Origin of the sequence: Sinorhizobium alkalisoli (genome assembly GCF_008932245.1) — a bacterium.
Classification (GTDB): domain Bacteria; phylum Pseudomonadota; class Alphaproteobacteria; order Rhizobiales; family Rhizobiaceae; genus Sinorhizobium; species Sinorhizobium alkalisoli.
In genome coordinates, this window is the sequence record NZ_CP034909.1 from 2,666,708 (window position 1) to 2,896,533 (window position 229,826).

General features: G+C 63.0%; 198 protein-coding genes, 1 tRNA gene, 1 other RNA gene and 1 pseudogene (2 of these 201 running past the window's edge). 100 read left to right on the forward strand and 101 right to left on the reverse strand.

What is annotated here, in order from left to right:
- Positions 1-2,143, reverse strand: the 5' portion of a protein-coding gene (locus EKH55_RS13015) for a hypothetical protein (RefSeq protein WP_069459206.1). Its footprint begins 164 nt before the window's first position; 2,143 of the gene's 2,307 nt are visible here — the first part of the coding sequence; it begins with the start codon at positions 2,141-2,143; its stop codon lies off the left edge, out of view.
- A gap of 62 nt (positions 2,144-2,205) precedes the next feature.
- On the reverse strand, positions 2,206-3,504 hold the full coding sequence (locus EKH55_RS13020) for an adenylosuccinate synthase (protein ID WP_069459205.1): 1,299 nt from the start codon (positions 3,502-3,504) through the stop codon (positions 2,206-2,208).
- 207 nt (positions 3,505-3,711) lie between these two features.
- On the opposite strand from EKH55_RS13020, the gene EKH55_RS13025 reads away from it, so the two are divergent.
- Complete coding sequence (locus EKH55_RS13025) at positions 3,712-4,602, forward strand: DMT family transporter (protein WP_069459204.1); 891 nt, start codon at positions 3,712-3,714, stop codon at positions 4,600-4,602.
- Between the two features lie 89 nt (positions 4,603-4,691).
- Here EKH55_RS13025 and serA read toward each other — a convergent pair whose 3' ends face one another.
- The 13 genes from serA to tolQ form a co-directional block, all read right to left on the reverse strand.
- Positions 4,692-6,287 carry a phosphoglycerate dehydrogenase gene (gene serA, locus EKH55_RS13030; protein WP_069459203.1) on the reverse strand — a complete coding sequence of 532 codons (1,596 nt, stop codon included), beginning with the start codon at positions 6,285-6,287 and terminating at the stop codon, positions 4,692-4,694.
- A gap of 76 nt (positions 6,288-6,363) precedes the next feature.
- Positions 6,364-7,542: a phosphoserine transaminase gene (locus EKH55_RS13035; RefSeq protein ID WP_069459202.1), complete on the reverse strand. Its 1,179-nt coding sequence runs from the start codon at positions 7,540-7,542 to the stop codon at positions 6,364-6,366.
- A 155-nt stretch (positions 7,543-7,697) separates the two neighbouring features.
- A complete protein-coding gene (locus EKH55_RS13040; RefSeq protein WP_106407864.1) occupies positions 7,698-8,528 on the reverse strand; it encodes an outer membrane protein in 831 nt (276 codons plus the stop codon).
- 246 nt (positions 8,529-8,774) lie between these two features.
- On the reverse strand, positions 8,775-9,539 hold the full coding sequence (locus EKH55_RS13045) for an outer membrane protein (RefSeq protein WP_069459201.1): 765 nt from the start codon (positions 9,537-9,539) through the stop codon (positions 8,775-8,777).
- Between the two features lie 384 nt (positions 9,540-9,923).
- Positions 9,924-11,276, reverse strand: coding sequence for a phosphoglucosamine mutase (glmM, locus tag EKH55_RS13050; protein WP_069459200.1), 1,353 nt, complete (start codon positions 11,274-11,276; stop codon positions 9,924-9,926).
- A gap of 489 nt (positions 11,277-11,765) precedes the next feature.
- The gene (gene ftsH / locus EKH55_RS13055) at positions 11,766-13,703 is read right to left on the reverse strand and encodes an ATP-dependent zinc metalloprotease FtsH (protein WP_069459199.1); all 1,938 of its coding nucleotides are present in this window, start codon (positions 13,701-13,703) and stop codon (positions 11,766-11,768) included.
- A 116-nt stretch (positions 13,704-13,819) separates the two neighbouring features.
- Positions 13,820-15,145, reverse strand: a complete 1,326-nt coding sequence (gene tilS, locus EKH55_RS13060; protein WP_069459198.1) for a tRNA lysidine(34) synthetase TilS — start codon at positions 15,143-15,145, stop codon at positions 13,820-13,822.
- Positions 15,146-15,155: 10 nt separating this feature from the next.
- Positions 15,156-16,160 (reverse strand): tol-pal system protein YbgF, encoded by a 1,005-nt coding sequence (gene ybgF, locus EKH55_RS13065; RefSeq protein WP_069459197.1) that lies wholly within the window; start codon positions 16,158-16,160, stop codon positions 15,156-15,158.
- Between the two features lie 191 nt (positions 16,161-16,351).
- Positions 16,352-16,882, reverse strand: coding sequence for a peptidoglycan-associated lipoprotein Pal (pal, locus tag EKH55_RS13070; protein WP_069459196.1), 531 nt, complete (start codon positions 16,880-16,882; stop codon positions 16,352-16,354).
- Between the two features lie 241 nt (positions 16,883-17,123).
- Positions 17,124-18,431, reverse strand: coding sequence for a Tol-Pal system beta propeller repeat protein TolB (tolB, locus tag EKH55_RS13075; protein WP_069459195.1), 1,308 nt, complete (start codon positions 18,429-18,431; stop codon positions 17,124-17,126).
- Positions 18,432-18,513: 82 nt separating this feature from the next.
- The gene (locus EKH55_RS13080) at positions 18,514-19,584 is read right to left on the reverse strand and encodes a cell envelope integrity TolA family protein (protein ID WP_069459194.1); all 1,071 of its coding nucleotides are present in this window, start codon (positions 19,582-19,584) and stop codon (positions 18,514-18,516) included.
- Positions 19,585-19,593: 9 nt separating this feature from the next.
- A complete protein-coding gene (tolR, locus tag EKH55_RS13085; RefSeq protein ID WP_069459193.1) occupies positions 19,594-20,046 on the reverse strand; it encodes a protein TolR in 453 nt (150 codons plus the stop codon).
- A gap of 24 nt (positions 20,047-20,070) precedes the next feature.
- Positions 20,071-20,790 (reverse strand): protein TolQ, encoded by a 720-nt coding sequence (gene tolQ, locus EKH55_RS13090; RefSeq protein WP_069459310.1) that lies wholly within the window; start codon positions 20,788-20,790, stop codon positions 20,071-20,073.
- Between the two features lie 494 nt (positions 20,791-21,284).
- Between tolQ and ligD the strand changes: the two genes are divergently transcribed.
- Positions 21,285-23,876 carry a DNA ligase D gene (gene ligD, locus EKH55_RS13095; protein WP_069459192.1) on the forward strand — a complete coding sequence of 864 codons (2,592 nt, stop codon included), beginning with the start codon at positions 21,285-21,287 and terminating at the stop codon, positions 23,874-23,876.
- Positions 23,877-23,891: 15 nt separating this feature from the next.
- Here the strand turns inward: ligD and ybgC are convergent, their stop codons facing one another.
- Positions 23,892-24,347, reverse strand: coding sequence for a tol-pal system-associated acyl-CoA thioesterase (gene ybgC / locus EKH55_RS13100; RefSeq protein WP_069459191.1), 456 nt, complete (start codon positions 24,345-24,347; stop codon positions 23,892-23,894).
- A 126-nt stretch (positions 24,348-24,473) separates the two neighbouring features.
- Between ybgC and EKH55_RS13105 the strand changes: the two genes are divergently transcribed.
- Genes EKH55_RS13105 through EKH55_RS13115 form a run of 3 tightly spaced genes read left to right on the forward strand, consistent with a single transcriptional unit; the run spans position 24,474 to position 27,459 of the window.
- Positions 24,474-25,694 carry an NAD-dependent epimerase/dehydratase family protein gene (locus tag EKH55_RS13105; protein WP_069459190.1) on the forward strand — a complete coding sequence of 407 codons (1,221 nt, stop codon included), beginning with the start codon at positions 24,474-24,476 and terminating at the stop codon, positions 25,692-25,694.
- Positions 25,694-26,566, forward strand: a complete 873-nt coding sequence (locus EKH55_RS13110; RefSeq protein WP_069459189.1) for a glycosyltransferase — start codon at positions 25,694-25,696, stop codon at positions 26,564-26,566. Before EKH55_RS13105 ends, EKH55_RS13110 begins: the two co-directional genes overlap by 1 nt.
- A complete protein-coding gene (locus EKH55_RS13115) occupies positions 26,563-27,459 on the forward strand; it encodes an NAD-dependent epimerase/dehydratase family protein (RefSeq protein WP_069459188.1) in 897 nt (298 codons plus the stop codon). Before EKH55_RS13110 ends, EKH55_RS13115 begins: the two co-directional genes overlap by 4 nt.
- 118 nt (positions 27,460-27,577) lie before the next feature.
- Here EKH55_RS13115 and EKH55_RS13120 read toward each other — a convergent pair whose 3' ends face one another.
- The 4 genes from EKH55_RS13120 to ruvC all read right to left on the reverse strand — a co-directional run bounded on the left by EKH55_RS13120 (position 27,578) and on the right by ruvC (position 30,846).
- Positions 27,578-28,480 (reverse strand): metallophosphoesterase, encoded by a 903-nt coding sequence (locus EKH55_RS13120; protein WP_069459187.1) that lies wholly within the window; start codon positions 28,478-28,480, stop codon positions 27,578-27,580.
- A 1-nt stretch (position 28,481) separates the two neighbouring features.
- Positions 28,482-29,522: a Holliday junction branch migration DNA helicase RuvB gene (gene ruvB, locus EKH55_RS13125; protein ID WP_069459186.1), complete on the reverse strand. Its 1,041-nt coding sequence runs from the start codon at positions 29,520-29,522 to the stop codon at positions 28,482-28,484.
- 143 nt (positions 29,523-29,665) lie between these two features.
- Entirely contained in the window at positions 29,666-30,283 is a 618-nt protein-coding gene (gene ruvA / locus EKH55_RS13130) for a Holliday junction branch migration protein RuvA (protein WP_069459185.1), read from the reverse strand.
- A gap of 50 nt (positions 30,284-30,333) precedes the next feature.
- On the reverse strand, positions 30,334-30,846 hold the full coding sequence (ruvC, locus tag EKH55_RS13135) for a crossover junction endodeoxyribonuclease RuvC (RefSeq protein ID WP_069459184.1): 513 nt from the start codon (positions 30,844-30,846) through the stop codon (positions 30,334-30,336).
- Positions 30,847-31,015: 169 nt separating this feature from the next.
- Here ruvC and EKH55_RS13140 point away from each other — a divergent pair, with 169 nt between their 5' ends.
- The gene (locus EKH55_RS13140; protein ID WP_151611583.1) at positions 31,016-32,014 is read left to right on the forward strand and encodes an LLM class flavin-dependent oxidoreductase; all 999 of its coding nucleotides are present in this window, start codon (positions 31,016-31,018) and stop codon (positions 32,012-32,014) included.
- Here EKH55_RS13140 and EKH55_RS13145 read toward each other — a convergent pair.
- From EKH55_RS13145 to EKH55_RS13160, 4 genes are all read right to left on the reverse strand, one after another.
- A complete protein-coding gene (locus EKH55_RS13145; protein WP_207544028.1) occupies positions 32,011-32,955 on the reverse strand; it encodes a dihydrodipicolinate synthase family protein in 945 nt (314 codons plus the stop codon). The two genes, EKH55_RS13140 and EKH55_RS13145, sit on opposite strands and share 4 nt — an antisense overlap.
- Positions 32,956-32,976: 21 nt before the next feature.
- Entirely contained in the window at positions 32,977-34,272 is a 1,296-nt protein-coding gene (locus EKH55_RS13150) for a TRAP transporter large permease (RefSeq protein WP_069459182.1), read from the reverse strand.
- The gene (locus EKH55_RS13155; RefSeq protein WP_069459181.1) at positions 34,269-34,775 is read right to left on the reverse strand and encodes a TRAP transporter small permease; all 507 of its coding nucleotides are present in this window, start codon (positions 34,773-34,775) and stop codon (positions 34,269-34,271) included. The genes EKH55_RS13150 and EKH55_RS13155 overlap by 4 nt, the downstream gene beginning before the upstream one ends.
- Positions 34,776-34,998: 223 nt before the next feature.
- Positions 34,999-36,009 (reverse strand): sialic acid TRAP transporter substrate-binding protein SiaP, encoded by a 1,011-nt coding sequence (locus EKH55_RS13160; RefSeq protein ID WP_069459180.1) that lies wholly within the window; start codon positions 36,007-36,009, stop codon positions 34,999-35,001.
- Positions 36,010-36,207: 198 nt separating this feature from the next.
- On the opposite strand from EKH55_RS13160, the gene EKH55_RS13165 reads away from it, so the two are divergent.
- Positions 36,208-36,918, forward strand: coding sequence for a GntR family transcriptional regulator (locus EKH55_RS13165; RefSeq protein ID WP_083265348.1), 711 nt, complete (start codon positions 36,208-36,210; stop codon positions 36,916-36,918).
- 61 nt (positions 36,919-36,979) lie between these two features.
- On the opposite strand, the gene EKH55_RS13170 is transcribed toward EKH55_RS13165, so the two are convergent.
- The 6 genes from EKH55_RS13170 to EKH55_RS13195 form a co-directional block, all read right to left on the reverse strand.
- A complete protein-coding gene (locus EKH55_RS13170) occupies positions 36,980-37,726 on the reverse strand; it encodes a YebC/PmpR family DNA-binding transcriptional regulator (protein WP_069459179.1) in 747 nt (248 codons plus the stop codon).
- Positions 37,727-37,873: 147 nt separating this feature from the next.
- Complete coding sequence (locus tag EKH55_RS13175; protein WP_069459178.1) at positions 37,874-38,707, reverse strand: MBL fold metallo-hydrolase; 834 nt, start codon at positions 38,705-38,707, stop codon at positions 37,874-37,876.
- Positions 38,708-38,837: 130 nt separating this feature from the next.
- A complete protein-coding gene (locus tag EKH55_RS13180; RefSeq protein WP_151611584.1) occupies positions 38,838-42,014 on the reverse strand; it encodes an efflux RND transporter permease subunit in 3,177 nt (1,058 codons plus the stop codon).
- Positions 42,011-43,168: an efflux RND transporter periplasmic adaptor subunit gene (locus EKH55_RS13185; protein ID WP_069459176.1), complete on the reverse strand. Its 1,158-nt coding sequence runs from the start codon at positions 43,166-43,168 to the stop codon at positions 42,011-42,013. The genes EKH55_RS13180 and EKH55_RS13185 overlap by 4 nt, the downstream gene beginning before the upstream one ends.
- 351 nt (positions 43,169-43,519) lie before the next feature.
- Positions 43,520-44,344, reverse strand: coding sequence for a TIGR00282 family metallophosphoesterase (locus EKH55_RS13190; RefSeq protein WP_151611585.1), 825 nt, complete (start codon positions 44,342-44,344; stop codon positions 43,520-43,522).
- Positions 44,345-44,360: 16 nt separating this feature from the next.
- Positions 44,361-44,933: a 5-formyltetrahydrofolate cyclo-ligase gene (locus EKH55_RS13195; protein WP_069459174.1), complete on the reverse strand. Its 573-nt coding sequence runs from the start codon at positions 44,931-44,933 to the stop codon at positions 44,361-44,363.
- A 651-nt stretch (positions 44,934-45,584) separates the two neighbouring features.
- Here EKH55_RS13195 and EKH55_RS13200 point away from each other — a divergent pair.
- Positions 45,585-46,388 (forward strand): annotated as a pseudogene (locus EKH55_RS13200) (LysR family transcriptional regulator); the annotation flags it as partial.
- A 90-nt stretch (positions 46,389-46,478) separates the two neighbouring features.
- Here EKH55_RS13200 and ssrS read toward each other — a convergent pair.
- The 3 genes from ssrS to EKH55_RS13215 form a co-directional block, all read right to left on the reverse strand.
- Positions 46,479-46,637: non-coding RNA, 6S RNA (gene ssrS, locus EKH55_RS13205), on the reverse strand.
- A gap of 102 nt (positions 46,638-46,739) precedes the next feature.
- Positions 46,740-47,114: a cell division protein ZapA gene (locus tag EKH55_RS13210; protein ID WP_069459172.1), complete on the reverse strand. Its 375-nt coding sequence runs from the start codon at positions 47,112-47,114 to the stop codon at positions 46,740-46,742.
- A gap of 12 nt (positions 47,115-47,126) precedes the next feature.
- The gene (locus EKH55_RS13215; protein WP_069459171.1) at positions 47,127-47,396 is read right to left on the reverse strand and encodes a DUF4164 domain-containing protein; all 270 of its coding nucleotides are present in this window, start codon (positions 47,394-47,396) and stop codon (positions 47,127-47,129) included.
- A 422-nt stretch (positions 47,397-47,818) separates the two neighbouring features.
- Here EKH55_RS13215 and tkt point away from each other — a divergent pair, with 422 nt between their 5' ends.
- The 6 genes from tkt to EKH55_RS13245 all read left to right on the forward strand — a co-directional run bounded on the left by tkt (position 47,819) and on the right by EKH55_RS13245 (position 55,018).
- The gene (gene tkt / locus EKH55_RS13220; RefSeq protein ID WP_069459170.1) at positions 47,819-49,801 is read left to right on the forward strand and encodes a transketolase; all 1,983 of its coding nucleotides are present in this window, start codon (positions 47,819-47,821) and stop codon (positions 49,799-49,801) included.
- A gap of 69 nt (positions 49,802-49,870) precedes the next feature.
- Complete coding sequence (gene gap / locus EKH55_RS13225; RefSeq protein ID WP_069459169.1) at positions 49,871-50,881, forward strand: type I glyceraldehyde-3-phosphate dehydrogenase; 1,011 nt, start codon at positions 49,871-49,873, stop codon at positions 50,879-50,881.
- 5 nt (positions 50,882-50,886) lie between these two features.
- A complete protein-coding gene (locus tag EKH55_RS13230) occupies positions 50,887-51,477 on the forward strand; it encodes a putative glycolipid-binding domain-containing protein (protein ID WP_069459168.1) in 591 nt (196 codons plus the stop codon).
- On the forward strand, positions 51,477-52,676 hold the full coding sequence (locus EKH55_RS13235) for a phosphoglycerate kinase (RefSeq protein WP_069459167.1): 1,200 nt from the start codon (positions 51,477-51,479) through the stop codon (positions 52,674-52,676). The genes EKH55_RS13230 and EKH55_RS13235 overlap by 1 nt, the downstream gene beginning before the upstream one ends.
- A gap of 227 nt (positions 52,677-52,903) precedes the next feature.
- Positions 52,904-53,929, forward strand: a complete 1,026-nt coding sequence (locus EKH55_RS13240; RefSeq protein ID WP_069459166.1) for a class I fructose-bisphosphate aldolase — start codon at positions 52,904-52,906, stop codon at positions 53,927-53,929.
- 171 nt (positions 53,930-54,100) lie between these two features.
- Positions 54,101-55,018 (forward strand): PhzF family phenazine biosynthesis protein, encoded by a 918-nt coding sequence (locus tag EKH55_RS13245; RefSeq protein WP_069459165.1) that lies wholly within the window; start codon positions 54,101-54,103, stop codon positions 55,016-55,018.
- 108 nt (positions 55,019-55,126) lie between these two features.
- Here EKH55_RS13245 and EKH55_RS13250 read toward each other — a convergent pair whose 3' ends face one another.
- Together EKH55_RS13250 and EKH55_RS13255 are read right to left on the reverse strand one after the other, a co-directional pair.
- Positions 55,127-57,010, reverse strand: coding sequence for an adenylate/guanylate cyclase domain-containing protein (locus EKH55_RS13250; protein WP_192803780.1), 1,884 nt, complete (start codon positions 57,008-57,010; stop codon positions 55,127-55,129).
- A gap of 349 nt (positions 57,011-57,359) precedes the next feature.
- Positions 57,360-57,515, reverse strand: coding sequence for a hypothetical protein (locus tag EKH55_RS13255; RefSeq protein WP_106407862.1), 156 nt, complete (start codon positions 57,513-57,515; stop codon positions 57,360-57,362).
- A 180-nt stretch (positions 57,516-57,695) separates the two neighbouring features.
- Between EKH55_RS13255 and EKH55_RS13260 the strand changes: the two genes are divergently transcribed.
- The 3 genes from EKH55_RS13260 to rcdA all read left to right on the forward strand — a co-directional run bounded on the left by EKH55_RS13260 (position 57,696) and on the right by rcdA (position 60,111).
- Positions 57,696-59,003, forward strand: a complete 1,308-nt coding sequence (locus EKH55_RS13260; protein WP_069459164.1) for an MFS transporter — start codon at positions 57,696-57,698, stop codon at positions 59,001-59,003.
- Entirely contained in the window at positions 58,990-59,178 is a 189-nt protein-coding gene (locus EKH55_RS13265) for a DUF1192 domain-containing protein (protein ID WP_151611586.1), read from the forward strand. Before EKH55_RS13260 ends, EKH55_RS13265 begins: the two co-directional genes overlap by 14 nt.
- A 414-nt stretch (positions 59,179-59,592) precedes the next feature.
- Positions 59,593-60,111: a protease adaptor protein RcdA gene (rcdA, locus tag EKH55_RS13270; RefSeq protein WP_069459162.1), complete on the forward strand. Its 519-nt coding sequence runs from the start codon at positions 59,593-59,595 to the stop codon at positions 60,109-60,111.
- A 259-nt stretch (positions 60,112-60,370) separates the two neighbouring features.
- On the opposite strand, the gene rpmE is transcribed toward rcdA, so the two are convergent.
- Entirely contained in the window at positions 60,371-60,592 is a 222-nt protein-coding gene (gene rpmE, locus EKH55_RS13275) for a 50S ribosomal protein L31 (protein WP_069459161.1), read from the reverse strand.
- A 195-nt stretch (positions 60,593-60,787) separates the two neighbouring features.
- Between rpmE and EKH55_RS13280 the strand changes: the two genes are divergently transcribed.
- Positions 60,788-62,590, forward strand: a complete 1,803-nt coding sequence (locus EKH55_RS13280) for an ABC transporter transmembrane domain-containing protein (RefSeq protein WP_069459160.1) — start codon at positions 60,788-60,790, stop codon at positions 62,588-62,590.
- 135 nt (positions 62,591-62,725) lie between these two features.
- Here the strand turns inward: EKH55_RS13280 and EKH55_RS13285 are convergent, their stop codons facing one another.
- The 5 genes from EKH55_RS13285 to EKH55_RS13305 all read right to left on the reverse strand — a co-directional run bounded on the left by EKH55_RS13285 (position 62,726) and on the right by EKH55_RS13305 (position 68,164).
- Positions 62,726-63,757: a peptidoglycan -binding protein gene (locus EKH55_RS13285; protein ID WP_069459159.1), complete on the reverse strand. Its 1,032-nt coding sequence runs from the start codon at positions 63,755-63,757 to the stop codon at positions 62,726-62,728.
- Between the two features lie 2 nt (positions 63,758-63,759).
- The gene (locus tag EKH55_RS13290; protein WP_069459158.1) at positions 63,760-64,863 is read right to left on the reverse strand and encodes a flagellar motor protein MotA; all 1,104 of its coding nucleotides are present in this window, start codon (positions 64,861-64,863) and stop codon (positions 63,760-63,762) included.
- 349 nt (positions 64,864-65,212) lie between these two features.
- On the reverse strand, positions 65,213-66,013 hold the full coding sequence (locus EKH55_RS13295; protein WP_069459157.1) for an inositol monophosphatase family protein: 801 nt from the start codon (positions 66,011-66,013) through the stop codon (positions 65,213-65,215).
- A 342-nt stretch (positions 66,014-66,355) separates the two neighbouring features.
- Positions 66,356-67,501: a tetratricopeptide repeat protein gene (locus EKH55_RS13300; RefSeq protein WP_151611587.1), complete on the reverse strand. Its 1,146-nt coding sequence runs from the start codon at positions 67,499-67,501 to the stop codon at positions 66,356-66,358.
- A gap of 9 nt (positions 67,502-67,510) precedes the next feature.
- Positions 67,511-68,164 carry a thiamine phosphate synthase gene (locus EKH55_RS13305; RefSeq protein WP_069459155.1) on the reverse strand — a complete coding sequence of 218 codons (654 nt, stop codon included), beginning with the start codon at positions 68,162-68,164 and terminating at the stop codon, positions 67,511-67,513.
- A gap of 103 nt (positions 68,165-68,267) precedes the next feature.
- Here EKH55_RS13305 and EKH55_RS13310 point away from each other — a divergent pair, with 103 nt between their 5' ends.
- Both EKH55_RS13310 and EKH55_RS13315 read left to right on the forward strand, forming a co-directional pair.
- The gene (locus EKH55_RS13310) at positions 68,268-69,038 is read left to right on the forward strand and encodes a sulfite exporter TauE/SafE family protein (RefSeq protein ID WP_151611588.1); all 771 of its coding nucleotides are present in this window, start codon (positions 68,268-68,270) and stop codon (positions 69,036-69,038) included.
- A gap of 190 nt (positions 69,039-69,228) precedes the next feature.
- A complete protein-coding gene (locus EKH55_RS13315) occupies positions 69,229-69,489 on the forward strand; it encodes an ArsR/SmtB family transcription factor (protein WP_069459153.1) in 261 nt (86 codons plus the stop codon).
- 257 nt (positions 69,490-69,746) lie between these two features.
- Here the strand turns inward: EKH55_RS13315 and EKH55_RS13320 are convergent, their stop codons facing one another.
- Positions 69,747-69,920: a YdcH family protein gene (locus EKH55_RS13320; protein ID WP_069459152.1), complete on the reverse strand. Its 174-nt coding sequence runs from the start codon at positions 69,918-69,920 to the stop codon at positions 69,747-69,749.
- 211 nt (positions 69,921-70,131) lie between these two features.
- On the opposite strand from EKH55_RS13320, the gene EKH55_RS13325 reads away from it, so the two are divergent.
- From EKH55_RS13325 to EKH55_RS13345, 5 genes are all read left to right on the forward strand, one after another.
- A complete protein-coding gene (locus EKH55_RS13325; protein WP_034855051.1) occupies positions 70,132-70,335 on the forward strand; it encodes a YdcH family protein in 204 nt (67 codons plus the stop codon).
- Positions 70,336-70,419: 84 nt separating this feature from the next.
- Positions 70,420-70,884, forward strand: a complete 465-nt coding sequence (gene purE, locus EKH55_RS13330; protein ID WP_069459307.1) for a 5-(carboxyamino)imidazole ribonucleotide mutase — start codon at positions 70,420-70,422, stop codon at positions 70,882-70,884.
- The gene (locus tag EKH55_RS13335; protein ID WP_151611589.1) at positions 70,881-71,939 is read left to right on the forward strand and encodes a 5-(carboxyamino)imidazole ribonucleotide synthase; all 1,059 of its coding nucleotides are present in this window, start codon (positions 70,881-70,883) and stop codon (positions 71,937-71,939) included. The genes purE and EKH55_RS13335 overlap by 4 nt, the downstream gene beginning before the upstream one ends.
- 168 nt (positions 71,940-72,107) lie before the next feature.
- Entirely contained in the window at positions 72,108-72,233 is a 126-nt protein-coding gene (gene ykgO, locus EKH55_RS13340) for a type B 50S ribosomal protein L36 (RefSeq protein ID WP_034855034.1), read from the forward strand.
- A gap of 88 nt (positions 72,234-72,321) precedes the next feature.
- The gene (locus EKH55_RS13345) at positions 72,322-72,933 is read left to right on the forward strand and encodes a tetratricopeptide repeat protein (RefSeq protein WP_151611590.1); all 612 of its coding nucleotides are present in this window, start codon (positions 72,322-72,324) and stop codon (positions 72,931-72,933) included.
- Between the two features lie 140 nt (positions 72,934-73,073).
- On the opposite strand, the gene pyk is transcribed toward EKH55_RS13345, so the two are convergent.
- Both pyk and EKH55_RS13355 read right to left on the reverse strand, forming a co-directional pair.
- Positions 73,074-74,513 (reverse strand): pyruvate kinase, encoded by a 1,440-nt coding sequence (gene pyk, locus EKH55_RS13350; protein WP_069459149.1) that lies wholly within the window; start codon positions 74,511-74,513, stop codon positions 73,074-73,076.
- Positions 74,513-74,950: a DUF1036 domain-containing protein gene (locus EKH55_RS13355; protein WP_069459148.1), complete on the reverse strand. Its 438-nt coding sequence runs from the start codon at positions 74,948-74,950 to the stop codon at positions 74,513-74,515. Before EKH55_RS13355 ends, pyk begins: the two co-directional genes overlap by 1 nt.
- Positions 74,951-75,184: 234 nt before the next feature.
- Between EKH55_RS13355 and EKH55_RS13360 the strand changes: the two genes are divergently transcribed.
- The 3 genes from EKH55_RS13360 to EKH55_RS13370 all read left to right on the forward strand — a co-directional run bounded on the left by EKH55_RS13360 (position 75,185) and on the right by EKH55_RS13370 (position 76,817).
- Positions 75,185-76,003, forward strand: coding sequence for an N-formylglutamate amidohydrolase (locus EKH55_RS13360; protein ID WP_151611591.1), 819 nt, complete (start codon positions 75,185-75,187; stop codon positions 76,001-76,003).
- Entirely contained in the window at positions 76,000-76,305 is a 306-nt protein-coding gene (locus tag EKH55_RS13365; RefSeq protein WP_069459146.1) for a DUF1244 domain-containing protein, read from the forward strand. Before EKH55_RS13360 ends, EKH55_RS13365 begins: the two co-directional genes overlap by 4 nt.
- Positions 76,306-76,550: 245 nt before the next feature.
- On the forward strand, positions 76,551-76,817 hold the full coding sequence (locus tag EKH55_RS13370; protein ID WP_069459145.1) for a DUF2312 domain-containing protein: 267 nt from the start codon (positions 76,551-76,553) through the stop codon (positions 76,815-76,817).
- A 205-nt stretch (positions 76,818-77,022) separates the two neighbouring features.
- On the opposite strand, the gene EKH55_RS13375 is transcribed toward EKH55_RS13370, so the two are convergent.
- A complete protein-coding gene (locus EKH55_RS13375) occupies positions 77,023-78,825 on the reverse strand; it encodes a peptidoglycan L,D-endopeptidase MepK (protein WP_069459144.1) in 1,803 nt (600 codons plus the stop codon).
- Between the two features lie 177 nt (positions 78,826-79,002).
- Complete coding sequence (locus EKH55_RS13380) at positions 79,003-80,535, reverse strand: sigma-54-dependent transcriptional regulator (RefSeq protein WP_083265345.1); 1,533 nt, start codon at positions 80,533-80,535, stop codon at positions 79,003-79,005.
- Positions 80,536-80,765: 230 nt separating this feature from the next.
- On the opposite strand from EKH55_RS13380, the gene EKH55_RS13385 reads away from it, so the two are divergent.
- The 3 genes from EKH55_RS13385 to EKH55_RS13395 are packed head-to-tail and all read left to right on the forward strand — an operon-like array spanning position 80,766 to position 84,456.
- A complete protein-coding gene (locus EKH55_RS13385; protein WP_151611592.1) occupies positions 80,766-82,634 on the forward strand; it encodes a M3 family oligoendopeptidase in 1,869 nt (622 codons plus the stop codon).
- A gap of 41 nt (positions 82,635-82,675) precedes the next feature.
- Entirely contained in the window at positions 82,676-83,833 is a 1,158-nt protein-coding gene (locus tag EKH55_RS13390) for an aminodeoxychorismate synthase component I (protein WP_069459142.1), read from the forward strand.
- Positions 83,830-84,456 (forward strand): aminotransferase class IV family protein, encoded by a 627-nt coding sequence (locus tag EKH55_RS13395; RefSeq protein ID WP_069459141.1) that lies wholly within the window; start codon positions 83,830-83,832, stop codon positions 84,454-84,456. The genes EKH55_RS13390 and EKH55_RS13395 overlap by 4 nt, the downstream gene beginning before the upstream one ends.
- Here the strand turns inward: EKH55_RS13395 and EKH55_RS13400 are convergent.
- On the reverse strand, positions 84,421-85,371 hold the full coding sequence (locus tag EKH55_RS13400) for a GGDEF domain-containing protein (RefSeq protein ID WP_069459140.1): 951 nt from the start codon (positions 85,369-85,371) through the stop codon (positions 84,421-84,423). The two genes, EKH55_RS13395 and EKH55_RS13400, sit on opposite strands and share 36 nt — an antisense overlap.
- Positions 85,372-85,513: 142 nt before the next feature.
- On the opposite strand from EKH55_RS13400, the gene EKH55_RS13405 reads away from it, so the two are divergent.
- The 5 genes from EKH55_RS13405 (at position 85,514) to hemH (ending at position 92,263) form a co-directional block, all read left to right on the forward strand.
- A complete protein-coding gene (locus tag EKH55_RS13405; protein ID WP_069459139.1) occupies positions 85,514-86,392 on the forward strand; it encodes a heme-dependent oxidative N-demethylase family protein in 879 nt (292 codons plus the stop codon).
- A 285-nt stretch (positions 86,393-86,677) separates the two neighbouring features.
- Entirely contained in the window at positions 86,678-88,129 is a 1,452-nt protein-coding gene (locus EKH55_RS13410; RefSeq protein ID WP_069459138.1) for a homospermidine synthase, read from the forward strand.
- A 530-nt stretch (positions 88,130-88,659) separates the two neighbouring features.
- The gene (gene omp10, locus EKH55_RS13415; RefSeq protein ID WP_069459137.1) at positions 88,660-89,028 is read left to right on the forward strand and encodes an outer membrane lipoprotein Omp10; all 369 of its coding nucleotides are present in this window, start codon (positions 88,660-88,662) and stop codon (positions 89,026-89,028) included.
- Between the two features lie 221 nt (positions 89,029-89,249).
- Positions 89,250-91,112, forward strand: coding sequence for a bifunctional metallophosphatase/5'-nucleotidase (locus tag EKH55_RS13420; RefSeq protein WP_069459136.1), 1,863 nt, complete (start codon positions 89,250-89,252; stop codon positions 91,110-91,112).
- A gap of 113 nt (positions 91,113-91,225) precedes the next feature.
- Positions 91,226-92,263 (forward strand): ferrochelatase, encoded by a 1,038-nt coding sequence (gene hemH / locus EKH55_RS13425; protein WP_069459305.1) that lies wholly within the window; start codon positions 91,226-91,228, stop codon positions 92,261-92,263.
- A gap of 96 nt (positions 92,264-92,359) precedes the next feature.
- Here the strand turns inward: hemH and EKH55_RS13430 are convergent, their stop codons facing one another.
- Entirely contained in the window at positions 92,360-94,249 is a 1,890-nt protein-coding gene (locus tag EKH55_RS13430) for a diguanylate cyclase (protein ID WP_069459135.1), read from the reverse strand.
- Between the two features lie 211 nt (positions 94,250-94,460).
- On the opposite strand from EKH55_RS13430, the gene EKH55_RS13435 reads away from it, so the two are divergent.
- The 3 genes from EKH55_RS13435 to EKH55_RS13445 all read left to right on the forward strand — a co-directional run bounded on the left by EKH55_RS13435 (position 94,461) and on the right by EKH55_RS13445 (position 97,461).
- Positions 94,461-95,447, forward strand: coding sequence for an SPFH domain-containing protein (locus EKH55_RS13435; protein WP_151611593.1), 987 nt, complete (start codon positions 94,461-94,463; stop codon positions 95,445-95,447).
- Positions 95,448-95,457: 10 nt separating this feature from the next.
- Positions 95,458-95,913 carry an NfeD family protein gene (locus EKH55_RS13440; protein WP_069459133.1) on the forward strand — a complete coding sequence of 152 codons (456 nt, stop codon included), beginning with the start codon at positions 95,458-95,460 and terminating at the stop codon, positions 95,911-95,913.
- A 117-nt stretch (positions 95,914-96,030) separates the two neighbouring features.
- Complete coding sequence (locus EKH55_RS13445; RefSeq protein ID WP_151611594.1) at positions 96,031-97,461, forward strand: outer membrane beta-barrel protein; 1,431 nt, start codon at positions 96,031-96,033, stop codon at positions 97,459-97,461.
- A gap of 61 nt (positions 97,462-97,522) precedes the next feature.
- Here EKH55_RS13445 and galU read toward each other — a convergent pair whose 3' ends face one another.
- Positions 97,523-98,410, reverse strand: a complete 888-nt coding sequence (galU, locus tag EKH55_RS13450; RefSeq protein ID WP_151611595.1) for a UTP--glucose-1-phosphate uridylyltransferase GalU — start codon at positions 98,408-98,410, stop codon at positions 97,523-97,525.
- A 451-nt stretch (positions 98,411-98,861) separates the two neighbouring features.
- Here galU and EKH55_RS13455 point away from each other — a divergent pair, with 451 nt between their 5' ends.
- Both EKH55_RS13455 and EKH55_RS13460 read left to right on the forward strand, forming a co-directional pair.
- Positions 98,862-100,079, forward strand: coding sequence for a lytic murein transglycosylase (locus EKH55_RS13455; protein ID WP_069459130.1), 1,218 nt, complete (start codon positions 98,862-98,864; stop codon positions 100,077-100,079).
- 80 nt (positions 100,080-100,159) lie between these two features.
- Complete coding sequence (locus EKH55_RS13460) at positions 100,160-101,416, forward strand: SGNH/GDSL hydrolase family protein (RefSeq protein ID WP_069459129.1); 1,257 nt, start codon at positions 100,160-100,162, stop codon at positions 101,414-101,416.
- A 214-nt stretch (positions 101,417-101,630) separates the two neighbouring features.
- Here the strand turns inward: EKH55_RS13460 and EKH55_RS13465 are convergent, their stop codons facing one another.
- Both EKH55_RS13465 and gltB read right to left on the reverse strand, forming a co-directional pair.
- On the reverse strand, positions 101,631-103,088 hold the full coding sequence (locus EKH55_RS13465; protein ID WP_069459128.1) for a glutamate synthase subunit beta: 1,458 nt from the start codon (positions 103,086-103,088) through the stop codon (positions 101,631-101,633).
- 105 nt (positions 103,089-103,193) lie between these two features.
- Complete coding sequence (gltB, locus tag EKH55_RS13470; RefSeq protein ID WP_069459127.1) at positions 103,194-107,918, reverse strand: glutamate synthase large subunit; 4,725 nt, start codon at positions 107,916-107,918, stop codon at positions 103,194-103,196.
- Between the two features lie 540 nt (positions 107,919-108,458).
- On the opposite strand from gltB, the gene EKH55_RS13475 reads away from it, so the two are divergent.
- Positions 108,459-109,505, forward strand: coding sequence for a threonine aldolase family protein (locus EKH55_RS13475; RefSeq protein WP_069459126.1), 1,047 nt, complete (start codon positions 108,459-108,461; stop codon positions 109,503-109,505).
- A gap of 81 nt (positions 109,506-109,586) precedes the next feature.
- Here the strand turns inward: EKH55_RS13475 and EKH55_RS13480 are convergent, their stop codons facing one another.
- Complete coding sequence (locus EKH55_RS13480) at positions 109,587-110,048, reverse strand: Hsp20 family protein (protein WP_069459125.1); 462 nt, start codon at positions 110,046-110,048, stop codon at positions 109,587-109,589.
- Between the two features lie 443 nt (positions 110,049-110,491).
- Between EKH55_RS13480 and EKH55_RS13485 the strand changes: the two genes are divergently transcribed.
- On the forward strand, positions 110,492-111,481 hold the full coding sequence (locus tag EKH55_RS13485) for an alpha/beta fold hydrolase (protein WP_069459124.1): 990 nt from the start codon (positions 110,492-110,494) through the stop codon (positions 111,479-111,481).
- A 105-nt stretch (positions 111,482-111,586) separates the two neighbouring features.
- On the opposite strand, the gene hisN is transcribed toward EKH55_RS13485, so the two are convergent.
- Positions 111,587-112,363, reverse strand: coding sequence for a histidinol-phosphatase (gene hisN, locus EKH55_RS13490; RefSeq protein WP_069459304.1), 777 nt, complete (start codon positions 112,361-112,363; stop codon positions 111,587-111,589).
- A 290-nt stretch (positions 112,364-112,653) separates the two neighbouring features.
- Entirely contained in the window at positions 112,654-113,535 is an 882-nt protein-coding gene (locus EKH55_RS13495) for an N-formylglutamate amidohydrolase (RefSeq protein ID WP_069459123.1), read from the reverse strand.
- 191 nt (positions 113,536-113,726) lie between these two features.
- Here EKH55_RS13495 and cpdR1 point away from each other — a divergent pair, with 191 nt between their 5' ends.
- Both cpdR1 and EKH55_RS13505 read left to right on the forward strand, forming a co-directional pair.
- Positions 113,727-114,089: a response regulator CpdR1 gene (gene cpdR1, locus EKH55_RS13500; protein WP_069459122.1), complete on the forward strand. Its 363-nt coding sequence runs from the start codon at positions 113,727-113,729 to the stop codon at positions 114,087-114,089.
- Positions 114,090-114,495: 406 nt separating this feature from the next.
- Positions 114,496-114,570: transfer RNA gene (locus EKH55_RS13505), tRNA-Val, on the forward strand.
- Positions 114,571-114,768: 198 nt separating this feature from the next.
- Here the strand turns inward: EKH55_RS13505 and EKH55_RS29445 are convergent.
- The 3 genes from EKH55_RS29445 to EKH55_RS13515 all read right to left on the reverse strand — a co-directional run bounded on the left by EKH55_RS29445 (position 114,769) and on the right by EKH55_RS13515 (position 119,125).
- The gene (locus tag EKH55_RS29445; RefSeq protein ID WP_165614720.1) at positions 114,769-114,936 is read right to left on the reverse strand and encodes a hypothetical protein; all 168 of its coding nucleotides are present in this window, start codon (positions 114,934-114,936) and stop codon (positions 114,769-114,771) included.
- 170 nt (positions 114,937-115,106) lie between these two features.
- Positions 115,107-115,787 carry a peroxiredoxin-like family protein gene (locus tag EKH55_RS13510; RefSeq protein ID WP_069459121.1) on the reverse strand — a complete coding sequence of 227 codons (681 nt, stop codon included), beginning with the start codon at positions 115,785-115,787 and terminating at the stop codon, positions 115,107-115,109.
- Between the two features lie 86 nt (positions 115,788-115,873).
- Positions 115,874-119,125 (reverse strand): AAA family ATPase, encoded by a 3,252-nt coding sequence (locus EKH55_RS13515; RefSeq protein ID WP_151611596.1) that lies wholly within the window; start codon positions 119,123-119,125, stop codon positions 115,874-115,876.
- A gap of 256 nt (positions 119,126-119,381) precedes the next feature.
- On the opposite strand from EKH55_RS13515, the gene ilvD reads away from it, so the two are divergent.
- Positions 119,382-121,220 (forward strand): dihydroxy-acid dehydratase, encoded by a 1,839-nt coding sequence (gene ilvD / locus EKH55_RS13520; protein ID WP_069459119.1) that lies wholly within the window; start codon positions 119,382-119,384, stop codon positions 121,218-121,220.
- 62 nt (positions 121,221-121,282) lie between these two features.
- Here the strand turns inward: ilvD and EKH55_RS13525 are convergent, their stop codons facing one another.
- On the reverse strand, positions 121,283-121,687 hold the full coding sequence (locus tag EKH55_RS13525) for a GFA family protein (protein ID WP_151611597.1): 405 nt from the start codon (positions 121,685-121,687) through the stop codon (positions 121,283-121,285).
- A gap of 91 nt (positions 121,688-121,778) precedes the next feature.
- Here EKH55_RS13525 and EKH55_RS13530 point away from each other — a divergent pair, with 91 nt between their 5' ends.
- The 3 genes from EKH55_RS13530 (at position 121,779) to EKH55_RS13540 (ending at position 123,441) form a co-directional block, all read left to right on the forward strand.
- The gene (locus EKH55_RS13530) at positions 121,779-122,240 is read left to right on the forward strand and encodes a MarR family winged helix-turn-helix transcriptional regulator (RefSeq protein ID WP_069459117.1); all 462 of its coding nucleotides are present in this window, start codon (positions 121,779-121,781) and stop codon (positions 122,238-122,240) included.
- Between the two features lie 103 nt (positions 122,241-122,343).
- A complete protein-coding gene (locus EKH55_RS13535) occupies positions 122,344-122,844 on the forward strand; it encodes a hypothetical protein (protein WP_069459116.1) in 501 nt (166 codons plus the stop codon).
- A 150-nt stretch (positions 122,845-122,994) separates the two neighbouring features.
- Entirely contained in the window at positions 122,995-123,441 is a 447-nt protein-coding gene (locus tag EKH55_RS13540) for a DUF421 domain-containing protein (RefSeq protein WP_069459115.1), read from the forward strand.
- A 19-nt stretch (positions 123,442-123,460) separates the two neighbouring features.
- Here EKH55_RS13540 and EKH55_RS13545 read toward each other — a convergent pair whose 3' ends face one another.
- Positions 123,461-123,928: a MarR family winged helix-turn-helix transcriptional regulator gene (locus EKH55_RS13545; RefSeq protein ID WP_069459114.1), complete on the reverse strand. Its 468-nt coding sequence runs from the start codon at positions 123,926-123,928 to the stop codon at positions 123,461-123,463.
- 157 nt (positions 123,929-124,085) lie between these two features.
- Between EKH55_RS13545 and EKH55_RS13550 the strand changes: the two genes are divergently transcribed.
- The 3 genes from EKH55_RS13550 (at position 124,086) to EKH55_RS13560 (ending at position 126,243) form a co-directional block, all read left to right on the forward strand.
- Entirely contained in the window at positions 124,086-124,811 is a 726-nt protein-coding gene (locus EKH55_RS13550; protein WP_151611598.1) for a DUF899 domain-containing protein, read from the forward strand.
- A 90-nt stretch (positions 124,812-124,901) separates the two neighbouring features.
- Positions 124,902-125,375 carry a DUF1579 domain-containing protein gene (locus EKH55_RS13555; RefSeq protein WP_069459112.1) on the forward strand — a complete coding sequence of 158 codons (474 nt, stop codon included), beginning with the start codon at positions 124,902-124,904 and terminating at the stop codon, positions 125,373-125,375.
- Positions 125,376-125,481: 106 nt separating this feature from the next.
- Positions 125,482-126,243, forward strand: a complete 762-nt coding sequence (locus EKH55_RS13560; RefSeq protein WP_069459111.1) for a VOC family protein — start codon at positions 125,482-125,484, stop codon at positions 126,241-126,243.
- A 48-nt stretch (positions 126,244-126,291) separates the two neighbouring features.
- On the opposite strand, the gene EKH55_RS13565 is transcribed toward EKH55_RS13560, so the two are convergent.
- Positions 126,292-127,212 carry a LysR family transcriptional regulator gene (locus EKH55_RS13565; protein ID WP_069459110.1) on the reverse strand — a complete coding sequence of 307 codons (921 nt, stop codon included), beginning with the start codon at positions 127,210-127,212 and terminating at the stop codon, positions 126,292-126,294.
- A gap of 104 nt (positions 127,213-127,316) precedes the next feature.
- Between EKH55_RS13565 and EKH55_RS13570 the strand changes: the two genes are divergently transcribed.
- From EKH55_RS13570 to EKH55_RS13625, 12 genes are all read left to right on the forward strand, one after another.
- On the forward strand, positions 127,317-128,351 hold the full coding sequence (locus tag EKH55_RS13570) for an aldo/keto reductase (protein ID WP_069459109.1): 1,035 nt from the start codon (positions 127,317-127,319) through the stop codon (positions 128,349-128,351).
- A 136-nt stretch (positions 128,352-128,487) separates the two neighbouring features.
- Positions 128,488-131,814 (forward strand): transglutaminase family protein, encoded by a 3,327-nt coding sequence (locus tag EKH55_RS13575; protein WP_069459108.1) that lies wholly within the window; start codon positions 128,488-128,490, stop codon positions 131,812-131,814.
- Entirely contained in the window at positions 131,815-134,223 is a 2,409-nt protein-coding gene (locus tag EKH55_RS13580; RefSeq protein WP_069459107.1) for a circularly permuted type 2 ATP-grasp protein, read from the forward strand.
- Between the two features lie 17 nt (positions 134,224-134,240).
- Complete coding sequence (locus tag EKH55_RS13585; RefSeq protein ID WP_069459106.1) at positions 134,241-135,119, forward strand: transglutaminase family protein; 879 nt, start codon at positions 134,241-134,243, stop codon at positions 135,117-135,119.
- Between the two features lie 171 nt (positions 135,120-135,290).
- Positions 135,291-136,493, forward strand: a complete 1,203-nt coding sequence (locus EKH55_RS13590; RefSeq protein WP_069459105.1) for a TadE/TadG family type IV pilus assembly protein — start codon at positions 135,291-135,293, stop codon at positions 136,491-136,493.
- Between the two features lie 283 nt (positions 136,494-136,776).
- Positions 136,777-139,242: a glycogen/starch/alpha-glucan phosphorylase gene (locus tag EKH55_RS13595; RefSeq protein ID WP_106407860.1), complete on the forward strand. Its 2,466-nt coding sequence runs from the start codon at positions 136,777-136,779 to the stop codon at positions 139,240-139,242.
- The gene (gene glgB, locus EKH55_RS13600) at positions 139,239-141,452 is read left to right on the forward strand and encodes a 1,4-alpha-glucan branching protein GlgB (RefSeq protein WP_069459104.1); all 2,214 of its coding nucleotides are present in this window, start codon (positions 139,239-139,241) and stop codon (positions 141,450-141,452) included. Before EKH55_RS13595 ends, glgB begins: the two co-directional genes overlap by 4 nt.
- A 110-nt stretch (positions 141,453-141,562) precedes the next feature.
- A complete protein-coding gene (gene glgC, locus EKH55_RS13605; RefSeq protein WP_069459103.1) occupies positions 141,563-142,825 on the forward strand; it encodes a glucose-1-phosphate adenylyltransferase in 1,263 nt (420 codons plus the stop codon).
- A gap of 12 nt (positions 142,826-142,837) precedes the next feature.
- Complete coding sequence (glgA, locus tag EKH55_RS13610; protein ID WP_069459102.1) at positions 142,838-144,280, forward strand: glycogen synthase GlgA; 1,443 nt, start codon at positions 142,838-142,840, stop codon at positions 144,278-144,280.
- A 5-nt stretch (positions 144,281-144,285) separates the two neighbouring features.
- Positions 144,286-145,914: an alpha-D-glucose phosphate-specific phosphoglucomutase gene (locus tag EKH55_RS13615; protein ID WP_069459101.1), complete on the forward strand. Its 1,629-nt coding sequence runs from the start codon at positions 144,286-144,288 to the stop codon at positions 145,912-145,914.
- A gap of 22 nt (positions 145,915-145,936) precedes the next feature.
- Positions 145,937-147,922 (forward strand): glycogen debranching protein GlgX, encoded by a 1,986-nt coding sequence (gene glgX, locus EKH55_RS13620; RefSeq protein WP_151611599.1) that lies wholly within the window; start codon positions 145,937-145,939, stop codon positions 147,920-147,922.
- Positions 147,923-147,975: 53 nt separating this feature from the next.
- Positions 147,976-148,464, forward strand: coding sequence for a MaoC family dehydratase (locus EKH55_RS13625; RefSeq protein WP_069459099.1), 489 nt, complete (start codon positions 147,976-147,978; stop codon positions 148,462-148,464).
- A gap of 44 nt (positions 148,465-148,508) precedes the next feature.
- On the opposite strand, the gene EKH55_RS13630 is transcribed toward EKH55_RS13625, so the two are convergent.
- The gene (locus EKH55_RS13630) at positions 148,509-148,943 is read right to left on the reverse strand and encodes a helix-turn-helix domain-containing protein (protein ID WP_069459098.1); all 435 of its coding nucleotides are present in this window, start codon (positions 148,941-148,943) and stop codon (positions 148,509-148,511) included.
- Positions 148,944-149,011: 68 nt separating this feature from the next.
- On the opposite strand from EKH55_RS13630, the gene EKH55_RS13635 reads away from it, so the two are divergent.
- On the forward strand, positions 149,012-150,232 hold the full coding sequence (locus EKH55_RS13635) for an MFS transporter (protein WP_069459097.1): 1,221 nt from the start codon (positions 149,012-149,014) through the stop codon (positions 150,230-150,232).
- Positions 150,233-150,301: 69 nt separating this feature from the next.
- Here the strand turns inward: EKH55_RS13635 and soxG are convergent, their stop codons facing one another.
- The 4 genes from soxG to EKH55_RS13655 form a co-directional block, all read right to left on the reverse strand.
- On the reverse strand, positions 150,302-150,856 hold the full coding sequence (soxG, locus tag EKH55_RS13640; protein WP_069459096.1) for a sarcosine oxidase subunit gamma family protein: 555 nt from the start codon (positions 150,854-150,856) through the stop codon (positions 150,302-150,304).
- Positions 150,849-153,845 carry a sarcosine oxidase subunit alpha gene (locus tag EKH55_RS13645; RefSeq protein WP_069459095.1) on the reverse strand — a complete coding sequence of 999 codons (2,997 nt, stop codon included), beginning with the start codon at positions 153,843-153,845 and terminating at the stop codon, positions 150,849-150,851. The genes soxG and EKH55_RS13645 overlap by 8 nt, the downstream gene beginning before the upstream one ends.
- On the reverse strand, positions 153,842-154,183 hold the full coding sequence (locus EKH55_RS13650; protein ID WP_069459094.1) for a sarcosine oxidase subunit delta: 342 nt from the start codon (positions 154,181-154,183) through the stop codon (positions 153,842-153,844). Before EKH55_RS13650 ends, EKH55_RS13645 begins: the two co-directional genes overlap by 4 nt.
- A 68-nt stretch (positions 154,184-154,251) precedes the next feature.
- Positions 154,252-155,505, reverse strand: a complete 1,254-nt coding sequence (locus tag EKH55_RS13655) for a sarcosine oxidase subunit beta family protein (RefSeq protein WP_069459093.1) — start codon at positions 155,503-155,505, stop codon at positions 154,252-154,254.
- A 336-nt stretch (positions 155,506-155,841) separates the two neighbouring features.
- Here EKH55_RS13655 and rpsU point away from each other — a divergent pair, with 336 nt between their 5' ends.
- The 3 genes from rpsU to EKH55_RS13675 all read left to right on the forward strand — a co-directional run bounded on the left by rpsU (position 155,842) and on the right by EKH55_RS13675 (position 158,562).
- Entirely contained in the window at positions 155,842-156,054 is a 213-nt protein-coding gene (gene rpsU / locus EKH55_RS13665) for a 30S ribosomal protein S21 (RefSeq protein WP_012709405.1), read from the forward strand.
- A 241-nt stretch (positions 156,055-156,295) separates the two neighbouring features.
- Positions 156,296-157,168 carry a tetratricopeptide repeat protein gene (locus tag EKH55_RS13670; protein ID WP_069459092.1) on the forward strand — a complete coding sequence of 291 codons (873 nt, stop codon included), beginning with the start codon at positions 156,296-156,298 and terminating at the stop codon, positions 157,166-157,168.
- A gap of 173 nt (positions 157,169-157,341) precedes the next feature.
- On the forward strand, positions 157,342-158,562 hold the full coding sequence (locus EKH55_RS13675) for an adenylate/guanylate cyclase domain-containing protein (RefSeq protein WP_069459091.1): 1,221 nt from the start codon (positions 157,342-157,344) through the stop codon (positions 158,560-158,562).
- Between the two features lie 249 nt (positions 158,563-158,811).
- Here the strand turns inward: EKH55_RS13675 and EKH55_RS13680 are convergent, their stop codons facing one another.
- From EKH55_RS13680 to EKH55_RS13705, 6 genes are all read right to left on the reverse strand, one after another.
- Entirely contained in the window at positions 158,812-160,212 is a 1,401-nt protein-coding gene (locus tag EKH55_RS13680) for an NAD(P)(+) transhydrogenase (Re/Si-specific) subunit beta (protein ID WP_069459090.1), read from the reverse strand.
- A 10-nt stretch (positions 160,213-160,222) separates the two neighbouring features.
- Positions 160,223-160,633, reverse strand: a complete 411-nt coding sequence (locus tag EKH55_RS13685; RefSeq protein WP_015887714.1) for an NAD(P) transhydrogenase subunit alpha part 2 — start codon at positions 160,631-160,633, stop codon at positions 160,223-160,225.
- Positions 160,633-161,781 (reverse strand): Re/Si-specific NAD(P)(+) transhydrogenase subunit alpha, encoded by a 1,149-nt coding sequence (locus EKH55_RS13690; protein WP_151611600.1) that lies wholly within the window; start codon positions 161,779-161,781, stop codon positions 160,633-160,635. Before EKH55_RS13690 ends, EKH55_RS13685 begins: the two co-directional genes overlap by 1 nt.
- 288 nt (positions 161,782-162,069) lie before the next feature.
- A complete protein-coding gene (locus tag EKH55_RS13695; protein WP_069459088.1) occupies positions 162,070-162,294 on the reverse strand; it encodes an aa3-type cytochrome c oxidase subunit IV in 225 nt (74 codons plus the stop codon).
- A 200-nt stretch (positions 162,295-162,494) separates the two neighbouring features.
- Complete coding sequence (locus EKH55_RS13700; RefSeq protein ID WP_069459087.1) at positions 162,495-163,262, reverse strand: N-acyl amino acid synthase FeeM domain-containing protein; 768 nt, start codon at positions 163,260-163,262, stop codon at positions 162,495-162,497.
- Positions 163,263-163,511: 249 nt separating this feature from the next.
- Entirely contained in the window at positions 163,512-165,818 is a 2,307-nt protein-coding gene (locus tag EKH55_RS13705) for a putative bifunctional diguanylate cyclase/phosphodiesterase (RefSeq protein ID WP_151611601.1), read from the reverse strand.
- A 541-nt stretch (positions 165,819-166,359) separates the two neighbouring features.
- On the opposite strand from EKH55_RS13705, the gene EKH55_RS13710 reads away from it, so the two are divergent.
- On the forward strand, positions 166,360-167,115 hold the full coding sequence (locus EKH55_RS13710; protein WP_069459085.1) for a gamma-glutamyl-gamma-aminobutyrate hydrolase family protein: 756 nt from the start codon (positions 166,360-166,362) through the stop codon (positions 167,113-167,115).
- A gap of 3 nt (positions 167,116-167,118) precedes the next feature.
- Here EKH55_RS13710 and EKH55_RS13715 read toward each other — a convergent pair whose 3' ends face one another.
- The 3 genes from EKH55_RS13715 to EKH55_RS13725 form a co-directional block, all read right to left on the reverse strand.
- A complete protein-coding gene (locus EKH55_RS13715) occupies positions 167,119-168,081 on the reverse strand; it encodes a 2-hydroxyacid dehydrogenase (protein WP_069459084.1) in 963 nt (320 codons plus the stop codon).
- A gap of 67 nt (positions 168,082-168,148) precedes the next feature.
- A complete protein-coding gene (locus EKH55_RS13720) occupies positions 168,149-169,171 on the reverse strand; it encodes a LacI family DNA-binding transcriptional regulator (RefSeq protein WP_069459302.1) in 1,023 nt (340 codons plus the stop codon).
- Positions 169,172-169,263: 92 nt separating this feature from the next.
- Positions 169,264-169,767: a MarR family winged helix-turn-helix transcriptional regulator gene (locus EKH55_RS13725; protein ID WP_069459083.1), complete on the reverse strand. Its 504-nt coding sequence runs from the start codon at positions 169,765-169,767 to the stop codon at positions 169,264-169,266.
- Positions 169,768-169,879: 112 nt separating this feature from the next.
- Between EKH55_RS13725 and EKH55_RS13730 the strand changes: the two genes are divergently transcribed.
- The 4 genes from EKH55_RS13730 (at position 169,880) to EKH55_RS13745 (ending at position 173,719) form a co-directional block, all read left to right on the forward strand.
- Positions 169,880-170,671, forward strand: coding sequence for a creatininase family protein (locus EKH55_RS13730; RefSeq protein WP_069459082.1), 792 nt, complete (start codon positions 169,880-169,882; stop codon positions 170,669-170,671).
- 126 nt (positions 170,672-170,797) lie between these two features.
- Entirely contained in the window at positions 170,798-171,895 is a 1,098-nt protein-coding gene (locus EKH55_RS13735) for a CobW family GTP-binding protein (RefSeq protein ID WP_069459081.1), read from the forward strand.
- Positions 171,896-171,961: 66 nt separating this feature from the next.
- Entirely contained in the window at positions 171,962-172,951 is a 990-nt protein-coding gene (locus EKH55_RS13740; protein WP_069459080.1) for a WD40 repeat domain-containing protein, read from the forward strand.
- Between the two features lie 135 nt (positions 172,952-173,086).
- Positions 173,087-173,719, forward strand: a complete 633-nt coding sequence (locus tag EKH55_RS13745) for a LysE family translocator (RefSeq protein WP_151611602.1) — start codon at positions 173,087-173,089, stop codon at positions 173,717-173,719.
- A gap of 90 nt (positions 173,720-173,809) precedes the next feature.
- Here EKH55_RS13745 and EKH55_RS13750 read toward each other — a convergent pair whose 3' ends face one another.
- The gene (locus tag EKH55_RS13750) at positions 173,810-174,400 is read right to left on the reverse strand and encodes a GNAT family N-acetyltransferase (protein ID WP_069459078.1); all 591 of its coding nucleotides are present in this window, start codon (positions 174,398-174,400) and stop codon (positions 173,810-173,812) included.
- An 87-nt stretch (positions 174,401-174,487) separates the two neighbouring features.
- Positions 174,488-175,621, reverse strand: a complete 1,134-nt coding sequence (gene odc2, locus EKH55_RS13755; RefSeq protein WP_069459077.1) for an ornithine/lysine decarboxylase — start codon at positions 175,619-175,621, stop codon at positions 174,488-174,490.
- 601 nt (positions 175,622-176,222) lie between these two features.
- Here odc2 and EKH55_RS13760 point away from each other — a divergent pair.
- The 3 genes from EKH55_RS13760 to EKH55_RS13770 all read left to right on the forward strand — a co-directional run bounded on the left by EKH55_RS13760 (position 176,223) and on the right by EKH55_RS13770 (position 178,917).
- Entirely contained in the window at positions 176,223-177,113 is an 891-nt protein-coding gene (locus EKH55_RS13760) for a LysR family transcriptional regulator (RefSeq protein WP_069459076.1), read from the forward strand.
- Between the two features lie 125 nt (positions 177,114-177,238).
- Positions 177,239-177,883, forward strand: coding sequence for a DUF1007 family protein (locus EKH55_RS13765; protein ID WP_069459075.1), 645 nt, complete (start codon positions 177,239-177,241; stop codon positions 177,881-177,883).
- On the forward strand, positions 177,877-178,917 hold the full coding sequence (locus EKH55_RS13770; RefSeq protein ID WP_151611603.1) for a nickel/cobalt transporter: 1,041 nt from the start codon (positions 177,877-177,879) through the stop codon (positions 178,915-178,917). The genes EKH55_RS13765 and EKH55_RS13770 overlap by 7 nt, the downstream gene beginning before the upstream one ends.
- 141 nt (positions 178,918-179,058) lie before the next feature.
- On the opposite strand, the gene EKH55_RS13775 is transcribed toward EKH55_RS13770, so the two are convergent.
- The 4 genes from EKH55_RS13775 to EKH55_RS13795 form a co-directional block, all read right to left on the reverse strand.
- Positions 179,059-179,268, reverse strand: coding sequence for a hypothetical protein (locus EKH55_RS13775; RefSeq protein WP_069459073.1), 210 nt, complete (start codon positions 179,266-179,268; stop codon positions 179,059-179,061).
- A gap of 1 nt (position 179,269) precedes the next feature.
- Positions 179,270-179,968 (reverse strand): GNAT family N-acetyltransferase, encoded by a 699-nt coding sequence (locus tag EKH55_RS13780; RefSeq protein WP_151611604.1) that lies wholly within the window; start codon positions 179,966-179,968, stop codon positions 179,270-179,272.
- 222 nt (positions 179,969-180,190) lie between these two features.
- Positions 180,191-180,895, reverse strand: coding sequence for a tellurite resistance TerB family protein (locus tag EKH55_RS13790; RefSeq protein ID WP_069459071.1), 705 nt, complete (start codon positions 180,893-180,895; stop codon positions 180,191-180,193).
- A gap of 148 nt (positions 180,896-181,043) precedes the next feature.
- Positions 181,044-181,682: a 2-dehydro-3-deoxy-phosphogluconate aldolase gene (locus EKH55_RS13795; protein ID WP_151611605.1), complete on the reverse strand. Its 639-nt coding sequence runs from the start codon at positions 181,680-181,682 to the stop codon at positions 181,044-181,046.
- Positions 181,683-181,883: 201 nt separating this feature from the next.
- Between EKH55_RS13795 and EKH55_RS13800 the strand changes: the two genes are divergently transcribed.
- The 3 genes from EKH55_RS13800 (at position 181,884) to trhO (ending at position 184,326) form a co-directional block, all read left to right on the forward strand.
- Positions 181,884-182,357 carry a CYTH domain-containing protein gene (locus EKH55_RS13800; protein ID WP_151611606.1) on the forward strand — a complete coding sequence of 158 codons (474 nt, stop codon included), beginning with the start codon at positions 181,884-181,886 and terminating at the stop codon, positions 182,355-182,357.
- Complete coding sequence (locus tag EKH55_RS13805) at positions 182,354-183,262, forward strand: CHAD domain-containing protein (protein WP_151611607.1); 909 nt, start codon at positions 182,354-182,356, stop codon at positions 183,260-183,262. Before EKH55_RS13800 ends, EKH55_RS13805 begins: the two co-directional genes overlap by 4 nt.
- A 119-nt stretch (positions 183,263-183,381) precedes the next feature.
- On the forward strand, positions 183,382-184,326 hold the full coding sequence (gene trhO, locus EKH55_RS13810; protein WP_151611608.1) for an oxygen-dependent tRNA uridine(34) hydroxylase TrhO: 945 nt from the start codon (positions 183,382-183,384) through the stop codon (positions 184,324-184,326).
- A 91-nt stretch (positions 184,327-184,417) separates the two neighbouring features.
- On the opposite strand, the gene EKH55_RS13815 is transcribed toward trhO, so the two are convergent.
- The 8 genes from EKH55_RS13815 to EKH55_RS13850 all read right to left on the reverse strand — a co-directional run bounded on the left by EKH55_RS13815 (position 184,418) and on the right by EKH55_RS13850 (position 195,655).
- Positions 184,418-185,791, reverse strand: a complete 1,374-nt coding sequence (locus EKH55_RS13815) for a GH1 family beta-glucosidase (protein WP_151611609.1) — start codon at positions 185,789-185,791, stop codon at positions 184,418-184,420.
- Between the two features lie 143 nt (positions 185,792-185,934).
- The gene (locus EKH55_RS13820; protein WP_069459065.1) at positions 185,935-187,119 is read right to left on the reverse strand and encodes a Gfo/Idh/MocA family protein; all 1,185 of its coding nucleotides are present in this window, start codon (positions 187,117-187,119) and stop codon (positions 185,935-185,937) included.
- A 209-nt stretch (positions 187,120-187,328) separates the two neighbouring features.
- A complete protein-coding gene (locus tag EKH55_RS13825) occupies positions 187,329-188,381 on the reverse strand; it encodes a sugar phosphate isomerase/epimerase family protein (protein ID WP_151611610.1) in 1,053 nt (350 codons plus the stop codon).
- A 232-nt stretch (positions 188,382-188,613) separates the two neighbouring features.
- A complete protein-coding gene (gene xylA / locus EKH55_RS13830; protein WP_151611611.1) occupies positions 188,614-189,924 on the reverse strand; it encodes a xylose isomerase in 1,311 nt (436 codons plus the stop codon).
- Between the two features lie 112 nt (positions 189,925-190,036).
- A complete protein-coding gene (gene xylB / locus EKH55_RS13835) occupies positions 190,037-191,491 on the reverse strand; it encodes a xylulokinase (RefSeq protein WP_069459062.1) in 1,455 nt (484 codons plus the stop codon).
- A 10-nt stretch (positions 191,492-191,501) separates the two neighbouring features.
- Positions 191,502-192,539: a LacI family DNA-binding transcriptional regulator gene (locus EKH55_RS13840; protein ID WP_069459061.1), complete on the reverse strand. Its 1,038-nt coding sequence runs from the start codon at positions 192,537-192,539 to the stop codon at positions 191,502-191,504.
- A 294-nt stretch (positions 192,540-192,833) separates the two neighbouring features.
- Positions 192,834-194,420, reverse strand: coding sequence for a DHA2 family efflux MFS transporter permease subunit (locus EKH55_RS13845; protein ID WP_151611612.1), 1,587 nt, complete (start codon positions 194,418-194,420; stop codon positions 192,834-192,836).
- Between the two features lie 23 nt (positions 194,421-194,443).
- Positions 194,444-195,655: an HlyD family secretion protein gene (locus EKH55_RS13850; protein WP_151611613.1), complete on the reverse strand. Its 1,212-nt coding sequence runs from the start codon at positions 195,653-195,655 to the stop codon at positions 194,444-194,446.
- A 241-nt stretch (positions 195,656-195,896) separates the two neighbouring features.
- On the opposite strand from EKH55_RS13850, the gene EKH55_RS13855 reads away from it, so the two are divergent.
- From EKH55_RS13855 to lysS, 5 genes are all read left to right on the forward strand, one after another.
- Positions 195,897-196,592, forward strand: coding sequence for a TetR/AcrR family transcriptional regulator (locus EKH55_RS13855; RefSeq protein WP_069459058.1), 696 nt, complete (start codon positions 195,897-195,899; stop codon positions 196,590-196,592).
- A 109-nt stretch (positions 196,593-196,701) separates the two neighbouring features.
- Positions 196,702-197,541, forward strand: coding sequence for an AraC family transcriptional regulator (locus tag EKH55_RS13860; RefSeq protein WP_151611614.1), 840 nt, complete (start codon positions 196,702-196,704; stop codon positions 197,539-197,541).
- Between the two features lie 147 nt (positions 197,542-197,688).
- The gene (locus EKH55_RS13865) at positions 197,689-198,441 is read left to right on the forward strand and encodes a TerC family protein (RefSeq protein WP_069459056.1); all 753 of its coding nucleotides are present in this window, start codon (positions 197,689-197,691) and stop codon (positions 198,439-198,441) included.
- Positions 198,442-198,816: 375 nt separating this feature from the next.
- Entirely contained in the window at positions 198,817-200,274 is a 1,458-nt protein-coding gene (gene gltX / locus EKH55_RS13870) for a glutamate--tRNA ligase (protein WP_151611615.1), read from the forward strand.
- A 10-nt stretch (positions 200,275-200,284) separates the two neighbouring features.
- Positions 200,285-201,781, forward strand: a complete 1,497-nt coding sequence (gene lysS / locus EKH55_RS13875; protein ID WP_151611616.1) for a lysine--tRNA ligase — start codon at positions 200,285-200,287, stop codon at positions 201,779-201,781.
- 86 nt (positions 201,782-201,867) lie between these two features.
- On the opposite strand, the gene EKH55_RS13880 is transcribed toward lysS, so the two are convergent.
- The gene (locus EKH55_RS13880) at positions 201,868-202,485 is read right to left on the reverse strand and encodes a hypothetical protein (RefSeq protein WP_069459053.1); all 618 of its coding nucleotides are present in this window, start codon (positions 202,483-202,485) and stop codon (positions 201,868-201,870) included.
- 244 nt (positions 202,486-202,729) lie between these two features.
- Between EKH55_RS13880 and EKH55_RS13885 the strand changes: the two genes are divergently transcribed.
- From EKH55_RS13885 to EKH55_RS13900, 4 genes are all read left to right on the forward strand, one after another.
- The gene (locus EKH55_RS13885; protein ID WP_151611617.1) at positions 202,730-203,683 is read left to right on the forward strand and encodes a nucleoside hydrolase; all 954 of its coding nucleotides are present in this window, start codon (positions 202,730-202,732) and stop codon (positions 203,681-203,683) included.
- 60 nt (positions 203,684-203,743) lie between these two features.
- Positions 203,744-204,754, forward strand: a complete 1,011-nt coding sequence (locus EKH55_RS13890; RefSeq protein ID WP_069459051.1) for a ligase-associated DNA damage response exonuclease — start codon at positions 203,744-203,746, stop codon at positions 204,752-204,754.
- Between the two features lie 3 nt (positions 204,755-204,757).
- The gene (locus tag EKH55_RS13895) at positions 204,758-206,371 is read left to right on the forward strand and encodes a cisplatin damage response ATP-dependent DNA ligase (RefSeq protein ID WP_151611618.1); all 1,614 of its coding nucleotides are present in this window, start codon (positions 204,758-204,760) and stop codon (positions 206,369-206,371) included.
- A gap of 91 nt (positions 206,372-206,462) precedes the next feature.
- On the forward strand, positions 206,463-209,141 hold the full coding sequence (locus EKH55_RS13900; protein ID WP_069459301.1) for a bifunctional diguanylate cyclase/phosphodiesterase: 2,679 nt from the start codon (positions 206,463-206,465) through the stop codon (positions 209,139-209,141).
- 8 nt (positions 209,142-209,149) lie between these two features.
- Here EKH55_RS13900 and EKH55_RS13905 read toward each other — a convergent pair whose 3' ends face one another.
- Complete coding sequence (locus EKH55_RS13905) at positions 209,150-209,356, reverse strand: hypothetical protein (RefSeq protein WP_131820484.1); 207 nt, start codon at positions 209,354-209,356, stop codon at positions 209,150-209,152.
- Here EKH55_RS13905 and EKH55_RS13910 point away from each other — a divergent pair.
- The 6 genes from EKH55_RS13910 to mnhG are packed head-to-tail and all read left to right on the forward strand — an operon-like array spanning position 209,328 to position 215,346.
- Entirely contained in the window at positions 209,328-212,252 is a 2,925-nt protein-coding gene (locus EKH55_RS13910; RefSeq protein WP_427915845.1) for a monovalent cation/H+ antiporter subunit A, read from the forward strand. The genes EKH55_RS13905 and EKH55_RS13910 overlap by 29 nt on opposite strands.
- On the forward strand, positions 212,252-212,599 hold the full coding sequence (locus tag EKH55_RS13915; protein ID WP_151611620.1) for a Na+/H+ antiporter subunit C: 348 nt from the start codon (positions 212,252-212,254) through the stop codon (positions 212,597-212,599). The genes EKH55_RS13910 and EKH55_RS13915 overlap by 1 nt, the downstream gene beginning before the upstream one ends.
- On the forward strand, positions 212,592-214,211 hold the full coding sequence (locus tag EKH55_RS13920) for a monovalent cation/H+ antiporter subunit D (RefSeq protein ID WP_069459047.1): 1,620 nt from the start codon (positions 212,592-212,594) through the stop codon (positions 214,209-214,211). The genes EKH55_RS13915 and EKH55_RS13920 overlap by 8 nt, the downstream gene beginning before the upstream one ends.
- 3 nt (positions 214,212-214,214) lie before the next feature.
- The gene (locus EKH55_RS13925) at positions 214,215-214,700 is read left to right on the forward strand and encodes a Na+/H+ antiporter subunit E (protein ID WP_069459046.1); all 486 of its coding nucleotides are present in this window, start codon (positions 214,215-214,217) and stop codon (positions 214,698-214,700) included.
- The gene (locus EKH55_RS13930; protein WP_069459045.1) at positions 214,697-214,978 is read left to right on the forward strand and encodes a K+/H+ antiporter subunit F; all 282 of its coding nucleotides are present in this window, start codon (positions 214,697-214,699) and stop codon (positions 214,976-214,978) included. Before EKH55_RS13925 ends, EKH55_RS13930 begins: the two co-directional genes overlap by 4 nt.
- Complete coding sequence (mnhG, locus tag EKH55_RS13935; RefSeq protein ID WP_069459044.1) at positions 214,975-215,346, forward strand: monovalent cation/H(+) antiporter subunit G; 372 nt, start codon at positions 214,975-214,977, stop codon at positions 215,344-215,346. The genes EKH55_RS13930 and mnhG overlap by 4 nt, the downstream gene beginning before the upstream one ends.
- Before the next feature lie 9 nt (positions 215,347-215,355).
- Here mnhG and EKH55_RS13940 read toward each other — a convergent pair whose 3' ends face one another.
- Positions 215,356-216,168 (reverse strand): NAD(P)H-dependent oxidoreductase, encoded by an 813-nt coding sequence (locus EKH55_RS13940; RefSeq protein WP_151611621.1) that lies wholly within the window; start codon positions 216,166-216,168, stop codon positions 215,356-215,358.
- Positions 216,169-216,260: 92 nt separating this feature from the next.
- On the opposite strand from EKH55_RS13940, the gene EKH55_RS13945 reads away from it, so the two are divergent.
- The gene (locus EKH55_RS13945) at positions 216,261-217,187 is read left to right on the forward strand and encodes a LysR family transcriptional regulator (RefSeq protein ID WP_069459042.1); all 927 of its coding nucleotides are present in this window, start codon (positions 216,261-216,263) and stop codon (positions 217,185-217,187) included.
- Between the two features lie 51 nt (positions 217,188-217,238).
- Here EKH55_RS13945 and cobM read toward each other — a convergent pair whose 3' ends face one another.
- The gene (gene cobM / locus EKH55_RS13950) at positions 217,239-217,997 is read right to left on the reverse strand and encodes a precorrin-4 C(11)-methyltransferase (RefSeq protein ID WP_151611622.1); all 759 of its coding nucleotides are present in this window, start codon (positions 217,995-217,997) and stop codon (positions 217,239-217,241) included.
- Between the two features lie 26 nt (positions 217,998-218,023).
- The gene (locus EKH55_RS13955; RefSeq protein ID WP_069459040.1) at positions 218,024-219,256 is read right to left on the reverse strand and encodes a bifunctional cobalt-precorrin-7 (C(5))-methyltransferase/cobalt-precorrin-6B (C(15))-methyltransferase; all 1,233 of its coding nucleotides are present in this window, start codon (positions 219,254-219,256) and stop codon (positions 218,024-218,026) included.
- On the opposite strand from EKH55_RS13955, the gene EKH55_RS13960 reads away from it, so the two are divergent.
- Positions 219,234-220,034 (forward strand): cobalt-precorrin-6A reductase, encoded by an 801-nt coding sequence (locus tag EKH55_RS13960; protein WP_069459300.1) that lies wholly within the window; start codon positions 219,234-219,236, stop codon positions 220,032-220,034. The genes EKH55_RS13955 and EKH55_RS13960 overlap by 23 nt on opposite strands.
- Here EKH55_RS13960 and EKH55_RS13965 read toward each other — a convergent pair.
- The 6 genes from EKH55_RS13965 to ung form a co-directional block, all read right to left on the reverse strand.
- Positions 219,998-220,762: a precorrin-3B C(17)-methyltransferase gene (locus tag EKH55_RS13965; RefSeq protein ID WP_069459039.1), complete on the reverse strand. Its 765-nt coding sequence runs from the start codon at positions 220,760-220,762 to the stop codon at positions 219,998-220,000. The two genes, EKH55_RS13960 and EKH55_RS13965, sit on opposite strands and share 37 nt — an antisense overlap.
- The gene (locus EKH55_RS13970) at positions 220,759-221,529 is read right to left on the reverse strand and encodes a precorrin-2 C(20)-methyltransferase (RefSeq protein WP_069459038.1); all 771 of its coding nucleotides are present in this window, start codon (positions 221,527-221,529) and stop codon (positions 220,759-220,761) included. Before EKH55_RS13970 ends, EKH55_RS13965 begins: the two co-directional genes overlap by 4 nt.
- On the reverse strand, positions 221,526-222,158 hold the full coding sequence (locus EKH55_RS13975; protein ID WP_069459037.1) for a precorrin-8X methylmutase: 633 nt from the start codon (positions 222,156-222,158) through the stop codon (positions 221,526-221,528). The genes EKH55_RS13970 and EKH55_RS13975 overlap by 4 nt, the downstream gene beginning before the upstream one ends.
- Before the next feature lie 2 nt (positions 222,159-222,160).
- Positions 222,161-223,507: a precorrin-3B synthase gene (cobG, locus tag EKH55_RS13980; protein WP_069459036.1), complete on the reverse strand. Its 1,347-nt coding sequence runs from the start codon at positions 223,505-223,507 to the stop codon at positions 222,161-222,163.
- Positions 223,508-223,643: 136 nt separating this feature from the next.
- Positions 223,644-224,414 (reverse strand): precorrin-6A synthase (deacetylating), encoded by a 771-nt coding sequence (gene cobF / locus EKH55_RS13985; RefSeq protein WP_151611623.1) that lies wholly within the window; start codon positions 224,412-224,414, stop codon positions 223,644-223,646.
- Positions 224,415-224,522: 108 nt separating this feature from the next.
- Positions 224,523-225,230 (reverse strand): uracil-DNA glycosylase, encoded by a 708-nt coding sequence (gene ung, locus EKH55_RS13990; protein WP_069459034.1) that lies wholly within the window; start codon positions 225,228-225,230, stop codon positions 224,523-224,525.
- 198 nt (positions 225,231-225,428) lie between these two features.
- Between ung and modA the strand changes: the two genes are divergently transcribed.
- The 4 genes from modA to EKH55_RS14010 all read left to right on the forward strand — a co-directional run bounded on the left by modA (position 225,429) and on the right by EKH55_RS14010 (position 228,751).
- Positions 225,429-226,214 carry a molybdate ABC transporter substrate-binding protein gene (gene modA / locus EKH55_RS13995; RefSeq protein ID WP_151611624.1) on the forward strand — a complete coding sequence of 262 codons (786 nt, stop codon included), beginning with the start codon at positions 225,429-225,431 and terminating at the stop codon, positions 226,212-226,214.
- A 92-nt stretch (positions 226,215-226,306) separates the two neighbouring features.
- A complete protein-coding gene (gene modB / locus EKH55_RS14000) occupies positions 226,307-227,008 on the forward strand; it encodes a molybdate ABC transporter permease subunit (RefSeq protein WP_151611625.1) in 702 nt (233 codons plus the stop codon).
- The gene (modC, locus tag EKH55_RS14005; protein WP_069459032.1) at positions 227,005-228,078 is read left to right on the forward strand and encodes a molybdenum ABC transporter ATP-binding protein; all 1,074 of its coding nucleotides are present in this window, start codon (positions 227,005-227,007) and stop codon (positions 228,076-228,078) included. Before modB ends, modC begins: the two co-directional genes overlap by 4 nt.
- Positions 228,079-228,205: 127 nt before the next feature.
- Positions 228,206-228,751, forward strand: a complete 546-nt coding sequence (locus tag EKH55_RS14010) for a hypothetical protein (RefSeq protein WP_069459031.1) — start codon at positions 228,206-228,208, stop codon at positions 228,749-228,751.
- 133 nt (positions 228,752-228,884) lie between these two features.
- Here the strand turns inward: EKH55_RS14010 and EKH55_RS14015 are convergent, their stop codons facing one another.
- Both EKH55_RS14015 and EKH55_RS14020 read right to left on the reverse strand, forming a co-directional pair.
- Positions 228,885-229,277, reverse strand: coding sequence for a winged helix-turn-helix domain-containing protein (locus EKH55_RS14015; RefSeq protein ID WP_069459298.1), 393 nt, complete (start codon positions 229,275-229,277; stop codon positions 228,885-228,887).
- 45 nt (positions 229,278-229,322) lie between these two features.
- Positions 229,323-229,826: the 3' portion of an SDR family oxidoreductase gene (locus EKH55_RS14020; protein WP_069459030.1), read on the reverse strand. 234 nt of this gene lie beyond the right edge of the window; 504 of the gene's 738 nt are visible here — the last part of the coding sequence; the start codon falls outside the window, past its right edge; its stop codon occupies positions 229,323-229,325.

The window sequence follows — 229,826 nt, forward strand, 5'->3', positions numbered from 1 at the left end:
TGTTGACCTTGGTGGCTTCCGCGAAGTCGTTGAGCGCTATCATGTGGAAATCGTCGGTGATCTTCGCCGGAACGGCGATTAGCGGATCGCCGCGGTCCTGTTCCGTGCGCTTCATCGAGACGCGCTGGACTCCGTCGATGCTGCCGCCCTCGAAATTCGACGGCAACGAGAACACGAACTCGATCACGTGGCTCGCAGGCAACGAGGGATCGGCGTTGCGCTTGATCGTCATCAGCGCCGTCAAGCCGCGATCCGGCACGACGATCTGCGCCTGGATTGCCGCCTCCGGCTTGGCGTCGCCGCCCGGCGATTCCTCCTTGATGGACCAGGAGACGGCACCGGGGATGGCCGTGGGCGACGACTGCCCGAGCCGCTCCTCGTAAAGGAACATCTTCTCGCCATCCGCAATGGAAACCTCGGGCATGGCCGTCTGATCGCCGTTCTCCGCCGGCGTGGCCGCGGCTGACTGTCCGGAGGCGCCATCGTTCTTCGGTTGCTGCCCGACCTCGGTCTGCGCCGCCACCGACTTGCCTTCCTGGGAGATATCCGCGCCGCTTGTGCCGGCTGGCCCCTCGTCCCTCTCGGTCCCGTCCGCGAGCAGTCGCTGCGTGTATTTGGTCGAACCAGGCTCGGGCGAAACCGCGCCGTCTTCTGCGCCGGTCTCGCCGTCCGGCTGGCTGGCCGGCGACTTCCCATCGGCAGCCGGGGCCGGCGATTCGGCATCCGATGGCATGATCTTCGCGATCATGTCCGAAAGCCAGGCGTTGCCGACTTCCCTATTGATCCAATACGCATAGCCGCCACCACCGAGGAGAAGCAGAACGACGGCGGCGATTGCCAGGCCTTTGATGCGGAAGCGGGACGTCTTGGGCGTGGCCCGATAGGAGACGGGCGGTCCCGGCTCCGCGGTCGGGGGGACGCCGGTACCTTCCTCCTTGGCGGCCGAGCTCGCGCCATTTTGCGCCCGATCGCCGTCCTGGAAGCCGAGCAGGTCATCGATATGGTCCCAGGCACTCCCGGCACGCTCTTCTTCGCCTGCGGCCGTGGCCGCCTTTTCCACCGGCCAGGACCACTCGGGTATTTCCGGTTCGGCCACTCCTTCCGTCTTCTTCGTTGGCGCCCCAAAAGGATCCCTGTCGTCGAAGGACCAGGATGATGCAGCCTCCTTCTCGGAGACAGGACCGGGCTCTGGCGCGTGACTTGGCTCGCCCCCATCTGGCTCAACGGGGTGCAGGCCCAGCCGTTCCGGCTCGCCAATCTCGGGGCCCACAGAGGGCTCGGGCGCCGGCTGCGCCTCCCTCGGGAGGGTGGGGGAATCGTCCCATTCCGGCAGGGCCCATTCGGACGGCGCTGCGCTTTTCGGCGAGGCTGCGAGCGGCTCCTCGTCCGCAACGGTCGGCTCGACAGGAGCCAGCTCCGCTTGGCCGCCCTCCTCGTGGAGGAATTCGGCGTGCGGGCGATCCTCCGCCTGCTGTTCGGCGATCTCGTCGACGGCCGAGGCATCTTCGATAGGGCCTCCCTCGATCGCCTGCTCCTCGGCCGAGGCGCTCCATGGGAGCGTCGCCGGCGTCAAGTCCGGCTCTTCTTCTACGGCCGGTGGCTGCTCATAGCGTTGGACGGGCGCGCGCGCGGCTTCGGTTTCCGCTTCCGTCTGGCGCTCTTGCTGCGCCGGAGCCTCCGGCTCCGATTCGGGCGCCACTTCAGCCGTGACGTGGGGCACTTCTTCAAAAGCGGGCGACGGCGCTTCGGCGCCGGCAGCGGCTGGCGTAGCAACCTCCTGCTGTGGCTCGGGCGGCGTCTGTTCCGGCTCCGCGGGCATCGTCTGTTCCGGCTCCGCGGGCGGTGGCGGGACCGTGTCCGGCTCCGATGCAGCCACCAGTGGCGCCTGCTCAGCCGGCTCGATCGCCTCCGGCTCTTCGATCGCCGGCAATGCCTCGGCGTATTCGCTGTCCACCTCGGCGATCGCCGTTTCCAGCTTGTTGAGCTGGCGGCTGATCATGTCGTCCGATGGGCGCGGGTTCATGTTTTCGAGTTGGCGGCGCACGGCACCGCGCGCCTTCTCGTAAACCCGGGCTCGCATTTCGGGGGTGTTTTCCGACAGGCCGTCAACGGTCCTGCGAATAACTGCAACAAAATCCGCCATCAGAAACTTTCTCAATTCTCAGTCACGCGGCGGCAATTACCATGCCGCCGCATTGCGCGACACTAGTCCTCAAAAGGATCCGTCACAAGTATTGTGTCGTCGCGCTCCGGGCTTGTGGAAAGAAGGGCGACCGGCGCGCCGATCAGTTCTTCCACCTGGCGAACATACTTGATCGCCTGGGCAGGTAGATCGGCCCATTTTCGGGCGCCGACCGTCGATTCCTTCCAACCTTCGAGCGAAATATAGAGGGGCTTGACCGCGGCTTGCTGCGCCTGGCTTGCGGGAAGATGGTCGATCTCCTGTCCATCAAGCGTGTAGCCGACGCAAATCTTCAACTCGTCCAGACCGTCGAGCACGTCGAGCTTGGTGAGTGCGATGCCGGTGATGCCGTTCGCGGCGACCGACTGGCGCACCAGCGCGGCGTCGAACCAGCCGCAGCGGCGCTTGCGCCCGGTGACGGTGCCGAATTCATGGCCGCGCTCCCCGAGGAACTGGCCGATCTCGTCATTGAGCTCCGTCGGGAACGGTCCTTCGCCGACGCGCGTCGTATAGGCCTTGGTGATGCCGAGTATGTAGCCGAGTGAGCCGGGTCCCATGCCGGAGCCGGCGGCCGCCTGACCGGCAACGGTGTTCGATGAGGTGACGAAGGGATAGGTGCCGTGATCGATATCGAGCAGGGTGCCCTGTGCACCCTCGAAGAGGATGCGCGCGCCCTTGCGGCGCTGCCGGTCGAGCAGCAGCCAGACCGTGTCCATGAAGGGCAGTACCCGCTCGGCGACGGCAGACAACTCGTCCATGATGGCCTGATGGCTGACCTCCGGCTCGCCGAGCCCCCGGCGCAGCGCATTGTGGTGCGTCAGCAGCCGGTCGACCTTGGCCGGCAGCGTGTCGAGGTCCGCCAGGTCCATGACGCGGATGGCGCGGCGGCCGACCTTATCCTCATAGGCCGGGCCGATACCGCGGCGCGTCGTGCCGATCTTGGTGCCGCTGTTCGATGCTGCATCCTCACGGATACCATCGAGTTCGCGGTGAAGCGACAATATGAGCGTCGCATTGTCGGCGATGCGCAGGTTCTCGGGCGTGATCTTGACGCCCTGGGCCGCGAGCTTGTCGATCTCCGCGATCAAGGCATGCGGGTCGATGACCACGCCATTGCCGATGACCGCAAGTTTGCCGGGCCTGACGACGCCCGAGGGCAGCAGTGACAACTTGTAGCTGATGCCGTCGATGACGAGCGTGTGGCCGGCATTGTGGCCGCCCTGAAAGCGCACGACGATATCGGCACGCTCCGAGAGCCAGTCCACGATCTTGCCCTTGCCTTCGTCGCCCCATTGGGATCCGACCACCACGACATTCGTCATAATCTTCTTCCTGTTCACGCGCGCATCAAGACGTTGCGCTGTTCTCAAACCCGCGCATCTATACTGTGTTGTCTTGCGGAAAGCGACCCCGTTATGCCCTGCGGGAAGGCTTTTTGCATGACAAGCGGCGGCCTTACCGCCTATACCTGCAAACGCTCTCCGCCGCCGGCAATTCCCTGCGTCCCCTTCCCACACGGAACCAGTCTCTTGAACTCCAGAGCCTATTTCTATCTCGGCATCACTTCGCTTTTCTGGGGCGGCAATTCGGTGGCGGGAAAGCTCGCCGTCGGCCATATCAGCCCGATGATGCTGACGACGTTGCGTTGGTCCGTGGCACTCGCCATCATCCTGGCGCTGATGACGCCGCAGATTCGCCGGGACTGGGAAAAGATCCGCCAGCATCGGCTGCAACTGCTCGCCTATGGCGCCGTCGGCTTCACGCTGTTTAACGCCTTTCTCTATTCGGCCGTGAAATACACGACCGCCATCAACGCCGTCATCCTGCAGGCCGGCATCCCGATGCTGATCTTCCTGTTCAACTTCGCGCTCTTCCGCACTCGCGCATCGATTGCCCAGGCCATCGGCTTCACCGTGACGCTGATAGGCGTGCTCACCACGGCGGCGCATGGCGATTTCGCAAGCCTTTTGAAGCTGCAATTCAATTTCGGCGATGGGCTGATGTTTCTCGCCTGCATCGTCTATGCGATCTACACGGTCACGCTGCGCTGGAAACCGGCCATTCACTGGCAGAGCTTCATCGCCGTCCCCGCCTTCGGAGCGCTTATCAGTTCCATTCCGCTGCTCGTTTGGGAAGCGGGAAGCGGCGAGGTAATCTTTCCGGATGCGACCGGCTGGGCGATCGTGTTCTACGCCGCGATCTTCCCGTCGCTGATGTCACAGGTCCTATATGTCCGCGGCGTCGAGATGATCGGCCCCAATCGCGCCGGGCTGTTCATCAACGCCATCCCGGTCTTCGGCACCCTGCTCTCCATCCTGCTCGTCGGCGAGACCTTTCACCTGTTTCATCTGGCGGCGATGCTGCTTGTGCTCGGCGGCATCGCCGTTGCCGAACGCGGCCGGCCGAAGCAGGCGCATTGACGGGATCCACCGCCGCTCCCAACCCGTCCAAAAAAGCGGAGGGCTGGGAGGGGCGAAGGCTTGCAAGCGCCTGGAGAGCTAAGTGCCGCTCAGTCGACGTTGAAGACCAGCGGCTTGGCCTGGCGGATTGCCGAATTGGCGCGCAGCCTGTCGAGCACAGTCTCGGAAACCGGCCCGTCGACATAGAGTAGCGCGATCGCATCGCCGGCCTGCTTCTCACGGCCGAGTTGGAAGTTGGCAATGTTGACGCCGGCATCGCCGAGCGTCGTGCCGATAAAGCCGATCATACCGGGAACGTCGGTATTGGTGATGTAGACCATGTGGTTGCCGACGTCCGCGTCGAGGTTGATGCCCTTGATCTGGATGAAGCGCGGCTTGCCGTCGGAGAACACCGTTCCCGCAACCGAGCGCGTCTGGTTCGCCGTCGTCACCGTCAGCTTGATGTAACCATCGAAGACGCCCGTCTTGTCGCGCTTCACCTCGGAAAGGATGATGCCCTTTTCCTTGACCATGATCGGCGCCGAAACCATGTTGACGTCAGCCACCTGGGGCCGGATGAGACCAGCCAGGACGGCGCTTGTCAGTGCCTTGGTGTTCATCGCCGCTGTCGAGCCGTCATAGAGAATCTCGATCTCCTTGATGGCGCTCTCGGTCACCTGTCCGACAAAGGCGCCAAGCACATCCGCGAGGCGGATGAAGGGCTTGAGGATCGGCGCCTCCTCCGCCGTGATCGACGGCATGTTGATGGCGTTGGAGACGGCGCCCTTGACGAGATAGTCGGACATCTGCTCTGCGACCTGCAATGCCACATTCTCCTGCGCTTCCGACGTGGAGGCGCCGAGATGCGGGGTACAAACGACATTGGGCAGGCCGAAGAGCGGGCTTTCGGTGGCGGGTTCCACTTCGAAGACGTCGAAGCCGGCGCCGGCGACATGACCCGACTTCAGCGCCTCGGCAAGCGCCTTCTCGTCGACGAGGCCGCCGCGGGCGCAGTTGATGATTCGCACGCCGGGCTTCGTCTTGGCGATCGCTTCGGCGCTCAGGATGTTGCGCGTCTTGTCGGTGAGCGGAACGTGCAGGGTGATGAAGTCCGCCTGCGCGAGCAGCTCGTCGAGCTCGACCTTGACGACGCCCATTTCCTCGGCCCGCTCCTTCGACAGGAACGGATCATAGGCGACGACGTGCATCTTCAAGCCTATGGCGCGGGCGCAGACGATCGAGCCGATATTGCCGGCGCCGATCACGCCGAGGACCTTACCGGTGATCTCGACACCCATAAACTTCGACTTTTCCCACTTGCCGGACTGCGTCGACGTATCGGCGGCGGGAAGCTGGCGGGCGACCGCAAACATCAGCGCAACCGCGTGTTCGGCCGTGGTGATGGAATTGCCGAAGGGGGTGTTCATGACGATGATGCCGCGGCGCGAAGCGGCGGGAATGTCCACATTGTCGACGCCGATGCCGGCGCGGCCGACAACCTTCAAGTTGGTGGCGGCGGCGATGAGCTTTTCGGTCACCTTGGTGGCGGAGCGGATGGCAAGGCCGTCATATTTGCCGATCACTTCGGCAAGCCGCTCCTTATCCTTGCCGAGCTTCGGCTCGAAGTCCACTTCGACGCCGCGGTCGCGGAAGATCTGGACGGCGGTTTCCGACAGTTCGTCGGATACGAGAACGCGAGGTGCCATGAGGGCCTCCTTCAAGAATCTGGTCTGATGGAAAGGGGTGCTTCGCCCGCCTTGAGAGCGAAGCATGCGCATCGGATCAGGCGGCCGCCTGCGAAAGGGTCGCCTTCTGGGTCTCGAAGGCCCAGGTCAACCACGGCATCAGGGCCTCCAGATCGGCGGTCTCGATCGTCGCGCCGGCCCAGATGCGAAGGCCGGGGGGCGCATCGCGGTAATGGCCGATGTCGAAGGCGACGCCCTCCCTGTCGAGGAGCGCGACCACGCCCTTGGCGAAGGCTGCCTGCGCATCCGTTTCAAGCACCGCCACATCCTCGTCCACGATCTTCAGGCAGACGGAGGTGTTGGAGCGCGTTTCCGGCCTGGCCGCGAGGTTGGCGATCCAGTCGTTCTCCGCGACGAAGCGGTGAATGACCTCGGCATTGGCATCGGCACGCTCGATCAGCGCCTTGAGACCGCCGAGCGACTTCGCCCAGAGGAGCGCATCGATATAGTCCTCGACGCAGAGCATCGACGGCGTATTGATCGTCTCGCCGGTGAAGATGCCTTCGATCAGCTTGCCGCCCTTTGTCATGCGGAAGATCTTCGGCAGCGGCCAGGCGGGGACGTAGCTCTCCAGCCGCTCCACCGCACGCGGGCTCAGGATCAGGATGCCGTGCGCACCCTCACCGCCCAGTACCTTCTGCCAGGAGAAGGTTACGACGTCGAGCTTGGAGAAATCGAGCGCCTGGGCGAAGGCGGCGGAGGTCGCGTCGCAGATCGTCAGCCCCTTGCGATCCGCCGGAATGAAATCAGCATTCGGGACGCGAACGCCCGAAGTGGTTCCGTTCCAGGTGAAGACGACGTCGCGGTCGAAGTCGACCTTGGAGAGATCAGGCAGTTCGCCATAGTCGGCTTCGAAGCGCCGAACATCGGCAAGCTTTAGTTGCTTGACCACGTCGGTGACCCAGCCTGCGCCGAAGCTTTCCCAGGCGAGCATGTCGACGCCGCGGGCGCCGAGCAGCGACCAGAGCGCCATTTCGACGGCGCCGGTATCGGAAGCGGGCACGATGCCGATGCGGTAATCGGCCGGCACTTCGAGAATTTCACGGGTAAGGTCGATGGCTTGCTTGAGCTTCGCCTTGCCGATCTTGGCCCGGTGCGAACGACCGAGCGCGGCATCGGAAAGGGCTTCAAGCGTCCAGCCGGGGCGCTTGGCGCAAGGACCAGAAGAAAAATGGGTATTCGCCGGGCGCGCGGCCGGCTTGGCAGGCTTCGTCATATGCTATCCTCTCAGATAGAAGCCCCTCGTTGGGGAGGGGTGTCCCGCCGTCGGGAATATTGCGGGACAGAGAGGAAGTCAAGCGGCTTGCGTCGCGTTTGATAAAATTTATGGCGCTTCGAGAAAATCGCTGCACGAGGCGGTCGATCCGCGACTCACCAGAATGCGAGACGCAGCCCGACGCGGAATTCGTGCCGCGCAAGGCCATCGTCATGGCCCTTGGCGCCGCTTGCACCGGCAAAGCCTTCTTCCCCAAAGTCGAACATGTCGCCGCCGGCAATGTACGAGAAGCGGTAGCCCATATCCAATTTCAGGCGATCGGTGACGTCATAGGAGACGCCAGCCATCAGCGCATAGGCGAAACGCCAGCCGTCGCGCCCTTGATAAGAGGCTCCGCCCTCCGAACCGGCGCACATGCCTAGGCCCGCGATACAGGTCGAGCTTTCGTGCGCCGTCTTCCAGTCGATATGGGTCGCGCCCAGGCCTGCACCGACATAGGGCGTGAACCCCGCAAGCGTTGCGAGATCGACATAGCCATTCGCCATCAGCCCGAGTGCCGAAAAATTGGCGCTGTGGGAAAGGGCGCAGGAGGTTCCGGCCCCCTCCCCGGCACAAGGCGTGGCCCTAAGCGAGGCGCCATCGAAACGGCCCTCGAAATATTCAGCCGTGACATCGGCGCGGAAGATGTCCGTAAACTGATAACCGAGGCCGATCGTGCCTGACACCGGCCTGCCGAAGCGGGTGTTGTCAAAGGGAACCGTCTCGTAACCGGCTCCATCGAAGGTTCGGTAGTAGGGATCACCCTCCCCGCTCCACGGCGCATAGCCAATGTCGCCGCGCAGGTAGAGGCGGTCGCCATCGTTTCCTTCGGGCGAGATAGTGATCTCCGGCGCGTCGAGCAGGTCCTCGTCGGCAGCTTCTGCCGTGCCGGAAAGCAGCAGGCCGGCACCCAGAGCGATGCCGCAAATCCCGTTCCGCCAATCCATAGTCCCGCCTCTTCACCCATCGTCGAACGCCAGCGGATATGCCGGCATGACCGTTGGCGTTAACTATTGGACGGGACAAGTTAACCGTGAGTTAACCATGTTTATTAACTGCGGCATTTAGCAAAAAGGGCCGCGTCTGCGACCCTTCCGAAGTGCGGCGACTTTGAAGCGTCTGCGCTGCTCTATCTGTTTGTTTTCTGCCGCATTTGTGCGACGTCAGGCGATTCCGCCTGACTGCAAAATGCTCTATTGCAGCGAGTAGCGCATGCCGAGCTTGAAATCGTGCGAGGTGATGTCCTCGAAGTGCATCGGGGGCGACGAGAAGTTCCCGTCATAGCTGCGGATGGTGCTGGTTCGCGCATTGCCGAGATCCACATAGCTGTAGCCGAAATCGACGGCCAAGCGATCGGTCGCCTGATAGGCGACCCCGGCATGCAGCGCCCAGGCAAAGTTCCAGGTCGGATCGCTGCTCGCGGAGGCAACGCCCAGGTTCGGTACGTTGATATCGCGGAAATTCGAAATTGTGTTGCGCGACGCACCGATGCCGGCGCCGACATAGGGCTTGATGCCATTCCAGTCGCCAATGTCCACATAGACGTTCGCCATCAGCAGCCATTCGGACTTGGCGCCGTCATAGTCGTTGGTGCCGTCCCATACGCCGTCGCCATCCTCATCATACCGGTCGAGGGCAGCGAAGTCGGCCTTGCCGCGGTATTCGACAATGCCGTCGAGGCGCAGCCAATCGTTGAACTGATAGCCGATACCCAGCCCCCCCAGCGGCGCGCTGTCGAAGCTGCCGCTATCGAGGAATTGGTGCACGGCGACGTCGTCGAACGCGCCGTTCTCGAGGTGACCGAGCCGCTGATTGCTCATGCCGAGATGGCCGCGCAGATACCATCCGCCGGACAGCACCACCGGCGGGTCGCCGGGATCCTCGATATAGAGATCAGCCGCCACTGCGGGTGTGCCGCTCAACAATGCGGCGATGATCGCAATCAAGGACTTGTTCATAACATGCTCCGCGAGAATTCTAGGCCCACGGCGTCTCGCCGGAGCGGTCATGCAACTTCGGTTGCATAGAATTCGCATGCACCAGTTAATTTCAGATTAAGCATAGAAATTTACTGTGTTTTTTAACAGATACCGATGCTAGGCACCAAGCTTTCCATGCGACAAGAAGGGACCTGCAATCGATGCCGGCCCTTGGATATAGATTCCGTGGAACGCCCTGCCTGTGACGTAAAATCCTACAGTTCAGGCATTTAGCGCGGACGCCGCACGCCCGCTCCTGGAATTTTCGTGAGGCGAGATGGAAATCGAGCGGTCCATTGCCTGGCACCGCCCAAGGAATCCATTAGAAGTAGAGGTGCGGAAGCCGCACGAGAGAGCCGCAGGTCAAGCGGCGCTGCGAACGCTGCCGATAACATTGACCAGTTCGTCGACAATCCGCTCGACCTTCCCGCGATCGTCGCCTTCGGCCATCACGCGGATCAGCGGCTCGGTGCCGGAGGGGCGGATCAGGAGACGGCCGCTCTTCGCGAGCTCCGCTTCAGCGTCGGCGATTGCCTGGCGCACCGTCTCGTCCTCCAGCGGCTTGCCTGCCGAGATACGTACGTTCTTCAGCACCTGAGGCACCGGTTCGAAACGCTGGCAAACCTCGCTCACGGACTTACCCTGCCGCTTGACAACCGCTAGCACCTGCAGCGCGGCCACCAGCCCGTCACCGGTCGTGCCGAAATCGGAGAGCACGATATGTCCGGACTGCTCTCCGCCGACATTCAGCCCGTCCTGGCGCATCTGCTCGACGACATAGCGGTCGCCGACCTTGGTGCGATGGAGCTTCAACCCGCGCGACTTCAAATACCGCTCGAGGCCAAGATTCGACATGACGGTCGCAGCGATGCCGCCACCCTGCAGCATGCCGTCTGTGGCCCAACTGTCGGCGATCACCGCCATCAACTGGTCGCCGTCGATAACCGTTCCGGTCTCGTCGACGATCACCACCCGGTCGGCATCGCCATCCAGCGCAATGCCGATATCCGCGCGGACTTCGTGCACCTTCTTCTGCAGGGCTGTCGGATGGGTCGAGCCGCATTCGAGATTGATATTGACGCCGTTCGGCTCCGTTCCGATCGTCACCACCTCGGCGCCGAGTTCCCAAAGCGCAGATGGCGCGACCTTGTAGGCGGCGCCATTGGCGCAGTCTATGGCGATCCGCAAGCCTTGCAGCGTGACATCGCGCGGCAGCGTCCGCTTCGCCTGTTCGATGTAGCGGTAAATGTCGCCGTCGACACGCTTTGCGCGGCCGATGTCCTCGGGCTTCGCCAGTTGAGCGGTCATGTCCTGATCGAGCAGTTCCTCGATCTTTTCCTCGATCTCGTCGGAAAGCTTGTAGCCGTCGGGCCCGAAGAGCTTAATGCCATTATCGCGGAAGGGATTGTGCGAGGCGGAGATCATCACGCCGATATCGGCGCGCAGGGACCGCGTCAGCATCGCCACCCCGGGCGTCGGGATCGGCCCGAGCAGGAAGACATCGAGACCGGCTGCCGTGAATCCGGCGACCATCGCGTTTTCAAGCATGTAGCCCGAAAGGCGGGTATCCTTGCCGATCACCACGCGATGGCGGTGGGCGCCATTGCGAAAGATGGTGCCGACGGCAACACCGACTCGCATCGCGAGATCCGCCGTCATCGGAAAGATATTGGATTGCCCGCGAATGCCGTCGGTGCCGAAATATTTGCGCTTCATCTGTACTCCATTGTCCCGCTTCGCCGGACCCCCATCTACCGTCCGTGTGTTCTTGCCTGTTCCACGGACGGTTTTCATCTTCCGCGAACTCGCCACTGCGTGTCTCCTTTGCGCGTCTGACAAGACGTGCGGCCGCTGTTGTGCCATCTTTGCCACAAAAGCGCGATGAACGGCAGCAAACCTATCATCAGAAATCATTACAGCGCGTTACCTACCGCATGTCTCCGTAAATCGAGCTCGACTTCTACAGCGCCGCGCGTCTTATAAGACGCGCAAAGGTCGCTGTAGCATTTTGAATTTACTGCATGTCTTTGTCCTTTAATCGAGGTCGACTAAAGGAGACATGCAGTAGCGTGCGCGTCTGAAAGGCGCACGGCGGCGTACTGCATTGGTGCCGATAGCCGTGCAGCGGACTTGGGCGCCGATCTATAGAAAAGGCCGCCGCCCCTTCCGGAGCAGCGGCCTATGACGGCGGTCCAGATGAAGCTTCTATTGCGGTTGCGGCTCGAAGCCGCCTTCGGGCTCCTCGCCCTTGGTGCCGACTTCCTTTTTCGTGCCGGCCGAAGGCACCGCCGATCCGCGATGCGGCGGCGTGTCGTCGCCGAGATCGCGGGCCGGCTTCTCGCCACGGATCAGGGCTTTGATCTCGTCGCCGGTCAATGTTTCGTATTCGAGCAGCCCTTCCGCGAGTGCAACGAACTCGTGGTTCTTTTCCGTCAGGATACGACGCGCCTCTTCATAAGCGTCATCGATCAGACGGCGAATCTCGTTGTCAATCTTCTGCGCGGTCGCTTCGGAGACATTCTTCTGTTGCGCCACGGAATGGCCGAGGAAGACCTCCTGCTGGTTCTCGCCATAGGAGACCTGGCCGAGCTGGTCGGAGAAGCCCCATTGCGTGACCATCGCGCGGGCGAGCTTGGTCGCCTGCTCGATATCGGACGAGGCGCCGGAGGTGATATTCTCCTTGCCGAAGGTCAGCTCCTCGGCGACGCGTCCGCCCATCATGATGGCAAGCCGCGAGATCATCCACGTGTAGCTCATCGAGTAGCGGTCGCCCTCGGGCAATTGCATCACCATGCCGAGTGCGCGGCCCCGCGGGATGATCGTCGCCTTGTGCAGCGGATCCGCCGAGGGGACGTTGAGCGCGACGATCGCGTGGCCGGCCTCGTGATAGGCGGTCAGCTTCTTCTCGGCCTCGGTCATGGCGGAGGAGCGGCGCTCCGCACCCATCATGATCTTGTCCTTGGCGTCCTCGAACTCCTGCATGGTGACGAGACGCTTGTTTCGCCGCGCCGCCATCAGGGCCGCCTCGTTGACGAGGTTCATGAGATCGGCGCCGGAGAAGCCGGGCGTGCCGCGGGCAAGCACCTTGAGATCGACATTCGGTGCGAGCGGCACGTTGCGGACATGCACCTTGAGGATACGCTCGCGGCCGTTGATGTCCGGGTTCGGCACGACGACCTGCCGGTCGAACCGGCCTGGGCGCAGGAGCGCGGGGTCGAGCACGTCTGGACGGTTGGTCGCGGCGATCAGGATGATCCCCTCATTCGCCTCGAAGCCATCCATTTCGACCAGCAACTGGTTCAGCGTCTGCTCACGCTCGTCGTTGCCGCCGCCGAGACCTGCGCCGCGGTGACGACCAACCGCGTCGATCTCGTCGATGAAGATGATGCAGGGGGCGTTCTTCTTCGCCTGCTCGAACATGTCGCGGACGCGCGACGCACCGACGCCGACGAACATCTCGACGAAATCCGAACCGGAGATGGTGAAGAAGGGAACATTCGCCTCACCAGCGACAGAGCGGGCAAGCAGCGTCTTGCCGGTTCCGGGCGGACCGACGAGCAGCACGCCGCGCGGGATACGGCCGCCGAGCCGCTGGAACTTTTGCGGGTCACGCAGGAATTCGACGATTTCCTCGAGGTCCTGCTTGGCTTCATCAACGCCGGCGACATCGTCGAAGGTCACCCGGCCATGCGCCTCTGTCAAAAGCTTGGCCTTCGACTTGCCGAACCCCATGGCGCCGCGCGAGCCGCCTTGCATCTGGCGCATGAAGAACAGCCAGACGCCGAGGATCAAAAGCATCGGCAGCAGCGTGCCGATATAGCTCAGGAAGCCGGAGGAGCCGTCGGCTTCCGGACGCACCGTCACCGTCACGTCCTTCGCTTCCAGCCGCTCGGTGAGCGCGGTATCTACCGCAGGCGCATAGGTCTGGAAGGTCGAGCCGCTCTCGGTGTAGCTGCCGATCACCTTGGAACCGGTGATCACCACTTCCTTGACGCGGTTGGCATCGACGTCCTTCAGGAACTGCGAGAAGGGAATTTCACGCGAACCCGTGCGCTCGGTCGGCTGCTGGAACATACTGAATAGCGCTATCAGGAGAAGCGCTATGATTGCCCAGAGGGCAAAATTTCGAAAATTAGGGTTCATCGAACTCCCCGGAACCTGCCGCAGCCTGGCGTTTGCCGGACCGCACTCTTGTTCCTTAACATAAGGTTCCTGCGCTGCCTTGCCAAGGCAAACCGCTGGCTACCCTTCCTTTTCCGTCAAACATCGTGAACCGGCGGAGCGGGATAGCGTTCCCGTCCGAAAAGCACGGCAACGGCGTCAGCCATGATCCTGTCGAAACCGGGCAAAAAGGTGTCATAAAGCCCGATACGGCACTCGATCACCGCCGCCTCGCGCCCTGAACTTTCGGGCTCCGCAGACACGATGCGAGGTGCCACCTCCGAAGCCCTTCTCGCAACCCCCTTCGGCAGTCCTGCGTCAATAAGCCTCTGCTGGAGCGCGGCTCCATCCACGCCGGCGCTCACCGTCAGGGCGGGTCCCAGGCTCGCAATGCTGAAGCGCCCATCCCAAAGGCCCCTGCCCCCGGGTCCGATGCCGAGGACCGGAAGGTTGCGCGGTTCTCGGTAGAGATAGAGGCCGCTGCGACGCCGGTCGAAGACCACCCGCCCGGCGGTCATGCGACCTGGACGGTCCGATCGCAGAAAATCCGAAAGCCTCTTGATCGTCGCGCGCGCCGGAAGGTGGCCGCGCCCCCCGAGGACTGCGGCAACCGACATCAGGCCGCGGCGCCAATCCGGGTTGTCCATCTTCACCGCACTGGATGCCGCAATCTCGGCAACGAGTGCCTCGTGGACCTTTACTCGTTCCTCGATCAGCGCCGCCGCCCTTGCCGAGGAGGCGGCCCGTTGCGCCCCACTCCAAACGGGCGACGACGCGCAATTCGACCTATCCACATCCGCGCGCAGGCGGGCCCGCTCGAATTGAGGATTGACGTTGCTCGGATCATCGGACCACCCGATGCCCCTCCTCTCGAGGTAGGTGCGGATTTCGGCGCGGCGAATGCCTAGGAACGGCCGCAAGACCCAAATTTGCCGGGCGTACAGCATTGTTGCCGCCATGCCTGCGGCTCCCTGGCCCTCGCCCGTTTCCCCTTCGACAGGGTGGCGCGCGCCGCGCATGGCGATCGTCTCGCACTGATCGTCGGCCGTATGGCCGGTGGCGATGCAATCGGCGTCAAACGCGTTGGCCGCTACGGCAAGCAGTTCGTAACGCTTGTTGCGCGCTGCCGCCTGAATGCCGGTCTGGGGTTTGTCGCCCTCCCAGCGAAGAACTCTATGGGGGATATCGAGCTCGGCGCAGAACCTGCCGACCGCTTCGGCTTCAACAGCAGACCCGGACCGTAGCGCGTGATCGACGGTACAGGCGGCAAGGGAGAAGCCGCCCTTCTCTTCCGCGATCGCCGAATGCAGGGCGAAGAGCAGGCCCATGGAATCGCTGCCACCGGAGACGGCGACGAGTATCCGGCCGGGTTTGACGAAGGATGAGAGAAGACGTCTGGCCGCATCGAGGACGGCGTTGGGCATCAAACGGGCCTCAGCAGCCGAAGCGGCTCTGCTCGCTGGTCACCTTCGCCTTAACGGCGGCCGATGCCTGGGGATAGCGCTTGTTCACCTCGCGCAATGTCGCGCAAGCCGTTTCCTTGTTGTCGAGAGCCCCGAGCGACATGCCGAGCTTCAACAGCATTTCGGGTGCCTTGGGCGATTTGCCGTAGGTCTGGTGCGCGTTCAGGAAGGTCTTCGCCGCATCGCTGAAGTTGCCCTGCGAATATTGCGCTTCACCCATCCAGAAGCTGGCGTCCGCCGCCTTTTCCCCCTCGGGAAAAGCCTCGAGGTATTGGCGAAACTCCTGCTCGGCCAAGCCGTAATCGCCGGAAAGCACATGGCCGTAGGCGGATTGATAGAGATCGCCCGCATTGCCGAGCGCGGCCGTCTGCTGGCCCGCTGCCGCATTGCCGTCGATACCGGCCGTACCCTGGTCGGCCATGCCCGTATCGACACCCGGCAGAGTGGCGTTTGCGCCCGGCTCGATATCCGTGGTGGCCGAGACCGGATTGCCGTTCTCGTCGAAAATGATCTGGCCGAGCGTCGTCGGCGGCGGCGCAGCGCCTGGAACTGCCGCAGCCATGTCGTCATCGGCCGACGCGGTCGGTTCCGGGCTCTCCGTCACCTCGGGGGTGACGGATGCCTGGTCGTTCATCTTCGGCGTATCAAGCGCGCCGCTTTTCTTGCCGGAGGACCTGCCGCTTTCGAGATCCTGGAAACGGAACTCGTTGTCCTCCTGGAACTTCCGGATCTGTTCCTGCATCTGCAGGAGTTGGAAGCTCATTTCCTCGATACGCCCGTTGAGCGAGCGGATCTGTTCCTCGAGCTGGCCGATCCGACCGGCGTCGGCCGACTGCACTTTCACCACCGGCAGGTCATCTTTTCCGGCTTCGGTTATACGGGCAAAGAGCCCGGAGAGCGGCATGGCATTCGCGATTGGGCCGAGGCTCGTAAGGGCCGTCAGTCCAACGAGTCCTGCCACGACAAATTTCTTCATATTATTTGTCCTGTTCGAATCCGATCGTCCCACCCCATGGCGCCACAATACATTCGCCGATTCCCTGAGGTGAGCGCCGCACATTTTTCCAATTGCCGTGAAAAAGCAACGGAGTTCGGCCAAAGTGTGGTAAAAAAGCAAAGGGCGGCACTCGGCCGCCCCTCAATTTGGCATTTCACGGGAGCTGAAGATCAGCTTCCGGCACCACCGAGAACGGTAACGGCGCGGCGGTTCTGCGACCAGCAGGAAATATCGTCGCAGACGGCCACCGGCTTTTCCTTGCCGTAGGAGATCGTGCGCATGCGGTTGGCGGGAACACCGCGGCTGACGAGATAGTCGCGGGTCGCGGCAGCGCGGCGGGCGCCAAGCGCCAGGTTGTATTCGCGGGTGCCGCGCTCGTCAGCATGGCCCTCAACGGTGATTGCGTAGTTCGGATATCTCGCCAGCCATTGCGCCTGGCGGTCGAGCGTTGCCTGAGCATCGGCGCGGATCGAGCTCGAATCCGTATCGAAGAAGATGCGGTCGCCGACATTGACCGTGAAGTCCTGCTGCGAACCCGGCGTTGCCGCGCCGGCGCCGAGGCCGAGACCGGCGGCATCGTTCGGCAAGTTCTTCTTCGAAGCGCAGCCGGCAAGGGCAAGCGTCATCACGAGGGCGATCATGACCGGATTGCGGGCAAAGGTCTGCAGGCGGCTTGCGGCCGGGGTGTCAATTCGGCTCATGGGGCCGGGTCTCCTTGAGAAGCGTCATAAGAGAGGTGTCTGAATTCACGGTTGCCAGACTGTAACCGGGAGCGGTTAATTGCTCTTCAACGGATATGGTTAACAAAACGGAAATCGGTGTGGGAAGGCCGCTACACCAGTACTTTGCGGCGAGAAAGCGGCAAATGGGCCACATTTCACGCCCTTGCTGTGGATATCCCGCCCCTTAATATCTGGGGCGGGCTAGATCGAAATCGGCGTTCTATTCCATCAGCGGCGACCAGGCCGGATCGGAGGCGAAGCCCTGGGTCTGGATCAGCTGCTCGTTATAGCCCGTGAGATCGATCGAATAGAGCTGCGGACCGCCGGCGCCGGCATTCTGGCGGAAGAACATCAGCACACGGCCGTTCGGCGCCCAGGTCGGGCCCTCGTTGTGGAAGCCCGTGGTCAGAATGCGCTCACCCGAACCGTCCGGCTTCATCACGCCGATCGAGAACTTGCCGCCCGACTGCTTCGTGAAGGCGATGAGGTCGCCGCGCGGAGACCAGACCGGCGTGGAATAGGAGCCGTCTCCGAAGGAGATGCGCGTCTGGCCGGAGCCGTCTGCCCCCATAACGTAAAGCTGCTGCTTTCCGCCGCGGTCGCTCTCGAAGACGATCCGGCTTCCGTCCGGCGAATAGGACGGCGACGTGTCGATCGCGGCGGTGTTGGTCAGCCGCGTCGTCGTGCGCGAGCGCAGGTCCATGGTGTAGATATTGGCGTTGCCGTCCTGCTGCAGACTCATGATCACCCGCTGCCCGTCCGGCGAGAAGCGCGGCGCGAAGGTCATGCCGGGAAAGTTGCCGACGACCTCGCGCTGTCCGGTTTCGAGCTGCAGCAGATAGACGCGCGGCTGCTGGTTCTCGAACGACATGTAGGTGATTTCCTGCCGGTTCGGCGAGAAGCGCGGCGTCAGCACGATGTCGTTCGTGTTGGTCAGCGCCCGGGCATTGGCGCCGTCCTGGTCCATGATCGCGAGCTGGCGCTTGCGCGCATTCTTCGGTCCGCTCTCGGCGACATAGACGATGCGGGTATCGAAATAGCCCTTCTCGCCGGTGATCCGCTCATAGATCGCATCGGCAATGATATGCGCGACGCGGCGCCAGTTTTCCGGCTGGGTATAGAACTGTTGGCCCAGCATTTGCTGCCCGGCGAATGTATCCCACAGGCGGAACTCCGCCTTCAGCCGGCCGTCGCCTTCCTGGGTGACGCGACCGATGACGAGCGCCTGGGCGTTGATCACCTTCCAGTCCTCGAAGCGCGGGGCGGCATCGGGATTGGAAATCTTCTCGATGAAGGCACCCCTGTCGACCGGCGCAAAGAGACCGGAGCGCTTCAGGTCGGCAGCAATCACGTCGGATATTTTCTTGCCGAGTTCACCCTGCAGGAAATCGGTCACGGCGATCGGCAGCGGCTCGACATTGCCCTTGTTGATGTTGATCTCGACGAGCGCGTTCGCCGGCGAGGCAAGAAGCCCACAGGCCGCGAACAGCACCATCAGAAGGCGGAAAAAGTTGCTCAGCATTTCCATAAAGCCTTTCAGCCTTTCGTCTTTCTGGCGGGTCGGAGATATTGCGCGCGGTTTCCCGCCCCGCATCCCGTTCCCAGCCGGTCTAGAGCATTGAGCTCGGGTCGAAATTGACGACGACCTCGCTCCACGAATCGTATTTGTCGGCAGGCAGCCCCTGAAACGGCGCGGACTTGAGAATCGCGCGACGCGCACCGCCCATCAGCGCCCGGCGCGCCGAGTCGGAACCGCCTGTGGCTTCGACCTCGGGCTCGCCGATCAGGCTGCCGTCCCGGTCGAGCCGCATCGTGACCTTGATGCGCACGTCTGAAGCGTCGGCCATACCGGGGATGATCGACCAATTGTTCTGGATCTGCCCGCGCAGGGCGTCGATCTCGCTCTGCGAAAGCTTTTCACCGGAGGTGGTCTTCTTGCCGCCCAGAGCCGCTTCCTCGGTCGAGCGCTTGGCGCCGCCGCCGGAAGACTCCTGCTTGTTCAGCAGTGCCGCAATCTCGTCGGCATTGAAGTCGCTCTCCTTCTGCGAGGTCGCCTTCTTCTGTTCCTTCTTCGCCTCTTCCTTCTTGCGCTCGGGCGTCTTGGCCGTCTGCGCCGGCTGTTCGACCTTCGGCTTCGCCATCGGCGTCGGCACCTTGTCGGGCAGAGCCTCGGCCTCGGGATTTTCGGCCGGCTTCTCTTCGGCGGGTATCGCTTCGGGGATCGTTTCCGGCTTCACCTCCTGCTTCGGCGTCGGCAGGGCCGCGACTTCCGTTGCCGGTTCGGAGGCGGGCTTCGTTTCTTCGACCTTTTTGATCTCCTCCATCACCGGGTCGGGAGTCGGCGGGGCCTTCTCCGTTTTTTCCGGAGCGGCTGCCGTTTCCTTCTCAACCGGCTTGGCGTCCGGCTTCGGCGGCGCCTTCAGATCGATGTCGTTGTCGCCGACATTTTCGGCATTTTCGACTGGCGTCGGCTTCTTGGTCGGAACCGGGGAGGCCTTTTCCTTGGCCGGCGCCTTTTTGTCGCCCTGTTGGATCTGGGTGATCGATTCGACCGGTATGATGTCGACCGGCAGCGCCTCGACATCCGCAACCTCGAATTCGGCCGGGCTGCCGAGCGACACCAGCGCCCAGGTCAGGACCAGGGCGTGGAGGACAGCAGATGTAGCAAGACTGCCCTTCATGACCGGAGATCACTTTTCCTGTTCTTGGAGCGTTACGAGCCCGAGATTCTTGAAGCCGGCGGCCGAGATGCGCGCCATGACCTTCATCACCGTGCCGTAGTCGGCATTGGTGTCGCCGCGCACGTAGATGCGCTCGTTGTAGCCGGTAGTGGCGATCGCCTCGAGCTTCGGCACGACCTCGTCGATGCCGATCGGCGTCTCCTGCAGAAAGATCTCGCCGGCCGGATTGACCGAAACGGTAATTGGCTGGGTGTCCGCGTTCATGGCCTTCGCCTGCGTTTCGGGCAGGTCGATCGGCACGCCGACCGTCATCATAGGCGCCGCCACCATGAAGATGATCAAGAGCACCAGCATCACGTCGACAAGCGGCGTGACGTTGATCTCGCTGATCGTAGCCCTCCTGCCGCTGCGCCGGCGGCGTCCGCCGCCCGAACCCCTGGCTCCACCAACTGCCATACCCATAAGCCTGGTCTCCGTGCCCGGGGATTACTGCGCAGCCTGGCGCGAAGGCTGCAGCTTCTCGTCGATCTGCCGCGACAGGATGGCGGAGAACTCGTCGGCGAAAGCTTCCATGCGCGCCGTCAGCTTGCCGGAATCGGCGGTGAATTTGTTGTAGGCGATAACGGCCGGAATGGCGGCGAGCAGGCCGATTGCGGTCGCCAGCAGCGCCTCGGCGATGCCGGGCGCCACGACGGCGAGGTTGGTCGACTTCGAGCCGGCGATCGCCTGAAACGAGGTCATGATACCAATCACGGTGCCGAAGAGGCCGATGAAGGGCGCAGCCGAACCGATCGTGGCGAGAGAGCCGAGCCGCGCCTCGAGCGTCTCGGATTCACGCGCGAGCGTCACGTCCATGGCACGGTCGATGCGCATCTGCAGACCGATGGGCGAACGGGCGCCGCGCTCGAAGCTCTTCTTCCATTCGCGCATCGCCGAGACGAAGATCGCGCCCATCCCTGTGGTATTCCGGTCGGACAGCGTGCGGTATAGCTCCTCCAGCGACTGGCCGGACCAGAAAACCTGCTCGAAATTGTCGAGCTGGCGCCGTACGCGTCCGTACTTCAGGGACTTGTCGACGACGATCGCCCAGGTCCAGACCGAGGCTCCGATCAGCCCCAGCATGACCAGCTTCACGACAAGGCCCGCCTGCATGAACAACGACCAGAGGGTCACATCGCTCGTCGCGGCCAATCCTACCTGTTCCATCGATTCAGTCCCCGAATCCAAATACCCGGCAGAGCGGTTCATGCTCGTGACCGGGTTGCCCAAAGGTCTTTTGCAAGTATGCCCCGGCATTGCCACCCATCGCGGCACTGCGATCTTTTGCTTTAGCCTGCCTTCTTGCCGTCAATTTTGGTCAAAGGATGACGTGCAGTGCACAAATCCTGATACACAGATTAAGACACCGTTATAGTTAAAGGAGTATTACCGGACGCCACCACAAGCGGAACCTCGCCGCCCTTTGAACGTTTCGGTTCCATGTTTTTCAGGCCGTCGAGACAAACTCGGGAACCGCCAGTGCCGCAGGCCGGCCGCCGCAACGGATGAGGTGTGGGCGACGGCAGCGTGCGCAATGTGGAAAGGCCAGCTTCGCCAGCTCTTCAGCGCCAAGCGGACGGAGGGCAGCGAGGGCAAGAAGACCAAGGCGCAATCCTCGTCCTCCGGCCGCAGCCGGCAGCAATCGGCGTGAGGAGAGATCCATGGCGGCGCGCAGTGAACCGCTTTCCGAATACAATCGGCGCCGCGACTTCGCCAGGACGCGCGAACCCAAGGGTATCGTCGCGCAAGGGCGCCAGAGCCGGAAGCGCTTTCTCGTCCAGAAGCACGCCGCGACTCGGCTGCATTACGACTTCCGCCTCGAGTGGGAGGGGGTGCTGAAGAGCTGGGCCGTCATTCGCGGGCCGAGCCTCAACCCGGAGGACAAGCGCCTTGCCGTACGGACGGAGGATCATCCGCTCGCCTATGGCGATTTCGAGGGCACGATCCCCGAAGGTGAATATGGCGGCGGCACGGTCATGCTTTGGGACACGGGCTGGTGGGAACCGGAAGGCGACCCGGCCGAGGGGCTGAAGAAGGGCAAGCTCTCCTTCCGCCTGCATGGAAGCCGCATGAAGGGGGGCTGGGCACTCGTCCGCATGCGGCCGCAGGGAGGCGAGAAACGTGAAAACTGGCTCCTCGTGAAACACAGCGACGAAATCGCCTCGGAGGACGGCGATGCACTCGTCGAGGACCAGGTGACGAGCATCCGCACCGGGCGCACGATGGAAGAGATTGCCTCCGGCAAGGGCGAAGGGAAGGCACGCGTCTGGCATTCGAGGAGCACGGCTGCCAATCTCGAGGCCGGTGCAATAGCCGAGAGCGGCGACCGGCAGAAGTGGCGGTCGCGCTCCTTCGCGAAGGCGCCCGACTTCCGGCCACCTCAGCTTGCGACGCTGGTGACAAAGGCACCCGCCGGAGACGATTGGCTAAGCGAGGTGAAGTTCGATGGCTATCGGCTGGTTTGCACGGTCGGCGGTGATGGAGCGCGCTGCTACACGCGCAACGGCCTCGACTGGACCAAAAAGTTCCCCGCGATTGCCGCCGCCCTTGCCGAACTCGATTGCAAGTCGGCGCTGATCGACGGCGAGGTGGTGGCGCTATCGCAAGAAGGTTCCAGTTTCTCCGCCCTTCAGAAGGCGCTCAAGACCGGTGCCAGCACCCGCCTCTATGCGTTCGACCTGCTCGAGCTCGACGGCAAGGACCTCAGTCGCCAGCCGCTCGTCGAAAGAAAGGCGAAGCTTAAAGCGCTGCTCGACACGCTTGGCGTGACGGCGACCATCCAGTACAGCGAGCATGTGCGTGGCAGCAGCGCGCATGTGCTTGCCGCCATGTGCAGGGCCGGACAGGAAGGCATCATCGCCAAGGAGGCGAACGCTCCCTATCGCAGCGGCCGAAGCCGGAGTTGGCTGAAAGTCAAATGCACGAAACGCCAGGAGTTTGTCATCGGCGGCTATACGCCTTCATCGAAAAAAGGCCGGCCCTTCGCTTCGCTCCTGGTCGGCACCTTCGAAGGCGGCAAGCTCGTCTATCGCGGCGGCGTCGGCACCGGCTTCACGGGCAAGACGCTCGATGAGCTCGCAGCGCTTTTCGCCAGGCGCAAACGCCAAACGTCGCCCTTCGATGCGGTGCCGCGGGAGCGAAGCCGCGATGGCTTATGGCTGAAGCCCGACCTGGTGGCGGAGGTCGATTTCGCCGAGTTCACCGATGACGGCCATATCCGCCACGGCTCGTTCGAGGGATTGCGCGAAGACAAGGAGGCCAAGGCCGTGAAACTGGAAACGCCGAATGCCGCAACCGCCAAGGCCAAGACGCGCCTACGCAAATCCCCGGCGGCGAAGAGCTCCAGGCCCATAGCGAAGGGAGAGGACGAGGTGCTCGGCATCCGCATCTCCAATCCCGACCGAATCCTTTTTCAGGGCCAAGGCATCAGAAAGATCGACCTTGCCCGCTACTATGCGGTGGTCGCCGAGCGGATGCTGCCGCTTGCAGCCGGCCATCCCCTCTCGCTGGTGCGCTGCCCGCAAGGTCGGCAGAGAAAGTGCTTCTACCAGAAACATGCGAGCGACGGCTTTCCGAACGAGATACGGGAAGTTCCGATCGAGGAAGCATCCGGCGAGACCAAGAACTATATGTATCTGGACAATGCCAACGGGTTGGTCGCCGCCGTTCAGATGGGAACGCTCGAATTTCACATCTGGGGTTCAACCATCGACAAGCTGGAACAGCCGGACCGCCTGGTCTTCGACCTCGACCCCGATCCGAGCGTCGGCTTCGCCACGGTGAAGTACGCGGCCAAAGCGCTGCGCGACGAACTCGGCCGGATCGGCCTGACGTCTTTCGCCCTCGTGACCGGCGGCAAGGGCGTGCATGTGGTCGCGCCGCTCGTCCGCCGCGCCCCCTGGGAAGAGGTGAAGCGCTTCGCCAAGACTGTCGCGCAAGGTTTCGCGGATCGCGATCCCGATCGATTCGTGGCCACCATGTCGAAGGCCAAGCGCAAGGGCCGGATCTTCATCGATTGGCTGCGGAACGAACGCGGGGCCACGGCGATAGCCCCCTATTCCACCCGCGCCCGCGAAGGCGGGCCCATTGCCACGCCCGTCGGCTGGGACGAACTCGAAGCCCTCGGCGCCGCCAACGCCTTCCAGATGGCCGACATTCTTCAGCGGATCGAAAGCAGCACGGATCCCTGGCGCGAGTTCGGCAAGGCAAGGCAGTCGCTGACGAAAAAGCTCCTGGACTCGGTCGCGGGCTGAGATCGACCGTGCGGTTTAGGCCGCGGCGGTCTGCGCAGCCAGAAATTTCGCAGCCAGCGCCTCCGGCAGCCGGCGCGGCCTGCCCTGACCGTTGATCACCGCGATAATGACCTTTGCCGCAATCAGCAGCGCATCGCCGCGCCGGATCTGCTGCTGCAGCACCATCTTGGCGCCGCCGGCCTTTTCCGTTGCGGTTTCGATCGTCAGCACGTCATCCATGCGGGCCGGCGCCTTGAAATCGATTTCCATCCGATGGACGACGAAGACAAGCCCCTCCGCGTCGCCTTCGATCGCGAGGGTCGCCTGTTCGACCCCAAGCAGCCTGAGATAATCCGTTCGGGCCCGTTCCATGAAATGGAGATAGCGGGCATGATAGACGACTCCGGAAAAATCGGTGTCCTCATAATAGACCCGCTGGATCAGTCGATGGCCGGTTTCGGTCAACTCGCCGGCAAGCGAAATCAGTGACATGGCATTCTCCGGGAGGATTTGGTTTCCTGTGCAGGATCGAAAAGGCATTTGCAAGTATTTGTCGCTTTGTCACAATCCTGTCCTATCTGATGATCCGTCCCTTCCTCCCGATCAGGAGAATCGTGCATGAAGATTGCAATCCTCGGCGGTGACGGTTTCGTCGGCTGGCCCACCGCGCTCCATCTGTCCGATGCGGGCCACGACATCCATATCCTCGACAATCTCTCCCGCCGCTGGATAGACACCGAACTCGGCGTGCAATCCTTGACCCCGATGGATTCCATCCAGGAACGCACGCGCATCTGGCATGCGGAGACCGGTCGGCGCATACACTTCAACCTGATCGACCTCGCCCGCGACTACGAGCTCCTCAAGAAGTGGCTGCAGGAACATCGTCCCGACGCGATCGTCCACTTTGCCGAGCAGCGGGCGGCACCCTACTCGATGAAAAGCGACCGGCACAAGAATTACACGGTCAACAACAACGTCAACGCTACCCACAACCTCTTGAACGCTCTGGTGGAGATCGACCTCGATGCACATCTCGTGCATCTCGGCACGATGGGCGTCTACGGCTATTCCACCGTCGGCGCGGCCATTCCCGAAGGCTATCTGCCGGTCGGGATCGAGACGATGGGCGGCGAGACGGTGAGCCAGGAGATCCTTTATCCGCCCAATCCCGGTTCGATCTATCACATGACTAAGTGCCTCGATCAGTTGCTCTTCCAGTTCTATGCGAAGAATGACGGGCTCAGGATCACCGACCTGCACCAGGGCATCGTCTGGGGCACACATACGGAACAAACCCGGCGCCATCCGCAGCTCATCAACCGCTTCGACTATGACGGCGACTATGGGACGGTCCTGAACCGCTTCCTGATCCAGGCGGCGATCGGTTATCCGCTGACGGTGCACGGCACCGGCGGCCAGACCCGCGCCTTCATCCATATTCAGGATTCCGTTCGCTGCATCGAACTCGCACTGTCGAACCCGCCGGCCGGCGGCAGCCGCGTCGAGATATTCAATCAGATGACTGAGACGCATCGCGTGCGCGACCTTGCCGAGATGATCGCCAAAATGACCGGCTCCAAAATCGCCTGGCTGCCGAACCCGCGTAAGGAAGCGGCGGAGAACGACCTCGTCGTGCACAATGAGAAGTTCCTGGAGCTCGGGCTCGACCCGATCCGCCTTGCGGATGGGCTGCTTTCTGAGATCGTCGACGTCGCGAAGAAATTCGCCTATCGCGTCGATCGCTCGCGCGTGCCGGCCGTCGCCGCCTGGACCAGGGACATCGCTCCGCTGATCAATCACGATCCGGAGGGCACGCGGCTGAAATCCGTTTCGTGATGGCACAGACGACCGCTTCGGAGGGGCTCCGCCCCTCCTCACCGCCCTCTGCAGCCCGTGCCTTCGTGACGCTCGTCACCAATGCCGATTATGCACTCGGCGCGCGCGCGCTCGCCCGCTCAATCCGCCGCACGGAAACGACGGCAGACATCGTGGTGCTGCATACGGGCGGAGTGGACATTTCCGCGCTCTTGCCGCTCCGGAAATTCGGCTGCCGGCTGATCGAAACGGAACTCCTGCCGCTTTCCGACGAATTCAACGCGCGCCATGCGCGCCGAAATGTGCACGAGAAGGCGCCGTTCACGAAAGGCCGGAAGCCCGCCTTCCACTCGCCACTCGACAATTTCTGCAAGCTGCGGCTTTGGCAGCTCACCGAATACGAGTGCTGCGTCTTCATCGACGCCGACGCGCTCGTTCTGCGCAATATCGACAAGCTGTTTCTCTATCCGGAGTTTTCGGCAGCGCCGAATGTCTATGAGAACCTTGCGGATTTCCATCGGCTGAATTCCGGTGTCTTCGTCGCCGAGCCCTCGCTTGCGACATTCAAAAGCATGCTGACGGCCCTCGATGCGCCGGGCGCCTTCTGGCCGCGTACGGACCAGACCTTCCTGCAAGACTACTTCCCCGACTGGCATGGATTGCCAGTTACGATGAACATGCTGCAATATGTCTGGTTCAACCTGCCCGGACTTTGGGATTGGCGTTCGATCGCCATCCTTCACTATCAGTACGAAAAGCCGTGGGAAAAGGACCATCCGCGCGCAGACAGCCTGCGCCCACTGATCGAGCTCTGGCAAGCCTACCTCACCGGCGAGAGCATTCCCGACGCTGCAGCGCTTCAAAATCCCCCACGTGCCGGAACCGCATCGTGAGCCGCGTCCTCGTCTCCGGCGGCACCGGTTATGTCGGCCGCTTCATCGTCGAGCATCTGCTTGCAAGCGGTTACAAGGTGACGGTGGCCTGCCGATCGCGGCCAGCAGCAAGCTTCTTCTCCCGGCCGGTCGCCTATTTGCCGCTCTACCTCGATCCGGACCGCGACCAGATCGCCGCCTTCGACGATGTCTGTTATTTCGTCCACGCGGCCTTCGAGCATGTCGAGGGCAGGTATCGCGGCGGCGAAGGCGGAGACCCGGAGGGGTTCCGCCGCGCCAATCTCGACGGCTCGATTCGTCTCTTCGAGGAGGCGCGCAGTGCCGGCGTCCGTCGCTCAGTCTTTCTTTCCAGCCGCGCCGTCTATGGCAAAACCGCCTCACCCATCCTCGACGAGTCGACGACGCCCGAACCGGACACGCTCTACGGCGAGGTGAAACTCGCCGCCGAGAACGTGCTCGAATCGCTTGCAGGCCCGGCTTTCGTGACCGCGAGCCTGCGCGTGACCGGCGTCTATGGCCAGGCCGGATCCGTCCGACGCCACAAATGGAGCAGCCTTTTCGCCGATTATCTCGCCGGCGCGTCCGTGCCGCCCCGTATCGGCACCGAAGTCCATGGCGACGACGTCGCCCGGGCCGTGCGCCAGATGCTGGAAGCGGATCCGGCGAAAATCTCCGGCAAGGTCTTCAATGTTTCCGACGTCCTGACGGACACCCGCGAAATTCTGGCAATCTTTCAAGCAGCGACAGGCTGTCCCCATCCGTTGCCGCCGGCAGCCGATCCGAACGGTGTCAAGGTTATGACCACGGACAGACTGCGCACCCTTGGGTGGACCCCGGGCGGGCAGGAACGACTGGCGGTCACCATTGGGGGACTGGCGCGGGATCTCCTATAGAAGAAACTGGCAAGCGTGTCAGCCGCCGACGAATTTCCCTCGCCTCGCCGCAAACTGCGAGGCCCTTCTCTCCGCTTGCAGGGAGAAGGTGCCCGACAGGGATGAAGACGGTCTGCGGTCACCCAAGGTCGACCACAACGATCTCCGGCGGCACGCCAAAGCGGATCGGGGCGATGGAGCAGCCGAGACCGCCCGAGACGATCAGATTGCGATCATGCTCTACGATATGGCCATAGGCATAGCGGTCGCCGAAACGGGACGGTACGACCGGTGAATAGCCGGCAAGCCGCACCTGACCGCCATGGGTGTGCCCGGAGAGCGTCAGCGAGACGCGCGACGGCACGTCTGGAAAGATGTCGGGTTCGTGCGCCAGCAGGATCACCGGCGCCTTATCAGTGACCTGCGCAAGAGTCCCGCCGAGATCGTCGAGGCCGATCATGCGCCGCCGTTTCCAGATCTTGCCCGGGCGAAGCGCGAGTTGGTCTTCGAGCCCCGCCAGCCAGAAGCTGAAGCCGTCCTTCTCCAGGCGGATGGCGCGATTGCTGTGGACCTCGATACCGACGCGTGTCAGCGCCCGATGCGCGAAAGTGTCGCCGCCGCCGTTCTTCTGGGCGGTCCGGTCTTCCCACCAGTCGTGATTGCCCATCACCGCATGCACGCCGAGCGGCGCTTTGAGCGTCGAGAGCGCAGTCGACCACTCGCTCGCAGGAACGCGACGCGTGACAAAATTCATGCCCGAGGCATAGTCACCGAGAAGCAAGGTGACATCGCCGCGGAGGCTGTTGGCGCGCTTGCAGATCGAGACGATGCGCTCGGCCGACATCCAGGGTTCGCAGGCATGCAGATCGGCGAGTGCGACAAGACGCAGCTTGAGGCCCGGCGTCCAGCCGGGCGGAGTCATCTGGTAGCGGGCGATCGAGAGCCGCCCGAGCGGCTCGACGGCCAAGGCATAGCCGCCAAGCGTAGCGAAACTTGTGAACCCGCCGCCGACCAATTTCATGAAGCCGCGGCGGTTGATCATCTCAGTCGTCCTCGAGTGTCAGCCGGAATTGGGCCGCCTCTACATCCTTGGGCGGATTGAGGCCGAGATGCTTCCAGGCATTTGCCGTCAGAACGCGGCCACGCGGGCTGCGCTGGATGAAGCCCTGCTGGATGAGATAGGGCTCGATGATATCTTCGATTGCGTCGCGCGGCTCGGAAAGCCCGGCTGCGATTGTATCGATGCCGACCGGCCCGCCACCGAAATTCTGGGCGATCATCGCCAGATAGCGGCGGTCGAGCTGGTCGAGACCCACATTGTCGACCAGCAGGCGCGTCAGGGCCTCGTCGGCAAGCTCGCGCGTCACGGCGTCGGCGCGGGCGACCTCGGCGAAATCGCGCACGCGCCGCAGAAGGCGCCCGGCAATGCGCGGCGTGCCGCGCGCTCGTCGGGCGATTTCGCGCGCGCCTTCGTCGGTCATGCCGAGGCCCATAAGCCGCGCGCCGCGCCTGACGATCGATTCCAGCTCGTCGACGGTATAGAAATTGAGCCGCACGGGAATGCCGAAGCGGTCGCGCAAGGGCGTCGTCAGGAGCCCGAGGCGAGTCGTCGCAGCGACGAGGGTGAACTTGGAGAGGTCGATCTTCACCGAACGCGCCGCCGGCCCTTCCCCTATGATGAGATCGAGCTGGAAATCCTCCATTGCCGGATAGAGAATTTCCTCCACCGCCGGATTCAGGCGATGAATCTCGTCGATGAAGAGCACGTCGCGCTCCTCGAGATTTGTGAGAAGTGCCGCGAGATCGCCGGCCTTTGCGATCACCGGACCGGAGGTCGAGCGGAAATTGACGCCCAGTTCCTTCGCCATAATCTGCGCCAACGTCGTCTTGCCGAGACCGGGGGGACCGACGAAGAGAACGTGATCGAGCGCCTCGCCGCGATTGCGCGCCGCCTCGATGAAGATCTTGAGGTTGGCGCGAGCCTCGGCCTGGCCGGTGAACTCGTCGAGGGACTGCGGACGCAAAGTCGCGTCAACATCTTCACCTCGCTTTTCCGGCGCTATCAGGCGTGCGGCTTCATTCATTTCAAACTTCCATCTGCGGGCTGGGTCGCCTGGGCCATCCGACGGCGCGGGGCAGCTTTCAACCATAGTGCGAGCGCGGCCGCCGATCCAGTCCGATCACGCCCGCGAGCCTCATTCCGATGCGATTGCGGCCGCACAAAGGCTCATCGCGCCAGCTCCTTCAAGCCGAGCCGGATCAGCTTGGCACTGTCGCCGCCTTCCCCGCCATTCTTCAGGGCCGCGGCAACGGCATTTGCCGCCTGGTCGCGCGAATAGCCGAGATTGGTCAGCGCGGAGACCGCATCCGCGACCGGTGCCGAGGCGCCCCCCTCGCCGAGCTCCTGCTTGAAGCCGATCGAGGCCGACATCTCGCCGGCAAAGGCGGGCGCCTTGTTCTTGAGCTCGGTCACGATGCGCACGGCTACCTTCGGACCGACGCCGGGGGCGCGCGCAACCGAAGTCTTGTCCTGCAGCGCGACGGCATTGGCAAGTTCGCTTGGCGTCAGTGTCGAAAGCAGCGCCAGCGCCACCTTCGATCCCACTCCCTGGACCGTTTGCAGCAGGCGGAACCATTCGCGCTCGAGCGCCGTCAGGAAACCGAAAAGCCTCAATTGGTCCTCGCGCACATAGGTCTCGATGAAGAGCGCCGCCGCCTCCCCCGCCGATCCGAGCTTCGAAAGCGTGCGCGCCGAACAATGGGCGACATAGCCGACGCCATGCACATCGAGCACGACGTAATCCTCGCCGATCTCGTCGATGGTGCCCTTGAGTTTACCGATCATATGGCTCTCGTTGTCCTATTACGCCGTTACTTCCATCTGGGCCCCAGCCATTACCCCGCAAGCGCCGCCAGACGGCTGGTGATAGCCTGGCGGTTATGGGCGTGGCAGATCGCGATGGCAAGCGCGTCGGCAGCGTCGTTGCCCTTGAACTCGGCCTTCGGCATCAGCACCTTCAGCATCATGTGGATCTGCTGCTTCTCGCCATGGCCCACGCCGATCACCGCCTTCTTGACGGCGTTCGGCGCGTATTCGGCGACGCGCAGGCCCGCCCGCGCGGGAACCAGCATGGCGATGCCGCGCGCCTGGCCGAGCTTCAGGGTCGCGGTCGCATCCTTGTTGACAAAGGTCTGCTCGACTGCTGCTTCGTGCGGCTGGAAGCCGTGCACCACATCGGCGAGCCCGTCATGCAGCTCACAGAGGCGGGACGCGAGGTCTTTGTCGCCGTCCGACGTCACCGTGCCGGAAGCGACGAAGCGCAGCGAGTTGCCCAGCGTCTCGATTATGCCCCAGCCGGTGCGCCTCAGGCCCGGATCGATGCCGATAATGCGAATCGTAGTCTGCATGCCTCACCCTATGTCGGTCGATGAGACGCTGCCAGCGAAAAGTGAACAAAACAAAAACATCACACAGAAAGAGCGGGACATGGGCGAAAGCGGTCGGACGAACCTTGGATTGAGGAAACTTGAACCTACATTGCCATCGCTCGAATTCTTTTGAAGAAAAGGCATTGCCATGGCCCCCTTCTCCATCCTCGACCTGTCGCCGATCACCGAAGGCGGCAGCGTCGCGCAATCGCTCGAGAACTCCCGCCAGCTGGCAATCGCGGCCGAAGAGAACGGGTACAAGCGCTTTTGGCTGGCCGAGCATCACGGCATGAAGGGCATTGCCAGCGCGGCAACGTCGCTCGTCATTGCGCATGTCGCATCGGCGACGCGGACGATCCGAGTCGGATCGGGCGGCATCATGCTGCCCAACCATTCACCGTTGGTGATCGCCGAACAGTTCGGCACCCTGGCAGCGCTTTTTCCCGGCCGCATCGATCTCGGCCTTGGCCGCGCGCCGGGCACGGACATGCGTACCGCGCAGGCATTGCGGCGCAACATGGAGGCGAGCGCCAGCAATTTCCCCAACGATGTCGTCGAGCTTCGGGCACTGCTCGGTCCGGTCGCCGAGGACCAGAAGGTCATCGCCGTGCCCGGTGCCGATTCCAACGTGCCGGTCTGGCTGCTGGGCTCCAGCCATTTCAGTGCCCATCTTGCCGGCATGCTGGGGCTTCCCTTCGCCTTCGCCTCGCATTTCGCCCCGGACATGCTGCTCTCCGCGCTCGAGATCTATCGCGAACGCTTCACGCCCTCGCCCGAGCTCGACCGGCCGCATGTGATGGTCGGCATCATGGGCGTCGCTGCCGACACGGATGAGGAGGCAAACTATCTCTTCACCTCGATGCAGCAGTCCTTCGCAGCGCTCCGCCGCAACGCCCGCGGCCGCTTTCCGCCTCCGGTGAAGTCGATGGATGGCCTGTGGAGCCCGGATGAGAAGACCTTCGTGGATCACGCCATGGCCTATGCGGCGGTCGGCGGTCCCGAGACCGTCCGCCGGAAGATCGCATCCTTCCTCGATCTCACCAAGGCCGACGAACTGATCATCTCCATGCCGATCTTCGACATGGATGCGCGGCTTCGCTCGCTGAGGCTCTTCGCCGAGGTGAAGCGGAGCCTTGCCGCCAGTTAAACGGCGGCGCTGCTTGCAGCTCCGATCCTGGCGCGGAACATGTCCGTTCCCTGGACGATCCGGTCGATGACGGCCTCGAGCGCCCAGTATCTCTCGTGGAGGTCATAGGGCACGGCGCGGCTGGACGTATCGGCAAAGGTGCCGAGCCGCTTGTGGTAAAGCTTTGCGAGCTTCGGATAACCCATCGGTTCCGTCTGCGCCGAAAGTACCAGGAAAACCGCGAGTTCGTCGGCGAGCTCGGGATATTCCGCCCCATGATCCTGCAGCCAGCGGTACAGATCCGGGTGGAAATTGTTCATCACTCCGCAGAAGCCGGCGCCGGTCACCTGCATGGCCGCATAGGCGATCGCGGCATTGGCGTTACAGATGAGGAATGGCGTATTTTCGGCGATTGTCGCCCTGCGCTTGACGGTATCGAGATCGCAGGAGACATCCTTCAGCAGGATGAAGCGGCCCGACTGCGCGCAGAAATCGATCTCATCATCGGTGAGAAGCCGGCGATAGGGCGCCGGACATTCATAGAGGCCGAGCGGCACGTCCTTCGGCAGGGCTGCGAGCAACGCATCGAACGACGCGCGCACCTCCGCCGCACCGGCCGTCTCCGGGGCCAGCCGGTTCGACACGAGGATCACCGCATCCGCGCCGGTATCGGCAATGGCCATAAGCTCGGTGATCTGATCATCGAGGCTTTCGGAAATGTGCCCGGAGGACACCACCGGAATGCGGCCGGCAACCTTTTCGACGGTGAAGCGTGAGAGATCCACGCGCTCTTCGAGCGACAGAAACCGCATTTCGGAGGACTGGCAGACCGCGAAAAGCGCCTCCGAACCATTGGCGATGTACCACTCGATCAAGGCCTCATAGCCGCCCCAATCAATTTTTCCGTCAGGGCCGAAAGGCGTGATCATGACGGGAATGATTCCGGCGATGCGTTTGCTCACTTGAGACTCCATGGGTGTGGCTCAGCCGGCATAGCCCAGAAGGCGAGGCAGCCAGAGAATAATGTCGGGAAACAGGATCATCATGATGAGCGCGAGGATGAGCGCCGCGACGAAAGCCCAGATTTCGCGGATGATCTCGGCAAGCGGAATTCTTGTCGTCGCATTGATGACGAAAAGCAGGATTCCGTAGGGCGGCGTGACGAGCCCGATCATCGTGTTCACCACCGCGACCACGCCGAAATAGACGAGGTCGATGCCGAGTTCCCGGCAGGTGGGAATGAACAGCGGAATGATGACGAGGATGATGGTCGAGGCGTCGAGCACGCAGCCGAGGGCAAGCAGCAGCAGATTGATGCCGAGCATGAAGGCAAGCGGCGACACGTTGATGCCGGCGAGCGACTGGGCGATCGTCGTGCCGATATTCTCCGACGCCACGATATAGTTCAGCACCAGGGCGCCGCCGATCACCAGCCCCACGGAGGCGGACGGGCGGGCGCTGTCCACGAGCACCTCGTAGAAGGCCTTCAGCGTCAGCGAACGGTAGAACACGGTCGCCAACAGCAGCGCATAGGCGGCGGCTATCGCCGCAGCTTCCGTGGGCGTGGCGATACCGCCATAGATGCCATAAAGCAGGATCGCCGGCATCAAAAGAACCGGGAAGGCCTGGAGGGTGAGGCGCGGAACTTCGCGCAAGGGCACCGTTTCGTCGGCAGCGATGCCGCGCCGGTGTGCGTAGAGGATGTTCATGCCCATCAGCACTGCGCCCATCGTGAGCCCGGGCGTAACGCCGCCGAGGAAGAGGTAACCGACGGACGTGTTGGATACGAGCGCATAAAGAACCATCGGGATCGACGGGGGAATGATCGGGCCGATGGTGGCGGAGGCCGCCGTCAGCGCTGCTGCATAGCCGCGCGAATAGTGACCGCTCTTCCTCATCATCTCGGTGACGATGCGCCCGACACCCGCCGCATCGGCGACCGCCGACCCCGACATGCCGGAGAAGATGATCGACGAGACGACGTTCACATGACCGAGCCCGCCGCGAAACCGCCCGACGGTCGCCACGCAGAACTTCAGGAGCCGCTCGGAGATCGTCCCTGCATTCATGATGTTGGCGGCTACAATGAAAAGCGGCACCGCGAGCAGGACGAAACTGTCGTAGAGGCCGGAGGCCATCTGTTCGCCGGCGATCGCCACGTCCTGGCCCTTCACCGTAAGATAGACGATGGAGCCGACCAGGATGGAATAGGCGACGGGTGTGCCGATGGCGGCAAGCACGAGAATGACGAGGAGGCAGAGGGAAAGGGCAACGCTCACGACCGGACCTCGTCATGTTCGGGCGCATCATCGCCTGCGACCCCTTCCTTCAATATCCGGAAAAGCCTCCACGCATAGGCAGCGATGACGGCGACGAGAAACACGGCATAGATGACATACACGTCACGCATGGGCACACGCAGGGTCGGGCTTCTCTTGATGCGGAGGAAATCGATCCAGTCCCAGGTGGGCAACAGCGACCAGGCGAGGCCCGCGACGATCGCCAAAGCCGAGATCGCGGCCATGGCACGCCGCGGTCCGCGCGAAGCCGAACGGTAGAGGAGATCGAAGGTTATGTGGTCCTCGTTGCGCACGAAGAAGGCGCAGCCGAAGAACACGATCCACACCCACAGGATCAGGCAGAGCTCCAGCGTCCAGCCGAAAGCCTGGTCCATGACGTAGCGGGAGAGTATCTGCAGCAGGAAGGTGGCAAAAAGGGCCAGCATCATCAGCGCGCCGACGGCTTCCGCCCCTTTTCGCAATCCCTTGAAAAGGCCGGTCATTGGATCTCCCAAGCATTTGTTACTGCATCTCTCCTCAAATCGACATCGATCTGAAGGCAAAGACATGCGGAATTTCAAAGTGCTCCAGCGGCCCTTACGCGTCTGGCAAGACGCGCGGCGCTGTAGTCGGGCGGATTCACCGGACACCGCACGAATGCGGCAGATTCAGCAGATAGAGCGGCCGCCGCACCCGCAATACACGCCGGATGCGGCGCCGATCCCGTCAGCCCGCGAGCGCGTTGATCTTGTCCAGCATGCCGTCAGGCCATGCGGCGGCGAATTCGCTCTCGAGGAACATCTTCTGCACGTGGTCCCGGAAGGCCGCGATATCCGGCTCGTAAATCTCGAGCCCCTTCTCCTTCAGGAAGGCGACGAGTTCGTCTTCCTTCTTGAGCTGGTTCTGGCGGCCGAATTCCGCGGCGTCGTCGGCGGCCTTTTGCAGCGCCGCTTGCTGCTCCTCGGAGAAGCCGTCGAATGTTTTCTTGGAAATCGCCAGGTAATTGAGGTCGACCAGATGCGAGGTCATGCAAATCTGTTTGGTGACTTCGTAGAACTTCGCGTCCACCACCGTCGGCAGCGGATTGTCCTGCCCGTCGATCGCGCCCGTCTGGAGTCCTGTATAGATTTCGGTGAAGGCCATCGGCACCGGATTGGCGCCGAGCGCCTTTCCGAGGAACTGCCAGGCATCGGTCCCGGGCATGCGCAGGGTCACGCCCTTGAGATCCGCGGGCGTCGTCACGGTGAGTTCGTCCTTGGACTTGCGCAGATTGAGCTGGCGACGACCGAGATACATGACCGTCAGCAGTTTGACGCCGAGCTCGTCCTCGACCTTTTGCTTCAGCGGATCCATCAGCGGGTCGTTGAAGACCTTAACCTGATGCGCCGCGTCCTTGTGCACGTAGCCGGCCGAAAAGATTGAGAATTCCGGCAGGAACACGGCGAGTTCCTGTGCCGAGGTGATCGCCATCTCCAGATTGCCGCGGGCAATCGCCTCGAGTTCGGTGCCCTGCTTGAACAGCGTCGCGTTCCAGTGCGGCTCGAAGGTAGCGAAATCGGCAATGCCCGGCGCGAATTTCTCCATCAGCGCGACGGAGCGCTGATCGGTATCGGATGCAGGTGTCGAGAGCCGGAGGACCGGCTTGTCCGCGGCAAGAACCGTCCGCGAGATCAACGGCAAGGCGGCGGCCGCCGCCGACATGGCAAGCACGGAACGGCGCGTGAATTTCGTCTTCATATTTTCCTCCCATTCGAAACGTCGGGTCCCCTGACCTCTGCCGGCGGCACCCGAGGGCCGAGAAGCCGGCATTCGTTTTGTACGGTCTCGAGCCGCCTCTCCTCCCGCGGCCGGAACGAGCTCATAGGATAACCATAATTTCGCGGATGACAAGTGACTAACATGTCAGTAGTATGTCGACATCGAACCGGTGAAACGATGAGCGACGCAGTGCTTCACGCTGACGATCTCAATCAGCAGGGCGGACAACGGCCTCCCGGCCACGCGCCCTTGCGTCAGGCGGCCTATGATCGCATCGAAGACCTGCTGAACGAAGGCGTTCTCAAACCCGGGCAGGTGGTTTCGCAGCGCGAACTCGTCGAGAAGACGGGGGCGACCCTCGGTGCCGTTCGCGAGACGATCCCGCGCCTCGAGGCCGAAGGCCTGCTCCAGACGCTTCCCAAGCGCGGCCTGATGGTGCCGAGCCTCGACATCGCCTTCGTGCGCGATGCCTATCAGTTGCGTGCGATGATCGAGATGAGCGCGGTGCCCCACGCGCTCAAATTCCTGCAGGCCGAAGAGATCGACGCCTGGATTGCGGCGCATCAGGAGGCGCGCACGAGCCTAGATTGCGCGGCCGACCCCGACCTGTCGAGCCGGTTGCAGAGGCTGGACTGGGCCATGCATGCCCGGCTGGTCGGCATGATGGGGAATGCCCTGATCGATAATGTCTACCGGGTGACGGCGATCAAGATACGCATGGCGGTGCAGTCGCGCATCCGGGTGACGCCTTCCAACGCCTTACGCGTGATCGGGGAACATCTGGCGTTTCTCGAAGCCATGCGGGACGGCAGGGAGACCGACGCGATTGCGGCCCTGAAGAAGCACATCGACAATTCGCTGACGCTTGCCCTCGGAGGCAGCCTCTGAAAAGCAAAAGACCCGCATTGCGACGGCAATGCGGGGTCCGTTCATGCCGCAGATCGGGGGATCAGGCCGAAAGCTTCTCCAGCACCTCGTCGGAGACTTCGAAGTTCGAATAGACATTCTGGACGTCGTCATCGTCTTCGAGGTTGTCGATCAGCTTCATCAGCGACTGTGCCTTTTCCTCGTCTACCGGCACGGTATTCTGCGGCTTCCAGATCGCCTTGACAGTTTCGGCTTCGCCGAGCGCGCCTTCAAGCGCCTTCGAGACCTCGCCGATATCCTCGAAACCGCAAATGACGGTGTGGCCGTCCTCGTCCGTGGTGACATCGTCGGCGCCGGCTTCGATCGCGGCTTCCATCACGGCGTCGGCGTCGCCGGCGTCGAGCTTGTAGGTGATCTCGCCGACCCGGTCGAAGGAGAAGGAGACCGAACCGGTTTCGCCGAGTGCGCCGCCGGCCTTGGTGAAGATAGAGCGGACATTGGAGGCGGTGCGGTTGCGGTTGTCGGTCAGCGCTTCGACGATGACTGCGACGCCGCCCGGTCCGTAGCCTTCGTAGCGGACTTCCTCGTAGTTCTCCGCATCGCCGCCGGCAGCCTTCTTGATCGCACGCTCGATGTTGTCCTTCGGCATCGACTGCGCCTTGGCGTTCTGGATCGCCAGCCTGAGGCGCGGGTTCATGCCCGGGTCGGGCAGGCCGGTCTTCGCGGCGACGGTGATTTCGCGCGCCAGCTTGGAAAACATTTTCGAGCGCACCGCATCCTGACGGCCCTTGCGGTGCATGATGTTCTTGAACTGTGAATGGCCAGCCATGGCACCCTCTGCATGCAATAATTTCGTTGGAATGGGCGCCTTATAGTTTCATTGCCACGTCCCGTCCAGCAGGTGGTGCCGTCTTTTCAGGAAGCAAAATGGCGCGATCTTTCCGGGATCTTCGCTGCGTTCTGCAAGAAGGAAAGGTCATACCCCCTGCAGGACATAGATCAGCGGCTTCTTGGGAAGCGAGCGCAGGGAGACCCTCACGCTGTCTCCGGCGGCATAGCTCTTGTCGTAATCGTCGCCGAACATCGCCAGGAAATCGTTGACCAACGGCCTCCGGTGCATCGGCAGGATCAAGGCCGACCGCAGCCGGGTGACGACCCGGCTCATGCTTTCCGCGCCCATGGTCAAGCCGCCATCGACCGGCACCATCAGCACATCGAGCCGGCCGATCGCGCGATAATGGCTATCGTCGAGTTCGTAATGCAGGTGTCCGAGATGGCCGATGCAGAGGCCGGCCACCTCGAAGATGAAGATCGAATTGCCGTTCGGCTCCATGCCGCCGAAGCCGGAGCGAATGTCGGTCGGGACGTTGCGGATATAGGCGTCGCCGACGACGAGGTCGTGATCGGCCGGCTCGCCGTTTTCGCCCCAGCCGTGCAGCACATGGGGGATCGCCGGATCCGGCGTCAGCGTGTAGTGGCTCGAATGGGCCCTGTTCATCGTCACGACCGTCGGCGGCAATGCCGTACGGAACCAGCCGTTATAGTCGGTGGCGATCGAGATGCCGCCAGGCGTTTCGATGAGGAAGGTCGAGTGGCCGAGAAAGGTGATGCTCACCTCCCCCTCCGTCGCCGCGGCGGGAATGGCCGGCGGCGCCGCAAAGCCGACGAAGATCGCCGCCGGTGTCGCCTGCGCGATTGCCTGGCACTGGCTGACGGGCGCCTGCGATTCTTGCGCAGCGGCCCGCTCGGACCAGAAAACATGGACGAGCCATATGGCGGCGAGAACATAGGCAAAGTATCGCAGCAGCATCCTTCACCTCACACGTCTTCAGCGCAACGCAGGATCGTTCAAGGCGCTTGCGGCGTCCAGCGCCTGGAGGCCGCCGGCCGCTCACAATTGCGTCATTGCGGTTGCGTCCTACCAAGCTGGAACGCCGGCTTCATTCCCCAGGTGCCGGCGCCGGCGCCGCCGAGGGCGCGCGCTTCCTGCGCATCGACCGCAGCGCCACATAAAAGACCGGCGTCAGGAACAGGCCGAGGAAGGTGACGCCGAGCATGCCGGAAAAGACCGCGGTTCCGAGCGACTGGCGCATCTCCGCGCCGGGCCCGGTCGCGATCACCAGCGGCACGACGCCGAGAATGAATGCAAAGGCCGTCATCAGGATCGGGCGCAATCTCAGCCGGCTCGCCTCGATCGCCGCCTCGATCGGCGTGAGACCCTCCTCCTCGCCCTGGCGCGCGAATTCGACGATGAGGATTGCGTTCTTGGCGGCAAGGCCGATAAGCACGATGAGGCCGATCTGCGTCAGCACATTATTGTCCATGCCACGAAGCGAGACTCCGACGAGAGCGGCGAGAACAGCGAGCGGCACGATCAGGATGATCGCCAGCGGCAGGACCCAGCTCTCATATTGCGCCGCGAGCGCCAGAAAGACGAAAATCACCGAGAGCGCGAAGATGAAGACGGCCGTGTTGCCGGTCTGTCGCTCCTGGAAGGCAAGCTCGGTCCATTCGAAGGTCGTGCCCTGCGGCAGGATCTCAGCTGCAAGCGCCTCCATCTTGTCGAGCGCGGCACCGGTCGAGACACCCGGCGCCGGGTTGCCCTGGACCGGCACGGATACATACATGTTGTAGCGCTGGACGAGAGCGGGCCCGCTTGTGTCGCGGATCTCGACCAGTGTTCCGAGCGGAACCAGCGCGCCGGAGGCGGAGCGCACCTTGAGTGCCAGGATGTCGTCCCGCTCCATGCGGTATTGCTGATCGGCCTGGGCACGGACCTGGTAGACCCGGCCGAAGGCGTTGAAATCGTTCACATAGGATGCGCCCAGATTGATCGACAGCGTTTCGAAGATGTTGGGAATCGGCACGTTCAGCGCCCGCGCCTTGTCACGGTCGATCGCCAGGAAGAATTGCGGGCTCGAGGCGGAGAAGGTGGTGAAGACGCCTGTCAGGCCCTCGGTCTGGCTGGCGGCCCCCATCATCTGATAGGCAAGAGCCAGTGCGCGCCGCATGTCGGCGTTCTGGCGGTCCATGATCTGCATTTTGAAGCCGCCGGAATTGCCGATGCCGCGCACGGACGGCGGCGGCACGGCGATGATGAAGGCCTCCTGTACGCTTTGCATCGCGCCGAAGATCTGGCCGATGACCCGGTCGGCACTTTGCCCATGTTCGAGCCGCTCCTCAAAGCTTTCGAACGGCGTGAAGATCACGCCGGAATTGCTGGCGTTCGTGAAGGTCGATCCATTGAAGCCGGCAAAGGCCACTGCGTCCCTGACGCCCGGCACGTCCCGTATCATCGCCGACGCACGCTGGACAACGGCGTCGGTTCGCTCGAGCGAGGCACCCTCGGGGAGCTGGATGACGACGATGGCATAGCCTTGGTCCATCGTCGGGATGAATCCGCGCGGCACGACCTGCGCCATGTACCAGGTGGCGCCGAGCAGGCCGACGAAGACCAAGAGCACAGCGGCAATCGCGAGCCCTGTCCCGACCAGCCGGCGCACCACCCAGGCATAGCCGTCCGCCATACGGTCGAAACCGGTATTGAAGCCATCGGCGAGCCTTCGACCGAAGCGGCTCAGCGGATTGCGGCTTTCCTGCGCCTGATCGTCATGGGGGCGCAGGAGAATGGCCGCAAGCGCCGGCGACAAGGTCAGCGAATTGAACGCCGAGATCACGGTCGCAACAGCGATCGTGACGGCGAACTGCAGGTAGAACTGGCCGGAAATGCCGGGGATGAAGGCGGTCGGCACGAAGACCGCGGTTAGTACCAGCGAGATCGCGATGACGGCCGCACCCACCTCGTCCATCGTAACATGGGCTGCCTCGCGCGGCGTCATGCCCCGCGCGAGATTCCGCTCGACATTCTCGACCACGACGATCGCATCGTCGACCACGATGCCGATTGCCAGCACCAGGCCGAAAAGCGTCAGCATGTTCAGCGAAAAGCCGAAGGCGAAAAGCACGGCGAAGGTGCCGATCAGCGAAACGGGAATGGCGACGATCGGAATGATCGCCGTGCGCCAGGACTGGAGGAAGACGACAACCACCAAGGCGACGAGAACCACCGCCTCGCCGATTGTCTTGTAGACCTCGTCGATCGATTCCGAGATGAACTCCGTCGGGTTGTAGATGATCCGGTATTCCAGTCCCTCTGGAAAGTCCCGTGAAAGATCCGCCATCGTCGCCTGAATCGCGTCCGCCGCGGCCAGCGCATTGGTGCCTGGACGCGAGAAGATCCCGAGTGCGACGGCGGGGCTGCCGTTCAGGTAGCTGTTGGTGACGTATTCGCGCGCGCCGAGTTCGACGCGTGCAACGTCCTGCAACTGCACCAGCCTGCCGTCCTCCGTCGCCTTGACGATCACATAGCGGAACTGGCGGGCGTCGCTGAAGCGGCCGTCCGTCGTCACCGTATATTGGAAGGCGGCGTCGCCCGACATCGGCGGGCCGCCGATCGCGCCGCCCGAGACCTGCACGTTCTGCTGGCGCAGCGCCTCGACGACATCGCCTGCGGTCATGCCGTAGGCCGAGAGCTTCTGCGGGTCGAGCCAGACGCGCAGTGCATATTCGCGCTCACCGAAGAGCGTGACGTCGCCCACCCCGTCCAGCCGCACTAGCAAGTCGCGAATGCGCGTGCGCGCGTAGTTGGAGACATAGAGCTGGTCGTAGCGGTCGTTCGGCGACAGCAGGTGGACCACCATCATCAGGTCCGGCGAGCTCTTTGAGGTGGTGACGCCGATGCGCCGCACGTCCTCGGGCAATCGCGGTTCGGCAATGGCGACGCGGTTCTGCACCAGCACCTGCGCCTGATCGAGATCCGCGCCGAGCTTGAAGGTGATCGTCAGCGCCATCGAGCCGTCCGCCGTCGAATAGGACGACATGTAGAGCATGTCCTCGACGCCGTTGATCTGCTGCTCGAGCGGTGTCGCGACCGTATTGGCGACGGTCTCAGCATCCGCCCCGGGATAGGAGGCCCTGACGACGATGGTGGGCGGTGCGATTTCCGGATATTGTGCGACCGGAAGCTGGAAATACGCGATGCCGCCGACGATCAGAAGCACAATCGACAGCACCGAGGCGAAGATCGGCCGGTCGACGAAGAAGTGCGCTAATCTCATTGCTGAGCCTCCGCCGATTGCGCCGACTCCTGCGGCAGCTCGATGAGCTCCGGCTTCACCTTGACCCCGGGGCGCACCCGCATGAGCCCGTTGACCACGATCGTTTCGTTACCCGTCATGCCGCTGCGGATGACGCGGTAGCCGTGCAGCCGCGGACCAAGGCGCACCGGCTTTGTGGTGACGCTACCGTCCTCGCCGACGACATAGACGACCCTTTCGTTCTGGTCGGCGGCGATCGCTTCATCCGGGATGAGGATCGCCTGATAGGTGTCGGAACCCTCGACCTCCACGCGTCCGAACAGGCCCGGCTGGAGAATGAGACTCGGGTTGGAGAACCGCGCGCGCAGGCGCATAGTGCCCGTCTGGTTGTCCACCCGGTTTTCCGAGAAGTCGAGGTTGCCTTCGAAGGGCGCCTCGTTGGCGTCTGCGATCGTCACCAGGACCGAGAGCGATCCGGCCCCCTCCTGCAGCGCACTGCCCCGCTCGCGGGCGGTGCGGGCATAGGCCAGCACCCGGCGCTCGTCGACGTCGAAATAAAAATCGATCGGATCGAGCGAGACTATGGTCGTCAGCACCGTCTGATCCGCCTGAACGAGATTGCCCGGCGAAAGCAGCCGCCGGTCGACGCGGCCGGTGATGGGCGCGGTGATCGTCGTATATTCCAGATCGAGCCGGGCCCGATCCACTGCGGCCTGTGCTCCGCGGACATTGGCCTGCGCAGCGAGCAGCGCGCGGCGGTCATCGTCAAGCTTGGAGACAGAGAGCGTGCCGGTGCCGGCAAGCGATTCCGTCCGTTTGAACTGGGCTTCGGCGTAGGCGAGCGTCGACTCCGCCGAGGTGAGCGTCGCCTCCGCCTGCGAAAGCGCCATGGTGAACGGGCGCTGGTCGATCATGAAGAGCTTGTCGCCCTGCTTCACCATCGCACCGTCGGTGAAGAAAACCCGATCGAGATAGCCGCCGACGCGAGAGCGGACCGAAACCTCGTCGACCGCCTCGAAGCGGCCGATGAACTCGTCCGCGTCGATGACGTCGCGCACCACGGGCTTGGCGACCGTCACCGTCGGCAGTTGCGCATCTTGCGCGCCTGCGGATCCCGCGATGAGAAAGGAGATGGAAAGGCCGACGATCGCCGGCAGGCGCCATTTTCGCAACATGACCGCTCTCCAGACACTTGACCATCAAGTCGCCCGGCGGGGTTAAATCGGTTGCCGTGGCGACATTTCGGACCCGTGGCATTCACCACCGGCGGTACCAGAGCAACCGTACAACTGCCTGCGGCTTCAAACCGCTCTCGGCCCTGGCTTTTCGATCTACATGGAAACTTGCGAACAGCGGCCGCTCTGAACGGCTCTGATTTTGGGAGCTAACCTGCCACTATTCGCAATGACTGTCACTTGGAAAAAGCCAACCGACAGGAGACGGCGCGCAGTTGCCAAGCGCCTGTCCGACGGGAGGGGCCACGCGAAACAGTTGAATATCAACCGGATGCCGCGCGGACTCGTGTCCTATAACCAGAACTCGGGAATCGTCTCGCCGAGCCTCGGCCCCAGCCTCAGCGGTGCAATCTTTTCGGCGAGGCCCGTGCGGTCGGAAATCTCGATACCGACGCCGCAGATGGTGGCGGGACCGGAGGCCGCCTCGAAGCGGCCCTTGGGCATCTTCGAGATGAAGCGATTGAGCGGCTCCTCCTTATCCATGCCGAGCGAGGAATCGTAGTCGCCGCACATGCCGGCATCGCTGATATAGCCGGTGCCGCCATTGAGTATCTGATGGTCGGCGGTCGGCACATGGGTGTGCGTGCCGACGACGAGGCTGGCGCGACCGTCGACGAAGTGGCCGAAACATTGTTTCTCACTCGTCGCTTCGGCGTGGAAATCAAAAACGACGGCATCGGCCTGCTCGCCGAGCGGGCAAGCCTCGAGGATCGCCTCGGCGCAAGTGAAGGGGTCGTCTAGTTCAGGATGCATGAACACCCGGCCCATTACATTGGCGACGAGCACGCGGGCACCGTTGCGGGCGAAATAGAGATTGGAGCCACGTCCGGGCGTGCCGGCCGGGTAGTTCGCCGGGCGCAGGAACTGGTCATGCCGCTCGCAGAAAACCACCGCCTCCTTCTGGTCCCAGACATGGTTGCCGGTCGTCACCACATCGGCGCCGGCATTGATCGTCTCCAGGAAGATCTCCTCGGTGATACCGAAACCGCCGGCGGCGTTCTCGCCATTGACGACCACGAAATCGAGTTTCAGGTCGCCGATCAGCCCCGGGAGGCGCTCCCAGACCGCCGTGCGGCCCGTCTTGCCTACCAGATCTCCCAGAAACAGAAGTCGCATTGCCGTTCAATCCCGCTCAAAAATGCCGGAAACCGCTTTCCGTGAGCACGGCGTCCAGCGCCACGTCATGCGGTTCAGCCGGCACTGATGCCACTTCCTGGCAGTCGAATGCAATCCCGATCAGCCGCGGCATGTGACCTTTGCCGCGCAAACGGTCGATTGCCCGGTCGTAGTAGCCGGCGCCGTAACCGATCCGATGGCCGGTCGCATCGAAAGCGGAAAGCGGCACCAGCATGATATCCGGATCGATTTCCGGCGCATCCGGGCCGGGCCCGGTCGTGCCGAACCCGGTTTCGACCACCGCGACACCATCGACGAGCTCACGGAAGACGATCGTCTTCTTGTCCAGGATGACCGGCAGGCACAGCCGGGCGCCGCGGTCCCTGAGCCGGACCATCAACGGACGGATGTCGGCCTCCGAGCGGATCGGCCAGAACCCCGAGACCACATGGCCGGGATCGAGCGCGATGACCTCGGCCGCGTGATCGGCCATGGCAAGGCTCGCCTCGATGCGAACCTCCGCCGGCATCGCGTCACGCAGGGCGAGACGCTCATTCCTCAGCGCGGCCTTCAAGTCCTTTGGCGACATCGAGCGCCCCCTCCATGGCATGTCCGATCCTGCAACCGAGTAGCGCAAGCCGCCCCCGGCTGGAACCATGTCGCCGTCGCTTTTGCAACATTTCGCGACAAAGCTCCACCCTTCCCGTCTCGACACGAGCTCGGGAGTTGCGGCCAGAGGACGTTGCGGGCCGCCTCGGATGCGAGAAATGGGCGGTTCAAGCCGTTGCCGGGCAAAATTGGCACGTCGGTCGAAACTGACATCCCGCTCGAACGCATCGACGAGGCGCTTCAGGACGTGATGCGGGGTTCGAGGCGCGCAATCCTGCGGAAGCCATGTGCGCGACGTCCGGCTCGGGCTGATCTCATAGCATCCAATGGGTCTGACGAAGCGGCTGCTGGACGCAGCCGCCCCCATGAAGCGCGTCCGCGATACCGGCTTCTGCGGTGAGGCGAGGGTCACGCCGGCGGAGAAGGAGAGCCCATTCGGCCCGTATCGCAAACCGGAGGCGCCAACGCCAAAGCGCGCCCTCGAGTGGTGTCGAACGGCGGACGTTGCGAAATGCTGGGGCAACCAGGACACCCATGGCGATCACCTCTGATGATTGCGGCGCCCTCATTTTCGACTGCGCATTGACATGCGGCAAACGAATTGCGAACATGCCTGTCATCAATTTTCCTAATGGTGAACCGGGTGTCGATCCCCCTTGACAGCGAATTGCTCAGGACCTTTCTGGCAGTCGCCGAGGCCGGCAATCTCACGCGGGCTGCCGATACGGTCCGGCGTACGCAATCCGCCGTCAGCATGCAGGTCAAGAGGCTGGAGGAACTGATTGGTCTGCCGCTGTTCGAGCGTCATTCCCGCGGCGTGGTGCCGACGGCGCATGGCCGGCGCCTCGTCGACAACGCACGGCGGATCGTTTCGCTGCTTGACGATACGGCGGCGGCGATGCGGCAGCCGGCCCTCGGAGGCTCGGTCCGGATCGGGATCTCGGAGGAATATATCAACTCCGCACTGCCGAGGGCGCTCGGCGCCTTTGCGGCCATCCATCCCGACGTCGAGATAACCGTGCACCAGGGAACCTCGATGTCCAATCTGGCGGCGCTCGAAGCCGGCGAGATCGACATTGCCGTCGTGTTCGAGCCGGGCGGTAGGAGCCGAAACGAAGTGCTCATGATCGATCCCACGGTCTGGGTGACCTCCGACCAGCACGCAACCCATGAACGCCAACCACTGCCGATCGCAACCTATACTTATATCGAAGGCGGGTGGTGCGATGATCTTGCCATGCGGAACCTGAAGCAACGCCGAATAGAGAGCCGCATTGCCTTCGTAAGCCGCACGACCAGCGGCCTGATTGCGGCCGTCCTATCGGGACTGGCCGTAGCGCCGCTGTCGCGCAGCGTCATTCCGCCCGATTGCCGCGAGCTCACCGAGACTGACGGCTTCGGCATCATCGACCTGTCCAAGGTCGTGCTACGGACAAGGACGGACAAGCGATCGCAAGCGGTCGATGCGATGTCAGACGCTCTTCGCCGCGCCTTTCGGGGACCGAACGAAGCTGAAAGAGAAGTTGTGCGATCCACGACGACCGATGGATAGTTTACGATCCCGGGTACCTACTAGGTAGGTGGGCGCCGTATGTCCGAACCCACGGGTCCGGCCAGGGACAGCTCCCTTGAGATCGTGTATGGCCCCGGGGATTGTGGTTCCTGTCGGGAAGCGCAGACCGCGCGGCAGATATAGAACGTCTTCGGCGCTTTCGCCAGAGCGGGATTTGCGAATGCCGCTGAATTTGATCCGGAAGCCGAGCTTCCGCGCGCCGGCGCACCAATATCAGTTGGCGGACGTCGGGCGGCCGTTGAGCCTGGCTACGACGGCGTGGATCTGCGCCGTCACCTCCCCGAGAGCCGCTGCGACCGCTTCCTCATTGCGCATCTGGTCGGAAACTTGCGTCTCGCGGCTCGTCTTGAGGCTCTCGACCTCGGCCTCGAGGGTATTCAGCCGCCGGTCGACCTCGCTCAGTTCGTCCATCACCATGATGCCCGCCATGACCGTCAGCCTGAGATCGCCGATCTCGCCGAACTGCCCCCGGAGATGGCCGACATATCGATCGAACCTGGCGGCGAGTTCGCTCAAATGGTCCTCCTGCCCCTCCTCGCAGGCCATCCGGTAAGCCTTGCCGTCGATCGTCACCGTCACCTGTGCCATGCTTCAAGAACCTCAGCGATCCAGCACTGCCCGAATGGTCTCCATTGCCGTGACCAGCCGGCGGGAAACCTCGCGATTGACTTCTTCCAGGCGGTTGGCCCGGAATTGCGACTGGTCGAGCTCCTGCGCCAGACGCGACCGGTCCGTATTGACCCGCCGCACTTCGTCCTCGAACTCGCCCACGTCCCTTTCCTTGTCAAAACGGCCGTCCAGCGCGATCTCAAGAGATTGGACTGCGTTCTGCAACTCCTCGATCGCTGCCTTTACCGTCTTTGCCGGCATCCTTCCGAAACCTCACGAGCGCGGGATGGGAGACTGTGGACCGCCTCCTCATGCCTTGAACCAGGTGGCAGAGCTCCGTATGTCCGTCGGAACATGATCGGCAAACAGCCCTGCGCTCCGAATCGCCGGCGCAACCGACCGTATCGGAACATCCTTTTTAAACCCATTCCCCAACTCTCAACAATGCCGGGCGGAGCAATTGCTCGAGGCAAGCTGTGGATGGCCGAATCGGACCTGGAAAGTCGCCTCCTGAGACCGCATCGCCACGCGCGGAACGGGGCGCAAAAGTTCGCCGCCATCCCGTCGCGGAAGGCCTGAATTTGTTGACTCGCGCGGCGCACCTGCTATGTGTCGGGCCGCTTCTCATACGGTCTTTGGAGGATTAGAGACCGTCCCTGACCACCGAACCAAACGGAACAGTCATGATCTCTCGCGAAAAACACGACCGGATGGCGAATGCAATCCGTTTCCTCTCCATGGACGCCGTCGAGAAGGCAAATTCCGGCCACCCCGGCCTTCCCATGGGTGCTGCCGACATAGCAACGGTTCTCTTCACCCGTTATCTGAGCTTCGACCCGAAGCAGCCCAATTGGCCCAATCGCGATCGCTTCGTTCTGTCGGCCGGTCACGGTTCGATGCTGCTCTATTCGCTGCTCTATCTGACCGGTTACGAAGACATCACCATTGACGAGATCAAGAATTTCCGCCAGCTCGGCTCGCGGACGGCCGGCCATCCGGAATATGGCCACGCAGCCGGAATCGAGACGACGACCGGCCCACTCGGCCAGGGGCTGGCCAATTCCGTCGGCATGGCGATCGCCGAACGGAAGCTGCGCGATGAATTCGGAGCCGAGCTGATGGAGCACTACACTTACGTGCTCGCCGGCGACGGCTGTCTGATGGAAGGCATCAGCCAGGAGGCGATCGCGCTTGCCGGTCATCTGAAGCTCAACAAGCTGATCGTCTTCTGGGACGACAACAACATTTCGATCGACGGCCCGATCTCGATCGCCGACTCGACCGACCAGCACGCCCGCTTCCGCGCCTGCAACTGGCACACGATCGCCGTCGACGGCCATGATCCGGATGCGATCGCCGCCGCGATCGAGGAGGCTCAGAAGTCCGACAAGCCGACGATGATCGCCTGCAAGACCGTCATCGGCTTCGGCGCGCCGAACAAGGCAGGCACACACAAGGTGCACGGATCGCCGCTCGGCGCCGAGGAAATCGCCGCGACCCGCAAGGCGCTCGGCTGGGAAGCCGAAGCCTTCACCGTTCCCTCCGACGTCCTGGACGCCTGGCGGCTTGCGGGCCTGCGCTCGACCAAAGCGCGCAAGGAGTGGGACGAACGGCTGGAATCCGCCGAGACCGAGAAGAAGGCGCAGTTCATCCGCCGCTTCGCCGGCGACCTGGAAGGCAGCCTCGCCCCGGCGATCGGCGCCTATAAGCAGAAGCTTGCGGAGACCAGACCGTCTCCGGCCACCCGCAAGGCCTCCGAGGATGCGCTCGAAGTCATCAACGGTGTTCTCGCCGAAACGGTCGGCGGCTCTGCCGACCTGACCGGCTCCAACAACACCAAGACGAGCCAGACCCATTCGATCACCCCGGATAACTTCGCCGGCCGCTATATCCATTACGGCGTGCGCGAGCACGGCATGGCCGCCGCCATGAACGGCATGGCGCTGCATGGCGGCCTCATCCCCTATTCCGGCGGATTCCTGATCTTCTCCGACTATTGCCGCCCGTCCATCCGCCTCGCCGCGCTGATGGGCATCCGCGTCATCCATGTGCTGACGCATGACTCCATCGGCCTGGGCGAAGACGGTCCGACGCATCAGCCCGTCGAACACCTCGCCTCGCTGCGGGCGATCCCAAACCTCCTGGTTTTCCGCCCGGCCGATGCAACGGAGACCGCCGAATGCTGGCAGCTCGCGCTCGAAAGCCGAGCGCGTCCTTCGGCGATCGCACTGACGCGCCAGAACCTGATGGCGGTGCGCACGGAATACGAAGAGGAAAATCTCTGTGCCCGCGGTGCCTATGACCTCATCACCGCCAGCGATGCAAAAGTGACGATATTCGCCACCGGTTCGGAAGTAGAGATCGCGGTGAAGGCATGCCAGACGCTGACGACCAAGGGCATTGCGACGCGCGTCGTTTCCGTTCCCTGCGTCGAGCTCTTTGCCGAGCAGAGCGAGGATTATCAGCGAGCGATCATCGGCAATTCGCCGGTCAAGATCGCGGTCGAAGCCGGTGTGCGCCAGGGCTGGGATCATCTGATCGGCAGCGACGGCACCTTCATCGGCATGTCGAGCTTCGGCGCTTCGGGCCCCTATAAGGACCTCTACAAGCATTTCGGCATCACGCCGGAAGCGGTGGTCGCCGCCGCCGAAGCCAAATTGTCTTGATCAACCGGTGGGCGCGCTTACGGCGCCCCCTATATGTTTCAACGCCACGCTGACAGGGAGAGACCCGACATGACAGTGAAAGTCGCCATCAATGGTTTTGGCCGCATCGGCCGCAACGTGCTTCGCGCCATCGTCGAATCCGGCCGCACGGATATCGAAGTCGTCGCCATCAACGACCTCGGCCCGGTCGAGACCAACGCCCACCTCCTGCGCTTCGACTCGATCCACGGTCGGTTCCCGGCCGACGTTAAGGTCGAAGGCGACGCGATCGTCATCAACAACGGCAAGCCGATCAAGGTAACGGCCGTCCGCAACCCGGCCGAACTACCGCACAAGGAACTCGGCGTCGACATCGCGATGGAGTGCACCGGCATCTTCACCGCCCGCGACAAGGCTGCCGCCCATCTCGAAGCCGGCGCCAAGCGCGTCATCGTTTCGGCACCGGCCGATGGCGCCGACCTCACCGTCGTCTACGGCGTCAACCATGACAAGCTGACGAAGGATCATCTCGTTATCTCCAACGCATCCTGCACGACCAACTGCCTTGCACCGGTCGCCAAGGTGCTGAATGACGCCATCGGCATCGATCACGGCATGATGACGACGATCCACTCCTATACGAACGACCAGCCGTCGCTCGACCAGATGCACAAGGATCTCTACCGCGCCCGTGCAGCGGCACTGTCGATGATCCCGACCTCGACCGGTGCCGCCAAGGCCGTCGGCCTGGTGCTGCCGGAACTCAAGGGCAAACTCGACGGCTTCGCCATGCGGGTGCCGACCCCGAACGTCTCGGTCGTCGACCTCAAGTTCGTCGCCAAGCGCGACACGACGAAGGAAGAGGTCAATGCCGCGATCAAGGCTGCGGCCGAAGGTCCGCTCAAGGGCGTTCTCGGCTATACGCTCGCCCCGAACGTCTCGGTCGACTTCAACCACGATCCGCATTCCTCGGTCTTCCACATGGACCAGACCAAGGTCATGGAAGGCAAGTTCGTGTCGATCCTGACCTGGTACGACAACGAATGGGGCTTCTCCAACCGTATGTCGGACACGGCAGTCGCTCTCGGCAAGCTCCTTTAAGTTCGATGTTCCGGGCCCTTTCCTCAACGACGGTACGCTGGCGTCCGCTCGAGGGGGAGGGGCTCGAGCATCTGACACTCAGAGCTTCGAATGCATCTTTCGGCGCGGCAATACGCGCCGAAAGCGTCGTAATCGGCGAGCGCGATAGCGTGGCTTATGGGGTGCGCTATCGGATCGACTGCGATGCCGGCTGGCGCGTGACCGCATTGACGGTCGAGACGATGGACGGGCGCAGCCTGCACCTGCTGTCCGACGGCAGCGGCCATTGGCGAACGGCCGAGGGTGCCGCCCTCCCCCGCTTCGACGGCTGCATCGACGTGGACCTTGCCGGCACGCCCTTCACCAACACTCTGCCGATTCGCCGGCTGGGACTCGACAGCCGGTTCGGTACCGTGACGCTCAGGATGCTCTATGTGCCCTTCGACACGTTCGAACCGAGCGTCGACGGACAGCGCTATACCTGCATTGAAGACGGCAGGCTGTATCGCTACGCGGCGGACGATTTGAGCTTCACCGCCGACCTGCCGGTCGACGAGGACGGCCTCGTCATCGACTATCCCACTCTTTTCGGAAGACTATCACCGGAGACCATCTGATGACTTTCAAGACTCTCGACGATCTCACCGACATCGCCGGCAGGCGCGTGCTCGTGCGCGTTGACCTCAACGTACCGGTCAAGGACGGTCAGGTGACCGACACCACGCGTATCGAGCGCGTTGCGCCGACCATCCGCGAGCTCTCCGAAAAAGGGGCCAAGGTCATCCTGCTCGCCCATTTCGGCCGCCCGAAGGGTGAGCCGGTTGCCGAGATGTCGCTGAAGGCGATCGCGCCCGCGGTCGAGGAGATCCTAGACCAGCGCGTCGCCTTCGCCGCCGACTGCATCGGCGACAAGGCCGCCAATGCGGTCGCCGACATGAACGACGGCGATGTGCTGCTTCTCGAGAACACCCGCTTCCACAAAGGCGAAGAAAAGAACGATCCAGCCTTCGCCGCCGCCCTTGCCGCCAATGGCGATCTCTATGTCAACGACGCCTTCTCCGCCGCCCATCGCGCCCATGCCTCGACCGAAGGCTTGGCACACCATCTTCCCGCCTATGCCGGCCGCACCATGCAAGCCGAACTCGAGGCGCTCGAAAAGGGACTCGGCAATCCGAAGCGCCCGGTCGTTGCCATTGTCGGCGGCGCCAAGGTCTCCACCAAGATCGACCTCCTGCAGAACCTGGTGAAGAAGGTCGATGCCCTGGTCATCGGCGGCGGCATGGCCAACACCTTTCTGGCCGCCCAGGGCGTAAACGTCGGCAAGTCGCTCTGCGAGCACGATCTTGCCGAGACGGCAAAGGCGATCCTCGCTGCGGCATCCGCCGCCGGCTGCGCCATCGTGCTGCCGGAAGACGGTGTCGTCGCCCTCGAGTTCAAGGCTGGTGCCGAGCACGAGATCGTCGACGTCGCGGCTATCCCCGCCGATCGGATGATGCTCGACGTCGGGCCAAAATCCGTCGCCGCCATCAATGACTGGATTTCGCGCGCCGAAACGCTCGTCTGGAACGGACCGCTCGGCGCCTTCGAAATCCCCCCCTTCGACAAGGCGACGGTCGCCGCGGCCAAGCACGCCGCCTCGCGCACCCGACAGGGCTCGCTCGTATCCGTTGCCGGCGGCGGCGACACGGTCGCAGCCCTGAACCATGCGGAAGTCGCCGAGGACTTCACCTATGTCTCGACTGCTGGCGGGGCCTTCCTCGAATGGATGGAAGGCAAACCGCTGCCGGGCGTCGATATCCTGCATCGACAAAAGTGACAGCAGCCGTCCGACCCGGGCACGAGGCTCGGGTCGGAATAATTCCAAATGTTTCAAACGATTAAAATTATTTAAATCGTTTTAGCCCGTTTTACTGCCATTTTCCCGCACAGTATCTTCTGTTAACGCGCCGTCGCTCGGCAGCGCGGAACCGTCTCGTGCGCCGAGCCAGAACGTGTTTCATTCGCTGCTCCGCCGATGATCGGCGCTGTGTGTAGGAGAACAAGATGAGCGAAAGACTGGAAGATATTGCGGTTGCCATGGTTGCCAATGGCCGGGGCCTGCTCGCAGCCGACGAGTCGACCGGGACGATCAAGAAGCGCTTCGACGGCATCGGACTGGAATCCACCGAAATCTCGCGCCGCGACTATCGCGAAATGCTGCTGCGATCCGACGAGGCAATGCGCGACTATATCTCCGGCGTCATTCTCTATGAGGAGACCCTGTTCCAGAAAGCCGCCGATGGCACGCCGCTCGTCGAGGTCATCAAGAACGCCGGCTCGATCCCCGGCATCAAGGTCGACACGGGCGCCAAGCCGATGCCCTATTTCCCCAGCGAAACGATCACCGAAGGCCTGGATGGTCTCGCCGGCCGGCTAGCCAAATACCATCAAGCCGGCGCCCGTTTCGCGAAGTGGCGCGGCGTCCTCGCCATTTCCGAGGCGCTTCCGACCTGGGGTGCGGTCAAGGCTAATGCGCACGCCCTCGCGCGCTATGCCGCGCTTTGCCAAGAAGCCGGGATCGTGCCGATCGTCGAACCGGAAGTGCTGATGGACGGCGCCCCCGGCGATCACTCGATCGAGCGCTCGGAAGAAGTAACCGAATGGGTGCTTCGCACGGTCTTCGAGGAGCTCGGCGACGCACGGGTCAAGCTCGAGGGCATGATCCTGAAGCCGAGCATGGTGATAGACGGCAAGAAGGCGCGCAAGGCCTCGGTCGAGGACGTCGCCGAACGCACGATCAAGGTGCTGAAGCGCACGGTGCCCGCCGCGGTCCCCGGCATCGCCTTCCTCTCCGGCGGCCAGTCGACGGAAGAGGCAACCGCCCATCTCTGCGCCATGAACACCGCGCACGACCTGCCATGGAAACTCACCTTCTCCTACGGCCGGGCGCTGCAGCAGGAGGCGCTCAAAGCCTGGAGTGGCAAGGCGGAAAACGTCGCCGCCGGTCAGCGCGCCTTCACCCATCGCGCTAAGATGTGCAGCCTCGCCGCCAAGGGCAGTTGGAAGAAGGATCTCGAACAGGCCGCTTGAGCGGCACCAGTTTAGAGGGGAGAGAGGAGCAGGCCCGGCGTCAGCAATGTCGCCGGGCTTTCTCGTGCGCGAAGCGGGCCCACGAAAATTGTCCGGGTGACAACTCCGCTGTTTCGGCAGGCACAGCCGGAATCTACAGCTTAATCATCGCCGATTGAATCCAGGGCCTCCATGACAAGCATCTCCTTTATCACCGTCGATGTCTTCACGTCTGAGCGCTTCGCCGGAAACCAGCTTGCCGTCATCCCCGACGCGCGAGGCCTGAGCGACGCTCGGATGCAGGCGATCGCCGCGGAGTTCGGCTATTCCGAAACCAGCTTCGTCCTGCCGCCCGAAAGCGCTGAGAATACCGCTCGGGTGCGCATCTTCACGCCGACGAGCGAGGTGCCCTTTGCCGGGCATCCGAATGTCGGCACCGGCTTCGCGCTCGGACGTCAGGAGGAAATCTTCGGCAAGAGGCCGGGCGAGCATCTGCATTTTGAGGAGAAGGCGGGGCTTGTCGAAGTCACCCTGCAGCGCAAGGACGGTATCGTCAGCGGCGCACGCATTGTTGCCCCGAAACCACTCGCCGTCGGGCCCGAGATCGACACGGCGACCGTTGCGGCCTGTGCCTCGCTCGATCCCGATGCCTTGAGCGACCGCCATCACGTACCGGTGCGCGTCTCCGTCGGCCTCGCTTTCACCATCGCCGAGATCGGGGACATCGATTGGCTTTCGAAGGCGCGGCCGAATGTCAGCGCCTTTGACGCGGCGAACGCCCGCTATCCGCTGGCAGAGGACTCGTTCAGCCTGTTTCTCTACGCCCGCACCCGCGAGCATCCCTGGCGCATTCGCGCCCGCATGTTTGCGCCGCTCGACAATGTCATTGAGGATCCGGCGACGGGAAGCGCCTCGGCAGCGCTCGGCGCCTACCTCGTTTCGCGCCTGCCGGACGCGGATGCCGAAGTTGAGCTCACGATCGAGCAGGGCGTTGAAATGCGACGCCGCAGCCTGATCACGGTCAGCGTCAGCAAGAAGAGCGGCATTCTCGGTAAGGTCGGCGTCTCCGGCGACTGTGTCATTGCCATGCGCGGATCGATCGACATTTGACGCCTACAGCGCCGCGCGTCCTATTAGACGCGCAAAGCACGGCGCTGTAACATCCGCGGGTCTTGTCGGATGCGCAGAGGTCGCTTTGTCTTTGGGATCAAGGTCGATCTACGGAGACATCAAGCAACCGGCGACTGAGTCGAGGAGGCTGCGGAAGCGTGGATGGTCGCGAATGGCATCGAGGTCGGAATCCTGCTTGAACCAGAGCAGATGATAGCCGGAGCTCTGGGGGACGACCGCCTCAAGCAGGTCGAGTGCGCGCTCGCACTCGCCAACGAGCGAACAGACGCAGGCGAGGTTGTATTGCGCGACGAGGTCCTCGGGATCGATCGCGAGAGCGCGCGCCGCCCATTCCTTCGCCCGCTCCACTTCGCCGAGATGTGCGAGCGCCAGCGCGCCGCGATGCGCCGGGCCGGAGTTCTCCGGATGCTGCTCCAGCGCCCGTTCGGCTCGCTCGATGCCTGTCCGCGCCCAGCGCCGCCGCTCCGGCTCCGCGCCGAGTGCGCGGTAGCAGGTCATCAAGTGGATCGGTGAAAGATAGTCGTCCGGCCGAATCTCCGCGGCGCGCGTGAAGAACTCGGCCGCCTCGCCAAACCGTCCCTGCATGAAAAGATATCGGCCGTAGTGGAAATTGGCCTCGTAAAGCGACGGGTCGAGCGCCAGTGCCTGACGGAGCTCGCGCCCGGCTTCCTCGGTTTGCCCGTCCTGATGCAGCGCCATTCCGCGAGAAGCATGGGCCTCGGCGAGATGCGGATCGAGCGACAGCGCCCGGGCGCTCATATCGAGGATGCTTTCGAGCGGAAAGTCCTTTTCGTGCCAGTCCCTGATCGCGCATTCGCAATCGGCGATGCCGGCATAGGCTCGGGCATAGTTCGGATCGAGCTCGACCGCCTTCAGGAACATCCGGCGCGCCAGCAGCATGTAGGCGCGCGTCCAGGCATGCGAGAACTGACGGCCGCGCAGGTAATAGGTATAGGCCTCGACCGAGGTGGTCGGATCGCTCTCGATCGCCTTCTTTTCTTCCGGCAGGAGTTTGATCCTGAGCTGGTTGACGATCGCATGGGTGATCTCGTCCTGAATGGCAAAGATATCCGTCAGATCGCGATCGTAACGGTCGGCCCACAAATGTCCACCGGTGTGCGCGTCGATGAGCTGACCGGTGATGCGCACCCGCTCGCCCACCTTGCGCACACTGCCTTCCAGGATGTAGCGCACGCCGAGTTCATGGGCGATCTGCTTGATCTTCACCGCCTTGCCTTTGTAGGTGAAGACGGTGTTGCGCGCGACCACATGCAGCTGCGAAATCTTCGACAGGTCTGTGATGATGTCCTCGGTGATCCCGTCGGAGAAATATTCCTGCTCCGGATCGTGGCTCATGTTGGTAAAGGGCAGGACCGCGATCGACAGCTCATAGCCGCTGTCGACCGGCGGAGCCTCCGACTCCTGTCCCGCGGCGCCGTCGCCGAGAACAACGGTATAGACGCGGATATTCGGAGCGATGTTTTTCAGGCTGAACTCGCCCCTGTCGACAAAGCCGAGAGTGAGCCGCGATCCGATCTGGTCGCGCACCGATGCGGAAACCGCGATACCGGAGGGATCGGCAAGCCCTTCGAGGCGCGCGGCCACATTGACGCCATCGCCGAATATGTCGCCGTCCTCGACGATCACGTCGCCGAGATGGACGCCGATCCTGAGTTCGATACGCCGGGTTTTCGCCAGGCCGAGGTTCCGGTCGAGCATGCCCCGCTGGATCTCCGCGGCACAGGCGACCGCATTCACGACGCTCGAAAATTCCACCAGTATACCGTCGCCGGTCAGCTTGACGATACGGCCCCGGTGCTCCTCGATCTTCGGCTCCACGAATTCGCGGCGATGCCGTTTCAGCGCAGCCAGGGTTCCCGCCTCATCGGTTCCCATGAGGCGGCTGTAGCCCACGACGTTGGCTGCGAGGATTGCGGTCAGGCGGCGTTCCAAGAGAGCCTCGATATCCATCTTCTGGCGGAGCACGGTAATTTAACCTTTTCTTGCCATCCTGTCCCGCGGAGACTTTCATCCGTTGCGGCGCTGCTGCTTCCAGGGCACAAGGCACCGGCAGCGCTTCCAAACGCGGCGTGGCCCAAACGATAGCCCAGCCGCAAAAGCTGAGCTGTTTCAAAAGGAACGCCGTCGCGCCAGCCCGAGGCGGCACGCTCCACGCAGGCGGAGGAGGGACGAGTGCGGTCTGCCTATGGTGCTATCGCGGCGAGGCAGATATTCATGGGTTTACCCACGATTATCTCTTGGATTCCTCAGCTTTCCCGCACGTTCTGATCGCAGAAACGCGGAATATTTCTTAACCTGCTTAGGGCCTCACGAGCACCGTGATCATCATGACCGCGATGGCGAAGACGGCAATTTTCCAGAAATCCCGACGCTGCCTGAGCCCCGGATATCCGAGCGGCTTGATGAGCTGCACGCACATGGCGAGGAGCAGCAGTAGCGCCAGTATTTTCGACATTCGTTCGGCCCGGAGAATTCTGCAGCCGCAGGGTCTGCGTCATACGGCTGTCACTTTTCGTCGCATAGAGGGCTATTGTTTTCGCCGCCGATTTGCAATGACCGGCAGAGACGAATCCAGCCGGCAAAGCGTCGTGTCCTGCCGCGACTTGCCGGTACCAGAACCACTTTCGGATATATCATGAGAAAGAACCTGCTTCTTCCCATCGCCGCGCTCCTGCTGGGCACCCTCTTCCTCTTCCTCGGGAACGGGCTGCACAGTCTGCTCCTGCCTGTGCGCGGCACGGCGGAAGGATATCCGACCGTTGTTCTCGGCCTGCTCGGCACATCCTGGGCCTCCGGCTTCGTCCTTGGCTGCTTCTTCGCGCCGAATGTGGTCAAGCGCATCGGCCATGTCCGCGCCTTCAGTGTCTTCACCGCGCTGATCGCGATCATCGCGCTGATGACCGGGGTAATGGTCGATCCGGTCTCGTGGGTCGTGCTCAGGGCGGTTACCGGCTTTTCCACCGCCGGTACGTCGATGATCATCGAGAGCTGGCTGAACGAACGCGCCACGAACGAGAGCCGCGGCGTGATCTTTTCGCTCTACATCGCGATCACGCTCGTCGGTGTCGTGGGCGGCCAGATGATGATCCCCTTCGGAGAAACGTCGACGACCTTCTTCTTCATGATCTGCGGTATTCTCTATTGCGTCGCCATGCTGCCGACATTGCTGTCGAAGGCCGCCACGCCGCAGCCGCTCCAGCAGGTTCGGCTCGATCTTCGCGGCCTTTATCGCAATTCACCGGTTTCTTTCCTCGGTATCCTGCTGGTCGGCATCGCCAACGGAGCCTTCGGCACGCTCGGCGCGGTGTTCGGGCGCCAGGCCGGCCTTTCCGACAGCACGGTCGCCATGATGATGAGCGTCGCGATCTTTTCGGGCGCAGTCATGCAATTGCCGGCCGGCCGCATCTCCGACCGGGTCGACCGCCGCTATGTGCTGGCCGTCCTCGCCGGCGTCGGAGCCTTGGCGGGACTCCTGCTCTTCCTCTTCGAACCGGGCCAGGTCTGGATCGTGCTGACGATGATCGCCATCTACGGCGCCGCCGCCAACGCGCTCTATCCGATCGCCGTATCCCACGCCAACGACTTCGCCACGGCCGAGGACTTCGTCAAGGTCTCGGGCGGCCTCTTGCTGCTCTATGGGATCGGTACGATCATCGGCCCGACGATCGGCGGACCGGTGATGACCGCAGCGGGACCCTATGGCCTCTTCATGATCACCGCCGCAGCGCATATGCTGATCTCCGCCTATGCGATCGTCCGCAGCCGCCGTCGCGCACCGGTGCCCGTCGCCGAACGCGAGACCTTCTCGCCGGTCAATGCCGGCACGGCGACGACGCCCGAAAGCCTGCAGCTCTCGCCGCGGGCGGCACCGCTGGACGAGCCGCAGGAGGATGCCGACTGCATGGTGGAAGACCAGGAGGAGAAAGAGAATGAGCCTGTTTGACGACGATCAGCCGAAGAAGAAACCCATCCACGAGATCGGCAGCGATCTGTCCCAACTCTCGGTCGATGAGCTGAGTGCGCGCATCGCGCAGCTGAGCGAGGAAATCGCCAGGCTAGAGGCCGAACGCGCCCGCAAATCGGCAAGCCGCTCGGCCGCCGAGGGCCTCTTTCGTTAATCGGCGCATGCTGCAGCGCCCGCACGTCTTTACGGACGGGACGCCTCGGAATGGGATCGATTTAACAGCACATTAATCATTTTCTGCGATTGTCCGAGCATCCGGCTCGTTCCGGACTCAGACATGTTTCACCGACTGGCGAATGGGTCTGACTTTTCTCCCTGTTTTACCTTGAGAGCCGCTCCGTGCGGCTCTTTTTTTGTTCGCGCCTACAGCGCCGCGCGTCTGAAAAGACGCGCGGCGCTGTAGAAATTTCAAAGAATTGTGGAGATTAACCCTTTCTTAAGAATACCCTTGCGCGGAATGCGGTATCAGATCATTCTTCCGGCAAGAGAGGGGCCAAGGAAACTTTTCCCACGGCCTCACCGTTACCTGACCGTTGTGATGCGTTTGAACCAGGGATAGAGACAGGCCATGTCCGAGAGAGGATTGAATACCGTCAGTTTCGCGGGACATGCTGCGTCCTCGGCGCAGTTCAAGGCCCTCTACGCGGAAGGCATGGGGCTTGTCGAGGAAACCGCAAGCTATCTCGACGGGCCGGGTCGGTCGGCCTCCAAGGTTCTGCCGCGCATGGCCTCCGTTCTCTATGCGGCCGAGTCGATGCGGCTGACCACACGGCTGATGCAGGTGGCCTCCTGGTTGCTCCTGCAGCGCGCCGTCAACAATGGCGAGATGAGCCGCGACCAGGTGATGTCGGAAAAGAGCAAGGTTCGCCTCGACAGCTTCAACGTCGATCGCAGCGCTCCCGGCTGGAACGATCTTCCGGATGCGTTTCGCGATTTGATCGAACGTTCGCTGCGCCTGCAGAACCGTGTCGCACTGCTCGACCGCGAGATCTACCGTCCGCAGGAAGCTTCCGCCTTCGTCCCGGACAACCAGAACGGCGTCAAGGCGCAGATCAAGCTGCTGCAGACCGCCTTCGGCACCAACTGACATCGCTCTCTTTTGCTTGAGCTTTGAGCGCGGCCTACTGCATGTCTCCTTTGATCGACCTCGATTAAAGGACAAAGACATGCAGCAATTCGAAGTGCTACAGCGACCTTTGCGCGTCTGAAGATACACCCGGCGCTGTAGCGCCGGGCGTTTCTTTGCGGCGATGCGTGGCCGGGCGCAGGTCATCCAATCGCTGCAGCCCCCAAAACAAAAAAACCCGGCGCTAGGCCGGGCTTTTTTGTTGCCAGTCGGTGAAGACTTAGAGACCGAGGCCTTCGAAGCGCTTCTTGAACTTGGAGACGCGGCCACCGCGGTCGACGAGCTGCTGATTGCCGCCAGTCCAGGCCGGATGCGACTTTGGGTCGATTTCCAGGTTCATCGTCGCACCTTCCGTACCCCAGGTCGAGCGGGTTTCGTATTCGGTGCCGTCGGTCATAACCACCTTGATAACGTGGTAGTCGGGATGGATGTCTGCCTTCATAACAATCTTCCTAGAGTTCCGGGGTCCAATTGTCGCAAGGCATTGCGACAATTTGACCGAACACGTAAATGAAGCCGTAGACCGCTCTGGCCACGGCTTCCCAATTCGATGCCGTGCCTATACATGAAGGTCTTCGGGATAACAAGTGCCGAGCGGAAGACTTATCGACCCTCCGTGACAGGCGAAGGGGGTCACGTGGCAACACAAGAAAATCAGCCGTCATCGACAAAATCCATCCGTCCCCTGGTGACAGTCCTGCCCTATGTGCGGCGGTACCGCCGCTTCGCGGTCGGCGCGGCGATCTCGCTGACTATTGCCGCAGTGACCACGCTGACGCTGCCGCTAGCCGTTCGCCGGATGATTGATCACGGCTTCTCCAGCTCCGATGTCGCGTTCATCAACACCTATTTCTCCATGCTGATGGTGCTGGCGATCGTCCTCGCGCTAGCGAGCGCCGCCCGCTACTATTTCGTCATCTCGCTTGGCGAACGCATCGTCGCCGATCTCCGGCGTGAGGTTTTCTCGCGGGTGACGAGGTTATCGGCGGCATTTTTCGACGTCAACCAGTCCGGCGAGATCGTGTCGCGCCTGACGGCGGATACGACCCAGATCAAGTCGGCGGTTGGCGCTACCGCGTCCGTTGCGTTGCGCAATCTCATCCTCTGTCTCGGCGCCGTTGCCATGATGGTCTATACGAGCCCAAAGCTCTCGAGCCTCGTGCTTGCCGCCATTCCGCTCATCGTCTTTCCAATCGTCGGCTTCGGACGCTCCGTCCGCCGCCGTTCCCGGGAGGCGCAGGATACGCTCGCCGCCGCATCGGCCTATGCCGGCGAAGCGATTGCCGCCACCCGCACGGTTCAGGCCTTCAACGGCGAGGAAAGCGCCAATCGGCGTTTCGGCACCGCCGTCGAGAACGCTTATCGCGCCGCCCGGTCTGCAGTCCGGGCGCGCGCCGCGCTGACCGCCTTCGCCATTGCCATGGTTTTCGGCAGCGTCGTGGCGGTGTTGTGGTTCGGCGCGCGGGACGTCCTCAATGGAACGCTCTCGGCGGGCACGCTCAGCCAGTTCCTGCTCTATTCGGTCTTTGCCGCTGGCAGCCTGGGTGCACTTTCCGAGGTCTGGGGCGAGCTCTCCCAGGCCGCCGGTGCCGCCGAGCGCCTGCGCGAGCTCCTGACGGAAGTCCCGCAAATCCGCGCGCCCGAACATCCGGCCGCAATGCCTACGCCGGCCAAGGGCGCAATCGCCTTCGCCGATGTCCACTTCGCCTATCCGGCGCGTCCGGATTACAAGAGCCTCAGGGGCCTAAGTTTCGCGGTCGAGCCGGGCGAGACCGTGGCCATCGTCGGCCCCTCCGGCGCCGGGAAGAGCACCGTCTTCTCGATGCTTTTGCGCTACTATGATCCGACCAAGGGCACCGTTTTGGTCGATGCGACGGACGTCCGCACGGTCGATCCGAAGGACTTGCGCGAGCGCTTCGCCATCGTGCCGCAGGACGTGACGATCTTCGCCGCATCCGTCCACGACAACATCTCCTTTGGCGCGCCGGACGCGAGCCGCGAAGCGGTCGTTTCCGCTGCAGTTGCCGCCCAAGCGGACGAATTCATCACCAGGCTCGATCGCGGCTACGATACGATGGTCGGCGAGCGCGGCATCACGCTTTCCGGCGGCCAGCGCCAGCGCATCGCCATTGCGCGGGCAATCCTCAGAAACGCGCCCATCCTGCTTCTCGACGAGGCGACCTCCGCGCTCGATGCGGAGAGTGAGAAGCTCGTGCAGAAGGCGCTCGATGGGCTGATGCAGGAACGAACCACCCTCGTCATTGCCCACCGCCTCGCGACGGTGCTCAAGGCGGACCGCATCCTCGTCATGGAAAATGGACGCATCGTCGAGGAAGGCACCCACGCCTCGCTGATCCATCAGGGCGGGCTCTATGCCAAGCTCGCGCGCCTGCAGTTCGACCATGGGGCGGAGGGTCTTTTTGTCGCCGCTCGGCAATAGGCGCGATCTTCAAAGGGTCTTCCCTTCAGCCTCGACCGGAGAAGCGGCCACGGCCGCTGCGGCGGATCGCCTCGGCTTCGGGCCCGAGCACTTCTTGCGCGCACGTCAAGGTCAGTTCAAGCAGGTGCTTTGTGCCTATTTCTCGGTGAGCTTGAGTTCGATGCGGCGGTTCTGCGCCCGTGCCGCCAGGCTCTCGCCCTCGGCGATTGGCTGATACTCGCCGAAGCCGGCGGCGACCAGCCGGTCGGCCGGGACGCCCCTGGATATCAGGAATTTGACGACCGAAGTCGCGCGCGCCGACGAGAGCTCCCAGTTGTCGCGGAAGCGCCCGGTTCCGGACAGGGGAACATTGTCCGTGTGCCCGTCGACGCGAAGAACCCAGTTTATCTCCGAGGGAATCTCCCTAGCGAGGTCGAGCAGCGCCGTGGCGAGCTTAGTCATCTCCGCCTGCCCTTCGGGATTCAGGTCGCTGCTGCCGGAAGAAAACAGCACCTCCGACTGGAAGACGAAGCGGTCACCGACGATGCGGATGTTTTCGCGGTCGGACAGAATTTCTCTCAAGCGCCCGAAGAAGTCGGATCGATAGCGGTTCAGCTCCTGCACCCGTTGTGCGAGCGCAACGTTGAGCCTGCGGCCGAGATCGGCGATCTTCGCCTGCGAAGCCTGATCCTTCGCCTCGGAGGCCTGGAGGGCACCCTCGATGGCGGCAATCTGGTTGCGCAGTGCCGCGATCTGCTGGTTCAGCAGTTCAATCTGACTCATCGCCCTTGCGCTGATCTGCCGCTCGTTCTCGAGCTCGGATCCCAGCCGCCCGAGCTTTTCGCTGGCGACTTCGGCACTACCGGCGCCCTTGTCCAGCAGTGCCTGCAGGCGCGAACGCTCGCCCTCGGACTGCGCCAGCGATGCCTGGAGATTGGCAAGTGAATCCTCCAGATCCTGCTTGCCGCTCTTTTCGAGGGCAAGCAGCTGCGTCAGCTCGTTGATCTGGCTGTTCAGACGGTTCAGCACCTCGTCCTTGCCGCTGATTTCCCTGCCGAGCAGAAACTGCGCCAGTACGAAGACGCTGAGCAGGAACATGATCGCCATGAGCAAGGTCGACAGCGCATCGACGAAGCCCGGCCAGTAATTGATCGCCCGCGCGTTGCGGCTTCTTCTGGCGAGTGCCATGATCAATCACCCCCATCGTCGCGGTGGCTGATCTTCGGCTGCGACAGCGCCTTCTCGCTGTTGACGGCAATCCGATCCGCCTGTCCGATGCGCGAGGTCAGCTTGTCCAGCGTCTTGCGCATGGATTTCGCCTCCTCCTGCTGCGCCTCGATCCAGTCGCGCAGCATCTGCTGCTCGCCGCGCATGTTCTTGACGAGACCCTGGATGCCTTCCGCCAGGCTCGCCATCGCGGCCGTCGTGCGCTGGTTCACGCCGCCGTCGTGGGCGATGCGGGCGATCTGATCCGTCAGGCGCCGCAATTCCTCGACCGGCGCGCCGTCGAAGGCCTCGACCGGGGCGGATACGCCGTGGCTGACATCGGTCACTGACGACAGCCAGTTTTCGAGTTCTGTGTAGAAACGGTTCTGCGCCCGGCCAGCCTGCAGGTCGAGGAATCCAAGGATCAGCGAACCGGACAAGCCGAACAGAGAGGCCGAGAAAGCGGTCCCCATGCCGGTCAGCGGCGCCGACAGACCGCTTTTCAGCGACCCCAGGAGATCTTCCGTGCTGCCGCTACCCGCATCCAGCGACTGGATGACCGTGTTGATCGAACCGATCGTGCCGAGCAAGCCCCAGAAGGTGCCGAGCAGGCCGAGAAACACGAGAAGGCCCGTGAGATATCGGGTGGTGTCGCGCGACTCGTCCAGGCGCGAAGCAATGGAATCGAGGATAGACCGGAGAGCGACGGTCGAGATACCGCTGCCGTGGCGCTCGCCAATCAGCGCCCGCATCGGCGCAAGCAGCACCGGATCGCGTCCGACCTTGGCGGCGCTGCCGGCGGCGCGGAACGAATTGAACCAGCGCACCTCCGGCCGGAGGCTGAGGACGTGGTTGAATGCGAGCAGAATGCCGATGAGCAGAACGCCGAGGATCAGCCCGTTGAGCCCGGGATTGCCGAGGAAAGCGTCACGCGCCTGACGGAAGAGGATAGCGGCGACGAAACCGACGATGACCAGGAAAATGGCCATCGTCCAGAAATAGGGCATCGGGCTCGAAAGCTTGCGCGGGTTGTAATTTTCCTCCGCGCCTTCCCGGTCACGCCAGCCAGACAGGTTCAATGTCGTCATATGTATGCCAGTCTCCCGGTTTGCGGCAACGCCCACCTTGTCACTGCCAGGTGGAGATCGCCGCAACACTCTGATTCGCCGGATCATTCTCGAAGCGATCGCGACCCGAAGACGTGATGCCACGGCGAGCCCGAGGCCATCGGTTACTGGGCCGGAGACTAGTGTAACTTTGCGCCGAATTGAAGGGAAAACAAGATGTTCTACGAACTATAACCGGCGGCAGCAGATTCTGACCGCTCCGATGAGCCCAAGTCACTGCCGCTGGTATTGCGAAACTATTGAGACATAAACGGCGGCGGCCGCGGCGGCGGGCATTACTCGGGCAGCTTCCGCCTTCTGCACCATCTGGTTATTTGATGGGGACCGGGCGGCGAATGACCTCGCCCAAAGCCTTGGCGATATATTCGTTACCGCAGACGATGGAGCCATCCTCCAAGGGCCTGTTGTCGCCGTTGGCGTCGGTCACCCATCCGCCGGCCTCGCGAATTAGCAGCACCCCGGCCGCGATATCCCAGGCGGCCAGATCGCGTTCCCAATAAGCGTCGAAGCGCCCGGCGGCCACATAGGCGAGATCCAGGGAAGCGGAGCCGAAACGGCGGACGCCGACGACCTCGCCCATGACATGGCGAAGTTCGACCAGATACTTGCCGTGGTTGCCGCGGCCGAGATGCGGCGTGCCCGTGGCGACAACGGCATCGGAGAGGTTGCGGCGGGCGCCGACCCGCAGGCGCCGGTCGTTGAGGAAGGCGCCGCCGCCGCGCTCCGCGGTGTAGAGTTCATCCGTGGCGGGGTTGAAGACGACTCCGCCGACGATCTCGCCCTGGCGCTCCAGCGCGATCGAAACGGCAAAATGAGGAATGCCGTGCAGAAAGTTGGTGGTGCCGTCTAGCGGATCGACGATCCAGCGGTGGGCGCCGTCGGTGCCTTTGATCTCCTCACCCTCCTCGCCGAGGAAACCATAGGTCGGGCGCGCCTTCAGGAGTTCATCGCGGATGACCCTCTCGGCCTTGCGATCGGCCTGGGAAACGTAGTCGCCGGGGCCCTTCAGCGACACCTGCAGGTTCTGCACCTCGCCGAAATCGCGTGCCAGCGACTTGCCAGCCTTGAAGGCGGCCTGAACCATGACATTGAGGAGGGCAGAACGGGCCATCGGATGATCCTCTGAAACGAAGCCGGCCGAACATCCCGGCCGGAGATTGAACCTGCTTCACGGCCGCGCCTCCAAAAGCACTGCGCGCCCTGTCGGACGTGCCCAGGATAGGTGCGATGCCGCCGTCAAAAAACCGAGTGAGAGATCACTCGTCCGCGGGAAGATGATGGATGGGGCAATCCGCGGATAAACCGGGGGTTCAAGACCACAAAAGACCCGGAATTTCAAGTGAAATAGACGGCGTCGATGAAGAACGCGCACCCACGCGCATCGGCCTGACACTCGCACCGGATTTTCGCTCGAAAAGCACGATGCGTAGCTGACGTACGGCGTCCTTTGTGGTTATGACGAACGGAACCTGTTCGCCGCCGCGAGCGCCGACTTCTGCTGCTCTTCGGTGATGCCAAGATAAAAATCCTCGAGCGTGTCGTCCTTGAGACCCGCCCGGCGAGACAGCACGTACCACTTGGCCGCCTCGACCGGATCCGGGCGGGTGCCGATGGCATTGACGTAGAGATGCGAAAGCCGGTTCTGCGCGACGACGTTGCCGCCTTCGGCCGCCCGCTTCATCCAGGCGAAGCCCTCCTCAAGATTACGATCGCCGGCGATGCCCTCGATCAGCCAGATGGCGATGTCGAGCTGTGCCGTATCGTAGCCGGCGCGGGCGGCCCGCATCAGCCATTCGCGCGCTCGCGCACGCTTGGTTTCGTCGATGCCGTCGACATTGAGATAGATCTGCGAGAGTGCATATTGCGCGTCGGCGATCCCCTGCTCGGCGGATTTCTCGTAATAGGGCATTGCCGCTTTGAGCCCTCTCGGGCCCGGCATGTCAGCCACCAGCGTCTGTCCGTAATTGAATTGCGCGGAGGCATTGCCGAGATCGGCCGCCTTCTTCATCAGCGCCTCAGATCCTTTGCGGTCGCGTTCGACGTAGCGTCCCTCCATGAGCATCAGGGCGTATTTGAACATGGCGGCGGGGTCGCCGTTTCCGGCCGCCTGGCCGTACCAGAAGGCCGCCTCCTTGGGGTCGCGCGCAACGCCGAGGCCCCGCTCGAGAATCGAAGCGACGAGCGTCTGCGCGGCAGGGTCGCCAAGCTGGGCCCGCGGCAGGGCAAGATCCATGGCCGTCAGGTAATAACCGCGCTGAAAGGCGCCATAGGCCTCGTCGATCTTGCCGGTGAAGGGCTTCTCCTCTGGAAGCGCCGGCAGGTCGGCGCCCATGCGGTCGATGACATTTACACCCTTGGAAGGTCCTTTGCCTTTGCCGTCGCCGGTCTCCGGCTTCGCCGGATTGCCATTGGGTTCCTTCGCCCCCTCGAGCGGCGCGGCGCCGTTGAATGGCGTGATCCGCCCGCGCTTCGGGACGCTTCCCTCCTCGGCGGGATCCTGGGGCGTCGGCTGCGCGGCCCACGACGGCAGGGCCGCCGGGACAATAGCCGCCAACAAGGTCACGGCTAGGCTGGATCTCAATAGGAAACGGCTCAGCATCCGCACGTCTTAATCTTCGAACCGTGGCGCTTTTTCGTCAAGCAAGGCGTTGACGGCAGCAACCACGGATGGCGCCTGCGCCGGATCGGCGAAGACCGCAAGGCGAAGCGCGACGAACTCGGCGCCCGTCTCGGCAACCGCCAGCGCCGATTGCGGGTCCGCACCGCCCATGACCACGCAGGGAATTTCGATCATCGACGCCCACCATTCTGCGAGTGCCAGGTTTTTCGGATGCGCCTCGGGCTTGATGTCGCCGTCGGTGCGACCAAAGAAGACGTAGTCCGGCCTGAGTTCGCCGATCTCAAGTGCATGGTGGCGGTCGGTAGCATTGCCGCCGCCGACGATCATCTTCGGCGTGTGCCGCTCGATCGCCTCGGATAGCGCATCCGCACCGCCCGGTATGTGAATCCCGTCCGCCCTGGCGCGGCCGGCCACCCGCGTATCGCCGTCGATGAGCGCCGCGGCACCCGCCTCCTGGATCACCGGCACGAGCGCCTCGGCGTGTTTCTGGAAATCGGTCTCGTTAAGGCCATACTGCGGCACGATCACCGAGGCAACGTCGCCGCCCTTCAGCGCATCAGCAAGCACTCTCGCTTGTTCGGCGATGTCCGGGATGTCCGGCGCGACCAGAACGAGGCGGCAGCGGTTTTCGATTTTGCTCATGGGTCCGTTCCTGGCGGCGTGCTTCCCCGCGAGCGGAAGCCGGGTCTCGATTTCGTTCGGGAAAACCGATAGACGGAGATGACCAAAGGATCAACCGTCGCCCATGCTTCCCGATCTCGACTTCTATCTCGTTGCCATCCCGGCAGTTCTGCTCGTCGGCCTCAGCAAGGGCGGCATGGGGGAAGCGTTGTCGCTGATGGGCGTGCCGATCCTCTCGCTCGCCGTTTCACCGATCGAGGCCGCGGCGCTGCTCCTACCGATCCTGATCGCCATGGACATGGTCTCCCTGTGGTTCTGGCGCAAGCACGGCGACCGCAAGACGCTTTTCATGCTGCTGCCCGGCGCTGTCGTCGGCATCGCGGTCGGCTGGGCAACCGCCGCGCATGTGCCGCGGGACGCGCTACGGCTGATCATCGGACTGATCACCGTCGTGTTTGTGCTGCGATATGCCTATATGGTCTGGCGGAGCCGCAGCGGCGCACCGATCCAGCCCAAGCCACACCGCCGGGGCCCTGCCGCGCTCTGGGGAAGCTTCGCCGGTTACGGCAGCTTCGTCGCCCATGCCGGCGGCCCGCCTTTCCAGATCTACGCCCTGCCGCTGAAGCTCGACCCGCGCGACTATACCGGGACCATCGTGCGCTTCTTCGCCACCCTTAATGCGGTGAAACTCATTCCCTATTTCGCCCTCGGGCAGCTCGACCTCAGCAATCTTGCCACATCGGCAACGCTTTTCCCGCTGGCCATGACCGCGACCGCCTGCGGCGTATGGATCGTACGCAGAATGAAGGCGCAGGTCTTCTATCCTTTCATGTATGCGATGGCATTCTTCGCCGGCTGCAAACTTGTCTGGGACGGCCTCTTGAGCCTGCTCTGATCGAGGGCCGCTCCTGCATGTCTCTTCGATCGACTTCGAAGTCGGTGTGGTGACATGCAGCGTCTTCAACTTGCTCCGGTCAAATCTTTGTGCTTGCGATGGCGCGCAGGTGATGCTGCAAAGCAACAGCAATTGCCGCGCTGCACAATCTCTCTTGCCGCACTGCAGAAATTCGCCTAACGTCGCGCCCATGACCATCGCGGACCCATTCGATGCCATCGCGGACCCGAACCGGCGCTATCTGCTGGAGGAACTGCGGCGTGCGCCGAGGACTGTCAACGAGCTTGCAGAGGGGCTGCCGATCAGCCGCCCGGCGGTTTCGCAGCATCTGAAGGCGCTGCTCGATTGTAATCTTGTGTCGGTTTCGACGAGCGGCACGCGACGAATCTATGCCATCAACAGGCCGGGATTCGATCGGCTCAATCTCTGGCTCGACCAGTTCTGGTCCTGAGCCAGAGAGATCCGGAGCGCCTTAGAGCGCACCGAGCTATCCGAGAATCGTATCCGATTCTCGGATAGGTCGATGCGCAGACTCAAAGAGTTGCAGCGACCTTTGCGCTTCTGAAAGACGCGCGGTGCTGTGAGGCAGACCGGGCCGAAAGCCCGGTCGACTGTCAGTTTCATCCGTTTTGGGATTGGTCTTGACCTTGCCGCCGCCGGGCGGTGGGTGCGATACGCCCCGCGACTGGACGGCAAAAGCGTCCGCGATCAGTGGGTCGCGGAACGGAGTCTTTCGATTTCGTCCTTGATGCGCAACTTCCGCCGCTTGAGTTCGCTGATCAACTCGTCCTCGCAGGAGGGAGAGTTGAGAGCCTCGTGGAGCTCCTCTTCCAGGGCGCCATGCTTTTTCTCAAGCGTTGCAAGATGAGCCTCAATGGTCATTGGCAAGTCCCTTCCTTTTGCTTGCATCCGGCACGCAAATGCCGGATCTTCCATGGTTGAAACCTTACTACTGTGCCATGCCATTTTTCATTTGTCGAAGGCGAAATGATGACGTCGGATAACTTCCCGTCACGGCCAAAGATGTGATAGAGCGGCGCAGGAAGAATACCGGATCGTGACTCGCGACCGGGCTCATGGGGATCGTATTCGCATGCCGGACCAGGACCAGGCCGAACTCAGACTAACCATAGCGCGCCTGAGACAGGAGCATGAAGATTATGACGTGGCGATCAACGCGATGATCGAAACCGGCTGCGACGCCTTGCGCATCCAGCGCATGAAAAAGAAGAAGCTGGCGATCAAAGACAAGATCACCAAGATCGAAGACCAGATCATCCCCGATATCATTGCCTGAGACACCGTCATTACCTGTAGACCAATCGCCTGAAACGGACCCGACAGAGTGACAGAAGCCACGACCCCGCCCGTCGCCATCATCATGGGAAGCCAGTCGGACTGGGAGACGATGAAGAATGCGGCAGATACGCTCGAGGCGCTCGACATCGCCTACGAAGCCCGCATCGTTTCCGCGCACCGCACCCCCGATCGCCTGGTCCGTTTTGCCAAGGGCGCCCGCGACGAAGGGTTCAAGGTCATCATCGCAGGTGCCGGCGGAGCCGCGCATCTTCCCGGCATGTGTGCCTCAATGACGCCGCTGCCGGTCTTCGGCGTTCCGGTACAATCGAGGGCTCTTTCCGGCCAGGACAGCCTGCTGTCGATCGTGCAGATGCCCGCCGGCATCCCGGTCGGCACGTTGGCGATCGGCAAGGCCGGCGCCGTCAATGCCGCCCTGCTCGCTGCCGCCGTGCTTGCGCTCAGCGACGAGGACCTCGCCGACCGCCTGGACGACTGGCGTGAACAGCAGACAGTTTCGGTTGCCGAATATCCGGTGGACGAGGAATGAAGACCATCGGCATTATCGGCGGCGGCCAGCTTGGCCGCATGCTTGCCATGGCCGCTGCCCGGCTGAATTTCCGCACGCTCGTCCTCGAACCGCAACCGGACTGTCCGGCCGCTCAGGTCGCAAACGCCCAGATCGTCGCCGCCTATGACGATCCGCGGGGCCTCGATGAACTCGCCGAGGCCTCGGACCTGATCACCTATGAATTCGAGAACGTCCCCGTCTCCGCGGCCGAGCGGCTTCTTCAATTGCGGCCGGTCTTTCCACCGCCCAGGTCCCTTGAAGTGGCGCAGGACCGGCTGCTTGAGAAGCGCTTCATCAACGCCTGCGGCATCGCTACGGCCCGTTTCCACGCCGTCGACAGCCAGGCCGATCTCGAAGTCGCCCTGGCCGATTTCGGCGGCACCGGCGTTCTGAAGACCCGGCGTCTCGGCTATGACGGCAAGGGCCAGCGCGTCTTCCGCTCCGCCGGAGACGATCCGTCCGGCGCCTTTGCCGCGCTCGGCGGGGTGCCGCTCATTCTCGAAAGCTTCGTGCCCTTCGAGCGGGAAATCTCGATCATCGCGGCTCGCGGTACTGACGGCGCAATCGCCTGTTTCGACCCGGCGGAGAACGTGCATCGTAACGGCATCCTTCACACCTCCACCGTACCGGCGGCGATCGACCCCTCGACGGCTGAAGCCGCCCGCCAGGCAGCAACCGCCATCCTCGACGCACTCGGCTATGTCGGCGTGATCGGCGTCGAATTTTTCGTGCTTGCCGACGGCAGCGTCGTCGCCAACGAAATGGCGCCGCGCGTTCACAATTCCGGCCACTGGACCGAAGCCGCATGCGTCGTATCGCAGTTCGAGCAGCACATCCGCGCCATCGCCGGCCTGCCGCTTGCGGACGCGTCGCGCCACACCGATTGCGTCATGCAGAACCTGATCGGCGATGACATTGCCGAAGTCTCTCACCTGCTCGCCGAACGCGACGTGCTGGTCCACCTCTATGGCAAGACCGAGGCGCGCCCGGGTCGCAAGATGGGGCATTTTACCCGGCTCCTCCAGCCTCGCTAGCCACAGGATTGCGCGGAAGGGGCGGCAAAATCCCTCCTACCGCGGTTGACAGGCCAGGGGCGACACGGTATGTGCCTGCCTACTTGAAGAGCGCGCTTTCCGGCGCGCTTTTGATTGTTGGAATTACCGGGCGAATTTTCGTTCCCCGAAACCTGCGGATCAGGAAAAATGAAGATCAAGAATTCGCTCAAGTCGCTGAAGGCCCGCCACCGCGAAAACCGTCTCGTTCGCCGCAAGGGTCGCGTCTACATCATCAACAAGCTGAACCCGCGCTTCAAGGCACGCCAGGGCTGAGGCCCCGCGGAGGCCGCTCGCCTGTCCGTCGGTCGCTTCACTGGTCCCTTGATTTTTTGATTTTGATCTTGCGCCATGGCGGGCTACGATGTCCGCCATGCGCATTTTTATGACTTCAATTCTGGCATTTTTCGCACTGGCCGTTTGGACCACGTCCGGAACGCCGCTCCTGGCTGCCGAAGCTTTGCCGCAACCGGAGACGGCCAGTCTCGCAACACCGGAGCAGCAGCTCGATTCCCTCTTTGCCGAACTGAAGAAAGAGCGCGAGGAGGATCGGGCACGGGACATCGCAAACCGCATTCGTCAGCAATGGCAGGACTCCGGCAGCGCGACCGTCAACCTGCTCATGCAATGGGCGGACAAGGCAATCGCCGACGACAAGAAGTCGATGGCGCTCGACATCCTCGACCAGGTCATCGTTCTCGCCCCTAACTATGTTGAGGGCTGGAACCGTCGCGCCACGCTGCATTACCAGATGGGCAATTTCCGGAAGGCGATGTCGGACGTCAGCCACGTGCTTGCACTCGAACCACGGCATTTCGGCGCCCTCGCCGGCATGGCGTCCATGCTTGAAGATGCCGGCAAGAGCGAGCTCGCCCTGCGCGCGTGGCAGCAGTTTCTCGATATCTACCCTTCCGATCGGAAAGCGCAGGAACAACTCGGCGAGCTGGCTGAAAGGCTCGCCGGCAGCCGGACCTGAAGGCGCGGCGCAGGTTCAAAGAGTTGCAGCGACTTTTGCATGTCTGCAACACGCGCGACGTTATGGGAGGACGAAAGAACTCGCAGCAAACGCGCTTGCAAGGAGCGAGAGCCGGGGGCTCTCGCCTTAGCAGCGGCGGCTCAAACGCCGGTCAAACCGTCCGCGTTGATATACGCAATACGCAGCATGTTGGTGGCGCCCGGCGTTCCGAGCGGCACACCGGCGGAGATGATGATGCGGTCACCCGGCGTGGCGAAGCCCTCGGTAACGGCGATGCGGCAGGCACGGTTGACCATGTCGTCGAGATCCTTGGCATCTTCGGTGACGACGCAATGGAGCCCCCATACCACCGAGAGACGCCGGGCCGTTTCGACGATCGGCGAAAGGGCGATGACCGGAACTTGCGGGCGCTCGCGCGCGGCACGCAAGCCCGTGGCGCCGGAGGAGGTGTAACAGACGATCGCGGAAAGATTGAGCGTTTCGGCGATCTGGTGGGCGGCAAGCGAAATAGCGTCGGCGCCGGTTGCCTCCGGCGGCGTTCGCTGGGCGTAGATGATGCCCGAATAGTGCGGGTCGCGCTCGACGTTGCTCGCGATCGAAGCCATGGTCCTAACCGCTTCGATCGGATATTCGCCGGAGGCGGATTCGGCCGAGAGCATCACCGCGTCGGCCCCTTCGAACACCGCGGTCGCCACGTCCGACACTTCCGCGCGCGTCGGCACTGGCGCCGAGATCATCGATTCCAGCATCTGGGTGGCGACGACCACCGGCTTGCCGGCGCGACGGCAGGCGCGCGTCAACTGCTTCTGAAGTCCGGGAACGGATTCGAGCGGCATTTCGACACCGAGATCACCACGCGCCACCATCAGCGCATCCGACAATTCGATGATCTCGTCGATGCGCTCGATCGCCTGCGGCTTCTCTATTTTCGACATCAGCCCGACGCGGCCACGTGCGATCTTGCGCACCTCGGCCAGATCCTCCGGACGCTGGATGAAGGAGAGCGCTACCCAGTCGACCTGTCCCGTTGCCAGTACAGCGTCGAGATCGGATCGGTCCTTATCCGTCAGCGCGCCGACGCCGAGCAGCGTATCGGGCAGGCTGACGCCCTTGCGGTCCGAGATCTTCGTGCCGGAAACGACGGTGGTCACGATGCTGTTGCCGTCGGTTCTTTCGGCGCGCAGGTGCAGTTTGCCGTCGTCGATCAGCAGGCGATCGCCAGGCTTCACCGCCTGGAGGATCTCCGGATGCGGGAGGTGGACGCGCGTGTTGTCGCCGGGGACGTCCTTGTTGTCGAGCGTGAAGGTCTGGCCGATCGAGAGATCGACCTTGCCTTCGGCGAACTTGCCGACGCGCAGCTTTGGGCCCTGCAGGTCGGCAAGAATTCCGATCGGACGGCCGCAACGCACTTCGACGGCGCGAATCCGCGTGATCAACGTACGCATGACTTCGTGGCTGGCATGGCTCATGTTGATGCGGAACAGGTCAGCCCCCGCCTCGTGCAGTTTCTGAATTGTCTGCTCCTCGGCCGATGCCGGTCCGAGCGTGGCGAGAATTTTGACTTTTCTGTTCCGTCTCATCAATTCTGGCTTTCCTGCGTACCGGGCGTATCGGAAAGCTGAACCATCCAGCTTCCCTGCCGCCCTGTGTCGTATTCCTTGAATCCCATGCGCTGGAAGCCGCGTGCATAGCAGTCCTCAACGCCGACGATCTTGAACTCGTTTTCCGCGACGCACATGTTGACGTCGCCCGTCCAGCGGCCGCCCTTGGCCGCGTCTTCCGCGTAGAGATAGTAGTAGCGCGACTCTAGTTCGCCCTCGATCAGGGTGGCGCAGGTCGTTGCCGGCACCTGCCACCAACCCTCCGTTACCCAGCCTTCCTTCGCGCGATAGCCGATCGCCACTCCGACCAGGGTCTGAGTGCCGTTGCAGACGCGAAAGTCGGCCCGCGCCTCGCCAGCAAACAGGAACGAACCGGAAATCGCCACGGAAAACAGGAGGACGGCTCCCAACGACATCGGCCCCGGTTTCACTTTGGATAAAGGATGTCTGAACACGGCTTCCTGCGGAACTCCGTTTTGATTTGCGTGGCACTTTCTTGCGACGGCCAGCCCTGAAAGTCAACGCAACTCTAATCGATTATATTTGCCCTTCATGTGACAGAAGGTGCCGAAACTTGCGTCTTTTTCTTGCGGAAGGCGAATTTGCGTGCGATCAGGTTGCGACGTTCGAAACTCCCAGCACAAAACGGCATGCGGCACTACTCTCCCTACGAGATCATCAAGGGCAATCCGGCGCAAGGACTTGTGCTTCTGGCGGACCATGCGATGAACCGACTGCCGCCGGAATACGACCGGCTCGGTCTGCCTGAAAGCGCATTCGCGCGCCACATCGCCTATGATATCGGCATCGAGTCGCTGACACGGCAACTGTCGGCCGCGCTCGATTCACCAGCCGTTCTCGGCTGCTTTTCGCGACTCCTGATCGACCCCAATCGCGGTGAGGACGACCCGACACTGATCATGAGAATATCCGACGGCGCCATCGTCCCGGGCAACCATCCGATCTCCACGGATGAGTGGCAGAGGCGGCTGGACCGCTTTCACCGCCCCTATCACCAGGCGGTATCGCAGACGATCGCCGAAGTCGCGGCGGCCGGCGCCCGGGCCCCGCTGGTCATTTCGCTGCACTCCTTCACACCCGCCTGGAAGGGCGTGGCGCGGCCGTGGCATGCGGCCGTGCTCTGGGACAATGACCCCCGCGCCGTCTTTCCGCTGATCGAGCGTCTCGAGGCTGCGGGCGATATCCTCGTCGGGAACAACGAGCCCTATGACGGCGCGCTCAGGGGCGATACGATGTACCGGCACTGCATGGCGGCAGGCATCCCCCATGCGTTGATCGAGATACGGCAGGATCTGATTGCCGATGACACGGGCGTTGCCGCCTGGGCCGAACGCCTGGCGCCCATTCTCGCGGCGCTCAACGCCATGCCGGCGCTCCACGCCTATCAGCGCCACCCTTCGCGCACGGGCGCCTATCGCGACGGGGATGAAGAGGAGAAACTACTATGACCCAGCTCAGCGAGGAACAGCGCCTGGCGTTCGAAGCCGCCGCTTTCCGCCGGCTGGTCGAGCATTTGCGCAGGCGCAGCGACGTCCAGAACATCGACCTGATGAATCTCGCCGGCTTCTGCCGCAATTGCCTTTCGAACTGGTATCGAGAGGCGGCCGAGACTTCCGGGATCGCGATGAGCAAGGAAGAATCGCGCGAGATCATCTACGGCATGCCGTATGAGGAGTGGCGGTCGCGCCACCAGACGGATGCATCGGCCGAGCAGAAGACTGCCTTCGAGCGCAACCGGCCGAAGGAATAGGGAGTATTTTGCATCCAGGTGGGATCACCTGACGTCGCACAAATGCCACAAGAGCAAATAGAGAGATTGCGGCGCGCATGCGTTTGAGCGCATCCCGTTGTGGCTGTCAAAAGGCAGGCGGAATGTGGCGCCTGTGGCCAGCACGGCAGGAAATGCCGGCGCTGTTGCGCAATCGCCCTTGACCTCGGAGGCGGTTCGCGGCAGGTCACAGCACCTGCAAATTCATTCCCCAAAAGGAGACGACCATGTCGGATGCTCAAGGCTTCGCACGCGATCAGCTTCGCGCTTTCATCGAACGGATCGAACGGCTGGAAGAGGAGAAGAAGACCATCGCGGATGACATCAAGGATGTCTATGGCGAAGCAAAGTCGATGGGCTTCGACACGAAGATCCTGCGTAAGGTGATCTCGATCCGCAAGCAGGACCAGGACGAGCGCCTGGAGCAGGAAGCGATCCTCGACACCTACCTGCAGGCACTGGGCATGATGCCCGTGGCCGAGGACGCGGCGTAAGCCGATGCGGCAGCACGGGGTCTACTGCATGTCTCCTTCTCGATTAGAGGACAAAGACATGCAGTGATTCAAAGCGCTGCAGCGACGTTTGCGCATCCGATAAGGCGGGCGGCGCTGGAGATGAACGCGGCACGCGCGCCGCTTCTCACAACACAAACGAAAAAGTCCGCCGGTATGGCGGACTTTTTCGTTTAGGTAAAGGGGTTCAATTGGTACTGAATCTCTTCACTTCCATGAAATTCACGGCATTGCCGGTGAAGCGGGCCGTGTCGACGGTGCCAGCATCGCTGGAGAAGCCGGCCGCATAGATGGTGGTGGGCGCGGCTCTGAGCGAGCTGCTGACGAATCGTGGAGCCTTGACCGGTTTCGACAGCGTGGCGAAACGGCTCGTCGACAGGGCCCACTCGGAAATGATCTTCTGCGTCAGCTTCGGCTCGGTGCGCACCGAGGATCGCGACGCGGCTGCCGCGTCCTGCTTCTTTGGCCGCGCGCCCTTCGACGGCGCATCCGACTGCGTATCGAAGGCACTGTCGAAAATCGCGGCCCTGCCGTTCGTTTCCAATTGCGGCGCATAGGCCGCCACCCGCAGCGGCGGAGTGTCGATCTGCTCGGCGGCAGCGTTCGGCGCGGCCAGCGCCACCTGCGTGCCGGTCTCTGTCGGCGCGTTCAGCGGCTCGGCTATCGACGCGAAAGCCGGACGATCAGCGGCAGTCGGGATTTCAACCTCGACCTCCGCAACGGCGGCAAGCGCAGCCTGGCCTGCCGGACGGGTGTCCGGCACCGGCACGAAGCCCAGTTCCGCAACCCCGCCATCGGCGGAAGCCAGGAGCGTTTCGCCGTCGGCAGCCGCGTTGGCCCGGTCGAGCATCTGCGGCACAGGCACCGCAAGCGTACTCAGATCGGTGAATTCCGAACCCGGTGCCGGCGAAGTCTGCGGCATCACCGCCGCCAGCGCCTCCTGGGAGCTGTTCTTCTCCGGCGCGACGAGCGCGACGGTCACGCCGCTTTCCGCGGGCGCCTCCTTGAGGGCCGGACGTACACTCGGAACAGGCGCACTGAAATTCTGCTGTGCATCGGCGGAGGTCGCGACACCCGGCAAAGCGTCCTGACCTGCCGCACTCCGCACCGAGGCCGGAGCCGCCGTTTCGCCACCGGCGGCAATCGCCATCGGCTCTTCATCCTCGTCCCCGCCGCCAAACAGCATGGCAAGCAGATTGCGACGCTTGCCCGCGTCGCCCGCGCCCTTGGCACCGCCACCGGCCACTTCGATCGCCGAGGCTCCAACGCGACGCTTGTAATCGGCAACCGCCTGCTCATAGCCGGGAAGCGGCCTGCCGTCGGCAGGAATGTGCATGGTCTTGCCGTCCGGGAAGAGCCGCACCAGTTCGTTGCGCGTCATGCGCGGCCAGGCGCGCACCCCGCCGACATCCATATGCACGAAAGGCGAGCCCGAGGTCGGGTAATAGCCGACGCCGCCGACCTGGAATTTCATGCCGATTTCACGGAGAGTCTTCAGCTTGACGTCCGGCAGATAGAAGTCCATCGCCTTGCCGAGCATGTGCTGGCTCTTCTTGGCAACGCCCTTCGAGCGCGACCGGAGCATGGAGTTCGTTGCCGGCGAGCGATAGGCGGAGACGACATGGATATAATCGCGCGAACCGCTCCTCTGGTAGACTTCCCAGACGAGGTCGAGGAGGCGCGGGTCCATCCTAGTCGGCTCGTTTCGCCGCCAGTCACGCAAGAAACGGTTGACCTGCTCCAGGCCCCTCGAATCGTAGCGGCCATTGCGCTTGAAGGTAATCTGCGCCTTTTCCCCGGTGTGAATGAAGTACAGCCTCAACGTGCGAGTCTGGCCGGCAGCCTCGACGGGCGGCGCCATGCCGGGGGTCACGAGAGAGCAAGCCAAGGCGATGGAAGCAAGGAACTGCGGTGCCTTACGGGCCACCGCCGAGCAGAGTCTGCGCGCTAGGGAACCGGCTGGTTCCTCCAAACCGAACAAATTTGGCATTCAATCCCCGTTCGACGGACAACCGTGCTTCGCTGTGTCCCATGACCGTCAATTAAGGTGACAGCATGGCAGATATGCCACAGTGGTCACCGTTCCTTATAGTATAGTGAACGGTTCCCTAACAAGGTCTAAACGGAGCGCCCAAGTTGCACGGCGAACGGCTGTGAATACGTGGGATTATGCGGCTTCGCGCAGAGGATTATCGGGATCGATGCCGTAATCCTTGAGCTTGCGATAGAGCGTCGAGCGCCCGATGCCGAGTTTGCGCGCCACCTGGCTCATCTGGCCGCGATAGAACTTCAGGGCAAAACGGATCAGTTCCTCCTCGACTTCAGCGAGTTTGCGCACGTCGCCGCCCTCGTCAACGCTGGCGATCGCATTCTCGAATCGCCCCTCTAATGTCCGCTCCGCTTTTTGGGAAGTGGCGATCTCGGCCCGAAAGTCCGCAAGCGCGTCGCCCTTCGGCCGCCGCTCCGGCCCCGCCTCCCCCCAGGAGAGACCGCCCCGGTCGGCAACGACATAACCCGGTATTTGCGTGGCGATCTGCGGAAAGTCCTTGACCGTAAGCTCGTTGCCCTCGGCAAGCACCACGGCGCGGAAGATCGCGTTTTCCAGTTGGCGGATATTGCCCGGCCAATCATAGGCGGTCAGAAGCGCCATCGCACCGCTCGAAGCAGTCAGGCGTTGATTGAGTCTCTGTTCGGCGGCGAAGCGCTCGACGAACGCACGCACCAGCACGGGGATGTCCTCCTTGCGCCGGCGCAGAGCCGGAATCGTGATCGGGAAAACATTGAGCCGGTAATAGAGGTCTTCGCGGAACCTCCCTTCGCGCACCTCGTTGATCAGGTCCTTGTTGGTGGCGGAGATCAACCGCACGTCGACCTTCTGCGGCTGGCGGGCACCGACCGTTTCGATCTCGCCCTGCTGGACGGCTCGCAGCAACTTCACCTGCACCTCGAGCGGCAGGTCGCCGATCTCGTCGAGGAACAGCGTGCCGCCGTCCGCCTCGGCGAATTTGCCCGCATGCTTTTCGGTGGCGCCGGTGAACGCGCCCTTTTCGTGGCCGAAGAGAATGCTCTCGACGAGGTTGTGCGGGATGGCGCCGCAATTGACCGTGATGAAGGGCTTGTTCGCGCGAGCGCTCGCCGCCTGGATCGCCCGCGCCACCATTTCCTTGCCGACGCCCGATTCGCCTTCGAGCACGATCGGAATATTCGACTGCGCGGCACGGCGGGCAAGGTCGAGAACGCGGATCATCGCCGGGCTCGCCGAGACGATGTCGTCGAAGCCGACGGCGCCCCCGCGCGGGCGCCGCGCGGTTTTGACCTTGCCGTCGCGGCTCGCCATCTTCAACGCGTTGCCGATGGCGATCGACAGGCGCTCCGGCGATACCGGCTTGACGAGGAAATCGAAGGCGCCGGCCTGCATCGCCTGGACCACCGTCTCGATGCCGCCCTGACCCGTCTGCACGACGACCGGCGTATCGACACCGCGTTCGGCAAGCGCCTCGAGGAAGCCGTGGCCGTTCATCTCCGGCATCAGCAGATCGAGCAGGATGACATTGACGATGCCGCCCTTGCGGTCCAGCAGTTCGAGCCCGCGACGCCCGTTATCGGCCACATGGGCAACATGACCCAGTCGTTCGATCATGTTCGTCAGCAATCGGCGCTGCACCGGATCGTCATCGATAACAAGAATATGGGATGTCACGAAAGCCTCCTGCTCTGGACACGCGGTACTCTTGGCCAACCTCATGTGCCAATTCATGCCACCATTCGTGCCACAAAGGGCTGAAGATCATGTTTTGGGAAATGCTTGCATTTTATCCATTGCGGGCGATAGCAATGGGCCCCATATCGCTTGCCTGCGGCACCTCTTCCCGGCCCGGTCCGAACTGGGGAAGGTTGCAGCAATTCAAAGTCCAAACGAGAGATACGCCAATGACATTCGCCTCGCTCCTTTCCGCCGGCTCCGGCCGATCCCGAGTGCGCGCGCAAGCCGGGCAGGCGGCGGGCGGAGGCGCCGAACTCGGCGACCTGCCGAGCTGGCGGCTCGAGGACCTCTATGTTTCCGCGAATTCCGAGGAATTCCGTGCCGACCTCGCAAAGGCGGAAGCCGATGCGATCGCCTTCGAGACCAAATGGAAGGGCAAGCTCGCGGAAGCCGCCCGAAAGACCGGGGACGAGGGCATCGGCGCGGCGGTAAAGGAACTGGAAACGCTCGAGGAGTTGATGGGCCGCATCGCCTCCTTCGCGGGGCTGACCTATTTCTCCGACACGTCCAAACCGGCAAACGGCAAACTCTATGGCGACGTGCAGTCGAAGCTGACCGACATCTCGGCACATCTCCTGTTCTTTTCGCTGGAGCTCAACCGCGTCGAGGATGCCGCGATCGACGCCGCTCTCGAAACCGACAGCCTCGCTGCGCACTACAAGCCCTGGATCCTCGACCTGCGCAAGGACAAGCCCTACCAGCTCGACGACCGGCTGGAGCAGCTCTTCCTCGAGAAATCGATGACCGGCGCCGCTGCCTTCAACCGGCTATTCGACGAGACCGTCGCTTCCCTCACCTTCACAGTCGACGGCGAGGCCCTGCCGCTCGAAATGACCCTGAACCTCCTGCAGGATCCATCTCCGGAGCAGCGCAGGAAAGCAGCCATGGCGCTTGCCGAAACCTTCAAGGCAAACATCCGCACCTTTGCGCTGATCACCAACACGCTCGCCAAGGACAAGGAAATCGCGGACCGCTGGCGCGGTTTCCAGGACATCGCCGACAGTCGCCACCTCGCCAACCGCGTCGAGCGCGAGGTGGTGGACGCACTTGCGGCAGCGGTTAAGGACGCCTATCCGCGTCTTTCCCATCGCTATTATGCGATGAAGGCCAAATGGCTTGGCATGGAACAGATGGAGTTCTGGGACCGCAACGCCCCCCTCCCCGAAGCGCCGAACGCGGTAATTCCCTGGGACACCGCCAAGGAAACGGTGCTTTCCGCTTATCATGGCTTCGCACCGGAGATGGCGGCGATCGCCCGGCGGTTCTTCGACGAGCATTGGATCGATGCGCCGGTGCGACCCGGAAAGGCGCCGGGCGCCTTTGCCCATCCGACGGTTCCCTCCGCGCATCCTTACGTTCTCGTCAACTACATGGGCAAGCCGCGGGACGTAATGACGCTCGCTCACGAGCTTGGCCATGGCGTGCACCAAGTGCTGGCCGGCGCTCAAGGGGCGTTGATGGCCTCGACGCCGCTGACGCTTGCCGAGACTGCCTCCGTCTTCGGCGAGATGCTGACCTTCCGCGCGCTGCTCGACCGGACCAGGGACAAGCGCGAGCGCAAGGCCATGCTGGCGCAGAAGGTCGAGGACATGATCAACACGGTCGTGCGGCAGATCGCTTTTTATGACTTCGAGCGCAAGGTCCACACGACCCGCAAGAAAGGCGAACTGACCGCCGACGATCTGGGCGAACTCTGGCTGTCGGTGCAGGGCGAAAGCCTCGGTCCGGCGATCCGGCTGTCAGAGGGATATGAGACCTATTGGGCCTATATCCCCCACTTCATCCATTCGCCTTTCTATGTCTATGCCTACGCCTTCGGCGATTGCCTGGTGAACTCGCTCTATGCCGTCTACCAGAACGCCGAGAGCGGCTTTCAGGAGAAGTATTTCGACATGCTGAAGGCCGGAGGAACCAAGCATCACTCCGAGTTGCTGGCGCCATTCGGGCTCGATGCCACCGATCCGTCGTTCTGGGCACAGGGCCTGTCGATGATTGAAGGGCTGATCGACGAACTGGAGGCGCTTGATAGGGCGTGACCGAGCCCATCCGGCAAGACCGACGACTGACTGCAACCCGTATGATCGAACACGCGCCCTTTGTCCTATTCCGGGATGACAGCGAAAACCTGACGACCGTCTTCGCCGAGCCGTCGCGCGTGATCACCGCGCGCACGCGGGCGGAGTTTCAGCGCGGCCTTGCCGAGCTCGATGCCGCCCACCACGCCGGGAAGTGGCTTGCCGGCTACATGGCCTATGAGGCGGGTCACCTCTTCGAGGAAAAGCTTGCGCTGTTTGCCGAGGAGAACCGCGAGACGCCGCTGATGTCCTTCGGCGTCTTCGACGCGCCGGCGGAAGACCATCCGCTCGCCACGCCGCTTCGGCGCACGGAGAACGAGCCGTTTCTCGCCGAGCCGCGTGCCGGTTGGAACCTGCCGGCCTACCGGCAGCGCTTCGAACGGCTGCACCAGCATCTGCGCCGGGGCGATTGCTACCAAGCGAACCTGACGATGCCGGTCTTCGCGCGCTGGTCCGGCGACCCGCTCGCCGCCTTCTGGTCGCTGATCGAGCGCCAGCCGGTGAAGTACGGCGCGTTTGTGGCGCTCGATGGGCCGCTGCTCTTGTCGCGCTCGCCCGAATTGTTCTTTCGTGTCGATGACGACGGCTGGATCGAGACGCATCCGATGAAAGGAACGGCGCCGCGCGGGTCTAACCCCGCTGAGGACGCAGCCATCATCCAGGCGATGCGGGACGACGAGAAGAGCCAGGCCGAGAACCGCATGATCGTCGACCTCCTGCGCAACGACATTTCCCGCGTCACCGAGGTCGGCTCGCTCGACGTGCCGAGACTTTTCGACATCGAGACCTACCCGACGGTTCACCAGATGGTGAGCCATGTGCGGGCGAAGCTTCTGCCCGGCATCGGCATCTCCGACATTTTCGCCGCGCTCTTCCCCTGCGGCTCCGTCACCGGCGCGCCGAAGATGCGGGCGATGGAGATCCTTCATGCGCTGGAGGCCGGTCCCCGCGACGCCTATTGCGGCGCCATCGGCTTCGTCGCACCGAGCGGCATCATGCGCTTCAATGTAGCGATCCGCACCATCTCGGTCTTTCCCGACGGCCGGGCAATCTTCAATGTCGGCGGCGGCATCGTCTTCGATTCCAAGGCCGAGGCGGAATATGACGAATGCCTGCTGAAGGCGCGCTTCGCCGTCGGCGATGCCGAGATCGCGCAATGACGGATTTCTCGCTGATCGAGACGCTGCGCTACGACCCGGCAGCGGGATTGGCTCGCCTCCGGCTGCATCTGGCACGCTTGACGCGTTCCGCCCGGCGGCTGGGATTTGCCGGCGCGGCCACCGCCGGGGAGCGCCTGGACGAGGCCGTGCGGGGCGCCGACCGGCCGCTCCGCGTCCGCCTCACGCTCAGCCGCGACGGCACCGTCGCGATTACGACCGCCCCCTTCACGCCGCTTGCCGACGATACGAGATGGCGGGCACGGATCGCGTCCACGCGGCTCGATTCCAGCGACTGGCTCCTGCGGATGAAGACGACGCGGCGCGAGGTTTATGAGGCGGCGCGCGGCGAATTTTCCCCGGAAGAGGCAGACGAGGTCATCCTTCTCAACGAGAAGGGCGAGGTCTGCGAGGGCACAATCACCTCGGTTTTCCTCGATGACGGCAGCGGCGTGCTGAAGACGCCGCCGATCGCCTGCGGCCTTCTCGCCGGTGTGCTTCGCACCGACCTCATCTGTGAGCGCCGTGCGCGCACCGCGCGCCTGCAACCGGCCGATCTTCAGCACGGCCGCCTCTTGCTCGGAAACTCGCTAAGAGGTCTGATCCGGGCGGAACTCGTGGTCTGAACCGGGCAGCGTGTAGCGCTTCACCCGATCGCGGCCCTCGCGCTTGGCGAGATGGAGCGCTTGGCCGGCGCGCACATAGATGTCGTTAACCTTGTCGCCCTCGCGATATTCCGCAAGTCCTGCCGAACAGGTGTAGTAGAATTCCGGAATGTTCGCTAGCGGTCTGGCGCTGCGTACTTTTTCAAGCAGCCGATCAAGAATGAGGTTCGCTTCGCTGACGGTGGTGTCAGGCAGGATAAGCATGAACTCCTCACCGCCGATCCGGCCGAAACAATCGGTACGGCGCACGAAGCCCTGCATCTGGCGGGCGAAATCGAGCAGCACCTCATCGGCCCCGTGCGGGCCAAAGCGGTCGTTGATGGCCTTAAAATAGTCGATGTCGAGGATCGCCACGCACCCCCACATCTGTGGATTGTCGGCACAGTTTTGCACGAAGTCGGCAAGCTTTCCCAAAGTGTGCCGGCGGTCAGGGACGCTGATCAGTTCGTCCACCTGCGCGTCCCTGAGGGCGAAATCCCGGTCGCGCCGGTGCTTGCGCTCCTCCTCGCGCATCGCCGTGACGTCGGCTGCGATAGAAAGACGCCAACCCTTCTCGTCGACAGTCTCGGTCACGAACAGGGTGCGTCCATCATGCAGCTCGACTTCCGCGGTTCGGGTGTGGGCGCTGCCGCGGCGCTCGAGCGCGGCGTCGATCCAGCCTTCGATGTCGCTGGTCTCGATCATCGCTCCGCTGCCGGTCGCGTGGTTGCGGCGCGTGATCTCCGCCCAGGTCGGGGCCTCCTCCACGCCAACATGATAGGCGGAACGAAATGCCGCATTGGCAAAGCGCAATCGGTCATGCTGATCGTAAAGCGCGATCAGCACAGGCGTTCTGGCTTGCAGACCCATCAGGGCCTTGGCGTATTCACCGGTCACGTTTGGTCTGCTCCAGTTGGAACGGCATCCATCAATCACGGCGCGAAGCGGACGGCTCAACTTAAGCTATAGCACGAAACGCTTGTGACAAGTCGCATTAACATGCGAAACCCGAGGGAATGGTCAAGTCGAGTCATCTCGAATGAAGCACACGCCTTACGACGGCACGTCGAAGCCCTTTGCAATCGGTCTCGCCCAGCTCGATTCCGACCGGTGGATTGAGCCGGACGAGGCGCTCGACTTCTATCTATCGGAAAAGTCGCGGCTGCTGATCGAAAACCGCAGCAGCGTCTTCGCAGCCGCGGCGGAAAGCGGCAACGCCCAGCGGGAGCTTCTCTCGCTGCTCATGGATTATCTGTTGCGCCGCTATCCACATATCTATCGGCGCGATGGCGAGACGATAGTCGTCGGCGGGCGCGAAGTGAACCTGAATGGCGACCCCCCGATCCTCTCCGCCGGAGCGCTCATCCAGGATGATCTCGCCATCATGGAGTGCAAAGACGGCGAATGGCGCCTCACCGCCGCCTATATCGCCTTTCCCTCCTCTTGGTCGCTTGCGGAAAAGTTCGGCCGCTCGATGGACGAGATCCATGCGCCCGTTCCCGGCTTCGCAGCGGGCTCGCGCAATGCGGAACTGATCGCCCGCATGTTCGACCGGCTGCCGCCCGACCGCTTCGTCGAACGCTTCAACTGGGCAATAAACGCAGACGGCGCGCTGCACCTGCCGAAGTCGAAAACGGAAGACATTGGCGCAGAGGCCGTCGCCCTCGAAAAAGAGCGAACCTATATCCGGGTCGAAAGACAGACACTGCGAAAACTGCCGGAAACGGGCGCGATCGCGTTCACGATCCGCATCTACTCCGATCCGCTCGCGGCACTCGGGAGCCGCCCCGATGCGGCGAGGCTTGCCCTTTCTTTCATTACCCAGCTCCGCGAATTGACGCTGCCGCAAGCGGCCTACAAGGGCCTAGTCAGCAAGCGGGGAGCCCTGATTTCGGCCCTTGCCTCGATTGCCGGTTAAGCAATTATTGAGATCGCGGTTGACCGGCCGGCCCTTTATTGTGACAGGAAACTGTGCTCTACAGCGCCGCGCGTCTTTTCAGGCGCGCAGAGATTGCTGCAGCAGGCCCCAAGAACGAACTACTGCATGTCTCCTTTTAATCAACCTCGGTTGAAGGACCAAGACATGCAGCAATTCAAAGTGCTACAGCGACCTTTGCGCGCCTGAAATGACGCGCGGCGCTGTAGGCCCGCCATTCCGCGCGTTCAATCACCACTGAGACGTTTTGCCAGGAGAAACGCTAAAATGTCAGACACCACCTATCCGGTCTATGGCGAGATAACCGGCCCGATCGTCATGATCGGCTTCGGTTCGATCGGCCACGGCACACTGCCGCTGATCGAGCGCCACTTCAAATATGACAAGAACCGGCTGATCGTGGTGGAACCGCGCGAAGATGCAAAGGATGCGGAGCTTTTCGCACACCATGGCGTGCGGCACGTCCGCGAATACGTGACCAAGGACAATTACAAGGAAGTCCTCAAGCCGCTGCTCACCGAGGGCGGCGGCCAGGGCTTCTGCGTCAATCTATCGGTCGACACCTCGTCGCTCGACCTGATGAAGCTCTGCCGGAAGCTCGATGTTCTTTACATCGACACGGTCGTCGAACCCTGGCTCGGCTTCTACTTCGACACTGAAATGGACAACGCCGACCGCACCAATTATGCGCTCCGCGAGACCGTCCGCCGCGAAAAGGAAAAGAACCCCGGCGGCACGACAGCGATTTCCACCTGCGGCGCCAATCCGGGCATGGTTTCGTGGTTCGTCAAGAAGGCTCTCTTGAATCTCGCCGACGACATCGGCCTCAAATACGAGGAGCCGCATCAGGACGACCGCGAGGCATGGGCGAAGCTGATGAAGAAGGTGGGCGTCAAGGGCATCCACATCGCCGAACGCGACACCCAGCGGACGAAGAACCCCAAGCCGCTCGACGTCTTCTGGAACACCTGGTCCGTCGAAGGCTTCATCTCTGAAGGTCTGCAACCGGCCGAACTCGGCTGGGGCACGCATGAAGAATGGATGCCCAAGAACGCGAAGCAGCACAAGAAAGGCTGCAAGGCGGCGATCTATCTCGAGCAGCCGGGCGCCAACACCCGCGTTCGCACCTGGTGCCCGACGCCCGGCCCGCAATATGGCTTCCTCGTCACCCACAATGAATCGATCTCGATCGCCGACTTCTTCACCGTTCGCGACAAGAATGGCGACGTCGCCTACCGTCCGACATGCCACTATGCCTATCATCCCGCCAACGACGCTGTCCTGTCGCTGCATGAGATGTTCGGCAATGGCGGCAAGGCGCAGCCGGAACTGCACGTCCTCGACGAAAACGAACTGGTCGACGGCATCGACGAACTCGGCGTGCTGCTCTACGGCCATGCCAAGAACGCATACTGGTACGGCTCGCGCCTGTCGCTCGAAGAGACCCGCCGCATCGCGCCCTACCAGAATGCGACCGGCCTGCAGGTGACGAGCGCCGTTCTCGCCGGGATGGTCTGGGCGCTGGAGAACCCGAACGCGGGCATCGTCGAGGCCGACGAGATGGACTACAGGCGCTGCCTCGAAGTGCAATCGCCCTATCTCGGTCCAGTCGAGGGCCACTATACGGACTGGACGCCGCTCGACGGCCGCCCGGGCCTCTTCCCCGAGGACATCGACACCCGCGACCCTTGGCAGTTCCGCAATATCCTGGTCCGCTAGAGCATTTTGCAGTCAGGTGGAATCACCTGACGTCGCACAAATGCGGCAAAAACAAGCAGATAGAGCGGTAGCGCGAACGTACGTGAGCGCATCCGCTCTAGCGCATCGGCCCGAAAATCGTACCCGATTTTCGGAAAGCTCGATACGCAGATTCAAACAGTTACAGCAACCATTGCGCGCCTGAAAAGACGCGCGGCGCTGTAATATGGCCGTCGGGGTATGGGCGCTGGTGCGCCCATTTGCTCCGGTTCAACAAGAATCGCCTGCGCCCGGGGCGGTCCGCTTCGGGCACTCATCGCGTTTCGGGCCTCGCAACAAGCCCGCTCTTGCGTTCAACTCCTGATCGCGGCATGGTTCCGCATCCCTGTCGGCGAGGCGCTTTGTGCACAAAAGTCGCTGCAGCGCCTTGAATTTGTGCCCGATTTTGCCTTTAGCCGGTTCCGGATCGAAGATTTATGCGCTAGAGCGGACGAGTGTGAAGCGGTTTTGCGTTCGCATCCGCTGCAATCTGTGACGCGGGAGAAACGCCAATGAAGCCATTCGCCACCCTTGCACTTCTTGCCGCCGCCGCGGCGCTGACATCATGCCACGCGACATCAAGGACCGTCCGACCGATGCCGCAGGCAAGCCAGCCCGCCGGTGTGGAAGGCGCCTGGGTCGATCCGAACGGCATCGTCTCTACATTCGCAGGGGGTACCTTCTCGACTCGGACTACCGACACCAACCAGCTTCTTGCCTCCGGCAGCTACGTCAATGTCAGCCCGACGCTGGTCGAGATCAACATGACCTCGCTCGTGCGCAACACGCAATCCAAGGTCAATTGCGCGCTGGTGACATCCAATCAGCTGAACTGCACCACGGACTCCGGCGCGCAATTCTCGCTGGCCCGCCAGGGTTGAGAAGAGGCATTCCTGAAATGTCTTCCAAAAGCCCCCGCCCCGGGGGCTTTTTCATTTCCGACGAGCGCTTTAACACTGATTCGACTGAGCGGAAGCACGACACGCTTAACGCTTGCAGTCGGCCGCGACTGGTGAAACCATCCGGCCTGGAAAAATCGGCCGCGGCCCCGGCGAAGGGCGTCGAAGTCGGACGACGTGCACAGGCAAACAGGGAGAACATCATGATCAGACACATGCGGACTGGCCTTATCACCGCCTCGCTTCTTGCGCTTTCATCGGGCGCCGCCTTCGCCGACTACGAACTGAACATTCTGCATATCAACGATCTCCACTCGCGCATCGAGTCGATCAACAAATATGATTCGACCTGCTCGGCCGAAGAGGAGGAGAAGAACGAATGCTTCGGCGGCGTCGCCCGCTTGAAGACGCTGATCGACCAGAAGCGACAGGAACTGGCCGGCAAGAATGTGCTGCTCTTGAACGCCGGCGACAACTTCCAGGGATCGCTTTTCTTCACGACCTATAAAGGTGACGCGGAAGCGGAGTTCCTGAACTTGATGAAATTCGACGCGATGACCGTCGGCAATCACGAGTTCGACGAGAGCGAGGACGGGCTCGCAAGCTTCCTCGACAAGGTCACCTTCCCGGTCGTGACCGCCAACGTGCTGCCGAGCCACAAGTCGAAGATCGGCGACCGAATCAAGCCGTCGATCGTTCTCGACGTCGGCGGCGAGAAGATCGCCGTCATCGGCGCCGTTGCCAACGACACCGCGGAACTCTCGTCACCGGGGCCGGACATCCTGATCGGCGAGGACGTGGCGACAATCACCAGCGCCGTCGAGGAAGTGAAGAAGCAGGGCGTCGACAAGATCATCGCGCTGACCCATGTCGGCTATCCGCGCGACCTGGCGGCGATCGCCAAAATCCCGGATGTCGATGTCGTTATCGGCGGCCATTCCCACAGTCTTCTTTCGAACACCGACGAACATGCGGAAGGCCCCTACCCGACCATGGTCGACAATCCCGGCGGCTACAAGGTTCCGGTGGTACAGGCCGGCGCCTACACCAAATATCTCGGCGATCTCGTCGTCACCTTCGACGACAATGGCGTCGTGAAGAGCGCCAAGGGCGACCCGATCCTGATCGATTTCTCCGTCAAGCCGGACGAAGCTGTCGTCGCCCGCGTCAAGGAACTCGCCAAGCCGATCGAGGAACTGAGGTCCAAGGTTATCGCCAAGACGGAGGCGCCGATCGACGGGTCGCGCGAGAATTGCCGCGCCAAGGAATGCGAGATGGGCAGCCTGGTCGCCGACGCCATGCTCGAACGCGTTAAGGACCAGGGAGTTACCATCGCCATCACCAATGGCGGCGGCCTCAGAGCGTCGATCGACGCGGGCGACGTGACCATGGGCGAAGTGATCACCGTGCTCCCGTTCCAGAACACGCTTTCCACTTTTCAATTGAAGGGCTCAGAAATCCGCGACGCGCTTGAGAACGGATTGAGCCAGATCGAGGAAGGCGGCGGACGCTTCCCGCAGGTGGCGGGCCTCAAGATCGCCTTCGACGCGTCCAAGCCAGCCGGCAGCCGCCTCGTCTCCGTCGAAACGAAGGACGGCGAAAACTTCGTGCCGCTTGCCCCTGAAAAGACCTATTCGCTCGCCAGCAACAACTTCATGCGCGCCGGCGGCGACGGCTATTCCGTCTTCAAAACGAGGGGCGAGAACGCTTACGACTACGGTCCGGGGTTGGAAACGGTGCTCGCCGATTATCTTGCAGCACACCAGCCATTTACACCCTACACGGACGGTCGCATCACCGAGGTGGCTGCAGCGCCGGCGGCTGAGCTGGGAGCCGAGGCGAAACCGGCGGAGACGACCGCCGCCGCTACCGAGGCGATGCCCGAAGCGACGGCGGGAGCCGCCGGCCCGCAAAAGCACATCGTCGCCAGCGGCGACACGCTTTGGGACCTCGCAGAGTCCTTCTACGGCAACGGCGCGGCATGGAGAAAGATATCGGCTGCCAATGGCGACCCGGCGCCGCGCAGGCTCGAGGTCGGCCGCGAATTGGAAATTCCGGCGAAGTAAGACAATCTCCCTCAAGTTTAGAGCCGGCGCGGGCTTTCCCGCGCCGGCTTTTCTTTTTAGAAGTGTTTGAAAGCAGAGGTGCCGCTCAATATATGGCGCCCATGAGGAAGACGATGACCGAAGCAACCGCAGAACCGATCGCCCCCGCTCATCCGCCCGTGAATTTCGGAAAGGTCGGTGTGTTGCTCGTCAATCTCGGCACTCCGGACGGCACCGATTTCGCCTCCATGCGCCGCTATCTCAGGGAATTCCTGAGCGACAGGCGCGTCATCGAATGGTCGCGCCTCTTCTGGTACCCGATCCTCTACGGTATCGTGCTCAACACGCGCCCGCGCAAGGTCGGCAAGGCCTATGAGCTGATTTGGAACAAGGAGAAGAACGAAAGCTGGCTGCGGACCTATACACGCAACCAGGCGGCACTGATGGCCGAGAGCCTCGCCGACAAGCCGCAGGTGGTTGTCGACTGGGCCATGCGCTACGGTCAGCCGTCGATCGCCTCGCGCCTGGAGGCGCTGCAGAAACAGGGCTGCGAGCGTATCCTGGTCTTTCCGCTCTATCCGCAATATGCGGCGGCAACGACCGCGACCGTAAACGACAAGGCCTTCGAGGCGCTTCTCAAGATGCGATGGCAGCCGGCCCTGCGTACCGTTCCGCCCTATTACGACGATCCGGTCTATATCGACGCGCTCGCCGCCTCGATCGATCACCACCTGGCGACGCTCGATTGGCAGCCCGAGGTCGTCCTTGCCTCCTTCCACGGCATCCCGAAAAGCTACTTCGACCTCGGCGATCCCTATTACTGTCAGTGCCAGAAGACGGCGCGCCTACTCAAGGAAAGGCTGGGCTGGCCGAAGGAGAAGCTGCAGGTTACCTTCCAGTCGCGCTTCGGTCCGGAGGAATGGCTGCAGCCCTACACGGACGCGACGGTCGAGAAACTTGCCAGGGACGGCGTCAAGCGCATCGCAGTGATCAATCCCGGCTTCGTCTCCGACTGTCTGGAGACCCTGGAGGAAATCGCCGGCCAGGCGGCCGAAAGCTTCCTCCACAATGGTGGCGAGAAATTCGCGCATATCCCCTGTCTGAACGACAGCCCCGGGGGCATGGCGGTGCTCCACCACGTCGTGCGGCGCGAATTGCAGGGGTGGGCTTAACGGCCGCCACTCGGCCTTCCGCTTGACGCTGCAGAGCGAAAGACCCAGGGTAAGGGCAAGCTCTTGCAAACTGGCGCAGACCGTGCCTCCTCGGTACTATCCGACTTTCTTCATGGCCGCCGGGTCGTCGGCGATCGAACGGATGAGAACGCGATTGCGCCCCTGCACCTTGGCATCATAGAGCGCGGCGTCCGCCTCCGAGAGAAGAAGATCCGGCTGCGTCTGCAGGACTGGGCCGCTCGCAACGGCTATGCCAATGCTGGCGGTCACTTTCCGGAACTCGCTCTGCGAATGGACGATATTCTCACCCTCGAGAAGTTCCGCGAACTGTTCCGCAACCGTGATCGCGCCCTTCTCGTTGGTATCCGGCAGAAGGACCACGAATTCCTCGCCGCCGTAGCGGGCGACAATGTCGGCGGGTCGTTTCGCCGACTTCAGCAGACAGTTGCTCACCTGGCGCAAACATTGATCGCCGGCAGGATGCCCGTAGGTGTCGTTATAGGCCTTGAAGCGGTCGATATCGATCATCAGCAGGCTGAGTGAAGCATCGTTCCTGGCGCACTTGGCCGCCTCGCGCTCAAAGGCCTCGTCGAAGGCGCGGCGGTTGACGATTCCGGTCAGGCCGTCCGTCTCCGCCAGGTTCTTCAACTGCTCGGCCGACACCCGAAGCGCGATTTCGGACTGCTTCGTCGCGGTGATGTCGGAGACGACCACCATCGCGCTGCCGTCCGCCGCAAGCCTCGTGCGAATGCTGAGCCAGTCTCCATTCTGGAGTTGAACCTCTTCATCCTTGTTCTGGTGCAAAGCGGCGCTGAGCGACTTGATCCACTCTTCCACCGCCTCATAGTCGACTCCGGAACGCTCACGCGTTTCGGCGACGCGTCGCAGAATTTCGCTGATATGGGCGCCGATTACCCGGGCGCCTCCGGAGAGCGGGAAAGCCCTGCGATACTGCTCGTTGCAGAAGAGCAGGTAGCCTTCCCTGTCGAACATCGCAAACCCATCCGACATTCCCGCGATCGCATGGGAAAGCAGATCCTTGTTTTCCCGCAGTTCCCGCTCCAGAGCAACCCGTTCCGTAACGTCCCGCGTAACGCCTGCAAGGCCGATCACGCGGCCCTCCATATCCCTGAGCGGGACCTTGGAGGCGAGAAGATCTCTGCCTTCGATGTGCTCGACGGAGTCGATCAGAGGCACGCCCGTGCGCATGACCTCCTGCTCGCTGTGATAGAGCTCTTCTGCCAGCCGCAGCGGCTGGAGATTAAAATCCGACAGGCCGACCATCTCCGCTGTCGTCCTGTAGCGGTAGAGCCGGATCATGTTTTCGTTGACGGTGATGAAGCGGCTGTCCCTGTCCTTGACATAGAGATAATCGGGCGATTGCGAAAATGCGGTCTCGAGCATCCGGCGCTCGAGGTCCAGCTGACGTGTTTTCAGGATGACGACGCCGCAGATCAGCGTCGCCGTCACATTCATCGCCGTCATGGGCAGGCCGATTGCGGCGAGCGTGCGAGCATTCGAAAGAGTGGGCAACAGCGCCATCGTTAGGACAAGCACGCTGCCGACGGCGGCGGCGAGCATGACGACGTGCATGAAGGTCGGCGGCTTCTTCTTCATGCAGAGATTGGCGAGGAGGCCGACCGCCGCAAGAGCGGCCATGACCAGTATACCCTCTGAGGCAGCTGCTCCGCCGAGCACGAGACGAACGGCGACCGCCAGTGTCAAGGCGATCGCGGCAGAGAGCGCCCCGCCAAACATCCCGGCAAGCACGAGCGGTGCGAAACGCAGGTCGATATAGATGCCCGGCGCGAACTCGATGGCGAGCAGAATGGAGCCGATGGAGGCGCCGCCTGCGATGGCCCCGAGCACGGCGTTTTCACGATCGGCCAGCCGCGAGCGGAACCAGATCGACAGATGCGCCCAAAGAGAAATTGCCAAGCTTACGAAAGCAAGATTGCCTACAAATTGCCCCCACATGCCATTCATCACGCTGCATCGGCCTTCCAAAAGATTCTCAAGGCCACCAATACGCGAAAACTCCTTTGAGCTTTCTTAAGGCGAGTCTGACATTGCGCACAGTTTTCTTTCGCAGCCGAGCCGGTTTCGCCCGCTGCCGCTTGAAAACTCGGAGCGAATCGCCACGTGTTGGGTTGAAGCGGCACATCTATCGCTTAAGTTGAACAGTGGAGGACTATCCTTGGGCGGCCTGGATATCGCGGTCATTGCTTTCGTCGTCTTCGTCCTTCTGGTGCTCCTCACCGGGGTCAAGACCGTACCGCAAGGCTATCTCTACACCGTCGAGCGCTTCGGCAGATACATAAGGACCATCGAACCGGGGCTGAACATCATCGTGCCCGTCTTCGACCGCATCGGCGCGAAAATGAACGTGATGGAGCAGGTTCTCGACGTGCCCACCCAGGAGGTGATCACCAAGGATAATGCCAGCGTTTCGGCTGACGCAGTCGCCTTTTATCAGGTCCTGAACGCCGCCCAGGCCGCCTACCAGGTCGCCAATCTCGAGAACGCCCTCCTTAACCTGACCATGACCAACATTCGATCGGTTATGGGGTCGATGGATCTCGACGAATTGCTCTCCAACCGCGATACGATCAACGATCGCCTCTTGCGCGTCGTCGACGAGGCGGCCAATCCCTGGGGCATCAAGATCACCCGTGTCGAGATCAAGGACATCGCACCGCCGACGGACCTCGTCGAGGCCATGGCCCGGCAGATGAAGGCGGAGCGTGAGAAGCGCGCACAGGTGCTGGAGGCCGAAGGCGCAAGGAACGCCCAGATTCTCCGCGCCGAAGGCGCCAAGCAGTCGGCCATCCTCCAGGCCGAGGGGCAGCGGGAAGCCGCCTATCGCGAAGCGGAAGCGCGCGAACGCCTGGCAGAGGCTGAAGCCAAGGCGACCCGAATGGTCTCCGAAGCGATTGCTGCAGGCGACGTCCAGGCGATCAACTACTTCGTGGCGCAGAAATATACCGAGGCCCTGGCGTCGATAGGTACCGCAAATAACCAGAAGATCGTCCTGATGCCGATGGAAGCAGCCTCGCTGATCGGTTCGCTTGGCGGCATCGGCGCAATTGCCCGAGAGGTCTTCGCCGAGGGCCAGCCAGCCGCGCGTTCGCGTGCCTCCACGCCGCGCAGCGGTCCGGCCTCCGGTCCGCTCGAGACGCCGTGAGGTCCGCTCCATGGTCGCCCGCCTCGTTCTCGAACTCGGTCCCTGGAGCTGGTGGGTTCTGGGCCTCGTGCTGCTGGCGGCGGAAGTGCTCGTTCCCGGCGTATTCCTGGTGTGGATCGGGCTTGCGGCGCTCATCATTGGCGTTCTGTCCCTGCTCCTGTGGGACGCGGCATTCTGGCTCTGGCAGGTCCAGCTCACCGCGTTCGCCCTGCTCTCCATGATCGCGGTCCTGATTGGGCGCCGCATCGTCGCCACCTCCGAGGAGAGCGACGAGCCGCTGCTCAACAAGCGTGCCGAAAGCCTGGTCGGCCGCACCGCGGTGCTCGAACAGCCAATCGCCGAGGGCCATGGGCGCGTGCGCCTTGACGATACGACCTGGGCGGTCGAGGGACCCGATCTTCCCGCGGGCACACGCGTGCGCATCGTCGCCAGCGCCGGAAGGCACCTGACGGTTGAGCGTGCCTGATGGGGGTTGAAAGACTTGCGGCGCTGTTTGGCTGATGCGCTCAACGGAAACCATTGATTAACCACGCCGCTTTACGATTGTGAAAGAATTGCAATCGGACATGCGGACAAGCGATCGATGGCGCCCATTACCTCACGCTCTCAATTGGCGGGCGCCATGCGGGTGACAATGCCAGCGTGGCTGTTGGCCGGCTGGACCGCTTTCGCTCCGACACCCGCTTTGGCGCAGAGTCTCGCACCCCTTGGGAACGACAGCGTCGCCACCAGCCTGACCGGCACGAGCCCGGCCATTAGTGATCCGCAGACGACCGGCGCCGTTGCCGGTGCGGATCTCTCGCCGGCGCTCGACGAGGATCTCAACCGCCTCAACCGACGCGAAGATACCATCGACGGGCTGCGCGCCCGCCCCGATCCCTATGGCGACGAGGCGGCGGGTATCCGGATCGGCACCTTCGTCCTGAAGCCTGCGCTCAGCGAAAGCTTCAATCATGAGCGGCAGGAGACCGGCGGCGACAGCCAGAGCCGGAGCTTCCTCGAGACCAGCCTCGAAGGGTCGTTCACCTCGGATTGGTCGCGCCATCAGTTGAGCGTGACCGGCGAAGGCGTGCTGCAGCACAATGTTTCGGGCGAGGGTGAAGAAGAACCACGTGCCGACATCGATGCGGAACTGCGGCTCGACTTGAGCGAGGACACCATAGCCAGGCTCCGGGCAGGCTACAGCTTCGAGCGCGAAGACGCCAGCGATCCGAACGCGATCGCCAATGCAGAGACCCAATCCGGCGTAAACAGTTACAGACTCGGCGCGGCGGCGGAGCGCGACTTCGGCATGATCCGGGGCGCGATCGGCATTGATTTCGAACGCCGCACCTATGGCGATGTCGAGCTCGACGATGGGACCACGGTGTCACAGGAGGACAGGGGCCGCAACATCGGTACGCTTACCGCACGCATCGGCTTAGAGCTCTCCCCGGCGCTCATCCCCTTCCTCGAAGGCTCCGTCGGAAAATCGGTCTATGATCTCAGGCAGGATACGCTCGGCTTCGAACGCTCCTATCAGAGCTATGCCGGCCGTGCCGGCGTGGAGGTCGATCTCGGCGAGAAGCTCAACGGTGAGCTCGCGGCCGGCTACGAGGCCCACCGTTTCGACGATGCACGGCTCGGCGATCTCCGCGGGCTATCGGTCGACGGGCGTATCAACTGGTCGCCGCAACGCGGCACCGATGTCCTGTTCGGCTTCCTGACGTATCTTGACCCGTCCACCACAGCCGGCGAGGCGGGATCGATCAATTATCAGCTGACGAACGTGGTCACGCATCAGATGAGGTCGGATATCGCCGCCAGGCTCTCCAACAGCGTGACGCTGCGCAATTTCCCTTCGGGTGCTGCCGGCTCTGACGAGACAACCTGGCGCACGGGCGCCGGGCTGACCTATGACATGAGCCGCTACCTCGCGCTCACCGGAGATGTGAGCTACGAGCGCACGAACAGAGACAGCGGGACTTCGAGCGAAACAGCGCGCGTGGGTGTTGGACTCACGCTGCGACGCTGATTGCCAGTAAACGCGAACGGCCACGCCCCAACATGGGGCCGGAATTCGCACCCAACTTGGATCACTTGAGCCTTTCCAGCAATCCCTTGAGCGGTCCCTCGACCACCGGACGGATGTCGGCGCGCTCCAGCGCAAAGGCGACGTTGGCGAGGATGAAGCCGTCCTTGGCGCCGCAATCGAAGGTCTCGCCGCGGAAGTGATAGGCTGCAAAGGGCTGCGTCTCGGAAAGCTTCACCATACCGTCGGTCAGTTGGATCTCGTTGCCGGCACCGCGCTCCTGGAGTTCCAGGATGGGGAAGATTTCCGGCTGCAGGATGTAGCGGCCGTTGATGAAGTAGTTCGAAGGCGCCGTGCCCGGTGCGGGCTTCTCGACCATTCTGGTGATACTGAAGCCGTCGCCGACCGGCTCGCCGACGCCGACGATGCCGTATTTGTGCGCCTGGTCGGGCGCGCATTCCTCGACGGCGACGACATTGCCGTTGCTCTCTTCGTAAAGCTCGACCATGCCCTTGAGGCAGCCCTTCTCTCCCTTCATGATCATGTCGGGAAGAAGCAGGGCGAAAGGTTCGTTGCCAACGAGATCGCGCGCGCACCAGACCGCGTGCCCCAGGCCGAGCGGTGCCTGCTGGCGTGTGAAGCTCGTGGTGCCGGCCTTCGGCAGCATGGCTTCGAGAAGCTCGATTTCTGCCTTCCTGTTGCGTTCCCGCAATGTCTGATCGAGTTCGACCTGGATGTCGAAATAGTCCTCGATGACCGCCTTGCTGCGGCCCGTCACGAAGATCAGATGCTCGATGCCCGCTTCGAGCGCCTCGTCGACGACATATTGGATGACCGGCTTGTCCACCACCGTCAGCATTTCCTTCGGCACGGCCTTGGTGGCGGGAAGGAAGCGCGTCCCCAGTCCCGCGACGGGGAAGACGGCTTTGCGGACTTTACGCTTTTCGGTCATGGAAACCTCCTTGCAGTGGCAATGGTTCTCTTCTACAGCGCCGCCGTCGTTTCAGACGTGTCGCTGCGGCATTCTGATTGCTGCTTGTCTCCTAAATCGAGGCTTTAGGGAGACACGCAGCCGCCTGAACCAGGCAATCCAACTGGAACAGGCCTGCGCCGACCAAGGGCGTGAGTTCCTGTAACGATTTGAATCTCTGCACGCTTTCCATAATCGACTCCGATTGACGAAAACTTGCCGAGACGCGGTTTGCCGACTTTCCATCGTGGAAGACGACTCGCCACATTCATGGTAAAGACTTTGTTGACCTCGTTTCTGTAGGCTTCTCCACTGAACCGTCGCGGCTGATGCCGTACGGCCTCAAGTAGGACCCGACATTCGCAATCCGGAGTAATCGGTCCGGCATGAACACCGGCTGAACGCTCCGCCGAGAAACGGAACCGACAGCAAAATGATCACAAACCGCAGGACGTTCTTCCGGCATATAGCCGCCGCTCTCGTCATCGCCGCCGCGTCTGGTGCCTCGCCTGCGCGCGCAGACGCGGGTTTTCGAAACTGGATCAATGACTTCTACGCGACCGCGGCCAAGAACGGCATCTCCAGGGAGACTTACCGCCAAGCCTTTGCCGGCGTAACGACGCCCGACCCCACGGTCATCGAGAAAGCCAACCACCAACCCGAGTTCAAGCACAAGATTTGGGAATATATCGACTCGCGAGTCAATCCGTATACCAAGCGCATCGGCCAGGAAATGGCGGCCAGGCATGCGCGGACGCTCGCTGCCATCGAGCGGCATTTCGGCGTCGACGGATCGGTGCTTTTGGCGATCTGGTCTATGGAATCGAATTACGGCGCCATCCTCGAGAAAGACGACCGGCTGCACTACGTGCCGCGCGCGCTGGCGACCCTTGCCTATGCCGACTCGAAGCGGGCGAAATTTGCTCGCACGCAGCTCATCGCAGCCTTGAAGATCCTGCAGAGCGGCGATGTGGCGCCGCGTGACCTCACCGGTTCCTGGGCCGGTGCGATGGGCCATACACAATTCATTCCGACGAGTTACCTGCTCTACGCCGTCGACGCCGATGGCAACGGTCATCGCGACATCTGGAACTCGGTTCCGGACGCACTGGCAACCGCAGCCAATCTTCTGAAAAAGAACGGCTGGCGGACTGGCGAGACCTGGGGCTACGAAGTGGTGCCGCCGGTCAATGCCGCGAAATATTCGGGCCAGACGAAGACGATCGGACAGTGGGCGGCGCTCGGCTTCGTTCGGCCGGGGGGCAAGGGCTTCCGCAATCCCGGCATGCGGGCCGAACTCAAGCTGCCGAGCGGCGGCAATGGTCCCGGCTTCCTGATGACGAGGAATTTCTTCGTCATCAAACGCTACAACGCTTCGGACTCTTATGCGCTCGGCGTCGGCCTGCTCGCCGACCAGATTGCCGGCTATTCCGGCATGCACCAGCGCTGGCCGCGCCCGGACGGCTCCCTCGATATTAGCGAGAAGTTCGAGCTCCAGAGCCGCCTCAAGGAGCTTGGCTACTACAGCGGCGAGGTGGACGGCAATTTCGGCTCCGGATCGCGGGCCGCGATCCAGGCGTTCCAGGCGCAAAATGGTCTGACACCGGACGGTGAGCCGAACCAGCATCTCCTGCGCGCGCTGCGAAAGTGAGTGGAACGACCCAGCTTACATTGCGGCGATTTGCGGCTCGACGGTCCCAAATTGCCGCGATCCGGCGTATGATGAGGGCCATGTTTACAGAGAGAACCGGCGGCAAGGGAAAGATCTTGCATTCGCTCCGTTTCGCAGCCGTGCTCGCGGCGGCGGCGGCGATGCTCGTTGCCGGCTTTTTTGCCACCATGGCCGCGGCACAGGAGCCGGTTCCGCGGCGCAACCTGCTGCAGCGCATTTTCGGTCTGGGCCAGCGACCGATCTATTATGACGACCGATACGCGTACCCTGAGGCACCGAGGCCGCGGCGAATCCAGAAACGCAAGGCACAGCCCACAGGCGTCCAGCAACGGCGCCAGCAGAGCGCCAGGCCGCGCATCGCCGAGACGCCGCCGCCTGCCCCGGTCGTCGACAAATCGCCGGATGCGAAGAAGGTCCTGGTCGTCGGCGACTTCGTTGCCGCGAGCCTCGGCGACGGCCTTAAGGTCGCCTTCGAGGAGACGGCGAACATAGCCATCGAAACGCGCGCCAGCGGTTCCTCGGGCCTCGTGCGCGACGATTATTTCGGCTGGCCGGAAGTTTTGCCCGGTTACGTGGCAGAACTCAGTCCCGCTGCGGTCGTCATCAGCATCGGCGCCAACGACCGCCAGACGATGCGCGTCGGCGACAGCAAGGAAAAGTTCCGGACCGATCGCTGGACCGAAGAATATCGCAGGCGCGTCGGCACGATGGCGGCGATCGCACGGAAGGACAATCTGCCGGTCTTCTGGGTCGGCATGCCGCCCTTCCAATCCAGCGCGATGACCGCCGACATGGTGACCTTCAATGGCATCTATCGCGAGGAGGCCGAAAAGGCGGGCGGCCATTTCATCGACATCTGGGACGGCTTCGTCGACGAGCAGGGCAAGTTCGTGCTGACCGGTTCGGATATCAACGGGCAGCAGGTCCGGTTGCGCGGCTCCGACGGCATCAATCTGACGAAGGCCGGCAAGCGAAAGCTCGCCTTTTATGTCGAGAAGGAGATCCGCAAGCTGCTCGGTGGCATGACGTCAGGCAGCGATATTCCTGGCGCCGAGGGTCTCAAGGATCTCGGCGTCACAACACCGCTCGCCAGCGAGGACATCGTCAGGACCCAGCCGATCAGCCTGACGGACCCGGCACTCGACGGCGCGACGGCGCTTCTCGGTGCGGGCGATCCGCCGAAAGGGAATGGCAAGAGCGCGAGGGACCTGCTCGTCGAGAAGGGCGAGGTGGTCGCAGCCCCGCCCGGCCGCGTTGATGACTTTCGCCTCGCGAAGCCGGAGACGGTGATCAGCAAGCCATTGATGCGGAATTGAGCAATCCGGTCGGTGATCACTGCTTGGAAGGTCCGCTGTCAGGCATCCTTCATCCCCCCATCTCCGCGGCAGCTGCGGAGGGGGATTGGCACCTGCGCCCCGTTTTTACGGGGAGAAGGACTTGCCGCAGCGTCTCAGTCTCCTCTCCCCGCGTGCCGGAAGAGGGTCAGTCCTCGGGTTAAACCCGAGGAGAGTGGCAGAATGCGCGCATCGGCTACCGCGGCAGCACCGTCGAGCCCATCAGCGCCTCATCGATCGCGCGCGCCGCCTGGCGGCCTTCGCGGATCGCCCAGACGACAAGCGATTGGCCGCGGCGGACGTCGCCGGCCGTCCAGAGCTTTTCGACCGACGTCCTGTAGTCCCGCTCGTTCGCAACGACGTTGGTCGAGCCGCGACGGTCGACATTGAGGGCCAGTCGGTCGCCGAGATCCCTAACCACGCTGTCGGTGAACGGCCCACGGAAGCCAATGGCGATGAAGGCGAGGTCAGCCTTGATGACGAATTCGGTACCCGCGATCGGCTTGCGGCGCTCATCCACCTGGCAGCACTTGACGCCTGTTAGAATGCCGTCCTCGTCGCCGACGAATTCCAGCGTCGCCACCTGAAACTCGCGAACCGCGCCCTCTGCCTGGCTGGAGGAGGTGCGCATCTTTGTCGCCCAGAAGGGCCAGACGGCGAGCTTGTCTTCCTTTTCCGGCGGCTGTGGCCGAATGTCGAGCTGAGTCACCTTGACGGCACCCTGGCGGAAGGCGGTACCGACACAGTCGGACGCCGTGTCGCCGCCGCCGACCACCACGACATGCTTGCCGCCGGCCAGGATCGGCTCGGACGGCCAGCCGACGCTGTCTATGTTCTCGCGACCGACGCGCCGGTTCTGCTGAACGAGATAAGGCATCGCATCGTGCACGCCGGCAAATTCCACCCCCGGAATCCCGGCGTCGCGCGGGGTCTCGGAACCGCCGCAATAGACGACGGCGTCGTTCTCGTCGAGGAGCTGCTGGACGGCCAGGTCGACGCCGGCATTGACCCCACAGTGGAAGGTGACCCCCTCGCCTTTCATCTGCTCGATGCGGCGATCGATGAAGTTCTTTTCCATCTTGAAGTCCGGAATGCCGTAACGCAGAAGGCCGCCGGGCTTGGACTCGCGCTCGTAGACATGAACCTCGTGGCCGGCGCGAGCGAGCTGCTGGGCGGCCGCCATACCGGCCGGACCGGATCCGATGACCGCCACCCGCTTACCGGTCTTGGTGACGGCCGGCTGCGGCACGATATATCCCATCTCATAGGCCTTATCGGCAATCGCCTGCTCCACCGTCTTGATCGCGACCGGCACGTCTTCGAGGTTCAGCGTGCAGGCCTCCTCGCAAGGTGCGGGACAGACGCGGCCGGTGAACTCCGGGAAATTATTGGTGGAATGCAGGTTGCGGATCGCTTCGTCCCAATTGCCGTTGTAGACGAGGTCGTTCCAGTCCGGGATCTGGTTGTGAACAGGGCAACCGGTCGGCCCATGACAATAGGGAATGCCACAATCCATGCAGCGAGCGGCCTGCTTCTGCACTTCCTGGTCGGACATCGGAATGGTGAATTCACGGAAGTGGCGGATGCGGTCGGATGCCGGCTGGTACTTCGCCACCTGCCGGTCGATCTCGAGAAATCCAGTAACCTTGCCCATCTTACGATCCTGATAGCTTCAATCTCAAACAGACGCGCCGTAAAGCGCGCGTGAAGGCTCCCGCTTTCGGATAGACCGGATCGGGGGCCGCGGTCACGGGGCCGGTTACTCGGCCGCTTCCGCCATTCTCATGCGCTCCATATCCTCAAGCGCGCGGCGATATTCGACCGGCATGACCTTGCGGAACTTCGGCCGGTAGTCCGTCCAATGTTCGAGAATCTCCTTGGCGCGAACCGAACCCGTGTAATGCAGGTGGTTTGAAACGAGTTGGTAGAGCCGCTCTTCGTCGTGACGCGTCATGTCGCCGGAGACATCGACCCGGCCCTTGTGCATGAGGTCGCCGCCGTGGTGGTGCAGCTTCTCCAGCATGTCGTCCTCCTCCGGAACCGGCTCCAGTTCGACCATGGCCATGTTGCAGCGACGGGCGAAATCGCCCTCGTCATCCAGCACATAGGCGACACCGCCGGACATCCCGGCCGCGAAGTTGCGTCCCGTGTTGCCAAGCACGACGACGACGCCGCCGGTCATATATTCGCAACCGTGGTCGCCGACACCTTCGACGACAGCGATCGCGCCGGAGTTTCGCACCGCGAAGCGCTCGCCGGCGACGCCATTGAAGTAGCATTCGCCGGAGATCGCACCATAGAGCACGGTATTGCCGACGATGATCGACTCCTGCGGCACGATCCTGGCGGTTTCCGGCGGCCGGACGATGATGCGTCCGCCCGAAAGCCCCTTGCCGACATAGTCATTGCCGTCGCCAACGAGGTCGAAGGTGATGCCGCGCGCAAGGAAAGCACCGAAGGACTGGCCTGCCGTGCCCTTGAGCGTCACGTGGATCGTGTCGTCCTTGAGGCCCTTGTATCCCCAGCGCTTGGCAAGCGCGCCGGAAAGCATCGCCCCCGCCGAGCGGTCGACATTCTTGATCTCGGCTTCGAAGGCGACCGGCACCTTGGTTTCCAGCGCCAGCTTCGCCTTCTCGATCAGCCTGCGGTCGAGAATGTCGTCGATCGGGTGACTCTGGCGCTCCGTCCAATAGCTCGCTTCTTTCGGCGCTTCCACCCTGTGGAAGATCTTCGAAAAATCGAGCCCCTTGGCCTTCCAGTGCTCGATCATGCCGTCGCGCTCAAGCAGTTCGGAAGCACCGATGATCTCGTCGAGCTTCCTGACGCCGAGTGACGCCAGGATTTCACGTACTTCTTCCGCGACGAAGAAGAAGTAGTTGATCACATGCTCCGGCGTGCCCTTGAAGCGCTTTCTGAGCACCGGATCCTGGGTGGCGACGCCGACCGGGCAGGTGTTCAAGTGGCACTTGCGCATCATGATGCAGCCGGCCGCGATCAGCGGCGCGGTGGCGAAGCCGAATTCATCGGCCCCCAACATGGCACCGATGATGACGTCGCGTCCAGTCTTCAGACCGCCGTCGACCTGAAGTGCGACGCGCGAGCGCAGGCCATTCAAGACCAGCGTCTGCTGGGTTTCGGCAAGACCGATTTCCCAAGGGCTGCCCGCATGCTTCAGCGAAGTAAGCGGCGAGGCGCCGGTGCCACCGTCGAACCCGGCAATAGTGATGTGGTCGGCGCGTGCCTTGGCGACACCGGCCGCGACCGTGCCGACGCCCACTTCGGACACCAGCTTGACCGAGACATCGGCTTCCGGGTTGACATTCTTCAGATCGAAGATCAGCTGCGCCAGATCCTCGATCGAATAGATGTCATGGTGCGGCGGTGGCGAGATGAGACCGACGCCTGGGGTAGAATGCCGGGTCTTCGCGACAGTCGCATCGACCTTGTGGCCGGGAAGCTGACCGCCCTCGCCGGGCTTGGCGCCCTGCGCCACCTTGATCTGCAGCACATCGGCGTTGACCAGATACTCGGTGGTGACGCCGAAGCGGCCGGAAGCGATCTGCTTGATCGCCGAGCGCTCCGGATTCATCGATCCGTCCGGCAGCGGCAGGTAACGATCGCTCTCCTCGCCGCCCTCGCCGGTGTTCGACTTGCCGCCGATCCGGTTCATCGCGATCGCCAGCGTCGTATGGGCCTCGCGGCTGATGGAGCCGAAGGACATGGCGCCGGTCGAGAAGCGCTTGACGATCTCGGATGCCGGCTCGACCTCCTCGAGCGCGATGGGCTTGCGGCCGGCGTCCTCGGCGCGCCTGATGGTGAAGAGGCCGCGGATCGTATTCATGCGGCTCGCCTGCTCGTTCATCATCGCAGCGAATTCGCGATAGCGATCCTCGGCGTTGCCGCGCACCGCATGCTGGAGCGAGGCGATCGCATCCGGCGTCCAGGCATGGCTTTCCCCGCGCATGCGGAAGGCATATTCGCCGCCGATGTCGAGCGCATTGGAGAGAACCGGGTCGGCTCCAAAGGCAGCCCTGTGACGGGCGACGGTCTCTGCCGCGATCTCATCGAGCCCGATGCCTTCGATCGTCGTCGCCGTGCCGAAGAAGTATTTCTCGACCAACGCCGAGGAAAGGCCGACGGCGTCGAAAATCTGCGCGCCGCAATAGGACTGGTAGGTCGAGATGCCCATTTTGGACATGACCTTGAGAATGCCCTTCCCGACCGCCTTGATGTAGCGGTAGACGATTTCGCTGGCGTCGACTTCCTTGGGGAACTCGCCGCGCTTGTGCATGTCGATCAGTGTGTCGAAGGCGAGATAGGGGTTGATCGCTTCCGCGCCAAAACCGGCCAGCAGACAGAAATGGTGCACCTCGCGCGGCTCGCCGGATTCCACCACGAGACCGACCGAGGTGCGCAAGCCCTTGCGGATCAGGTGGTGGTGAACCGCCGCCGTGGCGAGCAGCGCCGGGATAGCCACGCGATCAGGCCCGACCTGCCGGTCGGAAAGCACGATGATGTTGTAGCCGCCCTTGACTGCCGCTTCCGCCCGTTCGCAAAGGCGGTCGAGCATTTCCGGCATGCCTTCGGCCCCACGCGAAATGTCGTAGGTGAAATCGAGCGTCTTGGTGTCGAAACGGTCTTCCGTGTGGCCGATCGAGCGGATCTTCTCGAGATCGCCATTGGTGAGGATCGGCTGGCGGACTTCCAGCCGCTTGGCATGCGCCATGCCCTCATGGTCGAGAATGTTCGGACGCGGACCGATGAAGGAGACGAGGCTCATCACCAGTTCCTCGCGGATCGGGTCGATCGGCGGGTTGGTGACCTGCGCGAAGTTCTGCTTGAAATAGGTGTAGAGCAGCTTCGGCTTGTCGGACATCGCCGAGATCGGCGTGTCGGTGCCCATGGAACCGATCGCCTCCTGGCCGGTCGTTGCCATCGGCGACATCAGAAGCTTTGTGTCTTCCTGCGTGTAGCCGAAGGCCTGCTGGCGGTCGATCAGCGACACGTCGCGGCGAAGCGCCCTCGGCTCGACCGGCTTCAGGTCCTCGAGGATGAGCTGGGTATTGTCGAGCCATTGCCGATAGGGGTGCTTGCTTGCAAGCGCCGACTTCACCTCCTCATCGGAGATGATGCGGCCTTCTTCCATGTCGATCAGCAGCATCTTGCCAGGCTGCAGCCGCCACTTCTTGACGATCTTGTCCTCGGCGACCGGCAGCACGCCGGCTTCCGACGCCATGATAACGCGATCATCACTGGTGACGATGTAGCGCGCCGGGCGAAGGCCGTTGCGGTCGAGGGTCGCGCCGATTTGTCGGCCGTCCGTGAAGGCGACTGCCGCCGGCCCGTCCCACGGCTCCATCAGCGCCGCATGATACTCGTAGAATGCCTTGCGTTCCGCCGACATGAGCTGGTTTCCGGCCCAGGCCTCGGGGATCAGCATCATCACCGCATGGGCGAGCGAATAGCCGCCGCGCACCAGGAATTCGAGCGCATTGTCGAAACAGGCTGTGTCCGACTGGCCCTCATAGGAAATCGGCCAGAGCTTGGAGATGTCGTCGCCGAAGAGCGGCGAGGAGACCGAGGCCTGGCGTGCCGCCATCCAGTTGACGTTGCCGCGCAGCGTGTTGATCTCGCCATTGTGGGCAACCATGCGATAGGGGTGCGCCAACTTCCAGGAGGGGAAGGTATTGGTCGAGAACCGCTGATGCACCAGCGCCACCGCCGACTGGAAGCGTTCGTCGGCAAGGTCCTTGTAATAGGCGCCGACCTGAAAGGCGAGGAACATGCCCTTGTAGACGATCGTCGAGGTTGATAGCGACACGATGTAGAAGCCGAGATCACTGCCGTCGGCTTCCGCATGGATGCGGTTGGAGATCACCTTGCGCAGCGTGAACAGCCGGCGTTCGAATTCGTCGTTGGTGGCGGCATCGCGGCCGGCGCCAATGAAGACCTGGACGTGCTGCGGCTCGGTGGCCGCAATGTCCGGCGCCTTGGAGAGCGATGAATTGTCGACCGGCACGTCGCGGAAGCCGAGCAGATGCTGCCCCTCCTCCACCACGACCTCCCGGATCACATCCTTGAAATGGGCAATCAGCTTTTCGTCACGCGGCATGAAGAGATAGCCGACGGCGTATTCCCCGGCCTTCGGCAGGGTGACGCCCTCTTTCGCCATCTCCTCGCGGAAGAAGCGGTCGGGGATCTGCACGAGGATGCCCGCGCCATCGCCCATCAACGGGTCAGCACCGACCGCACCGCGGTGCGTCAGGTTTTCGAGCATGAAGAGGCCGTCGCGCACGATCTGGTGCGACTTCTCGCCCTTCATATGCGCGACGAACCCGACGCCGCAGGCGTCGCGTTCGTTGCGCGGATCGTAAAGCCCCTGCTTTCGCGGCAGTCCGGACGGGAATGCGGGCGTTTTCACAGCCGTCGCGGCGCTCGTTGCGAGATTGAGCCCAATCTGGTGCGATGGCGAATGATCCGTCATCCTGTTCCCTCCTGTTGCGCCCGAAATCCCGGGCATACCGCGGAGCCCGCCTGTCGCCACCTCGCGTTTGCTTTCGCGGTACGGCAGGCCGGACGTTATCGTCGCATGATCCTGATCAGGTCGCAAATGAAGCGCGGCTGCACCAGGCACGAATGTCTGCGACCATTCTGACGGCAGTGGCTAACAACCGAATGAAATCGGGAGAAACCCTTGCGCCCCGCCGAAGCCGCTTTGCGCGTGCTTGCCAGCGATTGTTCCGGTCCCTAGACCGAAATAGGACAGTAAGCCTGTCCTATTTCATGCGCTCTATGCCAGAAAGCATTCCCCTCCGCAAGGGCCTGCCCGCAATTAGTGGAGGAGATTTTGTCGAACATTGCCGAATGTTTCGCAGTTTTGAAATATAATTACGTTTGCCCCACAATAATATCGCTTTCATTTCGAATTGGTCTTGTATTGGTCTTGTCAGATCGCAATGCATTGCCAGTGGCCCGAAGTCCGTTATTGTCTCGCCAAGAGCAGTCGAGCACAGGGTGATTTGCCATGATCTTCGCTTCCGATAACTGGGCCGGCGCCCATCCGGCAATTGCCCACTCCCTGGCGGCGCACGCCGGCGGCTGTGTTCCGGCTTATGGCGCGAGCGAACTCGATCTAAAGGTGGAGCAGCGGTTCTCGGAGATTTTCGGCAGAGAGGTCGCGGTGTTTTTCGTCGGTACCGGAACGGCGGCGAACTCGCTGGCGCTTGCCACCGCCAATCGGCCGGGCGGCGTCGTCTTCTGTCACCGCGAGGCCCATGTGAATGTCGACGAGTGCGGTGCGCCGGCGTTCTTCTCGCACGGCGCAAGGCTCAACCCGGTCGACGGCGCTTTCGGCAAAATGGATGCGGCACGGCTCGAGGCGGAGATCCGCCGCTTTCCGCCAGAATTCGTGCATGGCGGCCAGCCCATGGCCATAACGATAGCCCAGGCCACCGAGAGCGGCACGGTCTATTCCCTTGACGAGATCGAGGCGATCGCCGCCATTGCCAGAGCGCACAGGCTGCCGCTCCACATGGACGGCGCGCGCTTTGCCAATGCCCTCGTTGGTCTCGACATCACGCCGGCCGAAATGACCTGGAAGCGCGGCGTCGATCTGCTCTCCTTCGGGGGAACGAAGAACGGCTGCTGGTGCGCCGAAGCCGTGGTCCTGTTCGATTTATCCAAGGCGCCGGAGATGCAGTTCCTGCGCAAGCAGACGGCCCAGCTCTTTTCCAAGTCGCGCTTCATCGCCGCCCAGTTCGACGCGTATTTCGCGGGCGACCTCTGGCTCGATCTCGCCCGCCACGCCAACGCCATGGCAAAACGCCTCGCCGACGGCATTGCGGCGTCCGCGAGCAGCCGTCTTGCCTGGACGCCGGCGGCCAACGAGGTCTTTGTAATCATGAAACGCGAGATGGCGACACGGCTCCAGCAGGAGGGCGCCGTCTTCTACGACTGGCACGTGCCGCAGCACCTTGCCGGCATCCTTGGAGAGAACGAGGGCCTCTACCGCCTCGTCACGAGCTTCGTCACGGCACCGGACGACGTCGACCGCTTCGTCGCCGCCTGCTGAGGAGCAACTGCACCGCAGGGTTGCCACAATTAAATAACGGCGCCGCAAAGGGCGCCGTTCGCCGAAATCCGAGGCTGTGAATTAGGCGTTCTGCGCCTCTATTTGCTTCGGCTGCGACGAAACCGAAGAAATCTCGATCCGGCGCGGCTTGGCAGCTTCCGGGATCTCGCGCACGAGGTCGACATGGAGCAGGCCATTCTTCAACGAGGCTGCCTTGATCTCGACGTGGTCGGCGAGTTGGAAGCGGCGCTCGAAGGCGCGCTTAGCGATGCCGCGATGGAGAAATTGGGTCTCGTCAGCCTTTTCCTCGCTTTTTTCGCCCTTGATCGCCAGTGTGTTTTCGCGCGCCTCGACCGAGAGCTCGCTTTCATCGAAGCCGGCGACGGCCATGGTGATACGATAGGCGTTCTCGCCGGTACGCTCGATATTGTAAGGCGGATAGGTCTGCGCCTGATCCGGCTGGCCGAGGCTATCGAGCATTGTGAACAGGCGATCGAAGCCGACGGTGGAACGATAGAGGGGGGAGAAATCAAAATGACGCATGTTGTCCTCCTTAAGAGCAACTGTTTGCGATGTCTGGCCTGCCACCCCACCAGGCAGTGGCGCGACCGGTGAACGGACCCGTCAACGGCGTCCGGGAATGACATGGGAACACGCATCGCCGAGTTCAAGGGCCGCGTATTGCGCAATCCGCCAACCTTTGTGAATGCCGCATGAATGCCGGATTCGGCCGCGGTTCATGGGCTCGCGCGCAAAAGAGAATGCTGGGAGCGAAAGCCCCAGTGCTGAAGTGACAAGTCCCTTCTCCCTTCAGCGGCCGGAAGCGGTGATCGCCCGGACTTCATCACCGCTTCCGGCATTTTCCTTTGACGGACGATGAGCCACAGCCTATCCCTGAAGAAGGATGGAAAGACGCGGCGCGGTCGAGCTTTCCCGTGTCCCCGCCGACAACAACAACTCGAGTTCATTTCGTCTCGCCCGGACCCATGATAGCGATCCTCGACGCCACACCCGACAATCCGATCCCGGGATATCCAGTGGCAGGTTTTTTCGATGGCGTCGGCAACCGGAAAATCCGCTACGCGATTTTCAAGACGAAGGCGCGCTTTGCGCGCGGCACCGTCGTGCTGCTGCAGGGGCGCAACGAATCGATCGAGAAATATTTCGAAACCATCGGCGATTTCATGGAGGCGGGCTATTGGGTCGCGACCTTCGACTGGCGCGGGCAGGGCGGGTCGGAACGGCTGCTTGCGCAGTCGACGCTTGGCCATGTGGAATATTTCGCCGATTACGGGCGCGACCTCATGACTTTCCTGGAGCAGATCGTGCTGCCGGACACACGCCTGCCTTTTTCGATCGTCGCCCATTCCATGGGAGCGCTCGTTTGCCTGTCGGTGGCGCCGGCACTGGCCACTCGGGTAGACCGCATGGTGTTGTTAGCCCCTTTTGTGGGGCTGGGCGGGCAGGTCATCGGTGAACCGGGCATCGTTGCAGTCGCGGCCGTGATGCGCTGGCTTGGACTTGGCAGACTGCCGCTCCATCGGGACGGGCGCAGCCATGGACCCTTCACGAACAATCCGCTGACCAGGGATGCAGACCGCTACGCCCGCAACTTGGCGCTGCTTGAGACCCATCCGCGCTTGAGCCTTGGACCGCCGACCGCGCGGTGGTTGAACGAGGCCTTCCGAACCATACGGCGCGTCACGCGCCGCGAGCATCTGACGAGGATCACGGTACCGACCGTGCTGCTGGCGCCGACCGCCGATGGACTCGTGCCCTATGTCGCAATCGAACGGCTTGCCAGCAATTTCCGCGCCGGCCACCTGATACCGATCGACGGCGCACGGCACGAACTGCTGCAGGAGGCCGACCGCTATCGCGCCCAGGCCATGGCGGCGATTCTCGCCTTCCTGCCACAGGCGGAAGCCGGGGAGGATGATGAGTCACGACAGTTCCTGCAGCGCCGCGCGTCTTAGACGCGCAAAGGTCGCTGCAGCACTTTGGATTGCTGCATGTCTTTGTCCTTTGAATCGAGGTCGATCAAAGGAGACATGCAGCAGAGGAGGCCTGATGCCTCCGGATCATCGGCCACGCAACGTTTCCAGGGCCTGCGCATGAACTTCGCTGCTGCCGGCGGCAATGATCTCGCCACCCCATTCCGCCGGACCGCCCTGCCAATCGGTGATGATGCCGCCCGCCTGCTCGATCAGCGGGATGAGCCCGCCGACGTCATAGGGCTTTAGACCGCATTCGATGACGAGGTCGACATGACCGGCAGCCAGGAGCGCGAAGGCGTAGCAATCGCAGCCATAGCGGAACAGCCGGACTTTCGACTGAAGCGCCTCGAAGCGCTCCTTGATCTTGCCCGCATAAAGATGCGGCGAGGTGGTGAAGAGAACAGCATCCGACAGTCCGCCGCAGTCGCGTGTCCGCAGCACCTTCTCGCCATCCGGGCCGCGATAGACCGATCTCTCGCCATCGGCGAAATAGCGCTCGCCGGTGAAAGGCTGGTCCATCAGTCCCATTATCGCCTCGCCGTTGCGATAGAGTCCGATCAGCGTGCCCCATACCGGCAGGCCGGAGATGAAGGCGCGCGTCCCGTCGATCGGATCGATAACCCAGACATGCTCTCGATCGAGGCCGACATTGCCGTGCTCCTCGCCGAGGATACCGTGCTCGGGATAAGCGCTTTCGATCAGCGCCCGGATCGCCGCCTCGGCCGACTGATCGGCCTCCGTGACAGGATCGAAGCCGCCTTCGAGCTTGTTGGTCACACATGCGCCGGTCCGGAAGCGCGGGATGGTTTCCGCCTTGGCGGCGTCGGCGAGGCGATCGAAGAAGGAGCGGTCGGGCAGCATTTGACTCTCTTGGCGGGCGTGGGAAATCCTTGAATAGACGAATTCCACCGAAAGGCAATGTTCGCCCTCGCGGCACACGGCCCCAAGCAAGTTCGGCAAGATCACGAATGTTTTTTGCTGCACCGCAAAAGTTACCGACTGGAAAACTTGACAATTGTGCAATGCAATATTAGCATCCTCGTGCAGTCACTCGTGGCTGTAATACCCTCCTTGGGTGTTTCCTCCCTAGACTTGACCGCGCCGCTGGCGCGGTTCTTTTTGTGCGGCGAAGATTGAGGAACGCGCGGCCGCTACTCGGCCGCCAGCGGCAGATCGGCGGCAAAATCCTCGACATGTCGGGCAAGCGCTCCGATGAAGGTGGCGAGATCGGTCGCCAAAGCAGAAAATCCTGGCTTTTTGATCAGCGTCGCCTCGTCGATATAGAGGCTGCGATTGATCTCGATCTGCAGCGCATGCAGGCCTCGCGTCGGGCGGCCATAATGCTCGGTGATGAAACCGCCGGCATAGGGCTTGTTGCGGGTCACCGCATAGCCAAGCTGTTCCAGGAGTTCCACCGCCATGCGCGACAATTCCGCCGCGGCGCTCGTTCCGTAACGGTCGCCGATGATGAAATCCGGGCGCTGACCGCTCGCTGAAAGATGCACATTGCCGGGCATCGAATGGCAATCGATGAGGATCGCCATCCCGAACTGCACATGCGTGCGGGCGATCAGCTTCCGGAGCGTCGCGTGGTAGGGTTTGTAAATCGACTCCACGCGCGTGAGCGCCTCCTCGACCGGAAAACGGCCACGATAGATCTCCATATTCTCGGCGACCACGCGTGGAATCGTGCCGAGCCCGCCGGCAACGCGCATCGAACTAATATTCGCATGCGGCGGCAGGGTGCCATCGAACATGCGGGGGTCGAGTTCGTAGGGCTCGCGATTGACGTCGAGGAAGGCCCGCGGGAAATGCGCCCTCAGGAGCGGCGCCCCCAGGAAGGTGGCGCTTTGGAAGAGTTCGTCGACGAAATGGTCTTCCGAACGGCGGATCGAATGGGCATCGAGGCGCGATTGATCGAGAAAGGACTGGGGATAGAGGCGGCCGCTATGGGGAGAGTTGAACACAAAGGGAATCCGCTGTGTCGCGGGTTCAAGGATTTCGAACATTTCCCACTCGCCCACTTCCCCCATCGGAACCCTTTTTACCATGTCGGGATCTTGCTTCTTCGACCATGTTGCCAGTTGGCCGCCTCTGTGTCCATATGGCCGCTTCCCGGATTCGGGGGGTTGACCCATCCCATTCACCGGATATTTACGCGGCTGCGGTTAGCTGGACTGCCGCCATTCACAAGCATTGAAAAGAAGTAGCCACGGCCGAAATCATGACTGCGAAAATCCTCCTTGCCGAAGACGACAACGACATGCGCCGCTTCCTCGTGAAGGCGCTGGAAAAGGCGGGCTACAAGGTCCAGTCCTACGACAATGGCGCCAGCGCCTACGACCGGCTTCGCGAAGAACCTTTTTCGCTGCTCCTGACCGACATCGTCATGCCCGAGATGGACGGCATCGAACTTGCCCGCCGCGCCACCGAGCTCGATCCGGACCTGAAGGTCATGTTCATCACCGGCTTTGCCGCTGTAGCGCTGAACCCCGATTCGAAGGCACCGAAGGACGCCAAGGTGCTTTCCAAGCCCTTCCACCTGCGCGATCTCGTCGACGAGGTCAACAAGATGCTGGCGGCATGATCTACAACGCTGCGCGTCTTATCGGACGCGCAAAGGCGCTGTAGCACTTTGAATTCCTGCATGTCTCCTTTAATCGAGGTCGATTAAAGGAGACATGCAGCAGTTGTAAAGGAGCGGCGGGCACCCGCCGCATGACCGCACGTTTGACGGAGCCGCCGCAGATTTTCCCACAGGAGCCGATCCAATTGGCTTCCGGGGCCGTGGCAGACGAGTGCGCGCGCAACGCTCTTTCCATTCAAGGGCTTAGCCTTACCGACGGCTGCGTTGATTCTTGAAGCGACGCGAGCAAAAGGCAATAATCGCTCCGGCATCGCCTGCAAAATCTCGGTCGGAATTTCTGTCAAAAAACCTTCGAAAAGCCTATTGACGCCGGTGCGGGTTTTGTGGTCTATGCGCCGCATCGGATGGGCGTGTAGCTCAGCGGGAGAGCACTACGTTGACATCGTAGGGGTCACAAGTTCGATCCTTGTCACGCCCACCATTCCGATCCCCTCATGTGATGCAGCAGTAAGACGACGCTTTTTTCGGCGGCGTCATGCCGTTGTCACGTTTGAGCGCTAAGAGATAATCACCCCGCCATTTGACCACGGATGTACTGGCACTGGCGAAGGTCACGAGGAAGGTCGGGTTTGCCCCGGCCTTTTTTGTTTGCGCTGTCGATGCAAGCCTTTGACCGGCCCTAAAAACCGACGATGTCGCCGACCCAATATTCAAGTTGATACCGAATGAAGTTGGTCTGCTCCCTCGCTTCGCGCCATACCGCGCGGCTATGCCGTCCCTCGGATACGATCCAATCGACCGTCATCAGGCTGCCCGACACAACAATGAAGAGTAGCAGACTGCGCATGACGACATCTTGCCGATGAATTCTTTAGAAACCACTAACATTGCACCTCCCGCGCATCGGCCCGAAAATCGGACCCGATTCTCGGAAACCGCGATGCGCGGAACAAGCGGTTACAGCGACCTCTGCGCTTCAGAAAGCTTCTGAAAAGACGCGCGGCGCTGTAGCGGCCCTCAATGCGCCACCTGCGCTGCCGCCGACATCACCTCCTCGGGCGACGGGGTTCGAAACATGTTCCTGCCCTCCGACGCCGCCTCGGTGAAACACCAGCGCACGACGCCATCGCGGTCGAGCAGGAACTCGCCGACGAGCTGCCCGGATGCGGCCGCGTCCATGCGGTTGTCGTCCTCCGTCATCTCGTAGCCATCCAATCGCTGGAGATAGCCGGAGGCTGCAGCAGGGTTCATCGGCTCCGGCAGTTCGCCGGGTATCTCCACCCGCATCGACATTACGGTCGGCATGCTGACCTTGTAGGGCCAGTCGTCCTCGTCTTCGGTGAACTCAGGATTGGCCAGGCCGAAGGCTCGGTGTGAAACACGCTCGGGATCCGCCGCGGCAAGCAGACCGGGCAAAGGATGGTAACGGAAGTAGAGGCGCGCCCGCTCGATCGGGGTGTTCACCACGGTCAGGCTCTCGACGCCCTTTTCGTTCAGGGCAGCCTTGAGCTGCGCCATTGTCGCGATCTGACGGCGGCAGAAGGGGCAGTGCAGGCCCCTGAACAGCCCCACCAGGACAGGCTTGCGCCCGCGAAAATCGTCGATGGCGATCTTGCCTTCATGGGTGATCGCGTCTAGCACGACGTTGGGTGCCCGATCGCCCGGCTGCAACGGTTCGAAACGGCGATATTCCTCCATGGCTTTCTCCTCCGGTAACGCTCACGCCGCTTCGGCCCGGAAGCCAAAAGCCCGCATGCGGGCGGCTGCGTCCCAAATCAGGCTGCTCAGTCGAGAAACGGCAACACCACCAAGGCTTCCGGGTCGAGATAATGTTGCTCGCAGACACCGCGAGCCAAAACGAAGTAGCGCTCCGCCTCGGCAAGCTGGCCCTCATTAAGGCAGAGCGTCGCCATGCCATCATAGCACGGAAACAGCAGCTGTGCCTCGCCCGTTTCGCCGGCAAGGTCGAGTGCCTCGCGGTACAAAGCGCGGGCGTCCTCCGGCCGCCCATGGCACTGGTAGATCTGGCCGAGCACGAGCAGGGACACCGGCAGATGCTCGCGCTGATCGAGTGCCCGGTCGATATCAATCGCCCTCTGCGCCGCCGGAACGCCTTCCCTCCCGCAGCGGTCGGTGAAGGTGCAACAGGCAACCGCGAGATTGGCAAGCAGGCGCGCCTGGAATCCGAGGTCGCCGGTGCGACGCGCTATGCCGAGGCCGCGCCGGCAGATATCCACGGCCAGCTTCGGATCGACGATCGTGTAGAGCACGGCGAGGTTCGTATAGCCGCGGCAGGCGGCATGCATCAATTCCGCCCGATCGGCCACCGCCACGCTCCTTTCCACCGCATCGATCGCCTCGCGCAGGCTGCCCCGCCGCGCCAGCGCAACACCCTTGGTGTTCAGCGCCTCGGCGGTAACCAGCGCAGCCTCGCGCCGCGCCTCCTCCGCGGCATCGGGCGCAAGCGCCGCGACTTTTTCCAAGGCCTCGTCTGCCCACCGGGCGGCTGCGGGATAGTCACCCATGCGGAAGGCGAGGTGACCACGTTCCTGCAGGAGCGATGCGCTCTCCAAAGGCGCGTCCGTGCTCTCCAGCAAAGCAGCGGCCCGGGCGAAACTCGCCTGCGCCCGGTCGCGCTTGCCCGCCTCCCAATGATGATGGCCGAGCTTGCGCAGAATTCGGGCGGAGGCAACCGTGTCCCCCGAGAGCTGATGGCTATCGAGCAGCGCATGATAGTGCTCCTCCGCCTCGGCTCGTCTGCCGGCAGGTCCGAGCAGATCGGCGAGGCGCTCGCGGGCGATGAACCATTCGGGCTCCTCCTGGCCGAGAGTGGCGAGTGCCGTCATCGCCTGTCTGTAGAAGCGGATGGCGTCCTCGTTGGCATAGAGCCGGCGTGCGCGGTCTCCCGCTGCCAAAAGATAACGGGAACCCTTCGCCCGCTCGGCCGATTGGCCGTAGTGATGCCCGAGAAACGCCAAATCCTCGAAACGCTCGGGATTTCCGCCAAAACGGCGTTCCAGGGCCGCCGCGACAGCCGCATGGATCTCCATCCGCCGCTTTACCAGGAGATTGTTGTAGACCACCTCGTGGAGCAGCGACTGCACGAAGCGATAGGCTTGCGCCCCTGCGCCGGCATCTTCCTCCACGATTTCCGCTTCGCAGAGTAATTCCAGGCCGGATTCGACTTCGCCGGGATTTGGCATGATCGCGGCGAGAAGAGCAGCGTCGAAACGCGGGCCGATGACGGCGGCGTAGTGGACGAGGCTGCGCATCTCCTTTGAAAGGCGATCGATACGTGCAAGCAGCATCGCCTCGATGCCGACAGGAATCTCTACGCTTGCATCCGCATCGACCGCGTGCCAGCGCGATCCGTCGCGCCGCAGCGTTTCGAGCTCGATCAGGCCGCGAACGATCTCCTCCACGAAGAGCGGATTGCCGCCGGCGCGCGCCAGGACCCGCGTGCGCAGGTCTAGCGGGAGCGCGCCTTCACCGAAGAGTGCGCGGAGGAGACCCTGACCGGCGGCCGCGGAGAGCGGAGCCAGGCGAAGCGTGGTAACGCTGGTGCGACCCGGCGCCAGTCGCTCCGCCCCGGCATCCGGCCGCTGCGTGGTGATCACCATCAGCGGGCGGCGATCCAATCGGTCGAGCACGAAGCGCAGCGCCTCCAGCGAGGCCTCGTCGGCCCAGTGCAAATCCTCTATGACGAGGAGAAGCGGCGCCCGATCGAGCCGACGCTCGAAGAGAGTACGGATGACCGAGAAGAGCTGGCGGCGAACCTGTTCGGGGGCGACGTGCTCCAATGCGCCCGTCCGATCCCCCATTCCGAGGATGTGGAAGAGGAGCGGCATCAATTCATCGGCCTCGGCGGCTGTAAAGCCGATCTCGGTCATGCCCGACGCCAGGCCCTCCCGAACTCTTTCCTCCGAGTCGACGCTCGACAGGCCGTAGGCGCTGCGAAGCACGCTGGCGATCGTGCCGTAGGACGGCTCTCCAAGCGGCGAGCAGGCGGCGCGCCGGATGGCGACATGGGCGAAGCGCCGATCGCGGCCGGTGTCTGCGAGGAATTCTCCGACGAGACGCGACTTGCCGATGCCGGCTTCGCCGGTCAGCCGCACCAATTGCGCCGCACCGGCGCAGGCCACGGCCAGGCAATCCCGCAGGCGACCGATTTCGGTGTCCCGGCCGATCAGCGGCGCATTTAGGCCGAGCGCTTCAAGGCCCCTTGCCGGACGGGGCACCTCCAGCGCGCCCAGCACGCGGTGAACCTGCAGGCTGCCGGTCTTGCCACGCAGGCCAACAGCCCCAAGCGTCTCGTACGCGAAAGCGTGCCTGGTGAGCTTGTGCGTCATCGGTCCTGCAAGAATTTCGTCGGGCCGGGCGGTCGCCTGCAGGCGCTGAGCAATGTTGACCGTATCGCCGGTGACGGAATAGGACTTGGAATCTCCCGCGCCGAACCCCCCCGCGACGACCGGTCCGGTATTCACACCGACATGAAGGCTCAAGGGCAGGCCGATCTCCTTGCGCCAGCGCTCGCTCACCCGTGCTGCCCGGCCCACCATCTCGAGTGCCGCGCGAAGCGCCCGTTCCGGATCGTCCTCATGCGCAACCGGTGCCCCGAAAAGGGCAAGCATCGCATCGCCGATAAACTTGTCGACAAAGCCGCCGAAGGCTTCGACGGCTTCCGTCATTTCCTCGAACAGCTCGTTTTGAAGGGTCTGCAGGATTTCGGGATCGATCCGTTCGCTGAGGCTCGTAAACCCGCAGAGATCGGCAAAGACGACCGTGATGGTGCGCCGGTCGGCACCCGCCTCCCGGCTTGACGATGATGATCGCGACGCAGGCGCCGCTGCGGCACCGGATGAGGAACGCCGCGGGGCTGGCGAGGTGCCGACCTTCGTGCCGCATCGGGGGCAGAAGGCGAAGTGCGGCGGACATGCATGGCCGCAATCGGGACACAGCGTCTGCTGCTTCGCCCCGCATCTCGGGCAGTAGGCGAAGCCGCTCTCGATCTCAGTGCCGCATTCGTGGCAGTTCATCTCGGACGAACCTCACAAGCCCGCTGCCGCCGGAAGGCTCCGGCGAGTACGCAAGAATGCCTGATGACAATGGACCTCTCACTCCGCCTTGACAAGCAAGACGGGCCGCAGCCACCGTATTGATCCCGGCGAGAGGCGGAGAATATTCCGACGCAAAAGATGACGCGGGCGCAATTTTGCGCTAGTACGCCATGCATCGGCGCTCCAGCATCGCCATATTCCGCGTATCGCCATCCGACCGTGAAGGAAGACGTTCATGCCTGCCTATCGCTCTCGCACCACCACCCACGGCCGCAACATGGCCGGCGCCCGCGGCCTCTGGCGCGCGACGGGCATGAAGGACAGCGATTTCGGCAAGCCGATCATAGCGGTGGTCAACTCGTTCACACAGTTCGTTCCCGGCCACGTGCATCTGAAGGATCTCGGCCAGCTTGTCGCGCGCGAGATCGAAGCGGCGGGCGGCGTCGCCAAGGAATTCAACACGATCGCCGTCGATGACGGCATCGCCATGGGCCATGACGGCATGCTCTATTCGTTGCCCTCGCGCGAAATCATTGCGGACAGCGTCGAATATATGGTCAATGCCCATTGCGCCGACGCCATGGTCTGCATCTCCAATTGCGACAAGATCACCCCCGGCATGCTGATGGCCTCGCTCCGGCTCAACATCCCCTCCGTCTTCGTCTCCGGCGGACCCATGGAAGCGGGCAAGGTGGTGCTGCACGGCAAGAAACACGCCCTCGACCTCGTCGACGCGATGGTTGCTGCCGCCGACGACAAGGTCTCCGACGAGGACGTCAAGATCATTGAGCGCTCCGCCTGTCCGACCTGCGGCTCTTGCTCCGGCATGTTTACGGCCAATTCGATGAACTGTCTGACGGAGGCGCTCGGTCTGTCGCTGCCGGGCAACGGCTCGACGCTGGCCACCCATGCCGATCGCAAGCGCCTCTTCGTGGAAGCCGGTCATCTGATCGTCGATCTTGCACGCCGCTATTACGAGCAGGACGATGCACGCGTGCTGCCGCGTTCGGTCGCGTCCAAACAGGCGTTCGAGAACGCCATGGCGCTCGACATCGCTATGGGCGGTTCGACCAACACCGTGCTGCACATCCTTGCCGCGGCCTATGAAGGCGAGGTTGATTTCACCATGGACGACATCGACCGCCTGTCACGTAAGGTGCCGTGCCTGTCGAAGGTTGCGCCCGCAAAGGCGGACGTGCACATGGAAGACGTGCATCGCGCCGGTGGCATCATGTCAATCCTCGGTGAACTCGACAAGGGCGGCCTCATCAACCGCGACTGCACGACCGTGCACAGCGAGACGCTCGGCGATGCCATCGACCGTTGGGACATTACCCGCACCACGAGCGAGACGGTGCGCGACTTCTTCCGTGCCGCGCCCGGCGGCATCCCGACCCAGGTGGCCTTCAGCCAGGCTGCCCGTTGGGAGGAACTCGACACCGACCGCAAGAACGGCGTCATCCGCTCGGTGACGCATCCCTTCTCCAAGGATGGGGGCCTCGCGGTCCTTAAGGGGAACATCGCGCTCGACGGCTGCATCGTGAAGACCGCCGGCGTCGACGAAAGCATTTTGAAATTTTCCGGTCCGGCACGCGTTTTCGAAAGCCAGGACGCCGCGGTCAAGGCAATCCTCGGCAACGAGATCAAGGCCGGCGATGTCGTGGTCATCCGCTACGAGGGGCCGAAGGGTGGGCCGGGCATGCAGGAGATGTTGTATCCAACCAGCTACTTGAAGTCGAAGGGCCTCGGCAAGGCCTGCGCCTTGATCACCGACGGCCGCTTCTCCGGCGGCACGTCCGGCCTTTCAATCGGCCACGTGTCGCCCGAGGCGGCGAATGGCGGCACGATCGGGCTGGTGCGCGACGGCGACATGATCGACATCGATATCCCGAATCGCACGATCGGCCTCAGGGTCGACGAGACGGAACTCGCCTCCCGGCGGCAGGAGCAGGATGCCAAGGGCTGGAAGCCGGCCGAGCAGCGTAAGCGCCGGGTGACGACGGCGCTGAAGGCCTATGCCGCGTTCGCCACTTCCGCCGACCGCGGCGCCGTGCGCGATCTCGGCGATCGCTGACCACCGCAATCGTCGACGCAAGGATAAGGCTCCCGACGGGGCCTTTTCATTGTTGGCATCGATCACATGTGCCGCGTCTGAGCTGGCGGGTTCCACCAATTGTTATGCAAGCCGTCCATATATTGCACCGGCAGTTCCGCAAGCACGGCGGGATCGACGTCGTCCAGGCAGGCGACGTTGATGGAGACGAAGGCGCCATCGATCGCCTCGACATAACCATGGCCGTAGGGCGCCATGCCGCAGGCGGTGCAGAAGCGGTGATGGCCGCTCCTCGTGCCGAACTGATAATCGCCGATCCCCGCCTCCTCGCACAGCAATCGGAAATCCTCCGGCTTAATGGTCGCGCCCCAGTAGCGCAGCTTTGAACAATAGGAGCAGTTGCAGCGGCTGGTTCCGGCCTGAAGGTCGACATCGGCCTCGTAACGGATGCGGCCGCAATGGCAGCTGCCCTTGTAGGTCTGCTTCATGATCGCTCCTCCCGAAGGGTTGCCAAGCCTCACTCAATATGACAATATATTGTCATTATCCGTATACGCAGTACGACAGCATGTTGTCAATATGAATTCCAACCAGCGAACGCCCTCCGGCGATGCATTTGCCGAACTCGCAATCTCCGTGCTTCGTTTGGCGGGCCATTTGACCTCCGAAGGAGATAGGCTCGCCCGGCCGTCCGACCAGACCAGCGCCCGCTGGCAGGTACTGGCGGCGGCCAGCCATGCGCCCATGTCGGTCGCCGATGCGGCTCGCATGCTCGGGCTCGCCCGCCAGGGGGTACAGCGCATCGCTGACCTCCTCGAAGCGGAGGGGCTGCTCGCCTATCGGGACAATCCGGCTCACCGGCGGGCGAAGCTGATGATACCGACACAAAAGGGCGAGGCCGTCCTCGCCGATATCAGCAGCCGCCAGACCGCCTGGGCGAATGCACTCGGCGCCGAAATCGGCGAAGAGAGGCTGAGGCGGGCGACGGCACTGGTGAGCGACGTCATCACCCTCCTCAGTGACCGAAGGACACAACGTTGAATGGCCACATTCCTCTGCCTGCGTGCCGGCACGTGACCACATCCGCAGGAAGGAACCTCCTCACCTCCAATGCGTTTTCAGAAGCCGAGACGGAGGATGAACTTTGGAGCAGCCGCCGATCCGCCCCGACGGACTACAGATTGACGAGCATCGCCCATTTCAGGAGAAGTTCTGGAAAGCGGAGCGGATCGGCTGGGCCGGCTTTGGTCTCCTTCTCCTTTTCGCCCTGCTTGGCCTAACGGGATCCGGAGGCGTCTTCTCGCGAATAACCATCGACTTCGGCGACGGATATGTCGACGTGCCCCGTTTCAGTCGGTGGCAGGCGTCGGACAGCCTGACCGCATCCTTGCCGCCGGGAGACAGCGAGCGCCGCTTCACCGTTGCCCCCGCATTCTTCCGCACGTTCCAGATCGAAGACATTGTACCGCCGCCCTTCGCCACCGAGAACGGGAGCGACGGCACCGTTTACCGCTTCCGATCCGATCCGGAGGCGCCCTTGGCACTCACGGTGCACCTTCGCGCTCAAGAGCCCGGCATTGCGAGCTATCGCGTAGGCGTCAACGGCGAGGCGATGCAGACCACGCGGACGATCGTCTGGCCTTAATGGCATGTCACCCAAATTTGTGCAGCGGTTTTGGGGACAACGACAGCACCGGAACGAAAGAGCGCCGCACGCGACGCGCCGCGCTGCAAGCAGGCTCGCGTGGTTTCGCCCGTGGGACCGCTTTGGAAGCCTGGTTAGAGGGAGATTGCAATGGATTCTGTTGCTCGCGGCGTTGCCATCTACGTCATCATGCTGATCGTCATGCGGCTCTCGGGCAGGCGCACGGTTGCGCAGCTGACGCCTTTTGATTTCGTGCTGCTGCTCATCATCGCCGAGACAACGCAGCAAGCCCTGTTGGGCGACGATTTCTCGATCATGAACGCGACGATACTGATCCTCACCCTGTTCGGCGTCGATATCGCGCTGTCGTACATCAAGCAATGGTTCCCGAGGGCCGAATTGCTCATCGATGGCACACCGACGGTTCTCGTCTCGGACGGGGAAGTCGACACCCATGCGCTGAAGAGCGCAAGAATCGGCATTGAAGACATCTTGACTGCTGCCAGGCAACAGCAGGGCCTCTACCGCCTGGACCAGATCAAGTTCGCCGTTCTCGAGGCGGACGGTGCAATCAGCATCGTGCCGCAGAAAACGTGATTGTTCCGAGCCGCCGCGGCTAACCATCCGCATTGGACGCATGCGTCGCGGCAAGAAGGTCGGCGCGCAAGCGCTTCGAACCGCCTTCGCCAAGTTGCTCGTCGAGCGCCCGATGTGTTTCCTTCCAGACCGGCACGGCCTCTGCCAGCAGGCGTTCGCCATCCGCAGTCAGCCGAATGCGGCGCTGCCGCCGGTCGCCCGGATCGACGAAGATCTCGACGAGGTCGCGGCGATCCAGCGGCTTCAGGGCTGCAGTCAGTGTCGTGCGGTCCATAGCGAGCAACGCGGCTACCGCACCGACGGTCGGCGGGTCAGGTCGGTTGAGCGACATCATCAGCGAAAATTGTCCGTTCGTCATACCAAACGGCCGCAGTGCCTCGTCGAAGCGGCGGCCGAGCGCCCGCGCGGCGCGCTGGACGTGGAGGCAGAGGCAGGTATCCCTGACGTGCGAAGTGGTGGTAAAAGGAATGAGTGATGACTTTGACATAGAGCAGTAATGTTGATATCAACGTAATATGTCAAGCGCGTCTCCAGACGCCAAGAGCATGCGGTTGACCCCAGGACCTATGAAATTCACCAGTCGTCACACCGCCTGGTTGGCTGCATTATTCGCAATAATCGGATGGACCGGAGGAGGAACGGACATGAGACCGAACCACGCCGTCGTATCGCAGGAGGAATGGCTGAACGCCCGCAGGTCGCTTCTCGCGCTCGAAAAGGAGCACACCCATCTACGCGACAAAGTGAATGCCGAACGTCAGGCCCTGCCCTGGGTGAAGCTGGACAAGACCTACAGTTTCGAAACCCGTGACGGCTTGAAGAGCCTCGCGGACCTCTTCGATGGACGCAGCCAGCTTCTTCTCTACCATTTCATGTTCGGCAAGAACTGGCAGGCCGGCTGCCCAAGCTGCTCCTTCCTCGCCGATCATTTCGATGCGACCCTGCCCCACCTCAACCATCATGACGTCACATTGGTGGTCGCCTCGAATGCTCCGGTCGAAAAGATCGAAGCATATCGCCAGCGGATGGACTGGCACTTTCCTTGGGTCTCGTCTCACGGCAGTGATTTCAACCGTGATTTCCACGTGTCCTTCACGCCGGCGGAAATGGCGCTCGGCAAGGTCAGCTACAATTTCACTGAGATCGACAGCAAGGATGCCCATGAAGAATTGCCGGGCCTGAGCGCCTTTTACAAGGACGAGGACGGAACCGTCTATCACACCTACTCCACCTATGCGCGCGGCCTCGAGGAACTGGTCAGCACCTTCATGCTGCTCGATCGCGCGCCGAAGGGCCGCAACGAAGGGACGACCATGGACTTCGTCCGCCGGCACGACGAATACGACGAGGAGCCGCGGCGGCGGGCCTGAAGAAGAACCATCCGGGACGGAACCCGTCGTCGCCTCCCGGCGTTTTCCGGCGGCGGCGACGGAGCGCCCATTTTTTCTCGGGAGAAAGAAATGCATGCAGAGCCTCAGGAGGAGCACCGCTGGCTTGAACAATTGCTCGGCGAGTGGACGGTGACGTCGCAGGATCCCGCCGGAACCGCACCATCGGCTGATGCATGGGTGGAGAATGTCCGCTCGCTCAATGGCCTCTGGATCGCTTGCGAAGGCAAGGGAACGATGCCGGACGGAAAGCCCGGCCAGACCTTGATGACACTCGGCTTCAATCCTTCGACGGGTCGCTATGTCGGCACCTGGGTCGGCTCGATGATAAACCACATGTGGATCTATGACGGCGAGATCGAAGACGACGGCCGGACCCTTGCCCTCAATTGCGAGGGACCGGACTTCGAAAATCCCGGCAGGACCGCCAGATATCAGGACAGGATCACGCTGATCGATTCCAACCGGCGCATCCTGACAGCCCGCGTTGAAACCGGCAGCGGCGACTGGAAGGACATCATGACGGCGGACTACCGCCGCCGTTAGACCGCCGGGACCGGCGCGGCGCAATCCGCCCCGGCCCAGACCATCACGGCGACGGTTCCGTCGCCGTCCAACAGCACATGTCCACGAAAAAACGGGAGGACCGACAATGCACGGCAAATTCGTCTGGTACGAATTGATGACGACGGATACGAAGGCGGCGGAGGCCTTTTACAAGAAGGTCATCGGCTGGAGCGCCCGCGATGCAGGAATGCCGGGAACCGAATACACGCTCTTCTCCATCGGCGATCACCAGGTGGCTGGCCTGATGACCATGCCAGAAGGTGCGCTCGACATGAACGTGCCGCCGGCCTGGCTCGGCTACGTGGCCGTGGACGACGTCGACGCTGCCGCCGCCAAACTCACCGGCGAGGGCGGCACCGTTCATCGCGAGCCGGACGATATTCCCGGCATCGGCCGTTTCGCCGTCGTTACCGACCCGCATGGCGCCGCCTTCGCTCTTTTCACGGGAACCGGCGAACCGCCGCCGTCGCTCGACCAGATGGCGCCCGGAAACATCGGCTGGCACGAACTGATGGCCGGCGATCTCGACAGCGCCTTTGCTTTCTATTCGGAGCTGTTCGGCTGGACCAAGGACCAGGCGATGGACATGGGCGAGATGGGCGTTTACCAGCTGTTCGCCCACAATGGACAAGCCATTGGCGGCATGATGACAAAGCCGAGGGACGTTCCCGCGCCCTATTGGCTTTATTATTTCAACGTCGAAGCGCTCGACGCCGCGATCGATCGGGCGCGGTCCGAGGGTGCCCAAGTCGTGGTTGAGCCGATGGAAGTCCCCGGTGGCGCCTGGATCGTCCAGTGCACCGATCCGCAGGGTGCGCTTTTCGCGCTGGTCGCGCCGAAACGCTGATCCGCTCCTGCTCCCCGGTCTCGAGGAACGATTTGTGACTGCCTGACTCTACATGGCCGTGTCCGGCATCACCCGGGCATGGCTGGCGAGGAAATCCAAAACGGCGCGCACCCGAGAGGGGAGCGCGCCGCCCTGGCCAAGAAAGACGGCATGAACCTCTTCCAGATCGCCCGGGTTCAATTCTTCGAGCACGGGAACGAGCCGGCCCATGCGCAGATCATCGCGCACCGTGAATTCGGCAAGCCGCGCCAGTCCTGCACCGGCGAGCGCCAGATGGCGCAGCCCCTCACCATCGCTTACCTGCACCGCCCCATTCGCCGGAATTATGATGGTTTCGCCATCCGCTTTGATGGGCCAGCCGTCGACGGCGCGGGCGTAACAGAAACCAAGCCGATCATGCATCTTCAGTTCGTCGAGATTCGAGGGCGTGCCGAAGCGTTCGGTATAGGACGGTGCCGCGACGATCATCATTCGCGTCGCCCCGAGCTTGCGCGCAATCAGCGTCGAGCTCTTTAAGGGACCTGCCCGCACCGCCACGTCGGCGCGCGCCTCCATCAAGTCAACCACCGCATCGGTCTGTACGATATCGAGGGTGACGGCCGGAAAGCGTGCCCGGAATTCGGGTATTAGCGGCATCAGGATATGGGTGCCGAAGGAGGCGCTGACATTCAATCGGACCCTGCCCGCCGGGCTTTCGCCGGCCGACGCGCAGCGCTCCGCCTCGTCGATATCGGCGAGGATGCGGGTCGTCCGATCGTAGAATGCGTGCCCTTCCGGTGTAAGCTGAAGGCTACGCGTCGATCGATTCACCAGGCGCACGCCGAGCCGTTCCTCAAGGCGCAGCACGAGCTTGCTGACGGCCGAGGGCGTCATGCGAAAATAGCGGGCTGCCGCAGAGAAGCCGCCAAGCTCAACTGCCTTGGCGAAGACCTCCATTTCGCCCGAGCGATTGACCGACAGTCGAGACATGTGAATTCAACTCACAGATAATGTTCCTGCAGGCAGTCTATATCCAAAAAGTGACCGGCTCCATTGTCATGGAGAAATGATGATGAGCACAAAGGAGTTTCGGAATGGATTATCGACGGCTCGGTTCGTCAGGATTGAAGGTACCGGCGCTCAGTTTCGGCGCGGGCACTTTCGGCGGCAAGGGACCACTTTTCAGCGCCTGGGGCGCGACGGATGAAGTGGAGGCCCGCCGGCTCATCGACATCTGCCTCGAAGCCGGCGTCAATCTCTTCGACACGGCAGACGTCTACTCCGATGGCGCATCCGAGGAGATCCTGGGAGCGGCAGTCAAAGGACGGCGCGACAAGGCCATCCTGTCGACGAAGATATCGCTCCCGATCGGCGATGGTCCGAACGATGCCGGCTCGTCCCGCGCGCGCCTCGTCAACGGTGTGGAGGATGCCCTGAGGCGGCTCGGCACCGACTACGTCGACCTCATGCAACTGCACGCCTTCGACGCCGGAACGCCAATCGAGGAGGTGCTTTCGACGCTCGACATGCTCGTGCGCTCCGGCAAGCTGCGCTATGTCGGCGTATCCAATTTCGCCGGCTGGCAACTGATGAAATCGCTCGCGGCCGCCGACCGATATGGCTATCCTCGCTACGTTGCCAACCAGGTCTATTATTCGCTCGCCGGGCGTGACTACGAGTGGGAGCTGATGCCGCTTGGCCTCGACCAGGGCGTCGGCGCCCTCGTCTGGAGCCCGCTCGGCTGGGGGCGGCTGACGGGCAAAATTCGCCGCGGCCAACCGTGGCCGGAGGGCAGCCGCCTGCACGACACGGCCGACTTCGGGCCGCCGGTGGACGACAAAAAGCTCTACGACATCGTCGAGGTACTGGACGCACTCGCCGAGGAAACCGGCAAGACCGTGCCGCAAATCGCCATCAATTGGCTTCTCCGGCGCCCAACCGTCTCCAGCGTCATCATTGGTGCGCGCAACGAGGAGCAATTGCGGCAGAACCTCGGCGCGATCGGCTGGGCGCTCTCGACCGAACAAGTGTCGCGCCTCGATGCGGTGAGTGCAACGACGGCGCCCTACCCCTATTTCCCTTACTATCGCCAGACAGGCTTTGCGCACATCAACCCGCCGCCGGTCTGAGGGGGCAGGAAGCCGGCCGCCGTGCGAAAGCCAGCCGCAACCGCCCAATGGTTTCAGCTTGCTTTCCTATTCGCATTGCACAAAAGTCCTCTCGAATGGCAGGCAAAGGGATCTGCCATCGAGGGGAAAACGCTGCATGTCGATCAAGGCCAGTATCTATCATCTGACCCACTATAAATACGACCGGCCGGTCAATCTCTCACCGCAAATCATCAGGCTCAAGCCCGCCGCCCATTCGAAGACGAAGGTCATCAGCCATTCGCTGAAGGTTTCGCCGGCCAATCACTTCGTCAATCTGCAGCAGGACCCCTACGGCAACTATCTCGCCCGCTACGTCTTTCCCGATCCGGTGACGGAAATGAAGATCGAAGTGGATCTCGTCGCCGACATGACGGTCTACAATCCTTTCGACTTCTTCGTCGAAGAGGAGGCACAGCACTGGCCATTTCGCTATGCCGAAGACCTGAGCGACGACCTGAAGATCTACATGACGCCGGACCCAATCGGGCCGAAGCTCTCGGCTTTCATGGAAACGATCGACCGCTCGCGCCAGCGCACGGTCGACATGATCGTCGGTCTCAATATGCGGCTGCAAAAGGAGATCGGCTACGTCATCCGCATGGAGCCGGGCGTGCAGACGCCGGAGGGGACGTTGGGTCTCGCCACGGGCTCCTGCCGCGATTCGAGCTGGCTGCTCGTGCAGATCCTGCGCAATCTCGGCTTTGCCGCGCGCTTCGTGTCCGGCTACCTCATTCAGCTCACGCCGGATCTGAAAGCCCTCGACGGCCCCTCGGGAACGGATCACGACTTCACCGACCTCCATGCCTGGGCCGAGGCCTATATTCCAGGTGCCGGCTGGATCGGGCTCGACCCGACCTCCGGGCTCTTGACCGGCGAGAGCCACATCCCGCTCGCCGCGACGCCTCATTATCGCAATGCCGCGCCGATCTCCGGCGGCTTCTTCGGCGATCCGGAAACCAGATCCGATTTTGCCTTCGACATGAAGATTGCGCGCGTCGCCGAACATCCGCGTATCACCAGGCCCTTTTCCGACGAGAGCTGGCAGGCGTTGAATGCCCTTGGCGACGAGGTAGACCGCGTATTGGACGAGAACGACGTGCGCCTCACCATGGGTGGCGAGCCGACCTTCGTATCGATCGACGACTTCGAAGCCGACGAGTGGAACACCGCCGCGGTCGGCCCAACCAAGCGCGAGAAGGCGGACAGGCTCATTCGCCGTCTGCGCGAGCGCTTTGCACCGGGCGGATTCCTGCACTACGGCCAGGGCAAATGGTACCCCGGCGAGAGCCTGCCGCGATGGACCTTTTCGCTCTACTGGCGTCGCGACGGCCTGCCGATCTGGCAGCGGCCCGCCCTCATCGCCGAGGAAGTCAGCCAGACCGAGGTTACCGAACGGGATGCGGAGCGCCTGCTCGTTGCCATTGCCGGCGAACTCGATCTGAGCGCGGACATGGTCGTTCCGGCCTATGAGGATCCGGCCGAATGGATCGTCAAGGAAGCCAATCTGCCGGACAATGTCGATCCGTCCAACTCCAAGCTCGAGGACCCGGAGGCCCGCAGCCGCCTGGCGCGTGTGTTCGAACGGGGCCTGACGACCCCGACCGGCTACGTGCTGCCGGTGCAGGCCTGGAACGCGCGCGCCACAGGGGTGCAGTGGCTTAGCGAGAAATGGAAGACCCGTCGTGGGCGCCTTTTCCTTGTACCCGGCGACAGCCCCGTCGGCTATCGATTGCCGCTCGGCGCCTTGCCCCACATCCCTCCCTCTTCCTATCCCTATATCAATCCGGTAGATCCGACCGTTCCGCGCAGCGACCTGCCGGATTTCGCGGAAGAAAAAGGGCGGGCGCAGCAATCACGCTTCCAGCCGTCGGAGAGACCTCCGACGCCGCTTTCGCCTATGCCCGATGATATTGCGGGCGCCGTACGCACCGCAATGACCGTGGAACCGCGCGACGGCAGGCTCTGCGTTTTCATGCCGCCGACGACGAGTATCGAGGAATATCTGGACCTGGTCGCTTCGACCGAACGCGCCGCCGCGGAGGTCGGCCTGCCCGTTCACATCGAAGGTTATCCGCCGCCGCAGGACGAGCGCATCAACGTCATCCGCGTCGCACCCGATCCGGGCGTGATCGAGGTCAACATCCATCCGGCCGCGAACTGGCGGGAATGCGTCGACATCACCACGGCGGTCTATGAGGAAGCGCGCCAGAGCCGGCTCGGCGCCGACAAGTTCATGATCGACGGCCGTCATACAGGAACCGGCGGCGGCAACCATGTCGTGGTCGGCGGCCGCAGCCCCAACGACAGTCCCTTCCTGCGCCGGCCGGACCTGTTGAAGAGCATCGTGCTTCATTGGCAGCGGCACCCGTCGCTCTCCTATCTCTTTTCCGGCCTGTTCATCGGACCGACCAGCCAGGCTCCGCGCATCGACGAGGCGCGGCATGATTCACTTTACGAGTTGGAAATCGCGCTGGCCCAGGTGCCGTCGCCCGATACCGGTCGACTGCCGCCGCTGCCCTGGCTGACCGATCGGCTCTTCCGCAACCTGCTCGTCGACGTCACAGGCAACACCCATCGCTCAGAGATCTGCATCGACAAGCTGTTCTCGCCCGACGGTCCGACCGGACGGCTCGGCCTCGTCGAATTCCGCGGCTTCGAAATGCCGCCGAACGCGCGCATGTCGCTCGCCCAGCAGTTGCTCGTGCGCGCTCTTATCGCCCGCTTCTGGAAAAGCCCGGTCGAAGGCCGCTTCGTTCGCTGGGGGACGGCGCTCCATGACCGCTTCATGCTGCCCCACTATGTCTGGCAGGATTTTCTCGAGGTCGTTGCGGACCTCGGCTCACACGGCTTCCATCTCCGCCCGGAGTGGTTCAAGGCACAACTCGAGTTCCGCTTCCCCTTCTGCGGCGAGGTCGAGTACGAACAGGCGAAGCTCGAAATCCGCCAGGCGCTCGAACCCTGGCATGTGATGGGCGAACAGGGCGCAATCGGCGGCACGGTGCGCTACGTCGATTCCTCGGTCGAGCGCCTGCAGGTGAAACTCGAAACCGCCATTCCCGATCGCTACACCGTCGCCTGCAACGGCCGCCCGGTGCCCCTCGCGAAGACGGGCCAAAACGGCGTCACCGTCGCAGGCGTGCGCTACAAGGCCTGGCAACCGGCCGCGGGCCTTCATCCGGTGTTGCCGGTGAACACTCCCCTTACATTCGACGTTTATGATACATGGTCGAATCGGGCGATCGGTGGCTGCGTCTATCACGTTGCGCATCCGGGCGGGCGCAATTACGAGACCTTCCCGGTCAACGGCAACGAGGCAGAGGCGCGCCGGCTGGCGCGCTTCGAACCCTGGGGCCACACCACGGGCATGTATCGGCTGCATCCCGAAAGCCCATCGGCGGAGTTTCCCCTGACGCTCGATTTGCGGTGTCCGGCAGGAGTGTAAATGGCGAAGAAGCAGGCGGCAGAGGCAAATGAAGCGATCCGTCCCGGGCATGATCCCTTCGGCGGCTACCGCGCGCTGGCGGGCGTCGCCGATGAGATGGTCGATCCGAACGGCAACGTCCGGCCCGTCTGGCAACGGCTGCTCTCGACGCTTGGCCGCATGGACGAGACGGAACTCGCCAACCGCTTTGCTCGCGCCGACCGCTACCTGCGCGACGCCGGCGTCTTCTACCGCGCCTATGGCAAGGAGAACACGGAGCGGAGCTGGCCGCTGTCGCATGTGCCGGTCCTGATCGACGAGGCCGAATGGACCGTTGTATCCGAGGGACTCGTGCAGCGCGCCGAGCTCCTGGAAAGGGTAGTCGCCGACATCTACGGCGAAAACCGGCTGGTGCGCGAAGGCCTGCTGCCGCCGGCGCTGATCGCCTCCAATCCGCAATTCCTGCGCCCGCTCGTCGGCGTCATGCCGGCCGACGGGCATTTCCTGCACTTCTGCTCCTTCGAGATCGGCCGCGGACCGGACGGCAACTGGTGGGTGCTTTCCGACCGGACAGAAGCGCCCTCCGGCGCCGGCTTCGCACTCGAGAACCGCGTGGCGACGGCACGCGCCTTTTCCGACCTCTATGCCGCAACCCATGTCCACCGGCTGGCGAGTTTCTTCGGCGCCTTCCGCGACACGCTCCAGTCGCGCAAGCAGCACCCCGACGACCGCATCGCCGTGCTCTCGCCGGGCATCGCCAACGAGACCTATTTCGAACATGCCTATATCGCCCGCTATCTCGGTTTCATGCTGCTCGAGGGCGAGGACCTGACGGTCGTCGGCGGCCGCGTGATGGTTCGCACCGTCGCCGGCCTCAAACCCGTCGGTGTGCTCTGGCGTCGCCTCGACGCCTCCTTCGCCGATCCGCTTGAGCTCAATCAGTCTTCACATATCGGCACGCCCGGTATCGTCGAGGCGCTGAGGGAAGGCTCCGTTTCGATCGTCAATGCGCTTGGCTCCGGCATCCTGGAGACGCGTGCGCTTCTGGCCTTCATGCCGGCCATCTGTCGCCAATTGCTCGGCGAGGAACAGAAGCTGCCGTCGATCGCCACCTGGTGGTGCGGTCAGGAATCCGAGCGCGAACATGTCGCCGGCAACATCGAAGGCATGGTGATCGGCCCGGCCTATTCGACGCGGCCCTTCTTCGACGACGATGGCCAGTCTGTGCTCGGTGCCTCGCTCCGCGATACGGCCAGGACCTCGGTCGCCCAGTGGCTGGCGACGGACGGCGGCAAGCTCGTTGGGCAGGAGGTCGTCACGCTGTCGACGACGCCCGCCTGGGTGCGCGGCCGGCTGACGCCCCGGCCGATGAGTCTCCGGGTCTTTGCCGCGCGCACGCGCGACGGCTGGCAAATCATGCCGGGGGGCTTCGCCCGCATCGGCTCCGGCGACGACGTGGCGGCCATCGCAATGCAGTCCGGCGGCACCGCCGCCGATGTCTGGATCGTCAGCGACAGGCCGGTCGAGCGCATGTCGCTGCTTCCGGCAGAGGAGAGCTTCAGCCGCAACCTGCCGGGCAGCCTGCCGAGCCGCGCCGCCGACAACCTCTTCTGGCTCGGTCGTTACATCGAACGGGCGGAGGGCGCGCTGCGGATCCTGCGCGCCTGGCATAGTCGCTTCGCCGAGGCGGCCGACCCCGACATGCCGCTGCTCAAGGACGTGAGCGAGTATCTTGCCCTCCTCGATGTCAAGACGCGCCAGCCGGTGCCGGACAGCCTGGTTTCCGATATCGCCAGCGCGCTTTTCAGTGCCGGCAACATTCGCGACCGCTTCTCGCCCGACGGCTGGCTTGCGCTCAACGACCTCTTGAAAACGGCGCGCAAGTTCCACGCGACCGTGCAGGCCGGCGATGACGCCTCCCACGCGATGACCATTCTTCTGCGCAAGCTCGCGGGCTTTGCAGGCCTCGTGCACGAAAACATGTATCGCTTTACCGGCTGGCGCTTTCTTTCGATCGGCCGCTATCTCGAGCGCGGCATGCACATGACGCGGCTGCTCGGGCACATGTCCGGGCCCGATGCACCGGACGGCGCCTACGACATGTTGCTCGAGATCGGCGACAGCGTCATGACCCACCGACGCCGCTACAACGTCAACACGGCAGCCGTAACCGTTACCGACCTGCTGGCGCTCGACCCGCTCAACCCGCGCTCGATCCTCTACCAGTTGAACGAGATCAAGACGGAGGTCGAGCTGCTGCCGAATGCTTTCGTCAACGGCCAGATGTCGCCGTTCTATCGGGAAACCATGCGACTTCATTCCGGTCTTGCCGTGATGACACCGGAGGCAATGACGGCGACGGTCTACAAACGGCTGGAGCAGGACCTCGAAAGGCTTTCCGACCTGCTCGCGCAAACCTATCTCGGCTAACAAGAGCGGCGGTTCCGATGCTCTACGACATCAACCTGAAGATCACCTATCGCTACGAGGTTCCGGTCAGCGGCGGGCGCCACCTCGTCCGGGTCCTGCCCGCGTCGATCCCGGGGCGCCAGCGGCTCATCGCAGGTTCGGTAACGTGCCAGCCGGCACCGTTCGAGCGCTCGGAAAATGTCGATTTCTTCTCCAATCCGACCACCACCATCCTTTTCCGCTCTGCCCACGACCACCTGATCATCCGCATGCAGGCGCGCGTGCAGGCGGAGCCCGCCGCACTCTCAGCCGATCTTTCGCCGGCGCTTGCGGCTCTGCCGGCGGAGCTTGCCGACTGCTGGTCCGTCGACGCCAACTCCCCCCATCATTTCCTCGGGCCAAGCCCGCTACTGGAGCAGGTCCCGGAGATCGCCGCCTATGCTCGCGAGATCAAGCGCGACGGGATGACGGTGCAGCAGATCGGCCTTGCCATTTGCGAGTGCATCCATCGCGATTTCACCTACGACACGGACGCGACGACCGTCACAACCACGCCGGCCGAGGCCTTCAAGCTGAAGGGCGGCGTCTGCCAGGATTTCGCCCACGTGATGATCGTGGCGCTGCGCAGTCTCGGCATTCCGGCGGGCTATGTCAGCGGCTTCCTCAGAACACTTCCGCCGCCCGGCAAGGAGCGCCTGGAAGGCGCCGACGCCATGCATGCCTGGGTGCGCTTCTGGTGCGGCACGTCCGGCGGCTGGATGGAACTCGACCCCACGAACAATATGTCCGCCGGGACCGATCACATCATCGTCGGCCACGGTCGCGACTATGGCGACGTGGCGCCGGTGATCGGCGTCCTGAAAAGCTATGGCGGCCAGACGACCGAACAGGCCGTCGACGTCAATCCCGTCGAGTGACCAGGATTGGCACGAACGTGCCAATCCTGGTCAGGCCGATCCTGCTCAAATCCGTAAAAAATAATCGTCTTTGCGGCTAAACGATAAAAATGCAACGAACAGGTGAACCGAGCGGTAACGCATAACCGGTAGTGTCGCAGCACGAATTCATACAACGTGTGGGGCATGAAAATGGAAAGCGGATCCACAGCCGGCCGGACCTTCATCACGATGTGGCGGGACCGGGGCGGCAATTTCGGCATGATGACGGCGCTGCTTGCCCCGCTGCTCTTTGCGGTAGGCGGCGTTTCGATCGACATGGCCAATATGCTGATGTCCAAGAACCAGCTTCAGGACGCGACCGATGCTGCTGCGCTTGCGGCCGCTTCCGCGCTCGTTTCCAAGGAGCAGCCGAGCATCGAAGCGGCCCAGGAAATCGCCCGCAAGTTCCTTCGCACGCAAGTCGCTGGCGCCCCGTCGGTGGCCGAGACGGAGAGCGGCGCCGATAGCGAAGATGACGGCGTGGACGTCGGCATCTCCGAGACGCAGAACGGCGCAACGGGAAAAACCTTCAAGGTCACTGTCACCGCCAAACAAATCGTCAACTTCAATGCCATGACGCGACTGCTCGGCCAGGATCGGGTTACGCTTGAGACCAGTTCGACTGCGGAAAGCGCGACCGAGAGCAAGAACGCGCTTTCGATGTATCTTGTGCTCGACCGCTCCGGCTCGATGGCCTGGAAGACGGATACCATCAACACGGCAAAGAAGAGCTGTCCCAATTACACGGAATCGACCTGGAGCAAGTATCCCAACCTGAAGGCGACCAGCCCCTGCTACGTCGCGAAGATCGATGCGCTGAAGACCGCAGCGAGCGATCTGTTCGCGCAGTTGGAGGTAGCGGATCCGGATTCGACCTACGTGCGGACCGGCGCGGTTTCCTACAATGCCTCGCAGGATACCCCGGGCGACATCGCTTGGGGCGTGACGAACACGGCCCTCTATGTGAACGCACTGGAGGCAACCGGCGGCACGGCATCGGGCAACGCCTTCAAGTCCGCGTACCAGAAGGTGACGGCAAGCGCCGAAAATACTGCTCACGCCAGCAAGAACGGTCAGGTTCCCACCAAATACATCGTCTTCATGACCGACGGCGAGAACAATTACACTTCCGAGGACACGCTGACCAAGCAATGGTGCGACACGGCAAAGGCCAACAAGGTCGAGGTGTACAGCGTTGCCTTCATGGCGCCGAGCCGCGGCCAGGCACTCCTGAAATATTGCGCCTCATCGACATCGCACTATTTCGAAGCCGAGGAGGCCGCAGATCTCGTCGCCGCATTCAAGGCGATCGGCGAAAGGGCGTCGGCAATGGTCTCGCGCCTTACGAAGTAAGCCAGCTCAGATCGGTTTTCGCCATGCCGTCCGGTTCCCGGACGGCATTTTGCATAATGCATAGGAAACTGGATAGGCGCGACGCGCATGCCGCGACGGGTCTCCATGTCACCGCGCATTTCAGGCGAAAAGCATCGCGGACCCGTCAACATGTAAGTGGCGGCTGTTTTAATCCATTTAAAAACACCTGTTGCAAGCGCTTCGGATCGATGCATAAATTGCCCTGTCTACGGTCGGCTCCGGCCTTCGGTCTCCCAAATGCAACAAGGGTTTGACAGTTTTGATGATGAATCGGCTCTCCACCAACGAACTGCCGCAGCCCGCACTGAGGTCTTCCGAACCGGGTCAACTCGCGGTCGAAATTCTGGAGCGCCTGAAGTATCGCATCGGCAAGGATCCCAAGGTCGCCAAACCGCATGACTGGCTGACGGCTGCCATCTTGGTCGTGCGCGACCGCATCACGGATCGCTGGATGGACTCGACGCGCAAGACCTATTCGACGGGGGCCAAGCGGGTCTATTATCTTTCGCTCGAATTCCTCATCGGCCGGCTGATGCGCGATGCGATGACCAATATCGGCCTGATGGACGAGATGCGCGATGCGCTCGCTTCTCTCGGCGTCGATATCGACCTGGTTGCCGAGCTGGAGCCGGATGCCGCGCTGGGCAATGGTGGCCTCGGGCGGCTTGCTGCCTGTTTCATGGAATCCATGGCGACGGTCGACGTGCCCGCCTATGGCTATGGCATCCGCTACATGCATGGCCTGTTCCGGCAGCAGATGGCCGACGGCTGGCAGGTCGAACTGCCGGAAACCTGGCTCGCGCACGGCAACCCGTGGGAATTCGAACGACGCGAAAGCTCCTACGAAATCGGCTTCGGCGGCAGCGTCGAGACCGTCAATGTCGACGAGGAAGTCCAGCGCTATGTGTGGAAGCCGGCAGAGCGGGTGATCGCGACCGCCTTCGACACGCCGGCCGTCGGCTGGCGGGCGACGCGCGTCAATACGCTGAGGCTCTGGGCCGCGCAACCGATCGATCCGATCCTGCTCGACGCCTTCAATGCCGGAGACCACATCGGCGCGCTGCGCGACAGCAACAAGGCGGAGAGCCTGACACGCGTGCTCTATCCCGCCGACGCGACTCCGGCCGGACAGGAACTGCGCCTCCGGCAGGAATATTTCTTCTCCTCCGCTTCGCTGCAGGACATCCTGCGGCGGCACCTGCAGCAATATCCGGATTTCACCTCATTGCCGGATGCCGTCGCCATCCAGCTCAACGACACGCATCCGGCCGTATCGGTGGCCGAACTCGTCCGCCTGCTGACCGACGTCCACGGGCTCGGTTTCGACCAGGCCTGGGACATTGCCCGGCGTACCTTCGCCTACACCAACCACACGCTTCTGCCGGAAGCGCTGGAAAGCTGGCCGGTACCACTCTTCGAGCGGCTGCTGCCGCGCCACATGCAGATCGTCTACGCCGTCAACGCCAAGATCCTGATCGAGGCGCGCAAGCAGAAGCACGCAACCGACGAGGAAATCCGCAACATTTCGCTCATAGATGAAACCGGCGAGCGGCGTGTGCGAATGGGCAATCTCGCCTTCGTCGGCTCCCACTCCATCAACGGCGTGTCGGCGCTGCACACGGAGTTGATGAAGGAAACGGTCTTTGCCGACCTGCACCGGCTCTATCCCGACCGCATCAACAACAAGACCAACGGCATCACGCCGCGCCGTTGGCTGATGCAATGCAATCCCGGTCTCTTCGCCCTGATCCGCGACGCGATCGGCGACGACTTCATGGACGACACGGAGGCCCTTCAGGCGCTCGACGCCTTCGCGGACAAGGCCGATTTCCAGGAGCAGTTCGCCGCCGTCAAGCGCGCCAACAAGGTAAGGCTGGCAAAGCTCGTGCAGACGAGGCTCGGCATCCGTCTGGATCCCTCGGCGATGTTCGACATCCAGATCAAGCGCATCCACGAATATAAGCGGCAATTGCTGAACATCATCGAGGCCGTTGCGCTTTACGACCAGATTCGCTCGCATCCCGAGCTCGACTGGGTGCCGCGCGTCAAGCTCTTCGCCGGAAAGGCGGCGCCGAGCTATCACAACGCCAAACTCATTATCAAGCTAGCCAATGACGTCGCGCGGGTCATCAACAACGACCCGGCCGTCCGCGGGCTTCTCAAGGTCGTCTTCGTTCCCAATTACAATGTCTCGCTCGCGGAAGTGATGGTGCCCGCAGCCGATCTCTCGGAGCAGATTTCAACCGCGGGCATGGAAGCTTCTGGCACCGGCAACATGAAGTTCGCGCTCAACGGCGCGCTGACTATCGGCACGCTCGATGGTGCCAATGTCGAGATGCGCGACTGGGTCGGCGAGGAAAACATCAAGATCTTCGGCCTGACCGCCGAAGAAGTGGCGAAGGCTCGGGCGGAGGGGCACAATCCGCGTGCCATCATCGAGGGCTCACGCGAACTGTCGCAGGCCCTCTCGGCCATCGCCTCCGGCGTCTTCTCGCCAGACGACCCCCACCGCTTCTCGGGCCTTGTCGACGGGCTCTACAACCATGACTGGTTCATGGTCGCCGCAGATTTCGAGACCTATGCGAAGGCGCAGCGCGAGATAGACCAACTCTGGACGATGCCTTCCGACTGGTATTCGAAGGCGATCCGAAACACGGCACGTATGGGGTGGTTTTCGTCCGATCGGACGATCCGCCAATATGCCGGAGAAATCTGGAGAGCAGGATGAAGCTCTCGCCCGGCAAGGAGACAGCCACATCCACAGCGTCGGGCCCGCTGCCGGCGCCGGAGATTGCGGCGATACTTTCCGGCAACCACAGCAACCCCTTTGCCGTTCTGGGCGTGCACGCGACGGACAAGGCTTATATTGCCCGGTGCTTTATCCCAGGCGCCGAATCGGTCACTGCGGAAACACTTTCCGGGAACGAAATCGGCACGCTCGAGCGGCGCGACGATGCCGGCTTCTTCGAGGGCTCCATTTCGCTCCGCAAGGCACAGCCGATCCGCTACCGCGCCCGCAACGAGGGCGGCGACTGGATCGTGGTCGACCCCTATAGCTTCGGTCCGGTGCTGGGGCCGATGGATGACTATTACATCCGCGAAGGTTCGCATCTCAGGCTCTTCGAAAAGATGGGAGCCCATCAGATCACGCATGAGGGGGTCGAAGGCTTTCACTTTGCCGTCTGGGCGCCGAATGCGCGGCGCGTTTCGGTCGTCGGCAGCTTCAACGATTGGGACGGGCGCCGCCACGTCATGCGCCTTCGCGCGGACACCGGCATCTGGGAAATCTTCGTCCCCGGCGTGTCCGCGGGCGCTCCGTACAAATATGAGATCCTCGACCGCGATGGCCGGCTGCTGCCACTGAAGGCGGATCCATTCGCCCGGCGCTCGGAACTGCGTCCCGATACGGCCTCGGTGACGACGGGCGAGATCGAGCAGGTCTGGGAGGACGCGGCCCACCGCCGCCATTGGGAGGAGGTCGACCCGCGCCGCCAGCCGATTTCCATCTATGAGGTCCATGCCGGCTCCTGGCAGCGCCGCGACGATGGCGAGATGCTGACCTGGGACGAACTGGCGGAACGGTTGATCCCCTATTGTGCCGACATGGGCTTCACCCACATCGAGTTCCTGCCGATCTCCGAATTCCCCTATGACCCGTCATGGGGCTATCAGACGACAGGCCTCTACGCGCCGACCGCGCGCTTCGGCGAACCGGAGGGCTTTGCCCGTTTCGTCAACGGATGCCACAAGGTCGGCATCGGCGTCATTCTCGATTGGGTGCCGGCGCATTTTCCGACGGACGAGCACGGGCTGCGCTGGTTCGACGGCACCGCGCTCTACGAGCATGAAGACCCGCGCCAGGGTTTCCATCCGGACTGGAACACGGCGATCTACAATTTCGGCCGCGAGGAGGTCGCCGCCTATCTCATCAACAATGCGCTTTACTGGGCCGAAAAATTCCATGTCGACGGCCTGCGCGTCGATGCGGTCGCATCCATGCTCTACCTCGACTACTCGCGCCAGCCCGGCGAATGGGTGCCGAACGAATATGGCGGCAACGAAAATCTTGAGGCCGTACGCTTCCTGCAGACCATGAACACCCGCCTTTACGGCATCCACCAGGGCGTGCTGACGATCGCAGAAGAATCCACCTCCTGGCCGAAGGTCTCACACCCGGTCCATGCCGGCGGTCTCGGCTTCGGCTTCAAGTGGAACATGGGCTTCATGCACGACACGCTGCAATATCTCGCGCGTGAGCCGGTGCACCGCAAGTTCCACCACAACGACATGACCTTCGGGCTGCTCTACGCCTTCAGCGAGAATTTCGTGCTGCCGCTGTCCCACGACGAAGTGGTGCACGGCAAGGGATCGCTGGTCGCCAAAATGGCCGGCGACGATTGGCAGAAGTTCGCCAACCTCAGGGCCTATTACGCCTTCATGTGGGGCTATCCGGGCAAGAAACTGCTCTTCATGGGACAGGAATTCGCGCAATGGCGTGAATGGTCTGAGGAGCGTGCACTCGACTGGAACCTGCTCGAATACAACCTTCACGAGGGCATGCGCCGGCTCGTGCGAGACCTGAACGGCACCTACCGGTCAAAGCCGGCGCTGCATGCGCGCGACTGCGAGGGCGAAGGCTTCGAGTGGCTCATTGCGGACGATCGCAACAATTCCGTCTTTGCGTGGCTGAGAAAGGCGCCGGGCGAGAAGCTTGTCGCAGTGGTCACCAATTTCACGCCTGTCTACCGGGAGAGCTACGACGTGCCCCTTCCGGCGGCAGGCCGCTGGCGGGAAATCGTCAACACGGATGCGGAAATCTATGGGGGGAGCGGCAAGGGCAACGGCGGTGCCGTTTACGCGGAGAGGAAGCCGAGCGGAGGGACGGCTGCCACCATCACGCTGCCGCCTTTGGCGACGCTGATGCTGGAGCAGGAATAGCTGCCCGGCGGCCTGTTCCGCCGGCGGAAAGAGGACGGAGTGACGTGGACCGCGAGGCGTCGCATTTGGTCGCCGGGCAGTCCTCGACGACATGATCTAGGGGAGGACAAATGGTGGAAAAGCGTACACAACCTCTGGCTCGCGATGCCATGGCCTATGTGCTTGCCGGCGGCCGCGGCAGCCGGTTAAAGGAGCTCACCGACCGCCGCGCCAAACCGGCCGTCCATTTCGGCGGCAAGGCGCGCATCATCGATTTCGCGCTATCCAACGCGCTGAACTCCGGCATCCGACGGATCGGTGTCGCGACCCAGTACAAGGCCCATTCGCTAATCCGACACCTGCAGCGCGGCTGGAATTTCTTTCGACCCGAACGCAATGAGAGCTTCGACGTCCTGCCAGCCAGCCAGCGCGTCTCGGAAACGCAATGGTACGAAGGCACCGCCGACGCGGTCTACCAGAACATCGACATCATCGAGGATTACGGCGTCGAGTACATGGTAATTCTCGCCGGCGACCACATCTATAAAATGGACTACGAGCTGATGCTGCAGCAGCACGTCGATTCCGGCGCCGACGTCACCATCGGCTGCCTGGAAGTGCCGCGCATGGAAGCGACCGGTTTCGGCGTGATGCATGTCGATACCGAAGACCGGATCATCGCTTTCGTCGAAAAGCCGGCCGATCCGCCCGGCATTCCAGGCAATCCGGAGATGGCGCTGGCATCCATGGGCATCTACGTATTCCACACGAAGTTCCTGATGGACTTGCTTCGCCGCGACGCGGCAGATCCGAAGTCGAGCCGGGACTTCGGCAAGGACATCATCCCCTATATCGTCGAACACGGCAAAGCGGTGGCGCACCGTTTCACCCACTCCTGCGTGCGTTCGGATTTCGAACGGGAAGCCTATTGGCGGGACGTCGGTACAATTGATGCCTATTGGCAAGCCAATATCGACCTCACCCTTGTGACGCCGGAACTCGACATCTACGACAGCACATGGCCGATCTGGACCTTCGCCGAAATCAAACCGCCCGCGAAATTCGTCCACGACGACGAGGACCGCCGCGGCTCGGCTACCTCCTCCCTCGTCTCGGGCGATTGCATCATCTCGGGCGCCATGCTCAATAGCAGTCTCTTGTTCACCGGCGTGAGGGTCAATTCATATTCCAGACTCGAAAATGCCGTAGTTCTTCCCGACGTAACGGTCGGACGGCACTCCATCCTGCGCAACGTCGTCATCGACAGCCGGGTCACCATCCCCGAAGGGCTAGTTGTCGGCGATGATCCGGAGCTCGATGCCAAACGCTTCCGCCGCACTGAGAACGGCGTTTGCCTGATCACGCAACCGATGATCGACAAGCTGGGAATGTAGGTCTTAAGTCGCATGAATGTCCTGTCCGTTGCGTCCGAAGTCTATCCGCTGGTCAAGACCGGGGGACTCGCCGACGTCGTCGGTGCGCTGCCCTCAGCTCTTCTTCCACACGGCATCCGGGTACGCACGCTGGTGCCCGGCTATCCCGCCGTGCTGCACAAGCTGAAAAAGAAGAAGGCGGTCGGCGGCATCGACAACCTCTTCGGCCATCCGGCCCGGATGCTCGCGGCCGAGTATGACGGCCTGGATCTGCTCGTCCTCGATCAGCCGGAGCTTTATGCCCGCGATGGCGGTCCTTATCTCGACACGACGGGACGCGACTATCCGGACAATTTTCGCCGTTTCGCTGCCCTTTCGCTGGCGGCGGCGGAGATCGCCGGCGACAGCGTCGTCCCGGGCTGGAAGCCAGATCTCGTGCACGTGCATGATTGGCAGACGGCGCTGACGCCGGTTTACATGCGCTTCGGCTCCGCCGCCGACATGCCGACCGTCATGACAATTCACAACATCGCCTTCCAGGGCCAGTTCGGCGCGTCGGTCTTTCCGGAACTGTCGCTGCCGCCCGAAGCCTTCTCCATGCAGTTCGTCGAATATTATGGCGATGTCGGCTTTCTGAAGGGCGGCTTGCAGACTGCGACCGCCATCACGACCGTCAGCCCGTCCTATGCGCAGGAAATCCTGACCCCGGAATTCGGAATGGGGCTCGAGGGGCTCCTGGCAAGCCGTGTCGGCAGCCTGAGCGGGATCGTCAACGGCATCGACGCCGCAACGTGGAATCCCGAAACGGATCCGCTTATCCCCCAGAATTACGCTCACGGCACGCTCAAGCGGCGCGCGGCAAACCGCCGCGTGCTGGAGGAGCGCTTCGGGCTCGACAAGGGCCCGGGGCCGATCTTCTGCGTCATCAGCCGCCTCACCTGGCAAAAAGGCATCGACCTGCTGGCGCAGGTGACCGACGACATCGTCGCACTCGGCGGTAAGCTCATCGTGCTCGGTTCGGGCGACGCGGCGCTCGAAGGCGCTCTCATGGCCGCCGCCTCGCGCCATCGCGGCCATATCGGCATGGTGATCGGCTATGACGAACCGCTGTCGCACCTGATGCAGGCTGGTTCCGACGCGATACTCATTCCCTCGCGCTTCGAACCCTGCGGGCTGACGCAACTCTACGGTTTGCGTTATGGTTGCGTACCGATCGTCGCGCGCACCGGCGGCTTGACGGACACGGTCATCGACGCCAACGAGGCGGCGCTGGCGGCCAGGGTCGCGACCGGCTTTCAGTTTCAGCCGGTCACCGCGGACGGCCTGCGTCTTGCGATCCGGCGCGCAATGCATGCATACAAAGAGCCGAAGGTATGGGCGCGCTTGCAGAACCAGGGCATGAAGTCCGACGTTTCGTGGGCGAAGAGTGCGGAACGCTACGCCTCGCTCTATTCCGGTCTTCTCGCGAAAGGCTAAGACAGATGATGATAACCGTCTCCACAAACCCCTATGGCGACCAGAAACCCGGGACTTCGGGCCTGCGCAAGAAGGTTCCGGTTTTCCAGCAGAAGAACTACGCCGAGAACTTCATCCAGTCCATTTTCGATTCGCTCGAGGGCTATGAGGGCGAGACGCTGGTGATCGGCGGCGACGGCCGCTACTACAACCGCGAGGTGATCCAGAAGGCGATCAAGATGGCCGCCGCAAACGGCTTCGGCCGCGTGCTCGTCGGCCGCGGCGGTATCCTGTCGACGCCGGCAGCCTCGAATGTCATCCGCAAGAACAAGGCTTTCGGCGGCATCGTGCTGTCGGCGAGCCACAACCCAGGCGGCCCGACCGAGGATTTCGGCATCAAGTACAATGTCGGCAACGGAGGTCCCGCGCCGGAAAGGGTGACGGATGCAATCTTCGCCCGTACGCAGGCGATAGACAGCTACAGGATCGCCGACGTTCCCGACATCAACCTCGATGTCGAAGGCACGCAGCATGTAGAAGAAATGGCAGTGACGGTGATCGATCCCGTCGCCGACTATGCGGAACTGATGGAGAGCCTGTTCGATTTCGCAGCAATCCGGGCCCTGATCGCCGGCGGCTTCCGCGTCGCCTTCGATGCAATGAGCGCCGTCACCGGCCCCTACGCCAAGGAGATCCTCGAGAAGCGGCTTGGCGCGCCAAAGGGCTCGGTGATGAACTTCATCCCGCTGCCCGACTTCGGCGGTCATCATCCGGATCCGAACCTCGTGCATGCGCGCGCGCTTTACGAGACCATGATGGCGCCCGATGCGCCGGACTTCGGCGCCGCTTCCGACGGCGACGGCGACCGCAATCTCATCATCGGCAGAGGAATTTTCGTCACGCCCTCGGACAGCCTCGCCATCCTTGCCGCCAATGCGCACCTGGCACCCGGCTACGCTCAGGGCCTTGCCGGCATCGCCCGCTCCATGCCGACAAGCGGTGCGGCCGACCGCGTCGCGGAAAAACTCGGCATCAGCCTTTATGAAACCCCGACCGGATGGAAATTCTTCGGCAACCTGCTCGACGAGGGGCTGGCGACGATCTGCGGTGAGGAAAGCGCCGGCACCGGCTCCAATCACGTGCGGGAGAAGGACGGGCTCTGGGCGGTGCTGCTCTGGCTCAACATTCTGGCGGCGCGGAAGGAAAGCGCGCTCGATATCGTGCAGAAGCACTGGGCGGCCTATGGCCGCAACTATTATTCGCGCCACGACTACGAAGCCGTCGATACGGAGGCGGCGAACGGACTGATGGCGGCGCTGAGAGAGAAGCTCGCCGGCCTTGCGGGCAAGAGCTACGGCGCACTCAAGGTCGAGACCGCCGACGATTTCTCCTACCACGATCCGGTCGACAAGTCGGTGAGCATGAACCAGGGTATCCGGATCCTTTTCGAGGGCGGCTCACGCGTCGTCTTCCGCCTTTCGGGCACCGGAACTTCCGGCGCGACGCTGCGCGTCTATATCGAGCGTTACGAGCCCGACCCGGCACGCCACGACCTCGATACGCAGGCCGCTCTCGCCGACCTGATCGCCGTAGCCGACGAGATCGCGGAGATCAAGGCGCGCACCGGCCGCGAAGAGCCGAGCGTGATCACCTGAGGATTGTGTAGGGACGCGCTTCATGCCGATGACCGGACTTCCGCCTCTCGGCGTGGCGCACACACCCGATGGGGCGCGCTTCGCCGTCTGGTCGCGCAACGCCGCCCTTATCGAGCTCTGCCTGTTCGACAATGCCGGCGACAGGGAACTCCGCCGCCTGCCGATGCTGCGCGACGGCGACGTGCACAGCCTCACCCTCGCGGGTCTGCCCCTCGGCACTCGCTACGGCCTTCGCGCCGACGGCATCTACTCGCCGGAGCATGGACTTTGGTTCGACCCATCGAAGCTGCTGGTCGATCCCTATGCGGTGGAACTCGACCGTCCCTTTCGCCACGATCCGCGGCTGACGGTCTACGGCGAGGAGACGGCCGATCTTGTGCCCAAGGCGATCGTCACCGACTACAGGCCGGCGAGGCAGAAGCCGCCGCTTTTCGAGCCAGGCGGGTTGATCTATGAGGTCGCGGTCAAGCCCTTCACGATCCTCCATCCCGATGTTCCGGAAAGGAAGCGTGGCACATTGGCCGCGCTCACCGAACCGGCCGTGATCGAGCACCTCACCCGCCTCGGCGTCTGCGCGGTTGAGCTGATGCCGATCGTCGCCTGGATCGACGAGCGGCATCTGCCGCCGCTCCGGCTCCACAACGGCTGGGGCTACAACCCGATCGCCCCCATGGCGCTCGATCCGCGCCTCGTGCCCGGCGGCATCGAGGAATTGCGCCGGACTGTGGAGCGCCTGCACAGGGCCGGCATCGGCGTCATCCTCGACCTCGTCTTCAACCATTCCGGCGAGAGCGATCGCTACGGCACCACCCTTTCGATGCGCGGCCTCGACAATCTCGCCTATTACCGGCATGCGACCGACCAGCCGGGCGAACTCATCAACGACACCGGCTGTGGCAACACGATCGCGTGCGACCACCCGGTGGTGCAGGCGCTCGTCCTCGACAGCCTGCGCCATTTCGTACGTGCCGCCGGCGTCGACGGGTTCCGCTTCGATCTCGCCTCCGTTCTTGGCCGCGACATGAGCGGGTTCCACCACGATGCCGCTCTCTTCCAGGCGGTCGCCGCCGATCCGGTGCTCAGCGACCGCATTCTCATTGCCGAGCCCTGGGACACCGGCCCCGGTGGTTACCAGCTCGGCAATTTTCCGGAATCATTCCTCGAATGGAACGATCGTGCGCGGGACGATATCCGGCGCTACTGGCGCGGCGACCGGCACGCGATCGGCGCATTTGCAACGGCACTGGCGGGCTCCTCCGACGCGTTTTCGCGCTGGGGCGAAACAAGCACCCGCAGCCTCAACTTCATCGCCGCCCATGACGGCTTCACACTGATGGACCTCGTCTCCTATGAACGTAAGCACAACGAGGCCAACGGCGAAGACAACCGCGACGGCCACGACGAGAACCACTCATGGAACAACGGCGTCGAAGGCCCTACCGAGGATCCGGAGATCCTTGACGCACGCCGACGTGACGTCATGGCTCTGATCGCCAGCCTGTTCGCCTCCCGCGGCACGATCATGCTGACCGCCGGCGACGAAGGCGGGCACAGCCAGCGAGGCAACAACAACGCCTATGCGCAGGACAACAGGATCACGTGGCTCGACTGGAGCAAGGTCGACCAGCAAATGGTCGGCCACACCGCTGCACTTTCCGCCATGCGCCGCCGCTTCCGCGTCTTCGCCGAAACGGCTTTCTTCACCGGCGTGGATGACGTCGCCTGGCTCCGCCTTGATGGCCGCCCCATGACGGTCGAGGATTGGGAGCACCCGGCGACCGAAAATCTGGTCATGATGCTTGCGACCGAGGACGAGGTGCAGAAGCGGTTCACGCGACTTGCCGTCGTGATCAATCGCAGCCATGCACCGCACCCCGTCCTTTTGCCTGCAAGCCTCGATGGCGAATGGTACGATGCGCTCACGGGCGCCGCCCTCGGGACCCTCGCCCCTGCCCGCTCGGTCACCTTTTTCGTCGAAGTTTTCCAAAGTTTTACGACCACTTGCTAGGATCGGGGCGAGCGGCCTATAGATCGGCTGCACGGATTCCTCAGGAACAATACATGCCGCGAGAAATTTCACTTTCCGATGTCAAGGACCTGGTCGGCAAGGAGATCGGCGTCTCCGACTGGATCCTCGTAACGCAGAAGACCATCGACAACTTCGCCGAGGCGACGGGTGACTTCCAGTTCATCCACACCGACCCGGTGCGCGCGGCGGCGGAGACGCCCTTCGGCGGCACCATTGCGCACGGTTTCCTGTCGCTCTCTCTGCTTTCGGCGATGAACTACAATTGCCTGCCGAAGATCCGCGAGCAGACGATGGGCATCAATTACGGCTTCGACAAGGTGCGCTTCATGGCGCCGGTCAAGAGCGGCGCACGCGTACGCGGCCGCTTCACCATGGCCGACGCCCGCTTCCGCGGGGCGGGTATGCTGATGATCACCTATGACGCCACCGTGGAGATCGAAGGCGAGAGGAAGCCGGCGCTGACCGCGATCTGGCAGACCATCATACAGTTCGACCCGAAGGACCGGCCCGCGGATGTCTGAGGAGCGACGGGCGAGAACGGTGTTCGACCGGGCCGAACCGCAGATCATACTTTGTCCGTAGCCTTTCGGCGCCGCCCTGACGCAACCCGTCCGCGCGAGGCCGCCTTGACCAGCTTGCGAAAGCTCGGGCATTCGAGGTGACTCGCCGCTGGACAGTCGGCGACATGGCGAAGTGCGTCCCGCAATATCCGGAGATCCACCATCTGCCTCTGCAGGGCGTCCGCCTTGGCGTGCAGGTCGGCACGGGGAATCGCGAGTTCGCCGTCCCGGCCGAACATTCCCGCAATGGCTGTAAGGCTGAAGCCCGCTGACTTCCCAAGATCGATGAGCGACAGCTTGAGCAGGACGTCGACGTCGAACTGCCGCCGCAGACCGCGCCTGCCATAGGAACTGATCAGCCCGATTTCCTCGTAATAGCGCAGCGTTGAAGGCGGGACGCCTGAACGCCGGGCGACCTCGCCGATGTCGAGCGGATTCATCCTTGACCTCAAGTTGGCTTGAAGTGGCAGTCTCTTCCGGATCGGTAATTTCAGCAAGAGGAAAATCGATGGACAGCCTTGGAACTGCGGCGAAAAAGACAATCTGGCGGGATGCGCGGGCCATCACGCTCCTGACGGCAGCAATGCTCACGACGATGGCGAATGCGACCATCAGTCCCGCCCTGCCGGGGCTCCAGCGCCTCTTTGCGGAGGATCCGCATGCGGAGATATTGACACGCCTGCTCGTGCCGGCGCCTTCGTTGAGCGTCGCGCTTTCAGCCCCGATTGCAGGGTTGGCAGCGGATCGCTTCGGACGGCGAGGGCTGCTGCTCCTGGGCGTGATCCTGTTCGTTGTTGCGGGAAGTGCTGGTCTCTTCCTCCCGGACCTGCCGACGATTTTCGCCAGCCGCCTCGTTCTCGGGCTAGGCGTCGGCCTGATCATGACGGCACAAACGGCGCTCATCGGAGACTACTTCTCGGGCGCCGAGCGAAGCGCATTGACGGGTTTGCAGATCTCGGCGCGAAATTTCGGCGGACTGGTCTTCATCACCCTGGCGGGATGCGCTGCACTCCTTTCTCCCCGCATGCCTTTTTCGATCTATGCCCTGGCGATCGTCTTGCTGCCGCTGATGTGGAGGGTCATCGTCGATGTCTCGGCGCCCTCCCCAGGGCAGAGCGGCGGCGCGGCGGCGGGAACAGAGCGGACGTCGTGGCGACTGTTCTTCTCCGGGCTCGTCTTGCTCCAGGCACTGACGAATTTGCTCTTCTTCATCGTCCCGACGCAATTGCCGTTCTTCTTCGATGCGCATGGCCATGGCGGCGGCGTTACCGGGGCGGCGCTCGGCACGCTCATGCTCGCGGGCGGCCTCTTCGCGCTGCTCTATCCGCAGGTCCACCGGACAGTCGGCCATGCCGGTGTGTTCGTTCTCGGCTATGCGGCGATGGCGCTCGGCTTTGCCCTTTTATGCGTCGGGACGGATGCGCTTTCCTTTGCCGGCGCCGCTTCCATTGGCGCCGGATATGCGCTCGTCTCGCCCACCTTCCTGGCCCTCGTCCTCAATGTCGCGCCGGCACGGCGGCGCGGACTGGCGGGCGGGATCCTGACGAGCTCGGTATTCATCGGGCAGTTCTGCTCGCCGCTGCTCAGCACACCGGCGATCTCGGCCTTCCGCTACGAAGGCCTGTTTGGCGGAACCGCTTTGCTCCTGGCGACGATGGCTCTCGCGTCAGCGGCTTTTGCAGTGGTAACGCGCCTGCGCTCGGGAACGAGCCCCATCGCGTTGTCATGAAGCACTACAGCTCCGCGCGTCTTATCGGACGCGCGGAGCTGTAGGTCCGGTATTCGGGCCGCGTCCGGCTCAGTGCCCCGCGTCTTCGGCGCCCTCTGAAAGCAGACCGAAGACGAATGGCGCGAACGACCGCCAGCATTCGACTCGGAACGTGTCCTCGGCCGTGCGCAAGAGGACGATTTCGGCCTTGCCGAAAATCGTACGCGAGCAGGCGCCGACCGGGAAGAGCCGGAGCGACAGGTCCTGCGGGCAGCCGCTGTTGACCGCAATCTCGGCATCCGGACCGCTGACGATCACGGCGGTGTTGCGATGGGAGACATCGGCCGCCGAATGCAGCGTGCCGCTCGAAGCCGCCGCCGCCATCAGGTCGGCACCGTCCTCGTCGATCAGCAACCATTCGTCGGGTCCGAGCCAGAGCGCGTGACGTCGACCGGTCGAGGCGGACGTCTTCGCGCGCACGGGCAGCGTGACGCCGAGCGCAGCGGAGAGACCCGCAACCGATTCAGCCGGGGCGCGTAGCGACAGCCGCGAGGCGGGGGCGGCCGGAGTAATCATCGCCGCCGGTGAGCCGCCGCGGAGCCCCTCGAGCGGGGTCTTGCGAGTTGCCATTGCCTGGTCAGCCATGGAGGCGACCTCCTTCCTTGTCAAAGAACACCATGTCGCTCACTTCGACGGCGATGGTCCGATCCGCCATCGGTATGTAGAGCGTCTGCCCAAGGCGCGCGCGGCCGCCCGCGACGAGCGCCATTGCGATCGAACGGCCGCAATTCGGCGACCAATAGGACGACGTTACATGACCGAGCATGGTCATCGGCTTCGGCTCGTTCGGATCGGCGACGATCTGCGCACCTTCCTCCAGCACCACCTTCGGATCCTTGGTGAGCAATCCGACGAGCTGCTTGCGGCCGTCCTTGACGAGGTCGGGCCGCTTCAGGCCGCGAATGCCGACAAAGTCCTGCTTCTTCTTCGAGACCGCCCAGGAGAGTCCTGCATCGTGCGGCGTGACGGTGCCGTCCGTGTCCTGGCCGACGATAATATAGCCCTTCTCGGCACGCAGGACGTGCATAGTCTCGGTACCGTAGGCGCAGGCCCCCATGGGTTCGGCCTGGGCCCAGATTGCTTCCCACACCGCCTGGCCGTAATCGGCCGGGACATTGACTTCGAAACCGAGCTCGCCTGTGAACGACATACGGAACAGCCGCGTCGGCACGCCGCAGATGCGGCCTTCCACAACGCTCATATGCGGAAAGGCTTCGTTCGAGAGATCGATGCCTTCGACCAGCGGCGCGATGATCTCGCGCGCCTTCGGGCCTTGCACCGCGATGACCGCCCATTGCTCGGTCGTCGAAGTGAGCCACACCTTGAGATGCGGGAATTCCGTCTGCAGGTAGTCTTCCATGTGGTGGAGGACGCGCGGCGCACCGCCGGTCGTCGTCGTCACGTGGAATCGGTCATCGGCCAGCCGGCCGACAACGCCGTCGTCATAGATGAAGCCGTCGTCGCGCAGCATGATGCCGTAGCGGCAGCGGCCGGGCTTCAGATTGTCCCAGGCATTCGTATACATGAGATTGAGGAACTTGGCCGCGTCGGGGCCGACCACCTCGATCTTACCGAGCGTCGAGGCATCGAAAATGCCGGCGACGTCGCGAACGGTCTTGCATTCGCGGGCGACCGCCTCATGCATGCTTTCGCCGGCCCTCGGATAGTACCAGGCGCGTTTCCAGTTGCCGACATCCTCGAATTCTGCGCCACGCGCCTCCTCCCAGGCATGCATCGGTGTCTTGCGGGCCGGGTCGAAGAGGCTGCCGCGCGAGTGGTTGACGATCGTGCCGAAGGTCACCGGCGTATAGGGCTGGCGGAAGGTCGTCAGTCCCACCGCCGGGATTTCCCTGCCGAGCGCTTCCGCCGCGATCGCAAGTCCATGCATGTTGGAGAGCTTGCCCTGGTCGGAAGCCATGCCATTCGTCGTGAAGCGCTTGATGTGCTCGATCGAGTGCATGCCCTCGCGCACGGCGAGGCGGATGTCCTTGGCGCAGACATCGTGCTGGAAGTCGATGAAGGCCTTGACCGTCGTATCGGCCCCCGCCCCTTCGGCCGCGCCGATCATGCCGCCCGTCCACTCGAAGGCATTCTTGCCGGTCAGCGATACCTGCGCGCCGCCTTCGGCGCCGGCAGCGCGTGCAGTCAGTTCACCTGCGGCAAGCGCTTCGTCAATCGTCGCCTGCAGATCGTCGGTGCCGTTACAGGCGCCGATCGAAAGGCAGTCCTGCGCGTAAATGCCCGGCAGGAACCGCTCCGTCGGCGCGTCGAACTTCACCTTGCCGCGCGACTGCGAGAAGAGGTGTACCGACGGCGTCCAGCCGGCCGAGACCAGAAGCGCATCCACGCCGATCTTGCGCCGGCCGCCGCCACCACCGTTGCGGGCGACACTGATGGAGGCGACGCGAAGCTTGCCAGCGGTGTCCACGACGGAGTGGCCGGTCAGCACCTCGATGCCGAGGCTGCGGGCCTGCTGAAGCACCGCCTCGCTCGGTTTTTCACGGCAATCGACGATCACGGGAACCGCAACCCCTGCCCTTTTGAGATCAAAGGCTGCCTCATAGGCGGAATCATGCGCGGTATAGACGCCGACCTTCTTGCCTACGGCGACGCCGAAATGGTTGAGATAGGTGCGGCCGGCCGATGCCAGCATGATGCCCGGGCGGTCGTTATTGGCGAAGACCATGTGGCGCTCGATCGCGCCATTGGCGAGGATCACTTTTTTCGCACGCACCTGCCAGAGCCGCTCGCGCGGCAGCGCCTTTTCCGGCGCAGCGAGATGATCGGTGACGCGCTCGACGAGAGCGACGTAATTGTGGTTGTAGTAGCCGAAAGCGGTCGTGCGCGTCAGCAGCTTGACATTGTCCGAGTCCGCGAGCGCCTTGCCGGTTGCCTGCGCCCACTCGTAACCCGGCTGGCCGTCTATGAGGGTGCCGGTGTCGTAGTGAAGCGCACCGCCGACTTCAGCCTGCTCGTCGCACAGGATGACCTTGGCCCCGGCCTTGGCTGCGGCGAGTGCGGCCGAAAGACCGGCTACGCCGGCGCCGACCACCAGCACGTCGCAATGGACGTAACGGCTGGCGTAGTGATCCGGATCGGCCTCCGTCGGGGTGACGCCGAGGCCGGCTGCGCGGCGAATGAAGGGTTCGTAGAGAGCGTGCCACGCCGCCTTCGGCCACATGAAGGTCTTGTAGTAGAAGCCCGCGGCGAAGAAGGGCGACAGAAAATTGTTGAATCCGCCGACGTCGAACGAGAGGGAAGGCCAGCGGTTCTGCGACGACACCTTCATGCCGTCGAAAACCTCCTGAACGGTCGCCCGCACGTTGGGCTGCCGGCGCGCGGCGTCGCGCGAGACGTCGAGCAGCGCGTTCGGCTCCTCGGCGCCCGCCGAAAGGATACCGCGCGGACGGTGGTATTTGAACGAGCGGCCGACGAGATGGATATCATTGGCAAGCAGCGCCGAGGCGACCGTATCGCCTTCGAGTGCCGTCAGCGAGCGGCCGTCGAAGGTGAAGCGGGCCGTGCGCGCCGGCGTCAGGCGCCCAGCACCCGAAATGCGATTGACCCCGGTCATTGTGCTGCTCCTTCGAGGGCTTCATAGGTTTCGACCATTGCCGGCGTCTTCGGCTTCGCATCGATATCCGGTTTCGGCTCGCCCGCCTTGTAGGTGGTGATGAAGCGATCGCTCACCGTGTCGCGGGCGGCATTGAAGAAGCGGCCGCAGCCATGCATGTGCCGCCATCTCTCGAAAATTACGCCCTTCGGGTTTTCTCGAAGAAAGAAATAGGCCTCGAACTCTTCGTCGCTGATCTCGGCCATGTTGGTCGGTCGGACGATATGGGCATCGCCGGCATTGCGGAATTCGAGCTCGGAGCGCTCTTCCTCGCAGTAGGGGCAATAGATCAAAAGCATCTGGAATGTCCTCGCGTTAGAGCGCCGCGCGTTCCCTCGAACGCGCGAAGATCGCTCTATCTTCCTAACTAGTGCGCAACAGCGGCGGCAGCCGCCTCGTCGATGAGCCGACCGGTGCGGAAGCGATCGAGCGTTAGCCCCGCAGCGAGCCGGTGCGGCTCGCCCCGCGCGATAAGATAGGCAAAGAGATTGGCCGAACCCGGCGTCGCCTTGAAGCCGCCCGTTCCCCAGCCGGCGTTGAGATAGAGACCCGGCACCGGCGTCACGCCCTGGATCGGTGAGCGGTCCTGGGTGACGTCGACGATGCCACCCCATTGCCGCATCATCTTGACGCGACGGAACATCGGGAAGAGCTCGCAGATCGCATCCAGCGTATGGGTGATGATCTGCAGGCCACCGGTCTGCGAATAGGAGTTGTACTGGTCGGTGCCGGCACCGATGACGAACTCGCCCTTGTCGGACTGCGAGATATAGGCATGCACCGAGTTGGACATGACCACACAGGGAAAGATCGGCTTCAGCGGCTCGGAAACGAGCGCCTGCAGCGGCTGGCTCTGCAGCGGCATACGCACGTCCACCATCCGCATCAAGGTCGACGTATGACCGGCAGCGGAGATGCCGATCTTCTTCGCACCGATGAAGCCGCGACTGGTGTCGACACCGGTGACGCGTCCGGTTTCATCACGACGAATACCGGTCACCTCGCAGTTCTGGATGATGTGGACGCCGCGGTCGGAAGCCGCGCGCGCATAGCCCCAGGCGACCGCATCGTGGCGCGCCGTGCCGCCGCGCCGCTGCAATGCCGCGCCGTTGATCGGATAGCGGGCGGTCTTGGCGATGTCGAGCGGCGGACAATAGGCCCTTGCCTGCTCCGGCGTCAGCCACTCATTGTCGATGCCGTAGAGCCGGTTGGCGTTGATGTGGCGCTTGAAGGACTGCTGGTCGTGAATGTTGTGCGACAGCATCATCACGCCGCGCGGCGAGTACATGACGTTATAATTGAGGTCCTGCGACAGGTTTTCCCAGAGCTTCAGCGAATGCTCATAAATGTCCATGCTCTCTTCATAGAGATAATTGGACCGGATGATCGTCGTATTGCGGCCGGTATTGCCGCCGCCGATCCAACCCTTTTCGAGCACGGCGACATTGGTGATGCCGTGCTCTTTCGCCAGGTAGTAGGCGGCGCCGAGACCATGGCCGCCGCCACCGATGATGATCACATCATATTGCTTGCGCGGCTCAGGCGAGGCCCAATGCGGTCCCCAGCCCTTGTGGCCGCGCATCGCTTCGCGCGCCACGGCAAAAACAGAATATTTGCGCATCCGCCTGCTACTCCATGAACCCCGGTGAACCTTCCTGTTGCCGTTAGAAATCGCAAATCCAAAGCCTGCGCAACGTTTCTTTTGCGACGCGATCCGACGGACTTGGACGGAACTGCGACATGAAGGTGCGCCATGGGTCGACGCGGCGAACAGCGCTGACGACCAGCCGGCTTGCGCTCCCGACCGATTATTTGCCCGTCGAAACGATCTCGCGCTGGACTTTCCGTCCCCGATCTGGTATCCGCTCCATTAATCGCAAGGCTCCGGCTCAGCGAACGCAGAATTATTGCCTCCCAGATGGTGAGGCTCTAACGCCAACAAAGGAACGGGATTCACGTGCAGGTACTTGTCCGCGATAACAACGTCGACCAGGCGCTCCGCGCTCTCAAGAAGAAGATGCAGCGCGAAGGCATTTTCCGCGAAATGAAGATGCGTGACTTCTACGAAAAGCCGTCCCAGAAGCGTGCACGCGAGAAGGCCGAAGCTGTTCGGCGCGTGCGCAAGCTGGCTCGCAAGCGCGCACAGCGTGAAGGCCTTCTGGCCCGCTGATCGTCGTTTTTTCGACGCTTTCCGATGTAAATCGTGGCGGGGGCGAATTATCGCCGCCGCCTTTTTTATATGGACACCTGGTCCGTCGGCAGTCTAGCCTGCCTGCATGAACGGTCGACGGCCAACCCCCGGGAAGAACAGGCCGGTTCGCCACGGGCATTGACGGGACCGGCGCCTTCGCCGCTCTCCGCCTACGGAAAGCCACTCGGACCTTGAGGAATCGACTTTGAAATTTGCTGCCATGACTGCGGACGTCTCCGGTTTCGCCATCCACGAGGCTCGCCGCCGCCACCAGCGCAAGCCGATGCTTACAGCCATGCTGATCATCAGCTCCGCGCTCGTTGCCGGATGCCAGACGGCAAACAACACCGAATCGATGATTCGCGTCGAACGGGCACAAGGCTCGGAAGAGAATATCGCCTCGCTATCGAGCGTGATTGCTTCCAACCCCAGCGACCCGGAAGCGTACAATGTGCGCGGCTCCGCCTATGGCCGCGCCGGCGAATTCCGCCGTGCGGTCGCCGACTTCGACCAGGCGATTCAGCTCAATCCCCGCTTTTACCAGGCCTATGCCAACCGTGCGCTCGTCCAGCGCAACCTCGGCAATCAGGAAGCGGCACTCGCCGACTATAACGCGTCGCTGCAGATCAACCCGAGCTATGACGTCGCCTATATCGGACGCGGCAATCTCTACCGCCAGGCCGGCCAGCTCGATGCGGCCTTCAACGATTTCAACAAGGCCGTCCAACTCGACACGACGGATCCCCGCGCCTATCATAATCGCGGCCTGATCTATCAGGCGCGCAAGGAGCATGCCCAGGCGATCGAGGATTTCTCGACTGCGATCTCGCTGTCGCCCAGCTCTCCGGAGCCTTATAATGGTCGTGGCATCTCCTATGCCGCCCAGGGCGACGACGAGAATGCCTTCTCGGATTTCAACACCGCCATCAACCTCAACGGCAAGCTGGCCGAGTCCTGGGCCAACCAGGCGCTGATCTACGAGCGCCGCGGCGACAAGGCCAAGGCGCAAAAGTCCTACTCGCATGCACTACAGCTCGATCCCAAATACGAGCCCGCCCGCGCCGGTCTTGCCCGGGTCAAGGCAATGTCCTGAGGTCTCCGGCATGGCTCTCACAGCGCCGCGCGTCTACTGCATGTCTCCTTTAATCGACCTCGATTAATGGAGGGCAGGCAGGTACCAGTTGATCTTGCGCGCCGCAGCACGGCACGGCACTGTGCGTGCGCATCGGCGACACCGGTGTCCGCAAAGCCGCGACGGGATACGGTATGAAAGAGCAGCAGATCCGCGACATCCTTCGGTGGGTTTCGGAACAGGGGCTCCAAGGCCTCAAGGAACAGGATCTGCTTGCCGGTTTCTGCGAGCAATGCCTTGCTGCCGGCCTTCCTGTCGATCGGGCGCTCGGCATCATCGATACGCTTCATCCAGAATTCGAGGGGCGCGCCTACCAGTGGCTCAGCGATAGCGACGAAATCCCCGAGGTCCTGCATTACGGCTCGACCACCAGCGGAGAGGCCCTGGCGAACTGGCAGCGTTCGGTCTTCTTCCAGATGCTCCAGCAGCAGCAAGGCGAGCGCCGTATCCGCTTGGCACTCGAACAGCACGTCCCCTTCGCACCCCTCGAACGGCTGAGAGCCGAGGGACACGCCGATTGTCTTTGCTTCGTTCACCATTTCACCGACCGCGGTCGCGTCGGAGCGATGGACTGCTTTTACTCCAACTGGACGACGAAGGACGATCGGGGCTTTAGCGACGAAGATATGGAGGCGCTGAGGGTACTGGTGCCGACGCTCGCCCTCGCCGTCAAGGCGGCCTCCTGTATGCGCATCATCGGCACCCTTGCGGATGTCTATCTGGGCGAGGATGCGGGCCGGCGCGTCGTCGAAGGCAGAATCGAGCGGGGCGCGGTCGAACGCATCGAAGCCGTCATGTGGTTCTCCGATCTGCGGAATTTCACGCGGATATCCGATAGCATTGCGCCGGAGGAGATCATTCCCTTTCTGAATGATTACTCCGGCACCGTCATCGGCGCGATCCATGACCACGGCGGCAGCGTGCTGAAGCTGATCGGCGACGGAGTTCTGGCGATATTCAACGACGGTAAACCCGCCGATGCCTGCAGCGCCGCAATCGCTGCCGAGCAACAGTTGCGGCTCATGCTGATGGAACTCAATACGCGTCGGCTTGAAGAGGGAAAGCCCGTTACCGACGTCTCGCTCGGCCTGCATATCGGAGAGGTCTTCTATGGCAATATCGGCAGCCAGGACCGACTGGATTTCACGGTTGTTGGACCGGCCGTCAATGAAGTGAGCCGCATCGTCGCCATGTGCCGTTCGGTCGAGCGGCAGGTGATCATGTCGTCCGAGTTCATAGCGGCGTGCCCGCCGCTTCACCGCGCCAATACCGTCTCGCTTGGCCGCTTCGCACTGCGCGGCATTGCCCGGGCGAAGGAGCTCTTCACCTGGGACCCGGAGATCGCGGCCGGCTAATTCGAATTGCTCATGTCGGCGCAGGACGCGGAGGAACGCTCTCACCCCCCTCCACTCACAGCGAGACAACTCTCCTTCTCCCCGTCAGGATAGAGAAGGTACCGTTAGGCGGATGAGCGGCGGATGCGCTCAATCCTGCGTGATCCGCTCCGCAGCGCCACGCTCTTCTCAGACGCGCAAAGGCCGTGCAACGCTTAGAATCTGCGCATCGAGATTTCCAAAAATCGGGCACGATTTTCGGGCGATACGCTAATGATTGATCGCCTTGACGATCTCCTCGGTGACCTTCTTGGCGTCGCCGAGCAGCATCATCGTGCCATCCTTGTAGAACAGCGTGTTGTCGATGCCGGCATAGCCGGAACCGAGCGAGCGCTTGACGAACAGGCAGGTTTTGGCCTTGTCGACATCGAGGATCGGCATGCCGTAGATCGGCGAGGTCTTGTCGTCGCGCGCCGCCGGATTGGTGACGTCGTTGGCGCCGATGACATAGGCGACGTCGGCCTGCGCGAACTCGGAATTGATGTCCTCGAGCTCGAACACCTCGTCATAGGGCACGTTCGCCTCGGCCAAGAGCACGTTCATGTGCCCCGGCATGCGGCCGGCGACCGGGTGGATGGCGTATTTGACCTCGACGCCCGCCTCCTTGAGCTTGTCGGCAAGCTCGCGTAGCGCATGCTGCGCCTGCGCGACCGCCATGCCGTAACCCGGCACGATGATCACCTTCGAGGCGTTCTGCATCAGGAATGCGGCATCGTCGGCCGAGCCCTGCTTGACCGTCTTCTGCACGCCGTCGTCGCCTGCGGCAGCCGCCGTCTCACCGCCGAAGCCGCCGAGAATCACCGAGACGAAGGAGCGGTTCATGCCCTTGCACATGATGTAGGAGAGGATCGCACCGGAAGAGCCGACCAGCGCGCCGGTGATGATGAGCGCCAGGTTGCCGAGGGTAAAGCCGATGCCAGCCGCCGCCCAGCCGGAATAGGAGTTCAGCATCGACACCACCACCGGCATGTCGGCGCCGCCGATGGGGACGATGATCAACACGCCGAGCGCCAGCGACAGGAGGACGATCGCCCAGAAATTGAAGTGGCTCTCGGTCAGCGCCAGGCCGACGATGAAGAAGATGACGAGCGCGCCAAGCGCCAGGTTGATCAGATGGCGGTAGGGCAAAAGGATCGGCTTGCCGGACATGCGGCCGTCCAATTTCAGGAAAGCGATCACCGAGCCGGTGAAGGTGATCGCGCCGATGGCGACGCCAAGCGCCATCTCGACCAGCGCCTGCGCGTGGATCGACCCGACCTCGCCGATGCCGAAGGAGGACGGCGTATAGAGCGCGGCGGCGGCGACCAGCACCGCCGCGAGACCGACCAGCGAATGGAAGCCGGCGACGAGCTGCGGCATCGCCGTCATCGGGATGCGCCTGGCGATATAGGCGCCGACGCCGCCGCCGGCGGCGAGACCGAGCACGATCAGCAGGAAGCCGCCCATCGAGGGCTGCGCCAGGAAGAGCGTCGTGACGATGGCGATCGCCATGCCGACCATGCCGTAGGTATTGCCCTTGCGGCTGGTGGTCGGGTGCGACAGCCCCCGCAGCGCCATGATGAACAGCACGCCGGAGACGAGATAGAGGAAGGCTGCAAAATTCGCGTTCATCGGTCCCGCCTCACTTTTCTTTCTTCTTGTACATGGCGAGCATGCGCTGGGTGACGAGGAAGCCGCCGAAGATGTTGACCGAGGCAAGCACCAGCGCGACGAAGCCGAAGCCGGTGGCAAGCCCGGAAGCGGAGATACCGACGGCAAGCAGCGCGCCGACGACGATCACCGAGGAGATCGCGTTTGTCACCGCCATCAGCGGCGTGTGCAGCGCCGGCGTCACCGACCAGACGACGTAATAGCCGACGAAGATCGCCAGGACGAAGATCGCCAGGCGGAAGACGAAGGGATCGATTGCGCCGCCGGTCGCACCATGAGCAACGGCCCCGGCCGCGTCCGGCACGTATTCGGCGGCGGTCCTGACCGCCTCAACCGCCCGTTCGAGGTCTGTCAGTGCCTTGTCCAACAGTTCATTCGCCATCACTTGTCCCCCTCTTTCGCGCCGCCGAAGGCCGGGTGCACGATCGTGCCGCCGTGGGTCAGCGCCGTCGCCTTGACGAGTTCGTCGTCCATGTTGACCGCCAGTCGTTTTTCCTCCTTGGAGACCAGCGTCTCCATGAAGGTGACGAGGTTCTTGGCATAGAGCAGCGAGGCGGAGGCGGCGATGCGGCCGGGCACGTTGAGGTGGCCGATGACCTTGACGCCGCCGATCTCGACGACCCTGCCGGCTTCCGCCCCCTCGACATTGCCGCCGCGCTCCACGGCAAGATCGACGACGACGGAGCCGGGCTTCATCGCATCGAGCATCGCGCGGGTCACCAGCCGCGGCGCCGGCCGGCCCGGGATCAGCGCCGTGGTGATGACGATGTCCTGCTTGGCGATGTGCTCGGCGACGAGCGCCGCCTGCTTCACCTGGTAGTCCTTCGACATTTCCTTGGCGTAGCCGCCGGCGGTCTCGGCCGCCTTGAACTCCTCGTCCTCGACGGCGATGAACTTGGCGCCGAGCGAGGCGACCTGTTCCTTGGCGGCAGGTCGGACGTCGGTCGCCGACACCATGGCACCGAGGCGCCGCGCCGTGGCGATCGCCTGCAGGCCGGCGACGCCGGCGCCCATGACGAAGACCTTGGCCGCCGGCACGGTGCCGGCCGCCGTCATCATCATCGGCAGCGCCCGGTCGTATTCATGAGCCGCGTCGATCACCGCCTGGTAGCCGGCGAGGTTCGCCTGCGAGGACAAAACGTCCATCGACTGGGCGCGGGTGATGCGCGGCATCAGTTCCATCGCGAAAGCCGTGAGCCCGGCCTTCGCCATCGCGGCGATGGCCTCCTCGTTGCCATAGGGATCCATGATGGCAATCACCAGCGCGCCCGGCTTGTAGCTCTTGATCTCGTCCACCGTCGGACGGCGCACCTTCAAAACGACGTCGGCGCTCTTGGCGTCCTTCGTCGTGCCGATCCGCGCACCGGCCTTTTCGTACTCCGTATCGAGAATGCGCGACGTCAGCCCCGCACCGGCCTCGACCACCACCTCGAAACCGAGTGACGCCAACTTTCTGACGCTCTCGACCGATCCGGCGACACGCGGCTCATTCGGGTCGGATTCCTTGGCTATAAAGACGATCTCGCTCAATAGTCCCCCTCCACCGGCCCGCACTAGGTCTGGATGGCGGGCATCTAGTTCGATTTGCCGAATGGGCCGCTCGCGTAGCAAGCCAGATCGCCCCCGATCCAAGCAAAGCCATGCGGCACTATTCAAAAGTATTGCAGCGATGGAATCGCTGTAGCGCGGGCACTCTTCGCTCGAAGGCGGTTTTCACCGCCGCCGAAACCAATGCTCCTCACAGGGTGAGGGAAAACCGGATAGCCCTCCGGCAGGGAAGACGGGGCATCCTCGCCCCCGCCTTCGGCAAGGCAGGTGTTAGCGCAGGAAGAAATAACCCGCGACATTGAGGAGGATGAAAAGGATCAGCGAGCTGAAGAAACCCATGGTCGTGAAGAAGCCGGCGGCCATGGCGATCAGCAATGCGACGCAAAACAGCGTGCCGTACTTGGTTGCGTTAAGGAAGAAGTTGTAGGTCTTCTCGTGCTCGGAATAGTCCATCGGAGCGCCCGTCTCGACCGGTCCCGAATGATGCTCTGCCATCGTCAAATACTCCAGAATGCTGCGGCACCGCCAATGGGCGGGCACATGATCCACGAATGGAGCGCCTGCGCGGAACGCACAGGATACCCCCGTGGTTTCCGCATACACAATGCGCGGGACGTTCGCAATGAAAACCCGCCTGCTTGCGCCGCGGCATGGTCAGTGAAGCAGCAGAAACGACGCCGAAAAGCGCCGCATCCTTATGTCCCGCGCGAGAAAATCTTGCCGTATCCGCCCTGCGCGATGCGCGCCGTCGGCAGGATGGTTAGCGGCGCGAACGGCACCTCCTCGCGATCGGCAAACATCAGCCGCCGTTCGAAGGGCTCGGAATCGAAAATCGGATAGCGGTCGAGAATCGAGGGGCGCTGGCCGCGCACCTGCGCCACCAGAAGTGCCCCGTCGGCATTGTAGACGCCGAGATTTTCGCGCAGCGCCACAACGGTCTCCGATTGGAAGATGCGCTTGTAGAAGCCCGCGTGACGCGGACGGCACGCAGTCAGGCAACGGTCGGCGGAGAAATATTCGCAAGCCATGGCGACCGGACGCAGCGTTAGGTAGGGCAGCGCCCTGAGGTCGTCTCCGAGTAGATCCGGATCAACCGCCAGCCTTCCGGGGTCGATGAGCACCATGCCGGCATCCAGGAAAGCATCGATTTCCGCGCCGAAGATGATGCCGGACGTGCTGGCGCGATGGTCGGGCGTCACATGGTGCACACGCACGGTGCTCGCCAGTCGCTCGTCGAGATAGATGCCGAAGACATAGGCCTGACTGTCGAAATCAAGCTCGTCGAGGAGCCTGGCGTCGGTCAGTTCCATCAGGTTCACGGCCTTGTAGGCCTTGTATCTCAGCCGCGCAATGTCCTCCATGTCCTCGCTGCTCTCTACGCGCCGGTATTCCACCCGGTCGAGCAGCAGCATAAGCCTTTCCGAAAAACTGCCTGATTTCGCCTGGTGTCCACTGTCGCCCATCGCCGCCCCCCAAGGTTAACAAAACGTCAACCTATTGAGTGGCGAAGGACCGACAACACCAAATTGGCACAGTTGACGGTTAACCTATTGTTAACCTTAACAAAGGGTTAACAACCATGGTTAAGACAAGGTATAGAAAGCCCCGGCACCACTTGTGTCTATGGTGTTGCGGTCCAACGGAGGCCAGGCTGGGCGGAGTGCTTTGAAGCCCTTCAGGTCGGTTGCGCATTTCGGAAATATTCAGGGGCTTCAGGCAATGAGAGTACGCGAGGTTTGTGCGCTTCGCTTGCGCGCTCTCTTCTGGCAGAGAGCGGCGACCGCGGATCCCGGCATCGGCGCCGAGAAGACGAAGCCCTGGATCAGATCGGCACAGCCATGCTCGCTCAGGAGCTGCAACTGGTCGACCGTTTCCACGCCCTCGATGACGACCTTCAAGCCAAGCGATCGAGCAAGGGCGACCGCGCCGAGCAGGACCTTGAAGCGCCGCGAGTCCTTGCGAATGTTGCGAACGAAGGACCGGTCGATCTTGATGACGTCGACCGGGAGTGCGTCGAGATAACTGAGGCTCGAATAGCCGGTGCCGAAGTCGTCGATCGCGATCGTGATGCCGCGCTCGCGCAGTTCCTGAAGAACGGCCTGGACCTTGACCGGCTCATCCATCAGGCAGCTTTCCGTCACCTCCAGATGCAGCCGGGCCGGGTTCAGCCCCGTCTGTTCCAGGATCTCGGCGACGACGTCGACGATCTCGGTTCGAAGGTCGAGGACGGAAAGGTTGACCGAAACGGATAGTTCCGCTGGCCAGGTGAGACAGTCGCTGCAGGCCTGCCGCAGGACAAAGCGCGTGACGTCGGTCACGAGCCCCATCTCCTCCGCCAGTTGAATGAAGACACTCGGCGGGACCGGTCCACGCTCCGGATGGGTCCAGCGCGCCAAAGCCTCGCAACAGGCGACCCGCGACCCATCGGGCAGGAACATCGGTTGATAGGCGACCTGAAGTGCTCCGGCGCCGAGCGCTTCGCGCAGGTCGCTCTTGAGCTTCTGCCGTTCGCGGTAGCGCGCATCCATCTCGCTCTCGAACGCCGTACAGCCTCCCTTGCCGCGGGCCTTTGTCTCCGATAGCGCCAGATCGGCTTTGATCTGCAGGTCTTCCAACCGGAAGTCGCCGCCCTTCGCAATGACGAAGCCGGCATTCATCGTCACATCGAAGGGAAAGCCCCCGGCCGCATAGTTGCCGCACATGCAGAGGTGAACGGCGCGAATCCGCTCTTCCAGATCGGCGCCATTGGTCCCGTTCGGAAAGAAGACGACGAACTCATCGCCCATCAATCGCGCCGCGATCGCATCGGTCCCTTTCACCAACCCCTCGAGCCGTTCGCCAATAGCCTGGAGCAATTTATCGCCGATCACATGGCCCCGCGTGTCGTTGACGTGCTTGAACTCCGCGACATCGATGAGCAGAAGCCCGACGTGGCGGTCCGGCGCGCCATCGGCGACAGCGTTCCGGGCCAGTTCGGCAAAATAGGCGCGGCTCGGCAGCCCGGTCAGCGCGTCGAAACGCGCCATCTGTAGGATCTGGTGTTCCGCTTCGACCCGCGCCGTCACGTCCTCGAAGATCAGCACTATCTCGCCGTCCTCACGCCGGTTCGCCGAGAACTCGAGAAAGACATCGTCCGAAATCGAGATGAGCGCTCGGGAGCGCTTTCCCTCGATCAAAAAGTCGATCTGGCGAACGATCGTGTCGCTCTTCTTCGGGTCGAGCGCCATTCGTCGGGCGCCGCCCGCGAGCACCTCGCCGATGGGCCGTCCCTTCAGTTCCGCCCGGTCGCCGAGCTCCAGAAGCACGCAGGCGCGTTCGTTCGAGACCACGATACGACCGTCGCCGTCCAGCATGAACAGGCCGTGCGTCATGTGGTTGAGCGCCGCGTCGAACTGCCCGGCAATGGTCCTGATTTCGCGTGCGGCAAGGGCGTTCTCGTAAAGAACGCCGCGCAGATTGCTCGCCATCATCCAGGTTGCGAGTATGAACGGCAGGATAAGCACCGCGAGCACCAGCATGAACGGGTCCCGGAGAGTGAGGAGACCGATCATGATCGGCACGCAGGCCGACGATGAAAGCAGGAGCACCACCCGTTCGGACCCATAGTTCCTGCCGACCAGCGCGATCATCGACGCGAGCGTCACGGATACGCAAGCGAGTTCCGAAAATGGCTCCCGGGTAACGGCAACGGCATAGCCGCAGGCGACTCCCAGGGTCAGCGTGACACCCATGCCGCCGACGATATACCGGTTCTCCCAGCTTCTGATCATTGCCCGATTGGCGCCGGAGAAATCCTGGTGATCGAAGCGGTTCATGTCGAGGTTGCGCAGGCACCAGGCGATGGCAATTGCTGCGGCGCATGCCAGATAGAAGGAATCCGAGCTCTTGAGGAAGACAATCAGAAACGCCACGACATGCGACAGCATGCCGATCACCAATGTCCGGCGATGTTGGTAGAGCGAACTCACATACGACAGGTAGATATCCGTCGGAAGAGCGCCCTGTTCATTGCGCGTCATGCAACAAAGCTCCGGTTTACCGGATTGTTAAGATCGAGATTTTAACGAAAGATTTCTCCCTACCCTCGCATGAGAGATGGTCAGCTGCAGAAAAACCCCGAGCCTCCGATGGAAGTTCAGCCCAATTTCAACCCTGTCTTGCGTTTGGCGCCTAATAAGGTCAGGTTTTCGCAACCAGGCATTGGTATCGCAATAGAGACGGATTGGGAACGCGACTTGAACAATTCTGAAAAGCATAATCCGAAGCGTCACACTTACCGCGCGAAATGGTTACCTGATCTTGAAAGACTGCTTCCGAATTCCTGGCTAGTCCGAGAACGGGGCAGGAGTCGGCTGGCGCTCGCCTCGATGGAGTTGACTTTCAGCCGTATATGGCGCCAAGGCTTTTGCACGAGCCGAAGCGGATGCGGGCGGAAGGTCACAGTTCCTTACCCGCTCTTGGTCCGTGTCTGCCAAGACCACAAGAGGTCGCCAGCACTTTGAATTGCCTGCATGACTTTGTCCCCGAAAACATGCAGCTAACGCCCGACGGAGCCTGATGATGTCGAAACCTGTCGTTGCCATCCCCTCTGATTTCCGCGAATTTGACGGCAATGTTTGGCATGTGGTTGCGCATCAATATGTGCGTGCGGCCGTCGAGGGAGCCGGCGTCATGCCTTTCCTCGTGCCGGCGCTTGAATCCGGCAACGACGTCGACGAGATCCTCGACCGCGTTGACGGCGTGCTTGCGAGCGGCGCCCGTTCCAATGTCCACCCGTCGCTCTACGGCAGGGAGGCAACAGAGGAGGACGGCCCCTTCGATCGGGGCCGCGACGCGACCAGCCTGCCGCTCATCCGCCGCGCGCTCGAACGCGGCGTTCCGCTTTTTGCCATCTGCCGCGGTCTCCAGGAACTCAATGTCGCCCTCGGCGGAACGCTCGCGACCGAAATCCAGGAGCAGCCAGGTATCTGGGATCACCGCAAGCCGGACGTGCCGGATCTCGACGTCGCCTATGGGATCCGCCAGGACGTCATCGTCAAGCAGGGAAGCTGCCTCGCACCCGTCCTCGGCGTCGGCCGGGTTCGCGTCAATTCGCTGCATCGCCAGGCAATTGCCTCCGCGGCGCCGCGTCTGGCGGTGGAGGCCGTGGCCGACGACGGCACGATCGAGGCCGTTTCGGTGATCGGCGCCAAAGCCTTCGCCGTCGGCGTTCAATGGCACCCGGAATATTGGGTCAGGACCGACGCCGCCTCGGCTTCCCTCTTCAGGGCCTTCGGCGAAGCCGTTCGCACTTACAGGGAAAGCAAGCTCAAGTAGGGTCTATTGTACCTTGCGCTCGAACGGCGTCTCGGCGATCGGCGTCAAGGCCCTTCCATTGGAGAACCAAGCCTTGAGATTGTCGACCACCAGGTCGGCCATGGCGCCGCGGGTGACGACCGAAGCGGATGCCACATGCGGCAGCAGCGAAACGTTCGGGAGCGCAAGGAGCGCCTCCGGGACATGCGGCTCGTTCTCGAAAACGTCGAGACCGGCGCCGGCGATCGTACCGGTCTGGAGCGCCGCGACGAGCGCGGCCTCGTCGATCGTCGATCCACGCCCGACATTGATCAAAACGCCATTCGGGCCAAGCGCCGAGAGAACCTCCGCATTGATGGCCTTTGCCGTGCTCGGCGTCGCCGGTACGATCACGATCAGAGTATCGACCGCTCCGGCAAGGCTCACCAGACTTGGATAATAGGGGAAGGCGATATCTTCGCGTCGAGTGCGCGTGTGATAGGCGATCGACAGTCCAAAGGCCTCCAGCCTGCGGGCAATCGCGAGACCGATCCGGCCAAGACCGTAGAGACCGATCTTTCGCCCCCGCAGCGACAAGGGCGAGAGCGGAAAGTTGCCGTCGCGCGCCCAGCGCCCCTGTCGCAGCCATTCCTCCGCCTGCGGCAGCTGGCGCACCGTGTTGATCAGCAGGCCGATCGCCGTATCGGCGACCTCCTCGTTGAGCACTTCCGGCGTGTTGGTGACGACGATGCCCCGCGCGGCGGCACGACCGACATCGACACCGTCATAGCCGACGCCGAAATTGGCGACGATCTCGAGCTTCGGGAATGCCTCCATCAAAGCGATCGGCAGCCGCCCGGAAACCGCAATGCCGGCTATGTCCGCCATATCCGCCGTCACAAGAGCCGCGTCGGCGCGCTCGATGCGCACTGTTTCGAACATCTCCGGCAGCCGTTCGAGGACGCGCGGGTTTATCTTGCCGGGCACGAGAATTCTGGGGCGGCTCATCGCGGTTTTTCTCCGGTGGACTGGATCCGTTCTCCGCCTTCATCCTGCTCCGAATGCGGGGGACGGATCAAGCGATGACGCGGAGGGGCCCGGTGGACTGGCGGATGCGCATTTCCGGCTTGATCAGGTGGATGCCGTCCGGCTCGTGGCTGCCGGAAAGCTTGTCGAGAAGCGCCCGCGCGGCGCTGCGGCCCACCTCCGTCTGTCCGTTCCAGACCGTCGTCAGCGCCGGCGTCGCGATCGACGCCTCCTCGAGGTCGTCGTAGCCGGTGACCGAAATATCGACGCCGGGAACGAGACCGGCACGGGCAATGCCGTTCATCATGCCGATGGCCACGAGATCGTTCCAGCAGACGACGGCAGTCGGCTTTTGCGGCAGCGACAGAAGATGCACGGCCGCCTCGAATCCGCCCTGCTTGGAACGGGGGCCGGGTATACGCAGGTCCGGATCGACGTCGATATTGGCCTTGCGCAACGCATTGACATAGCCCTGGTAGCGGTCCCGCCCGGTGGAGGTCTGGTCGGTGCCGCCGACCATCGCGATGCAGCGGTGGCCGAGGCCGATCAGGTGGTTGGTCGCAAGTGCGATGCCGTAGGCGTCGTCGCCGCGAAAAATCGGCACGTCCAAGCCCTCGATCGAGCGCGCGATGAGGATCGCCGGCATGCCGTTGTCCTCGGCGAGTTGGATGTCCTCCGGCGGCGTGCCGATCGCCGGTGACATGATCACGCCGTCACCGCCGAGTTGCAGCAGGGTCTCGATGAAATCGCGCTGTTTCTCGACGGAATCGTAGTGATTGGAAAGAATGAAGGTCTGCTTGTCGCGATCGAGCTCCGCCTCGATCGCCTTCAGGATTTCGCCGTAGAAGGGATTCATGATGTCGTGCACGACGACGCCGATGATGCCGGAGCGTGACGTCCTGAGGCTGGCGGCGCGGCGATTGTAGATATAACCGAGTGCCCGCGCCTGCTCCTTGATCTTGTCGCGCGTTGCAGACGCCACTAGCGGGCTGTCTCGCAATGCCAGGGATACCGTCGCCGTCGAAAGGCCGAGTGTTTCCGCGATTGTCGAAAGCTTGACCTTTTGCGCCACCATGCCCCCCGTGCCTCGATGTATTCCAGCCCGATTTAAACCCTCTTTAAACTGTTTAAATCGTCGCTGCAATCGGGAAGTCGGTTGATGGGTCACTCGCCCGCTCTCGCCGCCTGCAGGTTGCTGTCGACGATTCGCAGCAGTTTCAGAAGTGTGCGCACCTGTTTGTCGGTGAGCCCTCGCGTAGCGAGTCTCTCAGAGTGCTGACCGGCCTCGGCAATCCTTTGCAGCCGGTCCCGGCCCTGAGCCGTGAGATAGACCTTGGTCAGCCGGGCATCATCCTCGTCCGGCCGACGCTCGAGGAAGCCCTGCGCTTCCATGCGACCGATCGTTCGCGTCATGGTCGGAGCTTTGACCCCAAGCTTGGCGGCGAGTGCCCCGGCGGTCAGCCCGTCACTTTCGCCAAGGGCCAGCATGACACCGTCCTGCCCCGCGTAAAGACCACTCTCGACGAGGTTTCGGGAAAGCACGGTGCGCATCGAGCGCGCAGCCTGGACGAGTACTGAAGCGAGCTCTTGGTCATGCACTTCGGCGTCGAGCTCCTCCTTCCTCTTGCCGTCCTTGCCCTTCTTTTCGGCTTTGCTCTTCTTACCCATTGAACCTCCGCCGAATCCCTTGCTCCACCTTTATAACAATAGTGCTTGTGATTACGAACTGTATGACTCAAATAACAATTTTACGACATTCGCTGACGAGGGCCGAAGAGATATGTCGATGCCAAAGTCCCGCTGGGAGGACAATGCCGCCGAACTTTTGCCCATTGAGCGGCGCGACTGGATTGCCGTGGTACCGCTCGGCGCCGAGGAGCAGCACGGGCCCCACCTCCCCTTCGAAACCGACCGGCTGATCGCCGAAGGCATCGTCGAGCGCGTCATTGCGGCATTGCCCGCGGATTTGCCTGTGACATTCCTGCCGGTCGAGCCGGTCGGCTATTCAGTCGAGCACATGGACGTGGCGGGGACCCGGACGCTTGCTTATGACGAAGCGATCGCGCGCTGGCTCGGCATCGCCGGACGCCTTGCCGCGCTGGGCATCCGCAAGCTGGTGATGCTGAATGCCCATGGCGGCAATTCTCCCCTGGTGACGATCGTCGCGACCGAGGCGCGGATACGCTTCGACATGCTCGCCGTCGCGACGAGTTGGACCCGCTTCGGCCAACCGGAAGGCTGGATCGAGCCCGAGGACAAGGCGGTCGACATTCACGGCGGCGACATCGAGACCTCGGCGATGCTGGCCCTTTATCCCGACAAGGTGGACATGGCCAAGGCCCGTAATTTCCCCTCGCGCCAGAGCGAGTTCGCCCGCCGCTTCAAGCACCTGCGCGCCTATGGGCCGCACGCCTTCGGCTGGAAGATGTCCGACCTCAATTCCGAAGGCGTCGCCGGCAATGCTGCGGCCGCCACCGCCGCGCGCGGCGAAGTCCTCATCGCCCACGCGGTGAAAGGTATAATCGAGTTGCTCCAGGACGTTCAGGCCTTCGACGCCGGCGACTTTGACTGACCGCGTCGCCTGCGCCGTGTGCCGGCGAAAGGCCGCCCCGCGCATTTGCGCTTCGCTCCGCCATCTCTTATATGAGACGCCAACACTTTTGATAGCCGCGGCGCATTGCCAATCCTCGAGGCCCCCATGACCGAAACATCGACGCAGAAGCCGATCCCCGTCACCGTGCTTACGGGCTATCTGGGCGCCGGCAAGACGACGCTCCTCAACCGCATCTTGAGCGAGAATCATGGCCGCCGTTATGCAGTCATCGTCAACGAATTCGGCGAGATCGGCATCGACAACGACCTGATCGTCGAGTCCGACGAGGAAATCTACGAAATGAACAATGGCTGCGTCTGCTGCACGGTGCGCGGCGACCTGATCCGGGTCGTCGAAGGGCTGATGCGCCGTCCCGGCCGTTTCGACGCGATCATCGTCGAGACCACCGGGCTCGCCGATCCGGTGCCGGTCGCCCAGACCTTCTTCATGGACGACGACGTGCGCGCCAAGACCGAACTCGATGCCGTCGTAGCGCTGGTCGATGCCAAGCACCTGCCGCTCCGGCTGAAGGACAGCCGCGAGGCGGAAGATCAGATCGCCTTTGCCGACGTCGTGCTGCTCAACAAGACGGATCTCGTCACGCCGGAAGAGCTCGACCGCATCGAGGCGACGGTACGCGTGATCAACCCGTCCGCCCGCATCTACCGGACGCAGCGTTCGGAGATCGAACTGGCCAAGGTCCTCGACCAGGGCGCCTTCAATCTCGAGAAGGCGCTCGAGAACGACCCGCACTTCCTCGATCAGGACCAGCATGACGATCATGTCTGCGGCCCCGACTGCGACCACGATCACCACCACCATCATGATCATCATGATCACCACGATCATCATGATCATCGCCACCATCATCACCATGACCATGCCCCCTCGCCGATCCATGATGTGACGGTGCAATCGATCTCTCTGCGCGGTGGCGAGTTGAATCCGGAGCGCTTCTTCCCCTGGATCCAGAAGGTCACCCAGACGCAGGGACCAAATATATTGCGCCTGAAGGGCATCGTGGCTTTTTCCGGCGACGCGGAACGCTACGTGGTCCAGGGGGTGCACATGATCATCGAAGGCGACCACCAGCGCCCCTGGAAGGAGGACGAGAAGCGCGAGAGCCGCCTTGTCTTCATCGGCCGCGATCTCGACCGCGAGAAGCTCGAACGCACCTTCAAGGCCTGCGAAGCCCAGGCATGACCGCCAGACGCGGATTTGCCGGATTTCGAATGACGTCAATCTGTAACCAGAGAGCCTCACCAACCGATGCCGACCGTCGCACCGCTCGATCTCGAAGGCCACATCGTCGGCGTGGCCTTTCTGAAAGACATTCCCTTTTTTGCCGGGGCCGTCGGCGCCATTCACCGGCTCGATCACGGCCACAGGACCACCGAAGCGCATGACGGCCTGCTATCGCTGGCCCATGACGAAGCAACGGATACGCTTCTGACCGGTGGAGAGGATGGCAAGGTGATGCGCATCCTGGCCGACGGCACGGCGAGCCTCGTCGCCGAAACGCCGCGCAAGTGGATTTCCGAAGTGGCGGCCGGGCCCCAAGGCGCGGTCGCATACGCCTTCGGCAAGACCGCCTATGTCCGCCTTGCCGACGGCAACACAAAGGAATTTGCCGAGGACCGCACGGTCGAGGGCATTGCCTTTGCCCCCAAGGGCTTGCGCATCGCGGTTGCACGCTACAACGGCGTGTCGTTGCACTGGGTGGCGATGGCCGGAAAGCCGGTCGACCTCGAATGGAAGGGCGCCCATACGGGCGTCACCTTCTCTCCCGACGGGCGCTTCGTGGTCACCTCGATGCAGGAAAACGCCCTGCATGGCTGGAAGCTCGACGCGAAACCCGGTGCCGAGGCTCGGCACATGCGCATGACCGGCTATCCCGCCAAGGTGAAATCGCTCTCCTGGTCTGCCAAAGGCAAGTGGCTCGCCTCCTCCGGCGCGCCGGCGGCGATCGTCTGGCCCTTTCAGGGTAAGGACGGGCCCATGGGCAAGGCGCCGCTCGAACTCGGCACCCGCGGCAATACCATGGTGACGGCGGTCTCCTGCCACCCGGCGGAGGATATCGTCGCGATCGGATATGAGGACGGCATGATCATCGCCGCCCGTTTCGCCGACAGCAAGGAAGTACTGCTGCGCCGTCCCGGCAAGGGCGCAATCACCGCCATGGCCTGGAACAAGACCGGCCGTCAACTCGCCTTCAGTTCGGCCGCCGGCGATTGCGGAGTCGTGGACCTTGCGGGGTAGCGGGTGACGCCTGCGATGGCCAATCGCATCTCGACGCGAAAAGTCCCTTCAACCAAGATTTGCCGAATGTTGCACACAACGGTTGCGCGCACGCAACAGCTGTGAGACCACTGGGCTTCCTTGAGGGAGGATATCATGAGCGACGCCACGACACTTGCATTCGCGCTCGTTGCCTTTATCGGCATCGCGACGCCAGGTCCGACGGTTCTCCTCGCGCTCACGAATGGCTCGCGCCACGGCATGAAGAAGGCGGTGGCGGGCATGATCGGCGCAGTTCTGTCCGATTTCGCCCTGATCGGCGCCGTGGCGCTCGGTCTCGGAGCTCTGCTGGCAGCATCCGAATTCTGGTTCACGGTGGTCAAGTGGCTGGGCGCTGCTTATCTCGCTTTTTTGGGCATCCTGCTTCTGCGCTCCAAGGGCACGCTTGATGTTGCGAGCGGAACGCCGGACGCATCGGCGAGCACATCGCGTGCTGTCTTCCTGAAGAGTTTTCTGGTCGCTGTCACCAATCCCAAGGGCTACCTGTTCTTTTCCGCGTTCCTACCGCAGTTTATCGACCCCGCGCTGCCGCAACCGCCGCAATACGCCGCGCTTGCCGTCGTCTTCGCCTCGATCGATTTCCTCGTGATGTTCGGCTACGCCCTCGTGGGTTCCCAAGCCGTCCGGTTCCTGAAACGGTCCGGCGCCGTATGGCTCGACCGGATATGCGGCGGTGCGCTTCTGGCGCTTGCCGGATCGCTGGCGTTCTATCGGCGGGCACCCTCGTGAACGCCTACCCCAAAAGCAAACGGCGCCCCCGTGCCCGGACACGCGAGCGCCGTTGATAATCGCCCCTGCAGGGTTGGAGACGAGAAAATGTCAGGCCGCGCGCTTGAGCGGCGGCAGCGCTAGCTTGCGGCCGCTGGCGACCAGCATGCCGGCCGCACCTTCCAGCCAGCCTTCCTTGAGCTCGAGCGCCAGGAAACGGTTGCGCTCGAAGGGGCCGGGCATGACAAGGTGCTGCGTCCGCTCCGCGAAAAAGCCGAAGCGCTCGTAGTAGGCGGCATCGCCGACGAGCAGAATCGCGCCGTGGCCGCGACTCTTCGCCTCCTCTATCGCCGCACGCATCAGCATGCCGCCGATGCCCTTGCCCTCATGCGTCGGATCGACGGCAAGTGGACCGAGAAGCAGCGCCGGCACGGCGTGCCCTTCACGGTCTATGCCGGCCTCGACGTTCCAGAGGCGGACGGTGGCGATGACATGGCCGTCGCGGTCACGCGCGACGAGGGCAAGCCCTTCGGCCGGCACACGACCGCGCCGCAACTTTTCCGACGACTTCCTGCGGCGGCCGGGGCCCATGGCCCGGTCGAGCAGGTTTTCGCGCGCGACGACGTCGCCCGCATTTTCGGAATCGATCACAAAGGTGGACGGCGCGAAGAATGCGCGCAGGGTGTCAACAACAGCGGCCATCGGGGCCTCCCGTCATCAAAACCGCTTCAGGCGGACCGGACAAGAATTGTGAAGTGGCCGCTCCCGCAATCACGGGAGCGTGCCGGATCAGATCACGTAAGCCTTCAGCGGCTCGAAACCATTGAAGGCGACGGCCGAGTAGGTGGTCGTGTAGGCACCGGTGCCTTCGATCAGAACCTCATCGCCGATCGTCAGCGAGATCGGCAGCGGATACATGTTCTTCTCGTAAAGCACGTCGGCCGAGTCGCAGGTCGGGCCAGCGAGCACGCAGGGCTCCATCGCGTCGTCGTCGCGCACGGTGCGGATCGGGTAGCGGATCGCCTCGTCCATGGTCTCGGCGAGACCGCCGAACTTGCCGATATCGAGGAAGACCCAGCGGTGGTTGTCGTTGTCCGACTTCTTCGAGACGAGAACGACTTCCGCCTTGATCACGCCGGCATTGCCGACCATGCCGCGGCCCGGCTCGATGATGGTCTCCGGGATGTTGTTGCCGAAGTGCTTCTTCAGCGCACCGAAGATTGCCTGGCCATAAGCTTCGGACGACGGGACGTCCCTGAGGTACTTCGTCGGGAAGCCGCCGCCCATATTGACCATCTTGAGCTCGATGCCCTGCTTGGCAAGCTGGACGAAGACGCGCTTGGCATCGGCAAGAGCCGAATCCCAGGCGTCGAGCTTCGTCATCTGCGAGCCGACGTGGAACGACACGCCATAGGAGACGAGGCCGAGCTGATGGGCATAGACGAGCACGTCCACGGCCATTTGCGGTACGCAGCCGAACTTGCGCGACAGCGGCCACTCGGCCCCTTCGCCGTCGGTCAGGACGCGGCAGAAGACCCGGGCGCCGGGAGCGGCACGCGCAATCTTTTCCGCTTCCTCGTGGCTGTCGACCGCGAACAGGCTGACCCCAAGCGCATGGGCGCGGGCGATATCGCGCTCCTTCTTGATGGTGTTGCCGTAAGAAATGCGGCTCGGCGTCGCGCCCGCATCGAGCGCCATTTCGATTTCGGCGACGGACGCGCAATCGAAATTGGAGCCGAGGCCGGCGAGGAGGCGCAGGATTTCCGGGGCCGGGTTGGCCTTGACGGCGTAAAAGATCGCGCTGTCGGGAAGCGCATGGCGGAAAGCCTTGAAATTATCGCGCACAACGTCGAGATCGACGACGAGGCAAGGGCCTTCCGGACGTCGGGTGTTCAGGAAGTCGATGATGCGTGCCGTGGTCATGGCGATATTCCCCTGATCCAATAGCTCCACCTGAGTGGAGGACAAAGGGCATGCGCGCTTGCACTGGCACCAGCCGGTGGAGACCCCGGAACCATGCATGCGCTCGATGCGCGAACGATGAATCGAAGCCCGCGAAGGCTAGGACTCGGCTTTGTCTGCCATGGATTGGAGGGGATATCCCAACCGCACTTCCGGCAATGAAGGTGTGCCTCTTCAGTAACCCCGGCTGTTGGAGAGCCGGCAGACACCAGAAAGGCCCGCACCGTCGTTGCTTCAAGATGTCCTCGCATTTCCCGGTTGGCCGGAATAGCGACTGGAGGGGTTAGTTCCAGGTACCTTACCGATACCCTCACCTAATCGAGGGTCGGCGGACACCCACAGGCACGTGCGACTTTGGGCAAGGGCGTAGGTAAGAAAAATCATTGTCGTAATCAAGAGTTTTTTCCGCTCGCCTCATAATTTTTTCTGGACCGGGCGTCACCGCCAGTGTTCACTTTGATCAAACGATTTCCGGGCTGTCGTCGGTGCAGCAAAGACGCCGAAGAATGCGGATGCCCCTGCGTCTTTGGCGGCCGGAACAGCGCGACGAGAAAGACGAGTTATGGACACCTTGACCCGAATCCGCGCCTTCATCGACGTCGTGGATGCGGAGGGTTTTTCGGCCGCCGCCCGCCGGGTCGGCAAATCCAAGGCGCTGCTCTCGAAATATGTGCGGGAACTCGAAGACGAACTCGGCGCCCTTCTCCTCAACCGGACGACGCGGCAATTCTCGCTGACCGAGGCCGGCCATACCTATTACCGCAGCGCCTCGGAGATCCTGAAGGAAATCGACAACCTCGCCGATCTCGTCCGCGCCAACAATTCCGACCTGCGCGGCCGGTTGAGGATCACCGTACCGCGCACCTTCGTCGATGCCGAGATCGGCCAGTCGCTGATCGACTTCGGCAGGGAGCACCCGGAATTATCCCTGGATATCGTCTCCGACGACCGCTTCGTCGATCTCGTCGAAGAAGGATTTGACGTGGCCATTCGGATCACCCGGCTCGAGGATTCGACGCTGATCGCGCGCAAGCTCGACGATTTCCAGATCGTTATCTGCGCCTCGCCGGACTATATTGCGAAAAGCGGCCCGCTCGAGCATCCGAGCGAGCTTTCGAAGGCCGCGTGTATCCTCGACACCAACGGCCGCTCCTATTCGAATTGGCGGTTCGTCGGGGCGGACGGCGCCTCCTTCACCGTTCCGGTGAGCGGGCCGATCGAGGTCAACAGTCCGCTTGCCACCCTGCGGGCGGCGGCGGCCGGCCTCGGTGTTGCCGCCGTGCCGGATTTCATCGCCCGCCCGAAGGTTCAGTCGGGCGAGCTCGTGTCGCTGTTCGACGATTTCCTGCCCAGGGATCGCGGCATCTACGCAATCTATCCGCACCGGCGCTACCTGCCGACAAAGGTGCGCACCTTCGTCGATTTCCTGCACAGCTGGTTCCGGAGAACGTAGTAAAGCGCGCTGCGACCGTCGTACATGCCGAAGCAGTATGGGCCAAGTCCCAATTCCGTCCCATTTCGGGTACATTCGGGAGGCGATTCGAACGGCCGCTCCGGCCGAGAAGGGTTCCCAAACGAATGAAGACACGACGCCTCGCCATGGCCGGTCTCGCAATGCTGCTTTCGCCCACGCTTGCCGCCGCTCATCCGCATATTTTCGCCGAAGCGCGACTCGAGATCGTTTCGGACGACAAGGGTGAGATCGGCGAGTTGCGCAATGTCTGGCGCTTCGATGAGATGTTTTCGGCAAGCGTCGTGCTGGATTTCGACAAGAACGCGAATGCCACGCTCGATCCGGACGAGTTGCAGGAGGTCGGGCAGACCGTGCTCGAATCCCTGGCTGAGTACGATTACTACACGACAATTCTCGACAACGGCAAATCGGTGAAGGTCAACCCGCCCGACAAGATCACCGTCGACTACAAGGACAATCAGCTCCTGATGATGTTCGCCGTCACGCCGGCCGAAGCCATGCCGCTTAAAGGCAAGCTCTCCTTCGGCGTCTACGATCCGACCATGTACACGGCGATGGATTTCCCGACCGACAACGATCTCACCGTCATCGGCGACAAGATCGAGGCCTGCAAGCATCAGGTGGTGCGGCCGGACCCGGACGAAGTGCTGGCCGAAAACAAGGACACGCTCACGGACGCCTTCTGGAACGATCCGACGGGCACCAACATGTCGAAGCTCTTCGCAACCAGGATCGAGTTAACATGCTGAACGTCCGCAGGATCGGCGGCTCGCTCGCGGCTGCACTTTTGTTGACGACCCTTTCTGCAACCATCGCCATGGCCCAGTCGCCGCTCGGCATCGGCGCCGCCGAGCCCTCCTTCCAGACCACGGGGATCTTCGGCGGCTTTTTCGCCTGGGTGAACATGGAGCAACAGAGCTTCTATCGACTGCTGACCGGCGCGCTCAAGGGCATGCGCGAGAACCCCTGGCAGCTCTGGTCGCTGGTCGGGCTCTCCTTCACCTATGGCGTGCTCCACGCGGCTGGCCCCGGCCACGGCAAGGCGGTCATCTCCTCCTACATGATCGCCAACGAGACGGAGCTCAAACGCGGCGTGCTCCTGTCGTTTCTTTCCTCACTCCTGCAGGGCGTCGTCGCCATCCTCCTGATCGGCGCGGTCTATCTCGTGCTGCGCGGCTCCTCGATCAACATGACTCGCGCGACCCAGTCGCTCGAAATCGCAAGCTATGGGCTGATAGCCGCCTTCGGCGGCTGGCTGCTCTTCCGCAAGCTGCGCTCCATTTCGCGGCCTGCCATCGCCTTGTCCGGCGTGCATGACCACCACGATCACGTGCACCATGATCACAGCCATCACGATCACGGTCACCACCAAAACAATCACGGCCCTGCGCAAGCTCCCGGCGGGATCTGCGCCACCTGCGGCCATGCCCATGCGCCCGACCCGAAAATGCTGAAAGGCGACCGATTCGCCCTCAGCGAGGCCTGGTCGGCGATCGTCGCCGTCGGCCTGCGCCCCTGCTCCGGCGCGCTGATCGTGCTTTCCTTCGCCCTGCTGAACGGGCTCTATCTCGGCGGCGTGCTCTCGGTCTTCGCCATGTCGATCGGCACCGCGATCACCGTCTCGACCCTCGCCACCATGGCCGTGACAGCTAAGGGCTTCGCGCTACGTTACGTCTCGAGCCGATCGGCCGCGATGCGCATTTCAAACGGCATAGAGATTGCCGGCGCTCTGCTGGTGCTTATCCTCGGGCTAGTGCTGTTGGGCGCGGCGCTGCAGAGCTGAGCGGCACTGAAGCTTCTCCTTCTGTACCTGCCTCTCGCCGCAAGTGGTCGGAGTGAGGGACAACCGCCCGATCGGCATCCGAGACCGGAAGACTACAGCGCCGCGCGTCTGAAAAAGACGCGCGGCGCTGTAACAGCAAGTTCACTGTCCGCGCCGACGCTGGTGGCGGGCGCGCAGCCAGAAGATCAGGAAGAAGGCGAGCACGAAAAGGGCGCCGAAGCCGGCGGCGAGCCAGGGCGAGATGTCGCCCAGCCGCAGCATGATCGAAGGCAGGGCGAAGAAGCCGGTGCCGACGACGACGAGAATGATCGCCGCCGCGATTGCCGGAGATTTTTCTTTCTTGTCGGCCATGTCACGCCTGCTCCTTTGCCGAAAGCTCCGCGCGGATATCCTCGAGACGCCGCCGCTGGCGCCCCTCGCCGTCGAAATTGTCAGGCGACAGCCAGTCTTCGAAGGCGGCCCTGATGAGCGGCCATTCGCAGTCGATCATCGAGTACCATGCCGTGTCGCGATTGGCGTGCTTGGAAACCATGTGCTGGCGGAAAATGCCCTCGAAGGTGAAGCCGAGCCGTAGTGCCGCGGCGCGGCTCCGCTGGTTCTCGCTGTGGCATTTCCACTCGTAGCGGCGATAGCCGAGATTCTCGAAGGCGTGTCGCGCCAACAGGTATTGCGCTTCCGTCGAGAGGGCCGAGCGGGCCATGGCGGGCCCATGTGCAATACCGCCGACCTCCACCACGCCGTTGGTCGGGTCGGCGCGCATATAGTTCGCCATGCCGACGATCTTGTCCGTCGCCCGATCGCGAAACACCTCCGTGATCCAGCCGGCTTTCGTCTGCACGGCAGAGAGCCAGTCCTCGAAGGCCGCGATGCCGGAAAAATCATCCTGCGTGAAATATTTAAGCAACGGATTGATCGCCAGACCACCAAACGCGTCATGCCAGAGCGCCTCGAGATGCGTCGCGCGGTCGTAGGGCTCCACGCGCACGTAGCGCCCGTCGATCGTCACCGGCTGCGGCGCCGGGCAGGCCGTCCAATGGGCAAGATCACGCATCGATTTCTCCCGCTTTGCATTTGCCTCGCAATACAGCGCCGCGCGTCTTGTTAGACGCGCAAAGGTCGCTGTAGCATTTTGAATTGCTGCATGTCTTTGCTCTTTAATTGAGGTCGATCAAACGAGACATGCAGTAGGACGGACGCCGATCGACGGCAAATTCAAAGTCGTGATGCATCCGACAAGCGAACCGGATGGCGCCTCTGATTCGCCGACATCGCTTCAGACGGGAAGTTTCGCCGCAGATACGGTGGCTTCGATATGGTCGACGAGCGCATCGGCAAGACCAAGCCGGCCGGCCAGCAGATCGAGGTAACCGCGCTCGGCCCGGCTTTCCGGCTCGATCGCAAGGCGCGAGGCGGTATAAATCTCCACCCTTTTTTCCTCCGTCGTCCCGGCGGCAATGATCGCGTCGAGATCGACCGGGTTTACCAACTCGCTTTCGAGGAAGGCGGCCGCCTCTGCCGAAAGGCCGGAAACGGACAGCTTGTCCATGATACGGCCCCGCTCAGACTCGTCGATATGTCCATCGGCCCGGGCAGCAGCAATCATTGCGCGGACGAGGACCAGGGCGAAGTCATCGCTCACCGCCTCCGGCGCGACGAAGCCGGAATCGGCCGGCGGCGCCGGCAATTGCGCGGGCGCCGGGGTGGCGGGCTCGGCCGCGGGCGCCTGGCCCGCCTGATACTTCTTGTAGGCCTGGTATCCGAGGCCGGCGATCGCCGCCAGGCCGCCGAGAGCCACCGCATTGCCGGCCAGATTTCGGCCGGACTTGGTGCCTAGGAGGACCGCCGCGATCGCACCCGTTGCCAAGGGATTGTCCTTGGCGAGCTTCGTCACCTGGTCCGCGCGGTCGCGAACCGTGCCGCCGGCACCGGGCACCTGCGATCCCAGGAACTGATCCAGCAATTTCTTCGCGTCGAACATCGGCCTCGCTCCTTATGGGTTTGGCTGGGACGCTTTCAGCGTTCCCATCCCGCTCCGGTCGGCGGAGAGAGACATAGGAACCTTGCCGGCAAAATACAAACACCCGAGGAAGAGGATGGACCGCCTCCGGCCTTCCAGGCAAGCTGCGTCAAGCCTTCAGTGCAGCTGCCTCCGCGGCGAGCTTGGTGATTCCAGCCCAGTCACCCTTGGCTACGAGGTCCTTCGGCGCCACCCAGGAACCGCCGACGCAGACGACGTTCGGCAACGAGAGGTATTCGCATGCATTGGCGAGCGAGATGCCGCCGGTCGGGCAGAACAGGCTGCCAGCGAGCGGCGAAGAAAGCGACTTCAGATAGGCAGCGCCCCCGGCCTGTTCGGCGGGGAAGAACTTCATCACTTCATAGCCTTCCTCGCGAAGGCCCATCACTTCGCTGGCCGTTGCCGCACCGGGCAGCAGCGGCACTTCGTGGTCATTGGCGACATCGATCAGTTCCTGTGTCGTGCCGGGGCTGACGATGAATTGCGACCCAGCCTCGACGGCCGCTTCGAACTGCGCCGCATTGAGGATAGTTCCGGCGCCCGCAACCGCGCCTTCGACTTCATCTGCCACCGCGCGGATCGCCTCGAGGGCCGCCGGCGTACGCAACGTGATCTCGATCGCCTTGAGGCCGCCGGCAACCAGCGCCCGAGCGAGCGGTACGGCGGTCGCCGCATCATCGATCACCAAGACCGGTACCACCGGTTGCAGCTTGAGGATGGAAAGAAGCCTGTCGGTCTTGACGCTCATGCCCGCCGTCCTTTTAAAACGATTGAATCCTGCCCTTCGAATACTCCGCCCGCCTGTCATTGTCGACCCCAAAGCTGCACCGCACCCACCACCCTGATGAAGCAGACGATAAAATATCATCCACGACAAAGAGATGGCTTGAGCCGGACCGATTAGACGCTAGTCTTGCCGTAAGGGACCTCTCAAGACCGGCAGGCTTCCATGGCTAAGGAGATCGAACGAAAATTCCTGGTCGCGTCCGACGGCTGGAAACACCACGCCGACAAGGGTATCAGGCTTCGGCAGGCCTATATCGTGACCATGGCGGATCGCTCGGTGCGGGTCCGCATCCACGGCAACAAATGGGCGCGCCTCACCGTGAAGATCGGCAAATCCTCGCTCGTTCGAAATGAATACGAATATGATCTGCCGATGGACGACGCCCGCGAGTTGCTGGGCCAGGCGGTCGGCCTCGTCATCGAGAAGCGGCGCTTTCGCGTGCCGCACAAGGGTTTCACCTGGGAGGTCGACGTCTACGAGGGCGCGCTCGGGGGACTCGTCGTCGCCGAGGTGGAAATGAAGCGGGAATCGGATCTGCCCGCCTTGCCCGTCTGGGTGGGGCGGGAGATCACCGGCGACCGCCGCTATTCCAACCAGGCGCTCGCCACTGAAGGGGTCCTGGTGGCTCAGCCATGACCTATGCCTTCGACCCTGCCCATCCCTTCACGGAAGACTTCCGCGCGATCGCGGCCGAGCAGATCGGGTGCGCATTGGCGGTGCTGGAGGAGCAGCCGGCAGGCATGCATGAGGCGATCCACGACGCTCGCAAGAACTTCAAGCGTCTGCGAGCCCTCTACCGTTTGGTGGCCTGCGACGCGGCGCTCTTCCAGAAGCAGGAAAACGCCCGCATTCGGGAAATGGCGCGGAATCTGTCGATCGTGCGCGATGCGGCCGCGCTTGTCGAAAACGCCAATTACCTGCGTGCGCATGCGGCAAGTGAGGAGCAGCAGGTCGCTCTGGATAAGGTCTGCGCGATCCTGGCGATCCGCCGCGACAGGATCGCTGCAGAGGAAACCGATCTCGAGCGAAAAATCTGCGCGACAATCGCCGGCTGCGAAGCGGCGCTTGCGGCACTCGCGCGCGTGTCGTTCCATGATGGCAGGCGAAAATCGGCCGCCCGCCTGGAAAAGGGCTGGCGGCGCACGCTGAAACGCGCGGCGCGCGCGAGGTCTGCCTGCGAAACGGGCACCGACGCCGTGCTCTTTCACGAGTTGCGCAAGCGTGCCCAGGACTATCGGATGCATCTCGCCCTCCTCAGGGAAGTGTGGCCATCAGCCATGCAGGCAAAGCGGTCAGACACCAAGGAATTGGTCGACCTGCTCGGCCACCTGAACGACCTCTCCACCCTGACGTCGCTCATCGACGAAGAGCCGGAGATCGCCGGCGACAGTCAGAACCAGACACATCTCCTTTCAGCCGTAATCGCCCGCCAGGAAGAACTTCGTCAGGAGGCTCTGCAGCGGGCGCAAGCCGTCTTTTTCGACGCGCCGGAGCGGGAGAGCCGGACGGTCGGATTACTCTGGCTCGAGGCGGGACGGTAGCTTCTTTTGCCTCTCATCCGGCCTCCCCGCCATCTTCCCCCCGTTTGCAGGGGAGCGGCGATCACAGGCGCTATTCGCCGCAATTGCGCCGGAGGCCCGAAAGCTGTATTTGCCTGCCCATGAACGACACCTTCACGACACCGCGCCCGGAGACGCAAGGCCAATTTCTCGTGGCCGCGCTCTATCACTTCGTTTCCTTTGCGCGCTTCGCCGAATTCCGCGGACCGCTGCAGGTCGTCTGCGATGAAAACGGGATCAAGGGCACGCTGCTCATCGCCCGGGAGGGCATCAACGGCACGATCGCCGGCAGCGAGAAAGGAATCGCCGCGGTGCTCGCCTTTCTGCGCGCGCAGCCCGAATTCGCCCGCCTCGAGCACAAGGAGAGCCGGGCCTCGTCCATGCCCTTCCTGCGCATGAAGGTGCGCCTGAAGAAGGAGATCGTCACCATGGGCGTCGAGAACATTGACCCCAATCGGGTGGTCGGCACCTATGTGGAGCCGAGGGACTGGAACGCGTTGATCTCCGATCCCGAGACGCTCGTCATCGATACGCGCAACGACTACGAAACCGCGATCGGCCTCTTCCGCGGCGCCGTCGACCCGAAGACGAAGAGCTTCCGGGAGTTTCCCGATTGGGTACGCAACCATGGTGGGCTGCACAACAAGCCGAAGATCGCCATGTACTGCACCGGCGGCATACGCTGCGAGAAGGCGACCGCCTTCATGAAGGAACAGGGCTTCGAGGAGGTCTACCATCTCAAGGGCGGCATTCTCAAATATCTCGAGGAAATCCCGTTGGAGGAGAGCCTCTGGGACGGCGCCTGCTTCGTCTTCGACGAGCGCGTTTCGGTCACCCACGGCCTTCAGGAAGGCGAGCACACGCTCTGCCATGCCTGCCGCCAGCCCTTGACGCCCGAAGACCTGTTCTCGCCTCTCCACGAAGAAGGCGTCTCCTGTGTGCATTGTCACGACGAGCGCAGCGAGGAGGATCGCGAGCGCTACCGGGAACGAAAGCGGCAGATCGCCCTGGCGAAGAAGCGCGGAGATAGGCATCTGGGGAACTGAACCGAACGACGACCTTCCCGAGCCGTTCAGGTGCGCATGCAGTAATTCAAAGTGCTACAGCGCGTCTAATAAGACCCGCGGCGCTGTAGTGTCACACAGCCCTATGGTTGCCCTTCGGGAACCGCTCCGCCAGTTCCTGGTACCAGTAACCGCTCTTCTTGATCGTTCGCGCCTGCGTCTCGTAATCGATATGGACGATGCCGAAGCGCATGCGATAGCCTTCGGCCCATTCGAAATTGTCCATGAGGCTCCAGGCGAAATAGCCGCGCATGGGATATCCCTTGGCGATAAGGTCTGCCGTCACCGCCAGGTGGTCGGCGATGTAATCGAGCCGCGGCTGGTCGTCGACAGCGCCTTTCTCGACGCCCATGTTGTAGCAGGCGCCGTTTTCGGTGATGTAGCAGTCGGGGAGCGCATAACGGGCGTTCAGCGTTTCGACCAGAGTGCCGAGCGCCGGCGCGAAGACCTCCCAGCCGATATCCGTCTTCACCTCGCTGACCGGCTTGCTACTGACCGTGGCCGGATATTCGGCACCCGGGGCGGGGTCCTGCGAGACGCGCATCGGCGTGTAATAATTGAGCCCCCACCAGTCGAGGGGCTGTGCGATCGTCGCCATGTCGCCGTCTTCGATCGGCGGCATGCGGGAACCGAGCGCCGCCAGGAAGCCCTCCGGGTACTCGCCCTTGAAGACCGGATCGAAGAAGACGCCATTGTGGAAATCGAAAGCACGTTCGGCCGCAGCCTTGTCCTCGGCGCTGTCGCTGCCGGGATAGACCGAATGAGCGTTGATGACCATGCCGACCGGCAGTTCCGGCCGTTCCGAGCGGATTGCTCCGACGCCGAGGCCGTGGGCGAGATTGGTAAAATGCAGTGCGGCAAGCGCCGCATCCATGTTGCGCTCGCCCGGCGCATGGATACCGTAAAGATGTCCGAGCCAGACGGAGCACCAGGGCTCGTTGAAGGTCGCCACCGCGTGAAGCCGGTCGCCGAGACGGGCGATCACCGTCTTGGCATAACGCTGATAGGCATAGGCGGTGGTCCGCGCTGTCCAGCCGCCGTCGCCCATCAGCGCCAGTGGCAGGTCCCAGTGGTAAAGTGTGGCAAAGGCCTTGATGCCGCGGGCCCTCAGGCCGTCGACGAGCCGATCGTAGAAGTCGAGCCCCCTCTCGTTGACCGGTCCCGTGCCTTCCGGAATGATGCGTGGCCAGGCGATCGAAAAGCGATAGGCCTCGACGCCGAGGCTCTTGATCAGGTCGAGGTCCTGCTCCAGCCGATTGTAGTGATCGCAGGCGATGTCGCCGTTGTGGCGCCCGAAAACACGGCCGGGCATATTGGAAAAGGCATCCCAGATCGACGGCTTGCGTCCGTCCGCCTTGCTGGCGCCCTCGATCTGGAAGGAAGCTGTGGCAACGCCGAAGACAAAGTCGCCCGGGAAGCGCTCTGCGAGTTTCCTGGCTTCGATCATGCTCATCATCCTTGCTCTGGCAGCGGCGTCCGGCCGACAAGCCGTGGCCGCCGCTGCGCCTCTTCTATTCCGACCACCGCCTGAAGCGACAGTGGCAAATGTCAACCCGCGACGGAAGGGTTGCCCCTCCCATCGCCCGGGCCTCAAACCTTTATCCAGGCGCCGTTGCGCTTCGAGGAGCGAACGCAGGCGTCGACAAAGACCATGCCCTTCATACCGTCGTCGATTGTCGGATAAGTGACGGCCGGGTCCACCGTTTCGCCGTTGCCCCTGGCATGGATCGCCCGCGCCGCTTCCGTATAGATATTGGCAAAGGCTTCGAGATAGCCTTCCGGATGGCCCGAAGGAATACGCGATGCTCGGGCAGCCGCCGGTGATGCACCCGCACCGGCGCGGGTCAGCAGGCGCTTCGGCTCGCCGAAGGGCGTGTACCAGAGATAATTGGGGTCCTTCTGCGTCCATTCGAGACCGCCCTTGCTGCCATAGACGCGCAGCATCAGCCCATTTTCGTTACCGGGCGCCACCTGGCTGCACCAGAGCATGCCTTTTGCGCGCGCGCCGTCCTTCTCCTTGAAGCGCAGCATCACATGGGCGTTGTCGTCGAGCTGACGGCCGGGAACGAAACTGTCGAGATCGGCGGAAAGCTCGTCCAGTTCCAGCCCCGATACGAAGCAGCCGAGATTATACGCGTGAGTGCCGATATCGCCGGTCGAGCCGCCGACGCCGGAGCGCGCCGGATCCGTCCGCCATGCCGCCTGTTTCTGGCCGGACTGCTCGATGCTCTCGGTCAGCCAGTCCTGCGGGTATTCCATGTGGACGAGGCGGACGGCGCCGATCTCCCCATTCGCGATCATCTCGCGCGCCTGCCGCACCATCGGATAGCCGGTGTAGTTATGCGTCAGGACGAAGAGCGCATCGCTTTCGTCCGCCGCCTGCTTGAGCTTCTTCGCATCGGCAAGTGTCGAGGTCAGCGGCTTGTCGCAGATCACGTGAATGCCGCGCTTCAGAAATTCCTTGGCGGCGGCATAATGCACGTGATTGGGCGTGACGATCGCCACCGCCTCGATGCCGTTCTTCAGCTTCGCCTCGCGGATCGCCATTTCCTTGAAATCGGAATAGACGCGCGAGGGGTCTAGGCCGAGCTCGCGGCCCGAGGCCTGGGCCTTGTCCGGCGTCGACGACAGAGCGCCGGCGACCAACTCATAGTGACCGTCGAGCCGAGCGGCGATGCGATGCACCGCGCCGATGAAGGCGCCGGAGCCGCCGCCCACCATGCCGAGACGGATGCGCTTCTGATGAGTTTCCGTGCTGCTTCCCTCAACTGCCATGCGTGTTTCCTCTCCTGACCTTAGCTGTTGGGCAATACAAAGCCCCCTCCCCACCCCCTCCCCACAAGGGGGAGCGGCTTCACCTGCCGTCCGCTCCATTCATGTCCCGACGCCTTTCGGGAGTATGGATATCTTGCTGATGATGACGGCGGGAGCAGTTCGGGAAGCCCCTCCCCCTTGTGGGGAGGGGTTGGGGAGGGGTTTCCCGCTTAAATCCCCAGCATCCGCCGGTTCGCCGCCTCATCCGTGCCGCTGTCGGCGAAATCGTCGAAGGCCTTTTCGGTGACGTGGATGATGTGCGCCTTGACGAACTCCGCGCCCTCGCGCGCGCCGTCCTCCGGGTGCTTCAAGGCGCATTCCCACTCAACCACAGCCCAGCCGGCGAAGTCGTTCGCCGCCATCTTCGAAAACACCGCACCGAAATCCACCTGACCGTCGCCGAGCGAACGGAAGCGGCCAGCGCGGTTGACCCAGCCCTGATAACCGCCATAGACGCCCTGCCGCCCGGTCGGATTGAACTCCGCATCCTTGACGTGAAACATCCGGATGCGGTCCTTGTAGATGTCGATATTGTCGAGATAATCGAGGCACTGCAGCACGTAGTGGGACGGATCGAAGAGCATGCAAGCGCGGGCGTGATTGCCGGTCCGTTCGAGGAACATCTCGTAGGTTATGCCGTCGTGCAAGTCCTCGCCCGGGTGGATTTCATAGCAGACGTCGACGCCGCAATCCTCCGCATGGTCGAGGATCGGTTTCCACCGCCGGGCGAGCTCGTCGAAGGCGGTTTCCACCAGGCCTGTGGGACGCTGCGGCCAAGGATAGACGAAGGGCCAGGCGAGCGCGCCGGAAAAGCTTGCCATGGCGTTGAGACCGAGGTTCTTCGAAGCCGTCAGCGCCAGCTTCACCTGCTCGACCGCCCATTCCTGGCGCGCCTTCGGATTGCCGCGAACCTCCGGTGCGGCGAAACCGTCGAAGGCCTCGTCATAGGCGGGATGCACCGCCACCAATTGGCCCTGAAGATGGGTCGAAAGCTCGGTGATCTCGACGCCGTTGTCGCGTGCCGTGCCGGTGATCTCGTCGCAATAGGTCTTCGATGCGGCTGCCTTCTTCAGGTCGAAGAGCCGGCCGTCCCAGCTCGGTACCTGCACGCCCTTGTAGTCGCAATCGGCGGCCCATTTGGTGATCGCGTCCCAGGAGTTGAACGGCGCCGCATCGCCGGCGAATTGCGCAAGAAAGAGCCCCGGTCCCTTGATGGTCCTCATGCAAATTTCCTCCCTTTTGCCTCTCTGAGAAAACCGGCGTGCCGGTCAAGTGGTGGCCGTTGAGCGCTTCGTCCCCGCAATTTCGTGACAACCGACATACCTGCAACGTTGCAGGAGCCAAAAGCTAACAGAATTTCCGTCAGGGGCAATGGGCTTCTGCCGCCTTGTGGAAAAAGAACTCGTCACGCCGGCAGGAGCGCTGACCACGCCCCTGCCAAGGGACGGATGCCCGTCAGACGTAACGGTTGACGATGTTTTCCAGAAGTTCCTGCTTGCCGGATTTGGGCTGCGGATTGAGGTCGGCCTTCAGAACCCAGGCCTCGATCTCTTCGAGCGAGAAGCCGCCCTCGAGCATCTTCTTCGCTTCGGGTACAGCCCAGCCGGCGTAACGTTTGTCGAGCGGGGCCGAGAGCGCCTTGTCCCCGATCATCTTCGCCGCCGCCTTCAGGCCGCGCGCGCAGCAATCCATGCCGCCGATATGGCCGATCAGCAGATCCTCCGGATCGATCGACTGGCGGCGCAGCTTCGCATCGAAATTGGTGCCGCCGGTCTTGAAGCCGCCGCCGGACAGGATCTGATAGTAGGCGAGCGCCATTTCCGGAACATTGTTCGGGAACTGGTCGGTATCCCAGCCGGACTGGTAATCGTTGCGGTTCATGTCGATCGAGCCGAAGATGCCGAGCGCATTGGCAAGTGCCAGTTCGTGCTCGAACGAGTGGCCGGCGAGGATCGCGTGGCCCTGCTCGATATTCACCTTCACCTCGTTTTCGAGGCCGTATTTCTTCAGGAAGCCGTAGACGGTCGCGACGTCGTAATCGTATTGGTGCTTTGTCGGCTCCTGCGGCTTCGGCTCGATGAGGATCGTGCCCTTGAAGCCGATCTTGTGCTTGTATTCGACGACGAGATTTAAAAAGCGGCCGAGTTGGTCGAGCTCGCGCTTCATGTCGGTGTTGAGCAGCGTCTCATATCCCTCGCGCCCGCCCCAGAGCACGTAGTTCTCGCCGCCGAGCTTTTGCGTCGCGTCGATGCAGGTCTTCACGGTCGCCGCCGCGAAGGCGAAGACGTCCGGGTCGGGATTGGTCGCGGCACCGCCCATATAGCGGCGGTTCGAGAAGAGGTTCGCGGTACCCCAAAGCAGCTTTACCCCGCTGTCCGCCTGCTTCCTGGCGAAATAGTCGACGATCTCATTGAGGTTGCTGGTGTTCTCGGCAAAGTTCCGGCCCTCCGGGCGCACATCCGCGTCATGGAAGCAGTAGTAGGGCGTGCCGAGCAACTGGAAGAACTCGAAGGCAACGTCGGCCTTGAGCTTCGCCGCTTCCATCGTGTCCTTGAACCATGGACGCTCGAAGGTCTGTCCGCCGAAGGGATCGCCGCCCGGCCAGACGAATGTGTGCCAGTAGGCGACGGCGAAGCGCAGATGCTCCTCCATCCGCTTGCCAAGGACGATCTCGTCCGGATTGTAGTGACGGAAGGCAAGCGGATTGGTGCTTTCCGGCCCTTCATATTTGATCTTGGCGATATCGCCGAAAAAACCCGTGTTCACGGCTGGCTCCTCTCATGGACTCTGCAATGCCGGCTCTGTCCGGCCGTCTGGTGGAAAGGTAATCGTTTACAGTCCCTCGGGTGACCGGCACCGGCCGGCTGTGCCTGGCTCGTTACATCGTCGCTCCCTTGATTGCGGGGTAAAGCCGACGGTAGCGCCGGTAGGCGTCTTCATAGGCCGGCACCAGCGAGGCGTCGGGCGCGATCGTTTCCGCCGTCTCGGGCGCCGTGCAGACAGAAAACGCATCCGCGCCGGTCGCGGCGATCAGACCGAGCCGCGCCGAGCCAAACGCCGCACCGAAATCGCCATCGGCCGGTAGGTCGACCGGCAGGTCGAGCGCCGTCGCGATCGATTTCAGCCAATAGCGGGAGCGGGAGCCGCCGCCGATCGCAGTGACGCGGGAAAGCAACGTGCCGGCCGACCGCAAGGCTTCCAGGCTGTCGCGAATCGCAAAGGAAACGCCTTCGAGCACCGCCTGCGTCAGCACCGCTCGCGAGCTCTCGTGCCCAAGGCCGGCAAAGGCGCCGCGGATCGCCGCGTCGTTGTGCGGCGTGCGCTCTCCGGAGAGATAGGGAAGGAAGGTGACCGAACCGGGCGCCTTGAGCTCATCGCCAAGCTCTGCGGTGAGATCCGCCGCGCTCCTGCCGGTTACGCCCGCATGCCAGTTCAGCGCGTCGGTCGCCGAAAGTATGACGCCCATCTGATGCCATGTGTTGGGCAGCGCATGGCAGAAGGCATGAACGGCGCTTTCCGGATTGGGGAGATAGCGGGCGTTGGCGGAAAAGAGCACGCCGGACGTTCCGAGCGAGACGAAAGCATCCCCCTCGCCGACGGTGCCCATGCCGCAGGCAGACGCCGCATTGTCGCCGGCGCCGCCGGCCACGACGACGTTCTGGCCCATGCCCCAGCGGCTCGCAAGTTCCGGCCTCAAGGCGCCGGCCCCTTCGGTCCCCTCGACGAGGCTCGGCATCTGCCGCTCCTCGAGGTATGTGGCGGCAAGCAGACTCTCGGACCACCGGCGCTTGCCCGTGTCGAGCCACGACGTGCCGGCGGAATCCGACATTTCCGACATGTGCTCGCCGGTCAGCCACAGGCGGAGATAGTCCTTGGGCAGCAGGACCCAGCGCAGCTGCGCGAAGATCTCCGGCTCGTTTTCCCGCACCCAGGCGAGCTTCGGCGCGGTGAAGCCGGGAAAGACAATGTTGCCGGTGAGCGCGCGGAACTGCGGGTCGCTGTCGAGTTCGGCTGCTTCGGCGTAGCTGCGGGTGTCGTTCCAGAGTATGCACGGCCGAAGCACGGCGTCATGCTTGTCGAGAAGCGTTGCGCCGTGCATCTGGCCGGACAAGCCGATCCCGCGGACGGCGGCAAGCGCCTGTGAATGGGCCGCCTTGAGCCCGCCGATCGCCTCGTCAGCCGCACGGATCCAGTCGGCGGGATCCTGTTCCGACCAGCCGGGACGCGGGCGAGACACGTCGAGACCGGCCGAGGCGGAACCGACGATGCGCTGGTCGTCATCGATCAGCATCGCCTTGACGCCGGAGGTACCGAGATCCAGTCCGAGATACATGGGTATCCTCCTAAGCCTGCCCGTTCGGCAGATTGTCCTTCAGGAATATATCGATGCGGATGCGTTCCTGCGCCGCAATCACCGGCAGGCCGTCCGCCTTGGCCTTGAGGACGCGGATCGCGCTCCTGACCTCGTGGCCGGCATCCTGGTTGAGGATCACGTCGATCGTTCCGGAGACAAGCGCGGCGCGGCTATAGGGGGTCAGTTCGTGTGCAACCACGCAGATCGTTTCCGCCTTGCCCGCCGTCTCGAGCGCCGCGACGAGACCGCGATTGCCGGCGCCGAGACTATAGATGCCGGCAAGATCCGGCTGCGCAGCGAGAAGCGCCGCGACCAGCTTCTGGGCGAGCACCGCATCGTCCTGGCCCTCGATTACCGGCAGCAGCGCGCGGGCGCCGAAATGGTCGCGCATCACCGCATGAAAGCCTTCAAGCCGATCCCTGTGATCGCGCACGAGCATGGAGCCGGCCAGCACGGCGACCGGTCCTTCGCGGCTGCCGAGAAAGCGTCCGATCAGATTGCCGGCCGTGCGCCCGGCGGCGATATTGTCGATGCCGGCGAAATGATCGCGCGCCGAACCCGGCAGATCCGAGACGAGAGTCACAACGGCAATACCGTCGTCGCGAAGACGTTTCACCGCCGCGGTCACTTCTGGCGCATCGATAGCGACGACGGCAACGCCTGCCGGCTGTCGCCGATGCGCCTCTTCGAGTGCCTCCGCCAACGCCTGCGGATTGAAGGCCGGTACCGACAGAATGGTGATCTCCGTGCGCTCCGCCGCCGAGCGGGCGATCGCCGCCCTGACTTCGACCTCCAGGCCGCGCATGAAGGAGTTGTCGCCCGCCGGAACGATGAAAACCAGCGGATAGGTGCGGCCCTTTGCAAGGTTCGCTGCCGTGACGTCGCGTACGTAGCCAAGCGTTTCGATCGCCCGCTCGACCTTGTCGCGCGTCACGGCCCGGACGCCCGGACGCTTGTTCAGCACCCGGTCGACGGTGGCCAGGCTGACGCCCGCTTCGGCGGCGATATCGTGAACGGTTGGGCGCATCTTCTCCTCCTCGGGAATCCCCTTAGAGGAATTTCTGATGTACGTAAATCAAAAATGTATTGAGGGCGCCATTGGCAGGAGGGGATGGTTCAATACAAAAACGCCCGCAACGAGTTTGACACTCTTGCACCGTGGTGGCCCCTCACGCTTGTCCCGCAAAAGGCAACGGAACGGGAGCACAACGGCCACCATTCTCTCCGCCAACGCCTAGCACAGGCAAAGAGCGGCTGGAAAGTTGCCGCATCTCCCTCCGCCCTATGCGGGGTAGCTGGGCGGATGAGGGATTCGTAGCCTTTAATGCCCGCCGCCGGTGCTGCCATCCTGCGGTTTGCTGATCATCAGGACGCCGGTGATCATCACCAGGAAGAGTGCGGTCAAAAGCAGGAATATGTCGCCGAACGACATGATCGCCGCCTGTTGCTGCACCATGGCGGCCAGTTGCTTGACGGCGGCGGTCGTGCCGTCAAGGCCATAGGCGTCGAAATTCGCCGCCATGCTGTTGAGGCGATCCACCGCCTCGGGATTGCCCCATTGAACGTGCTCGGCAAGTCGGGCGTGATGGAAATCCTGCCGCGCTGTCAGGATCGTATTGATGATCGCAAGTCCGACGGCGCCGCCGAGATTGCGCGTCAGATTAAAGAGACCGGAGGCATTGCGGACGCGCTCGGGCGGCAACGTACCGAGCGCGATATTGTTGATCGGCACCATGCAGAGCATCAGCGAGCAACCGCGCAGGATCTGCGGCACGAACAGTTCCCAGAAGTCCCAGTCCGCGGTCAAATGGCCCATCATCCAGGTGCCCGCCGCGAATCCCGCAAAGCCGATCCCCATCATCAGTCTGGGATCGAGGCGCCCCGCCAGGAAACCTGCGACCGGCGCGGTGAAGAACATGGCGAGGCCCGAGACGAACATGGTCTCGCCGATCATCAGCGAATCATAACCGCGTATCCGGCCGAGGTAGAGCGGATAGAGATAGGTGAGTCCGTAGAGACCGATGCCCATGACGAAGGAGAAGAGTGAGCCGAATGTGAAGTTGCGGTTGGCGAAGGCCCTGAGATCGACCACAGGAAATTCCGCCGCGAATGCCCGGTGGAAGAACACAAGGGCACCGAGCGCGGCCGCGACCGCGCCCATGACGATATGTGTGTCATTGAACCAATCATTGGCGTTGCCTTCCTCCAGCACGTATTCGAGCGAGCCCAGAAAGATTGCCATCGAAAGAAGGCCCCACCAGTCGAACTTCTTCATCAGTCCCAGTTCCGGCTTGTCGAAGTCGATGAAGGTCCAGGTCAGCGACGCAACGATGATGCCGGGAATGACATTGACGAGGAACAGCCAGTGCCAGGAAAAGGCGTGGCTCAGATAGCCGCCGACCGTCGGGCCGATGGTGGGCGCCAACGTCGCGATCAGCCCGATGATTGGCGAGACGACGTTGCGCTTCGACGGCGGGAAGATGGTAAAGGCGGCGGCAAAGACCGAGGGAATCATGCCCCCGCCGATAAAGCCCTGGATCGCACGGTAGACGATCATCTGCTCTATGTTGGTAGCGGTCGCGGCGAGTGCGCTAGCCGCCGTGAAACCGGCGGCGGCGACGGAAAAGAGCACGCGCGTCGAAACGATGCGGGCGAGTGTGCCCGACAGCGGGATCATGATGACTTCGGCGATCAGATAGGCAGTCTGCACCCATCCGATCTCGTCCGAGCCGGCGGAGAGCCCCGCCTGGATTTCGGCAAGTGAGGCCGAAACGATCTGGATGTCGAGGATCGCCATGAACATGCCGACCACCATAGCCAGGAAAGCGATCAGCCGCCGCGGGTCCATGCGTTCTTCCGCGCCGACGGCGCGTGCCGCCACGACGCCCGCTGCTGCCGTTGCCGCCATCCTGGGCACTCCTCGCTTGTCGCTTACTTCGCCTCGGCGACCGTCGCGCCTTTCGGGGCCGTTCGGGTATCGACGTCGACAACGACGCTCAGCCCCGCGCGCAGATTGCCCTTGGCGAGCGCATCGGCCGGCAGCGTGATGCGGACCGGGACGCGCTGGGTGATCTTGGTGAAGTTGCCCGTGGCGTTTTCCGCCGGCAGCAGTGAGAAGACCGCGCCGGAGGCCGGCGAAATCGACGCGACGGTGCCTTCGATGGAGTGCCCGTCATAGGCGTCGACATGGATCTGGACCTTGGAACCCGGCACCAGATCCGCAATCTGCGTTTCCTTGAAATTGGCGTCGATATAGAGCGCGTTTACCGGCACGAGCGCCGCAAGGCGCTGTCCTGCGGAAACGAGGTCGCCGACCTGGACCGCGACATTGCCGACGACACCGTCATAGGGCGCCTTCAGCACGGTGAAGGCGAGGTCGCGGTTCGCCTTGTCGCGCGCAAGTTCAAGCGATCGGATGGTGCTCTCCGCTTCCTGGCGCTGCGCCTGGAGCACGGTGATATTAGCCTGGGCCGCGGCGATATTGGCATCCGCGCCGACGAGGTTCGCGCGTGCTTGGTCCAGTGCAACCTGTGCGCTGTCGCGAGCGGCGTCGGTCCCGAAGTCCTTTGACTGCAGATCGCTGGCTCGCTTCTGCGCCAGTTCTGCGCCCCTGAGCGCCGCCTCGAAGGATTCCTTCTGCGCTTGCGCCTGGTTGAGGCTTGCCTTCGCGCCGGCGATCTGCGCGTCGAAGCGGCTGAGCGCCAGCTTCTGCGTCAAAATCTGCGCCTCGGCCTGCTCGGCCGCGATGCGATAGTCGCCATCGTCGAGCGTGACGAGCGAGGCGCCGGCCTTCACGTGCTGGTTGGCGACGACATTGACCTTGGCGACATAGCCAGACACCTTTGGCGAGATGGTGGCGATATCCGCCTCGATATAGGCGTCGTCGGTCGTGACCATGAAGCGGCCGTTCGTCCACCAGTCATAGCCATACCAGCCGCCCGCCGCGAGCAACGCGAGGCCCAGAACCGGAAGTATCGGGTTTCGGCGCTTCTTCTGAGGCGCTGCCGTATCGGTCGATGGCCGTCCCCTCGCCGACGCCGCTTCGCCGCTCGGAGCCTCGACCTTGCCGGTGAGGTCCTTGACTTCGAAGTCATCGTCGACGGGACGGACGCGGGCAGCGCTCGAGATGCTGTTGCTGGACATGGGGACACCGGTCTGAATGAATGATTGCTAAAATTGACTGAACCGTTCGGTTCGATGTCGCTTGACATAGGGCCTTTGTCGCCGCATATCAAGTGCAAATCGAACCGATCGGTTCGAAAAACAAAGTGGTAAGAGGCGCCGACCGCTCAGTACCCCTTTCTTTTTATTGGATCCGATCGCGCCTATGGTTTTTGGATCGGCTCCAGAAACCAACGCGAAGCAGTGGAGAAGCCCGGCAATCATGAAGCCATCGAACAGCGACCAGCAGGAAAGGCATCCGCAGGAGCAGGAACAGCCGTCCACGAGCGGCGGCCGGCGACCCGCCGGCGCGGATCCGGTGAAGCGCGAGCAGATTCTCGAGGGCGCCAAACGCGTTTTCATGCGCAGCAACTTCGATGCAGCCAGTATGAACGACATTACCCGCGAGGCTGGCGTCTCAAAGGGCACTCTCTATGTCTATTTCGAGAACAAGGAAGACCTGTTCGAGGCGTTGATCGCGCGCGAGCGCAGCCGCATCGTCAGCAGCATCAAACAGTTGCTGAACGATCATGACTCCATTGAGGTCGCGCTTCACGATTTCGGCGTGGCCCTCGTGACCAGCATCACCTCCGACTACACGATCCGCGCGATGCGCACCGTGCTCGGTGTCATCGACCGAATGCCGCGGCTGGCACAACGCTTCTTCACCGCTACGCCGGAAAACGGCTATACCGTCCTGAAGTCCTATCTCGACCGGCAGGTGGCCAAGGGCATGCTGTCGATCGACGATACGGAGCTGGCAGCGAAACAGTTCATCGAGCTCTCCATGGCCGGCCTCTTCAAGGGCCGCCTCTTCGGCATGTGCGACGCGGTTCCGGCCGCACAGTTGGAAAAGAACGTGAGCTCAGCCATCCGCGTCTTCATGGCCGCCTATGGGCAGAAATCGCAAACCGGCTGAAACGGCACCCCGGGACACGCAGCGCCATTCTCGTCCAATCCCGCAATTGCGATCAAACGTGTCCGCCTGCGAGGCCGTATCAGCTGGATCGTCTGCCACGGGAGTGAACATGAGTGCCATCGGACGGGCGATCTGGTTCATTGAAAGCCATTTCGCCAGAGATATATCGCTGGAGCAGATTGCCGAGGCCGCCGGGCTGTCGCGCTATCATTTGTCGCGCGTCTTCGGCCTTGCGACCGGTCGTTCGATCAGCACCTATATCCGCGGGCGCCGCCTGAGCGGGGCGGCACGCCTCCTCGCCGACGGCAACTCGACCATTCTCGAGGTGGCCCTCGATGCGGGCTACGGCTCGCACGAGGCCTTCACCCGTGCCTTTCGCGAGCAATTCGGCGTGACTCCCGAATCCATCCGCAAGCAAGGGCATTTTCGCAACATCGAACTGATGGAGCCCATCAGAATGGACGACACACGCACCCTGAAAATCGACGCGCCGCGCTTCGAGGATGGCCCCGCGCTTCTCCTCGCCGGCCTGGCGGAGACTTATACCTACAATCGCACCGAGGGCATCCCCTCCCTCTGGCAGCGCTTCAACACCTATTTCGGCAACATCCCGGGCCAACGCGGCAATGTCGCCTACGGCGTTTGCACCCACGCGGATGCGGCGACCGGGAGCTTCCGTTACATGGCCGCCGTCGAAGTCGAAGACGCGGACTCGCTGCCGAACGGATTTTCGACCCTGAAGCTGCCGAAGCAACGCTATGCGGTGTTCCTGCATCGAGGGCACATTTCCGCGATCTCCAACACGGCTCAACACATCTTCGGGTCTTGGTTTCCGCAATCGGGACTCGAGCATGGCCAGACCCCCGACCTCATCGAACGCTATGACGAGCGCTTCGATCCGGAAACAGGCCAGGGCGTCGTCGAGATGTGGGTACCCATAAAGGAATGAGCGCATCATGCCGCAACGCCGCCGCGAAAGGCGCGGCGGCGCTTGCGACTTTCAGAAGTATCCCTAAATACTGCGGCGATCTTGCGCGACGACGCGCCCGGAGCGGGTTCCCGCTCTGCTTTGGTCTAGGAAAGGAAAAGATCGCCGATGCAGGAAATCCTCACACTCGTCCAAAGTCCCGAGGCTTGGGTCGCCCTGGTGACGCTCATCGTCATGGAGGTCGTGCTCGGCATCGACAACCTGATCTTCATCTCGATCCTCACCAACAAGTTGCCTGCAGCCCACCGTGTCAGTGCCCGCCGCATCGGCATCGGCCTTGCGCTGATCATGCGCCTGGCACTGCTCGGAACAATCGCGTGGATCGTGCAACTGACCCAGCCGGTCTTCGAAGCCTTCGGGCACGGCTTCTCCTGGAAGGACATGATCCTGATCGCCGGCGGCCTGTTCCTTGTCTGGAAAGCGACGAAAGAAATCCACCACAGCGTCGATCCGAAAGATCACGCGGAGGATTTCATCGCCACCTCAGCGATCAACAGCTTCACCGCAGCCATCGGCCAGATTCTGCTGCTCGACCTTGTCTTCTCCGTCGACAGCATCATCACCGCTGTCGGCATGACGCCGCACCTGCCGATCATGGTGGCCGCGGTTGTCGTCGCCGTTACAGTCATGCTGCTTGCGGCAACGCCGCTCGCCAACTTCATCGAGCGGAACCCGACCATCGTGATGCTGGCGCTCGCCTTCCTGCTGATGATCGGCACCACGCTGATCGCCGAGGGCATGGGCTTCCACGTCCCGAAGGGCTATGTCTATGCGGCCATGGCATTCTCGGCGCTGGTCGAGGGGCTGAATATGATGGCCCGCAATGCTCGTCTGAAGAGGCGGGCGGAAAAGCTCCACTAGCGCATGATCCGACCGGAGTGAAACGAGGATCGACAAGATCATGCGTCAAAAAGAAAGCGTTAGAGCGCCGATCTGATCCAGGCAGATCGAAACGCGCTCTAGCCGCCCCTCGATATGGGGGTCGGCATCGCGGACCTCCATGAGAATGAGCGGGCTCCGCCGTCCCGCGGCACGATCACCGCTACCGAAGCGTCTCCTTCCGGTTTCCGTTGACAGGAGGGGCTTTCTATGGTCTCACCCCTGCCGACTGGAATTGCCCGCCGATACCGCTGGTGCGGCGCCCTTGCGGGCGTTTCCTTCCCATAAAAAAGGCGCCCCGCCTGCGGGAGTACGCTCCGGCAGAGGGCCCCAAAGCACGTCAAGACGGGCAAGACCATGGCAGATTCAGGAGTCCGGGTGCGCATCGCGCCCTCCCCCACCGGCGAACCGCATGTCGGTACCGCCTACATCGCGCTGTTCAACTATCTCTTCGCGAAGAAGCATGGCGGCGAGTTCATCCTGCGCATCGAGGACACCGATGCGACACGCTCGACGCCGGAATTCGAGAAGAAGGTGCTCGATGCCCTGGAATGGTGCGGCCTCAAGTGGTCGGAAGGTCCCGATATCGGCGGCCCCTACGGTCCCTATCGCCAGAGCGACCGCAAGGATATCTATAAGCCCTATGTCGAGAAGATCGTTGCAAACGGCCACGGCTTCCGCTGTTTCTGCACGCCCGAGCGGCTGGAAGAGATGCGCGAGGCGCAGCGCGCCGCGGGCAAGCCGCCGAAATATGACGGTCTCTGCCTCAGCCTTGCAGCCGAGGAAGTGACCTCGCGAGTCGCCGCCGGCGAGCCCCACGTCGTGCGCATGAAGATCCCGACGGAAGGCTCCTGCAAGTTCCACGACGGCGTCTACGGCGACGTCGAGATCCCGTGGGATGCGGTCGACATGCAGGTGCTGCTCAAGGCCGACGGCATGCCGACCTACCACATGGCGAACGTCGTCGACGACCACCTGATGAAGATCACCCATGTCGCGCGCGGCGAGGAATGGCTCGCCTCCGTGCCGAAGCACATCCTGATCTACCAGTATCTCGGCCTCGAACCGCCGAAGTTCATGCACCTTTCGCTTATGCGCAACGCCGACAAGTCGAAGCTGTCGAAGCGCAAGAACCCCACGTCGATCTCCTATTACACCGCGCTCGGCTACCTGCCTGAAGCGCTGATGAACTTCCTCGGCCTGTTTTTCATCCAGATCGCAGAAGGTGAAGAGCTGTTGACGGTCGACGAGTTGGCGGAGAAATTCGACCCGGAAAACCTTTCGAAGGCCGGCGCCATATTCGACGTCCAGAAGCTCGACTGGCTGAACGCCCGCTGGATCCGCGAGAAGCTTTCCGAAGAAGAATTCGCCGCCCGCGTCTTCGCCTGGGCGCGCGAGAACGACCGCCTCATGGAAGGCCTCAAGCTCTCGCAGTCGCGTATTTCCAAGCTCGGTGAACTGCCCGACCTCGCCGCCTTCCTGTTCAAGTCGGACCTCGGCCTGCAGCCCGCCGCCTTTGCCGGCGTCAAGGCTTCGCCCGAGGACATGCTGGAAATCCTGAACACGGTACAGCCGCATCTCGAGAAGATCCTCGAATGGAACAAGGAGTCGATCGAGGCGGAACTGCGCGCCGTCGCCGAAGCGACCGGCAAGAAGCTGAAGGCGATCGTCGCGCCGCTCTTCGTCGCCGTCTCAGGCTCGCAGCGCTCGCTGCCGCTCTTCGATTCAATGGAGTTGCTCGGCCGCGCGGTCGTGCGCCAGCGCCTGAAGGTGGCGTCTCAGGTCGTCGCTTCGATGGTCGGCGGCGGAAAGTAAGGACAAGACGATGAATCAGACGACTGAAAACGCCGGCCTTTCCTCCGACGCGACCGAGGTTCGCGCCCAGAAGCTGAAACTCCTGCGCGAGCAGGTCGGCGACGTCTACCCGGCGCATTTCCATCGCACCATCACCAATGCGGAACTTGCCGAAAAATACGCCGGGCTCGAACCGGAGACGGAAAGCGGCGAGACGGTAACGGTCGCCGGCCGCGTCTTCTCCTCGCGCAATTCCGGCATGTTCATCGATATCCATGACGCATCCGGCAAGATCCAGATCTTCTCGCACAAGGATACGGCGCCGGAAGAGGCGCGGGCCCTGCTCCCGATGATCGACCTCGGCGATATCATCGGCGTCACCGGCGAGGTGCGGCGCACCAAGCGGGGCGAGCTGACGGTGAACGCGAAAGAGATCACCATGCTCTGCAAGTCGCTTTTGCCGATGCCGGAGAAGTATCACGGCCTCGCCGACATCGAGACCCGCTACCGCAAGCGCTATCTCGACATCATGGTCAACGAGGAGTCCAAGCTGCGCTTTCAGCAGCGCAGCCGCATCGTCTCGAGCCTGCGCCGCTTCCTTGAGGACGAGAGCTTCATGGAAGTGGAAACGCCGATGCTGCAGCCGATCTATGGCGGTGCGACGGCCGAACCCTTCAAGACCCATCACAACACGCTGAAGCTCGACATGTATCTGCGCATCGCGCCCGAGCTTTACCTGAAGCGCGTTCTCGTTTCCGGCCTCACCGACAAGGTGTTCGAAATCAACCGCAACTTCCGCAACGAAGGCGTCTCCACCCGGCACAATCCGGAATTCACGATGATGGAGTGCTATTGGGCCTATGCGGATTACGAGGACATGATGGGCCTCGTCGAACGCATGTTCGAGGCGCTGGCGCTGGCGGTGCACGGTAAGACCGAGTTCGAATTCGGCGACAAGCAGCTCTCTTTCAAGGGACCATTCCCGCGCGTCTCCATGCCGGCGGCCGTAAAGGAGGCGACCGGCATCGATTTCCTTGCGATTAAGACCGATGAGGAAGCCCGCGAGGCCGCAAGAATGGCCGGTTTCGAGATCGAGAAGGACGCGACGTGGGGCGAAGTTCTCGCTTTCGTCTTCGAGGAAAGGGTCGAGGCGACGCTCATACAGCCCGCCCACGTCGTCCACTTCCCCAAGGATATCTCGCCCTTCGCCAAGGAAGTGCCGGGCGAGCCGCGGCTCGTGGAGCGCTTCGAGACCTATTGCAACGGCTGGGAGATCGGCAATGCCTTCTCCGAGCTCAACGATCCGGTCGAACAGCGCGCCCGCATGGTCGAGCAGATGGAACAGGCCCACGCCCGCGGCGAGACGGAAAAGACGCTCGACGAAGACTTCCTAGAAGCCATGGACCAGGGCATGCCGCCCGCCGGCGGGTTGGGGATCGGCGTCGACCGGCTCATCATGCTGCTCACCAATTCGCCGTCGATCCGCGATATCATCCTCTTCCCGGCCCGCCGCCACAAAGTCGATTGAGCGAAGCAGCAGTCGACGAAAAAGGGCGCCTGCCGCGCGAGCGGCGGGCTTTCCAAAGATTCCGGGGTTTCGGGTGATGCGATGGGCTAGTGGCTCCCATGCGCGGCGCTCTCGCTCGCCTGCGCAATCTCAGTTCCCTCGGACTCGAGGCACAGCGAGCGATCGTCCATTTTGGCCATCATGCTTCGGACATCGTCGAGTTCGAGATCGACCACATTGCCGTGAAACATGCCGATCCGATTGGCCTTCCCGTCGTTATAGGAGGCACGGAACGGTTCATCCATGCCGATGACGCTTCGCGGCCCGGGGGCAAAAAGCACCTCCGCACCGATCGCCGCGCCGCGCACCGCCGCGCGCTCCTCCGGACCGGCAGCATCCAGCACCACCACTTGGTAGAGATCCGCCTTTTCCCTGTTTGCCAACGCCCCGACGACGCGCAGCGCCGTTCGGACGCGATCCGGGCCGCTTGCCCTGTCCGTCTTCACATGCATGCGGATCCAGCGCTGGCCATGGTGATCGAGCTTCACTGTCCTGAGCGTCGTGCAGGCAAGGCCCGAGAGTGAGGGTTGCCCGAGGTGCGACATGAGCCGGTCGCCGCCGACATAAACGGCAGCGGCGCCGGAAGCGGCGGAAACGGCAAAGGCCGCGGACAGCATAAGCACAAGGCGCTTCGAAGGACGCAATTTACTCAGGATAACCTTCACGCTCGGCTCCGCGCTCGTCGTAAGGATTGCAGGGAATACCAGTGGATTCCTGCAAGGATAAGCGACGCACCCTTTCGGAAAGTTTAAGCACCGCCAACGGGCGGATCGCAGCCGCTTGAGTATCCTCATTCTCGGAAGGGCCGCGCCGCAGGCGATTGACTTTCGCCCGCACCTTGTCCATTGCCGCCCGCACGCAACAACAGGCAATGAGGCGGGGAACCCGCCGGAAAGAACAGGCGACATCATGCACAAGGTCATCTTCGATACGGATCCGGGCGTCGACGACGCGATGGCCCTTCTCTTCCTGCACCGGCACCCGAACATCGATCTCATCGGCATCACCTCTGTCTTCGGCAACGCCTCTATCGAGACGACCACGCGCAACGCACTTTTTCTGAAGCAAGCCTGGGGCATCGCCGCGCCGGTCGCCCGCGGCCTCGGAGAAACATTCGATCCGAGCCGGCCGCATGCCGATTGGCCGACGGGTATCCATGGCCATGACGGGCTCGGCAATATCGACGTGCCAAAGGGGATCGATCTGCCGCTCGATCCCCGCCCGGCCCACCAATTCATCATCGACACCGTGCGCGCCAATCCCGGCGAAGTGACGCTCGTGGCGGTCGGCCGCATGACCAATCTGGCGCGGGCGGTCCGCAACGACCCTGACATCGCGCTCCTGGTCAAGGAGGTCGTCATCATGGGCGGAGCCTTCGACGTGCCCGGCAACATCACGCCGGCGGCCGAAGCCAATATCCACGGTGACCCGGAGGCCGCGGACATGGTGATGACGGCGCCCTGGCCGGTGACCGTCGTCGGACTCGACGTAACCTCGCAGACGGTGATGACGCGCGCCGTCCTCGCCGACATTGCCGAGCGCGGCGGCACGGCGGCACGGCTGCTCGCCGATATCTCGCGCTTCTACATCACCTTCTACGAGCAGCATGTCGACGACGGCATGGTCGTGCACGACAGCTGCGCCTGCGCCTATGTCGTCGCACCGGAACTCTTCGAAACCCGCAGCGGCGCCATCCGCGTTCTTTGCGGCGGCATCGCCGATGGGCAGACGATCCAGAAGCCGGATGGACGTCTCTTCCCGCCGAATGCCTGGGACGGACTGCCGAGCCAGCGGGCCTGCATCGGCATCGATGCCGAAGCCGTCCTCAAGCTTATCGGTGAAACGCTGGCGAAGGTCCGTTGACGCCAAAAAACTTGCCTTGGATAGCTGGCAGGCGGGCGTCGGCCGGCTATCTTTATCCGCATGAAGCCGGAGATTTTGCTCTATCCCGCCCCGAAGGGGCTCTATTGCGAAAAGGGAAACTTCTACATCGACCCGGTGCAGCCGGTCGAAAGGGCGCTGATCACCCACGGCCATTCCGATCATGCCCGCGCCGGCCATGGCCATGTGCTTGCGACACGCGAGACGCTCGACATCATGCGGCTGCGCTATGGCGACGGCTTTTGCGGCGCGAGCGAGATTGCGCGCCTCGGAGAAACAATTGTCATCGACGGCGTGCGCTTGCGCTTCCATCCGGCCGGCCATGTGCTCGGATCGGCGCAGGTCTCGATTGAAGCGAATGGAACGCGGATCGTCGTCTCCGGCGATTACAAGCGCCGGCCGGATCCGACCTGCCTCAGTTTCGAGCCCGTCCCCTGCGACGTCTTCATCACCGAAGCGACCTTCGGCCTGCCGGTCTTCCACCACCCGGACGACAGGGCGGAAGTTGCCCGGCTGCTTCAGTCGCTGAGGCAATTCCCCGAGCGTGCCCATCTGGTCGGCGCCTATGCGCTCGGCAAGGCGCAGCGCGTCATCGCCCTCCTTCGCCGGCAGGGCTATGATGCCCCGATCCACATCCATGGCGCGCTCTCAAAACTGTGCGAGTACTACCAGCGCGAAGGTATCGATCTCGGCGAGATCCGCCACGCCACGGTCGAGGGCGAGAATCGGCCGGACCTCGCCGGCGCGATCATCGTCGGCCCTCCCTCGGCCTTCTCCGATCGCTGGGCGCGGCGCTTCGCCGAGCCGCTCGCCGCCTTTGCATCCGGCTGGATGCTTATTCGCCAGCGAGCGAAGCAGCGCGGCGTCGAACTGCCGCTCGTCATCTCCGATCATTGCGACTGGGCGGAACTGACGCAGACCATACGGGAGATCGCGCCAGGCGAGGTCTGGGTGACGCACGGCCGCGAAGAGGCCCTGGTGCGCTGGTGCGAGTTGGAGGGTATCCCGGCACGCCCGCTGCACCTCGTCGGCTACGAAGACGAAGGGGAGTGAGCGATGAGGGCCTTCGCCGAACTCCTCAACCGCCTCGTGCTGACGCCGCAGCGAAACGCAAAGATCCGGCTGCTCGTCGATTATTTCCGTACCACCCGGGACCCGAGCCGCGGTTATGCGCTGGCGGCAATCGCCGGCACGCTTTCGCTCCACGCCGTGAAGCCGGCCCTGATCCGGGACCTCCTGCTCGAGCGCATGGACAAAGTCCTGTTCCACTACTCCTATGATTATGTGGGCGATCTCGCCGAGACGGTTTCGCTGGCCTGGGAACCACCGGCCGACGTCGTACCGGCGGACATTCCCCTGGGAGAGATCGTCGAACGCCTCCAGAGGACGGGACGCACCGAAGTGCGCTCGCTCGTGCGCGACACGCTGGACCAGCTCGATGCTTCCGGCCGTCTCGCCTTCTTGAAGCTCGTCACCGGCGGGTTGCGCATCGGCGTCTCGGCGCGGCTCGCCAAACAGGCGCTGGCCGCCATGGGTGGCAAGGATGTCGGCGAGATAGAGAGGCTCTGGCACGGCCTGGCACCGCCCTATCTGCCCCTCTTCCTCTGGCTCAGTGGAGAGGGTGAGATGCCTGTGCTCAAGACGCCCGCCGTGTTTCACTCGGTGATGCTGGCGACGCCGGTCGCCGAGCGCGAACTCGAGGGACTCGATCCCGCCGATTTCGCGGCCGAATGGAAATGGGATGGCATCCGAGTGCAGCTTGCCAACAGCGGTGGCGTGCGACGCCTCTATTCGCGCAGCGGCGATGAGATCTCGGGCGCCTTTCCGGAAATCCTCGATGCCGCCGACTTCGCCGGCGTAATCGACGGCGAGTTGCTGATCGGCGGGACCGCGCGTAGCAACCGCGCGACGGGCGGCTTCGCCGACCTGCAGCAGCGCCTGAACCGCAAGACCGTCAGCCGCAGGCTGCTTGCGGACTTTCCGGCCTTCATCCGCGGCTACGACATCCTGTTTTCCGGCGAGCAGGACATCCGGCCCGAGCCCTTTCATGTCCGCCGCGAAGCTCTGTCCGCCATGATCGACTCTTCCTCGCCGCAACATTTCGACCTCTCTCCGCTGGTCCCCTTTTCCAGTTGGGAGGAACTGGACCGCCTGCGCTCGAGCCCGCCGGATCCGGTGATCGAAGGCGTCATGCTGAAGCGGCTCGATTCCGCCTACCTGGCCGGCCGCGTCAAAGGCCCCTGGTTCAAGTGGAAGCGCGAACCTTTCAATATCGACGCGGTGCTGATGTATGCGCAACGCGGCCACGGCAAACGTTCCAGCTACTATTCCGATTTCACGTTCGGTGTCTGGACGGGAGGGGAAGACGGAACGGCGCTCGTTCCAGTCGGCAAGGCGTATTTCGGCTTCACCGACGCCGAACTCGAAATCCTCGATCGCTTCGTGCGCGACAACACTGTCGAGCGATTCGGTCCTGTTCGCGCCGTGCGGGCAGAACCCGACGCCGGATTCGTCGTCGAAGTCGCCTTCGAAGGCATCAACCGTTCCACGCGCCACAAATCGGGCGTCGCCATGCGCTTTCCACGCATCTCCCGCCTGCGGCCCGACAAGCTGCCGCGCGACGCCGACCGTCTGGAAACCCTGCAGGCGATGATCGCCGCAAGGGCATGATCCTATTTCAGCTACGACGCATGAAGAATTGTTAAGGAGAATCTGGAATCATCGCTGCGACCATGTGCGTGCGCGTCTGCTGGGTAGTCTTGTGCCAGATAACAACATCCACAACGTCGGAAAGTCCCGGCTTTCGCGATTCCTGACCCCGAATTACCTCCCGGCGGCTATCGCTACCATTGTCGTGATAGTTGCCGGGATCTTTGCCGACCATCAAAACCGGGTCATTTCGGAAGCGCGCACGCGCTCGCTCGTTGCCGACGAACTGGCGCCGATCCATTCAAAGCTCGAGAACAGCATTAACGGCAACATCCAACTCGTCCGCGGTCTGATCGGCACGATCGCCACCGAACCGGAGATGCAGCAGCAACGCTTTGCCGAACTCGCGCAAAGCATCTTCACCGAGCGCTCACAGCTGCGCAACCTAGCGGCCGCCCCGGATCTGGTCGTATCGATGGTCTATCCGGTCGAAGGCAACGAAAAGGCCGTTGGCCTCGATTATCGCAACAATGAAAAGCAGCGTGCGGGCGCGTTGCGGGTGATGGAGACGAGAAAGCTCGTGCTCGCCGGCCCCGTCGAGCTCGTGCAGGGCGGACAGGGTTTGATCGGCCGTTTTCCGGTGATAACCGGTGAGGGAAAGCGCTTCTGGGGCCTTGTCTCGGCCGTCATCGATATCGATCAGCTCTATCGCGACAGCGGCCTGGTTTCGCCCGATCTCGACATCGATATAGCCATCGCCGGTCGCGACGGGCTGGGGCGCCATGGTTCCGTCTTCTTCGGAGATGCGACGATCTTCCGGAAAACGCCGGTCGAGATAGATGTTGCTCTGCCGGGCGGCTCCTGGCGCATCGCGGCGGTTCCGAAGGGCGGATGGCCGGCGACGCCGCAAAATGCCTGGACGGTTCGCCTGCTGATCCTGCTCGGTGGCCTGACGATCGTCGGTCCGATGATCATGACCGGCCGCCTGACGACGGAGCGCCAGGAAAATATCCGGGCGCTGAAGCGCAGCAAGGATCTGCTCCAAGAATTGTCTCACCGCTTGAAGATCGCGCTCGACGCGTCGAAGATCGGCATTTGGGAGGTGGATATCGACAGCGGCAGGCTGCTCTGGGACAGCCGGATGAAGGAGCTCTACGGCGTTCGATCGCATGTGGGCACGACGACCGCCGACTGGGAAGAGAGATTGCACCCGGACGATCGCGCACGTGCCGAAGCGGAGTTCGCCGAAGCGGTCGCCACGGGTGGAGCCTATAATTCCGAATTCCGCGTCGTCCTCCCCAGCGGCCGGATTCGCCATATCCGCGCCATCGGCTCCACCTATCTCGCCGAAAGCGGCACACGCAAGATCGTCGGCGTCAACTGGGACGTAACGGCCGATATCGAAACGCGGGCGCGGCTTTCGGAAGCCAAGCGCCTTGCAGAGGCGCACAGCGCCGAGCTGGAGGCCGCGCGCCACCGCATGGAATTCAATGCGCTTCACGATCCACTCACCGGATTGCCCAATCGGCGCTTCCTCGACCAGATCCTGGCGGATCGCAGCATGCAGTTCGATCCCGGGGCAAAACTCAGCATCTTTCACATCGATCTCGACCGCTTCAAGCAAATCAACGACACGCTCGGCCATGCCGCCGGCGACGAGATCCTCAGGCATGCCGCCGCGCTGCTGCAGGAAAATGCGCGCGAGGGCGACTTCGTCGGACGAATCGGCGGGGATGAATTCGTCATCATCCGTGCAAGCGACAGTCCGGACGATGATGCCGCACTGGCCTCACGGATTATCGAGGCGATGAGCACACCGGTGCGCTACAAGGACCAGGAATGCCGCATCGGCGTCAGCATCGGCATCGCTGCCCAGGCCGCCGCCGCGGACGAACTCTCCCAGGTTTTGGTCAACGCCGATATCGCGCTTTACGAGGCCAAGCGCCGCGGCCGCAATCGCCACGAAACCTTCACGGGTGCACTCAAGACCGAGGTTTTCAAGACCAAACAGACCGCCGACGAAATCCTTCGCGCTCTCGAGCAGAACGAATTCGTCGCGCATTTCCAGCCGCAATTCTGTCCGAAGTCGCTGGAGGTGATCGGCGTAGAGGCGCTGGCGCGCTGGGACCATCCGACCAAAGGGCTCATCGGTCCGCATGCCTTTTTGAAGACGGCCGAGGACATCAACGTGGTCGCGGCAATCGATCAGACGATCCTGGAGCAGGCGCTCTTCCAGATCTGCCGGTGGGAGGCGAATGGTGTCCGCATACCGAAGGTCTCCGTGAATCTCTCCTATTCGCGCCTGAGCGACGAGCGGCTGATCGAGCGGCTGGAACAGATGCACATTCCCGAAGGACGGCTTTCCTTCGAACTGCTCGAATCGATATCCTTCGACGAGAACGACCTGACGGTGCTGTCGAATATCCGGCGCATAAAGGAGCTCGGCATCGACATCGAGATCGACGATTTCGGCACCGGCTATGCCTCCATCGTCAGCCTTTTGAAGTTGACGCCACGCCGGCTCAAGATCGACCGGCAACTGATCTTGCCGATCCGCGAGTCGGTCCAGCAGCGGCGCCTGGTGGAATCGATCATCGACATTGGCACGTCGCTCGGCATCGAGGTGATCGCCGAGGGCGTGGAAACGCTGGAGCATGCCGCCATTCTCGAGGAACTCGGCTGCCACGGCCTCCAAGGGTATGCCTTCGCGCGGCCCATGGGTGCGAACGATCTTGCCACCTTCGTCTTCGAGCGGCGATGGCGTGCCGATGAGCGCAAGCTGGGGGCTTGAAGCCGGCGCTACAGGCGCCGGCTATTTCTCTCCGGCGGGCTGCGCAGCCGACTGAAAAAAGCCATAAAAACATATGCGTTTGCCGATCGGACGACGGTCCGGGCATTGCCTTCGTCGGCCGCTTCGGCGACGATGTTATCGCGCACCAGGACCCAATCCCAAACACAGGCAGTCAGGAGTCGAACGATCGAATACGCGGAGAAATTGCTTTTCATCTTTCTTCTCGCCCCTTTCGGGGGGAGTCTCCTCGTACTCTTCTTCCCGTCCGATCAACGCGGCGCCACGGCCTGGTTCGCCGGCGCCATTGCGCTCGTCTGTTTTCTGCTGGCGGCTGGTCTCTACCCTTTGGTCACCGCGGGCGGCGTGCTTCGTTTCGAACTCGATTGGATCCCAGAGCTCGGTCTGAACCTCACATTGCGCATGGACGGCTTCGCCTGGCTTTTTGCGACGCTGATCACCGCCATCGGCGTTCTCGTCGTGCTTTATGCACGCTATTACATGGCGGCCGAAGACCCCGTCCCCCGCTTCTTCTCGCTGTTCCTCGCCTTCATGGGCTCGATGCTTGGCGTCGTGCTTTCCGGCAACCTGATCCTGCTCGCCGTCTTCTGGGAATTGACGAGCATCGTTTCCTTCCTGCTGATCGGCTATTGGCACCACAACGCCCATGCGCGCGACGGCGCCCGCATCGCACTGACGATGACCGCGATGGGCGGCCTCTCCATGCTGATCGGCCTGCTGCTCATCGGATGCGTGGTCGGCAGCTACGAGCTCGATGCGGTGCTCGCCTCCGGCAATGCGATCCGCAATGATCCGCTATACCTGCCGATCCTGATCCTCATCCTCTTCGGCGCGCTGACGAAGAGCGCACAGTTCCCGTTTCATTTTTGGCTGCCGCACGCCATGGCCGCGCCGACACCGGTTTCCGCCTACCTGCACTCGGCAACCATGGTGAAGGCCGGCGTCTTTCTGCTTGCGCGGCTCTGGCCGGTCATGGCAGGCACGGAAGCCTGGTTTTGGATCGTCGGCCTTGCGGGCCTGTCGACGCTGTTGCTCGGCGCCTATTTCGCCATCTTCCAGCAGGATCTGAAGGGCCTGCTTGCCTATTCGACCATCAGCCATCTCGGGCTGATCACCGTACTGCTCAGCCTCGGCAGCCCGATCGCGGCGGTCGCCGCCGTCTTCCACATCGTCAATCATGCCACCTTCAAGGCGTCCTTGTTCATGGCGGCCGGCATCATCGACCATGAGACCGGCACGCGCGACATGCGCAGGCTGAGCGGCCTCTTCCGCTACATGCCGATCACGGCGACGCTCGCCATGGTCGCCAGCGCCGCAATGGCCGGCGTGCCGTTGCTGAACGGCTTCCTGTCGAAGGAGATGTTCTTCGCCGAGGCGATCGAGACGCATCTCGTCAATACGCTCGATACGGCGACGCCCTATGTCGCGACGATTGCGGGCATGTTCGCCGTTACCTACTCGCTGCGCTTCATCCACAGCGTCTTCTTTGGTGATCCGCCTGCGGATCTGCCGAAGAAGCCGCACGAGCCACCGCGCTGGATGCGGGCACCGATCGAGTTCCTGGTGCTCGCCTGCCTGGTCGTCGGCATTCTTCCTGGCCGAACGATCGGTCCTTTCCTGCACACGGCCGTCGTTTCGATCCTCGGGGACAGGACGCCGGACTACAGCCTGGCCGTCTGGCACGGCTGGAACGTCCCGCTGATCATGAGTTTCGTGGCGCTTTCGGGCGGCGTCGGTCTTTACTTCCTGATGCGCTCCTATCTCGCAACCGGGATCGAGGGGCCGCCGGTCTTCCGGCTGCTCGAAGGACAGCGCATATTCGAGCGCGTGCTGGTGACGCTTTCATGGAAATGGGCGCGCTGGCTCGAACAGAGGTTTGGTACACGGCGGCTGCAACCGCAGATGTTGCTCCTCGTTTTTCTCGCGGTCTCGGCGGCCGCATTCCCGCTTTTCCTCCGCGGTTTCGAGTTGCCGCCCCTGATGATACGCGGCATCGACCCGGCCTTCGCCCTGCTCTGGGGGATCGGCATTGCCTGCGCCGTCGGCGCGGCCTACCAGGCAAAATTCCACCGCCTGTTCGCGCTCGTGCTGCTCGGCGGTGCTGGGCTCATCACCTGCGTCACCTTCGTCTGGCTCTCCGCACCGGACCTGGCGGTTACCCAGCTTCTCGTCGAGATCGTCACGACCGTGCTCATCCTGCTCGGATTGCGTTGGCTGCCGAAACGGATCCAGGAACCGGAGTCGGAGGATATTCCACTTAAGGTTCGCTTCCGGCGTCTGCGCGACTTTCTGCTTGCGCTTGCCGCCGGCGGCGGGATGAGCCTCATCGCCTATCGCGTGATGACGCAGCCCGCATCCGAGTCCATCGCCAGTTACTTCCTCGAGCGCGCCTATAGCGAAGGCGGCGGCACCAATGTCGTCAACGTCATCCTGGTCGACTTCCGCGGCTTCGACACGCTGGGCGAAATCGCCGTTCTCTGTATCGTCGCACTGACGGTCTTCGCGCTGCTCCTGCGTTTCCGCCCGCACTTGGACAACCAGGATATCCCGCTGCAGCAACGGGTGCAGAACGCCTTTGACGACGACCATCCGGATCGAAGCGCCGGCGACAGCATAGCCGAATACCTCCACATTCCCTCCGCGATCATGCGCTGGATGTTCCCGGTCATCGGAATGCTCGCCGCCTATCTCTTCCTGCGGGGTCACGACCTGCCGGGCGGCGGCTTTGCCGCGGGGATCGCCCTGTCGATCGGCTTTCTCCTGCAATACATGTCCGGCGGCACGCGCTGGGTCGAGGAGCGGCTGCGCATCCATCCGCTCCGCTGGATGAGCATCGGCCTCCTGGTCGCGGCCGGCACCGGCATCGGCTCCTGGGTGTTCGGCTATCCGTTCCTGACGTCGCATTCGCAATATGCGACGCTTCCGATCATCGGCAAGGTGCCGCTGGCGAGCGCCATCCTTTTTGACCTGGGTGTCTTTTCGCTCGTACTCGGCGCCACGGTGCTGATGCTCATCGCGCTGGCACACCAGTCCGTCCGCGCACCGCGCGCCCATGCGAGACCCGCGCGCACCGCGAGGGAGGCGGCCCAGTAATGGAACTCATCCTCTCCGCCGGCATCGGAGCACTGACCGCGTCAGGCGTCTATCTGCTGTTGCGACCGCGAACCTATCAGGTCATCATCGGGCTTTCGCTACTTTCCTACGCGGTCAATCTCTTCATCTTCGGCATGGGGCGGCTGCGGGTGAATGCCCCGCCCATTCTCGACCCGGGCGGCGTCGGCGATCTGGCACGCTACACGGATCCCGTGCCGCAGGCGCTGGTGCTGACCGCTATCGTCATCGGCTTTGCCATGACCGCCCTGTTTCTCGTGGTGATTCTCGCCTCGCGCGGCTTCACCGGCACCGACCACGTCGACGGCAGGGAGCAGCGCGGTGACTGAGTGGCTGCACCATCTGTCGATCCTGCCAATTCTCGCGCCGCTCGCGGTTGCGGCCGCGTTGGTCCCGATCAATGAGCGCGAGCGGACCCTCAAAGGTTCCATCGGCATTGTCTCGACATTCGTCGTCTTCATCGTGGCGATGATCCTCATGCGCCTTGCGGCAGCGGGCGAAGACAGCCTGCCGGGCTCCGGCGTCTACCAGCCCGGCAACTGGCCGGCGCCCTTCGGCATCGTTCTCGTTGTCGATCGGCTCTCGGCGCTCATGTTGTGCCTGACGAGCGGCCTTGCGCTAGCCGCCCAGGTCTATTCCATGGCGCGCTGGCATACGGCCGGACATCACTTCCATTCCCTCATCCAGCTTCTGCTGGCCGGCCTCAACGGCGCTTTCCTGACAGGCGACCTCTTCAATCTCTTCGTTTTCTTCGAAATGATGCTCGCAGCGTCCTACGGTCTCCTGCTGCACGGCTCCGGCCCGCTGCGGGTGAAGGCGGGATTGCACTACATCGCCATCAATCTTGCCGCCTCCTCGCTTTTCCTGATCGGCGTCAGCCTGATCTACGGCACCACCGGCACGCTCAACATGGCCGATCTCGCGACGAAGCTCCCAGCGCTGACCCCCGAAAGCAGGATGCTCGTCGAAACAGGCGCCGCCCTTCTCGGCATCGCATTCCTGGTAAAAGCGGGCATGTGGCCGCTTGGCTTCTGGCTGCCGACAGCCTATGCCGCGGCAACGCCACCCGCCGCCGCCATTTTCGCCATACTGACGAAGGTCGGGATCTACGTCATCCTCCGTTTGCACCTGCTCGTCTTCGGCGCCGCGGCGGGCGCCTCGGCCGGCTTCGGCCAGAGTTGGCTGCTTGCGGGCGGCGTGGCGACGATCGCCTTCGGCGCCATCGGCGTGCTGGCATCGCAGGCGATGGGCCGACTCGCCGGCTATTCCGTCCTCGTCTCCTCCGGCACGTTGCTTGCCGCCATCGGGCTCGGGCGTGAGGAGATGCTGGCCGGCGCGCTCTTCTACCTCGTCAGTTCGACGCTGACCATCGCCGCCTTCTTCCTGCTGATCGAGCTCGTCGAGCGCGGCCGCGATGCCGCAGCCGACGTTCTGGCGGTGACGATGGAGGCCTATGGCGATTTCGATGAGGACGAGGAGGAAGAGGAAGCGGGCGTCGCCATTCCCCGCACCATGGCCGTGCTCGGCCTCTGCTTCTCGCTCTGTGCCGTGCTCTTGTCCGGCCTGCCGCCGCTTTCCGGGTTCGTCGCCAAATTCGCACTCCTCCAGGGCCTCTTCGGAATGCCGGCGGCGGACCCGGCAAGAGCCCTCTCGGCCGCCGACTGGACCTATGTAACGCTAATCATACTCTCCGGGCTCGCAGCCATGATCGCCATGAACCGCATCGGCATCCGCACCTTCTGGGCCTCGATCGAAGGCACCATCCCGCGCGTCGTCATCATCGAGATCACGCCCGTCCTGGTCCTGCTTGCCGCCTGCCTCTTCCTGAGCTTCCATCCGGCCCCTGCCATGCGTTACATGCAGGAGACGGTCGGCGACCTTCTTACCCCGGGCCTCTACAAAGAGCGGGTCCTTTCCGCACCCAGGGCCGGAGACCGATAGCCGATGCGCGCCTGGTTTCCCTACCCGCTGCTGTCGACCGCGCTTCTCCTCATGTGGCTGTTGCTGAACCAATCTGTGGCACCGGGAACGATTCTCGTCGGTATTATCCTCAGTACGATTCTCGCCTGGGTATTGCTGAAGCTGCAGCCGCCGCGGTCGCATCTGCGCCGCCTCGGCCATTTCGCAAGCTTCGCTCTTCACGTCATCGCCGATATTGCCCGCTCGAATATCGCAGTGGCACGCATCATCCTGCGATCGCGGCGGCAGCCGGTGAAATCCGGCTTCATCTCCGTCGATCTGGATATCGAGGACGAGAACGCGCTGGCGCTGCTTGCCTGTATCCTGACGGCGACGCCGGGCACGGCCTGGCTGGAACACGATCGGCGCGAGAAGAAGCTGCTCTTCCACATCCTCGACATGGACAACGCCTATGCTTGGCGGCAAACGCTTGCGCGCTACGAGGCATCGCTGAAGGAGATATTCCGATGACGGAGCTGGCAATCCTCTGGTCCATCCTGCTCGCCCAGGTCATGCTCGCGCTCGCCATGGCCTTCGCCCTCTACCGGATCATCAAGGGGCCACACGCCCAGGACCGCGTCCTCGGCCTGGACACGCTCTACATCAATGCCATGCTGATGCTCGTTGCCTTTGGCGTTCGCACGGCCAACACGGTCTATTTCGAGACGGCACTCATCATCGCGCTGCTCGGTTTCGTTTCGTCGATCGCCTTCGCGAAATTTCTCATGCGCGGGGAGATTATCGAATGAGCCACCTCACCGATCTGCCTGCCTGGGCGGCGATTGCCGTCTGCGGTCTTTTGCTCCTCGGCGCGGCAATGACGCTGATCGGCTCGATCGGCCTGTTGCGCCTTCCGACCTTCTACGACCGCCTGCACGCGCCGACGATCACGACGAGCGGCGGCACGATTCTCGTTTGCTTCGCCTCGATGCTCTGCTTCGCGGTGCTGCAGAGCCGCTGGATATTCCACGAAGCGCTGATCATCGTCTTCATCACGGTGACCACGCCCGTGACGCTGATGCTGCTTGGCCAGGCCTCCCTTTACCGCCACCGCTTCGAGAAGCCGCAGGACGTTCCCCGGAAGCCAAGGCCGATATCTCCACCGGATGCGCAATAGCCGTCCGAGCTACTCGCCGGCCTGACGAAGCGCCTCTCGCGAATCGTCCAGATGGAGCGCGAAGCCGGTCGCAGCCGCATCGGTCAGTCCGGGACGGAGCTGCATGGTTGGGATCAGATAGTCTCCCCCATTCTGCTGCCGATAGGGAATGGGCGGGGTGGTCGCGAGCGTCCTCATCCGCTCGCGCAGGCGCTCGGCCAAGACGTCGAAACCTGCCTTATCGAGACGATCGACGCGATAGGCGACGAAGGGGGGAAGCACGTCATAGCCGGGATAATAGAGGATGCCGTGATTGATGGGGAACAGCAGGTCTTCGATCGGCCCGTTGACCCCACGGGCGGAATAGTGCTCCTCCCAGCCGCCAGCCGTCACGATCAGCATCGCGCGCTTGCCAGCCAAGGTCCCTTCGCCGTAGCGGTCGCCCCAGCGCTTGTCGCTATGTTCGCCGACGCCATAGGCAAAGCCGTAGGCGAAGACCCGGTCGACCCAGCCCTTGAGGATCGCCGGCATGGTGAACCACCAGAGCGGGAACTGGAGGATCAGAACGTCGGCCCATAGAAGCTTCTCGATCTCTGCGCTGACATCTTCGGTCAGTGCCTTCGCATGAAAGGCCTCCTTCGAGGCCGCGACCGGTATGAGTCGCGCGTCTGGCGCCAGCAGCGGAAAATCGGCGCGATCGACCTCCGATTTCCATCCGTCGGCATAGAGGTCCGACATCCGCACCTCGTGTCCTTGGGCTTCGAGATCCTTGAGCGCGACGTCGCGGAGCGCCGCGTTTAGCGAGCGCGGATCGGGATGGGCAAAGACAAGCAGTACTTTCATGGGGCAGTCTCCTGGTGACAGTTGTTCGATCTAGGTAGCCAGCATTCGAATAATCCGCTACCTGTCGAGAATGCATATTATTGTGCCGAAAAATGGATAAATCAGACATCACGCTTGAGCGCATGCGCACGTTCGTCCGCGTCGCCGAACGCGGAAGCTTGTCGGCGGTTGCGCGCGAACTCGGGATCGGCCAGTCGACCGTCACGCGGCATTTGCGCGAGCTCGAGGAAGCGATCGGCGTGCCCTTGCTCAGCAGGACCACGCGGCGGGTCACGATGACCGATGAAGGCAGCCGCTATTATGCCAACAGCGTCGAGATCCTGCGCCTCGTGGAGCAGGCCGCCGAACAGGCACGGGGCACGGGCGGTGCGACGGCTGGCACGATCCGGATTTCCTGTACGGCCGCTTTCGGCGTCCTGCATGTCAGCCGGCTGATCTTCGCCTTTCAGGACCGCTACCCGGATATCGGCGCTGACCTCAGCCTCACAGACGAACGCGTCGACCTGGTGCGGGAGGGTGTCGATATCGCACTTCGCCTGGGTCCGCTCGCTGACAGTTCCATGAAACTCAGGGCTCTTGGCCGAAGCCGGCGTCTACTGGTGGCGGCGCCGGCCTATCTGGCGGATCGAGGCAGGCCGCTTCTGCCGCAGCACCTTTCTCGGCACGAAGGCATTCGGATGTCCAACGTCGCGGGCAGCGATACGCTGGCCTTGCGGGGACCGGATGGCCAGCATCATATGGTGCCCTTCGGAGGACGACTGCGAGTCGATCATGGGCTCGCCGCACGGGAAGCGCTCGTCGCCGGGCGCGGCATCGCGCCCGCGCATCATTGGCTCGTCGGCGATCTACTGGCCGCGGGTCGGCTCGAGGCTGTCCTACCCGCCTATTCACTGCCGCCTGTACCGCTGAGCATGCTGATCGTTCCGGAACGAGCGGGCATCGCTCGGGTCCGGCTTCTGGTCGAGTTTCTCGCCGAGCAGATTGGCGATATCCCGGGAATCCAGCAGACCAGGGTCTAGCCGGCGCGCCTCACCCTTTTGCGGACGCATTACGCATCCTGATCCCCGCCTTCATTCGCGCCCGCGGAAGCGGCGCTGGTAGGCCGGATCGTAGAGCGAACTCTCGCGGAAATCCAATGCCTCGAGCCCCGGTCCGACGAAGATCAGCGCGGTGCGCTCGATCGGCTCGGCAGCAACCTTGGCGGCGATATCGCCGAGCGTGCCGCGCAGGACTCGTTCATCCGGCCAGGAGGCCTTGACGATGATCGCTACCGGGCAATCGGCGCCATAGAGCGGCCTCAATTCGTCGACGACGCGGTCGAGCGCGTGGATCGCGAGATGGATCGCCAGCGTCGAACCGGTGGCACCGAAGCCCGCCAGCGTCTCACGCGTCGGCATTGGCGAGGCGCGGCCTGAGACGCGCGTCAGGACAAGGCTTTGAGCAATCTCCGGGATCGTCAGCTCGCGGCCGAGCGCTGCTGCAGCGGCGGCAAAGGACGGCACGCCGGGCGTCATGCTATAGGCAATGTCGTGCTTTTGAAGCCGCCGGATCTGCTCGGCAACCGCGCTCCACACCGAGAGATCGCCCGAATGCAGCCGCGCGACATCCTCGCCGGCCGATGCGGCGCGAACATATTCCGCCTCGATTTCGTCGAGGGACATCGGCGCCGTATCGACGATGCGCGCACCGGGAGGGCAATATTGCAGGAGCTCCGGCGAAACGATCGAACCGGCATAGAGGCACACGGGGCAACGGGCGATCAGATCCCTGCCCCGGACCGTGATGAGGTCCGCCGCGCCCGGACCGGCGCCGATGAAATGAACGGTCATGATCTATTCCTCTTGAACTATTCTGCTCAGGTCCTGGTCCACGACCATTGCGTGACGGGCATCGCCGGCCGCCACCCCGTCATGGTCCCCACCGGCGAGGCGCGCGCGACATCGACGCGGATCAGCGATCCGCCAAGCCGCGCGTGATGTGCGAGAAGCACCGCTTCCATTTCCGTCGTCACCGCATTGGCGACGAGCCTGCCGCCGGGCGGAAGCGCAGCGATCGCCGTACCCATAACTCCCGGCTCGCTGCCGCCGCCGCCGATGAAGATCGCATCGGGCTCCGGCAGATCCCGCAGCGCCCCCGGCGCCTGGCCTTCGACGACGAGAAGCCCCGGTACGCCGAAGCTTGCGGCGTTGCGGCCGATCCGCGCCGCCCGCTCCGGCGATGCCTCGATGGCGATTGCCCGCATGGCCGGGTCGCTCAGCATCCATTCAATGGAGACCGATCCGGAGCCGGCGCCGATATCCCAGAGAAGCTCGCCCCTGCGCGGGGCAAGCGCCGAAAGCGTCAGCGCCCGCACCTCGCGCTTGGTGATCTGGCCGTCATGCTCGAACAGGGCGTCGTCGCGACCGCAGGCGAGCGGCAGCACGCGCGCGCAAGCCGCGCCAATCACTTCGATCGCGCAGAGATTCAGGGAATGAATGTCCTCGAGCGCGAAATCGGCGGCGACCTGCCGCGAAATCCGCTCACGCGCGCCTCCCAGCGCTTCCAGCACGACAATCCGGGACTGGCCCAATCCGCTTTCGGTAAGGAGCTCGGCAAGCGCCCGCGGGCCACTTCCGTCCGATGTCAGCGCCAGCACCCGGGCCCCGGGCTGCAGATGCGGCCGGACGAGGTCGAGCGGGCGGCCGTGCAGCGACACGGTCGTGACGTCCTGCAGAGCCCAGCCGAGGCGCGATGCAGCCAGGCTGAAGGCCGAGGGTGCCGGAATTGTTCGGATCTCGCTCGGGTCGACGCGCCGGGCAAGCGTTGCTCCAACGCCGTAGAGAAATGGATCCCCCGAGGCAAGCACGACGACGGGGCTGCCGCGCCGCGCCACGATCGCCTCGACCGATCTTTCAAAGGGGCTCTGCCAGACCTGGCATTCGCCCTTGATCAGCGATGCCGCGAGCTCCAGATGGCGGGCGCCGCCGAAAACGACCGGCGCCGTCGCAATGGCCTGCTTGGCCCGGTCGCCGAGACCGGTTACACCATCCTCGCCGATACCGATAATAGTAATCCAGGGAGCGGCCATGGCCGAGACGCTATTCGACATGTCAGCCACGGGCAGACCTCGCATTCTGATCCTTGGTGGAACCACCGAAGCGCGGCAGCTTGCCGAGCGTCTCGCGGACAATGGGCGCTACGCGGCAGCAATCTCGCTTGCCGGGCGCACGGCCGACCCCCGCCCGCAACCGCTGCCGACGCGCATCGGCGGCTTCGGCGGCGCGGAAGGGCTCGCCGCCTGGCTGATGTCCGAAGAGATTTCCCTGCTCGTCGACGCGACCCATCCCTTTGCCGCCCGCATCTCGCACAATGCCGCCACGGCAGCGGAGGCAAGCGGGACGCCGATTCTTGCGCTGTGCCGCCCTGCCTGGATAGCAGTGCCCGGCGATCGCTGGACTCAAGTGCAGAGCATTCCCGAGGCGGTGGCCGCGCTCGGCGATGTTCCGCGCCGCGTCTTCCTGGCGATCGGCCGGCAAGAGGCGTTCCATTTCGAAAAGGCTCCGCAGCACAGCTATGTCCTGCGCAGCGTCGACCCCGTCACGCCGCCGCTCGACCTGCCGGACGTGACGCCGATTCTCGCCAGCGGCCCCTTTGCGGAAGCAAAGGAGGTGAAGCTCTTCCGTGATCAAGAAATCGACGTCGTCGTCGCCAAGAACAGCGGCGGCGGCGCGACCTACGGCAAAATCGCCGCCGCCCGCACGCTCGGGCTCGAAGTGGTGATGGTCGAGCGCCACGCGCCCGCCGATGTGCCCGCAGTAAGCACGTGCGACGAGGCGCTCGAACGCATCCATCAATGGCTTTCCCCTAAAAAGGATCGGGGCGTGTAGACGAGATCCGGCCTGCCTTCGCGGGCGATCATCCGGGTCTCGGGCGATCCGATGATCACGCAGGTCGCCATGTCGGCGCGGTTTGCATCGGCCTCGCCGAGTGGCATGACCGTGATGCGCTCGTCCGGCCGGCCGGCAGCCCGGCCGAAAATGACCGGCACGCTGGCCGGTAGCACATTGCGCAGGACCTCGAAAGCCTCGCCGAGTTGCCAGGGACGCGCCTTGCTGATCGGGTTATAGAGGGCGATCACCAGCCCTGCCTCGGCGGTGAGCCTCAAACGCCGGGTGATGACGTCCCAGGGTTTCAGGTTGTCCGACAGCGACATGGCGCAGAAGTCATGACCGAGCGGCGCGCCGATGCGCGCGGCCACCGCGAGCATTGCCGTCACACCCGGCGTGACCACGAGATCGACCTGTCGCCACTCCGGTGGGCCTTTGTCGACCGCCTCGCAGACCGCGGCCGCCATGGCGAAGATACCAGGATCGCCGCCGGAGACGACGCAGACATTCGCACCGGCGGCCGCGCGCGCGAGCGCGGCCTGGGCCCGGTCGAGCTCCTCGCGATTGTCGGAGGCAATGCGGACCTGGTCGGAGCGAAGGTCCAACCGATCCAGATATGGTCCGTAGCCGAAGAACTCGGTCGCAGCCGCGATCGCTTCCCGCGTTTCCGGCGTCATCTGTGACGGCTTACCGGGACCGGTGCCGACGATGAAGAGTTTGCCGCTCATGCCCTTGCCTCCTGGACAGTCTCGATCGAGCAGGGCTTGTCCTTCCAACCGGGCACGAGCACCAGCGAGAAATAGGGTGCCGCGTCGTCCGGCTTCTCGTTAAGCGGGATCATTGCCGCGTTTTTCATCGTGCCGCGCTCGACATAGACGGCGGCCTTCAGTCGACCTGCGGCCGCAAGGGCGCGACGGATCTTCGGCAGGTTGCGACCGACTTTCATGATGACGGCCGCTTCAGTGTCCGCAAGACGGCGCTGGAGCTCGGCCTCGCCCATTGTGCCGGGAAGCACTGAGAGGACGTCGTCACCCTGTACCAGCGGCAGGCCGGCCAGCGACCAGCAACCCGACATGGCGGTTATGCCGGGAATGACTTCGACCGGAAAGCGGTCGGCAAGCCGCACATGCAAGTGCATATAGGAACCGTAGAAGAGCGGGTCGCCCTCGCTCAGCACGGCGACGGTCCGCCCTGCCCGCAGATGCAACGCGACCGCTTCCGCGGAGGCATTGTAGAAAGCGGTGATCTGGCCCTTATACGCCGCGTCGTCCTTGTCGATCTCGGTCGTCACCGGGTAATAGAGCGGCAACTCGACGAGATTCGGCTTCAGCAGCCCCTCGACCACGGCGCGGCCATTGCCGCTGCGCCCGGCCTTGGCGAAATAGGCGACGACGTCTGCCTCGCCGAGCGCCCGCACTGCCTTCACGGTCAGGAGCTCCGGATCGCCCGGTCCGGTGCCGACACCTATGAGCCTGCCTGCACCCACCCCGCTCACAGACCCGGCCTCGCGAGTGCGTTGAGTGCGGCCGCCGTCATCGCGCTACCGCCGAGGCGGCCACGAACGATGGCAAAGGGCACGCCGTAAGAGTTCTCGGCAAGCGCATCCTTCGATTCCGCCGCGCCGACGAAGCCGACCGGCATTCCGAGGATCGCGGCCGGCTTGGGTGCGCCGTCGCTGAGCAGTTCGAGCAGATAGAACAGCGCCGTCGGCGCATTGCCGATGGCGACCACCGAGCCGGCCATCCGCTCGCGCCAGAGTTTCAGCGCCGCCGCCGAGCGCGTGTTGCCAATTCCGGCCGCAAGCTCTGGCGTGCGCGGATCGCGCAACGTGCAGATGACGTCATTGCCAGCCGGCAGGCGGGCCCTCGTTACGCCATGCGCCACCATTTCCGCGTCGCAGAAGATCGGCGCGCCATTTTTCAACGCCGTGCGCGCGGCGGAAACGAAGTCCGGCGAGAAGACGAATTGGCGCGCCGCCTCGACAGAGCCGCAAGCATGCACCATGCGGACTGCGAGATCCGCTTCCTCTTCCGAAAAGCCGGAAAGATCGGCCTCGGCGCGAATGATCGCAAAGGAACGCTCATAAATGGCGTTGCCATCGCGGATATAATCATAATCAGGCATTGCTATCCCTGTTCAAACGCTGCGGCGATCGGCCCGCTCCCGAGCCGTGTAAGACAGGAGCGTGCCGATTCGCCAGCGCCTTTGTTCTCCCGCACCAGCCCATTGAGACGCGCCAGCGCCGACCCTATTCCATTTTCATTCGTGTAGGCGCTCGGCGCGACGGAAGCCGTACCATTTACGACAAGCGCATATCCTGATGGCGCACCGACGAGTGTCAACGGAGAGGCCGTCGGCCTCGCGCACCCCTTGGCACAGCCCGACAGGTGGACCGCGAGCGAGCCGTCGAGCAGGTCGCCGCCCGCCTCCGCCAAGAGCCTTGCCACCGCTTTCGTGTCCATCAGCGCAGAGGCGCAGGCGCGGCCGGCGCAGGCGGCGATATGGTTGCGCGGATCATCGGGCGAGACCAGCAGGCCCTGGGTGGACGCCAGGCCTTGCACACGGGTTGCCGCTTCACGGGACAGACCAAGCACCAGCAAGCCATGCCGCGGCGAAAGCCGTATCTCCGTCGCGCCCATCTCCTCCGCCCCGTTCATCAAAGCGATGAGTGTGCTCGCCTCCGCCTGCCCATAGGCAAGACCGAGGCCGAGCACGATGCGGCCGTCGCCGAAGTCGTGGATGCCCGCCGGCAGCCAGGGCGCATGCCCGTCGAGCACCGCCGTCGATGCCGCATCGGGCAGGCGCTGCCGGATGCGATCAGCGTCGAGATCGCGGCCCCGCGCGCTTGGTCCAAGGGAGTTCAGTTCCGCGAGGACCTCCATGACCGCAGGAAGGCTCTGCTCGGATGCGAGCAGAGCGACCGGACGCGCCGAGCGGACCGTGCCGCCGACCGACAGCCGCCAGCGGCCGCCACCCTCTCCGTCGAGTGCGTCGAGCCGCAGGTCGCCGGAAACCTCCTTTAAATGGAAGCGCCCGCCGCCATCGACGACGATCGACAATTTCGGCGCGAGCGCCAGCGCCGGCTGGTGATTGGCGATCGCCGCGCGCAATTGAGCGCCAAGCGGCCGTGGATCGGCGATTTCCTCCGGATCGAAACCGGCAAGCGGCGGCATCTCCAGCGTGACGCCGTCGGAAATCGCAATCCCGGCTTCGGCAATAGCCGAGGCGAGCGGCGCAACGGCCAAGGCCGTCAGCCCGCGAATTTGCAGGTTGCCGCGGGCCGTCACCTCGATGAGGCCATTGCCGAAGCGCCCCGCGAGCGTCGCGATCTTGCGCATATCCGTCGGCGCGAGCGAGCCGGCGGGACGCAGGCGCACCAGCAGACCGTCGCCGGTCTGCATCGGGCTTGCCAGCGACGGACATGCGCCGCGGCGCAGCGAGGGGTTCGGCTTGGTCACGGCATAGTTCGTCATCGCTCCAGTCAATCTCCCCCCGAGGCTGCGCCCCGGCATCTCCGCCATTGTGCCTTTGATCGACCCTATATCACAGGCCCGCGCCTTGAGAGAGATCAAACGCGCGGCAATAGCGACCCCCGCGCGCGCTGCCTCGTCAGTCGTCGAAATCGGCGCCCCTGCGCAGGAGATAGATATCCATGATCCAGCCCATACGCTCCCGCGCCTCCGCGCGCGTCCTCAGGATTTCATCCTTTACCTCATCAAGGCGCCCGGAGATGACGATCTCGTCCGGAGTGCCGAGATAGGCGCCCCAATAGATTTCCGCCTCAGGGTCCTCGATCTTGTGGAACGCCTGTTCCCCGTCGAGCATCACCGCCGCCGTCGCGGTTTTCTCCGGAAAACTCTCGACAAGCTGGCGGCCGGTGGTGATCTCGACCGGTTTTCCGACGAGGTTGAGGGGAATGCGGTGGCTGGCGCAGAGCGCCTGCAGACTGGTGATGCCCGGAATGACATCGAAACCGAATGGGACACGTCCCCGCATCCGCACCCGTTCGACGATGCGGATCGTGCTGTCGTAGAGCATGGGATCGCCCCAGACGAGGAAAGCGCCGATCTGCCCCTCCGAGAGTTCGCGTTCGAGCAGTTCCTCATAGGTCACCGCGATGCTGGCATGCCACTCGTCGACGCTTTCCGTGTAACTCCGCCCTTCGGTGCGGCGCACCGGCACGGCGAACTCGACCGTGCGGCTGTCAGGCCGGGTGACATAGAGGGCGCAAATATCGCGGCGCACTTCGGCAAGCTCCGCCTTCTTCGCGCCCTTGGTGGGGATGAAGAGCACGTCGGCCCGGTTCAGCGCATTGATCGCCTGGACGGTGATGTGTTCGGGATTGCCCGCGCCGATACCGATGATCAGGATATGCCGCATGCCGTCTCTCCCGCTTGTACGCCCGTCGGTCTTTGGCGGATCCGGGCTGCCGACGCAAGCCCGGCCGCGACAGAAGGGCGCATGGGAGCGCCAGAACGGGACGCCCCGTTACGGATCAGCTCTGAGGGGCGGATTGTCCGGCAGCCGCCAATCGATCGGATCGAGTGCCTTCGCGGTCAGAAAGGCATTGGCCTTCGAGAAATGCCGGCAGCCGAAGAAGCCGGAATGCGCCGAGAGCGGCGAGGGATGCGGCGCCGTCAGGACGAGGTGGCGGGAGCGATCGACGAAGGCTGCCTTCTTCTGAGCATAGGAACCCCAGAGCATGAAGACGACGGGCTGTTGCTGGTCATTGATGATGCGAATGACCGCGTCGGTGAAGCGCTCCCAGCCCCGGCCCTGATGCGAAGCCGCCCGGCCGCGTTCGACCGTCAGCACCGCGTTCAGGAGGAGCACGCCCTGGCGCGCCCAGCTTTCGAGGAAGCCGTGCCGCGCCGGCGGAATACCGAGGTCGACCTCGAGTTCCTTATAGATATTGACGAGCGATGGCGGGATGCGCACGCCGGGTAGGACGCTGAAGCAGAGCCCATGCGCCTGGCCCTCGCCGTGGTAGGGGTCCTGACCGAGGATGACCACCCGCACCCGGCCGAGCGGTGTCAGGTCGAGCGCCCGGAAATACTCGCTGCCCTTCGGGAATATCTGTCGGCCTTGGTGCCTCTGCTCAATGAGGAAGCGCTTGAGATCGGCCATATAGCCATGCCGGAACTCCGGCGCCAAGGCCGCCTTCCAGCTTTCTTCCAGCTTGATCGTCGCATCCATGGGCGCCCAACTCCTCGTTCGGCCCAAGAATTTAGCCACGTTGGCACCCGGCACAAGCATTCACCCGCAATTTTACCGCGTCGGTTCACTGCTTTGCTTGCCTCATCCACGAGCATTGTATTTCTCCCGATATAGCGCTAACAGAAGACGGAGCGTTATATACTCAGGAATATCGCGGGACACAGAGCAAGGATACTGATGATGGGACGCAGGGACTGGTTAACGAGACTGGCGCTGGCGCTTGGTCTTGTTCTCTCCGGCGCGGGCTTCACCCCAGTCAGCGCGGCCGAGAGGGTGACGATATTCGCTGCGGCGAGCCTGAAGAGCGCGCTCGATGCGGTCAATGCCGAATGGAAGAGGCTAACGGAGGGTGACGTGACCGCTTCCTATGCGGCGAGCTCTGCGCTCGCCAAGCAGATCGAACAGGGAGCGCCGGCCGATATCTTCATCTCGGCCGATCTTGCCTGGATGGATTATCTGGCCGAGAAGAACCTCATCAAGGCCGATAGCCGATCAAACCTGCTCGGCAATCGGCTCGTCCTCGTTTCCGCCAACGCGGACGCCGGCCCGGTGGACATCAAGGCCGGCCTCGACCTCGCCGGCCTCCTCGGTAATGGGCGCCTGGCCATGGGCGCGGTCGATTCGGTCCCCGCCGGCAAATACGGCAAGGCGGCGCTCGAAAATCTCGGCCTCTGGCCGATGGTTTCCGACAGGGTCGCCGGCTCTGAAAGCGTGCGCGCCGCCCTTCTGCTCGTTTCGCGCGGCGAAGCGCCCTATGGCATCGTTTATCAGACCGACGCGGCGGCCGATCCCGGTGTGGAAATGGTCGGGACTTTCCCGGAAGACAGCCATCCCCCAATCATCTATCCGATCGCGATCACCGCCGACAGCGCGAGCCCGGATGCGGCTGCCTATCTCGACTTCGTCAGATCGCCAGAGGCCGCGCCTTTCTTTCAGGCACAAGGCTTCACCGTGCTGGAATAGGCTTGCGCCACCGCCCCTGGCCAAAAACATCCAAGGCCGCGCCGTGGGAGTTCGAATGGCACCGCGCAGCAGTCAAACAGGAGAGCATCGATTTGGATTGGGTGGCGCTAAGCGAGGCAGAATGGATGGCCGTCCGGCTGAGCCTGCGCGTCGCAACCGTCGCGATGCTTTCGAGCCTGCCGCTCGCGCTTCTGACTGCCATCGTCCTTGCGCGTGGCCGCTTCTGGGGCAAGTCGGTCCTCAACGGCCTGGTGCACATGCCGCTGATCCTGCCGCCTGTCGTCACCGGCTTCGTGCTGCTGCTGCTCTTCGGCCGCCGCGGTCCGATCGGTGCCTTTTTGGCGGAGCATGTCGGGCTTGTCTTTTCGTTCCGTTGGACCGGTGCGGCGCTCGCCTGCGCCGTCATGGGTTTTCCGCTGATGGTGCGTAGCATGCGGCTGTCGATCGAAGCGGTCGACCGCAAGCTCGAGGATGCAGCCGCCACGCTCGGCGCCGGCCCCGCCTGGATCTTCCTGACGGTGACGCTGCCCTTGATCCTGCCCGGCATCGTCGCCGGCATGGTCCTCTCCTTCGCCAAGGCGATGGGCGAGTTTGGAGCCACGATCACCTTCGTCTCGAATATACCCGGCGAAACGCAGACGCTTGCCGTCGCCATCTACACCTTTACGCAGGTGCCGGGCGGCGATGCCGGCGCCATGCGCCTTACGATCATCTCGATCGTCCTCTCGATGGCAGCACTGGTATTGTCGGAAACCCTTGCAGCAGCCGCGGCGCGACGGACGGTCTTGACATGAGCCTGGAGGTCGAGGCGCGCCATCGGATCGGCACTTTCAAGATCGACGCCGCTTTTCTTTCGGACGGCGGCGTGACGGCTCTGTTTGGGCGCTCCGGATCCGGCAAGACCACGATCGTCAACATCATCGCCGGGCTCCTGCGCCCCGATGGCGGCCGCATCGTCCTTGATGGCGACGTGATCGCCGACAGTGCGCGCAAGCTCTTCACGCCTGTCCACCGGCGCCGCTTTGGCTACGTGTTCCAGGAGGCGCGCCTGTTTCCGCATCTGACCGTCCGCAGCAATCTCGTCTACGGCCGCTGGCTCAACGGCGCAGGCAAGTCCGCATCCGAATTCACTAAAGTCGTCGAGATGCTCGGCGTCGGGCACCTGCTCGACCGCAGCCCCTCGACGCTCTCGGGCGGCGAGCGCCAACGGGTCGCGCTCGGTCGGGCCCTGCTTGCCGCGCCGCGCCTCCTGCTGATGGACGAACCGCTCGCCGCGCTTGACGAGGCGCGCAAGGCGGAAATCCTGCCCTATCTGGAGCGACTCCGCGACGAAACCAGGATTCCGATCGTCTATGTCAGCCACTCCGTCGCGGAAGTGGCGCGGTTGGCCCAGCGCGTGGTCGTCATCGATGACGGCCGGGTTCAGGCATCCGGCGAAGCAGCCGTCATTCTCAGCCGGTCGACCGACACGCATGCGATCGCCAGAAAGGAGGCGGGCGCGTTGATCGAAGGTCTGGTCGAACTCCACGACGAGGCGCACAAGCTGACGCTCGTGCGCGCCGGCGAATGCCTCTTCCGTGTTCCCCACGTCGTCGCGGCGCCCGGGCACCGCCTTCGACTCTACATCGCCGCCCGCGACGTCATGCTGGCCACGACGCGGCCGCAGGGGATCAGCGCCCTCAACGTGCTGCCGGGGACGATCATCGGCCTGTCGCCAGCCCATGAGGGCAGCCTCGACGTCCGCCTCGACTGCGGCGGCAACACCCTCCTCGCCCGCATCACAACCCTTTCGCGCGAGGCGCTCGGGCTTCTGCCGGGAACGCCGGTGCACGCGGTCATCAAGACCGTCGCGCTCGACTATTGAAGTGCCTCCGGACACTAGCAGAGGTGACCGCTGCGAGCGTATAATCATGTTTTGGTGCGTTCGTTGTGCGGGCGGCCAACCGAACTCGCGAGCGCTCGCGCCGACCAGCTCGAATGGGAGGAGTGACATGCGTTTGTGGATGATTTCGCTTGCTGCCGGCCTTTCCGGACTCGGCCTCGCGGCAACGGCCCTGTCGGCGGATATGAGCGACGAGGAACTGATCAAGAATGCGATGTCGGCTGCGCCCGAGGCCGTGGCGCGCGATGCCACGATCATGGCTATGGACGCAGACGGCAAGATGAGAACACTAAAGGAAGGTACCAACAACTTCACCTGCATCGCCGACGACCCGGGGCCCGGCAACAATCCGATGTGCCTCGACAAGAATGCCATGGAGTGGGCGCAGGCCTGGATGAACAAGACCGAACCGCCAAAGGGAAAGGTCGGCTTCGGTTACATGTTGGCGGGCGGAGCCACACCGAGCAACGTCGATCCCTTTGCCGCCGCGCCGGAAGGCGGGGAACTGGCGCAAGAACCCCCGCATGTCATGATCTTCAGCCTGCCGGAGATACCGGCCGACTATCCCCAGCCAGGCGAGAATCCCGACCGGTCGAAGCCATGGGTGATGTGGGCGGGAACGCCGTACCAGCACCTCATGATACCGGTCGAATAACCGGTTGATCGACTAGGCCGGGCGTCGAATCCCAATCTCGGTTCCCCGGCCGGGCGCCTTGTTACAGCGACCTTCAACGCTGCGTGTCCTTGTCCCCGAACCGAGATCGATTTGCGAAAACATGCAGTCGTGCTCAGCGCCGCGGCTGAGTTTCTTCGGCCCGCGGAACATCCCCGACGCGCGCCGCCTCCAGCCAGGCGAGATCATCGGCGAGCGCCGCCCCCATCCTGGCTTCCATCGCCCGGAAGCGGTCGACCAGCGCCTCGCCGAAGGCGGTGAGCGCGGCACCGCCGCCCTGCTTTCCGCCCCGTTGGGACTCGACGGCTGGCTCCTTGAACATGCGGTTGAGCGCGTCGACCAGCAGCCAGGCGCGCCGGTAGGACATGTCCATCGCCCGGCCGGCGGCCGAGATCGACCCGGTTTCGCGGATAAGCTCCAGAAGCATGATCTTTCCGCGCCCGAGGCGGTCTTCGGGTGGAAAATCGATGCGTAGAATGGGGCGAAGCCCGTTATCGGCTCTGGACATGCGCTCGAGCATAATGGCTGCAGCGACCCTCGAAAAGTCCCGCCGTCAGAGGCTCATGCCGCCGTCGATGACATGGACATGGCCGGTCGTGTAGGCCGCGGCGTCGCTCGCGAGATAGACCGCGAGGGCCGCGATCTCCTCGGGGGTGCCGAGGCGGCCCATCGGCTGGCGGGCAATGAAGGCGCTACGCGCTTCCTCGTAATTGCCCTGCGCGCGCATGCGTTCCTCGAGCGAGGGCGACTGCACCGTGCCAGGCGCGATGGCGTTGCACCGGATGCCCTTGCCGATGAAGTCGATCGCCACCGATTTGGTGAGGCCGATGACCGCCGCCTTGCTGGCGGAGTAGGCGAAGCGGTTCGGCACGCCCATTGGCACGCCGGCAACCGACGACATGTTGATGATGGAGCCGCCGCCCTTCTCGACCATGCCCGGCAGGAAAGCGCGGATCATCCGATACATCGATTTGACATTGAGATCGAAGGCAAAGTCGTAATCTTTCTCCGCCACTTCAAGGATCGTGCCCGCATGGACAAATCCGGCGCAGTTGAA

Excerpts from the sequence above, each read along its gene's own strand:
- EKH55_RS13020 (WP_069459205.1), bottom strand. The coding sequence starts at position 3,504 with ATGACGAATGTCGTGGTGGTCGGATCCCAATGGGGCGACGAAGGCAAG.
- serA (WP_069459203.1), bottom strand. The coding sequence starts at position 6,287 with ATGGCACCTCGCGTTCTCGTATCCGACGAACTGTCGGAAACCGCCGTC.
- EKH55_RS13035 (WP_069459202.1), bottom strand. The coding sequence starts at position 7,542 with ATGACGAAGCCTGCCAAGCCGGCCGCGCGCCCGGCGAATACCCATTTT.
- EKH55_RS13040 (WP_106407864.1), bottom strand. The coding sequence starts at position 8,528 with ATGGATTGGCGGAACGGGATTTGCGGCATCGCTCTGGGTGCCGGCCTG.
- EKH55_RS13045 (WP_069459201.1), bottom strand. The coding sequence starts at position 9,539 with ATGAACAAGTCCTTGATTGCGATCATCGCCGCATTGTTGAGCGGCACA.
- glmM (WP_069459200.1), bottom strand. The coding sequence starts at position 11,276 with ATGAAGCGCAAATATTTCGGCACCGACGGCATTCGCGGGCAATCCAAT.
- ftsH (WP_069459199.1), bottom strand. The coding sequence starts at position 13,703 with ATGAACCCTAATTTTCGAAATTTTGCCCTCTGGGCAATCATAGCGCTT.
- tilS (WP_069459198.1), bottom strand. The coding sequence starts at position 15,145 with ATGCCCAACGCCGTCCTCGATGCGGCCAGACGTCTTCTCTCATCCTTC.
- ybgF (WP_069459197.1), bottom strand. The coding sequence starts at position 16,160 with ATGAAGAAATTTGTCGTGGCAGGACTCGTTGGACTGACGGCCCTTACG.
- pal (WP_069459196.1), bottom strand. The coding sequence starts at position 16,882 with ATGAGCCGAATTGACACCCCGGCCGCAAGCCGCCTGCAGACCTTTGCC.
- tolB (WP_069459195.1), bottom strand. The coding sequence starts at position 18,431 with ATGGAAATGCTGAGCAACTTTTTCCGCCTTCTGATGGTGCTGTTCGCG.
- EKH55_RS13080 (WP_069459194.1), bottom strand. The coding sequence starts at position 19,584 with ATGAAGGGCAGTCTTGCTACATCTGCTGTCCTCCACGCCCTGGTCCTG.
- tolR (WP_069459193.1), bottom strand. The coding sequence starts at position 20,046 with ATGGGTATGGCAGTTGGTGGAGCCAGGGGTTCGGGCGGCGGACGCCGC.
- tolQ (WP_069459310.1), bottom strand. The coding sequence starts at position 20,790 with ATGGAACAGGTAGGATTGGCCGCGACGAGCGATGTGACCCTCTGGTCG.
- ligD (WP_069459192.1), top strand. The coding sequence starts at position 21,285 with ATGGCGGCGCGCAGTGAACCGCTTTCCGAATACAATCGGCGCCGCGAC.
- ybgC (WP_069459191.1), bottom strand. The coding sequence starts at position 24,347 with ATGTCACTGATTTCGCTTGCCGGCGAGTTGACCGAAACCGGCCATCGA.
- EKH55_RS13105 (WP_069459190.1), top strand. The coding sequence starts at position 24,474 with ATGAAGATTGCAATCCTCGGCGGTGACGGTTTCGTCGGCTGGCCCACC.
- EKH55_RS13110 (WP_069459189.1), top strand. The coding sequence starts at position 25,694 with ATGGCACAGACGACCGCTTCGGAGGGGCTCCGCCCCTCCTCACCGCCC.
- EKH55_RS13120 (WP_069459187.1), bottom strand. The coding sequence starts at position 28,480 with ATGATCAACCGCCGCGGCTTCATGAAATTGGTCGGCGGCGGGTTCACA.
- ruvB (WP_069459186.1), bottom strand. The coding sequence starts at position 29,522 with ATGAATGAAGCCGCACGCCTGATAGCGCCGGAAAAGCGAGGTGAAGAT.
- ruvA (WP_069459185.1), bottom strand. The coding sequence starts at position 30,283 with ATGATCGGTAAACTCAAGGGCACCATCGACGAGATCGGCGAGGATTAC.
- ruvC (WP_069459184.1), bottom strand. The coding sequence starts at position 30,846 with ATGCAGACTACGATTCGCATTATCGGCATCGATCCGGGCCTGAGGCGC.
- EKH55_RS13140 (WP_151611583.1), top strand. The coding sequence starts at position 31,016 with ATGGCCCCCTTCTCCATCCTCGACCTGTCGCCGATCACCGAAGGCGGC.
- EKH55_RS13155 (WP_069459181.1), bottom strand. The coding sequence starts at position 34,775 with ATGACCGGCCTTTTCAAGGGATTGCGAAAAGGGGCGGAAGCCGTCGGC.
- EKH55_RS13160 (WP_069459180.1), bottom strand. The coding sequence starts at position 36,009 with ATGAAGACGAAATTCACGCGCCGTTCCGTGCTTGCCATGTCGGCGGCG.
- EKH55_RS13165 (WP_083265348.1), top strand. The coding sequence starts at position 36,208 with ATGAGCGACGCAGTGCTTCACGCTGACGATCTCAATCAGCAGGGCGGA.
- EKH55_RS13170 (WP_069459179.1), bottom strand. The coding sequence starts at position 37,726 with ATGGCTGGCCATTCACAGTTCAAGAACATCATGCACCGCAAGGGCCGT.
- EKH55_RS13175 (WP_069459178.1), bottom strand. The coding sequence starts at position 38,707 with ATGCTGCTGCGATACTTTGCCTATGTTCTCGCCGCCATATGGCTCGTC.
- EKH55_RS13180 (WP_151611584.1), bottom strand. The coding sequence starts at position 42,014 with ATGAGATTAGCGCACTTCTTCGTCGACCGGCCGATCTTCGCCTCGGTG.
- EKH55_RS13185 (WP_069459176.1), bottom strand. The coding sequence starts at position 43,168 with ATGTTGCGAAAATGGCGCCTGCCGGCGATCGTCGGCCTTTCCATCTCC.
- EKH55_RS13190 (WP_151611585.1), bottom strand. The coding sequence starts at position 44,344 with ATGCGACTTCTGTTTCTGGGAGATCTGGTAGGCAAGACGGGCCGCACG.
- EKH55_RS13195 (WP_069459174.1), bottom strand. The coding sequence starts at position 44,933 with ATGTCGCCAAAGGACTTGAAGGCCGCGCTGAGGAATGAGCGTCTCGCC.
- EKH55_RS13210 (WP_069459172.1), bottom strand. The coding sequence starts at position 47,114 with ATGGCACAGGTGACGGTGACGATCGACGGCAAGGCTTACCGGATGGCC.
- EKH55_RS13215 (WP_069459171.1), bottom strand. The coding sequence starts at position 47,396 with ATGCCGGCAAAGACGGTAAAGGCAGCGATCGAGGAGTTGCAGAACGCA.
- tkt (WP_069459170.1), top strand. The coding sequence starts at position 47,819 with ATGATCTCTCGCGAAAAACACGACCGGATGGCGAATGCAATCCGTTTC.
- gap (WP_069459169.1), top strand. The coding sequence starts at position 49,871 with ATGACAGTGAAAGTCGCCATCAATGGTTTTGGCCGCATCGGCCGCAAC.
- EKH55_RS13230 (WP_069459168.1), top strand. The coding sequence starts at position 50,887 with ATGTTCCGGGCCCTTTCCTCAACGACGGTACGCTGGCGTCCGCTCGAG.
- EKH55_RS13235 (WP_069459167.1), top strand. The coding sequence starts at position 51,477 with ATGACTTTCAAGACTCTCGACGATCTCACCGACATCGCCGGCAGGCGC.
- EKH55_RS13240 (WP_069459166.1), top strand. The coding sequence starts at position 52,904 with ATGAGCGAAAGACTGGAAGATATTGCGGTTGCCATGGTTGCCAATGGC.
- EKH55_RS13245 (WP_069459165.1), top strand. The coding sequence starts at position 54,101 with ATGACAAGCATCTCCTTTATCACCGTCGATGTCTTCACGTCTGAGCGC.
- EKH55_RS13250 (WP_192803780.1), bottom strand. The coding sequence starts at position 57,010 with ATGGATATCGAGGCTCTCTTGGAACGCCGCCTGACCGCAATCCTCGCA.
- EKH55_RS13255 (WP_106407862.1), bottom strand. The coding sequence starts at position 57,515 with ATGTCGAAAATACTGGCGCTACTGCTGCTCCTCGCCATGTGCGTGCAG.
- EKH55_RS13260 (WP_069459164.1), top strand. The coding sequence starts at position 57,696 with ATGAGAAAGAACCTGCTTCTTCCCATCGCCGCGCTCCTGCTGGGCACC.
- EKH55_RS13265 (WP_151611586.1), top strand. The coding sequence starts at position 58,990 with ATGAGCCTGTTTGACGACGATCAGCCGAAGAAGAAACCCATCCACGAG.
- rcdA (WP_069459162.1), top strand. The coding sequence starts at position 59,593 with ATGTCCGAGAGAGGATTGAATACCGTCAGTTTCGCGGGACATGCTGCG.
- rpmE (WP_069459161.1), bottom strand. The coding sequence starts at position 60,592 with ATGAAGGCAGACATCCATCCCGACTACCACGTTATCAAGGTGGTTATG.
- EKH55_RS13285 (WP_069459159.1), bottom strand. The coding sequence starts at position 63,757 with ATGGCACTCGCCAGAAGAAGCCGCAACGCGCGGGCGATCAATTACTGG.
- EKH55_RS13290 (WP_069459158.1), bottom strand. The coding sequence starts at position 64,863 with ATGACGACATTGAACCTGTCTGGCTGGCGTGACCGGGAAGGCGCGGAG.
- EKH55_RS13295 (WP_069459157.1), bottom strand. The coding sequence starts at position 66,013 with ATGGCCCGTTCTGCCCTCCTCAATGTCATGGTTCAGGCCGCCTTCAAG.
- EKH55_RS13300 (WP_151611587.1), bottom strand. The coding sequence starts at position 67,501 with ATGCTGAGCCGTTTCCTATTGAGATCCAGCCTAGCCGTGACCTTGTTG.
- EKH55_RS13305 (WP_069459155.1), bottom strand. The coding sequence starts at position 68,164 with ATGAGCAAAATCGAAAACCGCTGCCGCCTCGTTCTGGTCGCGCCGGAC.
- EKH55_RS13310 (WP_151611588.1), top strand. The coding sequence starts at position 68,268 with ATGCTTCCCGATCTCGACTTCTATCTCGTTGCCATCCCGGCAGTTCTG.
- EKH55_RS13315 (WP_069459153.1), top strand. The coding sequence starts at position 69,229 with ATGACCATCGCGGACCCATTCGATGCCATCGCGGACCCGAACCGGCGC.
- EKH55_RS13320 (WP_069459152.1), bottom strand. The coding sequence starts at position 69,920 with ATGACCATTGAGGCTCATCTTGCAACGCTTGAGAAAAAGCATGGCGCC.
- EKH55_RS13325 (WP_034855051.1), top strand. The coding sequence starts at position 70,132 with ATGCCGGACCAGGACCAGGCCGAACTCAGACTAACCATAGCGCGCCTG.
- purE (WP_069459307.1), top strand. The coding sequence starts at position 70,420 with ATGGGAAGCCAGTCGGACTGGGAGACGATGAAGAATGCGGCAGATACG.
- EKH55_RS13335 (WP_151611589.1), top strand. The coding sequence starts at position 70,881 with ATGAAGACCATCGGCATTATCGGCGGCGGCCAGCTTGGCCGCATGCTT.
- ykgO (WP_034855034.1), top strand. The coding sequence starts at position 72,108 with ATGAAGATCAAGAATTCGCTCAAGTCGCTGAAGGCCCGCCACCGCGAA.
- EKH55_RS13345 (WP_151611590.1), top strand. The coding sequence starts at position 72,322 with ATGTCCGCCATGCGCATTTTTATGACTTCAATTCTGGCATTTTTCGCA.
- pyk (WP_069459149.1), bottom strand. The coding sequence starts at position 74,513 with ATGAGACGGAACAGAAAAGTCAAAATTCTCGCCACGCTCGGACCGGCA.
- EKH55_RS13355 (WP_069459148.1), bottom strand. The coding sequence starts at position 74,950 with ATGTCGTTGGGAGCCGTCCTCCTGTTTTCCGTGGCGATTTCCGGTTCG.
- EKH55_RS13360 (WP_151611591.1), top strand. The coding sequence starts at position 75,185 with ATGCGGCACTACTCTCCCTACGAGATCATCAAGGGCAATCCGGCGCAA.
- EKH55_RS13365 (WP_069459146.1), top strand. The coding sequence starts at position 76,000 with ATGACCCAGCTCAGCGAGGAACAGCGCCTGGCGTTCGAAGCCGCCGCT.
- EKH55_RS13370 (WP_069459145.1), top strand. The coding sequence starts at position 76,551 with ATGTCGGATGCTCAAGGCTTCGCACGCGATCAGCTTCGCGCTTTCATC.
- EKH55_RS13375 (WP_069459144.1), bottom strand. The coding sequence starts at position 78,825 with ATGCCAAATTTGTTCGGTTTGGAGGAACCAGCCGGTTCCCTAGCGCGC.
- EKH55_RS13385 (WP_151611592.1), top strand. The coding sequence starts at position 80,766 with ATGACATTCGCCTCGCTCCTTTCCGCCGGCTCCGGCCGATCCCGAGTG.
- EKH55_RS13390 (WP_069459142.1), top strand. The coding sequence starts at position 82,676 with ATGATCGAACACGCGCCCTTTGTCCTATTCCGGGATGACAGCGAAAAC.
- EKH55_RS13395 (WP_069459141.1), top strand. The coding sequence starts at position 83,830 with ATGACGGATTTCTCGCTGATCGAGACGCTGCGCTACGACCCGGCAGCG.
- EKH55_RS13405 (WP_069459139.1), top strand. The coding sequence starts at position 85,514 with ATGAAGCACACGCCTTACGACGGCACGTCGAAGCCCTTTGCAATCGGT.
- EKH55_RS13410 (WP_069459138.1), top strand. The coding sequence starts at position 86,678 with ATGTCAGACACCACCTATCCGGTCTATGGCGAGATAACCGGCCCGATC.
- omp10 (WP_069459137.1), top strand. The coding sequence starts at position 88,660 with ATGAAGCCATTCGCCACCCTTGCACTTCTTGCCGCCGCCGCGGCGCTG.
- EKH55_RS13420 (WP_069459136.1), top strand. The coding sequence starts at position 89,250 with ATGATCAGACACATGCGGACTGGCCTTATCACCGCCTCGCTTCTTGCG.
- hemH (WP_069459305.1), top strand. The coding sequence starts at position 91,226 with ATGACCGAAGCAACCGCAGAACCGATCGCCCCCGCTCATCCGCCCGTG.
- EKH55_RS13430 (WP_069459135.1), bottom strand. The coding sequence starts at position 94,249 with ATGAATGGCATGTGGGGGCAATTTGTAGGCAATCTTGCTTTCGTAAGC.
- EKH55_RS13440 (WP_069459133.1), top strand. The coding sequence starts at position 95,458 with ATGGTCGCCCGCCTCGTTCTCGAACTCGGTCCCTGGAGCTGGTGGGTT.
- EKH55_RS13445 (WP_151611594.1), top strand. The coding sequence starts at position 96,031 with ATGGCGCCCATTACCTCACGCTCTCAATTGGCGGGCGCCATGCGGGTG.
- galU (WP_151611595.1), bottom strand. The coding sequence starts at position 98,410 with ATGACCGAAAAGCGTAAAGTCCGCAAAGCCGTCTTCCCCGTCGCGGGA.
- EKH55_RS13455 (WP_069459130.1), top strand. The coding sequence starts at position 98,862 with ATGATCACAAACCGCAGGACGTTCTTCCGGCATATAGCCGCCGCTCTC.
- EKH55_RS13460 (WP_069459129.1), top strand. The coding sequence starts at position 100,160 with ATGTTTACAGAGAGAACCGGCGGCAAGGGAAAGATCTTGCATTCGCTC.
- EKH55_RS13465 (WP_069459128.1), bottom strand. The coding sequence starts at position 103,088 with ATGGGCAAGGTTACTGGATTTCTCGAGATCGACCGGCAGGTGGCGAAG.
- gltB (WP_069459127.1), bottom strand. The coding sequence starts at position 107,918 with ATGACGGATCATTCGCCATCGCACCAGATTGGGCTCAATCTCGCAACG.
- EKH55_RS13475 (WP_069459126.1), top strand. The coding sequence starts at position 108,459 with ATGATCTTCGCTTCCGATAACTGGGCCGGCGCCCATCCGGCAATTGCC.
- EKH55_RS13480 (WP_069459125.1), bottom strand. The coding sequence starts at position 110,048 with ATGCGTCATTTTGATTTCTCCCCCCTCTATCGTTCCACCGTCGGCTTC.
- EKH55_RS13485 (WP_069459124.1), top strand. The coding sequence starts at position 110,492 with ATGATAGCGATCCTCGACGCCACACCCGACAATCCGATCCCGGGATAT.
- hisN (WP_069459304.1), bottom strand. The coding sequence starts at position 112,363 with ATGCTGCCCGACCGCTCCTTCTTCGATCGCCTCGCCGACGCCGCCAAG.
- EKH55_RS13495 (WP_069459123.1), bottom strand. The coding sequence starts at position 113,535 with ATGGGGGAAGTGGGCGAGTGGGAAATGTTCGAAATCCTTGAACCCGCG.
- cpdR1 (WP_069459122.1), top strand. The coding sequence starts at position 113,727 with ATGACTGCGAAAATCCTCCTTGCCGAAGACGACAACGACATGCGCCGC.
- EKH55_RS29445 (WP_165614720.1), bottom strand. The coding sequence starts at position 114,936 with ATGCGCAGTCTGCTACTCTTCATTGTTGTGTCGGGCAGCCTGATGACG.
- EKH55_RS13510 (WP_069459121.1), bottom strand. The coding sequence starts at position 115,787 with ATGGAGGAATATCGCCGTTTCGAACCGTTGCAGCCGGGCGATCGGGCA.
- EKH55_RS13515 (WP_151611596.1), bottom strand. The coding sequence starts at position 119,125 with ATGAACTGCCACGAATGCGGCACTGAGATCGAGAGCGGCTTCGCCTAC.
- ilvD (WP_069459119.1), top strand. The coding sequence starts at position 119,382 with ATGCCTGCCTATCGCTCTCGCACCACCACCCACGGCCGCAACATGGCC.
- EKH55_RS13525 (WP_151611597.1), bottom strand. The coding sequence starts at position 121,687 with ATGAAGCAGACCTACAAGGGCAGCTGCCATTGCGGCCGCATCCGTTAC.
- EKH55_RS13530 (WP_069459117.1), top strand. The coding sequence starts at position 121,779 with ATGAATTCCAACCAGCGAACGCCCTCCGGCGATGCATTTGCCGAACTC.
- EKH55_RS13540 (WP_069459115.1), top strand. The coding sequence starts at position 122,995 with ATGGATTCTGTTGCTCGCGGCGTTGCCATCTACGTCATCATGCTGATC.
- EKH55_RS13545 (WP_069459114.1), bottom strand. The coding sequence starts at position 123,928 with ATGTCAAAGTCATCACTCATTCCTTTTACCACCACTTCGCACGTCAGG.
- EKH55_RS13550 (WP_151611598.1), top strand. The coding sequence starts at position 124,086 with ATGAGACCGAACCACGCCGTCGTATCGCAGGAGGAATGGCTGAACGCC.
- EKH55_RS13555 (WP_069459112.1), top strand. The coding sequence starts at position 124,902 with ATGCATGCAGAGCCTCAGGAGGAGCACCGCTGGCTTGAACAATTGCTC.
- EKH55_RS13560 (WP_069459111.1), top strand. The coding sequence starts at position 125,482 with ATGCACGGCAAATTCGTCTGGTACGAATTGATGACGACGGATACGAAG.
- EKH55_RS13565 (WP_069459110.1), bottom strand. The coding sequence starts at position 127,212 with ATGTCTCGACTGTCGGTCAATCGCTCGGGCGAAATGGAGGTCTTCGCC.
- EKH55_RS13570 (WP_069459109.1), top strand. The coding sequence starts at position 127,317 with ATGGATTATCGACGGCTCGGTTCGTCAGGATTGAAGGTACCGGCGCTC.
- EKH55_RS13575 (WP_069459108.1), top strand. The coding sequence starts at position 128,488 with ATGTCGATCAAGGCCAGTATCTATCATCTGACCCACTATAAATACGAC.
- EKH55_RS13580 (WP_069459107.1), top strand. The coding sequence starts at position 131,815 with ATGGCGAAGAAGCAGGCGGCAGAGGCAAATGAAGCGATCCGTCCCGGG.
- EKH55_RS13585 (WP_069459106.1), top strand. The coding sequence starts at position 134,241 with ATGCTCTACGACATCAACCTGAAGATCACCTATCGCTACGAGGTTCCG.
- EKH55_RS13590 (WP_069459105.1), top strand. The coding sequence starts at position 135,291 with ATGGAAAGCGGATCCACAGCCGGCCGGACCTTCATCACGATGTGGCGG.
- EKH55_RS13595 (WP_106407860.1), top strand. The coding sequence starts at position 136,777 with ATGATGAATCGGCTCTCCACCAACGAACTGCCGCAGCCCGCACTGAGG.
- glgB (WP_069459104.1), top strand. The coding sequence starts at position 139,239 with ATGAAGCTCTCGCCCGGCAAGGAGACAGCCACATCCACAGCGTCGGGC.
- glgC (WP_069459103.1), top strand. The coding sequence starts at position 141,563 with ATGGTGGAAAAGCGTACACAACCTCTGGCTCGCGATGCCATGGCCTAT.
- glgA (WP_069459102.1), top strand. The coding sequence starts at position 142,838 with ATGAATGTCCTGTCCGTTGCGTCCGAAGTCTATCCGCTGGTCAAGACC.
- EKH55_RS13615 (WP_069459101.1), top strand. The coding sequence starts at position 144,286 with ATGATGATAACCGTCTCCACAAACCCCTATGGCGACCAGAAACCCGGG.
- glgX (WP_151611599.1), top strand. The coding sequence starts at position 145,937 with ATGCCGATGACCGGACTTCCGCCTCTCGGCGTGGCGCACACACCCGAT.
- EKH55_RS13625 (WP_069459099.1), top strand. The coding sequence starts at position 147,976 with ATGCCGCGAGAAATTTCACTTTCCGATGTCAAGGACCTGGTCGGCAAG.
- EKH55_RS13630 (WP_069459098.1), bottom strand. The coding sequence starts at position 148,943 with ATGAATCCGCTCGACATCGGCGAGGTCGCCCGGCGTTCAGGCGTCCCG.
- EKH55_RS13635 (WP_069459097.1), top strand. The coding sequence starts at position 149,012 with ATGGACAGCCTTGGAACTGCGGCGAAAAAGACAATCTGGCGGGATGCG.
- soxG (WP_069459096.1), bottom strand. The coding sequence starts at position 150,856 with ATGGCTGACCAGGCAATGGCAACTCGCAAGACCCCGCTCGAGGGGCTC.
- EKH55_RS13645 (WP_069459095.1), bottom strand. The coding sequence starts at position 153,845 with ATGACCGGGGTCAATCGCATTTCGGGTGCTGGGCGCCTGACGCCGGCG.
- EKH55_RS13650 (WP_069459094.1), bottom strand. The coding sequence starts at position 154,183 with ATGCTTTTGATCTATTGCCCCTACTGCGAGGAAGAGCGCTCCGAGCTC.
- EKH55_RS13655 (WP_069459093.1), bottom strand. The coding sequence starts at position 155,505 with ATGCGCAAATATTCTGTTTTTGCCGTGGCGCGCGAAGCGATGCGCGGC.
- EKH55_RS13670 (WP_069459092.1), top strand. The coding sequence starts at position 156,296 with ATGACTGCGGACGTCTCCGGTTTCGCCATCCACGAGGCTCGCCGCCGC.
- EKH55_RS13675 (WP_069459091.1), top strand. The coding sequence starts at position 157,342 with ATGAAAGAGCAGCAGATCCGCGACATCCTTCGGTGGGTTTCGGAACAG.
- EKH55_RS13680 (WP_069459090.1), bottom strand. The coding sequence starts at position 160,212 with ATGAACGCGAATTTTGCAGCCTTCCTCTATCTCGTCTCCGGCGTGCTG.
- EKH55_RS13685 (WP_015887714.1), bottom strand. The coding sequence starts at position 160,633 with ATGGCGAATGAACTGTTGGACAAGGCACTGACAGACCTCGAACGGGCG.
- EKH55_RS13695 (WP_069459088.1), bottom strand. The coding sequence starts at position 162,294 with ATGGCAGAGCATCATTCGGGACCGGTCGAGACGGGCGCTCCGATGGAC.
- EKH55_RS13700 (WP_069459087.1), bottom strand. The coding sequence starts at position 163,262 with ATGGGCGACAGTGGACACCAGGCGAAATCAGGCAGTTTTTCGGAAAGG.
- EKH55_RS13705 (WP_151611601.1), bottom strand. The coding sequence starts at position 165,818 with ATGACGCGCAATGAACAGGGCGCTCTTCCGACGGATATCTACCTGTCG.
- EKH55_RS13710 (WP_069459085.1), top strand. The coding sequence starts at position 166,360 with ATGTCGAAACCTGTCGTTGCCATCCCCTCTGATTTCCGCGAATTTGAC.
- EKH55_RS13715 (WP_069459084.1), bottom strand. The coding sequence starts at position 168,081 with ATGAGCCGCCCCAGAATTCTCGTGCCCGGCAAGATAAACCCGCGCGTC.
- EKH55_RS13725 (WP_069459083.1), bottom strand. The coding sequence starts at position 169,767 with ATGGGTAAGAAGAGCAAAGCCGAAAAGAAGGGCAAGGACGGCAAGAGG.
- EKH55_RS13730 (WP_069459082.1), top strand. The coding sequence starts at position 169,880 with ATGTCGATGCCAAAGTCCCGCTGGGAGGACAATGCCGCCGAACTTTTG.
- EKH55_RS13735 (WP_069459081.1), top strand. The coding sequence starts at position 170,798 with ATGACCGAAACATCGACGCAGAAGCCGATCCCCGTCACCGTGCTTACG.
- EKH55_RS13740 (WP_069459080.1), top strand. The coding sequence starts at position 171,962 with ATGCCGACCGTCGCACCGCTCGATCTCGAAGGCCACATCGTCGGCGTG.
- EKH55_RS13745 (WP_151611602.1), top strand. The coding sequence starts at position 173,087 with ATGAGCGACGCCACGACACTTGCATTCGCGCTCGTTGCCTTTATCGGC.
- EKH55_RS13750 (WP_069459078.1), bottom strand. The coding sequence starts at position 174,400 with ATGGCCGCTGTTGTTGACACCCTGCGCGCATTCTTCGCGCCGTCCACC.
- odc2 (WP_069459077.1), bottom strand. The coding sequence starts at position 175,621 with ATGACCACGGCACGCATCATCGACTTCCTGAACACCCGACGTCCGGAA.
- EKH55_RS13760 (WP_069459076.1), top strand. The coding sequence starts at position 176,223 with ATGGACACCTTGACCCGAATCCGCGCCTTCATCGACGTCGTGGATGCG.
- EKH55_RS13765 (WP_069459075.1), top strand. The coding sequence starts at position 177,239 with ATGAAGACACGACGCCTCGCCATGGCCGGTCTCGCAATGCTGCTTTCG.
- EKH55_RS13770 (WP_151611603.1), top strand. The coding sequence starts at position 177,877 with ATGCTGAACGTCCGCAGGATCGGCGGCTCGCTCGCGGCTGCACTTTTG.
- EKH55_RS13775 (WP_069459073.1), bottom strand. The coding sequence starts at position 179,268 with ATGGCCGACAAGAAAGAAAAATCTCCGGCAATCGCGGCGGCGATCATT.
- EKH55_RS13780 (WP_151611604.1), bottom strand. The coding sequence starts at position 179,968 with ATGCGTGATCTTGCCCATTGGACGGCCTGCCCGGCGCCGCAGCCGGTG.
- EKH55_RS13790 (WP_069459071.1), bottom strand. The coding sequence starts at position 180,895 with ATGTTCGACGCGAAGAAATTGCTGGATCAGTTCCTGGGATCGCAGGTG.
- EKH55_RS13795 (WP_151611605.1), bottom strand. The coding sequence starts at position 181,682 with ATGAGCGTCAAGACCGACAGGCTTCTTTCCATCCTCAAGCTGCAACCG.
- EKH55_RS13800 (WP_151611606.1), top strand. The coding sequence starts at position 181,884 with ATGGCTAAGGAGATCGAACGAAAATTCCTGGTCGCGTCCGACGGCTGG.
- EKH55_RS13805 (WP_151611607.1), top strand. The coding sequence starts at position 182,354 with ATGACCTATGCCTTCGACCCTGCCCATCCCTTCACGGAAGACTTCCGC.
- trhO (WP_151611608.1), top strand. The coding sequence starts at position 183,382 with ATGAACGACACCTTCACGACACCGCGCCCGGAGACGCAAGGCCAATTT.
- EKH55_RS13815 (WP_151611609.1), bottom strand. The coding sequence starts at position 185,791 with ATGATCGAAGCCAGGAAACTCGCAGAGCGCTTCCCGGGCGACTTTGTC.
- EKH55_RS13820 (WP_069459065.1), bottom strand. The coding sequence starts at position 187,119 with ATGGCAGTTGAGGGAAGCAGCACGGAAACTCATCAGAAGCGCATCCGT.
- EKH55_RS13825 (WP_151611610.1), bottom strand. The coding sequence starts at position 188,381 with ATGAGGACCATCAAGGGACCGGGGCTCTTTCTTGCGCAATTCGCCGGC.
- xylB (WP_069459062.1), bottom strand. The coding sequence starts at position 191,491 with ATGTATCTCGGACTGGATCTCGGTACCTCCGGCGTCAAGGCGATGCTG.
- EKH55_RS13840 (WP_069459061.1), bottom strand. The coding sequence starts at position 192,539 with ATGCGCCCAACCGTTCACGATATCGCCGCCGAAGCGGGCGTCAGCCTG.
- EKH55_RS13845 (WP_151611612.1), bottom strand. The coding sequence starts at position 194,420 with ATGGCGGCAACGGCAGCAGCGGGCGTCGTGGCGGCACGCGCCGTCGGC.
- EKH55_RS13850 (WP_151611613.1), bottom strand. The coding sequence starts at position 195,655 with ATGTCCAGCAACAGCATCTCGAGCGCTGCCCGCGTCCGTCCCGTCGAC.
- EKH55_RS13855 (WP_069459058.1), top strand. The coding sequence starts at position 195,897 with ATGAAGCCATCGAACAGCGACCAGCAGGAAAGGCATCCGCAGGAGCAG.
- EKH55_RS13860 (WP_151611614.1), top strand. The coding sequence starts at position 196,702 with ATGAGTGCCATCGGACGGGCGATCTGGTTCATTGAAAGCCATTTCGCC.
- EKH55_RS13865 (WP_069459056.1), top strand. The coding sequence starts at position 197,689 with ATGCAGGAAATCCTCACACTCGTCCAAAGTCCCGAGGCTTGGGTCGCC.
- gltX (WP_151611615.1), top strand. The coding sequence starts at position 198,817 with ATGGCAGATTCAGGAGTCCGGGTGCGCATCGCGCCCTCCCCCACCGGC.
- lysS (WP_151611616.1), top strand. The coding sequence starts at position 200,285 with ATGAATCAGACGACTGAAAACGCCGGCCTTTCCTCCGACGCGACCGAG.
- EKH55_RS13885 (WP_151611617.1), top strand. The coding sequence starts at position 202,730 with ATGCACAAGGTCATCTTCGATACGGATCCGGGCGTCGACGACGCGATG.
- EKH55_RS13890 (WP_069459051.1), top strand. The coding sequence starts at position 203,744 with ATGAAGCCGGAGATTTTGCTCTATCCCGCCCCGAAGGGGCTCTATTGC.
- EKH55_RS13895 (WP_151611618.1), top strand. The coding sequence starts at position 204,758 with ATGAGGGCCTTCGCCGAACTCCTCAACCGCCTCGTGCTGACGCCGCAG.
- EKH55_RS13905 (WP_131820484.1), bottom strand. The coding sequence starts at position 209,356 with ATGAAAAGCAATTTCTCCGCGTATTCGATCGTTCGACTCCTGACTGCC.
- EKH55_RS13915 (WP_151611620.1), top strand. The coding sequence starts at position 212,252 with ATGGAACTCATCCTCTCCGCCGGCATCGGAGCACTGACCGCGTCAGGC.
- EKH55_RS13925 (WP_069459046.1), top strand. The coding sequence starts at position 214,215 with ATGCGCGCCTGGTTTCCCTACCCGCTGCTGTCGACCGCGCTTCTCCTC.
- EKH55_RS13930 (WP_069459045.1), top strand. The coding sequence starts at position 214,697 with ATGACGGAGCTGGCAATCCTCTGGTCCATCCTGCTCGCCCAGGTCATG.
- mnhG (WP_069459044.1), top strand. The coding sequence starts at position 214,975 with ATGAGCCACCTCACCGATCTGCCTGCCTGGGCGGCGATTGCCGTCTGC.
- EKH55_RS13940 (WP_151611621.1), bottom strand. The coding sequence starts at position 216,168 with ATGAAAGTACTGCTTGTCTTTGCCCATCCCGATCCGCGCTCGCTAAAC.
- EKH55_RS13945 (WP_069459042.1), top strand. The coding sequence starts at position 216,261 with ATGGATAAATCAGACATCACGCTTGAGCGCATGCGCACGTTCGTCCGC.
- cobM (WP_151611622.1), bottom strand. The coding sequence starts at position 217,997 with ATGACCGTTCATTTCATCGGCGCCGGTCCGGGCGCGGCGGACCTCATC.
- EKH55_RS13960 (WP_069459300.1), top strand. The coding sequence starts at position 219,234 with ATGGCCGAGACGCTATTCGACATGTCAGCCACGGGCAGACCTCGCATT.
- EKH55_RS13955 (WP_069459040.1), bottom strand. The coding sequence starts at position 219,256 with ATGTCGAATAGCGTCTCGGCCATGGCCGCTCCCTGGATTACTATTATC.
- EKH55_RS13965 (WP_069459039.1), bottom strand. The coding sequence starts at position 220,762 with ATGAGCGGCAAACTCTTCATCGTCGGCACCGGTCCCGGTAAGCCGTCA.
- EKH55_RS13975 (WP_069459037.1), bottom strand. The coding sequence starts at position 222,158 with ATGCCTGATTATGATTATATCCGCGATGGCAACGCCATTTATGAGCGT.
- cobG (WP_069459036.1), bottom strand. The coding sequence starts at position 223,507 with ATGACGAACTATGCCGTGACCAAGCCGAACCCCTCGCTGCGCCGCGGC.
- cobF (WP_151611623.1), bottom strand. The coding sequence starts at position 224,414 with ATGCGGCATATCCTGATCATCGGTATCGGCGCGGGCAATCCCGAACAC.
- ung (WP_069459034.1), bottom strand. The coding sequence starts at position 225,230 with ATGGATGCGACGATCAAGCTGGAAGAAAGCTGGAAGGCGGCCTTGGCG.
- modA (WP_151611624.1), top strand. The coding sequence starts at position 225,429 with ATGATGGGACGCAGGGACTGGTTAACGAGACTGGCGCTGGCGCTTGGT.
- modC (WP_069459032.1), top strand. The coding sequence starts at position 227,005 with ATGAGCCTGGAGGTCGAGGCGCGCCATCGGATCGGCACTTTCAAGATC.
- EKH55_RS14010 (WP_069459031.1), top strand. The coding sequence starts at position 228,206 with ATGCGTTTGTGGATGATTTCGCTTGCTGCCGGCCTTTCCGGACTCGGC.
- EKH55_RS14015 (WP_069459298.1), bottom strand. The coding sequence starts at position 229,277 with ATGTCCAGAGCCGATAACGGGCTTCGCCCCATTCTACGCATCGATTTT.